This window comes from Phenylobacterium sp. NIBR 498073 (genome assembly GCF_027286305.1).
In the GTDB taxonomy this organism is placed as follows: Bacteria; Pseudomonadota; Alphaproteobacteria; order Caulobacterales; family Caulobacteraceae; genus Phenylobacterium.
In genome coordinates, this window is record NZ_CP114599.1 from 1767997 (window position 1) to 1993558 (window position 225562).

General features: G+C 67.6%; 218 protein-coding genes, 1 tRNA gene, 1 other RNA gene and 1 pseudogene (1 of these 221 cut by a window edge). 134 read left to right on the forward strand and 87 right to left on the reverse strand.

Going from position 1 to position 225562, the window contains the following annotated elements:
• Positions 1-14 precede the first annotated feature (14 nt).
• The 6 genes from O4N75_RS08855 to O4N75_RS08880 form a co-directional block, all read right to left on the reverse strand.
• Positions 15-131 (reverse strand): DUF2474 family protein, encoded by a 117-nt coding sequence (locus O4N75_RS08855; RefSeq protein WP_267231365.1) that lies wholly within the window; start codon positions 129-131, stop codon positions 15-17.
• Positions 131-1132, reverse strand: coding sequence for a cytochrome d ubiquinol oxidase subunit II (gene cydB / locus O4N75_RS08860; protein WP_269628988.1), 1002 nt, complete (start codon positions 1130-1132; stop codon positions 131-133). Before cydB ends, O4N75_RS08855 begins: the two co-directional genes overlap by 1 nt.
• Positions 1129-2556: a cytochrome ubiquinol oxidase subunit I gene (locus O4N75_RS08865; RefSeq protein ID WP_269628989.1), complete on the reverse strand. Its 1428-nt coding sequence runs from the start codon at positions 2554-2556 to the stop codon at positions 1129-1131. The genes cydB and O4N75_RS08865 overlap by 4 nt, the downstream gene beginning before the upstream one ends.
• On the reverse strand, positions 2549-3142 hold the full coding sequence (locus O4N75_RS08870; RefSeq protein ID WP_269628990.1) for a GbsR/MarR family transcriptional regulator: 594 nt from the start codon (positions 3140-3142) through the stop codon (positions 2549-2551). The genes O4N75_RS08865 and O4N75_RS08870 overlap by 8 nt, the downstream gene beginning before the upstream one ends.
• Positions 3143-3728: 586 nt before the next feature.
• Positions 3729-3908: a hypothetical protein gene (locus O4N75_RS08875; RefSeq protein ID WP_269628991.1), complete on the reverse strand. Its 180-nt coding sequence runs from the start codon at positions 3906-3908 to the stop codon at positions 3729-3731.
• A 31-nt stretch (positions 3909-3939) separates the two neighbouring features.
• A complete protein-coding gene (locus tag O4N75_RS08880; protein ID WP_269628992.1) occupies positions 3940-4464 on the reverse strand; it encodes a helix-turn-helix domain-containing protein in 525 nt (174 codons plus the stop codon).
• 703 nt (positions 4465-5167) lie between these two features.
• On the opposite strand from O4N75_RS08880, the gene O4N75_RS08885 reads away from it, so the two are divergent.
• Positions 5168-6436 (forward strand): TCR/Tet family MFS transporter, encoded by a 1269-nt coding sequence (locus O4N75_RS08885; protein WP_269628993.1) that lies wholly within the window; start codon positions 5168-5170, stop codon positions 6434-6436.
• A 29-nt stretch (positions 6437-6465) separates the two neighbouring features.
• On the opposite strand, the gene O4N75_RS08890 is transcribed toward O4N75_RS08885, so the two are convergent.
• Entirely contained in the window at positions 6466-6717 is a 252-nt protein-coding gene (locus O4N75_RS08890; RefSeq protein WP_269628994.1) for a hypothetical protein, read from the reverse strand.
• 756 nt (positions 6718-7473) lie between these two features.
• Here O4N75_RS08890 and O4N75_RS08895 point away from each other — a divergent pair.
• Positions 7474-7665, forward strand: a complete 192-nt coding sequence (locus tag O4N75_RS08895) for a hypothetical protein (protein WP_269628995.1) — start codon at positions 7474-7476, stop codon at positions 7663-7665.
• Positions 7666-7731: 66 nt separating this feature from the next.
• Here O4N75_RS08895 and O4N75_RS08900 read toward each other — a convergent pair whose 3' ends face one another.
• Positions 7732-8964 carry an FAD-dependent oxidoreductase gene (locus O4N75_RS08900; protein ID WP_269628996.1) on the reverse strand — a complete coding sequence of 411 codons (1233 nt, stop codon included), beginning with the start codon at positions 8962-8964 and terminating at the stop codon, positions 7732-7734.
• Between the two features lie 198 nt (positions 8965-9162).
• On the opposite strand from O4N75_RS08900, the gene O4N75_RS08905 reads away from it, so the two are divergent.
• From O4N75_RS08905 to O4N75_RS08915, 3 genes are all read left to right on the forward strand, one after another.
• Positions 9163-9387, forward strand: coding sequence for a hypothetical protein (locus O4N75_RS08905; RefSeq protein ID WP_269628997.1), 225 nt, complete (start codon positions 9163-9165; stop codon positions 9385-9387).
• 330 nt (positions 9388-9717) lie between these two features.
• A complete protein-coding gene (locus tag O4N75_RS08910) occupies positions 9718-11145 on the forward strand; it encodes an MFS transporter (RefSeq protein WP_269628998.1) in 1428 nt (475 codons plus the stop codon).
• The gene (locus O4N75_RS08915) at positions 11142-12893 is read left to right on the forward strand and encodes an ATP-binding protein (protein ID WP_269628999.1); all 1752 of its coding nucleotides are present in this window, start codon (positions 11142-11144) and stop codon (positions 12891-12893) included. Before O4N75_RS08910 ends, O4N75_RS08915 begins: the two co-directional genes overlap by 4 nt.
• On the opposite strand, the gene O4N75_RS08920 is transcribed toward O4N75_RS08915, so the two are convergent.
• The gene (locus O4N75_RS08920; protein ID WP_269629000.1) at positions 12890-13525 is read right to left on the reverse strand and encodes a TetR family transcriptional regulator; all 636 of its coding nucleotides are present in this window, start codon (positions 13523-13525) and stop codon (positions 12890-12892) included. The two genes, O4N75_RS08915 and O4N75_RS08920, sit on opposite strands and share 4 nt — an antisense overlap.
• A 216-nt stretch (positions 13526-13741) precedes the next feature.
• On the opposite strand from O4N75_RS08920, the gene O4N75_RS08925 reads away from it, so the two are divergent.
• Entirely contained in the window at positions 13742-15028 is a 1287-nt protein-coding gene (locus tag O4N75_RS08925) for a cytochrome P450 (protein WP_269629001.1), read from the forward strand.
• A 114-nt stretch (positions 15029-15142) separates the two neighbouring features.
• Here O4N75_RS08925 and O4N75_RS08930 read toward each other — a convergent pair whose 3' ends face one another.
• Positions 15143-16249: an alkene reductase gene (locus O4N75_RS08930; RefSeq protein WP_269629002.1), complete on the reverse strand. Its 1107-nt coding sequence runs from the start codon at positions 16247-16249 to the stop codon at positions 15143-15145.
• Between the two features lie 228 nt (positions 16250-16477).
• Here O4N75_RS08930 and O4N75_RS08935 point away from each other — a divergent pair, with 228 nt between their 5' ends.
• From O4N75_RS08935 to O4N75_RS08970, 8 genes are all read left to right on the forward strand, one after another.
• Entirely contained in the window at positions 16478-17080 is a 603-nt protein-coding gene (locus O4N75_RS08935) for a TetR/AcrR family transcriptional regulator (RefSeq protein ID WP_269629003.1), read from the forward strand.
• 264 nt (positions 17081-17344) lie between these two features.
• Positions 17345-18220: an SDR family NAD(P)-dependent oxidoreductase gene (locus O4N75_RS08940; protein WP_269629004.1), complete on the forward strand. Its 876-nt coding sequence runs from the start codon at positions 17345-17347 to the stop codon at positions 18218-18220.
• 98 nt (positions 18221-18318) lie between these two features.
• Positions 18319-19095: a TetR/AcrR family transcriptional regulator gene (locus tag O4N75_RS08945; protein WP_269629005.1), complete on the forward strand. Its 777-nt coding sequence runs from the start codon at positions 18319-18321 to the stop codon at positions 19093-19095.
• 178 nt (positions 19096-19273) lie between these two features.
• Complete coding sequence (locus tag O4N75_RS08950) at positions 19274-19594, forward strand: 2Fe-2S iron-sulfur cluster-binding protein (protein WP_269629006.1); 321 nt, start codon at positions 19274-19276, stop codon at positions 19592-19594.
• Positions 19595-19810: 216 nt separating this feature from the next.
• Positions 19811-20536 carry a TetR/AcrR family transcriptional regulator gene (locus O4N75_RS08955; RefSeq protein ID WP_269629007.1) on the forward strand — a complete coding sequence of 242 codons (726 nt, stop codon included), beginning with the start codon at positions 19811-19813 and terminating at the stop codon, positions 20534-20536.
• Between the two features lie 323 nt (positions 20537-20859).
• Positions 20860-22062 (forward strand): acyl-CoA dehydrogenase family protein, encoded by a 1203-nt coding sequence (locus tag O4N75_RS08960; protein ID WP_269629008.1) that lies wholly within the window; start codon positions 20860-20862, stop codon positions 22060-22062.
• Between the two features lie 42 nt (positions 22063-22104).
• Complete coding sequence (locus O4N75_RS08965; protein WP_269629009.1) at positions 22105-23241, forward strand: acyl-CoA dehydrogenase family protein; 1137 nt, start codon at positions 22105-22107, stop codon at positions 23239-23241.
• A 136-nt stretch (positions 23242-23377) separates the two neighbouring features.
• Entirely contained in the window at positions 23378-24721 is a 1344-nt protein-coding gene (locus O4N75_RS08970) for an MFS transporter (protein ID WP_269629011.1), read from the forward strand.
• 220 nt (positions 24722-24941) lie between these two features.
• Here O4N75_RS08970 and O4N75_RS08975 read toward each other — a convergent pair whose 3' ends face one another.
• Entirely contained in the window at positions 24942-27524 is a 2583-nt protein-coding gene (locus O4N75_RS08975; protein ID WP_269629012.1) for a TonB-dependent receptor, read from the reverse strand.
• A gap of 863 nt (positions 27525-28387) precedes the next feature.
• On the opposite strand from O4N75_RS08975, the gene O4N75_RS08980 reads away from it, so the two are divergent.
• The 8 genes from O4N75_RS08980 (at position 28388) to O4N75_RS09015 (ending at position 36299) form a co-directional block, all read left to right on the forward strand.
• Positions 28388-29824, forward strand: a complete 1437-nt coding sequence (locus tag O4N75_RS08980) for an aldehyde dehydrogenase family protein (protein ID WP_269629013.1) — start codon at positions 28388-28390, stop codon at positions 29822-29824.
• Between the two features lie 256 nt (positions 29825-30080).
• Positions 30081-31307, forward strand: a complete 1227-nt coding sequence (locus O4N75_RS08985) for an acyl-CoA dehydrogenase family protein (RefSeq protein WP_269629014.1) — start codon at positions 30081-30083, stop codon at positions 31305-31307.
• A gap of 1 nt (position 31308) precedes the next feature.
• Entirely contained in the window at positions 31309-32442 is a 1134-nt protein-coding gene (locus O4N75_RS08990) for an acyl-CoA dehydrogenase family protein (RefSeq protein WP_269629015.1), read from the forward strand.
• Positions 32443-32523: 81 nt separating this feature from the next.
• Positions 32524-32991, forward strand: a complete 468-nt coding sequence (locus O4N75_RS08995; RefSeq protein WP_269629016.1) for a MaoC family dehydratase — start codon at positions 32524-32526, stop codon at positions 32989-32991.
• Positions 32992-32993: 2 nt separating this feature from the next.
• Entirely contained in the window at positions 32994-33440 is a 447-nt protein-coding gene (locus O4N75_RS09000; RefSeq protein ID WP_269629017.1) for a MaoC/PaaZ C-terminal domain-containing protein, read from the forward strand.
• The gene (locus O4N75_RS09005; RefSeq protein ID WP_269629018.1) at positions 33437-34639 is read left to right on the forward strand and encodes a thiolase family protein; all 1203 of its coding nucleotides are present in this window, start codon (positions 33437-33439) and stop codon (positions 34637-34639) included. Before O4N75_RS09000 ends, O4N75_RS09005 begins: the two co-directional genes overlap by 4 nt.
• Positions 34640-34642: 3 nt before the next feature.
• A complete protein-coding gene (locus tag O4N75_RS09010) occupies positions 34643-35068 on the forward strand; it encodes an OB-fold domain-containing protein (protein ID WP_269629019.1) in 426 nt (141 codons plus the stop codon).
• A 67-nt stretch (positions 35069-35135) separates the two neighbouring features.
• Positions 35136-36299 (forward strand): citrate synthase, encoded by a 1164-nt coding sequence (locus O4N75_RS09015; RefSeq protein ID WP_269629020.1) that lies wholly within the window; start codon positions 35136-35138, stop codon positions 36297-36299.
• A gap of 8 nt (positions 36300-36307) precedes the next feature.
• Here the strand turns inward: O4N75_RS09015 and O4N75_RS09020 are convergent, their stop codons facing one another.
• Together O4N75_RS09020 and O4N75_RS09025 are read right to left on the reverse strand one after the other, a co-directional pair.
• A complete protein-coding gene (locus tag O4N75_RS09020; protein ID WP_269629021.1) occupies positions 36308-37498 on the reverse strand; it encodes a TetR/AcrR family transcriptional regulator in 1191 nt (396 codons plus the stop codon).
• 178 nt (positions 37499-37676) lie between these two features.
• Entirely contained in the window at positions 37677-38885 is a 1209-nt protein-coding gene (locus O4N75_RS09025; RefSeq protein ID WP_269629022.1) for an acyl-CoA dehydrogenase family protein, read from the reverse strand.
• A 289-nt stretch (positions 38886-39174) separates the two neighbouring features.
• On the opposite strand from O4N75_RS09025, the gene O4N75_RS09030 reads away from it, so the two are divergent.
• The 6 genes from O4N75_RS09030 to O4N75_RS09055 all read left to right on the forward strand — a co-directional run bounded on the left by O4N75_RS09030 (position 39175) and on the right by O4N75_RS09055 (position 47577).
• Complete coding sequence (locus O4N75_RS09030) at positions 39175-40428, forward strand: TetR/AcrR family transcriptional regulator (RefSeq protein WP_269629023.1); 1254 nt, start codon at positions 39175-39177, stop codon at positions 40426-40428.
• Between the two features lie 244 nt (positions 40429-40672).
• Positions 40673-41884, forward strand: coding sequence for an acyl-CoA dehydrogenase family protein (locus O4N75_RS09035; protein WP_269629024.1), 1212 nt, complete (start codon positions 40673-40675; stop codon positions 41882-41884).
• Between the two features lie 67 nt (positions 41885-41951).
• Positions 41952-43535: an AMP-binding protein gene (locus tag O4N75_RS09040; RefSeq protein ID WP_269629025.1), complete on the forward strand. Its 1584-nt coding sequence runs from the start codon at positions 41952-41954 to the stop codon at positions 43533-43535.
• 100 nt (positions 43536-43635) lie between these two features.
• Positions 43636-44304, forward strand: a complete 669-nt coding sequence (locus O4N75_RS09045) for a TetR/AcrR family transcriptional regulator (protein ID WP_269629026.1) — start codon at positions 43636-43638, stop codon at positions 44302-44304.
• Between the two features lie 317 nt (positions 44305-44621).
• Positions 44622-46286: a choline dehydrogenase gene (locus O4N75_RS09050; protein ID WP_269629027.1), complete on the forward strand. Its 1665-nt coding sequence runs from the start codon at positions 44622-44624 to the stop codon at positions 46284-46286.
• A gap of 349 nt (positions 46287-46635) precedes the next feature.
• Positions 46636-47577: a hypothetical protein gene (locus O4N75_RS09055; RefSeq protein ID WP_269629028.1), complete on the forward strand. Its 942-nt coding sequence runs from the start codon at positions 46636-46638 to the stop codon at positions 47575-47577.
• A gap of 121 nt (positions 47578-47698) precedes the next feature.
• Here O4N75_RS09055 and O4N75_RS09060 read toward each other — a convergent pair whose 3' ends face one another.
• The gene (locus O4N75_RS09060) at positions 47699-50287 is read right to left on the reverse strand and encodes a TonB-dependent receptor (protein WP_269629029.1); all 2589 of its coding nucleotides are present in this window, start codon (positions 50285-50287) and stop codon (positions 47699-47701) included.
• A 586-nt stretch (positions 50288-50873) separates the two neighbouring features.
• On the opposite strand from O4N75_RS09060, the gene O4N75_RS09065 reads away from it, so the two are divergent.
• The 3 genes from O4N75_RS09065 (at position 50874) to O4N75_RS09075 (ending at position 53978) form a co-directional block, all read left to right on the forward strand.
• The gene (locus O4N75_RS09065) at positions 50874-52133 is read left to right on the forward strand and encodes a cytochrome P450 (protein ID WP_269629030.1); all 1260 of its coding nucleotides are present in this window, start codon (positions 50874-50876) and stop codon (positions 52131-52133) included.
• Between the two features lie 317 nt (positions 52134-52450).
• Positions 52451-53590, forward strand: coding sequence for a thiolase domain-containing protein (locus O4N75_RS09070; protein WP_269629031.1), 1140 nt, complete (start codon positions 52451-52453; stop codon positions 53588-53590).
• A gap of 4 nt (positions 53591-53594) precedes the next feature.
• Positions 53595-53978 (forward strand): OB-fold domain-containing protein, encoded by a 384-nt coding sequence (locus tag O4N75_RS09075; protein ID WP_269629032.1) that lies wholly within the window; start codon positions 53595-53597, stop codon positions 53976-53978.
• A gap of 72 nt (positions 53979-54050) precedes the next feature.
• On the opposite strand, the gene O4N75_RS09080 is transcribed toward O4N75_RS09075, so the two are convergent.
• Both O4N75_RS09080 and O4N75_RS09085 read right to left on the reverse strand, forming a co-directional pair.
• Positions 54051-54452, reverse strand: a complete 402-nt coding sequence (locus tag O4N75_RS09080) for a hypothetical protein (RefSeq protein WP_269629033.1) — start codon at positions 54450-54452, stop codon at positions 54051-54053.
• A gap of 128 nt (positions 54453-54580) precedes the next feature.
• The gene (locus tag O4N75_RS09085) at positions 54581-55648 is read right to left on the reverse strand and encodes a site-specific integrase (protein WP_269629034.1); all 1068 of its coding nucleotides are present in this window, start codon (positions 55646-55648) and stop codon (positions 54581-54583) included.
• A gap of 105 nt (positions 55649-55753) precedes the next feature.
• Here O4N75_RS09085 and dusA point away from each other — a divergent pair, with 105 nt between their 5' ends.
• Positions 55754-56785 (forward strand): tRNA dihydrouridine(20/20a) synthase DusA, encoded by a 1032-nt coding sequence (gene dusA, locus O4N75_RS09090; RefSeq protein WP_269629035.1) that lies wholly within the window; start codon positions 55754-55756, stop codon positions 56783-56785.
• Here the strand turns inward: dusA and O4N75_RS09095 are convergent.
• The 3 genes from O4N75_RS09095 to O4N75_RS09105 form a co-directional block, all read right to left on the reverse strand.
• Positions 56729-57232, reverse strand: coding sequence for a TIGR02281 family clan AA aspartic protease (locus O4N75_RS09095; RefSeq protein WP_267233362.1), 504 nt, complete (start codon positions 57230-57232; stop codon positions 56729-56731). The two genes, dusA and O4N75_RS09095, sit on opposite strands and share 57 nt — an antisense overlap.
• A gap of 134 nt (positions 57233-57366) precedes the next feature.
• On the reverse strand, positions 57367-57585 hold the full coding sequence (locus O4N75_RS09100; RefSeq protein WP_269629036.1) for a DUF1289 domain-containing protein: 219 nt from the start codon (positions 57583-57585) through the stop codon (positions 57367-57369).
• Positions 57586-57606: 21 nt separating this feature from the next.
• Complete coding sequence (locus O4N75_RS09105) at positions 57607-58029, reverse strand: PaaI family thioesterase (protein ID WP_269629037.1); 423 nt, start codon at positions 58027-58029, stop codon at positions 57607-57609.
• A 173-nt stretch (positions 58030-58202) separates the two neighbouring features.
• On the opposite strand from O4N75_RS09105, the gene O4N75_RS09110 reads away from it, so the two are divergent.
• Positions 58203-58520 carry a hypothetical protein gene (locus O4N75_RS09110; protein WP_267233365.1) on the forward strand — a complete coding sequence of 106 codons (318 nt, stop codon included), beginning with the start codon at positions 58203-58205 and terminating at the stop codon, positions 58518-58520.
• 149 nt (positions 58521-58669) lie between these two features.
• The gene (locus O4N75_RS09115; protein WP_269629038.1) at positions 58670-60127 is read left to right on the forward strand and encodes a phospholipase D-like domain-containing protein; all 1458 of its coding nucleotides are present in this window, start codon (positions 58670-58672) and stop codon (positions 60125-60127) included.
• Here O4N75_RS09115 and O4N75_RS09120 read toward each other — a convergent pair.
• Positions 60114-60845 carry an endonuclease/exonuclease/phosphatase family protein gene (locus O4N75_RS09120; protein WP_269629039.1) on the reverse strand — a complete coding sequence of 244 codons (732 nt, stop codon included), beginning with the start codon at positions 60843-60845 and terminating at the stop codon, positions 60114-60116. The genes O4N75_RS09115 and O4N75_RS09120 overlap by 14 nt on opposite strands.
• Positions 60846-61347: 502 nt before the next feature.
• On the opposite strand from O4N75_RS09120, the gene O4N75_RS09125 reads away from it, so the two are divergent.
• The 3 genes from O4N75_RS09125 (at position 61348) to O4N75_RS09135 (ending at position 64363) form a co-directional block, all read left to right on the forward strand.
• Entirely contained in the window at positions 61348-62550 is a 1203-nt protein-coding gene (locus tag O4N75_RS09125; protein ID WP_269629040.1) for an acyl-CoA dehydrogenase family protein, read from the forward strand.
• 85 nt (positions 62551-62635) lie between these two features.
• Entirely contained in the window at positions 62636-63781 is a 1146-nt protein-coding gene (locus O4N75_RS09130; RefSeq protein ID WP_269629041.1) for an acyl-CoA dehydrogenase family protein, read from the forward strand.
• A 153-nt stretch (positions 63782-63934) separates the two neighbouring features.
• Positions 63935-64363: a VOC family protein gene (locus O4N75_RS09135; protein WP_269629042.1), complete on the forward strand. Its 429-nt coding sequence runs from the start codon at positions 63935-63937 to the stop codon at positions 64361-64363.
• Between the two features lie 4 nt (positions 64364-64367).
• Here O4N75_RS09135 and O4N75_RS09140 read toward each other — a convergent pair whose 3' ends face one another.
• Positions 64368-64949: a gamma carbonic anhydrase family protein gene (locus tag O4N75_RS09140; protein WP_269629043.1), complete on the reverse strand. Its 582-nt coding sequence runs from the start codon at positions 64947-64949 to the stop codon at positions 64368-64370.
• A 107-nt stretch (positions 64950-65056) separates the two neighbouring features.
• On the opposite strand from O4N75_RS09140, the gene O4N75_RS09145 reads away from it, so the two are divergent.
• The 4 genes from O4N75_RS09145 to O4N75_RS09160 all read left to right on the forward strand — a co-directional run bounded on the left by O4N75_RS09145 (position 65057) and on the right by O4N75_RS09160 (position 68038).
• Positions 65057-65950 (forward strand): DMT family transporter, encoded by an 894-nt coding sequence (locus tag O4N75_RS09145; protein ID WP_269629044.1) that lies wholly within the window; start codon positions 65057-65059, stop codon positions 65948-65950.
• Positions 65947-66672, forward strand: a complete 726-nt coding sequence (locus O4N75_RS09150; RefSeq protein WP_269629045.1) for an N-acetylmuramoyl-L-alanine amidase — start codon at positions 65947-65949, stop codon at positions 66670-66672. Before O4N75_RS09145 ends, O4N75_RS09150 begins: the two co-directional genes overlap by 4 nt.
• On the forward strand, positions 66669-67184 hold the full coding sequence (locus tag O4N75_RS09155; protein WP_269629046.1) for a GNAT family N-acetyltransferase: 516 nt from the start codon (positions 66669-66671) through the stop codon (positions 67182-67184). The genes O4N75_RS09150 and O4N75_RS09155 overlap by 4 nt, the downstream gene beginning before the upstream one ends.
• A gap of 86 nt (positions 67185-67270) precedes the next feature.
• Positions 67271-68038 carry an SDR family oxidoreductase gene (locus O4N75_RS09160; protein ID WP_269629047.1) on the forward strand — a complete coding sequence of 256 codons (768 nt, stop codon included), beginning with the start codon at positions 67271-67273 and terminating at the stop codon, positions 68036-68038.
• Between the two features lie 137 nt (positions 68039-68175).
• Here the strand turns inward: O4N75_RS09160 and O4N75_RS09165 are convergent, their stop codons facing one another.
• On the reverse strand, positions 68176-68400 hold the full coding sequence (locus O4N75_RS09165; RefSeq protein WP_269629048.1) for a hypothetical protein: 225 nt from the start codon (positions 68398-68400) through the stop codon (positions 68176-68178).
• A gap of 138 nt (positions 68401-68538) precedes the next feature.
• The gene (locus O4N75_RS09170) at positions 68539-69189 is read right to left on the reverse strand and encodes a TetR/AcrR family transcriptional regulator C-terminal domain-containing protein (protein ID WP_269629049.1); all 651 of its coding nucleotides are present in this window, start codon (positions 69187-69189) and stop codon (positions 68539-68541) included.
• Positions 69190-69261: 72 nt separating this feature from the next.
• Here O4N75_RS09170 and O4N75_RS09175 point away from each other — a divergent pair, with 72 nt between their 5' ends.
• From O4N75_RS09175 to murD, 10 genes are all read left to right on the forward strand, one after another.
• Positions 69262-70584: a cytochrome P450 gene (locus O4N75_RS09175; RefSeq protein ID WP_269629050.1), complete on the forward strand. Its 1323-nt coding sequence runs from the start codon at positions 69262-69264 to the stop codon at positions 70582-70584.
• Positions 70585-70618: 34 nt separating this feature from the next.
• Positions 70619-70999, forward strand: an RNA gene (gene rnpB / locus O4N75_RS09180) — RNase P RNA component class A.
• Between the two features lie 286 nt (positions 71000-71285).
• On the forward strand, positions 71286-71753 hold the full coding sequence (locus O4N75_RS09185; RefSeq protein ID WP_269629051.1) for a division/cell wall cluster transcriptional repressor MraZ: 468 nt from the start codon (positions 71286-71288) through the stop codon (positions 71751-71753).
• Positions 71750-72679: a 16S rRNA (cytosine(1402)-N(4))-methyltransferase RsmH gene (gene rsmH / locus O4N75_RS09190; RefSeq protein ID WP_269629052.1), complete on the forward strand. Its 930-nt coding sequence runs from the start codon at positions 71750-71752 to the stop codon at positions 72677-72679. Before O4N75_RS09185 ends, rsmH begins: the two co-directional genes overlap by 4 nt.
• Positions 72676-72999 (forward strand): cell division protein FtsL, encoded by a 324-nt coding sequence (locus O4N75_RS09195; protein ID WP_267233381.1) that lies wholly within the window; start codon positions 72676-72678, stop codon positions 72997-72999. Before rsmH ends, O4N75_RS09195 begins: the two co-directional genes overlap by 4 nt.
• Positions 72996-74744: a penicillin-binding protein 2 gene (locus O4N75_RS09200; protein WP_269629053.1), complete on the forward strand. Its 1749-nt coding sequence runs from the start codon at positions 72996-72998 to the stop codon at positions 74742-74744. Before O4N75_RS09195 ends, O4N75_RS09200 begins: the two co-directional genes overlap by 4 nt.
• A complete protein-coding gene (locus O4N75_RS09205; RefSeq protein ID WP_269629054.1) occupies positions 74744-76198 on the forward strand; it encodes a UDP-N-acetylmuramoyl-L-alanyl-D-glutamate--2,6-diaminopimelate ligase in 1455 nt (484 codons plus the stop codon). Before O4N75_RS09200 ends, O4N75_RS09205 begins: the two co-directional genes overlap by 1 nt.
• A complete protein-coding gene (gene murF, locus O4N75_RS09210) occupies positions 76191-77588 on the forward strand; it encodes a UDP-N-acetylmuramoyl-tripeptide--D-alanyl-D-alanine ligase (protein ID WP_269629055.1) in 1398 nt (465 codons plus the stop codon). The genes O4N75_RS09205 and murF overlap by 8 nt, the downstream gene beginning before the upstream one ends.
• Entirely contained in the window at positions 77588-78697 is a 1110-nt protein-coding gene (mraY, locus tag O4N75_RS09215) for a phospho-N-acetylmuramoyl-pentapeptide-transferase (RefSeq protein ID WP_269629056.1), read from the forward strand. The genes murF and mraY overlap by 1 nt, the downstream gene beginning before the upstream one ends.
• 19 nt (positions 78698-78716) lie before the next feature.
• The gene (gene murD, locus O4N75_RS09220; protein ID WP_269629057.1) at positions 78717-80132 is read left to right on the forward strand and encodes a UDP-N-acetylmuramoyl-L-alanine--D-glutamate ligase; all 1416 of its coding nucleotides are present in this window, start codon (positions 78717-78719) and stop codon (positions 80130-80132) included.
• 107 nt (positions 80133-80239) lie between these two features.
• Here murD and O4N75_RS09225 read toward each other — a convergent pair whose 3' ends face one another.
• Positions 80240-81073 carry a class I SAM-dependent methyltransferase gene (locus tag O4N75_RS09225; protein WP_269629058.1) on the reverse strand — a complete coding sequence of 278 codons (834 nt, stop codon included), beginning with the start codon at positions 81071-81073 and terminating at the stop codon, positions 80240-80242.
• Positions 81074-81224: 151 nt separating this feature from the next.
• Between O4N75_RS09225 and ftsW the strand changes: the two genes are divergently transcribed.
• From ftsW to O4N75_RS09250, 5 genes are read left to right on the forward strand one after another with little or no spacing between them, the layout of a single operon-like run.
• Complete coding sequence (gene ftsW / locus O4N75_RS09230) at positions 81225-82409, forward strand: putative lipid II flippase FtsW (protein WP_267233388.1); 1185 nt, start codon at positions 81225-81227, stop codon at positions 82407-82409.
• Between the two features lie 9 nt (positions 82410-82418).
• Positions 82419-83516, forward strand: coding sequence for an undecaprenyldiphospho-muramoylpentapeptide beta-N-acetylglucosaminyltransferase (gene murG, locus O4N75_RS09235; protein WP_269629059.1), 1098 nt, complete (start codon positions 82419-82421; stop codon positions 83514-83516).
• Entirely contained in the window at positions 83513-84925 is a 1413-nt protein-coding gene (murC, locus tag O4N75_RS09240) for a UDP-N-acetylmuramate--L-alanine ligase (protein WP_269629060.1), read from the forward strand. The genes murG and murC overlap by 4 nt, the downstream gene beginning before the upstream one ends.
• Positions 84922-85827 (forward strand): UDP-N-acetylmuramate dehydrogenase, encoded by a 906-nt coding sequence (murB, locus tag O4N75_RS09245; RefSeq protein WP_269629061.1) that lies wholly within the window; start codon positions 84922-84924, stop codon positions 85825-85827. Before murC ends, murB begins: the two co-directional genes overlap by 4 nt.
• Positions 85828-85831: 4 nt before the next feature.
• A complete protein-coding gene (locus O4N75_RS09250; protein WP_269629062.1) occupies positions 85832-86380 on the forward strand; it encodes a histidine phosphatase family protein in 549 nt (182 codons plus the stop codon).
• Here the strand turns inward: O4N75_RS09250 and O4N75_RS09255 are convergent.
• Positions 86377-87048 carry a PEPxxWA-CTERM sorting domain-containing protein gene (locus O4N75_RS09255; protein WP_269629063.1) on the reverse strand — a complete coding sequence of 224 codons (672 nt, stop codon included), beginning with the start codon at positions 87046-87048 and terminating at the stop codon, positions 86377-86379. The two genes, O4N75_RS09250 and O4N75_RS09255, sit on opposite strands and share 4 nt — an antisense overlap.
• Positions 87049-87380: 332 nt before the next feature.
• On the opposite strand from O4N75_RS09255, the gene O4N75_RS09260 reads away from it, so the two are divergent.
• The 5 genes from O4N75_RS09260 (at position 87381) to ftsZ (ending at position 93854) form a co-directional block, all read left to right on the forward strand.
• Entirely contained in the window at positions 87381-88745 is a 1365-nt protein-coding gene (locus O4N75_RS09260) for a M20/M25/M40 family metallo-hydrolase (RefSeq protein WP_348649538.1), read from the forward strand.
• Positions 88742-89689 (forward strand): D-alanine--D-alanine ligase, encoded by a 948-nt coding sequence (locus O4N75_RS09265; protein WP_269629065.1) that lies wholly within the window; start codon positions 88742-88744, stop codon positions 89687-89689. The genes O4N75_RS09260 and O4N75_RS09265 overlap by 4 nt, the downstream gene beginning before the upstream one ends.
• On the forward strand, positions 89655-90569 hold the full coding sequence (locus O4N75_RS09270) for a cell division protein FtsQ/DivIB (RefSeq protein ID WP_269629348.1): 915 nt from the start codon (positions 89655-89657) through the stop codon (positions 90567-90569). The genes O4N75_RS09265 and O4N75_RS09270 overlap by 35 nt, the downstream gene beginning before the upstream one ends.
• A gap of 23 nt (positions 90570-90592) precedes the next feature.
• Complete coding sequence (gene ftsA / locus O4N75_RS09275) at positions 90593-91921, forward strand: cell division protein FtsA (protein ID WP_269629066.1); 1329 nt, start codon at positions 90593-90595, stop codon at positions 91919-91921.
• A 328-nt stretch (positions 91922-92249) separates the two neighbouring features.
• The gene (ftsZ, locus tag O4N75_RS09280) at positions 92250-93854 is read left to right on the forward strand and encodes a cell division protein FtsZ (RefSeq protein ID WP_269629067.1); all 1605 of its coding nucleotides are present in this window, start codon (positions 92250-92252) and stop codon (positions 93852-93854) included.
• A gap of 54 nt (positions 93855-93908) precedes the next feature.
• Here the strand turns inward: ftsZ and O4N75_RS09285 are convergent, their stop codons facing one another.
• The gene (locus tag O4N75_RS09285) at positions 93909-94670 is read right to left on the reverse strand and encodes a GNAT family N-acetyltransferase (protein WP_269629068.1); all 762 of its coding nucleotides are present in this window, start codon (positions 94668-94670) and stop codon (positions 93909-93911) included.
• A 373-nt stretch (positions 94671-95043) separates the two neighbouring features.
• On the opposite strand from O4N75_RS09285, the gene lpxC reads away from it, so the two are divergent.
• From lpxC to O4N75_RS09320, 7 genes and pseudogenes are all read left to right on the forward strand, one after another.
• Complete coding sequence (lpxC, locus tag O4N75_RS09290; RefSeq protein ID WP_269629069.1) at positions 95044-95937, forward strand: UDP-3-O-acyl-N-acetylglucosamine deacetylase; 894 nt, start codon at positions 95044-95046, stop codon at positions 95935-95937.
• 78 nt (positions 95938-96015) lie between these two features.
• Complete coding sequence (locus O4N75_RS09295) at positions 96016-96423, forward strand: hypothetical protein (protein ID WP_269629070.1); 408 nt, start codon at positions 96016-96018, stop codon at positions 96421-96423.
• 160 nt (positions 96424-96583) lie between these two features.
• The gene (locus tag O4N75_RS09300) at positions 96584-96796 is read left to right on the forward strand and encodes a hypothetical protein (protein ID WP_269629071.1); all 213 of its coding nucleotides are present in this window, start codon (positions 96584-96586) and stop codon (positions 96794-96796) included.
• 119 nt (positions 96797-96915) lie between these two features.
• A pseudogene (locus O4N75_RS09305) lies at positions 96916-97791 on the forward strand (outer membrane protein assembly factor BamD); the annotation flags it as partial.
• 214 nt (positions 97792-98005) lie between these two features.
• Entirely contained in the window at positions 98006-99703 is a 1698-nt protein-coding gene (gene recN, locus O4N75_RS09310) for a DNA repair protein RecN (RefSeq protein ID WP_269629072.1), read from the forward strand.
• Positions 99696-102047, forward strand: coding sequence for an NAD-dependent DNA ligase LigA (gene ligA / locus O4N75_RS09315; RefSeq protein ID WP_269629073.1), 2352 nt, complete (start codon positions 99696-99698; stop codon positions 102045-102047). The genes recN and ligA overlap by 8 nt, the downstream gene beginning before the upstream one ends.
• Positions 102048-102114: 67 nt before the next feature.
• A complete protein-coding gene (locus O4N75_RS09320; RefSeq protein ID WP_269629074.1) occupies positions 102115-102525 on the forward strand; it encodes an EVE domain-containing protein in 411 nt (136 codons plus the stop codon).
• 22 nt (positions 102526-102547) lie between these two features.
• Here O4N75_RS09320 and O4N75_RS09325 read toward each other — a convergent pair whose 3' ends face one another.
• Complete coding sequence (locus O4N75_RS09325) at positions 102548-104365, reverse strand: aminopeptidase P family protein (protein WP_269629075.1); 1818 nt, start codon at positions 104363-104365, stop codon at positions 102548-102550.
• Positions 104366-104402: 37 nt separating this feature from the next.
• A complete protein-coding gene (locus O4N75_RS09330) occupies positions 104403-105572 on the reverse strand; it encodes an MFS transporter (RefSeq protein ID WP_269629076.1) in 1170 nt (389 codons plus the stop codon).
• 110 nt (positions 105573-105682) lie between these two features.
• On the opposite strand from O4N75_RS09330, the gene O4N75_RS09335 reads away from it, so the two are divergent.
• Positions 105683-106027: a GIY-YIG nuclease family protein gene (locus O4N75_RS09335; protein ID WP_269629077.1), complete on the forward strand. Its 345-nt coding sequence runs from the start codon at positions 105683-105685 to the stop codon at positions 106025-106027.
• A gap of 203 nt (positions 106028-106230) precedes the next feature.
• Complete coding sequence (locus O4N75_RS09340; RefSeq protein ID WP_269629078.1) at positions 106231-106791, forward strand: GNAT family protein; 561 nt, start codon at positions 106231-106233, stop codon at positions 106789-106791.
• Positions 106792-106799: 8 nt separating this feature from the next.
• On the opposite strand, the gene O4N75_RS09345 is transcribed toward O4N75_RS09340, so the two are convergent.
• A complete protein-coding gene (locus O4N75_RS09345; RefSeq protein ID WP_269629079.1) occupies positions 106800-107666 on the reverse strand; it encodes a 50S ribosomal protein L11 methyltransferase in 867 nt (288 codons plus the stop codon).
• Between the two features lie 107 nt (positions 107667-107773).
• Here O4N75_RS09345 and O4N75_RS09350 point away from each other — a divergent pair, with 107 nt between their 5' ends.
• On the forward strand, positions 107774-108172 hold the full coding sequence (locus tag O4N75_RS09350) for a hypothetical protein (RefSeq protein ID WP_269629080.1): 399 nt from the start codon (positions 107774-107776) through the stop codon (positions 108170-108172).
• Here the strand turns inward: O4N75_RS09350 and O4N75_RS09355 are convergent.
• Together O4N75_RS09355 and O4N75_RS09360 are read right to left on the reverse strand one after the other, a co-directional pair.
• The gene (locus O4N75_RS09355) at positions 108169-109074 is read right to left on the reverse strand and encodes an alpha/beta hydrolase (RefSeq protein ID WP_269629081.1); all 906 of its coding nucleotides are present in this window, start codon (positions 109072-109074) and stop codon (positions 108169-108171) included. The two genes, O4N75_RS09350 and O4N75_RS09355, sit on opposite strands and share 4 nt — an antisense overlap.
• A 74-nt stretch (positions 109075-109148) precedes the next feature.
• Entirely contained in the window at positions 109149-111503 is a 2355-nt protein-coding gene (locus O4N75_RS09360; protein ID WP_269629083.1) for a DUF3553 domain-containing protein, read from the reverse strand.
• Between the two features lie 98 nt (positions 111504-111601).
• Here O4N75_RS09360 and O4N75_RS09365 point away from each other — a divergent pair, with 98 nt between their 5' ends.
• Positions 111602-111817 (forward strand): hypothetical protein, encoded by a 216-nt coding sequence (locus tag O4N75_RS09365; protein WP_269629084.1) that lies wholly within the window; start codon positions 111602-111604, stop codon positions 111815-111817.
• 3 nt (positions 111818-111820) lie between these two features.
• On the forward strand, positions 111821-112030 hold the full coding sequence (locus O4N75_RS09370) for a hypothetical protein (protein ID WP_269629085.1): 210 nt from the start codon (positions 111821-111823) through the stop codon (positions 112028-112030).
• Here O4N75_RS09370 and O4N75_RS09375 read toward each other — a convergent pair.
• Complete coding sequence (locus O4N75_RS09375; protein ID WP_269629086.1) at positions 112023-112235, reverse strand: ribbon-helix-helix domain-containing protein; 213 nt, start codon at positions 112233-112235, stop codon at positions 112023-112025. The two genes, O4N75_RS09370 and O4N75_RS09375, sit on opposite strands and share 8 nt — an antisense overlap.
• Before the next feature lie 117 nt (positions 112236-112352).
• Between O4N75_RS09375 and O4N75_RS09380 the strand changes: the two genes are divergently transcribed.
• Positions 112353-113135, forward strand: a complete 783-nt coding sequence (locus O4N75_RS09380; RefSeq protein ID WP_269629087.1) for a Coq4 family protein — start codon at positions 112353-112355, stop codon at positions 113133-113135.
• 102 nt (positions 113136-113237) lie between these two features.
• Here O4N75_RS09380 and O4N75_RS09385 read toward each other — a convergent pair whose 3' ends face one another.
• Entirely contained in the window at positions 113238-113420 is a 183-nt protein-coding gene (locus O4N75_RS09385) for a DUF4169 family protein (protein WP_269629088.1), read from the reverse strand.
• Between the two features lie 175 nt (positions 113421-113595).
• Here O4N75_RS09385 and O4N75_RS09390 point away from each other — a divergent pair, with 175 nt between their 5' ends.
• From O4N75_RS09390 to O4N75_RS09405, 4 genes are all read left to right on the forward strand, one after another.
• Positions 113596-115296: a CHASE domain-containing protein gene (locus O4N75_RS09390; RefSeq protein WP_269629089.1), complete on the forward strand. Its 1701-nt coding sequence runs from the start codon at positions 113596-113598 to the stop codon at positions 115294-115296.
• A 93-nt stretch (positions 115297-115389) separates the two neighbouring features.
• Entirely contained in the window at positions 115390-115620 is a 231-nt protein-coding gene (locus O4N75_RS09395; protein ID WP_269629090.1) for a DUF2171 domain-containing protein, read from the forward strand.
• A gap of 571 nt (positions 115621-116191) precedes the next feature.
• The gene (locus O4N75_RS09400; protein ID WP_269629091.1) at positions 116192-116533 is read left to right on the forward strand and encodes a hypothetical protein; all 342 of its coding nucleotides are present in this window, start codon (positions 116192-116194) and stop codon (positions 116531-116533) included.
• Positions 116534-116542: 9 nt separating this feature from the next.
• Positions 116543-116728 carry a hypothetical protein gene (locus O4N75_RS09405; RefSeq protein ID WP_269629092.1) on the forward strand — a complete coding sequence of 62 codons (186 nt, stop codon included), beginning with the start codon at positions 116543-116545 and terminating at the stop codon, positions 116726-116728.
• On the opposite strand, the gene O4N75_RS09410 is transcribed toward O4N75_RS09405, so the two are convergent.
• The 3 genes from O4N75_RS09410 to O4N75_RS09420 all read right to left on the reverse strand — a co-directional run bounded on the left by O4N75_RS09410 (position 116718) and on the right by O4N75_RS09420 (position 118872).
• Positions 116718-116996, reverse strand: a complete 279-nt coding sequence (locus O4N75_RS09410; RefSeq protein WP_269629093.1) for a SwmB domain-containing protein — start codon at positions 116994-116996, stop codon at positions 116718-116720. The genes O4N75_RS09405 and O4N75_RS09410 overlap by 11 nt on opposite strands.
• A gap of 146 nt (positions 116997-117142) precedes the next feature.
• On the reverse strand, positions 117143-117670 hold the full coding sequence (gene pyrE / locus O4N75_RS09415; RefSeq protein ID WP_269629094.1) for an orotate phosphoribosyltransferase: 528 nt from the start codon (positions 117668-117670) through the stop codon (positions 117143-117145).
• Positions 117670-118872 carry a pyridoxal phosphate-dependent aminotransferase gene (locus O4N75_RS09420; protein ID WP_267233121.1) on the reverse strand — a complete coding sequence of 401 codons (1203 nt, stop codon included), beginning with the start codon at positions 118870-118872 and terminating at the stop codon, positions 117670-117672. The genes pyrE and O4N75_RS09420 overlap by 1 nt, the downstream gene beginning before the upstream one ends.
• 93 nt (positions 118873-118965) lie before the next feature.
• On the opposite strand from O4N75_RS09420, the gene O4N75_RS09425 reads away from it, so the two are divergent.
• From O4N75_RS09425 to O4N75_RS09435, 3 genes are all read left to right on the forward strand, one after another.
• Positions 118966-119364, forward strand: a complete 399-nt coding sequence (locus tag O4N75_RS09425) for a hypothetical protein (protein WP_269629095.1) — start codon at positions 118966-118968, stop codon at positions 119362-119364.
• 61 nt (positions 119365-119425) lie between these two features.
• Positions 119426-120253: a GNAT family N-acetyltransferase gene (locus tag O4N75_RS09430; protein WP_269629096.1), complete on the forward strand. Its 828-nt coding sequence runs from the start codon at positions 119426-119428 to the stop codon at positions 120251-120253.
• Positions 120254-120361: 108 nt separating this feature from the next.
• On the forward strand, positions 120362-121429 hold the full coding sequence (locus tag O4N75_RS09435; protein ID WP_269629097.1) for a linear amide C-N hydrolase: 1068 nt from the start codon (positions 120362-120364) through the stop codon (positions 121427-121429).
• Positions 121430-121432: 3 nt separating this feature from the next.
• Here the strand turns inward: O4N75_RS09435 and O4N75_RS09440 are convergent, their stop codons facing one another.
• The 5 genes from O4N75_RS09440 to O4N75_RS09460 all read right to left on the reverse strand — a co-directional run bounded on the left by O4N75_RS09440 (position 121433) and on the right by O4N75_RS09460 (position 127597).
• Positions 121433-122215: a hypothetical protein gene (locus O4N75_RS09440; RefSeq protein ID WP_269629098.1), complete on the reverse strand. Its 783-nt coding sequence runs from the start codon at positions 122213-122215 to the stop codon at positions 121433-121435.
• Positions 122216-122287: 72 nt separating this feature from the next.
• Complete coding sequence (locus O4N75_RS09445) at positions 122288-123901, reverse strand: alkaline phosphatase D family protein (RefSeq protein WP_269629100.1); 1614 nt, start codon at positions 123899-123901, stop codon at positions 122288-122290.
• Between the two features lie 91 nt (positions 123902-123992).
• Positions 123993-125552: a TonB-dependent receptor gene (locus O4N75_RS09450; RefSeq protein ID WP_269629101.1), complete on the reverse strand. Its 1560-nt coding sequence runs from the start codon at positions 125550-125552 to the stop codon at positions 123993-123995.
• Positions 125553-125696: 144 nt separating this feature from the next.
• Positions 125697-126227, reverse strand: coding sequence for a Plug domain-containing protein (locus tag O4N75_RS09455; RefSeq protein ID WP_269629102.1), 531 nt, complete (start codon positions 126225-126227; stop codon positions 125697-125699).
• Between the two features lie 128 nt (positions 126228-126355).
• Complete coding sequence (locus tag O4N75_RS09460) at positions 126356-127597, reverse strand: TetR family transcriptional regulator (protein ID WP_269629103.1); 1242 nt, start codon at positions 127595-127597, stop codon at positions 126356-126358.
• 115 nt (positions 127598-127712) lie between these two features.
• On the opposite strand from O4N75_RS09460, the gene O4N75_RS09465 reads away from it, so the two are divergent.
• Positions 127713-128159 (forward strand): VOC family protein, encoded by a 447-nt coding sequence (locus O4N75_RS09465; protein WP_269629104.1) that lies wholly within the window; start codon positions 127713-127715, stop codon positions 128157-128159.
• Here O4N75_RS09465 and O4N75_RS09470 read toward each other — a convergent pair.
• On the reverse strand, positions 128156-128575 hold the full coding sequence (locus O4N75_RS09470) for a secondary thiamine-phosphate synthase enzyme YjbQ (RefSeq protein ID WP_269629105.1): 420 nt from the start codon (positions 128573-128575) through the stop codon (positions 128156-128158). The two genes, O4N75_RS09465 and O4N75_RS09470, sit on opposite strands and share 4 nt — an antisense overlap.
• A 77-nt stretch (positions 128576-128652) precedes the next feature.
• Here O4N75_RS09470 and O4N75_RS09475 point away from each other — a divergent pair, with 77 nt between their 5' ends.
• The 7 genes from O4N75_RS09475 to modA all read left to right on the forward strand — a co-directional run bounded on the left by O4N75_RS09475 (position 128653) and on the right by modA (position 135000).
• On the forward strand, positions 128653-129381 hold the full coding sequence (locus O4N75_RS09475; protein WP_269629106.1) for a TVP38/TMEM64 family protein: 729 nt from the start codon (positions 128653-128655) through the stop codon (positions 129379-129381).
• Positions 129378-129998, forward strand: a complete 621-nt coding sequence (locus tag O4N75_RS09480) for a glutathione S-transferase N-terminal domain-containing protein (protein WP_269629107.1) — start codon at positions 129378-129380, stop codon at positions 129996-129998. The genes O4N75_RS09475 and O4N75_RS09480 overlap by 4 nt, the downstream gene beginning before the upstream one ends.
• Before the next feature lie 249 nt (positions 129999-130247).
• A complete protein-coding gene (locus O4N75_RS09485; RefSeq protein WP_269629108.1) occupies positions 130248-131825 on the forward strand; it encodes a 2-isopropylmalate synthase in 1578 nt (525 codons plus the stop codon).
• 101 nt (positions 131826-131926) lie between these two features.
• A complete protein-coding gene (locus O4N75_RS09490; RefSeq protein ID WP_269629109.1) occupies positions 131927-132805 on the forward strand; it encodes an EamA family transporter in 879 nt (292 codons plus the stop codon).
• Between the two features lie 116 nt (positions 132806-132921).
• Entirely contained in the window at positions 132922-133713 is a 792-nt protein-coding gene (locus tag O4N75_RS09495; RefSeq protein ID WP_269629110.1) for a TOBE domain-containing protein, read from the forward strand.
• 9 nt (positions 133714-133722) lie between these two features.
• Positions 133723-134232, forward strand: coding sequence for a molybdopterin-binding oxidoreductase (locus tag O4N75_RS09500; protein ID WP_269629111.1), 510 nt, complete (start codon positions 133723-133725; stop codon positions 134230-134232).
• A 12-nt stretch (positions 134233-134244) separates the two neighbouring features.
• Entirely contained in the window at positions 134245-135000 is a 756-nt protein-coding gene (modA, locus tag O4N75_RS09505; RefSeq protein WP_269629112.1) for a molybdate ABC transporter substrate-binding protein, read from the forward strand.
• Here the strand turns inward: modA and O4N75_RS09510 are convergent.
• Together O4N75_RS09510 and O4N75_RS09515 are read right to left on the reverse strand one after the other, a co-directional pair.
• Positions 134997-135350 carry a hypothetical protein gene (locus O4N75_RS09510; protein WP_269629113.1) on the reverse strand — a complete coding sequence of 118 codons (354 nt, stop codon included), beginning with the start codon at positions 135348-135350 and terminating at the stop codon, positions 134997-134999. The two genes, modA and O4N75_RS09510, sit on opposite strands and share 4 nt — an antisense overlap.
• Positions 135351-135382: 32 nt before the next feature.
• The gene (locus tag O4N75_RS09515) at positions 135383-136909 is read right to left on the reverse strand and encodes an ABC-F family ATP-binding cassette domain-containing protein (RefSeq protein WP_269629114.1); all 1527 of its coding nucleotides are present in this window, start codon (positions 136907-136909) and stop codon (positions 135383-135385) included.
• 199 nt (positions 136910-137108) lie between these two features.
• Between O4N75_RS09515 and O4N75_RS09520 the strand changes: the two genes are divergently transcribed.
• The 6 genes from O4N75_RS09520 to rodA all read left to right on the forward strand — a co-directional run bounded on the left by O4N75_RS09520 (position 137109) and on the right by rodA (position 144758).
• The gene (locus O4N75_RS09520; RefSeq protein ID WP_269629115.1) at positions 137109-138539 is read left to right on the forward strand and encodes an HWE histidine kinase domain-containing protein; all 1431 of its coding nucleotides are present in this window, start codon (positions 137109-137111) and stop codon (positions 138537-138539) included.
• A gap of 232 nt (positions 138540-138771) precedes the next feature.
• Positions 138772-139815 (forward strand): rod shape-determining protein, encoded by a 1044-nt coding sequence (locus O4N75_RS09525; protein ID WP_056020526.1) that lies wholly within the window; start codon positions 138772-138774, stop codon positions 139813-139815.
• A gap of 63 nt (positions 139816-139878) precedes the next feature.
• The gene (gene mreC, locus O4N75_RS09530) at positions 139879-141066 is read left to right on the forward strand and encodes a rod shape-determining protein MreC (protein ID WP_269629117.1); all 1188 of its coding nucleotides are present in this window, start codon (positions 139879-139881) and stop codon (positions 141064-141066) included.
• Positions 141067-141576, forward strand: coding sequence for a hypothetical protein (locus tag O4N75_RS09535; RefSeq protein WP_269629118.1), 510 nt, complete (start codon positions 141067-141069; stop codon positions 141574-141576). It abuts the gene before it with no gap.
• Positions 141577-141588: 12 nt separating this feature from the next.
• Positions 141589-143607, forward strand: coding sequence for a penicillin-binding protein 2 (mrdA, locus tag O4N75_RS09540; RefSeq protein ID WP_269629119.1), 2019 nt, complete (start codon positions 141589-141591; stop codon positions 143605-143607).
• Positions 143604-144758: a rod shape-determining protein RodA gene (rodA, locus tag O4N75_RS09545; protein WP_269629120.1), complete on the forward strand. Its 1155-nt coding sequence runs from the start codon at positions 143604-143606 to the stop codon at positions 144756-144758. Before mrdA ends, rodA begins: the two co-directional genes overlap by 4 nt.
• A 1-nt stretch (position 144759) precedes the next feature.
• Here the strand turns inward: rodA and O4N75_RS09550 are convergent, their stop codons facing one another.
• The 3 genes from O4N75_RS09550 to O4N75_RS09560 are packed head-to-tail and all read right to left on the reverse strand — an operon-like array spanning position 144760 to position 147290.
• Complete coding sequence (locus tag O4N75_RS09550; protein WP_269629121.1) at positions 144760-145287, reverse strand: ATP-binding protein; 528 nt, start codon at positions 145285-145287, stop codon at positions 144760-144762.
• A 16-nt stretch (positions 145288-145303) separates the two neighbouring features.
• Positions 145304-146296: a prolyl aminopeptidase gene (pip, locus tag O4N75_RS09555; RefSeq protein ID WP_269629122.1), complete on the reverse strand. Its 993-nt coding sequence runs from the start codon at positions 146294-146296 to the stop codon at positions 145304-145306.
• Between the two features lie 10 nt (positions 146297-146306).
• Positions 146307-147290 carry an alpha/beta hydrolase gene (locus O4N75_RS09560; protein ID WP_269629123.1) on the reverse strand — a complete coding sequence of 328 codons (984 nt, stop codon included), beginning with the start codon at positions 147288-147290 and terminating at the stop codon, positions 146307-146309.
• 102 nt (positions 147291-147392) lie between these two features.
• Between O4N75_RS09560 and O4N75_RS09565 the strand changes: the two genes are divergently transcribed.
• Complete coding sequence (locus O4N75_RS09565) at positions 147393-148610, forward strand: multidrug effflux MFS transporter (protein ID WP_269629124.1); 1218 nt, start codon at positions 147393-147395, stop codon at positions 148608-148610.
• Here O4N75_RS09565 and O4N75_RS09570 read toward each other — a convergent pair.
• Positions 148601-148972, reverse strand: coding sequence for a DUF423 domain-containing protein (locus O4N75_RS09570; RefSeq protein ID WP_269629125.1), 372 nt, complete (start codon positions 148970-148972; stop codon positions 148601-148603). The genes O4N75_RS09565 and O4N75_RS09570 overlap by 10 nt on opposite strands.
• Before the next feature lie 56 nt (positions 148973-149028).
• Here O4N75_RS09570 and O4N75_RS09575 point away from each other — a divergent pair, with 56 nt between their 5' ends.
• The 4 genes from O4N75_RS09575 (at position 149029) to O4N75_RS09590 (ending at position 157942) form a co-directional block, all read left to right on the forward strand.
• Positions 149029-150174, forward strand: coding sequence for an L-lactate dehydrogenase (locus O4N75_RS09575; protein WP_269629126.1), 1146 nt, complete (start codon positions 149029-149031; stop codon positions 150172-150174).
• A gap of 141 nt (positions 150175-150315) precedes the next feature.
• Positions 150316-154959 (forward strand): glutamate synthase large subunit, encoded by a 4644-nt coding sequence (gene gltB / locus O4N75_RS09580; RefSeq protein ID WP_269629127.1) that lies wholly within the window; start codon positions 150316-150318, stop codon positions 154957-154959.
• A 23-nt stretch (positions 154960-154982) separates the two neighbouring features.
• Complete coding sequence (locus O4N75_RS09585; RefSeq protein ID WP_269629128.1) at positions 154983-156434, forward strand: glutamate synthase subunit beta; 1452 nt, start codon at positions 154983-154985, stop codon at positions 156432-156434.
• 158 nt (positions 156435-156592) lie between these two features.
• Positions 156593-157942 carry an amidohydrolase family protein gene (locus tag O4N75_RS09590; RefSeq protein WP_269629129.1) on the forward strand — a complete coding sequence of 450 codons (1350 nt, stop codon included), beginning with the start codon at positions 156593-156595 and terminating at the stop codon, positions 157940-157942.
• A gap of 6 nt (positions 157943-157948) precedes the next feature.
• On the opposite strand, the gene O4N75_RS09595 is transcribed toward O4N75_RS09590, so the two are convergent.
• Genes O4N75_RS09595 through O4N75_RS09605 form a run of 3 tightly spaced genes read right to left on the reverse strand, consistent with a single transcriptional unit; the run spans position 157949 to position 161385 of the window.
• Entirely contained in the window at positions 157949-158965 is a 1017-nt protein-coding gene (locus O4N75_RS09595) for an inorganic phosphate transporter (RefSeq protein WP_269629130.1), read from the reverse strand.
• 5 nt (positions 158966-158970) lie between these two features.
• The gene (locus O4N75_RS09600) at positions 158971-159615 is read right to left on the reverse strand and encodes a DUF47 domain-containing protein (protein WP_269629131.1); all 645 of its coding nucleotides are present in this window, start codon (positions 159613-159615) and stop codon (positions 158971-158973) included.
• A 57-nt stretch (positions 159616-159672) separates the two neighbouring features.
• Positions 159673-161385 carry a hypothetical protein gene (locus O4N75_RS09605; RefSeq protein WP_269629132.1) on the reverse strand — a complete coding sequence of 571 codons (1713 nt, stop codon included), beginning with the start codon at positions 161383-161385 and terminating at the stop codon, positions 159673-159675.
• Between the two features lie 141 nt (positions 161386-161526).
• Here O4N75_RS09605 and O4N75_RS09610 point away from each other — a divergent pair, with 141 nt between their 5' ends.
• Positions 161527-163170 carry an amidohydrolase gene (locus O4N75_RS09610; RefSeq protein ID WP_269629134.1) on the forward strand — a complete coding sequence of 548 codons (1644 nt, stop codon included), beginning with the start codon at positions 161527-161529 and terminating at the stop codon, positions 163168-163170.
• On the opposite strand, the gene O4N75_RS09615 is transcribed toward O4N75_RS09610, so the two are convergent.
• Entirely contained in the window at positions 163167-163760 is a 594-nt protein-coding gene (locus O4N75_RS09615; RefSeq protein ID WP_269629135.1) for a TetR/AcrR family transcriptional regulator, read from the reverse strand. The two genes, O4N75_RS09610 and O4N75_RS09615, sit on opposite strands and share 4 nt — an antisense overlap.
• 68 nt (positions 163761-163828) lie before the next feature.
• Between O4N75_RS09615 and O4N75_RS09620 the strand changes: the two genes are divergently transcribed.
• Positions 163829-165106: an MFS transporter gene (locus tag O4N75_RS09620; protein WP_269629136.1), complete on the forward strand. Its 1278-nt coding sequence runs from the start codon at positions 163829-163831 to the stop codon at positions 165104-165106.
• Here O4N75_RS09620 and O4N75_RS09625 read toward each other — a convergent pair.
• The 3 genes from O4N75_RS09625 to O4N75_RS09635 form a co-directional block, all read right to left on the reverse strand.
• Entirely contained in the window at positions 165103-165447 is a 345-nt protein-coding gene (locus O4N75_RS09625; RefSeq protein ID WP_269629137.1) for a hypothetical protein, read from the reverse strand. The two genes, O4N75_RS09620 and O4N75_RS09625, sit on opposite strands and share 4 nt — an antisense overlap.
• A gap of 61 nt (positions 165448-165508) precedes the next feature.
• Positions 165509-165952, reverse strand: coding sequence for a cupin domain-containing protein (locus O4N75_RS09630; protein ID WP_269629138.1), 444 nt, complete (start codon positions 165950-165952; stop codon positions 165509-165511).
• 90 nt (positions 165953-166042) lie between these two features.
• Complete coding sequence (locus tag O4N75_RS09635) at positions 166043-166852, reverse strand: peptidylprolyl isomerase (RefSeq protein WP_269629139.1); 810 nt, start codon at positions 166850-166852, stop codon at positions 166043-166045.
• A 120-nt stretch (positions 166853-166972) separates the two neighbouring features.
• On the opposite strand from O4N75_RS09635, the gene O4N75_RS09640 reads away from it, so the two are divergent.
• Genes O4N75_RS09640 through O4N75_RS09650 form a run of 3 tightly spaced genes read left to right on the forward strand, consistent with a single transcriptional unit; the run spans position 166973 to position 168699 of the window.
• Positions 166973-167299: a PadR family transcriptional regulator gene (locus O4N75_RS09640; RefSeq protein WP_269629141.1), complete on the forward strand. Its 327-nt coding sequence runs from the start codon at positions 166973-166975 to the stop codon at positions 167297-167299.
• The gene (locus O4N75_RS09645) at positions 167296-167862 is read left to right on the forward strand and encodes a DUF1700 domain-containing protein (RefSeq protein WP_269629143.1); all 567 of its coding nucleotides are present in this window, start codon (positions 167296-167298) and stop codon (positions 167860-167862) included. The genes O4N75_RS09640 and O4N75_RS09645 overlap by 4 nt, the downstream gene beginning before the upstream one ends.
• A 15-nt stretch (positions 167863-167877) precedes the next feature.
• Positions 167878-168699 carry a DUF2807 domain-containing protein gene (locus O4N75_RS09650; protein WP_269629145.1) on the forward strand — a complete coding sequence of 274 codons (822 nt, stop codon included), beginning with the start codon at positions 167878-167880 and terminating at the stop codon, positions 168697-168699.
• A gap of 112 nt (positions 168700-168811) precedes the next feature.
• On the opposite strand, the gene O4N75_RS09655 is transcribed toward O4N75_RS09650, so the two are convergent.
• Entirely contained in the window at positions 168812-169459 is a 648-nt protein-coding gene (locus tag O4N75_RS09655) for an arylesterase (RefSeq protein ID WP_269629146.1), read from the reverse strand.
• A gap of 53 nt (positions 169460-169512) precedes the next feature.
• On the opposite strand from O4N75_RS09655, the gene O4N75_RS09660 reads away from it, so the two are divergent.
• From O4N75_RS09660 to O4N75_RS09670, 3 genes are all read left to right on the forward strand, one after another.
• Complete coding sequence (locus tag O4N75_RS09660) at positions 169513-170184, forward strand: ABC transporter ATP-binding protein (RefSeq protein WP_269629147.1); 672 nt, start codon at positions 169513-169515, stop codon at positions 170182-170184.
• Entirely contained in the window at positions 170184-172700 is a 2517-nt protein-coding gene (locus tag O4N75_RS09665) for an FtsX-like permease family protein (RefSeq protein ID WP_269629148.1), read from the forward strand. The genes O4N75_RS09660 and O4N75_RS09665 overlap by 1 nt, the downstream gene beginning before the upstream one ends.
• Positions 172701-172809: 109 nt before the next feature.
• Positions 172810-173010, forward strand: a complete 201-nt coding sequence (locus O4N75_RS09670; protein WP_269629149.1) for a hypothetical protein — start codon at positions 172810-172812, stop codon at positions 173008-173010.
• A gap of 65 nt (positions 173011-173075) precedes the next feature.
• On the opposite strand, the gene O4N75_RS09675 is transcribed toward O4N75_RS09670, so the two are convergent.
• A complete protein-coding gene (locus tag O4N75_RS09675) occupies positions 173076-173846 on the reverse strand; it encodes a THxN family PEP-CTERM protein (protein ID WP_269629150.1) in 771 nt (256 codons plus the stop codon).
• A 175-nt stretch (positions 173847-174021) separates the two neighbouring features.
• On the opposite strand from O4N75_RS09675, the gene O4N75_RS09680 reads away from it, so the two are divergent.
• Positions 174022-174282: a DUF1272 domain-containing protein gene (locus tag O4N75_RS09680; RefSeq protein ID WP_269629349.1), complete on the forward strand. Its 261-nt coding sequence runs from the start codon at positions 174022-174024 to the stop codon at positions 174280-174282.
• 2 nt (positions 174283-174284) lie between these two features.
• Here the strand turns inward: O4N75_RS09680 and O4N75_RS09685 are convergent, their stop codons facing one another.
• On the reverse strand, positions 174285-174626 hold the full coding sequence (locus O4N75_RS09685; protein WP_267229997.1) for a PilZ domain-containing protein: 342 nt from the start codon (positions 174624-174626) through the stop codon (positions 174285-174287).
• A 184-nt stretch (positions 174627-174810) separates the two neighbouring features.
• Here O4N75_RS09685 and O4N75_RS09690 point away from each other — a divergent pair, with 184 nt between their 5' ends.
• The 3 genes from O4N75_RS09690 (at position 174811) to O4N75_RS09700 (ending at position 180430) form a co-directional block, all read left to right on the forward strand.
• Entirely contained in the window at positions 174811-175914 is a 1104-nt protein-coding gene (locus O4N75_RS09690) for an HPP family protein (protein ID WP_269629151.1), read from the forward strand.
• A 138-nt stretch (positions 175915-176052) separates the two neighbouring features.
• The gene (locus O4N75_RS09695) at positions 176053-178320 is read left to right on the forward strand and encodes an NADP-dependent malic enzyme (RefSeq protein WP_269629153.1); all 2268 of its coding nucleotides are present in this window, start codon (positions 176053-176055) and stop codon (positions 178318-178320) included.
• Between the two features lie 121 nt (positions 178321-178441).
• Positions 178442-180430 carry a TonB-dependent receptor gene (locus O4N75_RS09700; RefSeq protein WP_269629154.1) on the forward strand — a complete coding sequence of 663 codons (1989 nt, stop codon included), beginning with the start codon at positions 178442-178444 and terminating at the stop codon, positions 180428-180430.
• A 110-nt stretch (positions 180431-180540) separates the two neighbouring features.
• Here O4N75_RS09700 and O4N75_RS09705 read toward each other — a convergent pair whose 3' ends face one another.
• Positions 180541-181149 (reverse strand): PEPxxWA-CTERM sorting domain-containing protein, encoded by a 609-nt coding sequence (locus tag O4N75_RS09705; RefSeq protein WP_269629155.1) that lies wholly within the window; start codon positions 181147-181149, stop codon positions 180541-180543.
• Between the two features lie 117 nt (positions 181150-181266).
• A complete protein-coding gene (locus O4N75_RS09710) occupies positions 181267-182601 on the reverse strand; it encodes an MFS transporter (protein WP_269629156.1) in 1335 nt (444 codons plus the stop codon).
• 167 nt (positions 182602-182768) lie between these two features.
• Here O4N75_RS09710 and cyoA point away from each other — a divergent pair, with 167 nt between their 5' ends.
• From cyoA to O4N75_RS09735, 5 genes are read left to right on the forward strand one after another with little or no spacing between them, the layout of a single operon-like run.
• Positions 182769-183743 carry a ubiquinol oxidase subunit II gene (gene cyoA / locus O4N75_RS09715; RefSeq protein ID WP_269629350.1) on the forward strand — a complete coding sequence of 325 codons (975 nt, stop codon included), beginning with the start codon at positions 182769-182771 and terminating at the stop codon, positions 183741-183743.
• Positions 183744-183780: 37 nt separating this feature from the next.
• The gene (cyoB, locus tag O4N75_RS09720) at positions 183781-185748 is read left to right on the forward strand and encodes a cytochrome o ubiquinol oxidase subunit I (protein WP_267230038.1); all 1968 of its coding nucleotides are present in this window, start codon (positions 183781-183783) and stop codon (positions 185746-185748) included.
• Position 185749: 1 nt separating this feature from the next.
• Positions 185750-186388 carry a cytochrome o ubiquinol oxidase subunit III gene (gene cyoC / locus O4N75_RS09725; protein WP_267229988.1) on the forward strand — a complete coding sequence of 213 codons (639 nt, stop codon included), beginning with the start codon at positions 185750-185752 and terminating at the stop codon, positions 186386-186388.
• Positions 186385-186765, forward strand: coding sequence for a cytochrome o ubiquinol oxidase subunit IV (gene cyoD / locus O4N75_RS09730; protein ID WP_269629157.1), 381 nt, complete (start codon positions 186385-186387; stop codon positions 186763-186765). Before cyoC ends, cyoD begins: the two co-directional genes overlap by 4 nt.
• Positions 186762-187469 carry an SURF1 family protein gene (locus tag O4N75_RS09735; RefSeq protein WP_269629158.1) on the forward strand — a complete coding sequence of 236 codons (708 nt, stop codon included), beginning with the start codon at positions 186762-186764 and terminating at the stop codon, positions 187467-187469. The genes cyoD and O4N75_RS09735 overlap by 4 nt, the downstream gene beginning before the upstream one ends.
• A gap of 33 nt (positions 187470-187502) precedes the next feature.
• Here O4N75_RS09735 and O4N75_RS09740 read toward each other — a convergent pair.
• Positions 187503-187578 (reverse strand) — tRNA-Lys (locus O4N75_RS09740).
• Positions 187579-187701: 123 nt separating this feature from the next.
• The gene (locus O4N75_RS09745) at positions 187702-188406 is read right to left on the reverse strand and encodes a hypothetical protein (RefSeq protein ID WP_269629159.1); all 705 of its coding nucleotides are present in this window, start codon (positions 188404-188406) and stop codon (positions 187702-187704) included.
• Positions 188407-188487: 81 nt separating this feature from the next.
• Between O4N75_RS09745 and O4N75_RS09750 the strand changes: the two genes are divergently transcribed.
• Entirely contained in the window at positions 188488-188838 is a 351-nt protein-coding gene (locus O4N75_RS09750) for an Hpt domain-containing protein (RefSeq protein ID WP_269629160.1), read from the forward strand.
• Here the strand turns inward: O4N75_RS09750 and O4N75_RS09755 are convergent.
• Positions 188811-189143: a chorismate mutase gene (locus O4N75_RS09755; RefSeq protein ID WP_056020425.1), complete on the reverse strand. Its 333-nt coding sequence runs from the start codon at positions 189141-189143 to the stop codon at positions 188811-188813. The genes O4N75_RS09750 and O4N75_RS09755 overlap by 28 nt on opposite strands.
• Before the next feature lie 12 nt (positions 189144-189155).
• A complete protein-coding gene (gcvA, locus tag O4N75_RS09760; RefSeq protein ID WP_267229886.1) occupies positions 189156-190112 on the reverse strand; it encodes a transcriptional regulator GcvA in 957 nt (318 codons plus the stop codon).
• Positions 190113-190290: 178 nt separating this feature from the next.
• Between gcvA and cobA the strand changes: the two genes are divergently transcribed.
• The 6 genes from cobA (at position 190291) to O4N75_RS09790 (ending at position 195284) form a co-directional block, all read left to right on the forward strand.
• Positions 190291-191142, forward strand: a complete 852-nt coding sequence (cobA, locus tag O4N75_RS09765; RefSeq protein ID WP_269629161.1) for a uroporphyrinogen-III C-methyltransferase — start codon at positions 190291-190293, stop codon at positions 191140-191142.
• Positions 191139-191495 carry a DUF2849 domain-containing protein gene (locus tag O4N75_RS09770; RefSeq protein WP_269629162.1) on the forward strand — a complete coding sequence of 119 codons (357 nt, stop codon included), beginning with the start codon at positions 191139-191141 and terminating at the stop codon, positions 191493-191495. Before cobA ends, O4N75_RS09770 begins: the two co-directional genes overlap by 4 nt.
• Positions 191496-191508: 13 nt before the next feature.
• On the forward strand, positions 191509-193164 hold the full coding sequence (locus O4N75_RS09775; RefSeq protein ID WP_269629163.1) for a nitrite/sulfite reductase: 1656 nt from the start codon (positions 191509-191511) through the stop codon (positions 193162-193164).
• Entirely contained in the window at positions 193148-193645 is a 498-nt protein-coding gene (locus O4N75_RS09780; protein ID WP_269629164.1) for a DUF934 domain-containing protein, read from the forward strand. The genes O4N75_RS09775 and O4N75_RS09780 overlap by 17 nt, the downstream gene beginning before the upstream one ends.
• Positions 193646-193652: 7 nt before the next feature.
• Positions 193653-194390, forward strand: a complete 738-nt coding sequence (locus tag O4N75_RS09785; protein WP_269629165.1) for a phosphoadenylyl-sulfate reductase — start codon at positions 193653-193655, stop codon at positions 194388-194390.
• Between the two features lie 78 nt (positions 194391-194468).
• Positions 194469-195284: a ferredoxin--NADP reductase gene (locus O4N75_RS09790; RefSeq protein WP_269629166.1), complete on the forward strand. Its 816-nt coding sequence runs from the start codon at positions 194469-194471 to the stop codon at positions 195282-195284.
• Positions 195285-195288: 4 nt separating this feature from the next.
• On the opposite strand, the gene O4N75_RS09795 is transcribed toward O4N75_RS09790, so the two are convergent.
• Together O4N75_RS09795 and O4N75_RS09800 are read right to left on the reverse strand one after the other, a co-directional pair.
• Entirely contained in the window at positions 195289-196677 is a 1389-nt protein-coding gene (locus O4N75_RS09795) for a PAS domain S-box protein (protein WP_269629167.1), read from the reverse strand.
• Between the two features lie 178 nt (positions 196678-196855).
• Positions 196856-197374: an AAA family ATPase gene (locus tag O4N75_RS09800; RefSeq protein ID WP_269629168.1), complete on the reverse strand. Its 519-nt coding sequence runs from the start codon at positions 197372-197374 to the stop codon at positions 196856-196858.
• A 111-nt stretch (positions 197375-197485) separates the two neighbouring features.
• Between O4N75_RS09800 and O4N75_RS09805 the strand changes: the two genes are divergently transcribed.
• The gene (locus tag O4N75_RS09805; RefSeq protein ID WP_269629169.1) at positions 197486-199861 is read left to right on the forward strand and encodes an arylsulfatase; all 2376 of its coding nucleotides are present in this window, start codon (positions 197486-197488) and stop codon (positions 199859-199861) included.
• Between the two features lie 25 nt (positions 199862-199886).
• On the opposite strand, the gene O4N75_RS09810 is transcribed toward O4N75_RS09805, so the two are convergent.
• Together O4N75_RS09810 and O4N75_RS09815 are read right to left on the reverse strand one after the other, a co-directional pair.
• Entirely contained in the window at positions 199887-200195 is a 309-nt protein-coding gene (locus O4N75_RS09810) for a hypothetical protein (RefSeq protein WP_269629170.1), read from the reverse strand.
• Between the two features lie 162 nt (positions 200196-200357).
• Complete coding sequence (locus tag O4N75_RS09815) at positions 200358-200843, reverse strand: 3D domain-containing protein (RefSeq protein ID WP_269629171.1); 486 nt, start codon at positions 200841-200843, stop codon at positions 200358-200360.
• 169 nt (positions 200844-201012) lie between these two features.
• Here O4N75_RS09815 and O4N75_RS09820 point away from each other — a divergent pair, with 169 nt between their 5' ends.
• From O4N75_RS09820 to O4N75_RS09830, 3 genes are read left to right on the forward strand one after another with little or no spacing between them, the layout of a single operon-like run.
• The gene (locus O4N75_RS09820) at positions 201013-201594 is read left to right on the forward strand and encodes a glutathione S-transferase family protein (RefSeq protein ID WP_267229876.1); all 582 of its coding nucleotides are present in this window, start codon (positions 201013-201015) and stop codon (positions 201592-201594) included.
• Between the two features lie 10 nt (positions 201595-201604).
• Positions 201605-202609, forward strand: coding sequence for a S1/P1 Nuclease (locus tag O4N75_RS09825; RefSeq protein WP_269629172.1), 1005 nt, complete (start codon positions 201605-201607; stop codon positions 202607-202609).
• A gap of 4 nt (positions 202610-202613) precedes the next feature.
• On the forward strand, positions 202614-203063 hold the full coding sequence (locus tag O4N75_RS09830) for an NUDIX domain-containing protein (RefSeq protein WP_269629173.1): 450 nt from the start codon (positions 202614-202616) through the stop codon (positions 203061-203063).
• On the opposite strand, the gene O4N75_RS09835 is transcribed toward O4N75_RS09830, so the two are convergent.
• On the reverse strand, positions 203060-203506 hold the full coding sequence (locus O4N75_RS09835) for a low affinity iron permease family protein (protein WP_269629174.1): 447 nt from the start codon (positions 203504-203506) through the stop codon (positions 203060-203062). The two genes, O4N75_RS09830 and O4N75_RS09835, sit on opposite strands and share 4 nt — an antisense overlap.
• 82 nt (positions 203507-203588) lie before the next feature.
• On the opposite strand from O4N75_RS09835, the gene folD reads away from it, so the two are divergent.
• On the forward strand, positions 203589-204485 hold the full coding sequence (gene folD, locus O4N75_RS09840; RefSeq protein WP_269629175.1) for a bifunctional methylenetetrahydrofolate dehydrogenase/methenyltetrahydrofolate cyclohydrolase FolD: 897 nt from the start codon (positions 203589-203591) through the stop codon (positions 204483-204485).
• On the opposite strand, the gene O4N75_RS09845 is transcribed toward folD, so the two are convergent.
• The 4 genes from O4N75_RS09845 to O4N75_RS09860 are packed head-to-tail and all read right to left on the reverse strand — an operon-like array spanning position 204482 to position 207968.
• Positions 204482-205099: an ABC-type transport auxiliary lipoprotein family protein gene (locus O4N75_RS09845; protein ID WP_269629176.1), complete on the reverse strand. Its 618-nt coding sequence runs from the start codon at positions 205097-205099 to the stop codon at positions 204482-204484. The two genes, folD and O4N75_RS09845, sit on opposite strands and share 4 nt — an antisense overlap.
• The gene (locus O4N75_RS09850; protein WP_269629177.1) at positions 205096-206034 is read right to left on the reverse strand and encodes an MlaD family protein; all 939 of its coding nucleotides are present in this window, start codon (positions 206032-206034) and stop codon (positions 205096-205098) included. The genes O4N75_RS09845 and O4N75_RS09850 overlap by 4 nt, the downstream gene beginning before the upstream one ends.
• Positions 206034-206852 (reverse strand): ABC transporter ATP-binding protein, encoded by an 819-nt coding sequence (locus O4N75_RS09855; protein ID WP_267229869.1) that lies wholly within the window; start codon positions 206850-206852, stop codon positions 206034-206036. Before O4N75_RS09855 ends, O4N75_RS09850 begins: the two co-directional genes overlap by 1 nt.
• Complete coding sequence (locus tag O4N75_RS09860) at positions 206853-207968, reverse strand: ABC transporter permease (RefSeq protein WP_269629178.1); 1116 nt, start codon at positions 207966-207968, stop codon at positions 206853-206855.
• Between the two features lie 259 nt (positions 207969-208227).
• Here O4N75_RS09860 and O4N75_RS09865 point away from each other — a divergent pair, with 259 nt between their 5' ends.
• Both O4N75_RS09865 and O4N75_RS09870 read left to right on the forward strand, forming a co-directional pair.
• Positions 208228-208551 (forward strand): hypothetical protein, encoded by a 324-nt coding sequence (locus O4N75_RS09865; protein WP_267229867.1) that lies wholly within the window; start codon positions 208228-208230, stop codon positions 208549-208551.
• A gap of 32 nt (positions 208552-208583) precedes the next feature.
• On the forward strand, positions 208584-209099 hold the full coding sequence (locus O4N75_RS09870) for a YdcF family protein (RefSeq protein ID WP_269629179.1): 516 nt from the start codon (positions 208584-208586) through the stop codon (positions 209097-209099).
• Here O4N75_RS09870 and O4N75_RS09875 read toward each other — a convergent pair.
• From O4N75_RS09875 to O4N75_RS09905, 7 genes are all read right to left on the reverse strand, one after another.
• Positions 209081-209770 (reverse strand): response regulator, encoded by a 690-nt coding sequence (locus O4N75_RS09875; RefSeq protein WP_269629180.1) that lies wholly within the window; start codon positions 209768-209770, stop codon positions 209081-209083. The genes O4N75_RS09870 and O4N75_RS09875 overlap by 19 nt on opposite strands.
• Positions 209767-212445, reverse strand: coding sequence for a sensor histidine kinase KdpD (locus O4N75_RS09880; protein ID WP_269629181.1), 2679 nt, complete (start codon positions 212443-212445; stop codon positions 209767-209769). The genes O4N75_RS09875 and O4N75_RS09880 overlap by 4 nt, the downstream gene beginning before the upstream one ends.
• The gene (gene kdpC, locus O4N75_RS09885; protein WP_269629182.1) at positions 212442-213023 is read right to left on the reverse strand and encodes a potassium-transporting ATPase subunit KdpC; all 582 of its coding nucleotides are present in this window, start codon (positions 213021-213023) and stop codon (positions 212442-212444) included. Before kdpC ends, O4N75_RS09880 begins: the two co-directional genes overlap by 4 nt.
• 12 nt (positions 213024-213035) lie before the next feature.
• Positions 213036-213746 (reverse strand): TorF family putative porin, encoded by a 711-nt coding sequence (locus O4N75_RS09890; RefSeq protein ID WP_269629183.1) that lies wholly within the window; start codon positions 213744-213746, stop codon positions 213036-213038.
• Between the two features lie 130 nt (positions 213747-213876).
• Positions 213877-215946: a potassium-transporting ATPase subunit KdpB gene (gene kdpB / locus O4N75_RS09895; protein WP_269629184.1), complete on the reverse strand. Its 2070-nt coding sequence runs from the start codon at positions 215944-215946 to the stop codon at positions 213877-213879.
• A 20-nt stretch (positions 215947-215966) separates the two neighbouring features.
• Positions 215967-217676: a potassium-transporting ATPase subunit KdpA gene (gene kdpA / locus O4N75_RS09900; protein ID WP_269629185.1), complete on the reverse strand. Its 1710-nt coding sequence runs from the start codon at positions 217674-217676 to the stop codon at positions 215967-215969.
• 286 nt (positions 217677-217962) lie between these two features.
• Entirely contained in the window at positions 217963-218424 is a 462-nt protein-coding gene (locus tag O4N75_RS09905; RefSeq protein ID WP_269629186.1) for a GtrA family protein, read from the reverse strand.
• 112 nt (positions 218425-218536) lie between these two features.
• On the opposite strand from O4N75_RS09905, the gene O4N75_RS09910 reads away from it, so the two are divergent.
• Complete coding sequence (locus tag O4N75_RS09910) at positions 218537-219766, forward strand: glycosyltransferase family 87 protein (RefSeq protein ID WP_269629187.1); 1230 nt, start codon at positions 218537-218539, stop codon at positions 219764-219766.
• Here the strand turns inward: O4N75_RS09910 and O4N75_RS09915 are convergent.
• Positions 219763-220110 (reverse strand): PRC-barrel domain-containing protein, encoded by a 348-nt coding sequence (locus tag O4N75_RS09915; protein ID WP_269629188.1) that lies wholly within the window; start codon positions 220108-220110, stop codon positions 219763-219765. The genes O4N75_RS09910 and O4N75_RS09915 overlap by 4 nt on opposite strands.
• Before the next feature lie 203 nt (positions 220111-220313).
• Between O4N75_RS09915 and O4N75_RS09920 the strand changes: the two genes are divergently transcribed.
• Positions 220314-220883: a hypothetical protein gene (locus O4N75_RS09920; protein WP_269629189.1), complete on the forward strand. Its 570-nt coding sequence runs from the start codon at positions 220314-220316 to the stop codon at positions 220881-220883.
• Positions 220884-220925: 42 nt separating this feature from the next.
• Entirely contained in the window at positions 220926-221462 is a 537-nt protein-coding gene (locus O4N75_RS09925; RefSeq protein ID WP_269629190.1) for a DUF6886 family protein, read from the forward strand.
• Here O4N75_RS09925 and O4N75_RS09930 read toward each other — a convergent pair.
• The 6 genes from O4N75_RS09930 to ppc form a co-directional block, all read right to left on the reverse strand.
• Positions 221459-222040, reverse strand: a complete 582-nt coding sequence (locus O4N75_RS09930; RefSeq protein ID WP_269629191.1) for a TetR/AcrR family transcriptional regulator — start codon at positions 222038-222040, stop codon at positions 221459-221461. The two genes, O4N75_RS09925 and O4N75_RS09930, sit on opposite strands and share 4 nt — an antisense overlap.
• 304 nt (positions 222041-222344) lie before the next feature.
• On the reverse strand, positions 222345-222599 hold the full coding sequence (locus O4N75_RS09935; RefSeq protein WP_269629192.1) for a hypothetical protein: 255 nt from the start codon (positions 222597-222599) through the stop codon (positions 222345-222347).
• A 276-nt stretch (positions 222600-222875) separates the two neighbouring features.
• On the reverse strand, positions 222876-223088 hold the full coding sequence (locus O4N75_RS09940; RefSeq protein ID WP_269629193.1) for a hypothetical protein: 213 nt from the start codon (positions 223086-223088) through the stop codon (positions 222876-222878).
• Positions 223089-223247: 159 nt separating this feature from the next.
• Positions 223248-223601, reverse strand: a complete 354-nt coding sequence (locus O4N75_RS09945; protein WP_269629194.1) for a DUF1428 family protein — start codon at positions 223599-223601, stop codon at positions 223248-223250.
• An 81-nt stretch (positions 223602-223682) separates the two neighbouring features.
• Positions 223683-224096 (reverse strand): hypothetical protein, encoded by a 414-nt coding sequence (locus O4N75_RS09950; protein WP_269629195.1) that lies wholly within the window; start codon positions 224094-224096, stop codon positions 223683-223685.
• A gap of 81 nt (positions 224097-224177) precedes the next feature.
• Positions 224178-225562, reverse strand: the 3' portion of a protein-coding gene (ppc, locus tag O4N75_RS09955) for a phosphoenolpyruvate carboxylase (protein ID WP_269629196.1). Its footprint extends 1312 nt past the window's final position; only the last 1385 of its 2697 coding nucleotides appear in the window; the start codon falls outside the window, past its right edge; it ends in the stop codon at positions 224178-224180.

The window sequence follows — 225562 nt, forward strand, 5'->3', positions numbered from 1 at the left end:
GCGAGGGCCCCTCATCAAAGCAGCCACGCGCGGATCAGGTAGCTGACCGCGCCGACGGTCAGGACGCCAGCCAGCCAGAGGCCGACGAACCAGGCCAGTCGCCGCCAGGCGGCGGGGGAGGGGGCGGCCATCAGTGATAGCCCTCGTGGCCGACCTTGCCGCGGAACACCCAGTAGGCGTAGGCGGTGTAGGCCAGGATGATCGGGATCAGCACCGAGGCGCCGACCAGCATGAACAGCAGGCTGGAGTCGGGGGCTGCGGCCTCCCAGATGGTCACCGCGCCGGGCACGACATAGGGGAACATGCTGACCCCAAGCCCGACGAAGCTGAGGCCGAAGAGGGCCAGCGCCAGCAGGAAGGGCCAGCGCTCATGGCCCTTGCGCAGGCTACGGAAGAACAGCACCGCGCCGATCAGCACCAGCAGAGGCACCTGGGCGGTGAGCAGCACGCTCGGCCAGGCGAACCAGTTCTCGTAATAGGCGCCCTCCAGGAACGGGGTGACGGCGCTGACGACGGCGATCAGCAGGATCGTGGCCGCGCCCAGCCAGCCGGCCATGCGCCGCATGTGGGCCTGGATGGCGCCCTCGGTCTTCATCACCAGCCAGGTCGCGCCCAGCAGGGCGTAGCCGACCACGATGCTGACGCCGGTGAGCAGGCTGAACGGGGTCAGCCAGTCCCACCAGCCGCCGGCGTACTGGCGGCCCTCGACGGTGATCCCTTGGAGGAGCGCGCCCAGGGTCACGCCCTGGGCGAAAGCGGCGACCACTGATCCGGCGGTGAAGGCGAAGTCCCAGAATCGGCGATGATCGGGATCGCGCCAGCGGAACTCGAAGGCCACACCGCGGAAGATCAGCGCCAGCAGCATGGCGATGATCGGCGCGTAGAGGGCCGGCAGCACGAGGGCGTAGGCGAGCGGGAAGGCGGCCATCAGCCCGCCGCCGCCGAGCACCAGCCAGGTTTCGTTGCCGTCCCACACCGGCGCGACCGAGTTCATCGCCGAGTCGCGCTCGCGTCCCGGCTTGAAGGTCGGGAACAGGATGCCGATGCCGAGGTCGAAGCCGTCCATGACGACATAGGCGAAGACCGCGAAGGCGATCACGAAGGCCCAGATGAAGGGAAGGTCCAGGGTCACGAGGCGTCTCCCTCGCTGGCGCGGTGGACGGTGATGCCGGGCGCGGGCGTGATGCCGGCGGTGCGGACCGGGTGGTCCGGCGTCGGCTCCAGGCCCGGCTCGCCCGGATGGGGCGGATGGCTCATCAGCTTGAGGATGTACCCGGCGCCGGCCGAGAACACGATGAAGTAGACGACCACGAAGGCCAGCAGCGAGGCGGCGACCGCCGGCGCGTCGAGCGGGGCGGCCGACTGCGAGGTGCGCAGCAGGCCGTAGACCGTGAAGGGCTGGCGGCCGACCTCGGTGGTCACCCATCCGGCCAGCACGGCGACGAAGCCGGCCGGCCCCATGACCAGGGCGAAGCGGTGCAGCCAGGGCCAATCGTAGAGCTTGCGGCGAACGCGGGCGACCAGGCTGACCGCCCCGAGGGCCAGCATCAGCATGCCCAGGCCGACCATGATCCGGAACGACCAGAAGACGATAGCCACGTGGGGCCAGTTTTCGCGCGGCACGGTGTCGAGCCCGGCCAGCGGCGCGTTCGGGTCGTGCTTGAGGATCAGCGAGGAGGCCTTGGGGATCGAGATTTCGGAATGAACCGTGGCGGCCTTCTCGTCGGGGAGGCCGAATAGGATCAGGGGCGCGCCGTCCGGATGGCTCTGGAAGTGGCCCTCCATGGCCATGACCTTGGCGGGCTGGTGCTCCAGGGTGTTCAGGCCGTGCATGTCGCCGGCGAAGATCTGGATCGGGGCGGCCACGGCGATCATGCCCATGGCCATGTTGAACATCACCCGCGCGCCGGCGTTGGTCTTGTCCTTCAGCAGGTGCCAGGCCCCGACCGCCCCGACCGCCAGGGCGGTGGTCAGATAGGCCCCGAGCACGGTGTGCACGAGCCGGTAGGGGAAGGACGGGTTGAAGACGATCGCCCACCAGTCGGCCGGCTCGAACTGGCCGGCGGCGTTCATCACGAAGCCCTGCGGAGTCTGCATCCAGCTGTTGGCCGAGAGGATCCAGAAGGCGGAGATGAAGGTGCCGATCGCCACGGCCAGGGTGGCCACGTAGTGCAGCCTGGGCCCCACGCGGTTCATGCCGAACAGCATCACGCCCAGGAAGCCGGCCTCCAGGAAGAAGGCGGTCATCACCTCATAGGCCATCAGCGGGCCGATCACCGGCCCGGCCTTGTCCGAGAACACCGACCAGTTGGTGCCGAACTGGTAGGACATGGTGATGCCGGAGACGACGCCCATGGCGAAGGCCAGGGCGAAGATCTTCAGCCAGTATTTGAAGAGGTTGAGATAGACCTCCTTGCCGGTCTTGAGCCACAGCCCCTCGAGCACCGCCAGGTAGCTGGCCAGGCCGATCGAGAAGGCCGGGAAGATGAAGTGGAACGAGACGGTGAAGGCGAACTGGGCCCGCGCCAGGGTCAGCGCGCTGATGTCGTCAAACATCGGCCTGGCCCTCGGACTTGGCGCGGCGGCGGGACTTGCCGCCGGCGACGACCTTCAATCGGTCCTTGATCTCGAAAACCTTTTGCACCTTGGAGCCTACCTCGAGCAGTTGGATCAGGGTCTGGGTCTCGAGCTTCTGAATGTCCTCCGACCAGCGGGTGACAAGCTCGATAAGGCCGTGCATCTCGGCCATGCGCGCCTGGGCGTGGCGTTCGCCCTCGGTCGCGGGCGTTTCGACCAGCGCCTGGCGCAGCATCGATAGGGTCGGGTCGATCTCCCGCTTGCGCCGTTCCTCGGCCAGGATGCGCACGATCTCCCAGATGTCCTCAGGCGTCGAGAAGTACTCGCGGCGGTCGCCGGGCTTGTGCTGCAGCCTCACCAGCCGCCAGGACGACAGCTCCTTGAGGCCCATGCTGACATTGGAGCGCGAGAAGCCGAGCTTCTCGGTGATGTCGTCGGCGTTCAGTGGTTCTTCGGCCAGGAACAGCAGGGCGTAGATCTGGCCGACCGTGCGGCTGATGCCCCAGCGGCTGCCCATCTCTCCGAAGTGGAGGACGAAGGCCTGGGTAAGCGGGGGGAGATTCATTTTAATGAACTTTCAGGAATTCCTGAAAATTAGAAAATCGATGACGCTGGGTCAATGCCCCGCGCGGCGGCCGAACGCCGCGCGGGTGGAAAGCGGCCGCCGGCTGTACTAAGTGGCCACGACGACAGCCGCTCCGAGCGACCCGATTGGCCATGCAAACCGAACATCGCGACAGCTACCGCCTATCCGTCGCCCCGATGATGGACTGGACGGAATTCGCTTAAAAATCAAAGTGTTACGGCGTGTCTTGTGCGCCGCTAGTTCGCGAATGTTCTCGCAGTTTTTCGCGTTTGTTCGCGCCTCTGTCGGTAGTTCCAGAACTGGACCGACTGGGAGAACAGTTGGTCCTGTCAGGCTGGTCGGTCTGCCCCACGGTCCGAAGTACGAATGCAAACTTCGGACGTGGAGGAGCCGACGGACCTCGCCGGCGCGCCGGGGCGACTTTCTGGACCTGTGCGGCCGCGAGGTGTCGAGGTGATACTGCAGCGGCTGATGGAGGGGCTTTCGCCTGCGGCGCAAATCTAGGTCGCGGCTGGGCAGAGCCTCGGCGGCGCACGGGCGAGCAGGCGCAACCGTTCGACCGGTGCTAGTGCGTTTTCTGGGCTGGCAGGTCGGCCCCTCGATTGAAGACCGTAGCGGTATGCTCCGCGTCTTCCCGCGACAGGCCAGATTGCCGCTCCATCGCGATCATAAGCGTCTCGCCGGTCGTCAGGTCGTAGACACTGAAGCCGCCTGGGTCGGGCCGGATGGCGAAGCGATTCTCCATGCAGTGACTATGCGCCCGAGCTTAGCCATTGTCAGTCTTGGCCATCCCCTGTGTGGCGGCGCCGGCCCTTGGGAAGAAAGGTTGAGCGCAGGCCCAATCGCCCGGCTTGTTCATCAAGCCACGTCTCGGCCGTGAGGTCGCGCTTGCGAACATGTTCCGTCAGATCCTGAAACAGGCGCCTGAACCCGCCCCACCAGACACGCGGTTCGATCAACACCAAGTCGTCGCCCATTTCCTCCTGGAATGGGCTCAGGGCCAGCATCATGACCACCATTGGCTTGCTGTCGATCGAGCGAACCGCAAACTCGGGCGACCGCAACCAGATACTGGCGACAATGGCGAACGGGTCGCTATCGGTCGCCTCCGAGAACAGACGAATTCTCTCAAGGTCAAACGGACCCGTTCCCTCCTCGAAGTGCTGATAGGTGCGTAGGGGAAGGCCCATCGCTAGCGCGACGTCAGTGGCGCGCATGCCGCGCGCCCGGCGTACGGCGCGCAGAGCGGCCGCCAGCAGGGCGTCCTGGCTAAGACCATTGCCTGGGGTCGCGTCGTCCATACCCCTCCGCCCGCCATCGTTCGAGGATAGATACCCTCGCGCATTGCGCGCATGGACTCAAAGTATAGTTGTATTTTTCTCTGCGTCTTTACCTAGGGGCGGTAGTGAGGGGGCGGGCGTTGGAATCTTCGCAGCACGAAGCCCGCTATCTCGCCGAGCGCTCGCCGCCTCGCGACTGAGTCGCCCCTGGCTCTTGAACGTCGGCCGCTTCACGGCGCCCGCCGCCTCCATCATCTGGCGCGCATGAGCGGGCTGCAAGCTTGACCCGCGTTTCGCTCGCCAGCAACGTCGTCTGAGTAGTGCTCCGCTGAGCGCCGCGTCGACCTCAATTTTGCTGCGCCGGAAACTGGCGCGGTCTGCGCCCAAAAAAGGCGCGCCCGGCACGGACGTAGAGCGAGTTTCGCCGCTGTCGAAAAGTTGGCTCCGCCCGCAGGGAGCGGAGCCAAAGTGAAATAAGGAGAAAATGCCGAGCAGGCCGAACGAGATCGGGAGCAAGTCCCGACCCCGCCCGACTGACGGTAAGAAGATCTCGAAAGCTTCGAACGGAGTTTCACAAGCGCTCTGGCGGGGGAATTCTGATCGGATTGTCGAACGCAATTCGAATCCGCGAGATGTACGGCGGCGGCAGCAGCGGCTGATCCGAACATTTGGCGCACGCGACAAGGGCACCTGAGCCCCATGACGTGGCCTGGGGGGAGTTTGGATGGGTGATTTGACTAGCGCCGGTGGGGTGAGCCAGTCGGCGAGAGGCTCGGCGCCGCGCCAGGCCGCCTTCGGCTTCATCTTCGCGTCGGCTCTCATGAACTCGATCTCGTTCGGGATCATGCTGCCGATTGTTCCAAACCTTATTCGGGAGCTGGCCGGCGGCGACACTTCGTCGGCATCTGAGTGGAACGTGCTCTTCGCGACCAGCTGGGGTGTGATGCAGCTCTTTTGCGGGCCGCTCCTCGGCATGCTGTCCGATCGGATTGGGCGGCGGCCGGTGCTGTTGATCTCATTCTTCGGGCTCGGCTTGGACTTCCTTCTCATGGCCTATGCGCCGAACCTTTGGTGGCTGCTCGCCGGACGGCTGCTCAATGGCGCGACGGCGAGCACGATGTCGACCGCCAACGCCTATCTCGCCGATGTCACACCGCCAGATCAGCGCGCCAAGACCTTTGGCCTGATGGCATCAGCCTTCTCCATCGGCTTCATCGTGGGGCCGATGATCGGGGGGCTACTGGGCGAGTACGGGCTGCGACTACCGTTCATTGCCGCGGCCGTCATTACCTTCGCCAATGCGATCTATGGCCTGCTCGTTTTGCCGGAGTCGCTGCCGAAGGAGCGACGCGCCAAACGGTTTGAGTGGGGCCGGGCCAATCCGCTGGGCGCCTTGAGGCTGCTCCGCTCGCACTCGGACCTGCTTCCTCTCGCGGGCGTGGCTTTTCTCTTCCAGCTTTCTCAAATGGTCCTGCCCACGATCTATGTCCTCTACACCGCCCACCGCTACGGTTGGTCGACCGGCATGGAGGGCGCCGCTTTTCTGCTGATCGGGGTTCTTGGGGTCTTTGTTCAGATGGTCCTGGTCGGGCCCGTCGTCGCTCGGATTGGCTTGAGGAACGCCATCTTGCTCGGGGCTGTATCCGGCGCGGCTTGCTATGCCTGGTACGGCGCCATGGCGAACGGATGGGTGTTCCTGGTTGGCGCGGCTCTGCAGGCGCTGCAGGGATTCCTGATGCCTGGTCTACAGGGGCTCATGACCCGCTTGGTCCGGCCAGAGGAGCAGGGCCAGTTGCAGGGCGCCAATCAAAGTATGATGGGTGTCGCTTCGATCGCCGGGCCGATGATCTTTGGGATGGTGTTCGCTTGGTCAGTTCGCCACGAGACCATCTCATCGATTCCAGGGCTGGCCTTCTACGTGGCGTCGGGCCTCATGGTCGCTGCCGTCTTGCTGGCCTTCTGGAAGGCGCAACCTCCTGAGAAGGAAGCCTAGGGACGAGGGCGGCCGCATTGCGACGGCTCTCAGCTGAGGCCGGCGAGAAGTTGCTTGCACTTGTCTCTCAGCACCCCGTCGTGGGGCCGCGTGGCCAGCCAATCGCTGAAAGCGATGATCCTGGCTTCCTGGGCGGGCGACCAAGTCTCGACCCGCATCAACAGCGTCAGTATGGCCTGTGCGCGCTCACGGGGGGAGGGGGCGCTTGGCAGCGTGCGGCAAAGGCTCTTGGCCTCGACCATGGCATGGTGACGCGGGGACATCTTGTTGCTGTGGATCATTGGTTGGCGGGGAAGCGCTCTTGTGCGTGGAACACGGAACTCAACGCAAGATGCAGAGCTCGGGGGCCCTTGGCAGAAGAAGGGCGCGGTCCCCGCCGTGAATGGCGGGCACCGCGCCCCGGGACTGGAAAGAAAACTACTAAAGTACGCGAACGCGTGAGTGCCGTTCACCGTTAATGAAAGTGCGCGGGAGACGCTCGCGCAGGTGGGTTGAAACGCCTCGAACGGCTTTCGAAAATAGGAACATTGAAACCGTTGCGGAGGCAGTCGGGCGGCTGACGAGAAGCTGATCGGCTGTCTGCGTTGAAGAGCGCGTCTCAAATCACTTCGCGGCCCTGCTCGTTGCACGCGTCGACATCTGGCGCTGATCCAGGCAAGTGGAAGGCGAATTGCGGCAGCGGGACGAGCTAGCCGTGCATGCGGATGGCGCGCCGCGCGCCAAATTACCGCGCAGATGGTGCGTCGAGCCCCACTATCCCGTCCTCGCCTCCGGATTTCGTAGTTTCTCGCATCTGATTGTGTTCGAGGACCCACTGGCGGGGCGTTTCGATCATGCCAACCCTTCGGCGTACGGACTTCGCGTGGGAATTCCTGCGCCGCAACGAGCGCTACCGTCGGCATGCATCTAGCGGATGCGCCGATCTTGGCAAGCTGCCCGGGGGCGGACCCAAGCCTGGGGAGGGGCCGACCAAAGAACAGAGGGACGCTGGGTACTTCGACCTGCTCTTCATTGGAACCAGCGACGATGGCCGAAAGGTGCGGGTATCCGTCAAGGGCGACAAGGATCCGGGCTATGGATCAACATCCAAGATGCTCGCCGAGACCGCCATCTGTCTGGTGAACTCCACTGAGACGCCCGGTGGAATATGGACGCCTGGGGCCGCACTCCGGGGCAAGTTGATCTCGCGTCTGGAAGAGCACGCCGGCGTGAAGTTCGAGGTCGAGTAACAACGGGAACTCGTTGTCGAAATGGGGGCAGGTTGACCTGGCCCCATTTCACTAGCTTTGGCGCGCCTATTCGGCGACTTCGGTCATCGGGATGCTGATGTCCGCAAGCCTTCCCTTGTTAACGGGACGTCGCCCACCGATCAGGTTCTTGCCCATCATGAACTCGGGAGGAGAATTGAGGGCTTCGACCGCTTGGACCAGGTTCTCCTTGAGGTGGAAGACTGCGAACCTGCCGGACTGCGGGTCACCCCGAACGACCAAGTCGTCGACGTCGAAGGGGTAGCCAGCGATCTGCAGCTTCAGATCGTACTGGTCCGACCACTGCCACGGCGTCTCTGCTCGCGGCGGGGCGCGGCCGGTAATCGCGGCGGCCGCCTGTTTGGCCTGCTCAAGGGCGTTTGGAACGCTCTCCAGGCGGAAGTTCCGGTTATAGAGGGGCAATGGACGCTGAGTGACATCGCCGATAGCGAAGATGTCGGGATCGCTCGTCCGCGCTTCGAGATCGACGATGATGCCCCGGGCGCAGTCGAGCCCTGCTTCGGAGGCGATCTCCTGATTGGGAGCAGCTCCGATGCCTACGACCGCGATGTCGCACGGAAGGGTTCGGCCATCGGTCAGAACAACGGCTTCCACTCGACCATTCCGGCCCACAAAGGCCTCAGCGCTGCAGCCGACTTCGAAGCGCACGCCCTTGCGTTGATGATAGTCGGTGAAGAAGTCTGACAACGCCTCGCTGGCGACCCGAGCCAGGACGCGTGGTTCGCGCTCGATCACGACGACCTCAACGCCAAGGCTCCGTCCGGAAGCGGCGACCTCAAGACCGACGTAGCCGCCGCCAATCACAACCATCGTCTTGCCTGGAGCTAGCGAAGCCTTCAGGCCCTCGGCGTCCTCGGCCGTCCGCAAGAACCGGACCCCCGCCAGGTTGGCGCCTTGGATCGGGAGGGCGATGGGGCGGGCGCCGGTCGCGATGACGAGCGTGTCGTAGGGGATGACCCAGCCGTCGGCGCAGTCGATGAGCTTGTCGGCGCGATGAATGCGCACGGCCCTGGTGCTGCTGTGAAAGGTAATGTCGTTCTCGGAATAGAATTCCAAGGGCCTGAGCGCGAGGCTCTCGGCGTCCGCTTCGCCTTTCAGCCAGGCCTTGGAGAGCGGCGGCCGTTGGTACGGGGGAATGGGTTCGTCTCCGATGAGAACGATTGGCCCCTTGTGTCCGTACTGCCTCAGTAGGGCCGCGCAGGCGCCGCCCGCGTGCCCCGCCCCTAGGATCGCGACTCTCGCAGCTGAATGGTCACACATTCTGTCCCCCAAAGACTCGAGCGGATGGGTAATATTACGACGTGGTATTGTCTTCCAACCAAAACGTAAAATCACTCCCTACATGTTCATTTCAGTGGCTGGCGAGCAGTTGCCAGCCACCGCAGTCAGTCGAGTTCCGGGGCGTGCCAATTCGACGCTTTTCGAATGTTGTTCGATCCCGCCTGCTAGCCCGGCTCGGTGAACGAGCACCAACGCAACCTGTGGGACGCAATGATCCAGTTCCGACTCTGTTTCCTGACGGCGAGCGATCACCTTGCGGATGCGATCGACCTGCCGATGCCCTCGCTGGAGGCGGCGATCGAGCACGCTGAGGGTCTTGCTGATGGTCGGCGCATGGAGCTTTGGCGGGACGCTGAGCGAATGAAGCTGTGGCCGGCAGGCCGCGCCGAACCCGCTGCCTAGGTTCGCTCGGTCCACACGAGCGAGCTGAAACGCGAGCCCTGCACCCAGCGCAGGAAATGGGCGTTCGACCAGTTGTGGAACGTCGTTCGAATCCTTCTCGTCCCAATCGCGGCGGGGAGGCCGCGAGCAGCTCCGCGTCCCAGGGGCTGAGGCCCGTCCCTTGGTGTTGCAGCACGCCGGGGACGGGCCGTCTGGCGCCCAGGCGGCAGGGGCGCCGCAGCGGGACCACTGAGGCGACCTGCCCATCGCCGCGGCGAACCCGCCGCGGCGACAACAATCAAAGCACGCCGGCCAAACGCCAGGCGTCAATCGTGGGGAAGTAACGCAACGATGACCAAGGCTGCTTCAGCCCGCTCCTCCCAGGTGCCCTTGCTCACCGCATTGGCCTTCGCCGCTGTCAGTCTGCCGGTCGCGGCGGTGGGCATCGCGATGTCGGTCTACCTGCCACGACACTTCGCCAGCCACTTGGGCGTGGACTTGGCGGTCATCGGCTCGGCCTTCTTCATTGTCCGCATGATCGATATTCCCATTGACGGCCTTCTTGGCTGGTCGATGGACAAAACCCGCACGCCGCTCGGCCGCTATCGCCTCTGGACGATCCTGGGCGCGCCTATCCTGATGCTCGGGGTGTACTTCCTCTTTATGCCCCCCGAAGGCGTCGGCCGGACCTACCTAATCTTCTGGCTCCTCGTTCTCTATCTGGGCAACTCGATCCTAGCGCTCTCGCATGCAGCATGGGCGGCGACGCTTGCGCCCCACTACAATGATCGCTCGCGGGTCTTCGGCATCATCGCGGCGATCAGCGTTCTGGGCGCCGCCAGCGTCTTGGCGATTCCGATCGTCAACGAGGCGCGAGCAGTGTCCGACGTCGGCAACGTGGCGATGATGGGCTGGCTCATTATCCTGCTTGCGCCCATTACGGTCGCGCTCGTCGTCTGGCGAACGCCAGAGAAGATCGCCCCCGAGGTGGATGGGGAGGGCTTTCGGTTGCGCGACTACGGCGCGCTGATCGCGCGGCCGTCGTTCGCGCGAATCCTCCTGGCGGACCTTTGCTTGGCGCTGGGGCCGGGCTGGATGAGCGCAACCTATCTGTTCTTCTTCACCGACAGTCGAGGGTTCACGACGGGGCAGGCGAGCATTCTGCTCGCGATCTACATCCTGGCTGGGATTGTCGGGGCGCCGCTGATGGGGCGGCTCGCAATGAAGATTTCAAAGCATCGCGCGGTGATGGTCGCCACCACCTGCTATTCGCTGACGCTCATCTCACTGATCGCGATCCCTCAGGGGAATTTGGCGGTGGCCGCCATTCCGCTGGTGTTCGCTGGAATCATGGCCTCCGGGTTCAACGTGCTGACTCGCGCGATGACCGCTGACATCGCCGACGAGATCCGCCTGGAGAAGGGTAAGGAACGGTCCGGCCTGCTCTATGCGATCACCACGATGACCACCAAGGTGGCCGGCGCTTTTTCCATCGGGCTCACCTTCCTGGTCCTTTCCCAGGTCGGCTACAACGCCGCCGATGGCGCACAAAATACGGCGCACGCCATCAGAAACCTTGAGCTGGTGTTCCTGGTGGGGCCTGTCGTGTTCGTGATGTTGGGCGGGGCCTGCATGATTGGCTACGGCCTCGGAGCCGAGCGGCATGCTGAAATCCGTCGCCAGCTAGATGAGCGCGATGCGCTATTCGATCAGCCCCCGATCCTCGAGAGCGTGACGGCGGAAGCCGCGGTCGCCGTTCCACCTCCATCCAAGACATGACCCAGCCCGGCAAGGACGGCGTCGCGCAGTGGGGCGGGGCGGCCTTGCCCGATCTCATTGAAGCCATGGCTGGCCGGTCTCGTCAGCTTTGGCTCAGACTGGTGATCGGCGTGCTGATCGCCTGCATCGTCGGTCCCTCGTTGGGGGCGCCCCTGACGGTCGGCTGGTACGTCGCGTGGTCCCTGTTGCAACTGGCCGAAGTGGCGTGGACGCGCCGAGCCCAGCGCATGTCGCGCGAGCAGGCCGTCATCGGCGGCGTGGTGCTAGTCGCACTGGGGAGCACAGTGCTGGCCGCCCTTGGGGCGGCCGCCATCCTGAGCGGGAACAGCTGGCTGCTGGTTTGTGGTGTCTGGCTCCTGGCCGGCGCCTTGCTCAACGCCTGCGCCGCAAGCGGGACGTCCCCGGCAATCTTCTGGGCCACGGCGGCTCCGACTTTCGCCGGCACGCTTGCGGTGGTGCTGGCGGCGGCTCGGGCCGGGGCGCCTGCCGCTATGCTGTGTGCGCTGACGCTCTCGGCCACCTTGCTCTTTGTCGCAGCTCTGGCGGTTCGGGGCGTCGCTCTGCGTGCGCTGCAGTCAGCAAGGGCGGCGAGCGCATCCAAAGGCGCATTTCTCGCCCAGGTCAGTCACGAAATCCGCACACCGCTGAACGGCGTGCTCGGCATGGCTCAGATTATGTCTTCCGGTGAGCTGTCCGACGAGCAGCGCGAGCGCCTGGAAGTGATCAATCGATCGGGGCGCGCGCTGCTCTCGCTCCTGAATGACGTCCTCGACATATCCAAAATCGAGGCCGGCAAGTTGACGTTCGACGTTCGACCTTTCGACCTCGAGCAACTCGCGCTTGATCTGGCGCTGGCCTTTGACGCAGCGGCTGGCCCGGGCGTGGGCGTATGCGCAGATCTTGACGCGGCCATCGCGGGCCGTTGGCTTGGCGACGAAACTCGGACCCGCCAGATCCTCACCAACCTACTGTCCAATGCGGTGAAGTTTACGAAGGCCGGCGAAATTCGGCTTACCGCGCGGGTGTTGGACGGCGGGGTGGAGCTCGCCGTCTCCGACAGCGGGATCGGCATCCCAGCCGATCGGTTGGAAAGCATCTTCGACTCCTATGAACAGGCCAGCGCCAGTACGGCCCGGGAGTTCGGCGGGACGGGCCTTGGCCTCGCCATAAGTCGGGAACTCGCCATGCTGATGGGAGGGCGTATCTGGGCGACAAGTGTTCTTGGCATTGGCAGCACCTTTCGACTGTGGCTGCCGCTCCCGTTTGAGGCCGATCCGTTGGAGGAGCCGGCGCCACCCAGTTCGACGGTGGTCGACTTTGAAAGCCTGCGGGTACTGGTCGCCGAAGATCACCCCGTGAACCAGGAGGTGATCCGGCTGATGTTGGAGCCGCTGGGGATCAAGCCGATCATCGCGGGCGACGGGCGGGCCGCGGTGGAGGCCTGGCGGCAGGCCGATTGGGACCTTGTCCTCATGGATATCCAAATGCCGGTGATGGACGGGTTGGAAGCTGTCGCACTCATCCGGGCCGAAGAAGCCCGCGCTGGGCGCCCGCCCACACCGGTGATCGCCCTCACAGCAAACGCGATGTCTCATCAGATCGAGGAGTACGTCGCTGCAGGGATGAGCGGCTGCGTGGCCAAGCCGCTGGAATTTGCGTTGCTGGTCGAAGCCATGAGCGCCGCCCTCGGAGGCGCGAGCGCCGCAGCAGGCAAGCATGTTCACGAGGCCGGGCCGGTCGGCGGCTAGGTCTTGGTGGCTGGTTGCGGGCCCTCGCTGGGGGCTTGATCAGGCGCCACGTCGGGCAGGGCTATCAAGCGCTCCAAACTTGCGGCTACAAGATCGATGTAGACCTCGCGTTCACGGCCCTCAAGCGCCTCACCGCGGATAAGCCGCTCAACCAGAAAACCGATGTACGTCCCTGCGAACACCCGAGCGCGCGCGTCGGCTGCCGGGCCATGCAGCCAGTTGCGGATGGGACCCAGGAAGCGCTCCTGAATGAGCACGTTGAGCAGCGGCGCGGTGCTGGGCGTTGTGGCCGCGCGCAGCAGGAATTGAAATCGGTCCGTCCGCGCTTCGTCGGCATGGGGACTGTCGGCCAGCATCACAGCAATCTCGCGCGAGATGGTCGCGCGATTCCACTCCCGGAGATCCTCGGCGCCGAACGACGCCTTCAGAGCGGCGACAAACAGCGCCTCTTTGCCTCCGAAGTAGCGCTTCACCAGTGCAACATCAGCGCCAGCCTCGCCAGCGATATCCCGCAGGGTGCAGTCATAGCCCGCCCGCGCAAATTGGCGCTTGGCCGCTTCGAGAATGGCCGCCCGGGTGGCCTCGGCGTCGCGCCGACGAAGCGGGCGGGCAAGCGCAGAAGGATCAGTCATTCCAATCTTCTACATCAAGCCGAGCCAGCGGTCAGGCCATGCCAGCGGCGGCTCGTAGGGCAGGCGGCCGAAGGGGCTGTCGCCGCCCTTCACGCTAAGTCAATCGACGTTGACATGTGAGCGATTGAGGAACACCGTCGTGGAAGAAGATCAAGAAACGAGGTGCGAGCTGCTGCTCATCCTTTCGGGCGGCCGACCGCGAACGGGAGGAACACCATGAACATTGCAGCCAAGATCCAGGCCGCTGACGCTGCCGCCGAGATCGCCGCCATGCCGCTTGAGCAGCTCAACCCCGCCAAGGTCTCTCGCTTCTACGACGACACGATCTGGCCGGTGTTCGAACGCCTGCGCCGCGAGGATCCAATCCACTTCACGCCCGACAGCGAGTACGGCCCATACTGGTCGATTACCAAGTGGACCGACATCATGGCGGTCGACACCAATCATGAAGCCTTCTCGTCCGCCGACGGCATCACGCTGATCAATCAGGAGGCCATGGCCGAACAGATCAAGATCATGGGAGAGCGGCGTCGCGGCGGCGCCGGGTTCATTACGATGGATGAGCCCCAGCACAGCTTTGCGCGCAAAGCGGTCAGTCCGACGCTGGCGCCGAGCAATCTGCACGCGATGGCTCCGCAAGTTCGTGAGCGGGCAGGTCAGATCCTCGACTCCCTGCCGATCGGCCAGGAGTTCGATTGGGTCGACCTGGTGTCGAAGGAACTGACGGCTATGACCCTGGCCACCCTGTTCGACTTCCCGTTCGAGCAGCGGCGAAAGCTGCCCTGGTGGTCCGACATGATCATGAATCAGCCCGGCCACGGCCCCGTTGAGACGTGGGAACAGAAGGGCGCGGCGATGTTCGAATGTTTCAACGCATTCCATGAACTCTGGAACGAGCGGGTCAATTCAGAGCCGCGCGGCGACTTGATCTCGATGCTGGCGCACAATCCGGCGACCCGGGACATGCCGATGGAGACCTACCAGGGCAACGTCATCCTGCTGATCGTCGGCGGCAACGACACCACCCGCAACACAATCTCGAGCAGCGTGCATGCGCTGAACCAAAATCCCGATCAATACGCCAAGCTGCGCGCCAACCCGGACCTGATCCTCTCGATGGTGTCCGAAACCATCCGGTGGCAGACTCCGCTGGCGCACATGGCCCGGGTCGCGACGCGCGACGTTGAGATGGGCGGCAAGACCATCAAGAAGGGCGACCGGGTGGCCATGTGGTACATCTCGGGCAATCGCGACGATGAGTTCATCGAGCGACCCAACGAATTCATCATCGACCGCGAGCGGCCCCGCCAGCACATGTCGTTCGGCTTCGGCGTCCATCGCTGTGTCGGCAACCGCGTGGCCGAGATGCAGCTGACCATCATCTGGGAAGAAATCCTCAAGCGCTTCCCTGAGATCAAAGTGGTCGGCGAACCGGTCCTGAACTGGTCGGCCTTCGTTCATGGCTACGAGACCTTGCCGGTGATCATCCCTTACCGGACCTAATGATTGACCTGTGCTGGGGGTGTGGGCCGGACGGTCAGCAACGTATGCTGGCCGTCCGCGACCCTTTAGAAGGTCGTACGCTGGGCGTTGAGCGCCGCGAGCGCGGCCAACCGATCAGCCTGCGGACACGTAGTTGGGGTAGTCGACGTAACCCTCGCCGCCGCCGCCATAATATGTATCCCGATCCGGCTTGGCCAAAGCCCAGCCCCGACGGAGGCGCTCCACCAGATCGGGATTGGCGATGAACGGCTGTCCAATGGCGGCAAGGTCAATCAGACCGGAAGCCACAAGCGGCTCGGCCCGTTCCTTGTCGAGACCGCCCGCCAGGATGATCGCGCCTGAGAAGCGCTCTCGAGCCTGGCGAAGGAACTGATCGTCGACCGCTCGGGCGCCGGCGCGCACGCCGGTGTCGCTGAAGTGTAAATAGCCGAGCTGCCGGCGCCCGAGTTCGGAGATCACGTGAAGGTAGGTCTCGGGATTGCCCTCATAGGGCGGCGCGCCGAGGAGGCTCGCATTCGGTGAGAGGCGCACGCCAAGCCGTTCTGGCCCAGTTACGGCCGCGATGGCGTCTACCACCTCAACCAGTAGCCGGGCGCGCGCCTCAAGAGAACCGCCGTACTGGTCAGACCGGTAATTGATCTTGGGGTTTAGGAACTGCTCGATCAGATAGCCGTGCGCGGCATGGACCTCGACGCCGTCGAAGCCCGCTGCGAGCGCCCGTTGGGCGGCCGAGGCGTAGTCCGCGACCACCCTAGAGACTTCAGAAGTGTCGAGAGCCCTTGGCGGGCTTGGCTGAACAAAGCCCACGCTGCCGTCATCGCGCCAAGCGTAGGCGAACACGCGATCACCCGCCGCGGGCTGGGTTGTAGAGCTTACCGGCTGGCGTCCATCTTCTTGTAGCGAGGTGTGCGACACGCGGCCGACATGCCAGAGCTGAGCGAAGATGCGTCCGCCGCCCTTATGGACGGCGTTCGTTGTCTGGCGCCAGCCGGCGACCTGCTCGTCAGTTGAGATGCCCGGCAGGAAGGCATAGCCGACCGCTTCGCGGGAAATCGGCACGCCTTCGCTCACGATCAATCCGGCGGTCGAGCGCTGAGCATAGTAGGCGGCGGTGAGCTCGTCGGCGCACTCGGTCTTGGCGCGCGAGCGCGTCATCGGGGCCATCACGATGCGGTTGGGGAGGGTAAGGCCCCCTAGTTGGAAATTGGAGAAGAGCGGCATGATCACCTCGCCGACGAGAAGGTGGCGCGCAATCTTGCTTGTCCGCAATCGCCACGCCGCCTATCGATGTTACGTAATGGGTATGCTATCTAACCGGATCGTAAAATCAATGGACGCGATCCGCGCGATGGAGCGGAGGACATGCAGGAGATGAGCGATGCGCAGGCAGCGCTGATGAGAGGCCGGGAGGCTGCCGCCATCGTCCCGGCGCGAATTGGAGACTAGGAGGTGGCGCGAACTGTCTGCCAGCACCGCCTCGAGGCCATTCTCACCGCGACGTCGAAGGTCGTCAAAGTGCGTGGAGCACAGGCATCCATGGCGGAGATAGCCCGGGAGGCGGGGGTCTCCAAACAGACCCTCTACAACCGATTTGGCTCGAAGGAAGCCCTTGTCCTGGCGCTCGCGACTCGCCGCCCAATGGCGATCGCGGCCACGCTCGAAGCGGCCGACAGCTTCGCCGATGTTGAAGCGACGCTCTACGCTTTCGCTCGGCTGCTGTTGCAAACATGCTTGGCTTCGGATGACGTCGCGATTACGCGCCTGGCGGCGGTCAACGTGGGGGCGGCCCCTGAGATGGCCACGGCGGTCTACGAAGCGGGCCCCAAGAAGGTTGTGAGGGCGCTGGAGGTCTTCATGGTGGCGGCGGATGCCGCAGGCCAGTTGAACTGCCCTGATCCCGGCCAAGCTGCCGAGTTCTTCGCGAGCATGGTGGTGGGAATGCGCCAGATCGATCGTCTGCTCGGCGCGACTCTAGAGTCACTAGAGCCGCAATTCGAACATGTGGCGCGCGAGGCGGCGCTGCGATTCGTGCGGGCATACGGGCCGGCCTAGGGCGCTGCTCGACGGGTGGCGCTTTGCCGCGGCCACGTCGCGCAGCGCCCATTCCGGCTGGATCTTGCGGCGGCCGCCGCTTTGGCCCGAGGTTGCCCCTAGGTGAACTTTCCCCTGCGGCTCTTGTCGCTTGCGGCCAATGTGTTTACGAACGAGTACCGTGTCGAGCGAAGTGGTAATGGCGATCGGCAGGTGACCCGCCGCAACAGGACGCTTACGCGCGCTGATCGTCGGGTGAGCGAAAGTTGCGGAGGAGGAACGCGCGTGGGTCTGCTGGACGGAAAAGTCGCCATCATTACGGGCGCAGGGAACGGGCTGGGCGAGGCCTACGCCAAGCTGTTCGCCAAGGAAGGCGCGGCGGTCGTCGTCAACGACCTGGGCGGACCGCGCGACGGCTCGGGCTCGGACCGGGGCGCGGCGCAGAAGGTGGTCGACGACATCATCGCGGCCGGCGGCAGGGCCGCGGCCAACACCGACGACGTCTCGACCATCGAGGGCGGCGAGAACATCCTCAAGACCGCCCTGGATAATTTCGGCCAGGTCGACATCCTGGTCTGCAACGCCGGCATCCTGCGCGACAAGACCTTCGCCAACACCACCGAGCAGGACTGGGACCTGGTCGTGAAGGTCCACCTGAAGGGCACCTACTGCTGCACCATGCCGGTGTGGAAGTGGATGAAGGACAACGGCAAGCCTGGGACGATCATCATGACGTCCTCGACCTCAGGTCTCTACGGCAACTTCGGCCAGTCGAACTACGGCGCGGCCAAGGCCGGCATCTATGGCTTCATGCGCGTACTCTCGATCGAGGGACGCAAGTACGGCATCCGCGTCATGGGCCTGGCCCCCGGCGCCTTCACCCGCATGACCTCGGATTTGCCGGGCCGACGCGATCAAGAGCCGGATCCGCTGTCGCTCCCGGAGAACGTCGCGCCTGGCGTGCTCTACATGGCCTCGGACCTGGCCGCCGACCACACCGGCAAGGTGCTGGCGGTCTCCTTCCGTGGCGTGCGGGAGATCAAGATGATGCAGACGGACGGCTTCGCCCCGGGACGGCCCTATACCGCCCAGGATGTGGCCGCCGCCGCCGACAAGGTCTTCTTCCCGGCTGCGCCGGAGCGGACCGCCAAGGACGGATAGTCCAACGGCGCCAGCTTCGAACCGTAGCTGGCGCCGTTCATTTCAACGCAGCTGGGGGCGCTCGCCCGCGAGGTGCTCTGATCGTGTGAGGGATGGTGATGTTGCAAGGAAAAGCGACCGCGCATCAGGAGGCTGGTTCTCGCTTCGAGCCGCACGAGGGTGCGCCCGACTGGATCGCCCGGTCTGGCGGCGCGCACGACTTCAATGCGGTTGCAACCCCAGCTGATGATCAACCCAGCGCATTGATGCGCGGAGCCAAGGGCCGGGCCAAGCACCTCTCGCTCGAGGTGAACAATCTCAAGTCCAGAGCTGTGGCCGCTGCCGAGAAAATTCTAGCAAGCCAGGGCGTGGAAGATCTGAACCTGCGCGCGATCGCCGATCTGGCGGGCATCGGCATCGCCTCAATGTACCACTACTTCGGTAGCAAGGACGATTTGCTGCTACATCTGGCTGTCCGCGGATTTGACCACCTGCACCGTGAAATGATCCGGCTGCAGAGCGATCCGGACTTCGGCTCGTCGATGCGTGCGGGGGGACGAGCCTTTGTAGACTTCGCTTGCGCGCAGCCGGCGCTTTTCTCGTTAATGTTCAATTCGCGCCTCCTCGCACGTCACGAAGTCCTGCGTGCGGCCGAAGCGCGGGCCCTACATGCCTACGAGGCGGCCGTGCAGGCTGATGATCGCATTCCACGCGAGCACCAGTCGAACGCGACCCTTGCGATCTGGGCGCTCGGACGCGGGATCGCCGGAATAATCTCATCGCAACCGGCTGATCAATGCGCGGCCGCGCTCACTCAGCGCCTGTTTGCGGGCGCTGCGTTTCTGCTGGACCACGCCCAGCTGGCAATCGCGAGCGATGCTGGACCTGCGCGATAGTCATCTGCGCGCAGCTTCGTCCTCCAGGGGCGGCACAGGTGCGAACGCCCGGCGCGTTGCGGTGTGCCCGATTTTCAACGACGGACGCGACGTCGCAGCTGTTAGGCGCGATCAGGCCTTTTCGAACGCCGTTTCAAGCCTTTCAACCCTCCCTGACCTATTAGGAAAGGAGGAACGAGTGCCTAAGCTCATCTACCAGATTTTTGGCGGCGAAACCCGTGAAGTGGAGGTTCCGGATGGGACCAGCGTCATGGAAGGCGCCGTGCGAAATGGGGTGCCGGGGATCGATGGAGACTGCGGCGGCGCCTGCGCCTGCGCGACCTGCCACGTCTATGTCCCGGACGCCTGGCTCGAGAAGCTCGAACCCCAATCGGAGATGGAGCGCAGCATGCTTGAGTTTGCGGAAAACGTGACCCCCAACTCTCGGCTGGGCTGTCAGATCAAGCTCGTCGGCAGCCTCGACGGCCTGGAACTGATGCTGCCGGAAAGCCAACACTAGACTGTGGCTGAGGGGCGTCGCGCGGCCTGGCGGCGCCTCGACTGCGGCGTGATGGTCGAGCTGAGACCGTGACGGGCCGTCATGCAGACCCGCCTGCGGGTCCAACATCCAGCCTAGGCCGTGCAGCCAAGCGGGAGGGAGCGCGATATGAGCCGCCGAATTGGACCGCGGAGCGCTGCCGAAGACCGTGCGCAGCCTAGGCCGTGGGCCTTCCCAATGACCGATGCGACGGGGCCGATCAACGGCTCCCCAGCAGTGCGGCCCAATCACGCCGGCCAGGGATCGAACGCCGTGGCCCCCAAGCCTATCGGAACGCGATCGGCGGGTCCCCGCAATGCCCGTGAACTGTCTGTCTGGGTCAGAACGATGAAGACGCCAAAACCTTCCCACGAAGTCGGAAGCCTGAAGGCCAAGGCGCTGCGCGCCGCAGCCAAGGTATTGTCCGAGCGGGGGGTGGAGAAGCTGAACCTTCGGGCCATCGCAGTCGCGGGCGGTATCGGCGCCGCCTCGATGTATCACTACTTCGCCAGCAAGGACGATCTGCTCTTAAACCTGGCCATCCAAGGCTTTGCCGACCTGCGCGCCGACATCATGTCTCTTCAGTCGGACGATGAGTCCCCAATCCGTGGCGGGGCGCGGGCCTTCTTCGGGTTTGCTCAGGAAAACCCAGAACTCTTTTCGCTCATGTTCGACGAACGGCTGATGTCGCGACATGAGAGCCTGCGGCACGCCGAGCACGAGTCTTTCCTGGCGTATGAAGCTGCGGTCGTAGCCGACCATCGCATTCCTGCGCAGCACAAGTCCGTCGCCGCTTTTGCGCTTTGGGCTCTGGGCCGTGGCATGGCGGCGACCATGTCGTCGTATCCAGACGGCCGCCCGCCAGACGACGTGCTCGAGAAGCTCTTCGCTGGCGCGGCCTACCTTGTTTACCATCCGGAGTAGGGCTCAGGAGCGCGAAAGAGTGGGGGCGCCGGCCAGCCTCGCAGGCAGTCGTCTTCAGCCTGGTACAGCCGTCGCCTAGGGGCCTGAGTTCGCGAACGGCAGCCAGACCCCCGCCGGTTAGTTTGTCTCCGACAAGCTTCTCGACGCCCGGCGAACACTCATCAAGGGGGCCCGGCGATCCACCGCATTTGTCTGCGCCTGCGACCAAGGGGCGATTGTGGAACGTCGTTCGAAGCCGGCTGATGCGCGCCGAACTGGTTCGAGGAGGCACCGGCCGCAGGGCGCCGGGCGCTCGGGCCTGAGACAAACAGGGAGATGGATCCATGGCGGATTTCGGCGGCACTGATTTGGACGCCTTCCGGGCCGAAGCGAAGGCTTGGCTTGCTGAGAACTTTCCAGCAGAGCTTGGTGCGTCGCCGGCGACGCACACCGAGGCGTTCAATGGCGCGGGTCAGCTGACCGAGGTGCAGGCGTCATGGAAACGCCTCATGGGCGAGAAGGGCTGGGGCGTTCCGACCTGGCCCAAGGCCTATGGCGGCGGCGGGCTGTCGCCGCAGGAGGCCCGCGTTCTGGCGCAGGAGATGGTCAAGATCGGTGCGATGAATCCGATCATGGGCATGGGCATCTCGATGTTCGGTCCCACGCTGCTTGAATACGGCTCCGAAGAGCAGAAGCTGAAGTACATTCCCGATATCGCCACCGGTAAGGTCCGTTGGTGCCAGGGCTTCTCGGAGCCCGGCGCGGGCTCCGATCTTGCGAGCCTGCAGACCAAGGCGGAGGACAAAGGCGACCACTGGATCGTCAACGGTTCGAAAATCTGGACCAGCGGCGCCCAGTACGCGGACATGATCTTTTGCCTGGTGCGCACTGACCAGGCCAAGAAGCATGAAGGCATTTCCTTTGTGCTGTTCTCCATGCACCAGCCCGGCGTCGAGATCCGGCCCATCAAGCTCATCGCGGGCAATTCGCCCTTCTGCGAGACCTTCTTCACCGACGTGAAGGTCTCCAAGGAGGATCTGGTGGGGCCGCTGAACGGCGGTTGGTCGGTGGCCAAGCGTCTGCTGCAACACGAACGCAGCGGCATGAACAGCGCCCGCGGCGGCTCGGGTGAGCCGCTTGGGGTCACCGCCAAGCGCTACATTGGGGCTGATGACGCCGGCCGCCTGTCCGACAGTGACCTGCGCACCCGCATTGTCATGAACGAAATGGAGGCCCGGACGGTCCAGCAGACGGTCCAGCGCGCCGCGTTGGAATCAAAGGCCAACGCCGGCCCGTCAGCGGCGACCTCGATCATGAAGAACGCCTTCATGAAGGTGGCTCAGGACCGCGCAGAACTGACCCTCGAGTTCATGGGGCACCAGGGTCTTGGCTGGGAGGGCGAGGCCTTCTCGAGCGAGGAACTCTCAACGGTTCGGTCGTGGCTGTCTGGAAAGGCCGGCTCCATCTACGGCGGCTCGAACGAAGTGCAGAACAACATCATTTCCAAGCGCATCCTCGGCCTGCCTGAAATGGGCCAGGGCGCGTGATCGTCAGAACAACCACAGAATTTCGAGAATAGGATTTTAGACATGGCCGTTCTGAACGAAGAACAGAGCATGCTCCGCGACGCAGCCAAGAGCTGGGTCCAGGAAAAGAGCCCGGTCACCGCCTTCCGCAAGATGCGCGACTCCGGCGTCGAGCTCGGCTACGACGCCGCCGCCTGGAACGAGCAGGCTGAAATGGGTTGGGCCGGGGTCATCATCCCGGAAGACTTCGGCGGGTCGAACTTCGGCTACCTGTCGATGGGCCTGATCCTTGAGGAAATGGGCCGCACGCTCACCGCCTCGCCGCTGCTGGCCTCGGGCCTGGCCGCCGCCAGCGCCCTGATCCTGGGCGGCAACGACGCCCAGAAGGGCGAGTACCTGCCCAAGATCGCCGACGGTTCGCTGGTCGCCACCCTGGCGGTCGACGAAGGCGCCCACCACGCCCCGGAAAAGGTCGCGCTGGAAGCCAAGACGTCGGGCGCCGGCTACGTCCTGAACGGCAAGAAGACCTTCGTGCTCGAAGGTCCGGGCGCCGGCCTGTTCGTGGTTTCGGCCCGCACCAGCGGCAAGCCGGGCGACAAGGACGGCATCTCGCTGTTCCTGGTGGCCGCCGACGCCAAGGGCGTGACCAAGCAGAACCTGAAGCAAGCCGACAGCCGCGGCGTGTCGAACGTCTCGTTCGACAACGTCGAAGTCGGCGCCGACGCCCTGCTGGGCGCCGAAGGCAAGGGCTGGGACGTGCTTGAGGCCACCCTCGATCGCGCCCGCGCCGGCCTCGCCGCCGAAATGCTCGGCGCCGCCGTGCAGGCCTTCGAAACCACCCTGGACTACCTGAAGGTCCGCGTTCAGTTCGGCCAGGTCATCGGTTCGTTCCAGGCCCTGCAGCACCGCGCGGCCAAGATGTTCACCGACCTGGAACTGGCCCGCTCGGCCGTCGAAGCCGCCCTGGCGGCGATCGACGCCGGCAGCCCGGACGTGCCGGAGCTGGTCTCGCTGGCCAAGGCCAAGATGGGCGACGTGTTCCACCTCGTCTCCAACGAAATGGTCCAGATGCATGGCGGCATCGGCATGACCGACGCCCACGACGCGGGCTTCTACCTGAAGCGCGCCCGTGCGGCCGAAGCGGCCTACGGCAGCCAGTCGTACCATCGCGACCGTTACGCCCGCATCCAGGGCTACTAAGACGACCTGAGCTTCGCCCCGCGCCTTTGGCGCGGGGCGAACGGGCCTGCCAGAGCACGAAGACCTGCGGGACGCGACGTTAAGCCAGGGCGGCTGGCGGCGTTCTGCGCGTGGTCACCAACCAACAGGTTTGCAGATGAAGTCCGACCTTGCAGAGGATCGGGGCGTGACGGCCGCGGCGGTCCCACCGAGCGACGCCAATAGCCTCGCCGAGCGCGAAGCGCGTTACGAAAAGTTCGTTTGGGACAACCTCCCGAGGAACATGGTCGCAAACTTCCTGCACGGCACGCTCGGGCAGACCGGTTTTCGCATCTTCAACGCTCCGACCTTCCTTCCAGCCTATCTGAGTCTGATCACCGGCTCGCCGGCCATGGTCGGGCTGGCGCTGTCGCTGCAGCAGCTTGGTGGCGTCGCCTCGCCTGTGGTCGGCGCGACGCTGGTCGAGCATCGCACCAAGGTTCTGCCCTCCGCCATGCTGTTCGGCACGCTGATGCGATTGCAATTCCTTGGCATCGCGCTCGCCGGCTTCTTTCTCAAGGGCGAGGCGCTGGTCTACGCCACGCTGGCGTTCCTGTTCTTGCTCGGGGTCTTCATGGGCCCGCAGGGCGTGGCGTTCCAACTGCTGCTCGCCAAGGTCATTCCGATCAGCCGCCGTGGACAGCTACAGGCCTGGCGCAATGTGGTCGGCGGCGTCGTGGCGGCCGTTCTCGCTTGGGCGGCGGGCCGCTACATCGTCGAGGCGAACCTGTTCGGAAACGGCTATGCGACGACGTTCGTGATCGCGGTGGTGCTCACCAGCCTGGGCCTCACGGCGCTGCGCGTGCTGATCCGTGAGCCAGAGCTTCCCACGGCGCGCCCGAAGAGCCGGGTCATCGACAGAGTTCGCGAGTTTCCGACGCTTCTGGCCGCTGACCGCGGCTTCGCCCACTTTCTGCTCGCGACCGCCCTGGCGAACGGCGCCCGCATCGCAGCGCCCTTCTACATCCTCTTTGCCGGTCAATCGGTCGAACTCAACGGGAGCACACTGGGCTACCTTTCCCTGGCCTATCTTGGCGCCGACACGCTTAGCAACCTCGCCTGGGGTGCCGCCGGTGACCGGGTCGGTTTTCGCTCGAGCTTCATCGTGTCTCTCGCCTTGTGGGCGGCGTCGATCGTGTTACTGATCAACGCCCACGATCTCACCCTGCTGCTTGGCGCTTTCATCGGATTGGGCGCCTCCCAGTCGGGATACCTGATGAGCTCTCAGACCATGGTCCTCGAGTTCGGCTCTCGCGACGACATGGCGATGCGCCTTGCTATTCTCTCGACGGTCCAGGGCGCCCTGTCGGCGATCGGACCGCTGGTTGGCGGCCTCCTGGCCGCGAGCGTCGGCTATGCCTCACTGTTTTGGGCCGCCGTCGTTCTGCTCGCTGCAGGCCTATTGGTGCTGGTCTTCCTGGTGGACGAGCCGCGTCGTAGGCGCGCGACAGAGGGAAGGTGAGCCCCGCGGTCGCTTGGTCAAGGCGGTTTCCCTCGCGGCGTTCGTCGTTTTGCGAGCAGGTGGCCCAAGGTGAAGCGAACTGGCGTGAGCCCAGTGCGGCGAGTATCCGGCGCCGGACGCCAGCTCTCGCGTGGATAGCGCTACGGGGCCCCAGATAAATCCAGCTGCAAGGGTGAGTAAATACGGCGTCGGGCGGAAAGGCCGCCCGACGCCGCAGTTGCTAGAAGCGATACTGGAACTCGATCCCGTAGGTCCGCGGGAAGATCAGCGTGACCTGGCGGCGGGCGCCGACCGCAGAGACCCCTGAGGGGCTCGCAGTCGAGCTGCCAAAGCCGACCTCGTCGGTGACGTTTTTCACAAAACCGATGACGGTGAAGCGGTCGTCGGAATCGCGCCACAGAGCCCGCAGATCGCCAGTGGTGAACGACTCGGTCCTGTAGATCGGGTTGTTGAACAACGTCGACGACTGCGGATCGATATAGGTCGCGGTGCCGCTGAAGGTGAGGGTGCCCGCATCGAGTTCGAAGCGGTAGTTCGCCCCGAGCGTCACCTTGTTTTCCGGCGACAGCGGCAAGTCGTTGCCCACGACCGACTGGGCCACACGTCCACCTGGGGCCGGCGCCGCAGGCTGAGCGCCTGGGGTCGTCGCGAACGGGTCCGCCGTGTCGACGAAACAGCAGCCGGTATCAAGCTCGGTGTTCAGATAGGCGTAGTTGAGCATGATCTGCAGATTGTCGATCGGGGCCCATTGGCTCTCCAGCTCGAAACCCCAGATGGTGGCGTCGAGATTGAGGAACTGGGTGGCGGTGATCGTGCCGAGCGGGACGGTCAACGGCGCCTGGAAGCCCTTGTAGTCAGTATAGAACAGCGCAGAGTTGATCTGAAGACGGCCTGCGAAGGTCTTCTTGGCGCCAAGCTCGTAGGAGTTGACGTACTCAGGGTCGGCATAGGGATCTGGGGACAGGCCGTTGGCCCCAAGCCAGCCGCCCGACTTATAGCCGCGGGAGTAGCGCAGGTAGATGTTGGTGTCGGGCTCCGGCTCCCACTGCACGCCGAGCGTGCCGGTAAGCGCATCCCAATCCCCCGAGAGATCACGGCGCAGGCCGCCGGTCGGATTGGCCACCAGGTTGGCGGTGAGGGGATTGGCTGCGCAGGACGCGATCGTCGTTCCACCACACACTTGCTGGGTGGTCAGGTCGACCGCGAAGCCCTGGGCCACGGCCGGCGGTGCGGCCGCGCCAAAGGCTAGGGCCAGGGTCGGGATACGAGCCACATACCGCGCGATGTCGTAGCCGGTCTTCTCATCATAGGTGTAGCGAAGGCCGGCCGTGAGCGTCCAGGTGTCGGCGAACTTCCAGTCCATTTGCCCAAACGCGGCATAGGACTTGGTTTCCAGATGGCCATCAACCGAGACGAACGCGCCGCGATCGTTGCGCTGTGAGGGGGTCCCCTGCAGGCTCAGCGGGGTGAACATGGCCGGATCTCCGACCACGCGAATGCCCTGCGGCTGATCGTACTCTTGATAGTACTGGTAGAGGCCGACGATCCAGTTCAACGCTCCGTCGCTGTTGGACGAAAGGTTGATCTCGTTCGAGTACCAGCTCTGGCGCTCTTCATAGAAGGTCCGAGCGTCCGTCGACACGCCGGTCGCGGTGAAGGCGGGAAGTGGGCCGGGGCCGTCGAGGTCGACGAGGATATTCCGCGTCGCGGTCTGCGGCGTTCCGTCGGAATCGGTCGAGGTATTGTAGTCGTACTGCTGGAAGCCGGCGATGTACTTCAAGGTCGCCCAGCCGAGGTCGCTTGTCAGGTCGAAGTGAAGCCGATGGTGGTTGTCGAGCGACCCGTAGCTCGGCGCATTGACATTTTGCGTGTAGGGATCGGTAACGCCAGGGTTCGGGCTCGTGAAGCCGAACGAGGTGTTATAGTAGAGTGCGCTGGTGCCGATGCCGGTGAGCGACGTCGTGTCGTAGGGTGACAGGTTGTTGAGCAGCGTATTGCCAACGCCGTAGCTGTCATCCCAATCGAACTTGGTATAGCGCAGACGCGCCACCGTGTTGTCGCCCAGGTCGGCTTCGAGTTGCGCCTCGAACATCCAGCGGCGGATTTCAGCGGTATCTCTCGCCGGACCGATATTGTTGATGAAGCCCTCGTCGCGGCGTTCCATGTAGCCGCCGACCAGGAAGCGAAGGTTGTCGGCGATCGGCCCGCTCATCAACCCGTCGAGCCTGTAGCTCTCATAGTTGCCGGCCATGGCGCGAACTTCCGCCTGGAACTCCTCGGTCGGTCGTTTCGAGACGATATTGATCGTCCCGCCGATCGAGTTGCGTCCATAGAGCGTGCCCTGCGGTCCGCGGAGAATTTCAGTTCGCTCGATGAAGAGGGAGGGCGTCGAGGAATCGAACATGGAGTTCGAGAAGATGCCGTCCGAATATAGCGCGACACTAGGATCGGTCCCGATGGCGTTGGTCAGGCGGCCAAGCCCGCGGATCGACATCCGGTCGTTGTTTGTATAGCTCACGCTCGGCGTAATGCGGGCGATGTCTTCGACCGAGTTCACGCCAAGGACATCGCGCTTCTCGCTCGTATAGGCTGAGACGGCGACGGGGACGTCCTGAAGGCTTTGTTCTCGCTTCTCAGCGGTCACGACCAATTCTTCGATCATGTTGCTGGACGAACCTGAGGCCTCCTGCGCCAACGCTGGACCGGTCGCGAGCGCGCCGATCACGATGGCCGAGGCGCCGCAGACCAACGCGTCCCGAAGGCGACAAGGCAATGCCAGGCGCAAATGCGCTCTGTTAGTCATGGATTGATCCTCCCTTTGAGCGCTCTCTCGGCGCTTGGAATCGAGCAGGAGGCGTCGAACAAGGTTCGAAAACTGATTGTGGAGGTGAAGGGCGTGTTAACGCCTTCCTCAACGTCAACTGTTGCTGAGTTGCAACGCGGGCGCTCGGGCCCCCGCCGAAAGCTTCATCAAAAGGAGCCCCGCCGATAAATTCGGCGGGGCCTAGTCGATTGGGGGAAGTCTGGCGTCAGAAGGACCGTCGTCCAGCGCACATGCGAGGGTCGACAGTACGCCGAGGCGCGAAGAGATGGGCTCGAACGGCGTTCCACAACACCAATTGACGCAGCGTCAGCCTGACCGCCTTCGGCTGGCCGCATGGCGGAGTTCGCGCCGACGGCGAGCCGGGGGCAGGCGCAAAAAAAAAAAGGGCGAGCGGTTTTGCTCGCCCAGTCGTCAGCAGGAAGCGCGTTGAAGGCGCCTCGACTATCGGAGAAGTGTCGAACGCCTTTCGACAAGGTCCGAGACGCTAGCCTGACCTGAGAGGTGCGCAGGCTTGTGGAACGCCGTTCGAAGCTGTTGCTTCGCAGGCGGAGACTGAGGAGCGTGCCCACAACGCGGCTCAACTGTCTCTCGCGCGGCGTCGCCTGGAGAGCTTCAGTTTTTCGGTCGCCTGAGGATCTCGACACGAAGTCGATTCGGCTTGGGCGTCGCCGCGCTTCACCTTGCACCGCCAGGCCAGGCCGGTTTGCGGGCTTTAACGCTGAGAGCATGGCGCTCGGTCGAGGTCCGGCCGCAGAAGGGCGCTCGACGCCTCAGACCGTTGAACCTGCAGGCGGGCCTAGCAGCAATATTCAATAGGTCGGCCAGTGAGAGGGCCCTTACAAATGCGCGAGTACCTGCAGTTCTACATCGACGGTCAGTGGGTCGATCCGGTCGAACCCAAGACGCTCGACGTCATCAACCCAGCGACTGAAGAAGTCGCGGGCAAGATCTCGCTCGGCGGCGCCGCCGACGTGGACAAGGCCGTGAAGGCCGCCAAGAAGGCGTTCGTGACCTGGTCGCAGACCACCCGCGAAGAGCGCCTGGACGTCCTGAACCGCATCCTCGCCGAGTACCAGAAGCGCTTCGGCGACCTGGCCACCGCGGTCACCGAGGAAATGGGCGCGCCTTCGTCGCTGGCGCAGCGCGCGCAGGTTCCGATCGGCATGGGCCACCTGGGTACGGCCGCCGCCGTGCTGAAGGACTTCAAGTTCGAAGAAGACCGCGGCCCGACGATGATCGTCAAAGAACCGATCGGCGTCTGCGGCTTCATCACCCCCTGGAACTGGCCGCTGAACCAGATCGTCTGCAAGGTGGCCCCTGCCATCGCCACCGGCTGCACCATGGTGCTGAAGCCGTCGGAAGTGGCCCCGTTCACCGGCCACATCTTCGCTGAGATCATGCATGCCGCCGGCGTGCCGGCCGGCGTGTTCAACCTGGTGCAAGGCGACGGCGCCGGCGTCGGCGCTCCGCTGTCCAGCCATCCGGACGTGGACCTGATCTCGTTCACCGGTTCGACCCGCGCCGGCATCGAGGTGGCCAAGAACGCCGCCCCGACCGTCAAGCGCGTGGCCCAGGAACTGGGCGGCAAGAGCCCGAACATCGTCCTGGACGACGAGGTGCTAGGCAAGAGTGTCGCCGCCGGCGTGGCGAGCATCATGACCAATTCCGGCCAGTCCTGTAACGCCCCGACCCGCATGTTGGTCCCGGCGGCGCGCATGGAAGAGGCCATCGCGGTTGCCGGCGCCGCCGCTTCGCAGATCACCGTCGGCGACCCGAACGGCAACAGCCTGCTGGGCCCGGTGGTCTCCGAGGTTCAGTTCAACAAGATTCAGAAGCTGATCCAATCGGGCATCGACGAGGGCGCGACCCTGGTCGCCGGCGGCGTCGGCCGTCCGGAAGGCCTGGACAAGGGCTACTATGTGAAGCCGACCGTGTTCGCCAACGTGACCCCGGAGATGACTATCTCCAAGGAAGAGATCTTCGGCCCGGTGCTGTCGATCCTCGGCTACGAGAACGTCGACCAGGCCATCCAGATTGGCAACGACACCGAGTACGGCCTGGCCGCCTACGTCAACGGCGCGGATCTCTCCAAGGCTCGTGACGTAGCTTCCAAGCTGCGCGCCGGACAGGTCATCATCAACGGCGCGAGCGACCTGATGGCGCCGTTCGGCGGCTACAAAATGAGCGGCAACGGGCGCGAGTGGGGCGATTTCGCCTTCAACGAGTTCCTCGAAGTGAAGGCCGTCCTCGGCTACGCGCCGAAGGAAGCGGCTGAGTAACGCTCGGAAATAGCTGACGCTTTGCGGGCCGGCAGGATGGGCGTCCTGCCGGCCCGCCTTGCATCCCCCATCAGAAACCATGCGCCCCTGGGGCGATGAAGGATGTGCTCGCCTGACGCGATGGCGCGAAGAATGACGCAGCGGTTTCGATAGCGAACCGAGACGTAAAAACAATTTGCGCCATCGCGGGGCCTTTGTAAGCTCGCCTCAATGCAAACGCGCGCGGACTCCGCGCCGCAGTGTCAGGGAGGATTTCTTGGATTTCGAGCTCACTGCCGATCAATGGGCATGGCGCGAGGAGATCCGTTCATTCCTCACCGACCATGTCACGCCGGAACTCCTGCATGAGCTGCTTCACCTGGGCGCCGAAGCTCGGGGGCCGGAGCTACGCGCATTCCGCAGCAAGGTCGGAGAGCGGGGATGGTACGGCCTGGCCTGGCCCGTTGAGTTCGGCGGCCTCGGCCGCGGTCCTGTCGACCAGCACATCCTCCAGACGGAGTTTCTCTACGCGGGAGTGCCGGGGCCGGACTTCACCGTAACGTCCATGGCGCCCATGATCATGCGCTACGGCACTGAGCAGAATAAGGCCGAGTTCCTGCCTGGCATCGCGCGAGGCGAGATTTTCGCGGCCATCGGATACTCAGAACCCAGCGCGGGCACGGACCTCGCAAGCCTGCGAACCCACGCCGAACTCGATGGCGACGAGTGGGTGATCAACGGGTCCAAAATCTGGAACAGCTTCGCGCATTCGGCCACCCATGAGTGGCTGTTGGTGCGTACCGATCGGACGGCGGCCAAGCACAAGGGACTGTCGGTCATCATGGTCCCGATCGACACCAAGGGGATCGATGTCCGACCGCTCCGGACCTGGGCCGATTGGCGGATCAACGAAACCTTCTTCACCGACGTCAGGGTGCCGCGGACCAACCTCATCGGCGAGGTGAACAAGGGTTGGATCTATGTCACCGGGGCGCTCGACCTCGAACGGGGTGCGATGCTCACCTCAGGGGACCTGCGACGAGAGTTCGAAGCGCTGGTGGAGTTCTGCCGGACGCAGACACTGAACGACGTGCGGCTCATCGAACAACCGGACGTACGCACCAAGCTGGTGGAGCTTGATGGTGACATCGAGATCGGCCGCCTCATGGGCCTGGCCGCAGCCTCGAAACTCGAGAGCGGCTCGATCCCCTCGACCCTAATCAGCGCCGAAAAGATCTTTCTTAGCGAGTTGCGGCAGCGACTTGCCGATTACGGGACGCAGATCCTGGGGGCTTACGGCCAGCTTCACTGGGCCGATCAGCGATCGCCATTCGAGGGGGCCATGGAACGCCTCTATCGATTCGCGCCGCCTGGGCGGTTCGGCGGCGGCACGAACGAGGTGCTTCGCGATATCATCGCTCAGCGGGGCTACGGGATGCCCAGTTCCGGCCGTGCGCCCCCGCCAAAACCAGTCTCCTCCCAAGACCTCAAGCAGGAGGCCTGAGATGGACCTGTCCTTGAACGCCGAACAGGAAGCCCTTCAGGAGTCCTTCCGCCGCCTCTTCTCCAAGGAATGTCCCACAAGCCTTGTGCGGGACTTGCAGGCCAATCCGGACGGCGACCACATTTCGTCGCTGTGGAGCAGCCTTGCCGAGGTAGGGTTGTTCGGTCTCGCCTTGCCTGAAGACTTTGGCGGCTACGGAAGTCTCTTCGATCTGGGATTGGCCTTCATGGAGGCGGGGCGGGTCCTGTGCCCTACGCCGGTCTACAGCACCGTGGCGTTCGGTCAGGCGCTGCACCGGTTCGGTTCGGCCGCGCAGAAGCAGCAGTGGTTGCCCGGCGTAGCGGCCGGCGCGATGGTCGGCAGCGTGGCCTTGTCCAACCCTTCTGACGCCTCGGACGTCTCGCCGCGTCTTATTGCACGCTACGAAGATGGCGGTTGGCGGCTGAGCGGGGCGCTTGAGTTCGTTGCAAACGCCGACCTTGCATCCGCCGTTGTGATCTCTGCTCAAGTGGACGCCGCAGAACCTCCGACCACGCTGGTCTGCATCGTGGATGGCGATCATCCTGATTGCCGCATCGAGCGCATGCAGACCTTTGGCCGCGACGTCCAATGCGTCATGACCTTCGATGGCGTCGCCGTTGATCCGGCGCGCCTTATTTACGTCGAGCCGGCCGAACGCCTGTCGGGTGAACTCCACGCATTCAGCAACGCCATGACTGCGCTCCAGGCCATGGAAATGATCGGCGGCGCTCAAGCGGTCCTCGACCGGACCGTTGAGTATGTCATCGGCCGCACGCAGTTCGACCGACCGCTGGCGAGTTTCCAGGCCGTCCAGCACCATGTGGCCAACATGCATATCGCGATCGAGGGCGCTCGCCTGGCGGCCTATCAGGCCGCGTGGCTGACCTCTCAGGGACGCTTGGCCGAACGGGAAGTCGCGCTTGCGAAGCAAAGGTGCGGGGAGGCTTACAAGTTCGCCACGCTGACGGCTCATCAATTGCATGGCGGCATGGGCTACATGCGTGAGTTTGACCTGCACCTGTGGTCCGAACGGGCAAAGGCGAGCGAATTGCTCGGCGGACCCGCGGCGGTTCAGTCGCGACGCCTGGAACGCGCCATGTCGTTGGTCGGCTGATCAGGAGCCCGTTCCCATGCAAAACCGCGAGACACCGGCCGACCGATGACTGCATCCCTACTTACGCCCGAGGCGCTCGCCATGATCGGCGCCTCGGAGAGCGGCTCGGTGGACATCATCGCGCGCGACTTCCAGCGGTGGGCGGCGGCGGCCGGCGACCTCAATCCCCTTTATTTCGACGCTGACTTCGCGCGAGCGCATGGGCATCCCGATGTCTTGATGCCGCCACTCTTTCTCTCGACCAGGCTGATGAGCGTTTCGGACCCCGCCAAGCTCCGGCCCGATGGCATCCCCAACAGCATGGATCACGCGATGCCCCTTCCGCCTCGCCGAATGGCCGGCTCGGAAGAGTGGAATTTCCATGCGCCCGCCTATGCCGGTGACGTCATTCACTGGCGGCGCGAGCTGGTCGATCTTGAAGAGAAGGCAGGTCGGTCCGGCCCATTTGTCGCGATCACCTGGGTGACGACCTATCGAAGGCTGCCCGAGGAACTGGTGGCGGTGAATATCAACTCCTTGTTGGCCTTGCCGCTGCAGGCAGGAGGCTGAGCATGGGCGAACAAACTCCTTGCTACGACGATGTCGAAGTCGGCGACCTCCTGCCGGTCCTTTCGACCACGGTGGGGCGCACGCAGCTCTTTCTATTCAGCGCCGCGACCAACAACGCCCATCGGATCCACTACGACCAGACCTGGGCGGTCCAGGAGGAGGGGCTGAGGGATATCGTGGTGCATGGGCCCTTGCATGGCGCACTCGCCGCCCGCTCCGTGACGGACTGGGCTGGTCCGGACGCCATGATGGCAGGCTACGCCATGCGGCACAGACGCCCCGCCTTCCCGGGTGATGAACTGCGCTTCCAGGGAACTGTCAGCGCAAAGCGACTTCAGGGCGGCAAGGGGATCGTCGAAGTGGAGGTTGAAGAAACCAACGCGCAGGGCGAGGTTCTCGGCTCTGCCCTGATTTCGGTCGCCTTGCCTCGGCGGGATGTGGCGTTGTGAAGCGCGGCCTCAAAGGCGAGGCGGCGATCGTCGGCGTGGCCGAATGGCGGCCCACCCGCGACCCGACCGCTCTATCCCTATTCTCCATCGAGCAGTGGGCGCAGCTAGCCCGCGAAGCGTTGAACGACGCCGGCCTCGCCGCCGAGCAGGTCAATGGTCTGGTGACCAGTAAGCTAGCGGAAGTGAGCATCTTCGCCCCCGCGACCATCTCGGAATATCTCGGCCTGCCGGTCAATTTCGCAGAGTATGTGGATCTTGGCGGCGCCAGCGCCGGGGCGATGGTGTGGCGCGCGGCGGCCGCGATCGAACTGGGACTTTGCGATGTCGTGGTTTGCGCTTTACCCGCATCCCCCGGACCGCCGTCCCTTCGTCCGGTGCCACAGGACACCACGCACTACGGATCATTCGCCGGGGCCTACGGTTCCCCCCAGGCGGAGTTCGACATTCCGCACGGGAACGTCTTTCAAAACGTGTCCTATGCGATGATCGCCCAGAGATACGCTGCCATGCACGGCTATGATCCCCGCGCCATGGCCAAGATCGCGGTCGATCAGCGGATCAGCGCCTGCGCCAATCCAGCGGCGTTCTTCCACGGCAAGCCGATCACTATCGACGATGTCCTGGCCAGCCCCATGATCGCCGATCCTTTGCATATGCTGGAAATCGTCATGTCGATGTACGGGGGCGCGGCGGTCGTTGTGGCGAGTGCAGATGTGGCGCGGACCTGCCGGCATCGCCCGGTCTGGATTCGTGGGTTCGGCGAGCATCTGGCGTTCAAGACCCCGACCTATGCGGAAGACATGCTGCGTACGCCGATGGCGGTGGCGGCCAGCTCGGCGCTTCAAATGGCGCAGGTCGCGCACGCAGATATCGACATGGTTTCAATCTACGACTGCTACACCATCACGGTCGTCACCTCCCTGGAGGACGCGGGATTTTGCGGCCGCGGACAGGGCATGGCCTTTGTGCGCGACCATGACCTCAGCTTCCGTGGCGAGTTCCCCTGCAATCCTCATGGCGGACAACTGTCCTTCGGTCAGGCCGGGATCGCCGGGGGCATGTCCCATGTCTGCGACGCGACGCGTCAGATTCAGGCGCGGGCAGGCGCCAACCAGGTCAAGGACTGCCACCGGGCATTCGTCACGGGCAATGGCGGTGTCATGGGCGAGCAGGTCGCCCTTGTCCTCCAGGGGGACTAGGCCTTGGATAGCCGCCCGCAGAAACCATCGATCCTTCCAACCCCGACGGCGCTGCCGTTCTGGGATGGCTTGAAGCAGGGCAAAATCCTCCTGCAGTTTTCCCCCTCAAGCCAGAAGTGGGTGTTCTATCCGCGAGTCTTGGCGCCAGGCACGCTAGCCGACGACCTGGAATGGCGCGAAGTGAGCGGCGGAGGAATTCTCTACACCTTCGCCATCGCTCGATATCCCACGGCTCCCGCCTGGAAGGCTTCCACGCCTCAGCTGCTCGGCGTGGTGGAGCTCGACGAGGGACCGCGTCTGACCACAGAGATCGTGGAGGCCTCGCCGGAAGAGTTGCGCGTCGGCATGCGTATGCGTCCAGTCTTGGGGGCGGCGCCGGATGGGGATGTCACGATGCTGCGCTTTGCGCCAGATTGGTCCGGTGGCTGACCTTGAGGGGTCAGGGCGTTTAAGTTCGCCGGGGTCGTTTCGGCCGGGCCAAAGGTGAGAAGGCGACATGCCCGAGCGTGAGTGGATCGGCGCCGAGGACGCTTGCGAGCGGCTCGGGGTGCGGCCGCAGACCCTTTATGCCTACGTCAGCCGCAATCCGGTCCGAGTGCGCCAGGACCCTGACAATCCGCGGCGGAGCCTCTACCACGCGACGGACATCGCAGCGCTCGCCGCCCGTCGCTCCCGCAGCCGGCGGACGGCCGATGTCGCGGCCGAGGCCATCGATTGGGGGGAGCCGGTCCTCGAGAGCGCCATCACCACCGTCGCCTTTGGTCGCCTGTTCTATCGCGGCCGCGACGCGATCAAACTGGCGGAGACCGAGACACTGGAATCGGTGGCGCGCCTGCTGCGCGGTGGTCACGGCGTGGCTCTCAAGCGCGCGGAACGCCCCGCCCCACCCGTGGGCGCAGACATGCGCTCGCGCGCCTATCTGGTCCTGGCCTTGCGCGCCGCAGCGGATCCGCCGGCGAGAGGCCGCGGACACCTCTCCCTAGCTGTGGAAGCTGCGACACTACTTGACGTCCTGGTCGATGCGGTGACAGGGGCGGTCGAAAGCGGACCCATCCATGTTCGTCTGGCGCTGGCTTGGGGTCAGGGCCCGGGAGGACAGGCGGCGGACCTCATTCGACGCCTCTTGGTCCTCGTCGCCGACCATGAGCTCAATCCGTCGGCCTTCGCTGCGCGGGTGGCGGCATCGACGGGAGCCTCGCTCAGCGCTTCGGCCTTGGCCGGCCTCGCCACCCTCTCTGGCCCGCGCCATGGCGGCGCTTCGGCTTCCGTCAGCGCGTTCATCGAAGAGGCCGACCGTCTCGGCCCGCCGGAGGCCGTCAGGCGGCGGTTGCAGGATGACCGGGCCTTGCCGGGTTTCGGGCACAATCTCTATCCGGGCGGCGATCCCAGAGCTGCGGCCTTGTTAGAGCGTTTCACGCTCCCCGATCTGCCTGGCGATCTTGCTGAAGCTGTGTTCGCGGCCACCGGTCTGCGTCCGAATATCGACTTTGCCCTGGTCGCGGCCTGTCAGGCCATGCGGTTGCCTGAGGATGCGCCCTTCCAGATCTTCACGGTGGCGCGCTGTGCGGGCTGGATCGCCCATGCGATCGAACAGGGCGAAGCCGACAAGATCATCCGCCCCAGGGCTCGTTACTCAGGTCCGGCGCTCTCCTTGGAATAGGCTGGTGGCTAGAGCGGCGAGAGGCCCAGGCGAAGTAATTCGACCATTTCGGCGGCCGCGCCCTTGGCGGCGACGGACGGCCTGTCACCGTGCCGGATGATGCCGCCGCCGCCAGTCATGTTGATGAGCTGCAGGCCCTGGACATCAAATCGGCGCACGGCGCCCGCGTCCTGGCATTCGCGGAAGAGCTGAGTGTTGTTCTCCACCATTCGCAGCAGTCGTCGACGGGAGCGTAAAGGTTCGATCTCCGGGTTTGGAGCGCCTGCGAGGAAGTACCGCATCGGCTCAAGCGGGCCGTTTAGCCGTATGGCGGTGGACGTGCGCAAGAGCGCGGTAAGCTTGTCCATCGGTGCGCACGGCAGCTCGCGGGCGGCCTGCAGGATGTGCCGGTTGATCTTGTCAGCTCTCGCGAAGCAAGCCTCTACAAGAGCCGTCTTGTCGCCGACGTATTTGTAGAGACGAGGCTTGGTCGTGCCCAGTTCAGCGGCCAGATGATCCAGAGATGTCGTTTCAACCCCTCGGCTGTTGAACATGCGGCTCGCACAGGCGAGGATCGTTTCCCGCTTCACTTCGTGCAGCGCTGCCTGGTCGAAGCCATCAGTGATTTGGACGATCAATGGTGAGAGGTCGATCTCGGGCGGAGCAATCGGCGCCTGCCGGTCGGCGGCCCAACCCACCAATAGCAGTCCATTGATGGTCTCAATCGCCAGTTCACGCTCGGACGCGTCGACGAGGAGGCCGCGCCTGGCGCCAAGCGGGGCCCAATGGATGAGATTGATGATCGTGCGCGCCGCCAACTGAGGATCGCACGACCGCAGTTCGCCGCTCTTCAAGCCATGGGAGATCACCCTGGCCAGCCTCGCCTCCACAGCGAGATACATATCAATCACGTCGGTGCGATCTTGCGGGTGAAGTAGGCCGTATTCGTTGAGAGCAGCGATTTCTGGACGTTCACCGTCGAGCGCAAGCGAGACGAAGCGCTGGACGATCAACAAGGGCGAGGTGGGCGCCATCGCCTCGCTAAGGCGCTCGCTGAGGAGTTCGCAGGAGCGACGGTAGACCTGGCCCAGGAGGTCCTCGAAGTCCTCCACGTATCGATAGAGGGCGTTGCGCGTGAAGCCTAGGCTCGCTGCGAGCGTGGCGAGCGACCTCTGCGACATCCCGCGCGCGTTGAGTTGCTTGGCCGCGAGATCCAGCAATTGTTCGCGACGGCCAGACCTAGCTCGCATGGCGCACACTCGCCCTCGCATGGCGCGCGACGTCATGGCCCCGCGAACGATGCGGGGGCGGCAGCCGCGCTGCATGCTGCGCCAAGGGAGAGCGGCCCTGGCCAGGAGCGGAAGCGGTTACGCAAGCGGACTTGTCGTCCACGCCGGGTTAGCTCGAATGGGCGTTCGCATCCGGCAGGCCGAGGATGCGCTTGGAGATGATGTTGTTCTGAATTTCGGTTGAGCCGCCGGCGATGGCGTGAGCCTTTACCCCGAGATAGCTGCGTACTGCGGCGAGCTCATCTTCCGAGTAAGTCTCACCCTCCCAGCCTAATCCACGCTGCCCCATGGCTTCGATGGCCATCTCCGCGGTCTCTGTGACGAGTTTCGCCGAGACGTTCTTCAGGATGGACGTGACGGCGCTCGGTCCGTTGGCGCTTTTCCCCTCGTCGGCGATGCGCCGGAGCGTCAGGGCGTAGGCGTGCGCCTCCATCTGATTGAGAATCAACCGGGCTCGGAAATCGGCGTCCGCGAGACGGCCCGAAGAATCCAGGCCGATGTAGTCCGTTGAGACCTGCACCAGGCGTTTGCGATCGCCGCCAGCGGTTCCGCTTGATCCCCCTGAGAGACTGTTGCGCTCATGCTGTAGCAGGCGCTTGCCGACCGTCCAGCCGCCGTTCAGCGGTCCCACAAGGTTTTCCTTGGGCACGCTGACGTCGGTGAAGAAGGTCTCGCAGAAAGGAGAGAAGCCGGAGATCAACTTGATCGGCCGCGTCTCGACGCCTGAGGTGCGCATGTCGATCAGCAGGAAGCTGATGCCTTCGTGCTTCTTGGTGAAATCGGTCCGCACCAGACAGAAGCACCAGTCAGCCCACTGGGCCCCTGACGTCCAGATCTTCTGGCCGTTGACCAGGAAGCTGTCGCCTCGATCCTCGGCCTTGGTCTGAAGGCTGGCCAGGTCCGACCCGGCCCCCGGTTCGGAGTAGCCCTGGCACCAGCGCAACTCGCCCCGCGCGATTGGGGGGATATGCTGCGTCTTCTGGGCCTCAGTCCCGTATTCCAGCAGGGTTGGTCCGAACATCATCACCCCCATGCCGCCGATGGGGTTCCAGGCGCCGATCGCAGCCATTTCGTCACGCAGAACCTGCGCTTCCTTGAACGACAGACCGCCGCCGCCATAGGCCGCCGGCCAGGTGGGCACGCCCCAACCGCGATCGGCCATCCGCTGCTTCCAAAGCGCGGCGTCTCCCTCCCAGGTAACCGGGGCCTCGCCGCCGACATTGCCGCGCCCTTTTAGCGAGCTCGGGAAGTTCGCCTCCAGCCAGGCCCTTGCCTCGGCTCGAAAGGCGGCCAACTTGGTGTCCGGTGCATCGCTCATTGTCGCATCCTCGCCAATGCAGAAGCCTCGCTCGAACTGTCGCAGCCGACCATCTCTGGTCGAGTTCGTGCTGGTCGCATCCGAAACCGTATCGTGCCAATACGGATTCGTAAAATCCCTATTCCCGCCGATTTGTTTGGGGATTGTTCGATCGATTTAGGCGCCTCATCCGATCGGCTTTGGGTTGCCGGCTTTGCGCCGCTAGCCACGGTGGGCGAAAATTGGCTAGGTTCGGAACTAGCTAGCGCGTTCCTGCGCCGACGTCAGAATGAAGTGTCATCGCCTGGGCATGCCAGACCAATCCTCTTCCGCGCGGCGCCAGCCGAATGTTAAGGCCCGGCGCGAAGAAGTGCTCGACGAGGCTTCCCGCCTTCTCAACGCCAACGGCGTTTCCCAGACGACATTGCAAGACTTGGCGAATGTCCTCGGGGTAACGCGCAATGCGCTCTACTACTACTTCAGAGACATTGAGGATCTCATCTTCCAGGTGTACCGGCGGTCCTGTGAGATCCTAGCGGGCCATCTGGTGGAGGCGACGGAGGGGGGCGGCTCTGCGCTGGAGGTGCTGCAGGGTTTCGTTACGCGCTGTCTGGACCCAGACCACCCGCAAATGGCGGCGCTAAACGAGTACGGGCTGCTGCAGCCTGCTCACCATGCCGCCATCCTCCGCATCTATGACGACGTGGTCGCGAGGTTGTCGCGCCTTCTGGAGGACGGCGCCCAATCAGGTGAACTTAGGCCCTGCCATGCGCCGACCGTGGCGCGCACAGTCATCAGCCTTATCCACTGGGTTCCGCTGCCAGGGGGCTGGACGGCGAAGTCAGACGGTGATCGGCGCCGGGTCGTAGTTGCGCTGAACGATCTGCTCGCGGTCGGCTGGGCCGCGCAGCGGGAGCCTGCCTCCTGCTTAGACCCGATAGATCTGTCACCGCTCCTGGTGCGGGCAAGCGATGGCTTTGATCAAGATGTCATCGCCCAGGTCAAGCGTGAGACCATACTCGTCATGGCTTCGCGCATGTTCACGTGCCGCGGGGTCGACGCCACCTCGCTAGATGAGATCGCCGCGACGCTGGGGACGACAAAGGCGCGCTTGTATCGCTACGTCGGCGACAAGCAGACCCTGGTGGGCGCGTGCTTTGCTCGGGCAGAAAAAATCTACGACTACATCATGGGCCAAGCCCTGATGCAGGGCTCCACAGCGATGGACCACATCGTCGCTCTGCTCCGCGCCAACGCCATGGCGCAGCAACATAAGGAGTTGCAGCCGCTTCGCTATGGTAGCGCCATCGGTGCGCTGCCGGAGATCGAGCAGGTGCGGGCGGCCCAACGCCTGCAGGCGCGCAACGAACAGTACACGGAGCTGTTTCGCGCGGCGAAGTTCGAAGGATCAATGCGCGATGTCGATCTTGAGCTTCTCAAGCAAGTGATGCCCGGCGGATCTGCTTGGCTCTGGAAGGACTTCGCCAAGCAGCAGTCAGAGGACTTCGCCTTGGTCGCAGCCGAGACGACCGACGTCCTGCGCCTAGGTTTGCTGGCGACGTAGGTTCGGGCGGCGTCAGCCGGTACACGACTTCGGAGGGTAAGAGGCGGGCGACGCCCGATGCGAATAGACGCATCAGGGAGGGGACGGGTCCCGCCAATTGATTTTACGATTGGGTTTGATACCATCACCTCAACGTAACTGAGGGCTGCTCCGGCATGTCGAGCCAAGCGCTCAGGTCGAACATGTCTGCATGTCCGGCGCCGTTCGTGCGGGTCGGAAGTGCTGTGCGACGGGCGAGGATAGTATGGCTGACGGCGTCACTACCGATTTGGAAGCGTTCCGCCTCGAGGTTCGGGACTGGCTGAAGCAGAACTTCCCACAGTCCCTCATCGGCCGAAGCGACCTGGCGGCGCTGGAATCTCCGGCCCCCGTCGAGGGCGACTACAAGCTCTGGAAAGAGCGAATGGCCGATCGCGGTTGGGGCGTGCCGACCTGGCCGGCGGCCTATGGCGGCGGCGGTCTGTCATCTGAGCAAGCGAAGATTCTGCGCCAGGAGATGGCCGCGATCGGAGCCTGGAACCCCATCGTTGGCATGGGCATCATGATGTTCGGACCGACCCTGCTGGAATACGGGACCGAAGCCCAGAAGGCGCAGCACATCCCCCCGATCGCGCGGGGCGAGTTGCGCTGGTGCCAGGGCTACTCCGAACCGGGGGCCGGGTCGGACCTGGCCAGCCTTCAGACCAAGGCCGTGGATCGAGGCGACAGCTTCCTGGTCAACGGCCAGAAGATCTGGACGTCAGGGGCCCAGTGGGCTGACTGGTGCTTCTGTCTGGTGCGGACCGATTTCACCAAGAAGCACGAAGGCATCAGCTTCCTGCTGATCGACATGCGCGCCCCAGGCGTCGAGACGCGGCCGATCAAGCTGATCGCCGGCTCGTCCCCCTTCTGCGAGACCTTCTTCACCGACGTCAGCGTGCCCAAGGAAAACCTTGTGGGACCGCTGAACGGCGGCTGGACGGTCGGCAAGCGACTGCTTGAGCATGAGCGCAACAGTCTGTCCGGCGGAACGGACGGTCCGCCCCGCGTCGATCCTGCCGACCTCACGCGCCACGCGAAGGCCTATATCGGGCTCGACGAGAGCGGTCGGCTCGCCGATCGCGATTTTCGCACGCGCATGACCCAGAACCAGATGGATGCGCACGCATACGCCCTGACGCTGCGTCGAGTGGCTGAGGCTGGCCGATCCGAACGCGGCCCGAGCGCGGCGGTATCAATCATGAAGCTTGCTGCCTCCAAACTCCACACGGACACCGCGGAGCTCATCGTGGAGGCTATGGGCCGACAGGGACTCGGTTGGGAAGGGGAGGGGTTCTCCTCCGAGGAGATCGCCGCGGGGCGGCAGTACCTGAGGATCAAGTCCTCGACGATCGCGGGCGGCTCCACCGAGGTGCAGAACAACATCGTTTCAAAGCGGGTGCTCGGTTTGCCTGACACCACGTCCCACACCCGCTGACGCAGAATTAACGACAAGCGCCAGGGCAGGTTCGGGGGCGAACGCCTGGCGCGAGGAGAGTGAAACCATGGATACTGTTTTGGAACGCGCCGACGTGGCCGAGCAACTCGGCGCGGCGGCCGCGGTGGGGATGGTCGCTTCGGTGTGGGCGAGCGTTCAGCCCGACAAGGTCGCAGTCTATGATCCTGACGGGTCAGCTCACAGCTTTGAGAAGATCAATGCGAATGCGAACCGGCTAGCGCGCCTCTTCCGATCGCATGGCGTCAAGCCAGGCGACGCCTTGGCGCTCGTGTGCTCAAACCGCCATGAGTTCGTCGAAGCGCTAGCCGCGTCCCTGAGGACCGGCGTTCGCCTGACGCCCGTGAACTGGCACCTCACCGCAGACGAGATCGGCTACATCATCCGCGATTGCGAGGCCAAGGTCCTGGTTGGGGACATACGGGTCGGCGCCCTGGAAGAGGCCGCGCGAGACTGTCCGAACTTGGTCCTGCGTCTGGCCGTAGGCGGCGCCATTGCGGGTTTCGAAGGCTATGAGGAGGCCATCGCCTCGATCGACGGGACCGATATCGCTGACCCGGTTCTCGGCACGCAGATGATGTATACCTCCGGGACGACCGGGCGGCCGAAGGGGGTCTTTCGGCCCGGCCCCCCGGCCCCGCAGGCTCAGCCGCTCCGCGGGGATTACGACCATCGCACCGACGTCCAGCTCGGCGCAGGGCCAGCCTACCATGCCGCTCCGTTGAACTTCGATGTCCGGGCCGCCATGGCCGCCGGCGTGCCCCTGGTGTTCTTGGACAAGTGGGATTCGGAGCTTGTCCTGAAGTCCATCGCCGAGCGCAAAGTCACCCATTTCCACATGGTGCCGATCATGTTCCAGCGCCTGCTGGCGCTGCCGGACGAGGTGAAGGCGAAGTACGACGTCAGCCACGTGAAATTCATCATCCATGGCGCAGCGCCCTGCCCGCCCGAGGTCAAGCAGGCGATGATCCAGTGGTTCGGGCCGGTGCTGACCGAGTACTATGCCGGATCCGAGGGGGGCGCAGGGTTCTTCATCAACTCCGATGAGTGGCTCCGGAAGCCGGGAAGCGTCGGCAAGCGCCCGCAACTGCTCGGCTGCAAGATCCTAGACGAGGAAGGCAATGAACTGCCCCAGGGAGCGGCCGGAGGCATCTATCAGCAACTCCCGCCGGGCGGTGGCTTCACCTATTTCAAGGACCAGGCGAAGACCAACGCCAACCGCGTCGGCGACTTCTTCACCATGGGCGACATCGGCTACTTCGACGAGGACGACTACCTGTTCCTCACCGGCCGCAACGCCGAGACGATCATCTCCGGCGGCGTGAACATCTACCCGCAGGAAGTCGACAACGAGCTCATCAAGCATGACGCCGTCGCCGACAGCGCCACGGTCGGCGTGCCGCACGACGAGTGGGGCGAGCAGGTCAAGGCCGTGATCATGCTGAAGCCGGGCTACGCCCCGTCCGACGCCCTGGCCCAGGAGATCCTGGACTTCGGCCGCAAGACCCTGCCGGCCTTCAAGGTGCCGCGCAGCCTCGACTTCGTCACCGACCTGCCGCGTTCCGAAGCTGGCAAGATCCAGCGCAACAAGGTCCGCGCCCCCTACTGGGAAGGCCGCACCCGCCAGATCTAGCCTGGCGCAAAATGGCGGCGGCCGCGATCTGCTCGGCCGCCGACTCTGACTTTTAAGAGAGGGCGCCGCCTCACGGGGCGGGCGTTTGAGACGATCCCGCATGGAAGTAGGCCAAGAACTTGTAGCCAGATCGCCGTCAGGACGCCGACGATATTCCCGGCGCAGCGCCTCGCGAACCACCGAGATTCTCGAAGCTGCCGCGGCCGAGTTCCTGGAGCGGGGCTTCAACGAAGCAAAGCTTGAGGCTGTCGCGCAGCGCGCTGGGATCGCGCGAAGTCTCATCTACCGATACTTCGCCACGAAGGAGGACGTGTTTCGCGCCGTGGTGATTGATACCCTGGCGCCTCACGTCCAATCCCTAAAGGACCGCACCGAGACCGCGCCGGGCGGCCTTGCGCCATTGCTGCGAGGTCTAGCCGAGCCCATGGCAAGAGTTGCCGCAACGACTCCCCTGGCGGCGGTCTTCAAGTTGGTGGTCTCAGAATCTCGCGCCTTCCCGGAACTGGCGCAGATCTGCCACGATCAGGTCCTTCAGCCAGCCTTGGCAAGTCTCGAACACGCTGTCGCGGACGCCCAGGCGCGCGGGGAGGTGCGCAGCGGAGATCCCCGCCTTTTCGCCCTACAAATCCTCTCTCCGTTGCTCACTGCCCTAACGTTCAGCGATACGTTCGTGCCAGTGGGGGCCGCTGAGCATGATCTGGAAGCTCTTCTGCGCCAGTGCGTGGAGGTGTTCCTCGAGGGCGCGCTGACACGCCAAGCTCCCGCCTAGCAGGAACTCACGCAAGCAAATGAGCGGGTTTGAGTGAAGCTTCCGCCAGCCGTCGGATCGCGTGGCGGGACAGTGGATCTTCCTGTTGTCCGATCGGGGCCAAGCCTGTCGCTTTCCACGCACGATAGGCCTTTTCGAACAACGTTTTAACTATCAAACCAGCACCGGGCCGACGTCTTGCGCGACGGCGAGGCTCTTGGTCGGGGTCGTGAGACTGGCCTTGACGACGAACGACCTGGTCCGGGCGCTGAGCCTTCCGACCGGCGCAACAACAAAGAGCTGGGGGCGGGGCGCCCGGCGTGACGGAGTAGGGACGAATGGTGGACGTGGTGGAAGCCGACTATGTGATCGTCGGCGGCGGCTCGGCGGGATGCGTCCTCGCCAATCGGCTCAGCGCCGATGGCAAGACTAAGGTCTTGCTGCTTGAGGCCGGCGGCGATGATCGCCCTACGCGTGAGCCGAGCCAGTTCTTCTCGAACATGATGATCCACGTGCCGGTGGGCTATGGCGTCACCATCAAGGATCCCAAGGTCAATTGGCTCTACAAAACGGAGCCCGACCCAGGCACGAATGCCCGCGAGCACGTCTGGCCGAGAGGCAAGGTGCTCGGTGGTTCGTCCTCAATCAATGGCCTGCTCTACATCCGCGGCCAACACGCCGACTATGACAACTGGCGTCAGCTGAATTGCGAAGGGTGGGCCTGGGACGACGTCCTTCCCTACTTCCGCCGCTCCCAACACCAGGAGCGTGGCGAGGACGCGTGGCACGGAACCGGCGGGCCGCTCAACGTCTCTGATCCTCGCGATTCTAACACCATCTCCGAGGCGGTGATCGACGCCTGCGTCGAAGCTGGGTTGCCGCGTCGTGACATCAATGGCGAGAACCAGGAGGGCGTCAGCTGGTATCAGTTGACCGTCAAGAATGGTCAGCGGAACTCAGCCGCTGTCGCCTATCTGCACCCCGCAATGAAGCGGCCCAACCTCAGGGTCGAAACCCGCGCGCTCGCCAGTAAGGTCTTGATCGAGGATCGCCGTGCGGTCGGGGTGGCCTTCATCCAGCAGGGCGTCACGCGCACGGCGCGCGCCCGCAAAGAGGTCATCCTGGCGGGCGGCGCAGTCAATTCTCCCCAGCTGTTGCAGCTCTCGGGCGTCGGACCTGGCGCTCTGCTGCAGCAACTGGGCGTGCCAGTCGTGAAGGACCTGCCCGGCGTGGGCGAGAACCTTCAAGACCACTACATGATCCCAATGCAATGGCGGCTGAAGCCGGGCGTCCTGTCGGTGAACGAACTCACGCGCGGCGCGCGGTTCGCCGGCGAGATCGTGAAATACGCCGTGCTGCGGCGGGGGCTCCTGACCCTGTCGGCCGCGCACGTCGCGGCGTTCTGCAAGTCGCGGCCGGACTTGGCCGAGCCGGACATCCAGTTCCACATTCTCCCCGCCTCGACCGATCGCGAAAAGACCATGGCGGCCGGCAAGATGGTCATGGACAGCCAGCCGGGGCTGACGATGGCGCCGTGCCAGCTTCGTCCGGAGTCGCGTGGTCACATTCATATTCGCAGCAGCGATCCTCAGGCGCATCCGAAGATCTTTGCGAACTACCTCGCCGACCCCATCGATCAGGAGGTAGCGATCGCCTCGCTGAAGTGGGCCCGCACGATTGCGGCGCAAGCCTCGCTCGCCCCGCAAATCCAGCAAGAGCTCATCCCAGGCGATGGCCTGCAAGGGGACGCGGCGCTGCTCGCCTATGCACGGGCGGCTGGGCAGACGCTCTACCACCCGGTTGGCACCTGCAAGATGGGCCGCGATCCGATGGCTGTCGTCGATCCGCAGCTGCGGGTGATCGGCATCGACGGCCTCAGAGTCGTAGACGCCTCGGTGATGCCGCGCCTGGTGTCGGGCAATACCAACGCGCCGACGATGATGATCGCTGAGAAGGCCGCGGACATGATCCTGGGCCGGCCGGCGCTGCAGGCCGCGGCCTGAAATAGCGCAGGCGCGTCGGGATAGAGCCCGGCGCGCCTGGCCTGCTCGTACTACCGGCGGCTCGCTGCGAGGATCTGCCTTCCCGTCTCAGGCCGACGAGCTGTAGGCGGCCGCCTTGCAATTCATACGGCTGCTCACCCTAATGCGCCGCTTAGGGGCGGCAACGCAGGGTCGGTTGGCCCAGGCTTGCGCTTCGGGCGAGGGGCGCAAGGACATGTTCGCACGAAGGACCGTCTTCGTTGTCGGAGCCGGCTGCAGCTTCGAATATGGCCTACCGGTAGGCGAGACGCTCAAGTCTCAGATCGTCGACAGAATGGGTAGCCTCTCCCGGGCGCAACGCGCCCGGGACATGGAGCCGTACGACGAGCTCATGCTGAGCGCCGTCAGGAAGCTGGCTCATCAGGAACAAATCGATGCCGGCAACAAGGTCGGGCTCTGGCTCGAGGCGGCGGGCAAAATCGCCCGTGGACTTCCCCACTCAACCTCCATCGACCGCTACCTGGCCTTCCGATCGGACGACCCGCGGATCGTCCAGTTGGGCAAGCTGGCGATCGTGCAAACGATCTTGGAGGCCGAGCGCGCGAGCAGCCTGCAGCCAACGCCGTTAGATCATGCCGCCATCGCGGGCGTCACGCGCGACCAGCCGCATTGGCTGGGGCAGTTGTTCGGGCGCATGCAGGAAGGCGTCGCAGGAAAGGCTCGCATCGCCGATCTCTTCCGAAACGTCACCTTTGTCTGCTTCAACTACGACCGATGCATAGAGCACTACTTCTTCAATGCGTTGGTGGAGTACGGCGATTTCAACGAGGAGGAGGCTGCCCGCGTCATGGCGGGAATGCGCATCATCCATCCCTACGGACGGATCGGCGCTTTGCCTTGGGATCTGGACGTTTCCCAGTCGCTGCGGGCGGACTACGGCGTGGAGCTCTCGTCGCACGAACAGCTTCTGACTCTCGCGAAGGGCATTCGGACCTTTACGGAGGGGGCCCACGACGCCCAGCACCTTCCCATTCACGAGGCCCTGCTCGAAGCCGAACAGGTTGTTTTCCTGGGATTCAGCTTCCTGGATCAGAACATGGATATGCTGACCCCGAACGTGAGGTGTCCGCCGGCCTCAGTCACTGGAACAGTCTTCAACGAGTCCTCATCCAATCAGGACCTGGCTCGAGCCCTGGTGCGCTCAATGCTGAGCGGGCGGACGGGCGGCGCGCCTGAAGGGCATCGGATCGAATTTCATGGAATGACGGCTGGGCAGTTCCTCGCCAACAACGGCAATGCGCTGATGCGCTGAGTTGGCTCGGCGCCACTGCAAGTTTGCAATGCAGTCGATAATCGCCACGCCCCGCCCACAAAAGGGAAAGGGGCGCGGTTCGATGAACCGCGCCCCTCGGCCGCTTTAGTCTCGCCGAACCCTAGAAGCGATACTGCAGCTCGATCCCGTAGGTCCGCGGGAAGTTCAGGCTGACCTGCCGGCGCGCGCCCACGGCGGTGGGGGCGGTCGGGTTGGCGATGGAGTTTCCGTAGCCGACTTCGTCGGTCACGTTCTTCACGAACGCGATCACGGTGTACTTCTTCTCACCGTCCGACCACAGCGCACGCAGATCACCGGTGGTGAAAGCCTTGGTGCTGTAGATCGGGTTCTTGAACAGCAGCGATTGCTGCTCGTCGATATAGCTGGCGGTGCCGCTGAGCGTCATCGTGCCCTCGAAGAGGTCGAAGGCATAGGTCACGCCGGCCGTCGCCTTGTGTTCCGGCGACAGCGGCAGGTCGTTGCCGACCAGCGATTGCTGGACACGTCCATTGACGGCCGGGCCGACCGGCCGCGCGCCAGCCGCGAGCGCCAGCGGATCGGCCGTATCGACGAAGCAGCAGCCGCTCTTCAGCTCGGTGTTCAGGTAGGCGTAGTTGAGCAGGAAGTTCAGCCCGCGGATCGGCGACCACTGGGTTTCGAGTTCCAGGCCCCAGATGGCGGCGTCCAGGTTGAGGAACTGAGTTGCGGTGATAGCGCCGAGCGGCACTGTCAGCGGAGCCTGGAAGCCCTGATAGTCGGTGTAGAACAGCGCCGCGTTGGTCTGCAGTTGACCGCCGAACGTCTTCTTGAAACCGAGTTCGTAGCTGTTCACGTACTCCGGGTCGGCATACGGGTCGGGCGACAGACCCGAGGAGCCCAACCAGCCGCCGGACTTGTAGCCGCGCGAGTAACGCAGGTAGAGATTGGTGTAGCGATCCGGGGCCCATTGAACGCTGAGGGTGCCCGTCACCGCGTCCCAGTCACCGCCCAGATCGCGGCGCAGGCCGCCGCCCGGGTTCAGAACCAGGCTCGCAGTCGCCGGGTTGGCGGCGCAGGAGGCCAGCGTCGTGCCGCCGCAGACCTGTTGGGTTGAAACGTCGACGGCGAAGCCTTGTGCGACGGCCGGAGGCACGGCGGCGCCGAAGGCGAGGGCCAGGGTCGGGATGCGCGCGACATAGCGGGCGACATCGTAGCCGTTCTTCTCATCCTTCGTGTAGCGAAGGCCCGCGGTCACGGTCCAGTCCGGCGCGAATTCCCAGTCCACCTGACCAAAGGCGGCGTAGGACTTCGTTTCCAGGTGGCCGTCGACATAGAGGAAGGCGCCGCGCGGGTTCGGATCCGAGGGCGCGCCCGTCAGGCCGATAGGATTGAAGATGCTCGGATCGCCGACGACCCGAATACCCTGCGGCTGATCGTACTTCTGATAGTACTGATAGACGCCCACGATCCAATTGATCGGACCTTCGCCGTTCGACGAGAGGTTCAGTTCATTGGAGTACCAGGACTGGCGCTCCTCGTAGAACGTCCGCGCATCGGTCGACACGTTCTGAGCAAGGAACGAGGGCAGGGGGCCGGCGCCATCGAGGTCGACAAGGATGTTCTGCGGGCCGATACGCGCCGATCCGTCGGAGTCGGTCGAGGTGTTGTAGTTGTAGGTTTGGTAGCCGCCCAGATACTTCAGAGTGGCCCAGCCGAGGTCGGAGGTCACATCCAGGTGCAGGCGATGGTGCCTGTCGAGCGAGCCGTAGCTCGGCGAGTTGACGTTCTGTTCGTAGGGGTTGGTCACGGCCGGGTTGCGGTCGGTCAGCCCATAGGTGCTGTTGTAGTAGAGAGCCGAGGTGCCGGCGCCCGTCAACGAAGTGGTGTCGTAGGGCGACAGGTTGTTCACCATGGGATTGCCGACGCCGTAGCTGTCGTCCCAATCGAACTTCGTATAGCGGAGCCGTGCGGTGGTGTTCTCACCCAGGTCGGCTTCCAGTTGGGCTTCTAGCGTGTAGCGCGAGACCTCGCCGCTGTCGCGGGCGGGGCCGGAATTCTTGATGAATCCATCGTCGCGACGCTCCATGGACGCGCCGACCAGGAACCGAAGGTTTTCCAGGATCGGACCGCGGACCATGCCGTCCAGGCGGTAGGAGCCGTAGTTGCCAATCATAGCGCGAGCTTCGCCGCTCATGTAGTCCGTCGGGCGCTTGGAAATGATGTTGAGCGCGCCGCCGATGGAGTTGCGCCCATAGAGGGTTCCCTGCGGGCCGCGCAGCACCTCGGTGCGTTCGATGAAGATCGACGGGGTGGTCGCATCGAACATCGAATTCGAGAAGATGCCGTCGGAATACGCGGCGACGGACGGGTCAGTACCAATGGCGTTGGTCAGGCGGCCGATGCCGCGCACCGACATGCGGTCGTTGTTGGTGTAGCTAACGCCAGGGGTGATGCGGGCGAGATCCTCGACAGTGCCGACGCCCAGGACGTCGCGCTTCTCGCTGGTATAGGCCGAAACTGCGGACGGAACGTCCTGCAGGCTTTGTTCGCGCTTTTCCGCGGTCACGACCAGTTCTTCGATCATCGGGGCGTCGGACGAGCCGGCCGCCTCCTGAGCGTTGGCGTGCGGCGCGATGGCGGCCACCGCGCTGACCGAAGCGGTCGCCAGCAACGTGTTCAGCAGCCACTTGCGTGAAGATCTAAGGCCCGACGGCTGGGCGTAACTCGACATAATTGAACTCCCTCCCAGGCGCACTCCGGCGCCGGCGGCCGGCAAAAGCCTTCCTCGAACGAGGTTCGAAAAGCCCCAATGTGCAGTGCAATTCGGCCTAGCTCGGAGGCTCTGAAAAGCTTGAGGAATTTCCTGCGGCGCCGTCACAATTGTTGAGGGGCGGTTGGCGTCGCGCTGACCCAACCGCTCGCGAGGTTCGAATCATCGGCGCATTGCGGTGACTTCGCCGCCCAACTCCACAGCCTGACTTACTAGAGCATCCGATGTCGCTTGAGCGGGTCCTCAAGCCTCAGATCAATTGGAGGGTGTAAGTAAGGCGTCCTGCGGTGAAGTCATAAAGTCGCGCCACGGACTCGTATTCACAAGCTTACGCAGCGTTCGAACAATGTTCGAACGTCGAACGAGATTCGAACATTGACGCTGAAGCGTCCGATGTGCATCCAATCAGCTGATAGTGGCGAACTGGCGGGATCACGTGGTTCCGTTTCATAAGCCAGCGCCACAATTATTGGATCAGTCCGGATTGGACATGCGCCTGCTCGCGCACCTGATTGCGCCTCAGAGCGCAAAGGGAAGGAATAGAGACATGAGCGACGGAAATATCGACCTGGCCGCCGAGGCGCGTGCGCAGGCCTACGCCCTGCCGCTGGATCAGTTGAATCCGGGCGATCCGGCCCTGTTCCGGACTGACGCGCACTGGCCCATTCTTGAGCGCCTGCGCAAGGAAGACCCGGTTCACTATACGGCCGAGAGCGAATACGGCCCGTACTGGTCGATCACCAAATACAACGACATCATGGCGGTCGATACGAACCATGAGGTGTTCTCCTCGGAAGGCGGCATCACCATCGCCAGCCAGGAAGGCGAAGAAGGGCCTCTGCCCATGTTCATCGCCATGGACCCGCCTAAGCACGATGTTCAGCGCAAGACCGTGAGCCCGGCGGTGGCGCCGGCTAACCTGGCGATCCTTGGCCCGCTGATCCGCGAGCGCGCCGCCAAGATCCTCGACGGCCTGCCGATCGGCCAGGAGTTCGACTGGGTCGACAAGGTCTCGATGGAACTGACGGCCATGACCCTGGCCACCCTGTTCGACATGCCGCAGGAAGACCGCCGCAAGCTGACCTACTGGTCGGACGTGGTGACCGCGGTGCCCGGCAAGAGCCCGCTGGTCGACACCATCGAACAGAAGATGCAGATCTTCATCGAGTACCACGCCTATTTCACTGGGCTGTGGAACCAGCGAGTCAACGCCCCGCCCGGGGGCGACCTGATCTCGATGCTGGCGCATGGTCCGGAAACCCGGAACATGGAACCGCGCGAGTACTTCGGGAACATCGTGCTGCTGACCGTCGGCGGCAACGACACCACCCGCAACACCATCACCGGCTCGGTCCTGGCGCTGAACCAGAACCCCGACCAGTACAAGAAGCTGCGCGAGAACCCGTCGCTGATCCCCTCGATGGTCTCCGAGACCATCCGCTGGCAGACGCCGCTGGCCCACATGCGCCGCATCGCCACCCAGGACTACGAACTGGGCGGCAAGACCATCAAAAAGGGCGACAAGGTGGTCATGTGGTACGTCTCGGGCAACCGCGACGACGAGGTCATCGAGCGGCCGAACGACTACATCATCGACCGCGCCCGTCCGCGGAACCATCTTTCCTTCGGCTTTGGCATCCACCGCTGCGTCGGCAACCGCCTGGCCGAGCTGCAGCTCCAGATCATCTGGGAAGAGATCCTCAAGCGCTTCCCGGAGATCAAGGTCGTCGAAGAACCCATCCGGACCTACTCGAGCTTCGTGAAGGGCTACGAGTCCATGAAGGTGATCATCCCAGCCCGTGCCTAGCGCCCAGCAGCCCTGAGGGACGCTGGGGGCGCAACGCCTTGGCGACCCTCTAGGGCAAAGTCAGCTATCCAGTCTTCCGCGCGGGGTCCCTAGGGGCCCCGCGTCTTTTTGTCTGGCGGCCCCGGCTCCTCTGAGGCGGCGGGTATCGCACCGCTGACGACTGCACGCAGATTTCTTCATCCGCTCTCTTTTCGAACTCCGTTCCAAGGTTCCAAACGGGCGCGTCTTCAAGTGCGTTCTGGATGGCTGCCCTCTGCCGGCTCCTCCGATCGCTGCAATCGACCGGTGTGAACAGGACAGCAATGACGAGCGTAGGGATGGCGTATATCGCAGGCGCCTTCGAACATCCGACCCGAAAGGCGACTGACATTTCAGTCGGACGGCTCCATGCCGAGTGCGCCGCCGGCGCGCTGGCGGACGCAGGGCTCAGCCGTGACGACGTTGATGGTTTCTTCTGTGGCGGCGACGCTCCAGGCGGACTGCTGGCGATGGTCGACTATCTGGGGCTGAAGCCCCGTCACATCGATTCCAGCGACATCGGCGGGTCCAGCTACATCTCCCTGGTCGGGCACGCGGCCCAGGCCATTGCAGCGGGCAAGTGTAATGTCGCGCTGATCACCCTGGCGGGTCGACCCCGGACCGAAGCGATCAGTGGCTTTGGCGGTCCGCCGTCTCATCCGACGCGTCCCTGGGAGCCGCCGGTCAATGCGCGCCTTGTGGATCTCTATGCGCTCTGCGCGCGCCGACACATGCATGAGTTCGGCACCACCAGCGAACAGCTGGCCTGGATCAAGGTCGCCGCTTCCCACCACGCGCAGCACAATCCTCACGCCATGCTTCAGAAGGTGGTCACCGTCGAGGATGTCCTGCAGTCGCCGCTGATCTCGGATCCGCTGCATCGGCTCGACTGCTGCGTCGTCTCTGACGGCGGGGGCGCACTGATCGTCACGCGCCCGGAGATCGCCATGAACCTTGGCCGGCCGCTGGTGAAGGTGAGGGGCGCGGGCGAGGCGCTGAAGGGCCAGGACGGCGGGGCCGTGGATTTGACCTATTCGGGAGCGGCGTTCTCTGGACCTGCCGCCTTCGCCGATGCTGGCGTGACCCCGGCGGATATTCAGTACGCCTCGATCTATGACAGCTTCACTATCACCGTCCTTATGCAGCTAGAGGACCTGGGCTTCTGCGAGAAGGGCCAGGGCGGCCGCTTCGTCGCCGACGGCCAGCTGATCTCTGGCATCGGCCGCCTGCCGGTGAACACTGACGGCGGCGGGCTCTGCAACAATCACCCGGCCAATCGCGGGGGGATGACAAAGGTCATTGAAGCGGTTCGGCAGCTGCGCGGCGAAGCTCATCCGGCAGTCCAGGTGAAGGACTGCAAGCTTGCCTTGGCTCACGGCACCGGAGGCTGGCTTGGCAGTCGCCACGGCAGCGCAACCGTTATCCTGGAACGAGAGTAGGTACATGCAAGTCGATCAGGCTCTGCAACAGAACCATCCCGAGGCTATGGCCTTCTCCGCGGCCGCCGCAGAGGGTCGCTTCATGGTCCCGACCTGCGGCGATTGCGGGAAGGCGCACTGGTATCCGCGCGCCTTCTGTCCGTTCTGCTTCTCCTTCGATGTGACCTGGGAGGCGGCGTCAGGCCGCGGCGAGATCTACTCCTACTGCAATGGCGAGCCTGCGCCGGGCACGAACGTGATCGCCTACGTGAAGCTCGCCGAGGGGCCGACCGTTCTGACCCATATCCTGGATGCAGATCCGGCGGCCTTGCGCATTGGACTGCCCGTCAAGGTCGTGCTCCAGGCTGCGAAGGACGGCCAGTACTTCCCCGCCTTCACGCCGAGCTAGCGGCTTCTGAGCCGAGAGCCTCCAAACGGCCTGGATCTTTAAGATCCGGGCCGTTCCTTTGGTGGCGGGTCTCTACCTGAGTTCGGATGCGGCGCGGCTGAGCAAGGCCTTGAACCAGTCGTGGCCGCGCTTGGACGCAGCGGCAGGCGTCCAGAACGCATCGATATCCAGCCGACGGTTGGGATAGTCGATCTCCAGGAGGCGTATGTCGCGCGAGCGGGCAAGTTCCTGGGCGAGTTTGCGGGGCACCAGGGCCAGACACTCTGCTTCCTCAACGATCGCCCCGATGACGAGGAAATTCGGGACTTCGCAAACTGGCGACACCTCCAGAACAGAGGTGGGCTGGATCAGCCCTGCCCGGGCCAGGGCGCTTCGCTCGCCAACCTGGTAGACGACCTGCCGAGCGCCTCGAAATTCGGCGGGCGAGATGATGTCTCCCCACCGCTGATCGCGACGCGAAGCGATGCAGGTCATACGGACCCGCTACTTGCAAAGCTAGGACTCGCGCCATCACCGCTCCTAAGCCTAGAGCCGCTAGGTCGGCGTCCGATCCGGGACCGAGAAGCCGCGATCAAAGCCATCTCATGAGCGGGCGCCGAGCGCTAGCGCAGCGGCGGGCTGCTGCCCAAAGCGGTGTGAAGCGACTCTGGGCGCAGGTGTGTGTAGCGGCGCAGCATCTTCCAATCCTTGTGGCCCGTAACGAGGGCCACCTGTTCGATGCGATAACCTGCCTCGAAGAGACGGCTCGTGCCATCATGTCGAAGGTCGTGAAAGTGGAGGTCTTCGATGTCCAACTCACGGCAGGCCCGTGTGAATGCGGTGCCCGCCGACTTGTGCACATAGGGGAAGATGCGGTCGTCCTCGTTAGTCCGGATTGCGCGCTGCTCTTCGATGAGAGCCATTGCGTCGTATCCCGACACCGCGAGGAGGGGGATCCTCTGGTCGTTTCCCTTCTTCTGCCGGGGATCCTTGCGATCGCGGATGGTGAGCATTTTCGTCCGCGTGTTGAGGTCGCTCCAGGTGACCCTGCAGATCTCCTCCTGACGCATGGCTGTGGCTATGGCGAATTGGATGATGCGGCTCATCGGCATCGTCAGCCGTTCGTTCGCGTCAAAATGGGCGAAGAGAGCCGCAAGCTCCTCCTCGCTCGGTCGGCGGTCACGCTCATTGCTCTTGCCCACCAGCCCCAGCCGCTTCAGCGCAATGCGAGCAAGGTCGACCGGCTCTACCTTTACCGGCACGCCGTGAACCGCGGCCGCGTGGGAAAGGACGAGGCGGATCGCTCCGACATCCATTCCAACGGTCATCGGACCGGCCCCTGCGGCTGCCCTGGCTCGTCCAAAATGGACAAGACGCTCGCGATCCACCTCCACGAGCTTCAGCTTACCGAGAGTGCGCTTCAGCATCTGCAGGGTGGCGTCCTTGGAGCGGCCGGGCGCGCGACCAACTTCCTTCATGTCGTCGATGTGAAGATCGATGAGTTCGCCGAAGGTGCGGATGCGTGCGACCCGCGTGGCGAGCGGCGTCTCGCCACGATCGATCTGGCGCTCCGTGTCGAGCGCCCAGCTCTTGGCGTCTTCATGGCGGACGAAAGTCTCGCTGATGGCCCGGCCCTTGCGACGGACTTGGGCGCGCCAGCGGCCGGATTTTTGCTTGCGGATCGATGCCATTTTTGGGTGCAGAACGGGTGCAGTGAGTTGGCGAAAGGGGGCGAATTCCGTCGAAAAATGGCGTAGAACCGCGCGTCCGGCGGCCGGCCTAACTCCCTAGGTTATATGGAAAAACTAGCGCATTTTCAAGCACATAGGCTGTCTATTGCACCTATGATGGACTGGACGGACCGGCATTGCCGCAGTCTGCATCGCACGCTGTCGAGCCGGGCGCTGCTCTATACCGAGATGCTGACCACCGGGGCCGTGCTGCATGGCGACCGTGAGCGGCTGCTGGCCTATGACCCCGCCGAGCATCCGGTCGCGCTGCAGCTGGGCAGCTCGGAGCCGGCCGACCTGGCCGCCGCGGCGAAGATCGGCGAGTCCGAGGGCTATGACGAGATCAACCTCAATGTCGGCTGCCCCTCCGACCGGGTGCAGAGCGGCCGGTTCGGCGCCTGCCTGATGCGCGAGCCGGAGCTGGTGGCCGAGTGCATGGCGGCCATGGGCGCGGCGGTGAAGGTCCCGGTCACGGTGAAGTGCCGGATCGGCGTCGACGACCAGGATCCCGAGCAGAGCCTGTTCCAGCTCGTCGACCTCTGCGCCCAGGCCGGCGTGTCGAGCTTCGTCGTCCACGCCCGCAAGGCGTGGCTGAAGGGGTTGTCGCCGAAAGAGAACCGCGACGTGCCGCCGCTCGACTACCCGCTGGTGCACCGGCTGAAGCGCGAGCGGCCCGACCTGACCATCGCCATCAATGGTGGGATCGGTTCTCTGGACGAGGCCCAGCCGCATCTCGGCGCCGTCGACGGGGTTATGCTGGGGCGGGCGGCATATCACACGCCGGCGCTGCTGGGCGAGGTTGACCGGCGGGTGTTTGGCATGGCCGTCGAGGACGTCGACGCCTTCAGGGCGGTCGAGCTCTACCGCCCCTATGTCGCGCGCGAATTGGCGCGCGGCACCCACCTGGCGGCCATGACCCGCCACATGCTGGGGCTGTTCCACGGCCTGCCCGGCGCGCGCGGCTGGCGTCGGGTGCTGACGGTCGAGGGCGTGAAGTCGGGCGCCGGTCTCGAGGTGATCGACGCGGCCCTGGCCCAGGTCCTACGGGCGCAGGATGAGCGCCGTGCGCGTAGCCTCGAAGCTGGCGAGGCGGCCTAGATAGGTCATGCCGAGCAGCGAGCTTTCCAGCCCGCTCTCGATCACCATGGCGTCGACGTCGTTGAGCGCGGCGCCGGCCACCGAGACGCGGCCCAGCTTCACGGCCGCGGCGCGGGTCTCGCCCGAGGCGGTGACGACCTTATAGTTGTAGTCGAGCTTGTCGGTGGCGATGCCGAGGCGCTGGGCGTCGGCCAGGGTCAGGGCGACGGCGCTGGCTCCGGTGTCGACCAGGAAGCGCACGCGCGAGCCGTTGACGTCCGCCTCGGCCCAGTAGTGGCCGTCACCGCCCTTGGCGATCGAGGCCGGCTGGGCGTGGGGCGCGGACTGCGGCGCAATGGCGAGCGCTGCGCGCAGTTCCGGCTTCGGATCCGTGAACGTGTTCAGGGCCTCGGCCGCGCCCACCGCAGACACGGCGCCCAGAAGCGCCACCATCGCCAGTTTGAGCATGTCCCACACACCTTGCCGCTTCGGCTTCACCGCGGGCCGGTTTCGACCCTGTTCGGCGCGGACCTTACGGCGGCGAGGTTTGCAAGGCGTGAATCGGGAGTTTCTGAAAACCTAACTACGGCAAAGGTTTAAGGTTAAAACATTCCCAACTTTTCGGGTCGGATCCGACTGCGGCGGGAAGGCAGTTCGGCCATGATCCGGGCCCGATCCTCGTCGCTCAGCTTGGCCCAGCCGGCGACCTCGCTGAGGCGGCGATAGCAGCCGAGGCAGAGTCCGCTCTCCCCATCGACGACGCAGACCTTGATGCAGGGGGTCTTGATGGGGGCGGGCGGGGTGGCGGGAACGTCGGTCATGGGTCCGGGAGGGGCGGCTGATCAGGGGATAGCGTAGGTGACGGTGGCCTGGGCCGCCAGTCGGTCAGGATGTTCGGTCCAGAGCCGAACGTCGCATACTGCGTTGCGCCGTCCGAGCCGCAGCATCTGCGCCTCGGCGTACAGGTCCCCAGGCTGGGCGCCGCGCAGGAAGTTCATCACCAGCGAACTGGTCACCGCCATCAGCTGGTCGCCGATGTGAGCCAGGATCAGCGCGTAGGCCGCGGTGTCGGCCAGCGCCATCAGGTTCGGGCCGGAGATCAGCCGCCCTGGACGCAGCATGCTGTCGTGGTAGGCGCGCACGAGAACCGCCCGCCCGGGTGCAATCTCGGTCACACGGGGGAAATGGGCGTCGGATCCGTCGGGAAAAGCGCGTCGAAGCAGGGTGTTGACCTGGTCGGCGTCAAGCGTGAGCGAAAGTGTCATGCCTTAGCTTTGCGTCGCGCGTGTATCATTACAAGGTGTTTATGTTTCGTGGTAACCGTGGTGTTTCATTGCTTTAATTTAATCTGCGAATACTAATCATTGCCGGGAATTCATTTGAGTGTTCGTGGCCCCGCGAGCAGTTTCCCCTCATCGAATTTCGAGGGAGTTACGCCATGAAACTGTTCGCCATCGCCCTGACGTCCGCTGGTTTGCTGGCTGCGGCCGGTTCCGCTTCGGCGGCCGTGAGCGACGTGGATTATCTGAAGGCCAACCGCTGCCGTGGACTGGCCGCCTCGGGCATCGCCAGCGTAGACACTGCGTCGATGGACGCCTTCATTAAGAGCGAGGGCCGCACCCGCAACGCCTTCGTCACCGATCGCGGCAAGACCGAGTTCGACAAGGCCAAGCGCGAAGGCAAGACCGATAACACTGACCGCAAGGCGCGCCTTGTCGCCGAACTGAACGGCCCCTGCCAGGCCTACAAGGGCTAAGGCTCGACTGCTGCCGGTCCCCACACGGCAGTCGCTTCCAGACTGAGCGCCCGCGTCCCCCGGCCGGGCGCTCTTTTCTTTTGCGGCGGAACCAGGCTTGGCCATAGGCTTTGATGGGTGGAGGCTGTGGCTGGGCGATTGGGTCGGTGATGGATTTGTTGAGGCCCGGCGAGACGTGCTGGCGCAAGGAGCGCGCGGGCCGCGCCGCCTTTCTGGTCGATACCGAGGCCTACTTCACGGCGGTCTTCGAGGCGCTGCGCAAGGCGCGCCGCTCTGTGCTGCTGCTGGGCTGGGGGTTCGATCCGCGGGCGCGGCTGTTCCCGGACGGCTTCGATGGCCCCTCCGATCCCGACGAGGTGGGGCGCATCCTGGTGGCGCTGGCCAAGGCGCGACCGGATCTCGACATCCGGGTGCTGATCTGGAAATCGGCCCTGCCGATCGCGGCCAGCCAGCAGTTCTTTCCGCACAAGGCCCGCAAGTGGTTCCACGGCACCAATGTGAAGTTCTGGCTCGACGATCACGTGCCGTTCGGCGCCTGCCACCATCAGAAGGTGCTGGTTGTCGACGACGCCCTGGCGTTCTGCGGGGGCGGGGACATCAGCGTCGATCGCTGGGACACGCCTGGACACCTGGAGCATGACCCGCGGCGGATCATGCCCGATCAGCACCATCACGCCCCGCGCCACGAAGTGATGATGATGGTCGACGGCGCCGCGGCGCAGGCCCTGGGGGACCTGGCGCGCGAACGTTGGCGTCGCGCCACGGGGGAGGCGCTGCCCAAGCCTGAGTCGGCGGAGGAGGATCCCTGGCCGGCCTACCTCCCCGCGCACCTGAGCGACGTCGAGGTCTCGATCCAGCGCACAGAGCCGGCCTGGAACGAGCGTCCCGAAGTGACAGAGATCCGCCGCCTGACCATCGAATCGATCCTGGCGGCCAAGTCGGTGATCTATCTGGAGAACCAGTACTTCACCTCGCCGCTCTACGCCGCGGCGTTGGCAAAGCGGCTGGCCGAGCCGGACGGACCGGAGGTTGTGCTGATCTCGACCGGCCAGAGCCCGAGCTGGTTCGACCAGCTGACCATGGACCGGGCGCGATCGAACATGCTCTGGCGGCTGCGCTCGGCCGACGTCTTCGGGCGGTTCCGCGCCTGGTATCCGACGACGCCGGCCGGGACGAAGATCATCGTCCACTCCAAGGTGACCATCATCGACGAGTGCTTGGCGCGGGTGGGGTCGGCCAACCTCAACAACCGCTCGGGCGGCTTCGACACCGAGGTCGAGCTGGGCGTGCAGGTCGAGGGCGGCCATGAGGAGCGCACCATCGGCGCCCTACGGGACCGGCTGATCGGCCACTTTCTGGGGTGCACGGGCGAGGCCGTGGCCAAGGCCAGGGCCAAGCGCGGAGGGATGATCGCGGCGATCGAGCACCTGAACGCGCAGGGGCGGCTTTCGCCGATCCTGCCGATGAGGCAGACGCCGCTGGGTGAGATCATCGCCACCTATCACCTCGGCGATCCGTACTCGGTGGCCGACTCCTGGCGCGCCACGCGCCGACGCGACCTGCTCTACACCGAGGACCTGATGCACACCCGGTTCATGCCACGCTGAAGTCCATCACCAGCGGCAGGTGGTCGGAGGCCACGCGGGTCAGGGGATCGAAGGGAACGAACACGTTCTCGACCTTGATCTCCGGGCTGACGAAGATGTGGTCGATGCGCAGCACCGGCAGGGCCGACGGAAAGGTCGAGGTCGGCGAGCGTTGCGGCGAGAGCCGCCGCGCCGCGGCCAGCTTGGCCGCCAGGGTGCGATAGACCACTGATGAGCCGGTGGCGTTGAAGTCGCCGAGCAGGATCGTCGGGCCTTGGCGCATCGGGTGTCCCAGCCAGGCCGGACCGGCCAGCCAGGCGGCCTGGATCTGCTGCTCGCGGGGGATCAGGCCCAGATGGGTGTTGATCACCTGCACGGGGCGGCCCTCCACCTCGGTCGAGATCCACACCGCGCCGCGCGGCTCCAACCGCGGAATCGGCGCGTAGCCGGGCAGGGGGCCGGTCTGGATCATCCGCTCGGGGTAAACGGTGAGGATGGCGTCGCCGTAGAGCTCCTCCTCGACGCGCAGGGCCGGATGGAAGTGGAAGGCCATCTTCAGCCGCCGCGCGATCTGGTGCGCCTGGTCGACGCCGCCGGTGCGGGCGCGGCCCACGTCCAGCTCCTGCAGGGCGACGATGTCCGGTTCGAGCCGGGCGATCACCTCGGCCACGCGGCCGACGTCCAGGCGACGGTCCGTGCCGACGCAGCGGTGGACGTTGTAGGTGAGGATGCGCGGCATGGGGCTCAGGGATGCACGCCGCGGGCGCGCGACGCAACGCCTCCAACGCTGCCGCAAGGCGAAGGTTCGCAAGATATCTGGCGGCGCGACGCAAGCTACACGGGGGGGCTGCTGGTGAGCTTTCTGGCTCAGGCCTTCTATGCGGCCGAATTGACGGAGCCATCGAAATCCTTGGAGGCGCCCGTCATCACCGCGCCTCCGTGGCGTGAGCTACTGCGCCGTGGTGCATGTGGAGCCGGCCGGACTTGGCTTCGAGGAAGCGGCGCTGAAATTGACCCCGCGGTTCCGCGTGCATCTGACAACACCGGACGGGACGTCGGTCATCGGCGGCGTGATTCGGGCGCCTCTGCGCCTTTCCTTGCCGCGCTGAGCGTGCATCTAAGTGAACCGCGATAAGTTGATGTGACGTTTACGTAAGGGTCATCTTCACTTTGTCGCGCGACGCGCGTATGTTCCGCGCCCAACGAAATACGCTGTAAATGCTCGCGCCTGGGAGCCGCCTATGAACCTCGACTTTTCGCCTGAAGACGCCGCCTTCCGTGAGGAGGCCCGCACCTTCATCGCCCAGAATTATCCCAAGCAACTGCGCGAGAAGCAGGATCGCGGCGAGGAACTGAGCAAGGAGGACTATCTCTCCTGGCACCGGATCCTGGCCAAGAAGGGCTGGGCGACGCCGTCGTGGCCGGTCGAGTTTGGCGGCACCGGCTGGACCCCCACCCAGAAGTACATCTGGTCGGAAGAGCAGGCCCGCGCCGACACCCTGGGCATCCTGCCGTTCGGCGTATCGATGCTGGCCCCGGTGATCTACACCTTCGGCACCCAGGAGCAGAAAGAGAAGTTCCTGCCGGGCATCCGCGACGGCCTGGTGTGGTGGTGCCAGGGCTATTCGGAGCCGGGCGCCGGTTCGGACCTGGCTTCGCTGAAGACCAAGGCTGAGCGCGTCACGGGCGACGACGGCAAGGAATACTACATCGTCAACGGCCAAAAGACGTGGACGACGCTCGGCCAGCACGCCGACTGGGGCTTCTTCCTGGTCCGCACCGACCCGGACGCCAAGCCGCAGTCGGGCATCTCGTTCCTGCTGATCGACATGAAGACCCCGGGCATCGAGGTGCGCCGAATCACGACCCTGGAAGGCGGCCATGAGGTCAACGACGTCTTCCTCGACAACGTGAAGGTGCCGGTCGAGAACCGCGTGTTCCACGAGAACCAGGGCTGGACCTGCGCCAAGGCGCTGCTCGCCCACGAGCGCACCGGCATCGCCGGCGTCGCCCGCTCGAAGCGCGGCCTGGAGAAGGTCCGCGAGATCGCCTCGACCGAGCTGTCTGACGCCGGCGGCAAGCTGCTGGCCGACCCGTTCTTCAAGCGCAAGGTCGCCGAGCTGGAGATCGACCTGACGGCGCTGGAGTTCACCGAACTGCGCACCCTGGCCGGCGAAAGCAGCGGCAAGGGCCCGGGTCCGGAAAGCTCGATCCTCAAGATCAAGGGCACCGAGATCCAGCAGCGCCTGACCGAACTGGTGCTGGAAGCGGTCGGCCACTACGGCGCGCCGTACCTGCGCGACCTGGGCCACAACACCAACATCGGCCCGGACTACGCCGACGGCGTGGCTGGCAACTACTTCAACATGCGCAAGACCTCCATCTACGGCGGGTCGAACGAGATCCAGCGCAACATCATCGCCAAGATGGTGCTGGGCCTCTAAGCGCCGATTGTCTTAAGTCAGAAAACAACACTTATTTCCCGCCTGGGCCGGAGCGCCCGGGCGGGGTGATGCACGGGGAAACCAGATGGATTTCAGCTTCACCGAAGAACAGTCGATGCTGCGCGACACCGTCGCGAGCTATCTGGCCGACCACTACAGCTTCGAGCAGCGCCGTGACGCGCTGAAGGCCGAGCCGGGCTGGCGTCCGAACGTTTGGAAGGCCTTCGCCGAGGAACTCGGCATCCTGGGCGCGCCGTTCGCCGAGGAACTGGGCGGCCTGGGCGGCGGCTCGACCGAGAACATGGTCATCATGGAAGAGCTCGGGAAGTCGCTCGTCGTCGAGCCCTATCTCGGCACCGTGGTGATCGGCGGCGGCTTCCTGAAGCATTCGGGCTACGCCGGCGCGGCCGACCTGATCGGCGGCATCATCGGCGGCGAGACGATCATCGCCTTCGCCTATGCCGAGCCGCAGGCCCGCTACACTTGGCAGGACCTGAAGACCACCGCCAAGAAGGACGGCGCCGGCTACGTGATCAACGGCCAAAAGGCCGTGGTCATCGGCGCGCCCTACGCCACGCACCTGATCGTCACCGCCCGCACCGGCGGCGGCCAGCGCGACGCCCAGGGCGTCTCGGTGTTCATCGTGCCGAAGAACGCCAAGGGCGTGACCACCCGCGACTACCCGACCGTCGACGGCTTCCGCGCTTCGGAAGTGACCTTCGAGAACGTCGCGGTCGGCGCTGACGCGCTGATCGGCGCCGAGGGCGCGGGCCTGCCGCTGGTTCAGAAAGTGATCGACGAAGCCGTCGTCGCCACCTGCGCCGAAGCCTGCGGCGTGTTCCGCAAGCTGCACGAAGGCACGCTGGAATACACCAAGCAGCGCAAGCAGTTCGGCCAGCCGATCAGCCAGTTCCAGGTCCTGCAGCACCGCATGGTCGACATGTTCATCAACCTCGAGCAGTCGATCTCGATGACCTACATGGCCAACATCAAGCTGGCCGACGACGAGATCGAGCGGGCCAAGGGCGCTTCGGCGGCCAAGGTGCAGATCGGCAAGGCGGCCAAGTTCATCGGCCAGAACGCCATCCAGTTGCACGGCGGCATGGGCATGACCGACGAAATGGCCATCGGCCACTACTTCAAGCGCGCCACCATGATCGAGAGCGCCTTCGGCTCGACCGATCATCACCTGGCTCGCTACGAGAACCTGAGCCTGGGCGCCGCGGCCTAAGCCGCCGACGCAAAGCGACATCGAAGCGCGTCCGGTTCGCCGGGCGCGCTTTTTTGTGCCCGGACGCCTCCGGCGGAAAAAAGTCCGCCCCGAATGTCGGGACGGCCCAACCTGCGTCGTCCTAGGGTGCGTAACCCCCCGGAGGAGCCCCCCATGCGAATGATCTTTGTGAACCTACCCGTGAAAAGCGTGACGGCGTCCCGCGATTTCTTCGGCGCGCTGGGATTCACGTTCAACGAGCAGTTCTGCAGCGCCGACACCGCCTGCATGGTCATCGAAGAGAACATCTTCGCGATGCTGCTGGAGCATCACCGGTTCAAGGATTTCGTGACCGGGGACATCGCCGACGCGCATAAGGCGACCGAGGTGCTGACCTGCCTGTCGGCAAGCAGCCGCGCCGAGGTCGACAGCCTGTTGAGCAAGGCGCTGGCCGCCGGCGCCAAGCCCTGGAAGCCGAACACCGACATGGGCCCGATGTACGGCTGCAGCTTCCAGGACCTGGACGGCCACGTCTGGGAGCTGATGTACATGGACCAGGCGGCGATGGCCGAAGGCGCCGCGCCGCAGGCGGCCGGCGCCTAGCGGCTCACCCGAAGACGGCCGCCAGCCGCGCGTGCTCGGCGGCCATTTCGGCGCGGAAGCTGTCCTTGGACCACAGGCGGTAATCGCCCTGGGCGTAGGCCTGGGCGTTGCGCCAGTAGAGGAACGCGTTCAGCGCATTGGCGCGGCTGTTGTCGCGGGTCTTGGTCGCCACGCCGGGCGAGCCCATGACGATGGAATTGGCAGGTATCACCGTGCCTTCCTTCAGGAAGCTGCCGCCCGCGACGATCGAGCCGGCGCCGATTACGCAGCCGTCCATGATCGTCGCGCCGATGCCGATCAGGCAGTTGTCGCCGATGTCGCAGCCGTGCAGCGTGACGTGGTGGGTGATCGAGCAGTTCTCGCCCACGATGGTCGGCGTGCCCGAGCCGACATGGATCATCACGAAGTCCTGGATGTTGGTCCGCCGCCCGATCAACACCTTCTGGCTCTCGGCGCGCACCACGACGTTGCACCAGATCGAGGCCTCCGGCGCGATCTCGACCGCGCCGAAGATCCGCGCCGACGGATCGATCCAGGCCGAACCCTGGTCTTGGACGTCAGGGCCGAGGAAGGGGGCGGCGGTCATGTCAGGAACTCCGATAGCGAACTGGGCGCCACAATCGGCGATTTCCCAAGCGTCAGACAAGCCGCGCCCTTGCCAAACGCGGGCCAACCGCGCCTAACCGCAGGGTCATGGCCCTTCGCGACTTCGCCCTCCTGGTTTTCGTCTGTCTGCTTTGGGCGACCAACAACATCGTCTCGAAGTATGTCGTGGCCTACCTGCACGCGCCGCCGCTGTTTTACGCGGCCGTCCGCTTCATCATCGTCGCGGCGGCGGTGTTCCCCTGGCTGCGCAATCCGCCGCGGCCTCTGTGGCGCCTGCTGCTGATCGCGGTGTGCATGGGCGCCGGCTCGTTCGCGTTCATGTTCATCGCGCTGAAGACCGCCAGCCCCTCGTCGGCGGCGATCGTGAGCCAGCTGATGGTGCCGACCACCACATTCCTGTCCTTCATGCTGCTGGGCGAGCGGCTGAACCGCCGCCGCTTGCTGGGCATCAGCCTGACCCTGATCGGCGCCCTGGCGGTGATGTGGGATCCGCACGGCTTCACCCTGACTGGCGGCCTGGCCTTCGTGCTGGTCTCGGTGGTGCTGGGGTCGCTCGGCTCGGTGCTGATGAAGCAGATGGAAGGGGTCAAGCCGTTGCAGTTCCAAGCCTGGGTGGGACTGGCCTCGGCTGCGGTGCTGATCCCGATGTCGCTGATCTTCGAGCCCGGCGGCGTCGAGACCGGCCTCTCGATCGGTTGGCGGTTCTGGGCGGCGGTGGTCTTCTCGGCCCTGGTGGTCTCGGTGTTCGGCCACACCGCCTACTACTGGCTGATCCAGCGCTACGAGGCGAACCTGATCTCGCCGTTGACCCTGATGACCCCGCTGGCCACCATCGGCCTCGGAGTCGTCATCACCCATGACCCGTTCGACGCCCGCATGGCCTTCGGCGCCGCGGTGGCGCTGGCGGGCGTGCTGATCATCGCCATGAGGCCCAATCAGATCATGCTGTTGCTGCTCAATCTTCGGGGGCGCGCCCGATGAACTTCATCGAAGCCGTCTCGCCGAATTTCAACGAGCGCAAGGTCCCGCCGGACATCATCGTCCTGCACTACACCGGCATGCAGACCGGCGAGGAGGCGCTGGCCTGGCTGTGCAACGAGGAGTCCAAAGTCTCGTCGCACTATCTGGTCGAGGAGGACGGGCGCGTGTTCCGCCTGATCCCCGAGGAGCGCCGCGCCTGGCATGCGGGCGTGTCGTCCTGGAAGGGCGAGACCGACATCAACGGCCGTTCGATCGGCATCGAGATCGTCAATCCCGGCCATGAGTGGGGATATCGCCCGTTCCCGAAGGCGCAGATCGACGCGGTTATCGAACTGCTGGGCGATATCCGCAGCCGCTGGCAGGTCGAGGACGGCCGGATTATCGGCCATTCCGACGTCGCACCAGCCCGCAAGGACGATCCGGGCGAGCTGTTCCCCTGGAAGACCTTGGCGCAGGCGGGACACGGCCTATGGGTGGAGCCGAACGCCGCTCCGGGCGCCAGCCTGGCTGAGGGCGAGGAGAGCGCCGGGGTGTTCGCGCTGCAGGCGGGGCTGACGCGGCTCGGCTACGACTGCGCGCCGTCCGGCAAGTACGACGCCGACACCACCACCATCGTGCGCGCCTTCCAGCGCCACTGGCGGCCGGAAAAGGTCGACGGGGTCGCCGACGGCATGACCCGTGCGCGGCTGATCGGCCTGCTGCGAGCGGCGGCCGGGGCGTGAGCGCGCCGGCGATCCGGGCGACGGCTGCGCAGGACGCCGAACAGGTGCTGGCGCTCTATCGCGCCGCCGCCGGCGGGGCGGGCGGCTTGGCGCGGCGTCCGGACGAGATGGACCTGGCCTATGTCGAGAGCTTCCTCGCCAAGGCGCGCGCCGGCGGCGTGACCCTGGGGGCCTGGGTCGACGGACGGTTGGCCGGCGAGATCCATGCCAGCCGTATTGGTCCGGAGCAGTTCGCCCATGTGCTGTCGGACCTGACCGTCGCGGTCGACCCGGCCTGGCAGGGCCGGGGCGTGGGGCGGGCCCTGTTTGCGGCGCTGTTCGAGGCCGCGCGAGCCTTGTCGCCCCAGGTCACCCGCATCGAGCTGATGGCTCGCGAAGGCAATATCGACGCCATCCGCCTCTATGAGCGGCTTGGTTTCGTGATCGAGGGGCGCTTCGTCCAGCGCGTGCGCATGCCCGACGGGCGGCTCGAAGACGACATCGCCATGGGACTGTTGCTGACGCCGGCTTGACGGCGGGGGCGAGCGACGTCAGCAGTGCTGGCCACGACTTTTCCGCCTTCCGGCATACCTTTATTTCGAAATTGAGGGACGTTTTGATGCGCAACCTGTTCAGCGTTGAGGGCAAGGTCGCCCTGGTCACCGGCGGCAGCCGCGGCATCGGCGAGATGATCGCCCGCGGCTATGTCGAGAACGGCGCCAAGGTCTATATCTCCTCGCGCAAGGCCAATGTCTGTGACGGCCTGGCCGAGGAGCTGTCGAAGTACGGGACCTGCATCTCGCTGCCTTTCGACCTGTCGAACATGGAGGGCATCACCGGCCTGGCCGCCGCCCTGGCCGAGCGCGAGGACAAGCTCGACATCCTGGTCAATAACGCCGGCGCCACCTGGGGCGCGCCGATCGACGAATATCCGGAGGACGGCTGGGACAAGACCGTCGACCTCAACGTGAAGTCGATCTTCTTCCTGACCCAGAAGCTGCTGCCGCAGCTGCGCGCCGCGGCGACGCACGAAAACCCGTCGCGGGTCATCAACATCGCCTCGGTCAACGGCATCGAGCCGCCGGCCCTGGAGACCTACGCCTATTCGACCTCGAAGGCCGGCTGCATCATGCTGACCCGCCACCTGGCCAAGCGGCTGGCGCCCGAGCACATCCTGGTCAACGCCATCGCCCCCGGCCCCTTCCAGAGCCACATGATGGCCGCGACCCTGGCGCGGGCCGGCGACGCCATCGCCAAATCCAACCCGCGCGGCCGCATCGGCACGCCTGAGGACATCGCCGGGGTGGCGATCTTCCTGGCCAGCCGAGCGAGCGCCTACACGACGGGCGCCGTCGTGCCGTGCGACGGCGGTTCGGCCGAGTTCTAAGCCACGTTCGTCATCCCCGGCCGCGCAAGCGTGCCGGGGATCGGCCGGGACCTGCGGCCCGGCCAAGACAAACTAAAAGAGAAGGCTCACGCGCCATCCCGGACTTGTTGCGCAAACCGGGATGGCGCTGTTCGGTGCTAGCCCCTCCGCCCACGTCCTCCAGGACGGATCGGGGCCGGCGACCAGCCGCCCTTGCCGGGTTTGTGGACGCCGCCGGCCTTGCCGCCGCTCAGGGCCTGGTGGCCATGCTGTTTCAGGGAAAGCTGGCGTTCGATGATCGCGCGGGCGCGCTCGGCCGCGGTCGGTTCGTGGGCGGATTCCGGGTGCGGCGCCGGCGCGCGCGGTTCGTTTGATTTCGGCATTTTGTGTCCAGTCGACATGAAGCGCCCGCGCGCACTGGCGCGGCGGGTCAGGGAACAGGCGTCAGCCTGTGGTTCCTCAGGGCCTCAATCGACCACAGCACACACGTAGATATCCTCTGCCGGACAGCTCGCTAGAAGCTAGGCGCGAGGGGCGGGTTCCGCAAGGCTGCGCTGGAGACGCTGCTCCAGGCCCGCAATCAGCAGGTCGACGCCGAACTCGAAGCCTGTGTCGATGTCGGGCGGGCCGCCCTGCAGCGCCCAGGCCAGGTTCGGCTGCTGCTCGGAGGCGGGCGGGGAGGGGCGGACGCCTTGCGCCTCGTTCGCCCGGCGCGTGACCTCGAACCGCGACCAGCCGACCACATAGGACAGCGCCGTCCCGTAGGCGGCGATGGCGTCGGTTGGGGCAAGGCCGGCGGCGCGCATGATTCCCAACGACAGCTCCAGCGGTCGCGCGGCGCGCGGGCCCGAGCTGTAGTCGTCGGGGAACAGGCGGGTGATGTCGCGCGTCTCGACCAGCCGGCGGCGCAGGACGCCGGCCATCCGCTTCAGGTCGACACGCCAGTCGCCGGTCGGCGCGCCATAGTCGAGGTCGGCGATCAGGTGGTCGAAGAGCAGCAGAGAGAGGCCTTCCTTGCTCTTCACGTGCCAGTAGAGCGCGGGGGCCTGGACGCCCAGCTCGGCGGCGACGCCGCGCATGGTCAGCCGATCGTACCCTTCGCGCTCGAGCAGGCGTGCGGCGGCCTGGACGACGTCTTCACGCGACAGCTGGGGGCCGGGCTTGCGGGGCATGGCGACCTTATTGACGTAAGCGGGGCGTCGGCGCTAGCTTCTTATTTAACGGCGTTAAATAAAGGTGTCCCCATGCAGGCCCCGCTTCCGCCCGTCCCGGTCCCGCCGCCGCGACCGCTGCCCCTGTGGCAGGCGCTGCGCGTCGCCCGAGGCAACACGCTGGCGGTGATCCCGCAGGGCGCGTTCGTTGAGCCGGTGTTCGCACAGCGCAGTCCGCTGGGGCCGAGCTTCCTGGTCAGCGCGGCGGAAGGCGTCAAGCACGTGCTGCTCGACGCGGCGGACAACTATCCGAAGGCCGCGATCCAGAGCCGGCTGTTCGAGGCCTTTCTCGGCGAAGGCGTCCTGACCAGCGAGGGCGAGGCCTGGAGGCGGCATCGCCGGCTGATGGCGCCGGCCTTCGACCCGCACAGCGCCCAGGCCGCGGTCCCGACCATCACCGCCACCGCGCGCGAGGTGATCGGGACCTGGAGGCCGGGGCAGGTGATCGATGTCTCCGAGGCGATGGGCGACCTGACCCTGAAGATCATTTCGCGGGTGATGTTCTCGGCGGCGGGGGACGACCTGGGGCCGGTGATGGAGCAGACCCTGCGATCGGCCGAGGCGGTGCTGGAGCGTTTCGGCCTGGCCGACTTCACGCCGGGCTTGAGAGGGCTGCGGGCCCGAGAACGCGAGCGGCGGGTCGCAGCCCTGTTCACCGTGTTCGACGCCTGGATCGCGCGGCTGATCGCCCAGCGCCGCGTCGCGTCCGGCGAGGGCGACCTGCTCGACCGGCTGATCGCCGCGCGTGACCCGGAGGCGGGCCGGGGCCTGAGCGACCGCGAGGTGCGCGACCAGTTCGTGACCATCTTCATCGCCGGCCACGAGACCACCGCGGTCGCCCTGACCTGGACCTGGTACCTGCTGGCGCTGCACCCGCAGGTCGAGGCGCGGCTGCATGCGGCGCTCGAGGCCTCGCCCGACGCGCCGCCGACCTATGCCCGTCAGGTGATCGAGGAGGCCATGCGGCTGTTCCCGCCGGTGCCGCGCATCCCGCTGCGCCAGGCCAAGGCGGAGGATGAGATCTGCGGCGTGCGCATCCCCAAGGGGGCGTTCGTCTGCGTCGCGCCCTGGGTCGTGCATCGTCATCGCGACCACTGGGACGATCCGGAACGCTTCGACCCGGACCGTTTTGCGGGCGAGCGGCCGGCGCGCTACGCCTATCTGCCGTTCGGCGCAGGGCCGCGGATCTGCATCGGCGCCTCGCTGGCCATGACCGAGGCGGTAGAGGTGCTGTGCGAGATCGCCCGCCGCTACCGCCTGAAGCTGGTCGATCCGGGCGCGGTGGGCATGAAGCCGCGGATGACGCTGCGCCCGATGGGACGAATTGGGATGGAGTTGGTCGCGCGGGAGCCTTGACCGGCGGCGCGGGGCGGCCCACTTAGCGCGCGGACCAGACGGCCGGGCGATCGCGGCTGCCTTCGGGCGGTCGAGGAAAGTCCGGGCTCCACTATGACATGGCGGCGGGTAACGCCCGCCGGGGGCGACCCCAGGGATAGCGCCACAGAGAGCAGACCGCCCCGGTTTCGACCGGGGTAAGGGTGAAAGGGTGGGGTAAGAGCCCACCGCGGACCTGGTGACAGGGACGGCATGGCAAGCCCCGCCAGGAGCAAGACCGAATAGGGATTCCGCGCCCCGCAAGGGGTAGGGCCGTCATAGGCCTGAGGCGTCCGGGTAGGTCGCGAGAACCGTCCAGCAATGGGCGGTCCAGAGGAATGATCGTCGCGCCCGTTCGCGGGCGGCACAGAACCCGGCTTATAGGCCGTCTGGTCCGAACTTCCGTCCTGCTTATCCACCGCCGTCCACAGACAGGGCGGCTATACTCAAAGTGTTCATTGTATGTTCTGTGAATAGCCGCTGTGGGTGACTGCATTTCGGCCGTAATGTCTTTGGGATTCCCCAGAAATTGCCGGCTGGAGTCATTGTCTCCCAATTGATCCCATGTTAACCCAATCAGCATCCGTTAAGGATCGGCGGCGCGTCGGAGCAGGAGGCTCTGCGGGTCCGAAACGGGGTGAAGTTGGCGGCTCGCTCGGAGCCGCGATCTGGGGCGCGGCGAGATGTTTCTCTCGACCTTCGAGAAACAGGTGGACGCCAAGCGGCGCATCGTCGTGCCGCAGGAATTCCGCGCGCTCGTCTCCGGTCCCTTCGACGGCATTGTCTGCTTTCCCTCGATCGAGGCCGACTGCATCGAGGGCGGCGGCCGCGCCCTGTTCGACCGCTACATCGCGCTGATGGACGAGATGCCGTTCGGCGACCCGGTGCGTTCGGCGATCGAGCTGTCGGTGCTGGGCGGGCAGGCGAAGATGAATTTCGACACCGCCGGCCGCATCACCCTGCCTGAGCAGCTCTGCGACCAGTTCGGCCTGACCGACTGGGTCGTGCTGGTCGGCCTGGGCGACCGGTTCCAGATCTGGGAGCGCGAGGCGTTCCAGGCCCATCGCGCCGCCCAGCGCGAACTGGCCCGCGCAGGCCTCGCCGAACTGCGCGCCCAGCAGCGCGCCGCCAAGCTGGGAGCCGCCCAATGAGCGCGCCCCACACCTCGGTCCTGCTGGATGAAGTGATCGCCGCGCTGGAGCCGGCGAGCGGCAAGCTGATCGTCGACGGCACCTTCGGGGCCGGCGGCTACAGCCGCGCCTTCCTGGCGACCGGCGCCGACGTCGTCGCCTTCGACCGCGATCCGAGCGCGCGCAAGTTCGCTGAGGGGCTGGGCGAGCGTTTCCGCCTGATCGACGGGCGCTTCTCGCAGATGGCCGACGAACTGGGCGAGGGCGTCGCCGACGGCGTGGCGCTGGACCTCGGCGTCTCGTCGATGCAGCTCGACCAGGCCGAGCGCGGCTTCTCGTTCATGCGCGACGGGCCGTTGGACATGCGCATGGGTGCCGACGGCCCCACCGCCGCCGACATCGTCAACACCGCCGAGCCGGCCGAGCTGGCGCGGATCTTCTACGTCTACGGCGAGGAGCGGCAGTCGCGCCGCGTGGCTTCGTTCATCGTCCGTCGCCGGGCCGAGCAGGCCTTCACCCGCACCCTGGACTTGGCCGAGGTGATCGAGCGCGCCCTGGGCGGGCGGCGCGGGGCCAAGGTGCATCCGGCCACCCGTTCGTTCCAGGGCCTGCGCATTGCGGTCAACGAGGAGCTGTCCGAGCTTGAGGCCGGCCTGGTCGCCGCCGAGCGGGTGCTAAAGCCGGGCGGCCGGCTGGCGGTGGTGACCTTCCACTCGCTGGAAGACCGGATCGCCAAGGCTTTCTTCACCGAGCGGGCGGGCAAGACCCCGGGCGGCTCGCGCCATGCGCCGCCCGTCGAGGCCGGCGCGCCGCCGAGCTTCCAGCTGCTGTTCAACGGCGCCCGCGCCCCCAGCGAGGCCGAGACCGCGACCAATCCGCGCGCGAGATCGGCCAAGTTGAGGGTGGGGGTTCGCACCTCCGCTCCGGTATGGAAGGAGACGGCATGAGTCTCCTAACCCGCAAGATTCGGGGCTTCCGGCTGGTCGACGTGGTCGCGCTGGGGGTTCTGGTCGCCGTGATCCTGTCGGTCTACCTGGCCAAGACCATGGCCGGGCGCGAACGCGCGGAGATCGCCGCGGTCGAAAAGCAGATCGACGCCGAGAAGGCCCGCATCCGCCTCTTGCAGGCCGAAGTCGCCCACCTGGAGCAGCCCTCGCGGATCGAGTCGCTGTCCACCGCCCATCTGGGCATGGGGCCGGTCGGCGCCAAGCACGAGACCACCATCGACAAACTGGGCGAAGTCGCCCTCGGGAAGCCAAAGCCGTGAGCCTTGCTCATCCATCGTTCGAAGCGCCGGGCTGGCGCTGGCTCAAGGCCAAGGTCTGGGGGCTGGAGCACGCCTTCGAGCGCGCCAAGGCGGCCGGCAAGGCCGAAGACGACACGCGCATCCGCATCTTCTTCGTGCTGGCGCTGTTCGCGACCGCCTTCCTGCTGCTGGCGATCGGCGCGACGCGCGCGGCCCTGTTCTCGGACGCCGGCCGCAGCGGCGGCTACGCCGCGCCGGTGGGGGCCTCGCGCGCCGACCTGGTCGACCGCAACGGCGCCATGCTGGCCGCCGACCTGCTGCACTATGGCCTCTATGTCGACCCGCGGGAGATCTGGGACGCCGACGAGACCCGCCGGGCCCTGCGCTCGGCCCTGCCGAACCTGAATCGCCAGCGCCTGGAGAAGGTGCTGAGCGGCGAGCGCCGCGGCTTCGTAGCCGCCGGCCTGACGCCGGAAGTGCGCGCCCGGATCCACGCCCTGGGCCTGCCGGGCGTGACCTTCGAGCCGGAGGAGCGCCGGGTCTATCCGCTGGGGACGACTGCGGCCCACCTGGTCGGGTTCGCCGACACCGGCGGCGTGGGCCTGGCCGGCGCCGAGCGAGCGCTGAACGACACCATCCGCGGCAATGCGGCCTCGAAGACGGCGGTGGCGCTGTCGATCGACCTGCGCGTCCAGGCTGCGCTGGAGGACGAGCTCTACAAGGCGGCGGCCGAGTTCCAGCCGCGCGGCGCGGTGGGCATCGTGACCAACGTCCACACCGGCGAAATCCTCGGGATGGCTAGCTATCCGACCTTCGACCCGAACCAGGTCGCCAAGGCCGACGACAACGCCAAGCTGAACCGTGCGGCCGCCTCGATCTACGAGATGGGCTCGACCTTCAAGGCGTTCACCGTCGCCATCGGCCTAGACACCGGCGTGGCCACGCCGTCGTCGACCTTCGACGCGCGCGTGCCGTATCAGCTCGGCTATCGGACCATCAAGGACTACCACGCGGCCCGGAAGATCCTGACCCTGGTCGAGGTGTTCCAGCGGTCCTCGAATATCGGCACCGCCAAGCTGGCCGAGAGCGTCGGGGCCGAGCGTCTCAGCAAGTATTTCACCGCCCTGGGCCTGACCAAGCCCGCGCAGGTGGAGCTGATGGAGTCGGCTCGTCCGCTGACGCCGCGCAAGTGGGACATCGATACGGTGGCCTCGACCTCGTTCGGCCACGGCATGAACGTCAGCCCCGTCGCGCTGTCGAGCGCCATGGGCGCGCTGCTGAACGGCGGCTACATGGTGCCGCTGACCATCAAGAAGCTCGAGCCGGGGCAGCGGCCGCAGGGCCAGCGCGTGCTGTCCGAGCAGACTTCGCTGCAGATGCTGCAGATTATGCGCGCCAACGTTATCGGCGGCAGCGGCAAGTCGGCCGACGCCCCGGGCCTGAGCGTCGGCGGCAAGACCGGCACCGGCGAGAAGTACGATCCGGCGATCCGCGCCTATTCGACCGAGCGGCAAGTGTCCTCGTTCGCCGCGGTGTTCCCGACCTCGGGCACGGTGCAGGCGGACCGCTACTTCGTGCTGATCCTGATGGACGAGCCGCATGGTACGGCCAAGACCTACGGCTACTCCACGGGCGGCTGGGTCGCCGCGCCGGCCGCCGGCCGCGTCATCGACCGCATCGCGCCCTTCCTGGGCGTGCAGCGTCAACCGGAACTCATCAAGGTCGTCGGCGACGGCGCCGTCCAGCCGATCTCGGACGGCCACTGATGGCCAAGACGCTTTCCCAGTTGGTCCAGAAGACTTTCGCAAGTGATCCGGCGATCGCCGGCGTAACCGCCGACAGCCGCAAGGTGAAGCCGGGCTTTCTGTTCGCGGCCCTGCCGGGCTCCAAGGTCGACGGCAAGGCGTTCGCCGCCAAGGCGGTCGAGGCGGGCGCTGCGGCGGTCATCGCCGCCGAGGATATGCCGGAACTGGGCGTTCCGGTGATCGTCACGCCCGATCCGCGCCGGGTCTACGCCCTGGCCGCGCGCGCGTTTTGGGGCGCGCAGCCGCCGGTGGTCGTCGCCGTGACCGGCACCAACGGCAAGACCTCTGTCGCCGCCTTCTGCCGGCAGATCTTCAACCGCCTGGGCCATCGCGCCGCCAGCATGGGCACCCTGGGCGTGCGCGCGACGGGCCCCGGCCTGGACGAGCAGATCACCCCGCCGGGCCTGACCACGCCGGACGCCGCCGACGTCGCCGAGTTGATGTCGGTGATGGTCGCCAAGGGCGTGACCCACCTGGCCATGGAGGCTTCGTCGCACGGGATCGACCAGCGGCGGCTGGACGGGGCGGAACTGACCGCGGCGGGCTTCCTGAACCTGACCCAGGATCATCTCGACTACCACCACACCATGGAGGCCTATCGCGACGCCAAGCTGCGTCTGTTCGAGGCCCTGCTGCCGCGGGGCGGCGTGGCCGTGCTGAACGCCGACTCCGACGCCTATGGCGCCTTCGCCGCGGCGGCCATCGGATCGGGCCAGTCGGTGCTGTCGGTCGGCGAGGCGGGGCAGGGGCTGAAACTGGTCGGCCATACGGCGACGCCGGACGGCCAAACCCTGAAGATCGAGGCCAAGGGCAAGACCTACGAGGTCCGTCTGCCGCTGGCGGGCGCGTTCCAGGCGTCGAACGCCCTGGTGGCCGCGGGCCTGTGCGTCGCCGCCGGCGAGGCGATCGGGGACGTCCTGAAGGCGCTGGAGAGCCTGGAGGGCGCGCCGGGCCGCCTGCAACGGGTGGGGACCAGCGCCAAGGGCGGCGAGGCCTATGTCGACTACGCCCATACGCCCGACGGCCTGGAGACGGTGCTGAAGTCGCTGCGCCCGCACGTCGAGGGCAAGCTGATCGTGGTGTTCGGGGCCGGCGGCGACCGCGACCGCGCCAAGCGCCCGCTGATGGGCCTGGCCGCGGCCCAGCATGCCGACATCGCCATCGTCACCGACGACAATCCGCGCACGGAAGTCCCTGCCGACATCCGCGCCGAGATCCTGGCCGGCGCGCCGGGTTCGCGCGAGGTCGGCGACCGCCGCGAGGCGATCCGCGCCGGCGTGGCGCTGATGGGCCCGGGGGACGTTCTCGTCGTGGCCGGCAAGGGCCACGAGCAGTACCAAATCGTCGGTTCGACCGTTCACTTCTTCGACGACGTGGCCGAAGTGGCCGCGGCGCTGGAGGCTGCGCATGTCTAAGCCGCTCTGGACGTCCGACGAGATCGCCGCGGCGACCGGCGGGGCGCTCTCCGGCCCGGCCTTTGCGGTTGGCGGGGTGTCGATCGACACGCGGAGCATCGAGACCGGCGACCTGTTCGTCGCCCTGGCCGGGGCCCGCGACGGGCACGAGTTCGTGCCGCAAGCGCTGGCCGCCGGAGCGGCCGCCAGCCTGGCTTCCCGGAGCGTCGAGGGGGCCAGCGTCCTCGTAGATGACACGCTCAAGGCCTTGGAAAAGCTAGGGGAAGCCGCGCGCGAGCGTGCGCCCCAGGCCCGTCGCGGCGCGGTCACTGGCTCGGTCGGCAAGACCAGCGTCACCCAGGCGATCCGGGCGGGCCTCGAACGGGCCGGCCGCGCCCATTCGTCGGTCAAGAGCTACAACAACCACATCGGCGTGCCGCTGACCCTGGCCCGCATGCCGCGGGACACCGAACGGGCGATCTTCGAGATCGGCATGAACCACGCCGACGAGATCACGCCCCTGTCGCGGTTCGTACGGCCGCATGCGGTGGCGATCACGACGGTCGGCCCGGTGCACGTGGAGAACTTCCCTGACGGCGAGGTCGGGGTGGCCAGGGCCAAGGCCGAAATCTTCGCCGGCATCGAGCCGGGCGGCGTGGCGGTGTTGAACGCCGACAACAAGTGGTTCGAGCTGCTGGCCGAGGAGGCCCACAAAGCCGGGGCCACGGTGCGCAGCTTCGGGACTGGCAAGGACTGCGACGCCCAGCTGGTGGATTTCGCGCCCGAACCGGGCCGCGCGGTGATCAAGGCGCGGCTGCACGGCAAGGCGCTGGACTTTCCGATCCTGCAGACCGGCTTCCATTGGGGCCCGAACAGCATGGCCGTTTTGCTGATGCTGGAGGCCCTGGACGTCGGCCTGGACGACAGTCTTGCGGCGCTGGGCGCGTTCGAGCCGCTGGCCGGCCGCGGCGCGGAGAAGCTGGTGAAGCTGGCAGGCGGCCTCTTCACGCTGATCGACGAAAGCTACAACGCCAACCCGATTTCGATGGGCGCGGCGTTCGCCAGCCTGGGCGCGCGCAAGACCGGCGGGCGGCGTATCGTCGCCCTGACCGACATGCTGGAGCTCGGAGCCGAGGCTCCCGCCTTCCATGCTGGCCTGGCCGGGCCGCTCGAAGCGGCGGGCGTAGACCTGGTGTTCGCCGCCGGGCCGTTGATGAAATCCCTGTGGGACGCCCTTCCGCCGACTCGTCGCGGCGGTTACGCCGAAAGTGCGGCGGAGCTGGCGCCGCTGATCAGCGCGGCCGTGGGGCCGGGTGATCTGGTGATGGTGAAGGGGTCCAACGGCTCGAGAGCCGGCGCGGTCGCAGCTGCGCTGAGCGCGCTCGACGTGCGTTCGGGGGAGACGGGCTGATGCTTTACTGGCTGTATCAACAGCTCGCCGCGGACGGCTATGTGCCGTTCCTCAACCTGCTGAAATATCAGACTTTCCGCACCGGCATGGCGCTGTTCACGGCCCAGCTGGTGGTGGTGGCCATGGGCTCGCGCTTCATCCGCTGGATGCAGGCCAAGCAGGGCAAGGGGCAGCCGATCCGCGCCGACGGCATTGAGCGTCACGTGGTCGAGAAGGCCGGCACCCCGACCATGGGCGGGGTGATGATCCTGGCCGGCCTGCTGGTCGGCACGTTGCTGTGGTCGGACCTCAGCAACGTCTATGTCTGGGCGGTGATCCTGGTCACGGCCGGCTATGGCGTGCTCGGCTTCACCGACGACTACGCCAAGGTCACTAAGCAATCGACGGCGGGCGTGTCGGGCAAGATCCGCCTGGTCATGGAGGCGGCGATCGCGGTCGCCGCCGTGGCGTTGATGGTGGTCTTCGGCACCAGCCCGCCGGAGACCCCGGAATTGGCCACCTCGGTGGCGTTCCCGGTCTTCAAGCAGCTGCTGATGCCGCTCGGCTGGTTCTACCTGGCGTTCGGGGCCTTCATCATCGTCGGCGCGGCCAACGCGGTGAACTTCACCGACGGCCTCGACGGCTTGGCGACCGTGCCGGTGATGATCGCCGCCGCGGCTTTCGGCTTCATCGCCTATCTCGTCGGCAACTACGTCTTCGCCCAGTACCTGAAGCTGCACTTCGTTCCGGGCGTAGGCGAGATCGCGATCTATTGCGGGGCGATGATCGGCGCCGGCCTCGGCTTCCTCTGGTATAACGCCCCGCCGGCCAAGATCTTCATGGGCGACACTGGTTCGCTGGCGCTGGGCGGCGGCATCGGCGCCGTGGCCGTGGCCACCAAGCACGAGATCGTGCTCGGCATTGTCGGCGGTCTCTTCGTGATGGAGACCCTGTCGGTGATGATCCAGGTCGCCTCGTTCAAGCTGACAGGCAAGCGGGTGTTCCGCATGGCCCCGATCCACCACCACTTCGAAAAGCTCGGCTGGTCCGAGAGCACCGTCGTCATCCGTTTCTGGATCATCGCCGTGATGCTCGCCCTGCTGGGCCTTGCGACGCTGAAGCTGCGGTAAGGGGAGGGCTGGCAGTCTCATGATCCCGGTCCGCGGCTTCGAGGGCAGGACGGTCGCCGTGTTCGGCCTGGCCCGCACAGGGCTGACGGCCGCGCGCGCCCTCGCCCTGGGCGGAGCCAAGGTCGTGGTCTGGGACGAGAAGCCGGAAAGCCGCGCGGCGGCGCAGGCCGAGGGCCTGGTACTGCTGGACCTCTCCACCGCCGACTGGTCGCAGTTCGCCGCCCTGATGCTGTCGCCGGGCGTGCCGCTGACCCATCCCAAGCCGCACTGGACGGTCGAGAAGGCCAAGGCCGCGGGCGTCGAGATCCTGGGCGACATCGAGCTGTTCGCCCGCACCGTGAACGCCGCGCCCGAGCACAAGCGTCCGAAGATCGTCGCCATCACCGGCACCAACGGCAAGTCGACCACCACGGCGCTGATCGGCCACATCTGCGCGTCCGCCGGGCGCGACGTGCGGGTGGGCGGCAATATCGGCCAGGGCGTGCTCGGCCTGGAGGACATGCACGGCGGGGCGGTCTACGTGCTTGAGCTGAGTTCCTACCAGCTGGACCTGACCTCAAGCCTGAAGCCCGACGTGGCGCTGCTGCTCAACGTCTCGCCCGACCACCTGGACCGCCACGGCGGAATGGAAGGGTATGTGGCGGCCAAGCGCCGCATCCTGCTGAACCAGGGCAAGGGCGACACCGCCGTGATCGGCGTCGACGATCCCTGGGGCCAGCGGATCTGCACCGAGATCACTGCCGCCAACCGCCGGACCATCGTCCCGATCTCGGCTTCCAAGGCGATCGGCCGCGGGGTCTACGTCCTGCAGGGCCTGCTCTACGATGCGACGGGCGAGCGGGCGGTGGAGGTCGCCGACCTGCTGCGGGCGCGCTCGCTGCCCGGCCGTCACAACTGGCAGAACGCCGCAGCCGCCTACGCCGCGGTGCGCGGCCTGGGCCTGACCTCGCAGGAGGCGGCCGACGGCCTGATGAGCTTCCCGGGGCTGGCGCACCGGATGGAGACGGTGGGCGCGGTCGGCAAGGTCCGGTTCGTCAACGACAGCAAGGCGACCAACGCCGATGCGGCGCGCCAGGCGATGTCGAGCTATCCGAAGTTCTACTGGATCGCCGGCGGCGTGCCAAAGGCCGGCGGCATCGACAGTCTCGGCGACCTCTTCCCGCGAATCGAGAAAGCCTACCTGATCGGCGAGGCGCAGGACGCGTTCGCCGCGACGCTCGACGGCAAGGCCGAGTTCGCCAAGTGCGGGACGCTCCCGGCGGCCGTGGCGGCGGCCTATGCGGACGCCTCGGGCTCGGGCCAGGACGCGGTCGTGCTGCTGTCGCCGGCCTGCGCTTCGTTCGACCAGTTCGCCGATTTCGAAGCCCGCGGCGAGGCGTTCCGCGAAGCGGTGCTGGGGCTGAGCCGGCCGGCCGCGAAAGGCGCGCGCGCCTAGACCCTGTCCCACTTGGCTTGAATCAAGCCAAGTGGGATGAACAGGGTCGATTCTTCGATTTTAGAGCCCTTCCCACTCACGATGATCCATCGTGATTGGGAAGGGCTCTAGGCCCGCGCCGTCACCAGCCAGCAGCCGGCGACCATCGGCACCACGCCGTCGACCGCCTCGGCCTCCAGCGCCGTCGTCACCGCGTCACGCACCTTGCCGCGCGTCGTCTCGTCAGCGTCTCGCAGGGCCGCGGCGAGCGGGCCCATGCGCAGGCTGAGCGTGACCAGGTCGGCCAGTGCGATCGGGGTCGGCGCGTCGAGCCGGGTGATGTCGATGTCGTTCCAGCCGCTGCGGCTCAGGATCCCGCGCACGCGCTCGGGATCGGCGAAGGCGAAGCGGCCGGGCGCCAGCGGATCGGTCGGCGGAGAAGGCGGCAGGTATGGGGCGGCGGCGCGCCCGGGGATGATCGCCATCGGGTTGTCGGCCGGGCTGCGCCAGCAGGCGAAAACCAGCTCGGCGCCGGGTTTCAGGCCGCTGCGGATGTTGGCGAAGGCAGCGTCGAAGTCGCTGAAGAACATGACGCCGAACCGCGACATGGCCGCGTCGAAGCGCGCGCCGTCGAAGTCGTAGGTCTGGGCGTCGGCTTGGACGAACCGCGCGCCGGGCGCGGCCTGGCCGGAGGCGATCTCGATCAGCGGCGCGGAGATGTCGACGCCGAGGCTCAGCCCCTCGGCGCCGAGCCGGCGGGCCATGGCCAGGGTGGTCGCGCCGGCGCCGCAACCGATGTCCAGAACCTGCTTGCCGACGCCGGGAAAGGCGCGGTCGACCAGGGCTTCCTCGATCGGGCGATTGAGGTCGTCCATCATGTCCTGCAGATCGACCCAGGCTTGGCCGCCGGTCTTGTTCCAATAGGCGGCCTGATCGGTCGGGGCGGAGGGGACATCGGTCATCGGGGCGTCCTTCTTCGGCTGGAGTGCGATGTCGCCCCGCCCGGCGAAAGATTTCAAGTCGCAGGGCGCCCAAGGCCAGGCTTGGTTAAGGTATTTTAAGCATGCCGCGGGCATCTGAAGGATACGGGCCGCCGCGCCCGCGGAGACGCCCATGAGTCACATCCATCGCCCCCAGCAGGCCCACGCCTTTGCGCGGAGCGACCGCTCGTCGGTCGGGATCTGGTGGTGGACGACGGACCGCTGGATGTTGGGGGCGGTGGCCGCCCTGATCGCCATCGGGGTGATGATGTCCTTCGCCGCCAGCCCGGCGGCGGCGGCGCGGATGAACGTCGGCGATCCCTTCCACTTCGCGGTGCGCCAGTGCGTGTTTGCGGTCACCGGCGCGGCGATCCTGATCGGGGTGTCGATGCTCGACGCCAAGGGGATCCGGCGGGCGGCGTTCTTCATATATCTGGTCGCCATCGCGATCATGCTCATCCTCCCGTTCCTGGGGCACACGGCCAAGGGCGCGACCCGCTGGGTGCAGCTGGGCGGCTTCACCCTGCAGCCGTCGGAGTTCATGAAGCCGGCGTTGATCGTGCTGGTCTCGTGGATGTTCTCGGAAGGCCAGAAGGGGCAGGGGGTGCCGGGCGTCTCGATCGCCTTCGGCCTCTATTTCCTGTCGGTCGGGCTGCTGCTGATCCAGCCGGACGTCGGCCAGACGGTGCTGATCACCATCGCCTTCGGGGCGGCGTTCTGGATGGCCGGGGTGCCGCTGTCGTGGGTGATGCTGCTCGGCGGCGTGGCGGTGACGGGCCTTAGCTCGACCTATTTCCTGTTCCCGCACGTGGCCAGCCGCGTGGACCGCTTCCTCAGTCCTGACCGCGCCGACACCCACCAGGTGGACCGCGCCGCCGAGGCTATCGCCGCCGGCGGCTTCTTCGGCCGTGGTCCGGGCGAGGGCGTCATGAAGCGCCACGTGCCCGACCTTCACACCGACTTCATCTACTCGGTCGGCGCCGAGGAGTACGGGCTGATCTTCTCGCTGCTGCTGATCGCGCTTTTGGGCTTCATCGTCACGCGCGGCCTCTATCGCGCCATGAAGCTGACCGATCCCTTCGAGCAGGTCGCTGCGGCGGGGCTGTTCGTCCTGGTCGGGCAGCAGGCCTTCATCAATGTGGCGGTGAACCTGAACATGATCCCGACCAAGGGCATGACTCTTCCGTTTATTTCGTACGGCGGCTCGTCGATGTGGGCGATCTGCCTGACGTTCGGCATGGCGCTTGCGCTGACTCGCCGTCGACCGGGCGCCTATTCCCAAGGCGAAGGCCTCGCCAAGGCCGGCGCGTTCGCCTAAAGGCTCGTGATGCGCAAGATCGCTGTCGTCGCCGCCGGTGGAACCGGCGGGCATCTGTTTCCCGCACAGGCTCTGGCCGAGGCGCTGATCGCCCGTGGATGGCGCATCGTGCTGGCCTCCGACGAGCGCGCCGCCGCGTTCGCCGAGAGCTTTCCGGCCGAGGAGCGCATCGGGCTGTCGGCCCGCACCTTCCAGCGCGGCGACGTGATCGGCATGGCCCAGGCGGGCCTGGCGATCGTGCGCGGCGTGATGCAAGCGCGCGCGGCCTTCACCCGGATCGACCCGGCCGTGGTCGTCGGCTTCGGCGGCTATCCGTCGGTGCCCGGCCTGCTGGCCGGCATCACCCAGGGCCGGCCGACCCTGCTGCACGAACAGAACGCGGTGATGGGCCGCGCCAACCGCCGGCTGGCCGGGCATGTCCGCGCGGTCGCCTGCGCGTTCCCGGTGCTGCAGAAAGCGCCGGGCCGCGTGGCCGAGAACGCCGTCGTCGTCGGCAATCCGATCCGGCCCGACATCCGCGCCCTGGCCGACCATCCCTATACGCCGCCGACCGCCGACGGCCCGATCCGCATCCTCATCACCGGCGGCAGCCAGGGGGCGCGGCTGCTCTCCGAGCTGATGCCCGAGGCGATCAAGAAGCTGCCCGAGGACCTGCGTCACCGGCTGGACGTCCAGCAGCAGACCCGCAAGGAGTCGATGGACAACGCCCGGCGGATCTATGCCGACGCGATGGTCCGGGCCGAGATCGCCCCGTTCTTCCGCGATATGGCCACCCGCCTGCGTGACGCCCACCTGGTCATCGGCCGCTCCGGCGCCGGCTCGGTCTGCGAGTTCGCGGTGGCCGGCAAGCCGGCGATCCTGGTGCCGCTGGCCATCGCCCTCGACGACGACCAGGGCCAGAACGCCCGGGTCATGGCCGAGGCTGGCGGCGCGGAAGTGGCCCGCGAGAGCCAACTGACCGTCGATACGATGGCGAGCGCCCTGCAGAAGCTGCTGACCAACCCCGACCGCCTGGCGCGCATGGCCGCTGGCGCCCGTTCCATCGCCAAGCCTGACGCGGCCGAACGCCTGGCCGACCTGGTCGAGAGAACCGCCGTCCAAAAATGAACAAGCGCCCCGTCCCCTTCGCCCTCGGCCCCGTGCACTTCATCGGCATCGGCGGTATCGGCATGAGCGGCATCGCCGAGATCATGCTGCGCATCGGCTACACGGTGCAGGGCTCCGACGCCAAGGCCAGCGCCAACACCGAGCGGTTGGAGAAGCTGGGCGCGAAAGTGTTCATCGGCCAGGGCGCAGCCAATGTCGAAGGCGCGTCGGCGATCGTCTATTCGACCGCGATCAAGGCCGACAATCCGGAGATGGTCGCTGCCCGCGAGAAGCGCCTGCCGCTGGTCCACCGCGGCGAGATGCTGGCCGAACTGACCCGGCTTCAGTACTCGGTCTCGGTCGGCGGCACCCACGGCAAGACCACGACCACCTCGATGGTCGCCGCCCTGCTGGACGCCGGCGGGCTGGACCCGACGGTGATCAACGGCGGGATCATCAACGCCTACGGCACCAACGCCAAGGTGGGCGAGGGCGACTGGATGGTGGTCGAGGCTGACGAGAGCGACGGCACCTTCCTGAAGCTCAAGTCGACCTGCGTGATCGTCACCAACATCGACCCTGAGCACCTGGACCACTACGGCGACTTCGAAGCCGTGAAGAAGGCCTTCCAGGATTTCGTGGAGAACGTGCCGTTCTACGGCTTTGCGGCCGTCTGCACCGACCATCCGGAAGTCCAAGCCATGGCCGCGCGGGTGCAGAACCGCCGGGTCATCGCCTATGGAACCAACCCCCAGGCCGAGGTCCGCGCCGAGAAGATCAGCATGGGGCCGGACGGCTCGCGGTTCGACGCGGTGTTCGCCCCGCAGGACGGGCCGACGACGCGGCTGGAGAACCTGCACCTGCCGATGGCCGGGCAGCACAACGTGCTGAACGCCACCGGCGCGATCGCGGTGGCGCGGGAACTGGGCGTGTCTGACGACGACATCCGCAAGGGCCTGGCCGGGTTCGGCGGCGTGAAGCGCCGCTTCACGACCACCGGCGTGGCGAACGGCGTGCGGATCATCGACGACTACGGCCACCACCCGGTCGAGATCGCCTCGGTGCTGAAGGCCGCGCGCGCGGTGACCGAGGGGCGCGTCGTCGCCGTGGTCCAGCCGCATCGCTATACCCGCCTGCACGACCTGTTCGACGAGTTCTGCGGCTGCTTCAACGACGCCGATACGGTGATCGTGGCCGACGTCTATACCGCAGGCGAGAGCCCGATCGCCGGCGCCGATCGGGACGGCCTGGTCCAGGGGCTGCGCCGGTTCGGCCACCGCCGGGCGTTGGCGCTCGAAAGCCCGGCCGACCTCGCACGGATCGTGCACGAGGAGGCCAGGACTGGCGACCTGGTGGTCTGCCTTGGCGCGGGCGACATCACGGCCTGGGCGCACGCGTTGCCCGGGCAACTTGAGGCGCTGAACCGATGAGCTGGCGAGACAACCTGCCCCAGGTGCGCGGCCGCCTGCTGCGCGACGAGCCGCTGGGCCCGTTCACCTGGTTCCGCGTCGGCGGCGCGGCAGAGGTGCTGTTCCTGCCGGCCGATGAGGCCGACCTGAGCGACTTCCTGGCGGCGCTGCCGGCCGAGGTTCCGGTCACGGTGCTGGGCGTCGGCTCCAATGTCATCGTCCGCGACGGCGGCGTCGAAGGCGTGGTGATCCGCCTGGCCGGCAAGGCCTTCGCCGAGATCTCGATCGACGAGGAGGAGGGCTGGGTCATCGCCGACGCGGGGGCGCTGGACGCCATGGTCGCCAAGGCGGCGGCCAAGGCCGGCCTGGCGGGGCTGGAGTTCTACGCCGGCATTCCCGGCACCATCGGCGGCGCCCTGACTATGAACGCCGGCTGCTACGGCAGCGAGACCAAGGACGTGCTGGTTTCGGCCTGGGGCTTCGACCGCAGCGGCGAGATCGTCAGCTATTCGCTTGAGGATTTCGGCTACACTTATCGCCACAGCACCGTCCCGCCGGGCGAGGTGATCTGGATGCAGGCGGTGTTCCAGGGGCGTCCCGACGAGCCGGCCGCCGTCGAGGCGCGCATGGCCGAGATCACCGCGCGCCGCGAGACCACCCAGCCGATCCGCGAGAAGACCGGCGGCTCGACCTTCAAGAACCCCCAGGGCCATTCGTCCTGGAAGCTGGTCGACGAGGCCGGCTGGCGCGGCAAGCTGTTCGGCGGGGCGATGTTCTCGCCGTTGCACGCCAACTTCATGATCAACACCGGCGAAGCCACCGCGGCTGATCTCGAGGGGCTGGGCGAAGCCGTGCGGGCCGACGTCAAGGCCAAGACGGGAATCGAGCTGGACTGGGAGATCAAGCGGATCGGCCGGACCTGACCGCTTGCTGATCCTGGTCAAACACGGCGCGCCGCGCCTGGAGCCAGGGACGCCGCCCTCGCAATGGACCCTCGCCCCTGAGGGGCGCGACCAAGCTGAGCGCATCGCCGGCAAACTGGCGGATTTCTCGCCCTCGGCCGTGGTGTCCAGCCTTGAGCCCAAGGCCATCGAGACCGCCGCCGTGATCGCCGGCGCCTTCGGCCTCGTCGCCGAGCTTGACGCCGGGCTGGGCGAGCAGCGCAACGACGAAGGTCCGTTTACGGACGCCGTCCGCTTCCAGGCCGCCGTCGGACAGATGTTCGCCCGGCCGCGTGATGTCGTGATGGGGGAGGAGAGCGCCGATGAGGCCCATGCGCGCTTCGCCGGCGCGCTAGAACGACAGCTCGCCGCGCATCCGTCGCAGACATTGGTGGCGGTGACGCATGGACGGGTGATGACCCTATGGGCCAGCCGGCGCCTTGGCCTTGATCCGATGCCGTTCTGGCGCACGCTGACGCTGGGCGCGGCGCTGGTGGTCGCCACGGACGCCGAGTGGCGGGTGATCGACCCCTAGGCCGAGGGGGCGGTGGCCAGAATGTTGCGGCGGCGGCCGGCCCGCACGGCGGCGCCGGCGACGCCGAAGCCGACAATCATCATCGCCCAGTTCGCCGGTTCGGGCACCGCGGCGGATACCAGGCGCAGTTGAGCGCGCAGCTCGTCCGAGCTGTCGTCCTTTTCGCTGGTCCAGAACTCATCGACCGGATTGCCGTCATGGACGAGGCCCGAAATGTCGAGCGCGTAGTACTTGCCGTCGATCTTCACCAACTCGGCCGTCTTCAGCGACGTGGCCCGGACTTCGCAGGCGCCGGCGGAGTCGCGTCCGCGCTCTCTGCAGCCCGAGGTTCCCTGGTCGACAGCATAGACAAAGTTACGCAGGCCCTGATCGACGCCGTCGACGATGCCAGTGGCGGCGGCGTTGGCGATCGCCTCGTTGCTGATCCTGGTCTGGTGACCGGGAAGGGTTTCGATGTCGAGCCGCTGTGCGCCGTCAGCCGTCCCCGCCGTGTCCCAAGGCGCGCGCGCTTGCCCCGCGTCGTCTGAACGGGCGGCATCCGCGCTGTTAGGGGCAGACCAGACATCGGCGAAATCGGTGAATAGGATCGTAGCCGCAACAGCGGGAGCGACGGCCGCGCCAAGCGATAGGATCGCTGTGGCGGCGACCCCCATGGAGCGCGCCTTCATCTGGAACCTCTCAATGACCCGAACTGGTCACGCCGAACCCGACGACCTTAGTTAACAGCTAGCGGCGTTACGTCGCATTTACAAGCGGGAATAGAGATTGTCGGGGATTCACCCCAGTATAAGCTTGGCCATTTCGACGGGCGAAATTCTAGGAAGCCATAGTATTCGTCGATCGGTTCACTTGTGAGGATAGTTAACGCGCTCCGGGGTTGAGCTTCTTCAACCGATGCGTGAGGCGCGAGGTCGCGCGGCAGGGGGCGGACAGGACCGCGAGGGAGGGGCGCCTTGACAGGCTTCCCGACGAAAGGCACCCGCCGCGGATGCGCATTGCTTTGCTAGCGGCTGTCGCCGCCACCCTGGTCTCCGCCAACGCGGTCCACGCCGCCGATCTGGCACTCACCGCCGTAGCGCTCCGCGATAAGGCCCTGACCGACCGCACCGCCTGGGACGTGACGGAATCGCTGACCACCGAGGTCGGCGCCCGCCCGCAGGGCTCGCCCGCCATGGATAGGGCGCGCGATTGGGGCGTGGCCAAGCTGAAGGCTCTCGGGTTCGAAAACGTCCATGTCGAAACCTTCGAGACCGAGTCCTGGCTGCGCGGCGCTGAGTCCGCCGAGGTGGTCGCGCCGTTCCCTCAGAAGCTGCAGATCCTGGGGCTCGGCCGATCGGCGGCCACGCCCCCTGGTGGTCTGGAGGCCGAGATCGCGCTGTTCCGCAGCTATGACGAAATGCTGGCCCAGCCGCCTGGCGCGCTGAAAGACAAGATCGCGGTGGTGACCGAGCCGATGCGCCGCACGCAGGACATCCGCGGCTATGCCGGCGCCGTGCGCGCTCGCTCGGGCGGCGTCGAGGCGGCCCGGCGTGGGGCTGTGGCGTATCTGGTGCGCTCGATCTCGACCGACGACAGCCGGTTGCCGCACGGCGGCGGCGCGGCGATCTCTGGGATTCCGATGGCGGCGCTGTCGCCGCCCGACGCCGAACTGCTGGAGCGCATGGTCGCACGTGGCAACCCGGTGCGGATCAAGTTGGCCATGGCCTCGACCTATCGCGCCAAGGCTCCCGCCTACAACGTGGTCGGCGAGATTCGCGGCCGTGAGAAGCCGGAAGAGGTTATCGTCATCGGCGGACACCTGGATTCCTGGGACGCTGGCACCGGCGCGGTGGACGACGCGGCGGGCATCGGGATCACCACGGCGGCGGCCAAGCTGATCGCCGACCTGCCGCAGCGTCCGCGTCGAACGGTGCGCGTGGTGATGTGGGGCGCCGAGGAGCAGGGCGGCTCAGGCGCGGCCTATGCCGAGGCCAACAAAGCCGAGGTCCCCAACATGATCGTCGCGGGCGAGAGCGACCTCGGCGCGGGGGAGATATTCAACGCCAAGCTGCCGGCCGGCAGCCTCGAGCACCCGGCCATGGAGGCCTTCGCCGCCGCGGTGAACCCGTTGCGGGTGATCATTTCGCGCGACCCGGCCCGCGACGGCGGCGCCGACGTGGCGGGGCTGAAGCGCCTCGGGGCGCCGGTCGTGGAGCTGCAGCAGGACGCCGGCCGCTACTTCGACCTGCACCACTCCGCGGACGACACGCTGGACAAGGTCGACGCCAGGGAGCTCGCTCAGAACGTGGCCGTCTGGGCCGCCTTCGTCTACACCGTGGCGGACAGCGATATCGACTTCCGCAAGACTGCGAGCGTGAGCCAGTGAGCCTTCCTCTATCCGGACACCATGTCGCCCTGTTGCTGGGCGGCCTTTCTTCCGAACGCGAGGTGAGCCTGTCGTCGGGCAAGGAGTGCGGCGCCGCGCTCGAACGCCTGGGCGCCAAGGTCACCTACGTCGACGCTGGTCGCGACCTCGCCCAGGTGCTGACTGCCCTGAAGCCGGACGTGGTCTTCAACGCCCTGCACGGGGAGTGGGGCGAGGACGGCTGCGTCCAGGGCATCCTGGAGACCCTGCAGGTCCCCTACACCCATTCGGGCGTGCTGGCCTCGGCCCTGGCGATGGACAAGGCCAAGGCCAAGGCGGTGATGGCCGCGGCGGGAGTCACGGTGCCTGGGGGCGGGCTGTTCAACCGCCATGTCGCGGCGGCCGATCACGTGATGGCGCCGCCCTATGTGATCAAGCCGAACGCCGAGGGATCTTCGGTGGGCGTGTTCATCGTCCGCGAGGGCGCGAATCGCCCCCCGCAGGAGCTGGTCTCGCCGCAATGGACCTTCGGCGAGGAGGTGATGATCGAACCCTATATCCGCGGCCGGGAACTGGCCGTCGCGGTCATGGACGGCAAGGCGTTGAGCGTCACCGACATCATCCCGCAGACCGAATTTTACGATTACGAAGCAAAGTACGCGGAGGGCGGTTCCGTGCACGTCGTGCCGGCCGATATTCCGAAGCATGCCTTTGAAAAGGCGTTGGAATTGTCCGAGCTGGCGCATGCCGCGCTTGGTTGCCGGGGGGTTACCCGGTCCGATCTTCGTTATGACGACATTAACGACATTCTGGTCCTTCTGGAGGTCAACACCCAGCCCGGCATGACGCCGACCTCGCTCGCGCCCGAGCAGGCGGCTCACAAGGGGGTGGATTTCGACCGTCTAGTGCTTTGGATCACGGAGGATGCGTATGCCCGCGGCCATGCGGGGGGAGTCGCGAGCTGAAGCGAAGCCCCGGGCCAAAGCGCCCGCTAGCACCAAGTCCGCCCCCCGCGCCAGAAAGCCGGGGGCGACGTACGCGCCCGGCAAGCTGGGCGCAGCCCGCGGCGTCGGGCTCTCGCCCTGGCATGCGCTGATCGCGGCCGCCGGCGTGGTCACGATCGCGCTGACCGTGACCATGACCACGGGCCATCGCGGGGAGAAGCTGGGCGCCTCGATGGGTTCGGCGATCGCCGGCCAGTTCGCCGGCCTCGGCTTCAAGCTGAAGGCGATCCACGTCGAGGGCGCATCCGAAATGGCGACCGCCGACATCCTGCGCGCGGCCGCCGTCTACCAGGACGAGCCGGTCGTCGGCATGGACCTCGAAGCGATCCGCCAGCGGGTCGAAGCGGTGGGCTGGGTCAAGGAAGCGCGCGTCGTGCGCCTGCTGCCCGACACCCTGGTCCTGGCCGTGGTCGAGCGCCGCCAGATGGCGGTCTGGCAGAACGGCGGGCGCAGCCACGTCATCGACGAGACCGGCCGGGTCATTCCGGAGGCCGATCCCGGCCGCTTTGCGACCCTGCCGCTGATCGTCGGCGCCGGCGCCAACGAGGCGGCCGCGGCGATTCTGCCGGAAGTCGCGGCGCGGCCGCGGCTGGCCGAGCGGACCGAGGCGCTGGTCCGCGTCGACGGCCGCCGCTGGGACCTGAGAATGAAAGACGGATCGCTGGTGCAATTGCCGGCGGTCGACGAGGGCGCGGCCCTGATCCAGCTGGAACAGCTCGATCAGCGCTCGCGCATTCTGGAACTGGGCTTCGAGCGGATCGACCTGCGCGATCCGACCGTGGTGGCCGTGCGCCCGCGCGACGGCGTGCTGCCGGGCCAACTGGTCGCCAACGGCGCGTGAGACTGAAGGAAGGACGTACGGACTTGTCGACCCGGGTTGAGGAACGCAAGGAAAGCCGCGAGGGCCTGAAGGCCGCGCTCAGCCGCCAGCCTGTGGTGGCGGCCGTGGACCTTGGCGCGTCCAAGGTCACCTGCTTCATCATGAAGCCGGACGGCGTGCGTCGCGGCGACCGCACCCTGACGGCGGCAGGCGTCGGCTACGTGCAGTCACGCGGCGTGCGCGGCGGGGCGATCATCAATCTCGACGAGGCCTCCGACGCCATCGCCCAAGCCGTGGAGCGGGCCGAGAACGTCGCGGGCGTGCAGGTCCAGGGCGTCACCGTCGCCACCGCCGGCGGCCAGCTGGCCAGCCACCGCATCGCCGGCCGCGTCTCGATCGGCGCGCGCCCGATCTCGGACGGCGACCTCGTCCGCGCCATTCAGCAGGCGCTGGGACAGATCAAAATTCCGGGCCGGCGCGCCGCTCACATCCTGCCGGTCGCCTGGAGCGTCGACGGCCAGGCGGCGATCCGCGACCCGCGCGCCATGTTCGGCCGCTCGCTGGGCGTGGAACTACTGGTCGTCACCGTCAGCGAGGCCGTCTACCAGACGCTGGGCGCCTGCGTGGAGCGCGCCCACCTGCAATTCGAAGGCGTGGTCGCTGCGCCGTTCGCCTCGGCGCTCGCGGCGCTGGAAGAAGACGAGATGGACCTGGGTGCGGTCTGCATCGACATGGGCGGGGGCTCGACCTCGGCCGCGGTGTTCTCCGGCGGCAGCCTGATCCACGTTGAAACCCTGCCGGTCGGCGGCAGCCACGTCACCGCCGACATCGCCCGCGGCCTGTCGACCTCGGTCGCGGGCGCCGAGCGCATCAAGACCCTGCACGGCTCGGCGATCGCCTCGGCCAACGAGGACCGCGAGATGATCGAAGCCCCGCCGCGGGGCGACGATCCGGGCGCCGGTCCGGTCATCGCGCCGCGTTCCCTGCTCAAGGGCATCATCGCCCCGCGGGTGGAAGAGACCCTCGAACTGCTCCGCGATCGCCTGAAGGCGTCGGGCGCTCCGGTCGAGGCCGGAGCCGGCCTGGTGCTGACCGGCGGCGCCAGCCAGCTGGCCGGCGTGCGCGAAGTCGCCGTGCGGGTGTTTGACCGGCCGGTGCGCCTGGGCCGCCCGCGCCGGGTGCCGCACCTGGCCGACGCCGCTTCCGGGCCGGCGTTCTGCGCCGCCGCCGGAGTGCTGCAGCGCGCCGCCTTCGGCCCCCGCGAGGCGGTTTCGTCCAAGGCTCTGGCCAGCGCCAAGCTGCGCCGCGAACCGCTTGATCCCCGCGCCAATCCGGTGGCCAAGGCGGCCGCCTGGCTGCGGGAAAATCTCTAGGCGGATCGATTCAAGCTTCGCCATGAGGGTGAATCGTGCTGCGGCCATGCTCGCTCAGGCTGCAAAGCCGAGTTCGTAGAATGGTTTAGCGCACGGCGTTCGATAAACGCCCGAAGCTGAGCGCCGGGCTGCGGCGTAGTTAACGCTCAAGCCTTACACAGCAAGAAATATTGTTGTGGATGCGCCTTCACGCGCCTCCGACTCGCCTTATGCAGTTAACCGCCAATTAACGATGGTGGGCGCTTCCTTAACGCCAGCCGTCGCGGGAACCGGGCGGGCGGGTCGCCTTCAGTTCCCTTGACCACGGTACGGAGGACACAGGGTCCCAATGGCTATCGCACTTTCCGCGCCGCGCGCGACCGAACTGAAGCCGCGGATCGTTGTGTTCGGCGTCGGGGGCGCCGGGGGCAACGCGGTCAACAACATGATCGAAGCCCATCTCGAGGGCGTCGAATTCGTCGTCGCCAACACCGATGCGCAGCAGCTGGCATTCGCCAAGACCGACCGCCGCATCCAGCTTGGCGTGCAGGTCACGCAGGGCCTCGGCGCCGGGGCGCACCCGGAAGTCGGGATGAGCGCGGCAGAGGAGTCGATCCCGGAGATCGGCGAGCACCTCGACGGCGCCCACATGATTTTCATCACCGCCGGCATGGGCGGCGGCACCGGCACCGGCGCGGCCCCGATCATCGCCAAGTGCGCCCGTGAGCGCGGCATCCTGACCGTCGGCGTGGTGACCAAGCCCTTCCACTTCGAAGGCCGCCACCGCATGCGCCTGGCCGACGCCGGCATCGGCGAGCTGCAGCGCTATGTCGACACCCTGATCGTCATCCCTAACCAGAACCTGTTCCGGGTCGCCAACGAGCGGACCACCTTCGCCGAAGCCTTCGGCATGGCCGACCAGGTCCTGCACTCGGGCGTGCGCTCGATCACCGACCTGATGGTGCTGCCGGGCCTGATCAACCTCGACTTCGCCGACGTCCGCACGGTCATGACCGAGATGGGCAAGGCGATGATGGGCACTGGCGAGGCGACCGGCGAAGACCGCGCCCTGATGGCCGCCCAGAACGCTATCGCCAACCCGCTGCTCGACGAAGTCTCGCTGAAGGGCGCCAAGGCGGTGCTGGTCAATGTGACCGGCGGCCTGGACATGACCCTGCTGGAAGTCGACGAGGCGGCCAACGCCATCTCCGAGCAGGTCGACGCCGAGGCCAACATCATCTTCGGGGCGGCCTTCGATCCGACCCTGGAGGGCATGATCCGCGTGTCGGTGGTCGCCACCGGCATGGATGGCGCTTCGATGGCGGCCATCGAGCCGAAGATCGAGCGCAAGCCGCTGACCGCGCCGCCGCTGCGGGCCGAGACCGTGCGTCCGGCCCCGGTGACCGAGCCGGTGATGCGTGCGACCCCGACCTATGAGCGCCCGTCGCCGCCGAGCTTCGCCGACCGACCCGCGCCGCGCTATCCGGAACCGGCCGCCTATGTGCCGCCGGCCCCGACCGTGACGCCGGTCGCCGCGGCGCCCGCGCCGATCCCGGCGCCGGAGCCGGTCAAGGCGGTGTTCGAGGAAGAGCAGGGCGACCTCTACAGCGCCCCGGTCCCGGCCGCCGCGCCGGCCCCGGTGGTCGCCGCCGCGCCCGAGCCGCAGATCACCCGCCCGATGACCAAGATCGTCGATCCGGCGGTCGAGGAATTTGAGGAAGAGCCGCTGTTCACGGAACCGGCCTATGAGGAGCGTCGTCCGCAACGCGGCGGCTTCCTCAGCCTGTTCGGCAGCCGTCCGCGCTACGAGCAACCGGCGCCGCAGCCGACGCGTCAGCAGGCGCCGGTGAGCCGCGGCGGCGCGCTGCCGGCCGAGCAGCCGGCCCAGGAAGCGCAGTTCGACAACCAGGAAGACCTGGAGATCCCGTCCTTCCTGCGCCGCCTGGCCAACTAGGCCGGTCCACCAGATCGATGAAACGGCCGGGCGCCCGCCCGGCCGTTTTTCGTTTCAGGCCCTCGCGACCTCCCAGGTGGAGCCGATAAACGGCAGGCCGAGCTTGGCGGCCACGCGCTGCGAGGCGAGGTTTGTCGCCGCGGTGCTGTAGAACAAGGTCAGCTCCCGCAGCTCGGGCAGGGCGCTCCAGCCGGCGACAGCCTGCCCGGCCAGACCGCGGCCGCGGAAGGCGGGGAGGGTGACGAGACCCAGCTCGGCGCCGCGTGAGCCCCGCCGGGCGGTGAAGGCAAGCGCCGCGACGTCGCCATCCTCGACCACTAGGCAATAGGGCGGCCAAAGGTCGGCGACCTGCCGGAAGTTCAGGTCCAGCAGGTGTCTCGGCATGCCCTCGCGCTCGAAGCGGGCCTCGAGGTTCTCGGCCTCAGCCGACCCGGAGGCGATCATCCGCGCGGCTCCGGGCGCCTGCGTCCCATGCGGCAGAAGGTAGCTGAGGCCGCCGGAAGGTGTCCCCGCGCGAGGGAGTAGCGCCAGGCAGCGATCAAGGCTAGCGGGAGAGAGAGCCTCGCTCCCAGGCGTTTCGTGGCGCGCCAGCCGGCTCAGCTGGTCGAGGAGCGGGGGCGCCACTGTTTCGTCGACCCAGATGCGTCCGCCGGCCATGTACAGCAGCGGGCCGGGCGCATTGTCGGGCGGCGCCTCGCTGGCGATGCGGCCGTCTTTGAGGGTGAAGCGGGTCTCGGCCTCGAGTTCTAGGAGGCGCCTGGCGGCGTGCGCAGGCATGACCGCGCGCTGCGGCGCAGTCGGTTGAGGGTCAGTCATGTTGGTCTCGTCACAGGGCGCTTGCGCCCGGAAGGCCGTCTCGGCCGGAAGCGTGACGGGAGGGCTAGCGACAGCCCACCAGGTGCGTCACGGGCGATGGATGTGCGCTGGAATGGGTCATCGCGGGCCTCCATCGTTCGCCGACGTCTTGCGTGAAGCCTAGAAGCTCTCCAAATCGGCTGTCAACGAAGGCCGCGCACGGACATCGGGATGGGCGGCTTGCGCCTTGAATCCTAAGGCTTTCTTAACCGTCCCAAATCGAAACATTGCGAAACAGGAAGTGTTTTGCTGCGGCGCGGCATAGCCCCTAACTGACAGGTGGGGCGTTATGCGGCCATCTGGCCGTGTGCCCGAACGAGGAAGGCGGCGAGTTTTGCGCGCACAAGAGTTTCAGCACACCCTGCAGGGTCCGGCGATCTTCGCCGGCGTCGGCGTCCACACCGGCGCCTACACGCGTGTCGCCGTTCGTCCCGCGCCGACCAATTCGGGCGTCGTCTTCGTCCGCACCGACGTCACCGACCGTGACAACCGCGTCCCGGCCACCGGCGAAGCGGTGACCAAGACCCAGCTGGGCACCGTGATCGAGAACGCCGCGGGCGTGTCGGTGTCGACCATTGAGCACCTGATGGCCGCCCTGGTCATGCTGGGCGTCGACAATGCCGTGGTCGAACTCGACGGCCCGGAAATGCCCATCATGGACGGCTCGTCGCTGCCGTTCGTACAGATCCTAGACCGCGCCGGCCGCCGTCAGCAGGACGCGCTGCGCGCCTACATCGAAATCCTCGAGCCGATCGAGTTCGTCGACGGCGACAAGCGCGCCAGCCTGACCCCGTCGGACCATTTCGAGGTCGCCTTCGAGATTCGCTTCCCGTCCGCCGCCATCGGCCGCCAGGCCGTGGACCTGGCCATGGACGAGCAGGCGTTCCGCGATGAGCTGGCCGACTGCCGGACCTTCGGCTTCCTGCACGAGGTCGAGTACCTGCGCTCGATCGGCCTGGCCCGCGGCGGCTCGATGGAGAACGCCGTTGTCATCGAGGGCGACCGCATCCTCAATCCGGAAGGCCTCCGCCGTCCGGACGAGTTCGTGCGCCACAAGGCTCTGGACGCCATCGGCGACCTCTATGTGCTGGGCGCGCCGATCCTCGGCCGCTTCGAAGGCGTGCTGGCCGGTCACAGCCTCAACAACCAGCTGGTCCGCGCGCTGCTGGCCGCGCCGCAATCGTGGCGTTACCGCACCCTGGCCCCGGAACTGGCCCAGGCGGTCTAGGCGATTTTCGCATTATCGCTTGCCAATGGCAGGCGCTGTGACATCGTTGTTCCCCATTTGTTCCGAATGAGGGCTTGTATGGGTTACGGCCGAGCTGCATTTGGTGAGGTGCGCAATCCTCAGCCCGCATCGCTACCTGACGATTCCTTTGAAACTGCGGGGATTGCGGGGTGGATGGCCCGGCGCGCGATGCAGGTGCATCCCGAGATCGAGCCGAACTTGCGCGGTACCGTTCGGACGATTGTCGGCCCGTCCTTCTCCGATGCGGAGCTTCGCACCATCCAGGATCGGGCGCTGAACGAAGCCGAAATGAAGGACCTTGAAGTTCTTCAGGGCATCCGGGCCGGAGCGCCCGTTTATCTAACGCCAGCCCAGAAGGCACGCATCGATCGACTGATGGGGCTGTCAGGCGAGGATGGCCTGGGGCGGCGAGCTCGATCGGCGTACGATAGGGCGCAGCGAAATGGTCAGATCATTGTCAAGTGATGCTGCGCTCGTTCCGCGATCGCTAGCCGTCACGCCGCTTGCTGTCAGCTTCCTGGCTTTGCAGAGGCAGCTCTGGAGCTGGGACACCGGGACGTCTCGTGGGTTCGCCCATGGGCTCTACGAGGTTGCTGATTGGGGTGGGATGGGGTTCCCCCATCCCATGATCTACCCGCTGGCCGCGCTCCAAATCCCCACGGCGATGATCTTCTTGACGGTCCTCGTTGTCGACGTGGCGCTGATCTGGGCTGCGACGCGGCTCCTTCCACGACGACTGAGCGTGACGGCGACCGCCGCCTTGTGGGGGCTGTGGCTTGCTCTTTCCGTCGCGGCCGTTTTCCTCGCGCCAGTCCTGCTGGGATGGATCTGGACTTGATCAAGTCGAACGGAGAAACCGGATAGCTGCGTCATTGCGCTCCGCCGCATTTGCGCCCTGCATTCCATGCTGTAGAAGCGGGGACTCGCGGCGCGGGGGCGCGCGTCGATCCTTTTGAGGTGAAGGTGTCCTTGCTTCGCAATTCCCGGACTCGCACGGCTCTTATCGTCGGCTGCGCCGCTCTCGCGCTGGCCTCTTGCGCGGGCAAGAAGGAGAAGCCTCGGCTGGCCTATGAAGAGCGGCCCGTGGAGCTGCTCTACGCCACCGGCGCGGACCGGCTGGACCGCGGCCTGTGGAATCAGGCCGTCCAGTACTTCGGCGAAGTCGAGCGTCAGCACCCTTATTCGGAGTGGTCGCGCCGCGCGATCCTGATGACCGCCTACGCCCACTATCAGGGCAACGACTACGCCGAGGCGATCGGCGACGCTGACCGCTTCATCTCGCTCTATCCGGGCAACCCGGCCGCCGCCTATGCGCACTATCTGAAGGCCATCTGCTATTTCGAGCAGATCGTCGACGTGGGCCGTGACCAGGCGGCCACCGGTCAGGCGCTGGCCAATCTGAGCGAGGTGGTTCAGCGCTACCCGCGCACCGAATATGCGGCCGACGCGCGCCTGAAGATCGACATGGTCAACGACCAGCTCGCCGGCAAGGAAATGACCATCGGCCGCTGGTACCTGCGTCAGGGCGACACCCTGGCGGCGATCGGCCGATTCAAGACGGTCATCGAGCGCTACCAGACCACCAGCCACACGCCCGAGGCGCTCTATCGCCTGGTCGAAGCCTATCTGACCCTGGGCCTGGCAGAAGAGGCCAAGCGCAACGGCGCGGTGCTCGGCTACAACTATCCGGGCGACGTCTGGTATCGCGACGCCTACAAGCTGCTGACCGACAGGGGCCTGCGCCCGGCGGTCGAGCCGGCGCAGTCGAAGAAGCCGAGCCTGGTCTCGCGCCTGCCGTTCGTGAAGGACAAGGACGCGACCATCAAGCCGCCGGCCGCCGACGCCGCGCCCGCGGAGGTTCCAGCCGCCGAGCCGTCGCCGGCCTTGGAAACCCCGCCGACCGCGGCCAACGAGGCGACCGCGCCGGCGGAACCCGCCCAACGCCGCGGGTTGCTTTCGCGCATCCCGGGCCTCGGTGGCGGAAAATAGAACCTAAGGCGAACTTAAGCGTCTTCCGAAGCGGCTGATTCCGGGCGATCTTGCAGCCATGCTGATCGGACTTTGGATCCGCGACGTCGTGCTCATCGAGGCCCTGGACCTGTCCATCGGCCCGGGGCTGACGGCGCTGACTGGTGAAACTGGGGCGGGCAAGTCGATCATCCTCGACAGCCTGGGCCTGGCCGTCGGCGCGCGCGCTGACGCAGGGCTGGTGCGCCAGGGCGCTGCCCAGGCGGCGGTGTCGGCTGTGTTCGCGCCAGCGCCCGACCACCCGGTCTGGGACGTGCTGGAAGACAAGGGCATCTCCTACGATCGCAGCGAGGACCTGGTGCTGCGCCGGACGCTTAGCGCCGACGGCCGCAGCCGCGCCTTCGTCAACGACCAGGCGACCAGCGCCACCGTGCTGCGCGAGCTGGGCGAGATCCTGCTGGAGGTGCACGGCCAACACGAGACCGTCGGCTTGCTCGACGCGCGCAAGCACCGGCCGCTGCTGGACGCCTATGGATCGCTGGGCGCGCTCGGCGCCGGCGTCGCCCGCGCCTGGTCCGACTGGCGCAGCGCGCGGTCGCGCGCCGAGGAGCTGCGGGCGATCGTCGCCCGCTCGGCCGAGGAATCCGAGGAACTGACCCTGCGCTTGGCCGAACTGGATCGGCTGGACCCGCGCGAGGGCGAGGAGCCGGCGCTGGCCGAGGAGCGGGCGATCCTGGGGGCGTCGGAAAAGGCGCTCAGCGACATCACCGAGGCGCGCGCCGCCTTCGAAGGGCTCGGCCCGCGGCTGGCCCAGGCCGTCCGCGCGATCGAGCACGCCCGCACCCGGGCGATCGCCGCTGGCGCAGCCGAGGATTCGGCCGCCGTCGCCCGCCTGACCGCCGCCAGCACTGTCATCGACCGCGTGTTCAGCGAGGCCCAGGAGGCAGAGGCGGCCGTCGATGCGGCGGCCGACGCCTTCGACTTCCGCCCCGACCAGCTGGAAAAGACCGAGGAGCGGCTGTTCGAACTGCGCGGCATGGCCCGCAAGCTACAGGTCAGCGTCGAGGAGCTGCCGCTGCTGCGCGTGCGCTTCGCCGAACGGCTGCAAGCTATGGAGTCTTCTGAGGACGACCTGAAGGCGGCAGAGGCGGCGGTGACCGCGGCTCGCGCCGCCTATCTGGCCGAGGCGGTCAAGCTGACCGAGGCGCGCCGCGCGGCCGGCGAGCGGCTGGCCGTCGCGGTGATGGGCGAGCTCGGCCCACTGAAACTGGACAAGGCCCGCTTCCGCGTCGCAGTCGAACCGCTGGGCGAGGATCGGGCCGGGCCGGGCGGTCTCGACCGCGTGGCCTTTGAGGTCGCGACCAATCCGGGGGCGCCGTTCGGCGACCTCGGCGCCATTGCGTCCGGCGGCGAGCTGGCCCGCTTCGCCCTGGCGCTGAAGGCCTCGCTGGCCGGTCGGGCCGAGGGTCCCCAGCCGCTGATGATCTTCGACGAGGTGGACCAGGGCGTCGGCGGGGCGGTGGCCGACGCCGTCGGCCTGCGGCTGCGGCGGCTGGCCGCCGACGCGCAGGTGCTGGTGGTGACACACAGCCCGCAGGTGGCCGCGCGCGGCGACGCCCACTGGCGCATTTCCAAAAGCGGCGACGCCGATCGCATCCGCACCGTCGTCGAGACCCTGTCCTTTGCCGACCGCGAGGAGGAGATCGCCCGCATGTTGGCCGGCGCCCAGATCACCGACGCGGCCCGCGCCGCGGCCAGGGCCCTGATGGATGCCTGACGCTCCTAAATCTCCCGCCGATCTGACCGAGGCCGAGGCCGTCGAGGAACTGACCGCGCTCGCTGACGAGCTCGCGCGGCACGACATCGCCTATCACCAGCAGGACGCGCCGACGATCTCGGACGCCGAGTACGACGAGCTCAAGCGCCGCAACAGCGCGCTGGAGGCCGCGTTCCCGCACCTGATCCGCGAGAACTCGCCCTCGACCCGGGTCGGGGCGGCGCGCGCCGAGCAGTTCTCGCCGGTCGAGCACGGCGTGCCGATGCTCAGCCTCGACAACGCGTTCTCGAACGAGGACGCGCTGGAGTTCGACGCCCGCATCCGCCGTTTCCTGCGTCTGTCGGGCTCCGAGGAGGTCGGCTACACCGCCGAGCCGAAGATCGACGGCCTGTCGGCCTCGCTGCGCTACGAGAAGGGCGTCTTCGTCCAGGGCGCGACGCGTGGCGACGGGCGGGTCGGCGAGGACGTCACCGAGAACCTGCGCACCATCGCCGACATCCCCAAGCGCCTGGCCGGCGAGGGGTGGCCGGACGTCATCGAGATCCGCGGCGAGGTCTATCTCGGCCACGAGGAATTCGCCGCGCTCAACGCCGCCAACGAGGCCGCGGGCCTGAAGACGTACGCCAACCCGCGCAACTCGGCGGCTGGATCGCTGCGCCAGATCGATCCGAAGATCACCGCCACGCGGCCGCTGAAGTTTTTCGCCTATGCCTGGGGCCTGCACAGCGAGCCGTTCGCCCAGACCCAGTGGGAGGCGCTGGCCAAGTTGAAAGCCTGGGGCTTCCAGACCACGCCGGAAAGCCGCCGCGTGGTCAGCGGCCAGGGCTTGCTTGACGCCTATGGCGCGATGGAGGCCGTGCGGCCCAAGCTTGGCTACGACATCGACGGGGTGGTCTACAAGGTCGACCGCCTGGATTGGCAGCAGCGCCTGGGCTTCATCACCCGCACGCCGCGCTGGGCGATCGCCCGCAAGTTTCCGGCTCAGCAGGCGCGCACCATCCTCGAGGCCATCGACATCCAGGTCGGCCGCACCGGAGCGATCACGCCGGTGGCGCGGCTGCATCCGGTGACGGTCGGCGGCGTGGTGGTGGTCAACGCGACCCTGCACAACGCTGACGAGATCGCCCGCAAGGACGTGCGCATCGGCGACACCGTGATCCTGCAGCGGGCCGGCGACGTGATCCCGCAGATCCTCGGCTATGTGCCCGAGGAACGGCCGGCCGATGCTGTCCCCTACGAGTTCCCCACCGTCTGCCCGTGCGACCTGAAGACGCCGATCGTCAAGGAGACCACGGCCGCCGGGGCCGAGACCGTGGTGCGGCGCTGCTCGGGCGAGTTCGCCTGTCCGTTCCAGCGGATCGAGCACCTGCGCCATTTCGTGTCGCGCCGCGCCTACGACATCGAGGGGCTGGGCGAGAAGCAACTGACCGCCTTCTTCGAGCGCGGCTGGGTCAAGGAGCCGGCCGACATCTTCCGGCTGGCGCGCGACGAAGAGAAGCTGGCCGAACTGCGGGTCACCGAGGGCTATGGCGAGACCTCGATCAACAACCTGGTCGCCGCCATCAACGCCAAGCGGGCGATCCCGCTGGACCGCTTCATCTTCGGGCTCGGCATTCGCCATGTCGGCGAGACCACCTCGCTGGCCCTGGCCCGGCACTTCGAGACCTACGACCACTTCGTCCAGATCGCGCAGGCGGCGGCTGGGCAGGTCGGCGGCGAGAACTATGCCGCCCTGGTGGATCTCGACGGCCTCGGGCCGACGGGCGTGCGGGCGCTGCTCGACTTCGGCGGCGCGCAGCAGGCGCTGCTGCTGCCGGACGAGACCTCGCTCGACAAGCGCCTGCAGCTGGCCGTACCGAAGCTGAATTCCCGCGCCCGCGCCGCGGTGATCGAGCGGTTCGGCGACTGGGAGACGATCGTGCGGGTCGCGCGGGACGCCGCGCAGGAGGAGCCGGGCGAAGAGTTCCGCGAGCTCTCGGGCGTCGACGCGGTCGGGCCGGTGGCGGCCCGGATGATCGCCCAGTTCTTCGCCGAGCCGCACAACCGCGCCAAGGTCGAGGCGCTGCGCGCTCAGCTCGACGAGGTGATCGCCGCTGAGCGGCCGAAAACCGACACCGCCGTCGCCGGCAAGACCATCGTCTTCACCGGGGCGCTGGAGAAGATGACCCGCGACGAAGCCAAGGCGCAGGCCGAAGGGCTGGGGGCCAAGGTTTCCGGCTCGGTGTCGAAGAAGACCGACCTGGTGGTGGCTGGCCCTGGCGCGGGCTCGAAGCTGAAGACGGCGACTGATCTCGGCATTCAGGTGATGACCGAGGACGAGTGGCTGGCTCTGGTCGCCGGTTAGGCGTCGGCCGGACTTGCCCCAGGCGCGCGCAGTCCCCAACCTTGGGTAAGGCATAAGGAGGACCGTCGTGGCGTCGCACTGGCTCGTGAAGTCCGAACCGGACACCTATTCCTATGCAGATCTCGAGCGGGACGGGCGCACGACCTGGGACGGGGTGCGCAACTTCGCGGCCGCCTCGCACCTGAAGTCGATGAAGGTCGGCGACCAAGTGTTCTTCTACCACTCCCAGGCGGGCAAGGACGTGGTGGCGATCGCCCAGGTCGCCAAGGAGGCTTTCCCCGACGCCAGCGATCCGACCGGCAAGTTCGTCGCCGTCGAGCTGACCCCCGTGCGCAAGCTGAAGACGTCCGTCACCCTGGCTGACATGAAGGCCAATCCGGCGCTGTCGGACATGGCCATGCTGCGGCAGGGGCGGCTGTCGGTCTCGCCGGTCAGCGACGCCGAGTGGGCGACGATCCTGAAGATGGCGGGGGAGTAGCCCCCGCTCATCTGGCCGATCCTCAGAGCGGCGCGCAGGCCGCCTCGAGCCAGGCGCGGACTTCGGGCTGCTCGATCCGCGGACCGACCACCGCCAGCACGCGGGCGTGATAGGCGTCCATCTGGGCGCGCTCCTGGGGCGAGAGCAGTTCGACCACGATCAGCCGGCGGTCCATCGGCGCCAGGGTCAGGGTCTCGAAGCCCAGCATCTCGCGCTCGCCGCCGGGAATGGCCGACGGCTCGGTGACGAACTGCAGGTTCTCGATCCGGATGCCGTAGGCGCCTTCCTTGTAGTAGCCAGGCTCGTTCGACAGGATCATGCCTGGCCGCAGCGCCACGAAGTTAGGCAGCTTGGAGATCCGCTGCGGGCCTTCGTGCACGCCGAGGTACGAGCCGACGCCGTGGCCGGTGCCGTGGTCGTAGTCGAGGCCGACGTTCCACAGCGGCGCACGGGCCAGGGCGTCCAGAGCCGAGCCGGTGGTGCCGGCCGGGAAGCGGATCGCAGCCAGCGCCAGGTGGCCCTTCAGCACCAGGGTGAAGCGTTCGCGCATTTCCTGGCTGGGCTCGCCGATGGCGACCGTGCGGGTAATGTCGGTGGTGCCGTCGAGGTATTGCGCGCCGGAATCGACCAGCAGCAGCGAGCCCGGTTGGGCCTGCTTGTTGAGCCGCGTAGTCGGCCGATAGTGGACGATGGCGCCGTTCGAGGCCGCCCCGGCGATAGTGTCGAACGACAGGTCCTTCAGCGCGCCGGTGTCCTGGCGGAAGCCTTCCAGCCGGGTGACCACCTCGACCTCGTCGATCGTGCGGCTCTGCCCCTCGGTGGCGACCCAGTGCAGGAAGCGGGTCACGGCGACGCCGTCGCGGGCGTGGGCCTCGCGCGTGCCGGCGATCTCGACCGGGTTCTTGCAGGCCCGGGGCAGGGCGCAGGGGTCCTCGCCGCGCACGACCTCGGCGCCGGCCTGGGCCAGGGTGTCGAAGTACCAGGCCGACGATTGGCCCGGGTCGACCAGCACCCGCTTGCCCTTGAGCTCGCCGAGAGCGGCGGGCAGATCGTCGGGGGTCTCCAGCCGCACCTCGTTACCCAGCCAGGCGCGCAGCTCGGGCGAGACCTTGACCGGATCGAGGAACAGCCGAGCCGTGCCGTCCTGGTTCAGGATCGCCTGGCCGAGCGGCAGGGGCGAGCGGATGACGTCGCCGCCGCGCACGTTGAACAGCCAAGCGATGGACGACGGCGCGGTCAGCACCGTGGCGTCGGCGTTCTTGCCGGCTAGGACCTGGCCGATGCGGTTGCGCTTGGCTGAGGACTCCTCGCCGGCATGTTCCAGCGTATGGGGGACGACCGGCGCGGTCGGCTGGGCTGGGCGCGCGGCGCCCCAGGCCTCGTCCAGCGGATTGGCGGCGACCGGCTTCAGCGCGGCGCCGGCCTTGGCCGCGGCGGCCTTCAGGCGCTCCAAGGCGTCGGGCGAGTGCAGGCGCGGGTCGTAGCCGATCAGCTGGCCCTTGGCGGCCGCGGTCTCGAGATAGGCCGGCACGCCGCCTTCCACGAGATCGCGGATCTCGAAGGTCGCGGCGTCCACCTGGTCGCGGACCTGCAGGGTGTAGCGGCCGTCGACGAAGATCGCGGCCTTGTCGGCCAGGATCACCGCGGCTCCTGCCGAGCCGGTGAAGCCGGTCGCCCAGCCGAGCCGGTCGTTGGCCTCGGGCAGGTATTCGTTCTGGTGTTCGTCCTCGTGGGGCACCAGGAAACCGTCCAGACCTTGCGCCTTCATCACGGCGCGGATCAGGGGGACGTGCTTCGGGCCGAAGGACGGATCGGTGGTTTCATCAAAGGTCTGACGCATGGCGCGAACTTAGTCTCGCGGCAGCCCCTGCGCCACCCTAGGCGGCGGGTTTGCGCAGGGTGAGGAGACAGCCGAGCGCGCCCAGGCAGGCGATGATCAGCACCCACAGCGACATCTGCGGAGAGCGGTCCATCCCGAGGGCGAAGATCAACGGCGCGACGGCTCCGATCAGCCGTGAGGGCACGCTGAGCATTCCCAGCCGACGTCCATAGTTGCGGCTGCCGAACAGCACGAGCGGCAGGGTGCCGCGCACGATCGTGAAGAGGCCGTTGCCCGCGCCGTAGAGGGCGGCGAACGGCGCGGCGGCCAGCGGTCCCAGCACTAGCAGCAGCACCGCGCCGGCGGGAAACATCGACACGGCGACCCGGGCTGAAACCAGCGGATGGATGCGCCGGACCAGGAAGAACTCTCCCAGCCGGGCCGCCACCTGGGCCGGGCCGACCAACATCCCGGCGGCGATGGCGGCCGTGGCGCTCGCCCCCAGTCCGATTAGCAGGGGCGGCAGGTGCGCGGCCATAACCGAGCCGACCCCGGCCATCACCGCCAGCGCCGTGGCCAGCAACGCCATCTTCAGCGCGGCCCCAGGCTCGGGCGTGTCCACGTCTTCCGGAGCGGCATGGGCGGCGCTCGCCGGCTGCGTCGGGCGCGGCAGGGTCCAGTGCAGGGGCAGGGCGATCAGCAGATTGGTCGCCGCCCAGAACAGGGCGGTGGCGCGCCAGCCGTAGGCGCCCTCCATCCAGGCCGACAGCGGCCAAGCGATGGTGCTGGCGAAGCCGGCGATCAGCGTCACCCCGGTGATCGAACGCCGGGCGTCCTGGCCGAACCAGCCAACCAGCCCGGCGAAGGCGATGTCGTACAGGGCCAGCGCCATGCCCGCGCCGAGCACCAGCCAGGCCAACGCCAGCTGAACGCCGTTCTGCGCCGCCGCCATGCCGATGAGGGCCAGAGTCAGCACCAGGCTGCCCAGGGCCAGCGGCCGCCGCGCGCCATGGCGATCCACCGCCCGACCGGCCGCTGGCCCGAGCAGGGCCGAGATCAGCAGGCCGCCGGAGTAAGCGCCGAACACGAAGGCCGTGGAAACGCCCAGCGAGCTCGCCTGGGCCTTGGCCAGGGTGGCGGGCAGATAGCTGGTGCAGCCGTAGCCGATCAGCTGCGTCACGCCCAAGGTCCAGACCGCGCGGCGGGGAGTGATGGCTGGCGCCTGCATGTCCGGCCTCCTTGATCCTGACGCGTAAGGGGAGTCGGCCCGTGCGGCGGCTCAAATAATTTACCCGGATATAATTGACTCGGGCCGCTGGGTCGGGCCATTGGGTCCTTATGGACAAGAGCAACCGTCGTGACGCCGTACGCCAGTACAAGGAACGCAAGGTCCCGGTGGGGATCTTCGCGCTGCGCAGCCTGTCGACCGGCGAGACCTTCGTCGGCGCCTCGCGCAATCTCGACGGCCAGCGCAACTCCTCGCTGTTCTCGTTGCGCCTGGGCAGCCATCGCAACAAGGCCCTGCAGGGCGCCTACAACGCCGCCGGCGGCGAGGCCGGGTTCGAGTTCGTCATCCTCGAACAGTTGCAGGACGAGGAACTCGGCCCGATCGGCCGCGACACCTGGCTGAAGGAACGCGAACGCCACTGGCGCGCCGAGCTTTCCGCCCAGTCGGCGATCTAGACGCGGGACAGGCCGTGGCGCATAACGTCGCTATGCATCGCGCCTGCGCCCTCTCGAATTCGAACGGTCCCTTCGGGGCCGTGCGTCTTCGCGTGGGTTAGACTTCCCAGCGAACGTACGCCGACCCCGCCGCAGACGGCCGGGGTCGATGGCGATGCAAGCGATCTCCTGCCGAGCGGACCAACCCTCGAAAGGAACGCCTCATGGATCCGACGCCCCCCTACAGCCTCCGCACCGCACGCCTGCTGCTGCGTGAGTTCACCCCGGATGATCTCGACGACGTCCATGCCTATGCCTGCGACGACGCGACGGTCCGCTACATGGACTGGGGCCCCAACACGCTGGAGCAGACCAGGGTCTTCCTGCGCGAGGAGATCGATCGCGCGCAGGCGAGCCCGCGCACCCACATCGGCCTGGCGGTGCAGCACCTCGACAGCGGAACGGTGATCGGTTCGATCCGGCTTGGGCTCTGGCCGCACCACAACGCCGATATCGGCTACAGCTTCGGCAGCGGCTGGTGGCGGCGGGGCTACGGCTACGAGGCCGCGCACGCCTTGGCGGCGCATGCATTCGAGGCGCTCGGCGTGCACCGGCTGTGGGCGACCTGCGACACCCGCAACACCGGCTCCTACGCCATCATGGACAAGCTCGGCATGCGCCGTGAGGGCACGATCCGCCAGAACCAGCCGTCACGCGACGGCGGTTGGCGCGACACCTATCTCTACGCCGTCCTGGCGTCGGAATGGCGCGCGCGCGCCGGCTAGGCCGGCCGTCAGGCCCGGCGCAGAACCAGCGTCGCCCAAGCGTCGCGATGAATGCGCCGGTGCAGGCGGAAGCCTTTGGACAGGTAGGCCGCCAGCACGCGGCGTTCCTGGGTGCGCAGCAGGCCTGAGAGGATCGCAAAGCCGCCCGGCTTCAGCGCTGTCTTGATGTCTTGCGACAGGGCCACCAGCGGCGGCGCCAGGATGTTGGCGAACACCAGATCGTAGGGCGCCGCCTTAGCCACCAGCTGGTGGCCAAGGCCCGAGGCGTGGACGAAGCGGGCGGTCGACTTGTTGAGCTTGGCGTTCTCGTTGGAGATCCGAACCGACGGCCCGTCGATGTCGGTGCCGACCGCAAGTTTGCTGCCGGTCAGGGCCGCGGCGATGGCCAGCACGCCGGTGCCGGCGCCGACGTCCAGCACCTTGTCGAAGCGGCGCGACTTGATCAGGTCGTTGTAGGCGATCAGGCAGCCGACAGTGGTGCCATGGTGGCCGGTGCCGAAGGCCGCGCCGGCTTCGATGCGCAGGTTCACGGCATTGGTCGGGGCGCGGCCCTTGTCATGGGCGCCGAACACGAAGAACCGGCCCGCGCGCACCGGCGGCAGGCCCGACAGCGCCATGGCCAACCAGTCGGCGTCGGCGAGCTTCTCGACCACCGTCTTCATGTCGGGGAATTCGGCCAGGGCGGCGACCAGGCCGTCGGCTTCTTCGGTCGTGGTCGGGAAGGCGTCGATCCGCCAGACGTTGCGGTCCTCGTCCTCTTCCAGGATCGAATAGGTCGCCCCTTCCAGCAGCGGATTGGCGTCGATCGCTTCGGCGGCGGCTTCGGCCACGGCGCGCGGGCCGCGGGAGATGATCTGAACGGCGTCTTGGCTCATGCGCGCCGTTTAGAGGCTGGGCGCGCGAAAGGCGAGGGGGCATGGGCGGGTTTCAGTTCCGCGCCGCGCCGTGCCATCATGTCGCATCCAGTGACGAGGTTTCGCCCATGAGCAAGTACAGCCCCCTCTCGGACTTTCTCGCCCAACGCGCCGAGGACGACTGGCGCGCGAGCTTCGCCGAGGTCGAGATGGTGCTGGGCGCCTCCTTGCCGAAGGCGGCCAAGCAGCCGGCTTGGTGGATCGGAACCGACAAGCCGCACCAGAAGGCCTGGCTCGACCACGGCTGGCGCGTGTCGGCGGTCGGCGAAGGCATGGTCTCGCTCAAGCGCGCCGTCGCCCACGAGGTGCAGCCGCCAGCGCTTAAGGCGGCGGCCGAGAACGCCTCGACCCAGGCGCATGTACGCCAGACGGCTGGAATCGCCGCGATCGTCGGCGGGGCGATCGCGGTCGTGGCCGGCCTGGGCGTGCTGTCGGCGAAGCTGCTGAAGGCGCGGGCGCGGAGCTAGGCGGCTCCGACGCCGGCCTTCTGGGTCGCCCGCTCGATCAGGTCGGCGACCGGCTTCCAAAGTCCCCGGGGCAGGTTGTGGCCCATGCCGGGAATGATGTGCAGTTCGGCGCCCGGAATGGTCGCGGCGGTGTCCTCGCCGCCCTGCACCTGCACCAGCGGATCGTCGGCGCCGTGGATCACCACAGTCGGGGCCGCGATGGTCGCCAGCGCCTTGCGTCGGTCGCCGCTGGCGACAATGGCGGCCATCTGGCGCGAAACTCCGACCGGATAGAAGGCGCGCTGATAGTCGGCGAGCAGTTGCGCGCGTTGTTCGACGTCGGCGACCGGATAGCCGGGGCTGCCGATCACCTTGGCGCTGGCCATGCCGTAGTCGAGGAAGGCCTCGAGATCGGCCTTGGGGTCGGGCGCGACGCCGGTCAGGCGCTTGGACGCCTCGGCCGTGGCCGGCGGCACGGCCGGATTGCCGGTCGTTGACATGATCGAGGTCAGGGTCAGCACCCGCTCCGGATGCTCTGCGGCGACCATCTGGGCGATCATTCCGCCCATCGAGGCGCCGACCACGTGCGCGCGCTTGATGTCCAGGGCGTCCAGCAGGCCGACTGCGTCGGCCGCCATGTCCGACACCAGGTAAGGCGCGTTGGGCTTCTCGCCCTTCATCAGCGAGGCGTAGAGTCCGGGCATGTCTGCCGGGCCGAGGTCGTCGAACCTGTGCGACAAGCCGCAGTCGCGGTTGTCATAGGCGACGACCCGATGGCCGTTCGCGGTCAGCAGCTCGATAAAGCCGACCGGCCAGCGGGTCATCTGCGCGCCCAGACCCATGATCAGCAGGATGACGTCGCCGTCGGCCGGACCATGGTCCTCGTAATAGAGCGCAATCCCGTTGGCGGTGATCGTCGGCATGAAGGGGCCCTCCCAGGCGCGTTGTTGGGAGCAACCTGAAGCAGGGCAGGGGCGGCGGCAAGGCCGCCCGCGCCTCAGGCCTTCGTTACGAAGCTGTCGATGACCTTCTTGTCGCCGGCCTTGTCGAAGGCGACCGTCAGCTTGTTGCCATCCACGGACTTTACCTGCCCATAGCCGAACTTCTGGTGGAACACCCGCTGGCCGCGCTTGAAGTCGCTGGCGGCGGAGGATTCAGAGACCACCAGCCGGCCTTCGCCCTCGATCACCGCGCCGCGGCCGGGATGGCTGCCATGGAAGTTCCGTTCCTGGGCGCGCTTCCAGCCGGGGCTGGAATAGCCAGCGCCGAAGGTCGGACTCGCGTCCCAGCGGCTGCCGTGCTGCTGCTGCATGCCGGGCCCGCCGCCGTAGTAGCCGGTCTCGGAGCTGGCCTCGACGTTCTCCAGCGGCAGTTCGTCGACGAAGCGGCTGGGCAGCTGGCTGGTCCAGCGGCCGTAGACCTGGCGGTTTGCGACAAAGGAAATCCGCGCCTCCTCACGGGCGCGGGTAATGCCGACATAGGCTAGCCGCCGTTCCTCCTCGAGGCCCTTCTCGCCCTTCTCGTCCATGCTGCGCTGGGAGGGGAACACCCCTTCCTCCCAGCCCGGCAGGAAGACCAGCGGGAATTCCAGCCCCTTGGCCGAGTGCAGGGTCATGATCTGGACGGCGTCTGCCTGCGGGCCGCGGTCCATGTCCATCACCAGCGACACGTGTTCCAGGTAGCTCTCGAGCGTGTCGAAGGCCTGCATCGACTGGACGAGTTCCTTCAAGTTCTCCAGCCGGGTCTGGGCGGTCGGCGTCTTGTCCAGCCGCAGGGCGTCGGTGTAGCCGCTCTCCTCCAGCACCTGCTCGGTCAGGCGCGAATGGTGGATGGCCTGGGCCTGGCCGCGCCAGCGGTCGAGGTCGCGCAGGAAGTTCGACAGCGCCGTGCGTGTGCGCGCCGCCAGTTCGTCGGTCTGCACGGCCTCGCGCGCGGCCTGCATGACCGGCACGCCGTTCACCCGCGCGATCTGCAGCAGCTTCTGGACCGTGGTGTCGCCGATGCCGCGCTTGGGCACGTTGACGATCCGCTCGAAGGCCAAGTCGTCGTCCGGCGACTGGATCAGTCTGAGGTACGCGTGGGCGTCGCGGATTTCCGCCCGCTCGAAGAACCGCGGGCCGCCGACCACCGTGTAGGGGATCTGCAGCATCACGAAGCGCTCTTCGAAGGCCCGCATCTGGAACGAGGCGCGCACCAGGATGGCGATGTCGCGATAGTTGCGCGGGTCCTTTTCGGTTCCGCCCTTCTTGGCCCGCTCGATCTCCTCGGCGATCAGCCGGCTTTCGGCCTCGCCGTCCCAGACCCCGCGCACCACGACCTTTTCGCCGCCATGCTGCTCGGTCCACAGCGTCTTTCCTAGCCGGCCCTTGTTCGCCCGGATCAGCCCGGAGGCGGCCGCCAGGATGTGGCTGGTCGAGCGGTAATTGCGCTCCAGCCGGATCACCGTCGCGCCGGGGAAGTCGCGCTCGAAGCGCAGGATGTTGTCCACCTCGGCCCCGCGCCAGCCATAGATCGACTGGTCGTCGTCGCCGACGCAGCAGACGTTCTGCCGCTTCTGGGCCAGCAGCCGCAGCCACAGGTACTGGGCGACGTTGGTGTCCTGGTACTCGTCGACCAGCACGTACTTGAAGCGCTCGTGGAAGTCGGCGAGCACGTCCGGATTGGCCATGAAGATGGTCAGGTTGTGCAGCAGCAGGTCGCCGAAGTCGCAGGCGTTCAGCACCCGCATCCGCTCCTGGTAGAGGCTGTACAGCTTCGCCCCCTTGCCGTTGGCGAACTCCATGCCTTCGCCGGCCGGCAGGCGGTCGGGCGTCCAGCCGCGGTTCTTCCAGTGGTCGATCATCCCGGCCAGCGCCTTGGGCGTCCAGCGCTTGGCGTCGACGTTCTCGGCCTCCAGCACCTGCTTGATCAGCCGCTCCTGGTCGTCTGTGTCCAGGATGGTGAAGTTCGACTTCAGGCCGACCAGTTCGGCGTTGCGGCGCAGGATCTGGGCGGCGACCGAGTGGAACGTGCCCAGCCAGCGCAGGCCTTCGGCGGACGGACCGATGATGTGGGTGATGCGCTCGCGCATCTCCTTGGCCGCCTTGTTCGTGAAGGTGACGACCAGCAGCTCCCACGGTTTGGCCCGGCCTGTGGCCAGGATGTGCGCCAGCCGCGTGGTCAGCACCCGCGTCTTGCCGGTGCCCGCGCCGGCCAGCACCAGCACCGGTCCCTCGGTCGCCTCGACTGCGGCGCGCTGTTCGGGGTTCAGGCCGTTCAGGTAGTCGGGACCGCGCACCCGAGCCAGGTCGCTGACACGGGAGACGGGCAGGGCGTCGTCGAACGGGTTGTCGAATGATTCAGGCGAGGACATTGGAACATATGTAGCACACGGCACGCGTGGCTTAAGCCCGGAACCGCTGTCGCCGCCGTTCGTTCTCCACCTCGACCATGAGAGCCAGGGAGGTGACCATGGCCGATCGATCGGGCTCAAGCACGCTGATCTGGCTGGCGATCCTGATCGGGGCGCTGCTCCTGGGCGTCGGCGTCATCGGCTATGCAGTCATTAGCCGTCAGGCCGCGGCCGACCTGCCCAGATCGATCGATGTGGACATCAACGTCCCTCGGCCGCCATCCTTGCCCGACGCGCCGAGGATTCCCGACGCGCCGCTGCCGACCCCGAAATAGACCGTGAGCGACGACGACGTGCCACCGCCCCGCCGCAAACCCATTCCGCTGTTCCTGTGGGCCGTGATCGGCTTCCTGCTGGTTCTGGGTTTCATGTTCGCCATGCGGGCGCTCAGTCCGCATGCCGAGGGCGTGAGCGCGCCGGCGCCCGACCTGGTCCTGCCCGACAGCGCCAAGCCGGCTTCGTCGCCGGACGCCCGCCCCGTCACCTAGCCCGGGCGTAGGCGAGGGCGGCGACCCGGCAGGCCGAGGCCAGCGGCCGCTCGCCCCGGCTTTCATCGATCAGGGCGATCAGCACGGCCAGGGTGACGCGGCGCGCTGAGGCCATCTCGTCCATCACCGCCCAGAACTCCGGCTCCAGCGCCATCGAGGTCGCGTGTCCGGACAGCAGGATCGAACGTTTCTTCAAGGAAGCCATGGGAGGAGTTGTGGCCCAGGCGCCACGTTGCAGCCAAGCATTCCTTTGTTATCTTGCAAAAAGATGACGCCTGCGTCATTTTCAATCCAAACGTTGTTCGCATTGAAGGCTCTCGCCATGGCTATGACCGCCGACGCTCTCGACGCCCCCGCCTACCGCCAGGCCCCGCCCGTGAACGCGCGGCTGCCGAAGCCCAGGCTGCAATGGGGCGCGGCCCTGAAGGCGCTGCGGCGGCTGCTGAACGACAAGGAAGACACCGGCCAGGTGTTCGAGATCATGCGCGCGCTCAACGGCACCTCGACCGCCGCATGCTACCGGCGCCTGCTGACCACCACCCAAGGCGGCCGCATCGCCTATGAGGGCCAGGAGTTCGCTGATCGCCTGATGGACGACGCCTGGCTCGACTCGCTGCCCGCCGGCAGCGTCGGCGCGGCCTATCGCGAGTTCATCCGCTCCGAACAGCTGTCGGCCGAGGGCCTGGCCGAGGTCAGCCGCATTGAGGGCAGCGAGGTCGACATCCAGCATCCCTACGCCTGGATGGGGCGCCGGACCCGCGACGTGCACGACATCTGGCACATCCTGTCGGGCTACCATCGCGACGGCCTGGGCGAGGCGTGCCTGGTCGCGTTCTCCTACGCACAGACCAAGGGCCTGGGCTGGGCGCTGATTGCACTGGGCGCGGCCTCGCGCTCGCGGGGCGCGAACTATCCGTACAACAAGGCGATCTGGCAGGGCTACAAGCGCGGCAAGGCCGCTGCCTGGCTGCTGGGCGAGGACTACGAGCGCCTGATGGCCGAGCCGTTGGACGCCGCCCGCAAGCGTCTCGGCATCACCCCGGCGACGATCTACGAATCCATCCCGGTCGAGGCCCGCGACGACGCGGTGCCGGCCCGGATGTAACTGGTCCAGCGCGCCTATCCGGGGGGACGGCGCGCCGGCGGCGCTGGGGACAGCGCCGGGCGGGTGGGGGAGTGTCGAGCCTCTCCCACCCACGCCCTTGGCCTATTCAGGCTTGTCGAGCTTGGCGCCGTCCAGGGCTTGCTCAGACTTCTGCGACTCGGCGTTCGCCAAATCCTTGTCGGCCTTCGTGCGGCCGAACCTGACGCGGTTCTCCCGCGCCTGTTCGCGGGCGCGGTCGCGGTCACGCGCTTTGCGGGCCTTGTTCAGGTTCACGACGTTGCTCATCGGTCCTCCTGGCTCCCGGCCCTGAAGTGTTGCGCCCGCCGACGATACGCCCTCGGGCGTGCGGTGTCAGGTTGGGCTGTTCTGCCTCGCCATCGCCCGCACGTGATAACGGCGTTCTTTTCTGGGCTCCTATTCGGAGCTAAGGCGTTGATCTCGGCTAGGATCGGATGACGCCGTGGCGGCCAGCTTTCGCGAGAGACTGATAGAGCGGGTGCGCGGGTGGCCGGTCCTGACCTGGCCCGCGATCGTGGCGGCGGTCGGGCTCGTGGCCACCTTGGCCGGGACCTATATGATGGAGCAGGGACGGCAGGCGCGCGAGAGCTTGCGCTTCGACGCTATCGTCGACCAGGCCAACGAGGCCGTCGCCAATCGTCTGGACACCTACATGGCCGTGCTGCGGGCCGGGGCCGGGCTGTTCGCGGCCAGCGAGGACGTCAGCGCCGCCGAGTTCCGCGCCTTCGCCAGACGGGTCGAACTGACGCGCCGCTATCCCGGCATCCAGGGCATCGGCTACACCGTGCGGGCGCCGGCCGGTGGCGAGGCGGCGTTGGCCGCCTACATGCGCGCGGAGGGAGTGCCGGCCGCGCCGTTGCGTCCCTCGGCGGAAGGCGAGCTTTACGCCATCGTCTATTTGGAACCGCTGGATTTCGTGAACCGACGCGCGCTCGGCTTCAACATGTACGCCTTCCCGGTGCGCCGAGAGGCGATGGACCGCGCCCGTGACACCGGCCTGCCAGCCCTCTCGGGTAAGGTCGAGGCGGTTGAGGAGGTCGAGGGCAATCGCCAGGCCGGCTTCCTGATCTACGAACCAGTCTATCATGGCGGAGAAGTCCCTCCCACCGTCGCCGCCCGGCGCGAGCTTCTAATGGGCTTCGTCTACGCGCCGTTTCAGGCCGGCGACCTGTTGGCCAGCGTCCTGCCGGCGGCCAAGAGCGCGGGGCTCGACTACGCGGTCTATGACGGCGCGCCGTCGGTCGCGACCCTGCTTAACCAGTCTCCGGATGCGGCGGCCCAGCGCGGCGGCCTGGTCGCGACCCGCACGCTCGACATCGCCGGGCGGACCTGGACCATCATCTATCGCGCGCGCACCGACTATGACCACGGGGCCGACCGCTGGGTCACGCTGGCCTTCATCGTCGGTGGGCTGTTGGCGACCACGCTGGTCAGCCTGGCGACCTGGCGGCAGGTGAGGGCACGGCTGGCGGCGGAGCGCGAAATCGTGGCGCGCATCGCCGCCGAGGCCCGTCAGAAGCTGCTGCTCGACGAATTGAACCATCGGGTGAAGAACACCCTGGCCACGGTGCAGTCGATCGCCGCCCAGAGCTTGCGGCACGGGTCCGACGTGAACAGCGTGCGCCAGAGTTTCGAGGCCCGGCTCATCGCGCTCTCCCAAGCCCACAACCTGCTGACGCGCGACAACTGGACCGGCGTCAGCCTCGCCGAACTCATCGCCAGCGAGCTCAGTCCGTATGACGGCGACCACGGGGAACGGGTGATCGTCACCGGCGAGGCGGTCTGGTTGCCACCCAACACCGCCGTCGCCCTCGGCATGGCCTTCCACGAGCTGGCGACCAACGCCGTGAAGTATGGGGCGCTGTCCAACCATGACGGCCGTGTGCAGGTCACCTGGACGCTGGCGCCGGGATCCGGTCCGCGCCAGATCCGGATCGTCTGGCGCGAAAGCGGCGGCCCGCCGGTGACGCCGCCGGACCGTCGGGGGTTCGGCACCCGGGTCATCGTCGGCGGGCTGGCGCACCAGCTCGACGGCGTGGTCGACCTCGACTTTGCGCGCGACGGCGTCGTCTGCACGATCGTCTTCACCCTGCCGGCCGCGGGCGCCGAGGAGGACATCCTCGATCTCGGGTCCGCGGCGTAGGCGCGGTCGGCTTTATCTCCTGCCAAGCTGAAACCGGGCGGCCGCCAGCCCGTTCCTGTGCGATCCCAAATCACCCGAGATCAGGAGAACACCATGCATTCCGGCATTCGCGAGCACATGGAAGTCATCGGCTCGGACGGCGGCCATGTCGGCCGAGTCGATCACCTGGTCGGCGACGACATCGAGCTGGCCATGCTCGACCTCGGCTCAGGCCTCAAGCACCACCTCATCCCGCTCTCGTGGGTGGACGATGTGGTGGACGAGAAGGTCCGCCTGAACCTGACGAAGGATGCGGCCAAGGCGGCCTGGCGCGAGAAGCACTAGCGCCTCGCCTCAGAGGCCCCAGCGGAAGACGGCCCGGAGCGATTCGGGCCGTTTTTCTGACCGGGCTCCACAATGTCGGAGCCGCCCCTGCTCAGCTGAGGATCCAACCGGCAAGCAAGGAGGAGAGCTGCACGTTGTCGAGAACGAGCTGATTTCCGTGGCCGAGGTCGATGACTGTGTCCTCGCCCACCTGCGCCAGGGTGTAGGCGGCGCCGGGCTGCAGTTGCCCCCGGTCGTCGTCGGCGGCGCGGAAATCGGTGACGTGATCGACGCCGCTGGTGAACGAAGAGACGTCCGCCCCAGACCGCCGGAGAGGGTGTCGTTCCCCAGATCGCCAGACAGGACGTCCGCGCCGTCTCCACCGTCCAGCCGGTCGTCGTCCTTGCCGCCAAGGAGCACGTCGCTTCCGGCCTCGCCCACAATGGTGTCGGCCCCCGCATTGCCCAGCACGGTGTCGTTTCCGAGATCGCCGAACAGCAGGTCGCCGCCAACGCCCCCCTCCAGCTGGTCGTGATCCTGGCCGCCCAGCATCACGTCGTCGCCCGTCCCGCCGACAAGGCTGTCAGCGCCGGTGTTGCCGATCAGGGTGTCATTCCCGTCGCCCCCAGGCGATGCTGTCGTCGCCACGATCACCAAAGGCCAGGTCGTTCCCGCGGCCGGCGTCCAGGCTATCGTCGCCCTGGCCGCCATAGATCAGGTCCTGGCCGACGCCCACGATGCTGTCGTCGCCGGCGTTGCCCTGCAGCGTGCCGCCGGCGTCACCCCCGTAGACCGTGTCCGCTCCCGCGCCCCCGGCGTAGGTGTGCGGGAGATGGTCGAACCCGCCGCCGCCCAGATCCAGGCGATCGTCGCCGATCCCGCCCTTGCTCGGCGGAGGAGCGGGCGGCTCGGCGTGGTCCCGTCGCTGTCGTAGAGCTTGACGGTGGCGTTCGCCGCTGCGGTTCCCGTGACCGTCGGGGTGGTGTCGTTGGTGATGTCGTCGCCCGGGGCCCCGCTGTCGCTGCCGGAGGCCAGCGCCGGGATCGACGGCGCCGCCGGAGCGGGACGCGTGGTGGCGACGACGATCATGTGGGAGAAGCTGGCTGCGTCGATCCCGTCTACGCCCTGAATGGCGCTCGCGTCGTCGCCGCCCGTGGGGTCGGTGTAGGTGAATTCGACGATGTCGCCGGTATCAGCGGCGTGCTGAGGCTCAGGGTGACCGTCTTGGCGGCGCCGTCGACGGTGACGCCGGTGACCGTGGTCCCCGAGCCGTTGAGCTGGACGCTAAAGGCGTTCGGCGGCGGCGGATTGCCAGCGTCGAGTCCAACATCGAAATACAATGTGACGAACTGCTCGCTGATATAGCCGACGGCGTTCGAATAGCCGGGCTGGCTCACAGTGTATGTTCGCTATGATGGAACAAGATCTGCCCTGACCTACTAAAAGGCGAGGGGAGGGTCGCTTAGACTCTCCGACCGATTAATTGCCTGTTGATTGCGCCCGACGTGCGCCGAGCCGCTGGCCGGGGCTTCGCCCGAACTCTTCAGGCGGGCTTCAGGTCGGCCAGGGTCAGGGCCGCGAAGACCGGAATGTCGAGGCCCTCGATGGCGGGCCGACGATCGCCGCGCCAGACCGCGCACACCACCGCCACCGTGATCGCGCCGGCCTCGTCCAGGCGGGCCTTGGCGTCGCGGACGGCGCCGCCGGTGGAGATCACGTCCTCGACGATGACCACGCGTTTTCCGGTGAGGTCGCCGCCTTCCACCGCCAGGCAGGTGCCGTAGGTTTTGGCCTGCTTGCGCACGAAGGCGGCGGGCATGCCGCTGGCCAGCGACATCGCCGTGGCGATCGGCACGCCGCCCAGTTCAACTCCGGCCAACACTTCGGCGTCGCTTGGAACGAGCGGGACCATGGCGGCGGCGATCCGCGACAGCAGCCGCGGATCGGCCTCGAACCGGTACTTGTCGAAATACTCGCTCGCAGTCGCGCCCGAGCGCAGGACGAAGGTCCCGGTCAGGCGCGCCACGGCGTCGACGTCCGCCGCAAGCGCGCCGCGTGCGGCGGCATCCATCACTTCACGTTCGCGCAGAAGCGCTGGATGCGGGTGCAGGCGTCTTCCAGCACCGCGTTCGAGGTCGCGTAGCTGATGCGGAAGAACGGCGAGAGGCCGAAGGCCGCGCCAAACACCACCGAGACGCCTTCCTGCTCCAGAAGTTCGACGGCGAAGTCCTGGTCGCTGTTGATCACCTTGCCGCTCGGCGAGGTCTTGCCCAGCAGCTTCTCGACCGACGGATAGACGTAGAACGCGCCTTCCGGGGTCGGGCAGGCGATGCCGTTGGCCTGGTTCAGCATCGAAACGACCAAGTCGCGGCGGGCCTCGAACAGCTTGGCGTTCGGCTTGATGAACTCCTGCGTGCCGTTCAGCGCCTCGACGGCGGCCCATTGCGAGATGGAGGCCGGGTTCGAGGTCGTCTGGCTCATCACCTTGGCCATCGATTTGATCAGCGCCTCGGGGCCGGCCGCATAGCCGATCCGCCAGCCGGTCATGGCGTAGGCCTTGCTGACCCCGTTCATGGTCAGGGTGCGGTCATAGAGCGCCGGCTCGACCTGGGCGATGGTCCAGAACTGGAAGTCGCCGAACACCAGGTGCTCGTACATGTCATCGGTCAGGATCCACACGTGCGGATGGCGCAGCAGCACGTCGGCGATGCCGCGCAGCTCCTCCTTGGTGTAGGCCGCGCCCGATGGGTTCGACGGCGAATTCAGGAACACCCACTTGGTCTTCGGCGTGATCGCCGCTTCCAGGTCGGCGGGCTGCAGCTTGAAGCCGGTGGCGTCCGAAGTCGCCACGGCCTTGGGCGTGCCGCCGGCCAGCAGCACGATGTCCCAGTAGCTGACCCAGTACGGCGTCGGGATGATCACCTCGTCGCCGGGATTCAGCGTCGAGAGCATGGCGTTCCAGATCACCGGCTTGCCGCCGGGCGAGACGTTCACCTGGCTGGTCTTGTAGGTGAGGCCGTTCTCGCGCTGGAACTTGGCGACGATGGCTTCCTTCAGTTCGGGAATGCCGTCGACGTTGGTGTACTTGGTCTTGCCCTCGCGGATCGCCTTGATGGCGGCTTCCTTGATGTTGTCGGGCGTGTCGAAGTCGGGCTCGCCCGCCGCCAGCGAAATCACGTCGCGGCCCTGCGCTTTCAGTTCCCGGGCTTTCGCATCCGCCGCCAGGGTGGCGGACGGCTTAACGCGGGCGAGCGCGGAGGATTCGAGCGACATGGCGGGCAGACTCCCGGAGCAGGTTGAATGGAACGCGCGCGGTTTAGCCGAAGGCCGCGCAAAGGCAAAGCAGAGCGTGCGCTGCAGGTGAGGATGGCGATCGAATGCGAGGCCGTCGCGGCGGGGCTAAGCGCATCGAAATATCAAGAATGCAAAATTGTTCATGATTTGTTCGATTTCGTAGCGATCGACGATATCGTGAGCGTGCCAGCATGGAGAGAAGTCGTGACGCGATTTTTCAGCAGTGGGTCTAGTGGAGCGACTGGGGCGGCGAATGGTGATGCCGTGCCCGGACAGTTTGATGTTGCGTTAAACGGGCCTCAAAAGGCGATTGTCAGAAGTGCGTTAAAGGCGAGCGGAGCCGAGGGCGCTGTGCGGGGCACGCTTCAGAGCATCGCAGGGCCCGAATTCAGTTCGCGCGGGCTTCGGATGCTGGAGGAGCCGGTTCTCGACGCCGCGACGTGGAACGAGGCGGGACGCATGGACAATTGAGGGCGGGCGGGCGTCGAGCAGAAACTGGCTGGACCGCGGCCCCTGCTGCTAAGCTTCAACCATGGTTGAGGAACAAGCGCGGTTGCGCCTAGCCGAACCGGCCGACGCTGAGGCGATCGGTGCGCTGACCCGCGAGGCCTATGCGAAATGGGTTCCGCTGATCGGCCGCGAGCCGCTGCCGATGACGATCAACTACGCTCAGGCGCTGGCGACGCATCGCTTCGACCTGCTGCATGTGGGCGAGGACCTGGCGGCGCTGATCGAGACCGTTGCGGATGGAGATCAGCTGCTGGTCGTCAACGTCGCCGTGCGGCCAGCCCTCCAGGGGCGCGGCCTGGGCGTGCGGCTGATGGCGCTGGCCGAGCAGATCGCCGCCGACGCCGGGCTTTCGGGTGTGCGGCTCTACACCAACCAGCGGTTCGCGGCGAACATCGCCCTCTACACGTCGCTCGGTTACCGGATCGACCGCGAGGAGGCGCTGAACGGCGGCGTCGCCGTGCACATGTCCAAGCGCGTCGACCATCCAGGGGCGATCGCCGCCGCCATCGCCTGCGTCGAAGCCTTCACCGAGCGCTTCAACGCTGGCGACGCGGCCGGCATGGACGCCCTGCTGCATTTCCCCCACGTGATCCTCGACGGCGCGCGGCTGATCGTCTGGAAGACCCCCGGCCAACTGCCGGAAGGCTACTTCGACGGCCTGGCCGCCGCCGGCTGGCGGCGCAGCACCTATCATGACAAGCGCGTGGTGCTGTCGAGCCCGAACAAGGTGCACCTGCTGGTCGACTATTCGCGCGACGGCGAGGGCGGGGCGGTGCTCAGCCGACACGCCAACCTCTGGATTGTCACCTTTGAGGATGGCCGTTGGGGCGTGAAGCAGCGCTCCTACTAGGGGCCGCCCCTTGCGCGGGGCCAGGTGTCCGGCCAACATTTGCAATTGCAGGGCGTGGGAAATCGCATTGCGAGGCGTGGCGGGGGCGCGCCTGGCTGGAGAACAGCTGTGCTCAATTCCGTATTGTCTGTTTTGCCGGGCCTGTTGGCGGCCGCGGCCCTGGTGCTTGTCCCGGCGGCGGCCAACGCCTGCACGCGGGTGGTGTACCTCGGCGCCAACAACGACGTGATCACCGCCCGGTCGATGGACTGGAAGGTCGATGTCCAGACCAACCTCTACGTTTTCCCGCGGGGCATGAGCCATGACGGCCAGGCGGGACCCAACTCCATCAAATGGACCTCGAAGTACGGCAGCGTCGTGGCCACCGGCTACGACGTCTCCACGACCGACGGCATGAACGAGGCCGGGCTGTCCGTGAACCTGCTCTGGCTGGTGGAGTCGGAGTACCCGGCCTTCGGCAAGGGTTCGAAGCCCGGCCTGACCATCGCCGCCTGGGGCCAGTATGTGCTCGACAACTTCGCCACCGTCGCAGAGGCGGTCGCTGTGCTGGAAAAGGAGCCGTTCACCGTCGTCACCGACAAGGTGCCTGGCGAGGATCGGCTGACGACGCTGCACCTGTCGATGTCGGACGCCAGCGGCGACAGCGCCATCGTCGAGTACATCGGCGGAAAACAGGTGATCCACCACGACCGCAAATACCAGGTGATGACCAACTCACCGACCTTCGACGAGCAGCTGGCGCTCAACGCCTACTGGCGGCAGATCGGCGGCACGGTGATGCTGCCCGGCACCAATCGCGCGTCCGACCGCTTCGCCCGCGCCTCGTTCTACGTGAACGCCATACCCAAGAGCGAAGACCCAGTAGAGGCGCTGGCCAGCATGTTCAGCGTGATCCGCAACGCCTCGGTGCCCTACGGCATCACGACGCCGGACCAGCCGAACATCTCCTCGACCCGCTGGCGCACCGTCGCCGACCACAAGCGCAAGCTCTACTTCTTCGAATCCGCCCTGACGCCCAACACCTTCTGGGTGGATCTGAACAAGCTCGATTTCTCGCGTGAGACCGGCAAGGTGAAGCGCCTCGACCTCGGCAAGGACCAGCGCAACGTCTATGCGGGCGAGGTCTCGGCCCAGTTCAAGGAGGCGCCGCCGTTCAAGTTTCTCGGCTTGCCGTAAGCCCTAGAAGTCCATGCTTAGGCCGACGACTGGCCCCTGCTGGGTGACGTCCCATCGGAAGGTCTGGCCGGTGAAGTCGCCGGTTTCGTAGGACTGGTAGAGCACCCGGTAGCCGGCCCGCAGCATGGCGGGCCGACTCAGCAGGTGCATGCGATAGCCGACGAAGGCCTGGGCGTTGGCGCTGCGCCTGTCGTCGATGTCGAAGCCGCCGACGTCGGCCTCGCCCGACAGGTTCCAGCGGTCGGTCAGGTCGAGGCTGGATCGCACGCCGACGAACGGCTCGGTCCAGTCGGCCTTCTTCGAAGTCGAGAAGCCCAACACCTCGACATTGGCCTTGAGCTTGGTCCAGCGCGCCCCGACCATCGGCTCGACGACGAACCGGCGGGGCTCGCCGGTCACGGTGTCGCCGCCCTGTGGAGAATCGTAGATGCGATAGAATACGCCCGCCATGGCGTTGACCTTGGTGATCCCGAGGGCCAGCTCCTGTGACAGGAGTTCCTCGTCCTGGCTGGTCTTCACGTACTGGCCGTCGAGATAGAGGCCCCAGCGGCCGCGCATGATCTCGACCTCGCCGAGCGCGGCCAGGTCCAGATGCTCCAACGCCTCGGAGAACGGAATGTCGATGTGGGTACGCTGCCCGGCCAGGGCCGCCTTGCCGTCGAGGGAACTCGCCCAGACATAGGGACTGATCGTCAGGCTCCAGCCGTCCTCGGCCTGCGCGGAAGTCGCCGCTGCGCAGAGCAGGATGAGAGCGCCCGCGTTTGCAGCCGTCGAGCGTCGCGTCATGGCGGCTTTCCCCCTGCGCCCTGGTTGGCGCGCTCGCGACCAACGCTCCAGCCGCGCTTGTTGTTCCGGCCGCTACACCTTGCGGTCGAAACGCCACGGCTGGCCCGCTCGCGCCTCCACGCGGCGCACCACAACGGTGGTGGGATCGGATCCGCGCGGATCGACGACCGATACGAACTCCGCCGCAACGGTCTCGCGGGTCAGTCGGACGGCGATGAAGCCGATCGCCAGATGGTCGCACCAGGCGATGTCGCGATTGGCGGCCGCCAGCCGTTCGCCCAGCGGCGCCTGCCTCATCGCCAGCACCGAGCCGAGCGACGGGCCCGTGATCGTGGTGGCGGCGACTTCGAGCGCGACCTGGCCCTGGGCGTCGTGCAGTTCGTTGGCGAACGCCATGTGGCTGTCGCCCGACAGCACCACGGCCTGGGCGCCGGCCCGGCGGATGATGTCGTAGACCCGCTGACGCTCGGCGCCGTAGCCGCTCCAGGCGTCGAGATTCAGCAGCGGCAGCTTCAGCCGGGTCATCTCGAAGAAGCCCTTGAGCGGACCGCTGGCCGGGGCGAAGTCCGACATGTCCGGATAGTCGTAGTCGCCCATGATCGTCGCGCTGCCGAGCAGCACCCACGGGCGGCCGGCGGCGACAGAGCCCTCGACTTCACGCGCCAGCCAGGCGAGCTGCTGGGCGCCCAGCATCGCGCGTTCCGGCGCGGCGATCTTGCGGCGGAAGCTCGCGATGTCTGGGACCTTCGATCCGTCCGACCCAGCGGTGAACTCCAGGTCGCGTTGGATGCTGAGCTGCTGCTCGCGGGCCTTCAGTCGGGTCTCGGGCACGATCAGGGTGGCCAGATCGCCGAACGCCGCCGCACGCTGAACCCCGTAGGGGTCGGCCGGATCCGGATCGCGGATCGGCATCCATTCGTAATAGGCGCGCACCGCGGCGATCTTGCGGATCTCCCAGTCGCCTTGGCGCTCGCCCGCGTGGCCCTGGGCCCCGCCGGACCAATCGTCGTTGGCGATCTCGTGATCGTCCCAGGTGCAGATCCAGGGCGCACGGGCGTGGGCGGCCTGCAGGTCGGCGTCGGTCCGCGCCTGGGCGAAGCGGCGTCGATAGTCGCTCAGCGTCAGGGTGTCGTGCGGCGGATCGGCCGGGCGCAGCGTCGCCATGCCCGGATAGTTCGACGCCCCGTACTCGTAGATGTAGTCGCCGACGAACAGCACCGCGTCGAGCCGCGGCCGCTCGGCGATGGCGCGATACCCGTGGAAACGGCCCATCGTGTACATGGCGCAGCAGGCGACCACGAGGTCCAGCTGGTCGAGCCGCCCGGTCGGCAGCGTCCGGGTCCGGCCGACGGGCGAGAGCGCGCCGGCGGCCTCGAACTGATACCAGTAGTCGGTTCCCGGCTGCAGGCCCGCCAGTTCCACCTTGACCGTGAAGTCGCGCTCGGCCCGGGCGGTGAAGGCGCCCTGGGCGACGACGTCGGCCATCTGCGGGTCGCGCGCCAGCCGCCAGCGGCCGACCGCTTCGCCCACGCCGGTCAGCCGCGTCCACAGCAACGCGCCGGTGGCGGTCGGCTCGCCGCTGGCGACGCCGTGCTGGAAGGGAGAGGGCGATGACCTCGCAGGCGCCGCGCTCGCCGCGCCCAGCGCCAGTCCGCTCCCGATCAACGCGCGACGGTCGAGGGCCATGGATGCTCTCCGAATGGAAAGGGGCCCGCCGGACGCGTCCTGTCCGGCGGGCCAGTGCTGGGGCCCGAATGGGGCGCGGGCCCCGGGGGGATCAGTAGCGCCAGCTCATCCGCACGCCGTAGGTGCGCGGCGGGTGCGGGCTGGCGGTGGCCGCGGAGATGAAGGCGTTGCGGGTCTCTTCGAAGTAGCTGTCGAGGGCGTTGTTCACCCACAGCCCGACCGAGTAGCGGCCGTCGATCGGCCGCGCGGTCAGGTTGGCGTTGACCAGCCAGTAGTCGCCGATCACCGAGTTCGACGTCGTGCTGAACAGCGAGCTTCGGTAGTTGTAGTTGGTCTCGGCCTCGAACTGCCACGGACCGACGTCCATCACGTAGCTGATCGCGCCCTTGTAGTCGGCGCGCGGGAAGGGCAGGCGCTCTCCCGAGCGGTCGCTGTAGACGATGGTGTTGTACTGGCCGGTGACCGGGTCGCGCGCAGCCTCGGTGGCCGCCGAGTTGACGAAGTAGAACTCGTCGTACTCGCCGTACTTGTGGCCCAGCGACTGGTTGATGGTCAGGCGCTCGGTCGGCCGCCAGGTCAGCTCCAGCTCGCCGCCCCAAATGTGCGACTTCGGAATGTTGATCATCCGCCCGACCCGGCCGGTCTGGGTGTAGAGGATGCCCTGCAGCTGCTGGTCGCGGTAGTCGTAGTAGAAGGCCGACAGGTTGACCCGCAGCCTGCGGTCGAAGAACTCCGACTTTACCCCGGCCTCATAGGCGTAGAGCGTCTCGGGGGTGAACGGCTCGAGCTGCTGGGGCAGGCCGCTGTTGTAGGTGGTGAAGCCGCCGGACTTTACGCCGCGGGCGGCGCTGGCGAACAGCAGGACATCGTCGCTGGCCTTATATTCCAGGCCGATCTTGCCGGACCATTCGCCCATCGACTGCTCGGCGCTGGTCGAGGCCAGACGGTTGGGGACCGGGGCCAGGACCTGGGTCAGGAAGTCCTTCAGCTCGCGGGTCTCGTCCTCGTAGCGCAGGCCCGCCGACAGCGTCAGACGCTCGGTCAGGTCGTAGTCGACATTGCCGAACACGCCGGTGGTCTGGACGTCCTGGGTGTAGCTGGTGCTCATCCAGTTGCGCAGGGCCGAGGCTTCCGAGAAGTCCGAATAGAAGCCGCCGTCCACCGTCTCGGTGGAGTGGTAGAGGCCGGCCAGCCAGCGGAAGCGGCCTTCGGCCGGCGAGACCAGGCGCAGTTCCTGCGACAGGGTCTCGATGTCGTTGAAGAAGAACGTCCCGGCCTCGTTCGAGGCGGTGGCGTCCCAGTCGTTGAACTCGCGCCGCTCCAGGGTCTCGTAGGCGGCGACGGCGGTCAGCGCCGCCCAGCCGAAATCGTGGCGCAGGCGAACGTTGGCGCCCCAGCCCTCGTTGTCGCGGAAGGGCTTGGCGCTCGGCGAGACCCCGATCAGCTTGGCGAAATAGGGGCTGATGCCCCAGCCGGTGATCCGGCGCTCGGTGTCGATCGGATAGAGCCGGCCGATCGGCGCATAGTTGTGCGACTGGAACGGGCGGGTGACCAGGCGCAGGCCCAGGCCGTCCGACTGGTCGCGGTTGTAACGCAGCGAGCCGTCGATCTGGGTGGCGTCGGTCGGCTGCCAGTCCAGGCGCAGGCGCACCGCCCAGCGGTCCTTGTCGCCGAGCTCCTCGCCGGTGTCGCGGTGGTACTGCCAGGCGCCGCCCTGGTCGACGGTGGCGGCAAGGCGAGCCGATAGGGTGTCGGTCAGCGGGCCGGAGACGAAGCCGTCGGCGTGGACGGCGTTTTAGCGGCCGTACGAGGCGTTGATCCCGGCGTCGAACGCCTTGGTCGGGGCGTTGGTGATGACGCTGACCGCGCCGCCGGTGGTGTTGCGGCCATAGAGGATGCCCTGCGGCCCGCGCAGCACCTCGATGCGGGCCACGTCGAACAGCGCGCCCTGGGTCATCGACCCGTAGGGATAGGCGACCTCGTCGATATAGACCCCGACGGTCGAGGTGTTGTTGGCCGCGTAGTCGGTCATGCCGACGCCGCGGATGCGGAACTGCGGCTGGCCGCCGCCCAACTGGCTGGTGACCTCCAGGTTCGGGACGCTGTTCTCGAGATCGTTGACCGTCTCGATGTTGCGGCGTTCCAGCTCCTCGCCGCTGATCACGGTCAGCGGCGTGGCCACCTTCTGTTCGGATTCCGCGCGGCGGCGGGCGGTGACGATCAGCTCGTCGACCTGGGCCGCGTCATCGGCCGCAGCCGGCATGGCCGCGGCGCTGGCGCCGGCCAGCAGAACGGCGGCGAGCGCCGCCTTGGACTTGAAGTTCATGGATATCCCCGCCCCGAACTGGGTTAGTCGAAAAAGCAGTCGTTCGATGCGGGGTGGCTATAGTGTCTGCTTGCGATGCTTTAATGACGCGCAGCGTTATATGATCTCAAAAAACGCTTGTTCGGCTTCTAGGCGTGAGAGGCGAACGCCAGGGCGGCCACGCGTAGGCGGTCTTCGGGCGTCGTCTCTTCGGTGGGTGCGATCGCGGCGTCCAACAACGCGCGCCCCTTGATCCAGATGGCGAAGTGGGCGGCGCTCATGCGGGTCAGGACGAACTGCGGGGGCCAGATCGCCTCGCGCCGGGCATAGGTGCCGCCGCCCTCGGGTCCGCGCAGCAGCGCAGCCAGGTCCTGGAACGCCGGATCGCGCCGCGCCAGCAGACAGATCTGGGCGATCAGGCGCGCATACTTCACGTAGAAGCCGGCCTGGCCGCCTGGAGAGGCTGGCTGCAGGGTCGTCGCCATCAGCCGCGCCCAGTCGTCGAGATCGGCCGGGCGCTGGAGATCCAGCGGTCGGCGCCAGTCGAGATAGGGCGGGATCTCGCGGAAGACGCTGTGCCAGATGGCCTCGGCCACGAAGCCGCGCATGTCGCCGAAGTGGTAGAGAATGGTCGAGGTCGAGGCCTTGGCGAGTTGAGTGACCGAGCGGTTGGTCACCGCCCCGACGCCGCCCTCCATGATCAGGTTCGCGGCGATGTCGAGCAGCCGCAGCTTCATCGACCCGGCCTCCAGCCCCGGCGGCTGCGGCGGGACCAGGCCCGCCTCGATCCACTCGATCACCGGCGTCGTCGGGGGCGGGGCGTCGAGCCCGCGAGCCATCAGCCCGTCCAGCGCTTCGCCCAGCAGGAGTTGGTAGTCGGCCCGGCCGGCGAGGGCGCTCGCATAGAGCGCCTCCATCGTCAGGTAGGGCTCCAGCACGGGCGCGAGCCGCGAGAAGGTCGGCGCGCGTGCGAGCAGTTCAGCCCAGGCCCGCTGGCGCAACTGCGCCCAAGCCCGTAGCTGCGGGCCGGCGGCCATGACGGCCTCGCGGTCGGTCAGGAATTCCTCCCAGACCCGTACGAAATGGGCCTCGGGCGCGGCGCGGCCGATGATGTAGCCCATCGCCAGGACGCGCAGGGTCTGGCGGTTCAGCGGCGCGCCGTCCGTCTGCGCCAGGAAGCGCGCATGGAACGCAGCGTCCATCTCCATCGCCGCTTCGGCCGTCGCCGCCAGTAGGCCGGCCTTGGTCTGGAACAGGTTGACGATGACGGTGGTGCTCTTGCCGATCGCCTGCGCCAGGTCGCGGATCGACAGCGCGGCTACGCCATGGTCGGCGATGATCGCCATGGCCGCGGCCATGGCCTGGGTCCGAATGTCCGCAGCATGGGCCATGCGCCCTTGATGGCTTGCAGCGCGCCCCGCGTCGAGGTCGTGGGCGGCTGGGCGGCCACAAAACGCCGTTCCGGGCGTTGAACGTCGGCTGATCCCGCAACCAGGAAAGAGCGCCATGAAACTTGTCACCAGTCTCAGCTTCCAGGGCCAGTGCCGGGCCGCCTTCGACTTCTACGCCCAGGTCCTCGGCGGCAAGGTCACCGCGGCCTTTCCCTATGGCGAGGGCCCGCCGGACATGCCGGTCGACCCCAAACACAAGGATTGGCTGATGCACTGCTGGCTTGAGGTCGGCGACCAGGCGTTGATGGGCGCCGACATGGCCCCCGAGTTCGCGCCGAACATCGACAAGCCCAAGAACGGCTTCGACGTCACCTTCCACAGCGAGGACGGGGGCGAGGCGCGCCGGGTGTTCGACGCCCTGTCGCAGGGCGGCAAGGTCACGATGCCGTTCGCCGAGACCTTCTGGTCCCCCGGCTACGGCGCCGTGGTCGACCAGTTCGGCATCCCCTGGATGGTCAACACCATCCCCGGCGCAGACTGGAAGCCGGCCGCCGCGGGCTAATCGCCCAGCAGGTGCAGCGCCACCTCCCGCCGGTGCGGGCGGCGCCGGTGCTCGAACAGGTAGACGCCTTGCCAAGTCCCGAGCGCCGGCGCGCCGCCGATGACGGGGATGGACAGCTGCACCCCGGTCAGAGCCGTGCGGATGTGGGCCGGCATGTCGTCGGGCCCTTCGTCGTCATGGGCGTATCGGCCCGGCGCCTCTGGCGCGATCGCCTCGAAATAGGCCTCCAGGTCGCTGCGAACCTCGCGGGCGGCGTTCTCCTGGATCAGCAGCGATGCCGAGGTGTGGCGGCAGAAGATCGTCAGCAGCCCGGTTTCCAGCGCCTGGCGCTCGGTCCAGCGCCGGATCTCGACGGTGATCTCGTGCAGGCCGCGCCCGCGGGTCTGGACGCTGAGGATGTCGGCCGCCTGACGCATGGGAGCAGCCTAGCGACCGGGCGCCGCCACGGCGAGGCCTCCTTGACCACGCCGCCCGAACAGGCGACGGGAGAGCGATGCGCCGCATCATCCGCTTCCTCACCGAAATGGACGCCAAGGCCTGGCGCACGCTCGCCGTGTCCTTCGTGCTGTTCGGCGGCGTCGGGGTGGTGTTCCTGTTCGGCGCCCAGGTGCTGGGCTTCGACGGCGAGGCGACGGTCGAACGCTGGCTGGGCCTGGCTTCCGATGGGCCCTGGGCGCTGCCGGTGGCCGTGGCCGCCTTCGCGATCCTCGCCTTCGTAGGCGTGCCGCAGTTCGTGCTGATCGCCGCCGCGGTGGTCGCCTTCGGCGCCTGGACCGGCTTCGCCTACAGCTGGATCGGCACCATGGTCTCGGCCCTGGTCGGGTTCTATCTTGGCCGCACCGCGGGTGCGCGCAGCCTTCAGCTGCTGTCGAGCCAGGGCGTGCAGCGGTTCATGGACCTTGTCGGCCGCAACGGCTTCCTCGCCAGCCTGATCGTGCGGCTGGTGCCCTCGGCGCCGTTCATCGTCGTCAACATGGCGGCCGGCGTCACCCCGATGCGAATGCGCGACTTCGCGTTCGGCACCGCCATCGGCATCGTGCCGAAGATCGTGCTGACCGCCTTCGCCGGCAATTCCATCGTCCAGGTGCTGAAGGGGGAGGGCGGCGCCCACCTGCTGTGGCTCGCGCTGATCGTCGTCGCCTGGATCGCCATCGGCTGGTTCGCGCGCAACTGGCTGAAGTCGCGCGAGGACGCGATCAGCGGCCCCATGAAGGACGAATGATGCTCAGGCTCTTCTATTCGACCGGCTCTTGCGCGCTCGCCTCGCACATCGCCCTCGAGGAGGCCGGCGCCGAGTACGAGGCGATCCGCATGGACCTGCGCGCCGGCGACCAGCACAAGCCGGAGTTCCTGGAGCTCAATCCCAAGGGCCGCGTGCCGGCGCTCGTCACGAACATGGGCGTGCTGACCGAAAACCTTTCTATCCTGGCCTTCATCGCCCAGTTGTTTCCCGACGCGCAGCTGGCCCCGAGCGACCCGTTCGGCTTCGGCCAGGTGCAGGCCTTCAACGGCTACCTCGCCTCGACCGTGCACGTGGCCCACGCGCATGGGCCGCGCGCCTCGCGCTGGGCCGACGACCCGGCCGCCCAGGCCGCGATGCGCGAGAAGGTCGCCGACAACATGGCCACCTGCTTCCAGCTGATCGAGGACGAGATGTTCGTCGGTCCCTGGGTGATGGGCGAGCAGTACACGATCTGCGACCCCTATTTGTTCACCATCGCCAGCTGGCTGGACGATGACGGAGTCGACCCCTCGCAGTTCCCGAAGATCAGTGAGCATATGGTCAGGATGATCGCCCGTCCGGCCGTCTGGAAGGCGCTGGCGATGGAAAACGCCTGAGGAGCCCAGGGGAAGGTTATTGCGCGCATACGTCTCAGGCGTTGATTTTGCGCAATAGTCTTGCGGCTTGATCCCCCTTTGGGTACACACGGCGCCATGCGCACGCAGCCGAACAGCCTGCTTCTTCTTGACCTGGGGCTTAGCCGCCCCTGGGCGACCCTTTAGGCTGCGCGACTCCGCGGCCGGGCGCTCAGGGGACAATTCACCCGCCGCCCGCCCCTACAGAATGCCCGCGAAGAGAGTTCGCAAATGACCAACGTATCCGACGCCGCCGCCCGCGATTCTCGTGATCGCGTGATCGTCTTCGACACCACCATGCGCGATGGCGAGCAGTCGCCCGGCGCCTCCATGTCCTTGGAGGAAAAGCTGGAACTGGCGAAGATTCTCGAGGACATGCGGGTCGACGTGATCGAGGCCGGTTTCCCGATCGCCTCCAATGGCGACTTCGAAGCGGTTCGCGAGATTTCGAAGATCGTCACCGAGAGCACCATCTGCGGCCTGGCCCGCGCCGGCATGGTCGACATCGAGCGCTGCGCCGAAGCGATCCGCCCGGCCAAGCGCGGCCGGATCCACACCTTCCTGTCGACCAGCCCCAGCCACCGCGACCACATCCTGAAGGCCAGCCAGGAAGACATCCTGGAGATGATCACCAAGTCGGTCGGCCACGCCCGCAACCTGTGCGGCGACGTCGAATGGTCGGCCCAGGACGCCACCCGCACCGAGCAGGAATTCCTGCGCCGCTGCGTCGAGGCCGCGATCAAGGCCGGCGCCAAGACGATCAACATACCCGACACCGTCGGTTACACCTATCCATCGGAATACGCGGACATTTTCCGTGATCTGATCGAGCACGTGCCCGGCGCGGACACGGTGATTTTCTCGACCCACTGCCACAACGATCTGGGCTTGGCCGTCGCCAACAGCCTGGCCGGCGTGCAGGGCGGGGCGCGTCAGGTCGAGGTCGCGATCAACGGCATCGGCGAGCGCGCCGGCAACGCGGCGCTGGAAGAAGTCGTCATGGCCCTGAAGGTCCGCGGCGACGCCCTGCCGTTCCACACCGGCATCGAGACCCAGCACATCACCCGCGCCAGCCGCTACGTCTCGGCGATCACCGGCTTCCCGGTGCAGTTCAACAAGGCGATCGTCGGCAAGAACGCCTTCGCCCACGAGAGCGGCATCCACCAGGACGGGATGCTGAAGGATCGCGGCACCTACGAGATCATGAGTCCGGAGACGGTCGGGCAGGGCGCCTCGAACCTGGTGATGGGCAAGCACGCCGGGCGCGCCGGCTTCCGCGAGAAGCTGAAGGATCTGGGCTACGAACTGGGCCAGAACGCCCTGAACGAGGCCTTCCAGCGCTTCAAGGACCTGGCCGACAAGAAGAAGCACGTCTTCGACGACGACATCATCGCCCTGGTCGACGACGCCCTGGCCTCCGGCGCCGACCGCATCCAGGTCAAGCACCTGCGTGTGATCGCCGGCACCGACGGCCCGCAGGAAGCCACCCTGACGGTGACGGTCGACGGCGAGGAACGCGCTGCGACGGCCACCGGCGACGGCCCGGTCGACGCGGTGTTCAACGCCATCCACGAGGTGGTGCCGCACACCGCGATCCTGCGTCTGTTCCAGGTGCACGCGGTGACCGAGGGCACCGACGCCCAGGCCCAGGTCTCGGTGCGTCTGGAGGAGGACGGCCGCATCGCGACCGGCCAGGCCGCCGACACCGACACCCTGACGGCCTCGGCCAAGGCCTATGTCAACGCGCTCAACAACCTCTTCGCCCGCAAGGAAAAGAGCGCGCCCGACGCCATCGCCTCGGGCTTCTGAGCCACCGCTCGTTCCCGCCAAGGCGGGAATCCATTCAGCGTTCCAAGGTTGCTATGCAGCTTGGGTCCCCGCCTGCGCGGGGATGAGCGGATCATTGAGACATGCTCTGGATTTTCCTGACGGCGGCCGCCGCGCCGCTGCAGGTCGCGCGCAACGCCTTGCAGCGCGGCCTGGTCGGCGACGCCGGCCCGTGGGGCGCGACCCTGGTCCGCTTTCTATTCGGCCTGCCGTTCGCCCTGATCATCTTCGCCGTGGTCGCCCTGGCCACGCCCGACGCCGATCCCCGCTTCTCCTGGCGCTTCGCCGCGGCGGTCAGCGCCGGGGCGGCCGGCCAGGTGGCGGCGACCGCGGCCCTGCTGGTCGCCATGCGCCGCTCCGGCTTCGCCGTGGCGACCTTCATGCAGCAGTCGTCCCTGCCGCTGGCGGCGCTGATGGGCGTCCTGGTCGGGGATCATCTCAGCGCCCAGGCCTGGATCGGCGTGGCGGCGACCACGGCGGGGCTGGCGGTGCTGTCCTGGCCTAAGGCCGGGGCCGAGAAAGGCGCGGCGCAGGGCGCGCTGTTTGGTCTGGCCTCGGGCCTGGCCTTCGGCGTGACCCTCAACGCCTACCGCCAGGCCGGCGTGGCGCTCGATCCGGCCCATCCGCTGTTCGCCGCCACTGCCTCGGTCTGCGTCGCTCAGACCCTGCAGTCGATCGGCCTGCTGATCTTCCTCGAGGCCACGCGCCCGCAGGCGTCGCGCGCCGTGCTGACGTCGTGGCGTCAGTCGCTGGGCGCCGGCTTCTTTGGGGCGGCGGCCTCGGCCTGCTGGTTTGCGGCCCTGGCCATGGCCCCGGCCGGCGCAGTACGGGCCGTCGGCGTGATCGAGGCGCCGATCGCCGCGGCGGCGGGCCGTCGCCTGTTCAAGGAAAAGCTCACCGTCCGCCAGATGCTGGGCGGCGCGGCAACCGCCGCCGGCGTGGTGATGACCGCCCTGGGTTAAGCTTCGCCGCAAGCCGGTTGGTTCTGCTCACCGAGTCGCGTTATGTAGTATGACTTCATAACGAGCGAGGTGGATCTGTTGCGACGTCGTCGCCGACCTCCGCATGAGACTCTGAGATGAGCGCCGACAGCTCCCTGGACGCAGCCCTTTTCCTTCGTCGCGGCGCCAGCCGCGTCGGGGCCGAGCGCATCGCCCTGCTTGAGGCGGTGGCCGAACTCGGCTCGATCAGCGCGGCGGCCAAGCGGCTGGGTCTCAGCTACAAGGGCGCCTGGGACGGGGTGCAGGCGCTCAACAACCTGTTCGACGCGCCGCTGATCGCCGCCCAGCCCGGCGGTCGTTCGGGCGGGGCGGCGCAGGTCACCGATCGCGGCCTGGCTGTGATCGCCGCCTTCCATAAGGTCGAGGCCGAGCTGGCCGCCGCCCTGGCGCGCATCGAGGCCGGTCTCGGCGGCGACGATCTCGGGGGCCTTTTCTGGAGTCTCGGCATGAAGACCAGCGCACGCAACGCCCTGCGCGGGGTGGTCAGCGACATCACCCCCGGCGCGGTGAACTCCGAAGTCACGCTCAAGGTCGCCGACGGGGTCGAGATCGTCTCCGTCGTCACCCGCCAGAGCGTCGAGGACCTGGGCCTGGCGGTCGGCAAGCCGGCCATCGCCCTGATCAAGTCCAGCTTCGTCGTCCTCGCCAAGGGGGAGGGGCTGCTGACCTCCGCACGCAATCAGCTGCGCACCGAGGTTCTGCGGCGCGAGGACGGCGCGGTCAGCAGCGAGATCAGTCTGGGCCTGGCCGACGGCAAGACCCTGGTCGCCACCATCACCCGCGAGAGCGCCGAGATCATGCAATTGGCGGCCGGCGACGCCGTGACCGCCCTGATCAAGGCGCCCCACGTCATCCTGGCCGTCGAATAGGAGGCGCCGATGCGCCCGCTTTCCCTTATCACCGTGCTCGCCGCCCTCTCGCTGGCGGGGCCCGCCCTGGCCCAGAGCGTGGCCCTCAAGGGGGCCGACGGGCAGAGCGCCAGCCTGTCGGCGGCTGACCTCGCCGCCTTGCCGCAGGTCAAGCTGACCGTCACCCATCACGGCAAGACCTCGACCTTCGAAGGCGCGCCGCTCGCCGACATCGTCGCCCGGGTCGGCGCGGCCAGCGGCAAGGCCGTGCGCGGACCCGAACTGGCCACCGTCATCCGGGTCACCGCCAGGGACGGCTATCAGGTGGTGTTCGGCCTGGCCGAGACCGATCCCGGCACCCGCAAGGGCAAGATCATCCTGGCCGGCCGCGATGCCTCCGGCCCGCTTAAGGAGGACGGTCCGTTCCGGATCGTCGTCGAGGACGATCTGCGGCCCGCCCGCTCGGCCCGCATGGTCGAGACCATCGAGGTTATCCGCCTCGCCAACGCCGCGCCGGTCGCCGGCGAGCAGAAGCACTAGGAGCGCGCAGTCATGAAGCTGCTTCGTTGGATCGCGGCGCTGCTGGTCGCGTCCCTGATGGCGACCGCGGCCCACGCCGCCCCGGTCACCGTCTTCGCCGCCGCCTCGCTGAAGAACGCCCTCGACGAGGTCGGGGTCGAGTACGAGAAGGCCGGCGGTGAGGCGCGGTTCTCCTACGCAGCCTCCTCGGCCATCGCCCGCCAGATCGAGCAAGGCGCGCCGGCCGACGTCTATGTCTCGGCCGACAGCGACTGGATGAACTACCTGGCTGAGCGCAAGCTGATCGTCGCGGCCAGCCGGCGCGACCTGCTGACCAACCGTCTGGCCCTGATCGCGCCGGCCGACTCCAAGGTGGCGCTCAAGGTCGGCAAGGGCATGCCGCTGGCCAAGGCGCTGGGCTCCGGGCGGCTGGCGGTCGCCGGCCCCGACGTGCCGGCCGGCAAGTACGCCCGCGCCTCGCTGACCGCGCTGGGGGCGTGGGATAGCGTCTCGGGCAAGTTGGTCCAGGCTGAGAACGTCCGCGCCGCCCTGCAGTTCGTCGCCCGCGGCGAGACCCCGCTGGGGATCGTCTACGACACCGACGCCAAGGTCGAGCCGAAGGTCCGCATCGTCGGCCTGTTCCCGGACGGCTCGCATCCGAAGATCGTCTACCCAGCCGCCCTGGTCGCCAGTTCGAAGAATCCCGATGCGGCCAAGTTCCTGGCCTTCATGCGCACGCCCAAGGCCGCGGCGGTGTTCCGCAAGTACGGCTTCGTGGTCCTCCGCTAGCGCGCCTTGCGGCGCGCCAGCCACATCGGGAAGAGGGCGGCGATCACCCCGGCGACGTTGGCGACCAGGTCCTTCCATTGGAAGGTGCCCGACACCACTCCCAGGATCTGGGACAGCTCCAGTCCGGCGCCCAGAGCCAGGTAGACGCCGCCGATCTTCCACGGCTTGATCTTCGGCAGCGCCAGGATCGACAGCACCGTCAGCAGATAGCCGTAGATGATGTGCATCACCGCATCTGCCGGCGGCGCCCACTTCTTGGCGTTGTAGTTCGGGTCCAGGGCGCCGACGACGCACACCGCCAGCACGACGAGCAGGGCCCCGCGGCCGGCCCAGGTGATCACTTTCTGCATGCCGCAGACTTAGGGCGTTTCGCGTCCTGCGCCTATTGGGCCGCGAAGAACGCCTCCGGCCCGTCCACCTCGATCAGCTTGCCCTTGCGGATCTCCAGGAAGCGGTTGGCGGCGCTGCGCGTGAAGTAGCGGTCGTGCGAGACGAAGATGCAGGCGGTCTCGCCGCCCTCCAGCTGCGCCTCCAGCTCCTCCTGACCCTCGATGTCGAGGTGGTTGGTCGGCTCGTCCAGCAGGTAAAGGTTGGGCCGCGCCAGCTTCATGCGCAGGAACACCAGGCGCGCCCGCTCTCCGTGGCTCAGGTCGCCGATCGGGCCCTTGATCCGTACATAGGGAAAGCCGGCCTTGGCCAGCAGGGCGTTGGCGTCGCGGTCGGTCGCGCTCTCGGCCGAGGCCACATAGTCCAGCAGGCTGGTCTTCAACGGCAGGTCGGCCATCTTCTGATCGAAATAGACCAGCCGACTCTGCGGATTGAAGCTGATCTGCGCCTGGCCGTCATAGTGCTCCAGCTCCGGGTCGAAGGCGCGCGCCAAGGCCGACAGCAGCATCGACTTGCCCGCGCCGTTGACGCCGAGCAGCGCAATCCGGTCGCCGCGCGCCACGTTCAGCCGCTCGATCGAGAACAGCTTGCGCGCGCCATCGGGCGTGGTCACCGCATAATCGCGGATGCGCAGCGCCACTTTGGCGTCCATGTCGCCGTCGTGCAGCTCCAGCCGCCGCTCGCGGGCTGAATAGGCGCTGGTGCGGTCCGCCTCGATCCGTTCGATGCGTTTCTCGGTGGCCTTGGCGCGCTTGTCGAACTTGTCGTTCTTCACGCCCCAGATCCGGTAGCGGGCCGCAACCTTCTGAAGGCGTTCGATTTCCTTGCTTTCCAGCTGGCGGCGCACGGCGTCGGCGGCGTCCCGTTGCAGCAGCGCCTCGCGCGCCTCCACGAACGGGGTCTTGAAGCTGTGCGCCCCGTCCGAGCGCAGAAACAGCGTCCGCGTCGTCATGCGCTGCAAGAACTCGCGGTCGTGACTGACGATCAGCATCGGCAGCCGCGGGTCCTGGTCCAGCCAAGTCTCCAGCGTGTTGATGTTCGACAGGTCCAGGTGGTTGGTCGGCTCGTCGAGGATCAGCAGGTCCGGCTCGGCCAGCCGCGCCGCCGCCGCGATCAGCAGCAGCCGCTGCCAGCCGCCGCTGAGCGAGCCGAACGCCCGCTGGGCGGTCTCGTAGGTGACGCCGATCTCGTCCAGCAGGACGTCGACCTTCCAGTCCTCGGACCCGTCGGCGGCCGGCAGCGCGGCCTCCAGCACCTCGCGGACAGTCTTGGTTCCCAGGCCGGACGGCGTCTCCTGCGGCACGTAGCCGATCTTCAGGCCGCGGGAGCGGACGATCTGGCCGTCGATCAGTTCCAGCTCGCCCAGCAGGCACTTCAGCAAGGTCGACTTGCCGGCGCCGTTTTCTCCGACCAGCGCGGTCCGCGCGTCGTCGAGCTGAAAGCTGACGCCTTCGAAGACCTTGCTCGATCCGTAGAAGAAGCTGGCGCCTTCGACGCCCAGGACGGCCTGGCGAGATGACATCTTCGTGCACACGATGTTCGGCCGTCAGGGCCGGTAGACGAAACCGCCTTTGTAGACCTGGGGTTGCCGCTTGGCTGTAGCGCGCGGGAAACAGTCCACGGGTTCGTCCACAGCAGAGTCGTCAATGTCGCCGACTCGACGGAACAATCTGGAACGCTGACTGATTTGAGGCCCCAAATGCACAGTAGCGGGCGGCGACATGTACGATGTCGGGGGAACTCCGGTGGGTGAGGCGGGACTGTCCGGTCGGGCGGCCGCCGCCGAGGTCCTGCTTCGGCGCGCCTTCCAAACCTGGGAGGGCCTGCTCGAGCGGCTGCCGATCGGCGTCTATGTCTGCGACCGCAAGGGCGCGGTCATCCAGTTCAACAGCCGTGCGGTCGAGATGTGGGGCGGCAAGCCGCCGCCGCCCGGAGGCCGGGCGCCGTTCGAACGTTCCTTCCATCCCGACGGCAGCCCGATGTCGGCCGAGCAATCGCCGGTCGCCGTGGCGCTGGCGACCGGGGCGCCGGTCAAGGACCGCGAGGTGGTCATCCTCCACCTCGACGGTCGTCGCAGCCATCTGCTGGCCAATGTCGAGCCGCTGTTCGACGAGGCCGGGCGGCTGATGGGGGCGGTCAACAGTCTCCAGGACGTCACCGAGCTGCGCCAGGCGCGCGAGATGCTGCGTAATCGCCAGGCCTGGACCCAGCGGGTGGTCCAGACCTCGCCGATCGCGACCTACCAGACCGATTCCGAAGGCCGCATCCTCAGCTACAACCACGCCGCCGTGAGCCTCTGGGGACGCGAGCCCAGGCTTGGCCACGACCGCTGGTGCGGCTCGTTTAGGCTGTTCGAGCCCGACGGCGCGCCGCTGGCGCCCGAACGTTGCCCGATGGCGATCGCTCTGCGCGAGCGTCGGCAGATCGCTGGGGCGGAGGTGATCTTCGAGCGGCCCGACGGCAGTCGCGGCGCCTTGCTGGCCTATCCGACCCCGCTCAGCGGCGGCGACGGCGAACTGGTCGGGGCGATCAACATGCTGGTCGACATCACCGAGCGCAAACGGGCCGAGGACCTGCAGAAGACCCTGCTCGACGAACTGAACCACCGGGTGAAGAACACCCTGGCCACGGTGCAGTCGCTGGCCGCCCACAGCTTCCACGACGTCGGCGACCCGGCCGGGATGCGCCAGGCGTTCGAGGCGCGGCTGATGGCTCTGTCGGGCGCCCACAACCGATTGGCCGAGCAGCGGTGGGAAACGGCGGACCTGGGCGACATCGTCGCCGGCGTGCTGGCGCCCTACGGCCCGGACGTCGCCATCTGCGAAGGGCCCTCGGTCCAGCTCTCGACCCGCGCCTCAGTGACCTTCGCCATGGCGCTGCACGAGTTGGCGACCAACGCCGCGCGGCACGGAGCGCTGTCCTCGCCGCAGGGCCGCCTGCTGGTGCACTGGACGCGGGTTGGGGACTTCCTGTTCCTGGAGTGGCGTGAGACCGACGGCCCGCCGCCGCCGTCGCATCCTCTGCGCCGGGGCTTCGGTCTGCGCTTCATCAAGGGCGCGGTCGAGCGCGAGCTTAGCGGCCAAGTCGAAGTCGACTTCCAGGAGTCCGGATTGCGCTGCCGTATTTCCGCCCCGATTTCAGCGACGGTTTGAACCCATCCCCCACCATTGGACGGCTCCCTCAGGCGCATCCCCCTGTACACGTGCGACGCGAAATCACAGACCTCTCATTAAGCCTTGAAATCAGCCCACTTGCAGGGCACACGGACCTTCTGTCCTGCAAGCGGAGGCTGGCGTCGCCTGGCGTTTCGAGTTTCGAAACGAAGCGTCGGCAGCCTGGGCTTCGCACACCCCCAATTCTGCTCCCCACCCTCCAGGGCCCTGCATGATCTCGTCCCTCTTCGGCGCCATTTCGAACGACATCGCCATCGATCTCGGCACCGCCAACACGCTCATCTACATGAAGGGCAAGGGTATCGTTCTGAACGAGCCCTCCGTCGTGGCTCTGCGTAACGTGGGCGGCCGGAAGGTCGTCCATGCGGTCGGCATCGAGGCCAAGCAGATGCTGGGCCGTACGCCCGGGCACATGGAAGCGATCCGCCCGATGCGCGACGGCGTCATCGCCGACTTCGAAGTCGCCGAAGAGATGATCAAGTACTTCATCCGCAAGGTTCACAACCGCAAGGGCTTCGTGAACCCGAAGGTGATCGTGTGCGTGCCGTCGGGCGCCACCGCCGTCGAGCGCCGCGCCATCAACGATTCCTGCCTGAACGCCGGCGGCCGTCGCGTCGGCCTGATTGACGAGCCGATGGCTGCGGCGATCGGCGCCGGCCTGCCGATCCATGAGCCGACCGGCTCCATGGTCGTCGACATCGGCGGCGGCACCACCGAGGTGGCCGTGCTCTCGCTGTCGGGCATCGTCTATTCGCGTTCCGTCCGTGTCGGCGGCGACAAGATGGACGAGGCGATCATCAGCTACATGCGCCGCAACCATAATCTGCTGATCGGCGAAACCACCGCCGAGCGCATCAAGAAGGAAATCGGCACCGCCCGCGCGCCGGCCGACGGCGAGGGCCTGTCGATCGAGGTCAAGGGCCGCGACCTGATGCAGGGCGTGCCGCGCGAAGTGCGCATCAGCGAAAAGCAGGCCTCGGACTCGCTGGCCGAGCCGGTCGGCCAGATCGTCGACGCCGTGAAGATGGCGCTGGAAGCCACTCCGCCGGAACTGGCCTCCGACATCGCCGACAAGGGCATCATGCTCACCGGCGGCGGCGCGCTGCTGCGCGGCCTGGACGCCGAGATCCGCGATCACACCGGCCTGCCGGTGACTGTGGCTGATGACCCGCTGTCGTGCGTCGCGCTCGGCTGCGGCAAGGTGCTCGAACATCCGAAGTGGATGAAGGGCGTCCTGGAGTCCACCCTGGCGTAGTATTGCCGAGTCGCGGTCTGGGGGAGGGCTCCCGGGCTGCGCCTCTAGGGCGAGCAGGTTCAGGTGGCGCTTCGCGAGAACCCGTTTGGCGAACTGAAGGTGCCCTTGGCCTGGACGGCCGGGGTCGCGCTGGTCGTCGCCATGGTCGTGGCCCTGGTGCTGCTGCTGTCGGACCGCCGCGAGACCTTCCAGACCGAGGCCTATGGCGCCTCGCGCAAGGTCGGCGATGCGATCGCCGCGCCGGTGACCGGGGTGCTGGCGACGCCCGGCGAGTGGATCGGGGACGGCGTCGACGGCGTCCGAGGCTACTTCTTCGCGGTTTCCGAGAACCGGCGACTTAAGGAAGAGCTGCGTGAGGCGCGTGAGTGGCAGGTCGCCGCCCTGGCCCTGCGCGACACCAACGACCGCTACAAGGCCCTGCTGGGCCTGAAGACCGACCCGCCGATCCCGATGGTCGCCGCCCGCACGGTCAGCGAGGCGAGGGGGCCGTTTTCCAACACCCGCCTGGCCAACGCCGGCAAGGAAAAGGGCATCAGGCCGGGAAATCCGGTGATGAGCGAAAACGGCCTGGTCGGCCGCGTCATCGGCGTGACCGACGGCGCCAGCCGAATCCTGCTGCTCACCGACATCGCTTCGCGCACGCCGGTGATGATCGACCGCACCAACGCCCGCGCCATCCTGGCGGGCGACGGCGGCCCCAATCCGCGGCTCGAGTACCTGCGCGGCCAGGACCCGGTGAAGCAGGGGGATCGCATCGTGACCTCCGGCGACGGCGGGGTGCTGCCGCGCGGTCTGCCGGTCGGCGTCGCCGTCAAGGGCCTGGACGGCCGTTGGCGCGCGGTGCTGGCCTCCGACGCCGCGCCGGTCGACTTCGTGCAGGTGATGCAGTTCCAGGACTTCTCGCAGCTGGCCGCCGCGGCGGCCGCCGAGTTGAACCGCATGCCCGTGCCGCCGCCGACCAACCCGCCACCGGTCGTCGGCGTGACCTCGACGACGCCGGCGCCGGCGGTCCGCGCTCCCGCGGCCCAGGCCGCCGCACCCCAGACGGCGCCTGCCGCCGCACGGCCGGCCGCGGCCGCGCCAGCCGCCGCGCGTCCCGCTGCGGTTCGCCCGACGACGGCTGCGCCGCGTCCCGCAACGCCGCGGCCTGCGCCCGCCAATCGTCCGGCGACCGCGCCCGCCGCGCCCGCCGCGCCCGCGGCCTCCACGGCCCAGCCACAACAGCCGCCTCCGCCGGAGGTCCCGTTCTAGATGGCCGGCGCGCGCCCCTTGGCCCCCTGGCGCTGGATCGGGGTCCCGCTTGTCCAGTGCCTGATCCTGACCGTCCTCTTCTCGCTGCCCTTCCGGCCCTTCGGCCTCAGCTTGCCTGAGCCGATCTTCCCGATGGTGCCTGCGTTCGCCTGGGCGGTGATCCGTCCGTCCATGCTGGCGCCGGTCGCGGTGCTGGCGATGGGGTTGTTCCTGGACATCGTCTGGGGCGCGCCGATGGGCCTATGGGCGCTGTCGCTGCTGCTGGTCTATGGCGCGGCGCTGGTCGGGCGCAGCATGATGGCCGGCCAGAGCTTTCCGGTCATGTGGGCCTGGTACGCGGCGGCCACCGGCCTGGCGCTTGGGGCCGCCTTTCTGTTCACGATGGTCGGGGCCCATGCGACAGCTGACCCCATCGCCGTCGCCTGGCAATTCCTCGCCACAATCATATTGTTTCCGTTCGCGCACCTGCTCATCGACCGGTTCGAGGATGCAGACGTGCGTTTCCGCTAGGGTCCCGAAGCGATGGCCGAGCCGTCGATCTTCTTCTCCGAGGTCAATGAACGGCAGGGTGTGTTTCACCGCCGGATGTTCCTGCTCGGCGGTATCGCGGGCCTCGGCCTGGGCGCGCTCGGGGCGCGTCTGGCGCACCTGCAGATCATCGAAACCCAGCGCTACGAGAAACTCTCGGCTTCGAACCAGTTCAACTTCCGCCTGGTGCCGCCGCCGCGCGGCCTGATCGTCGACCGCAACGGCGCGATCCTGGCCTCCAACCGTCCGAACTTCCGGCTGCTGGTCACGCGGGAGGACAACTCCACGGACGTCGAAGGCACGCTGAAGACGCTGGCGACCTTCGTGCCGCTGGACGAGGCGCGGCAGCTGCGCCTGATCAAGGACATCAAGCAGACCCCCAAGCGCGTGCCGGTGTCGGTGTTCGAGGACATGAGCTGGGACGAGTTTTCGGCCATCAACATCCGCGCCCCGGAACTGCCGGGCGTCACCGCCGACATGGGCGAGGTCCGGGTCTATCCGCACGGCGGCGCCTTCGCGCACGTCATCGGCTACGTGGCCAAGGTCAACAAGGAAGACCTCACCCCGACAGGGCCGAATTCCGACCCGATCCTGCTCAATCCCGGCTTCCGCATCGGCCGCCAGGGCGTCGAGAAGGCGTTCGACCTGGACCTGCGGGGCAAGGCCGGGGCGCGCAAGGTCGAGGTCGACGCCAACGGCCGCGAGGTCCGCCAGGACGAGGCCGGCGATATCCCGAGCACGCCCGGCAAGCGCATCGAACTGACCCTCGATGTCGATATCCAGAACCGCGCGCTGGAAGTGATGGGCGACGAGAGCGGGGCCATCGTCATGATGGACTGCCGCACGGGCGACCTGCTGTGCATGGCTTCGTCCCCGAGCTTCGACGCCAATCGCTTCGTGCGCGGGCTGTCGGGCCCCGAATACCGCGCCCTGGCGCAGTACGAGCGCAAGCCGCTGCTCGACAAGGTGATGACCGGCACCTACCCGCCCGGCTCGACCTTCAAGCCGACGGTGGCGCTAGCCGCCCTGACCGCCGGGGTCGACCCGGAGGTGCGCGTCCACTGCTCGGGCGGCTGGTACTGGGGCGGGCGCACCTGGCGCTGCTGGAAGCATGGCGGGCACGGCTCGCAGAACATGCACGACGCCATCAAGAACTCCTGCGACATCTACTTCTACCAAACGGCGCTGCGGATGGGCCCTGATCCGATCGCCAAGGCGGCCCACGCCATGGGCTTCGGCCAGATCTTCGACATCGGCATTCCCGGCCAGAAGAAGGGCGTCGTCGGTTCGCGCGAATGGAAGCGCAAGGCGGTCAAGCGCGAGCCGGTCTGGCAGCCGGGCGACTCGGTCAGCTACGGCATCGGCCAGGGCTACGTGGCGGTGAACGCCCTGCAGCTGGCGGTGATGACCGCTCGCCTGGCCAACGGAAAGAAGGCGCTGAACCCGCGGCTCATCAAGTCGGTCGGCGGGGTGGAGCGGCCGCACGGCGACGACGTGCCCGATCTGCCGTTCACCAAGGAACAGCTCGACTATGTCCGCGGCGGCATGGTCGCGGTGGCCAACGACACCGGCGGCACCGCCTATCGCCAGAGCCAGCTCGGCCTGGGCGACATCCAGATGGCCGGCAAGACCGGCACCGCCCAGGTCCGCTCCTATGCGGGCCTGGCCTCGCGCAGCAGCGCCGGCGTCACCTGGCGGCTGAAGGACCACAACCTGTTCGTCGCCTTCGCGCCGGTCGATGATCCGCGCTACGCCGTGGCGGTCATCGTCGAACACGGCGGCCTGGGCGGCGCCACCGCCGGCGCCCCGCGCGCCCGCGAGGTGATGCGCGTGGCGCTGATGAAGGATCCGGAGCTGCGCTCGCGCATCGAGACGCCGATGCCGATGCCGGAGGCTCCGGAACCGCTGGAGGCCGAAGGCGTCGCGCCCGAGGCGCCGACCGTCACCGCGGCCCCGACCGCGCCTGCCGCTCCGGCCCCGGCTGCGTCTACCCCCACTGGAGGCGCGATATGACCGTCAGCGCCCTGACCCGTCCCGGCGAGCGCGACCGTCTGGTCGTCAAGCTGTCCGAGATCGACTGGCTGTTCGCCCTGGCGCTTTGCCTGATCGCCGGCGCCGGGGCCCTGATGATGTTCTCCATCGCCGGATCCTCGTGGGAGCCGTGGGCGGCCAAGCACCTGACCCGCTTTGCGCTGTGCTTCGTGCTGATGATCGGTCTGGCGATGATCGACCTGCGGGTCTGGTTTGCGATCGCCTATCCGCTTTACGGCGTCGGCCTGCTGCTGCTGGTCGCGGTCGAGGTGGCCGGCGACGTGCGCATGGGCGCGCAGCGATGGCTGGCCCTAGGGCCGTTCAGTTTCCAGCCGTCGGAGATCATGAAGCTCGGGATCGTGCTGGCCCTGGCGCGGTTTTATCACGGCATCTCGGCCGACAATGCGCGGCTGTCCTGGTGGCTGCTGGTCCCCGCCGCGATGATCGGGGCGCCCACGGTGCTGGTCATGCACCAGCCGGACCTGGGAACCGCGATGCTGATCGCGATGACCGGGGTGGCCATCGTCGTGCTGGCGGGGCTGTCCTGGCGGATCATCTTCGCCGGGATTGCGGCCTTCGTCGTCGCGGTGCCGCCGCTGGTGATGTTCGTGCTGCACGACTACCAGCGCAAACGGGTGCTGACCTTCCTCGATCCCGAAAGCGACCCCTCGGGCTCGGGCTATCATATCCTGCAGTCCAAGATCGCCTTGGGCTCCGGCGGCTTTTTCGGCAAGGGCTACGGCCTCGGCTCGCAGAGCCAGCTGAACTTCCTGCCCGAGAAGCAGACCGACTTTATCTTCGCGACCCTGGCCGAGGAGTTCGGCTTCCTCGGGTGCTTCTCGCTGCTGTTCCTCTACGGCGCGGTGATTTTCATGGCGCTGCGCACCTCGGCACTGGCCCACTCGCACTTCGGACGGCTGTCGGCGGCCGGGACCACCGCCACCTTCGCGCTCTACGTGCTGATCAATGGGGCGATGGTCATGGGCCTGGCGCCGGTCGTGGGCGTGCCGATGCCGCTGCTGTCCTACGGCGGCACCGTCATGCTGACGGTGATGATCGGCTTCGGCCTGGTCCAGGCCGTGCGCGTCCACCGCTATTCGGAAGTGACCAGCGGCAAGGGCGCGCTGATGTAGGTCAGGCGACCGTCACAGTCGTCTCGCCCTCGCCGACCGGCGCTTGGAAGCTGCGTAGGAAGCGGGCGAGCATCGCATCGTCGACCGGGATCGTCCCGCGCAGATCGGTCTGTTCGCGGCGGTCTGCGAGACGGCGCTGCAGCAGCTCGGGCTGAGCGTGCAGATAGATGAGCCGCCAGCGGCCGCCCGCGCGCTCGATCTCGGCCTTGAACTCGTCGCGATGGGTGCGGCTCCAGAAACTGGAGTCGATCACCACCGCCTGGCCGCCGCGCACCGCCTCGCCGACCTGGCTCCGCAGCCAAGCGCGCACCGGCTCCAGCAGGGCGGGGTAGGCGTCGGCTGGGAAGTCGACGCCGTACCGGCCATGACGGCGCCAGACCTCCTCGTCGATCGACAGCCGCAGGAAGCCGGTCTCCTCGAGCGCCATGGCGAATGCGGTCTTGCCGCTGCCAGCCACGCCGCACATCAGCACCGCCAGGCCGGGCAGGGGCCTCAGGGACAGAAGCGCGTCGGCGATGGTGACTGCCATGGCGACGCTCCGGGGCCTACAGCTTCAGCGCCTGGTCCGTCGCCCGCACCAGGCCGTCGACTATGCCCGGCTCGGTGGAGGCGTGGCCCGCGTCCCAAACGATGTCGAAACTGGCCTCGGGCCAGGCGGTCTTCAGCCGCCAGGCGCTGTCCATCGGCGTCACCACGTCGAACCGGCCTTGGACGATCCAACCCGGAATGCCGCGAATCTTGTCGATGTTGTTGAGGATCCAGTTGTCCTCTTTGAAGAAGCCGCCATTGGCGAAGAAGTGGCACTCGATCCGTGCGAAGGCGATGGCGAAGTCGATTTCGTTGAACTTCGACGGCCGCGCCTCGGGCCCGCGGATGGAGATCGTGTCGCCTTCCCATTGGCTCCAGGCGGCCGCGGCCTCGGCCTGGATGCGGCGGTCAGAGTGCGTCAGGCGCTTGTGGTAGGCGGCCATCATGTCGCCGCGCTCGGCCTCCGGGATCGGCGCGCAGAACCGCTGCCACGCATCCGGGAAAAGCATCGAGGCGCCTTCCTGGTAGAACCAGCGCAGCTCCCGCTGGGTCAGCAGGAAGATGCCGCGCAGCACCAGCGCCTCGACCCGATGCGGATGGGTGATGGCGTAGGCCAGCGCCAGGGTGCTGCCCCAGCTGCCGCCGAACACCGTCCACTTTTCGACGCCCAGATGGATACGCAGCCGCTCGATGTCCTCGATCAGCGTCCAGGTGGTGTTGTCTTCCAGGCTGGCGTTCGGTCGCGACTTGCCGCAGCCGCGCTGGTCGAACAGCGCCATCCGCCACTTCGCCGGGTTGAAGAACCGCCGCATGGTCGGGTTGATCGCCCCGCCCGGGCCGCCGTGCAGGATCACGCACGGCTTGCCGTCGGGATTGCCGCACTCCTCATAGAATATCTCGTGCGTCCCGCCGGTCGGCAGCCAGCCATAAGCGAACGGCTCGTTGTCCGGGTACAGCCCCTTGCGGTGCACGGTGTTGGAGACGGCGAAGGGGGGTGTGTTGCGTTCCATCCCGGCCAGTCTACTTCGGGAAGCGGCGCCCCATCCAGTCCAGGATGAGCCGGTTGACCTCCTCGGGCTTCTCCTGCTGCGTCCAGTGGCCGCTGTCCTTGATCAGCGCCTTCTCCAGGTCGGAGATCACCTCTTCCATGCCGTCGGCCATGGCCGGCGACAGCACCACGTCCTTCTCGGCCATGATCATCAGACAGGGAACGCCGTCGATGCGGGTCGGCAGGTCGGTCGAACGCTCCCAGTTGCGGCTGAAGTTGCGGTACCAGTTGATCCCGCCGGTGAAGCCGGTGGCCTGGAAGGTCTCGACGAAGCCGGCCAGTTCGTCGGCGTTCAGGAGCTGGTTGGCGGTGTCGGCCTTGTCCCAGGCCTTCAGCGCATCGCCGAATGCGAAGGTCGAGCCGCCGGTGGGGGCCGCGACCTGCTGGATGGCGGCCGGGCGGCGCATGAAGAAGCGCATAGTCTTGTCGACGTCGGCGGCCAGGGCCGCGTCGGCGACGCCCGGCTTCTGGAACCAGACGATATACATGTCCTCGCCGAACACCTTGCGCATCCCCTCGATCGGGTCGATCGGCGCGCGACGCATGAACGGGGTGTTGAGCCCGATGATCCCGGCCACGCGGTCTGGATGCATCAGCGGCAGCTGCCAGACGACGATGCCGCCCCAGTCGTGGCCGACGAACACGCCCTTGGCCGCGCCCAGGTGGTCCAGCAGCCCGACCAGGTCGCCGGTCAGGTGCTCCATGTCATAGTCGGTGACCGCCGCCGGCCGCTCGGTCAGGCCATAGCCGCGCTGGTCGGGCGCGATCGCCCAGACGCCCGCCGCCTCGCAGGCCGCCAACTGGTGGCGCCACGAGAACGCCAGCTCCGGAAAGCCGTGGCAGAAGATCAGCGGCACGCCCTGGCCGCGCGGCCCGACTTCATAATAGGCCATGTCGATCCCGTTGACCTTGGCGTGCTGGACGGGCGGCATCTGGCGGGCGAGGGCGGTGGACATGGCGGGCTTCCTCCGAAGGTTTGGACGAGCTTGCCAGGGTTCCTCGCGCGGAAGGCAAGCGGCGCTTGGCGCGATCGGCGCGAATGACGCTAGAAGGAGCCAATGACCAGCACGCAAGCCGCCGTCGCCGCCGACCGCACCCCCTGGGGCCTGGTGTTCCTGCTCGGCGCGCTGACCGCCTTCGCGCCCATGTCGATCGACATGTACCTGCCCAGCCTGCCGGCCATCGGCGCCGACCTGCGGGCGACCTCGGCCCAGACGCAGGGAACGGTCGCGGCCTTCTTCGCCGGGATGGCGATCGGCCAGTTCTTCTACGGCCCGGCCTCGGACCGCTTCGGCCGCCGCGGGCCGATCCTGCTGGGCGTGGCGATCTATGTCGCCGCCTCAGTCGCCTGTGCGCTGGCCAGCTCCGGCGACATGCTGATCGCCGCCCGCTTCGTCCAGGCGCTCGGCGGCTGCGCCGGCGGGGTGGTGGCCCGCGCCGTGGTCCGCGACCGGTTCAACCACACCGAAACCGCGCGGATGCTGTCGCTGATGACCCTGATCATGGGGCTGGCGCCGATCCTCGCCCCGATGCTGGGCGGCCTGCTTCTGACGCTCGGCGGCTGGCGGCTGAATTTCTGGGCGCTGGCGGTGTTCGGCCTGGCCTGCGGTGCGGCGACCCTGCTGTGGCTCAAGGAATCGCGCTCGGCCGAGACCGCCGCCCAGGCCGCCGCTGAGAACCCGCTAAAGGCCTATCGGGCCTTGCTGCGCCAACCCCGCCTGGTCGGCTACGCCCTGGCCGGGGCGCTGAACGGCGCGACGCTGTTCACCTACATCTCGGCTTCGCCCGACCTGCTGATCGGGACCTACGGCATCTCTCCCCAGCATTTCGGCTGGGTGTTCGGCCTCAATGCCGCGGCGATCATCGGGGCCAGCCAGGTCAACCGCTATCTGCTGCGCCGGTCCACGCCCGACCAGGTGCTGGAACGGGCGAGCCAGGCGGCGGTGCTGGCCTCCATCGCCCTGGCGCTGGCCGCCCTGACCGGCTTCGGCGAGCGCTGGAGCATCCTGCCGCTGCTGTTCGTGCTGCTGGCCAGCTACGGCTTCATGCAGGGCAACACCATGGCCGGCGCGCTCAATGTCGACCCGCGGCGGGCCGGTTCGGTCTCGGCCCTGATGGGCGGAGCCTCGTTCGGCGTCGGGGCGCTGGCGGCCAGCCTGTCGGGCGCGTTCCATGACGGCACGCCGCGGCCGATGGCGGTGGTCATGGCGCTCGCGGTGATCGGCTCGGCCCTCGCGCTGCGCACCCTGGCCCTGCCGAAGGCCGCTCAGTCCTGAGGCTTCTGCAGGGCGGCCCAGGCCAGCACCGCCCAGCCGACCATGAACAGCAGCCCGCCGATCGGCGTGATCGCCCCGAACCAACGCGGCGCGCCCAGGGCCATGGCGAACAGCGATCCCGAGAAGATCGCGATTCCGCTGAGGAAGAGCGGCGGCGTCACCCGCGCCAGCCGACCGCCGGCGTTAACCACCACTACCGACGCGAAGACTGCCAAGGCGTGCAGGAAGGCGTAAGTTGCGCCCGTATGCATCCACTCCTTGGCCTTGGGATCAGTTACGCCATGGGCGGCGAAAGCGCCAAACGCGACGGCGAGAAGGCCACAGGCTGCGGCGGCGGACATCCAGATGCGCAGATTGCTCATGCCGTCTGCCTAGCGACTCCCGCTAGCATTGACCACAAGTACAGGGGGGGCGGGAAATGAACCCGGCATCGGTCGCCGATTATCGCGAGCTGGCCAGGCGGCGTCTGCCGCCGATGTTTTTCGAATACATCGACGGCGGCTCCTACGCCGAGGTGACGCTGGAACGGAACGTCGCCGACATCGAGGCGCTGGCCCTCCGCCAGCGGGTGATGCGCGACATGACCCAGCTTGACCTGTCGGTCGAGGTGCTGGGCCAGAAGATGGCCATGCCGATCGGGCTTTCGCCGGTGGGCATGGCCGGCATGTACGCTCGCCGCGGCGAGGTGCAGGCCGCCAGGGCCGCGGCCGCCGCCGGAGTGCCGTTCTGTCTGTCGACCGTCGGTGTCTGTTCGGTCGAGGAGGTCGCCGAGAGCGGAAAGGCCCCCTGGTTCCAGCTCTATATGCTCAAGGACCGCGGCTACATGCGCGAGCTGCTGGGCCGGGCCAAGGCCGCCGGCTGCCCGGTGCTGGTGTTCACCGTCGACCTGCCGCTGCCGGGCGCGCGCTATCGCGACATCCGCTCGGGCTTCACCGGCGCCACGGCCCTTTCCGGGGCGCTGAACACCGCCTGGCAGGGGGTGACGCACCCCGAATGGCTGTGGGACGTCTGGCTCAACGGCCGCCCCCACAGCCTCGGTTCGGTGGCTGGGGCGATTCCCCAAGGGCGCAGCGTCACCGACTTCCTCAGCTGGATCGCAAAAAATTTTGATCGATCGGTCACCTGGGCCGACCTCGATTTCGTCCGCCAGGTTTGGGACGGCCCGATCGTGATCAAGGGCGTGCTCGACCCCGAGGACGCGCGCGATGCGGTCCGCGCCGGCGCCCAGGGCCTGGTGGTCTCCAACCACGGCGGACGTCAGCTCGACGGCGTGCGCTCGTCGATTTCGGCCCTTCCGGCCATCGTCGATGCCGTCGGAGATGACCTGGAAGTCCTTATGGACGGCGGGATTCGCTCGGGTCTCGACGTGCTGAAGGCGTTGAGCCTGGGAGCGAAGGCCTGCTTCATCGGCCGGGCCTGGGCCTATGCGCTGGGGGCAGGGGGGCGGCCGATGGTCGCCAAGATGCTGGGAACCCTCCGCGCCGAGCTCTCCACGGCCATGGTGCTGACCGGCTGCGTCGCCGCGCGAGACGCCGATAAGTTGCTACTAGACGTCGCACCTTAGAAAATCTTTTCAATTTGAGGCGCGCAGGCCCATCGACAAGGGCTGATCTTGCCGGGTAAATGCCCGCCGAATTTGCGCGCAACAACGGTCGCCGAAAGCCGGCCCTGCTGCGTGCCTGAGTTTTGAGAGCGAGGTATCCGGATGGGAGCTCCCGAGCGGCAAGGTCTTTACGACCCGCGCAACGAACACGATGCGTGCGGCGTGGGTTTCGTGGCCAATATTAAAGGTCGCAAATCGCACGAGGTCGTGACCTCCGGCCTCGAGATCCTGATCAACCTCGATCACCGCGGCGCGGTCGGCGCCGACCCGCTGGTCGGCGACGGCGCCGGGATTCTGATTCAAATTCCCGATGCATTGATCCGCGACTGGGCGGCCAAGGAAGGCGTCGATCTCCCGCCGGCCGGCGAATACGCCGTGGCCATGTGCTTCCTGCCTAGCGACGACGCCGCGCGCGACGTCGTGATGGCGCAGTTCGAGCACTTCCTGAAGGTCGAGCATCAGCCATTGCTGGGCTGGCGCGACGTCCCGGTGAACACTGACGGTCTCGGCGCTGCCGTGCTCGCCGACATGCCGGTGATCCGCCAGGCGATCATCGGCCGCGGCCCGAACATCCGCAGCCAGGACGCGCATGAGCGCAAGCTGCTGGCGGTCCGCAAGCAGACCCAGAACCCGCTGGCGGAGCTGGCCGTGAAGCACGGCATTCCCAGCATCGCCAACCTCTATATGCCGTCGCTGTCGACCCGCACCGTGGTCTACAAGGGCCTGCTGCTCGCCGATCAGGTCGGCACCTTCTACAAGGACTTGCAGGACGAGCGCTGCGAGAGCGCCCTGGCCCTGGTTCACCAGCGTTTCTCGACCAACACCTTCCCGTCCTGGAAGCTGGCGCACCCCTATCGGTTCATCGCCCACAACGGCGAGATCAACACCGTCCGCGGCAACGTGAACTGGATGAACGCGCGCCGGCGCACGCTGGAAAGCGACCTGCTGGGGCCCGATCTCAACAAGATGTGGCCGCTGATCCCGCACGGCCAGTCGGACACCGCCTGCCTCGACAACGCGCTCGAGCTGCTGGTCGCCGGCGGCTATCCGCTGGCCCATGCGGTGATGATGCTGATCCCGGAAGCCTGGGCCGGCAATCCGCTGATGGACGCCAAGCGCAAGGCCTTCTACGAGTACCACGCAGCGCTGATGGAGCCGTGGGACGGCCCGGCCGCCGTCGCCTTCACCGACGGCCGCCAGATCGGCGCCACCCTCGACCGCAACGGCCTGCGTCCGGCCCGTTTCATCATCACCGACCAGGACCATGTGATCATGGCTTCGGAAGTCGGCGTGCTGACGGTCCCGGAGGAGCGCATCGTCCGCAAGTGGCGTCTGCAGCCTGGCAAGATGTTGCTGATCGACATGGAAGAAGGCCGCATCATCGAGGACGAGGAGATCAAGCGCTCCCTGTCCGAGGCCGAGCCCTACGCTGACTGGCTGCGCGACACCCAGTTCAAGCTGGAAGAGCTGCCCGAGATCGCCTTCAACGAGGCGCTGTCGAACGACGCGGCCCAGCTGCTCGATCGCCAGCAGGCCTTCGGCTACACCCAGGAAGACGAACAGTTCTTCCTGGCGCCGATGGCGACCACCGGCGAAGATCCGATCGGCTCGATGGGCGCCGACACCCCGATCGCCGTGCTCTCGAAGCGCTCGAAGCTGCTCTACGACTACTTCAAGCAGAACTTCGCCCAGGTCACGAACCCGCCCATCGACCCGATCCGCGAGGAACTGGTCATGAGCCTGGTCTCGATGATCGGTCCGCGCCCGAACCTGCTCGGCCGCCACGCCGGCACTCATAAGCGCCTGGAAGTCTCCCAGCCGATCCTCACCAATGAGGACCTGGCCAAGATCCGCTCGATCAGCGAACTGCTGGACGGCTCGTTCCGCACGGCCACCATCGACACCACCTGGGCGGCCGCCGACGGCGCCGAGGGGCTGGACCGGGCGCTGGACCGTCTGTGCCGCGAGGCCACCGACAACGTCCTGGCCGACAAGAACATCCTGATCCTGTCCGACCGCCGCGTCGGCTCGGACCGCATCCCGATCCCGGCGGCGCTGGCCACCGCCGCCGTGCACCATCACCTGATCCGCCAGGGCCTGCGCATGCAGACCGGCCTGGTGATCGAGACCGGCGAAGCGCGCGAAGTGCATCACTTCTGCGTCCTGGCCGGCTACGGGGCCGAGGCGGTGAACCCGTACCTGGCGTTCGAGACGCTCGAGAACCTGCGCCAGCGCGAGGGCATCGCGCTGTCGGCCTACGAGGTCCGCAAGAACTACATCAAGGCTATTGGCAAGGGCGTGCTGAAGGTGATGTCCAAGATGGGCATCTCGACCTACCAGTCGTACTGCGGCGCCCAGATCTTCGACGCCGTCGGCCTGTCGTCCGAGCTGATCGAGACCTACTTCACCGGCACCGCCACCACGATCGAAGGCATCGGCCTGGCGCAGATCGCCGAGGAGTCGGTGCGCCGTCACCGCGACGCCTACGGCGACAATCCGATCTACGCGACCATGCTGGACGTCGGCGGCAGCTATGCCTTCCGTCTGCGCGGCGAGCATCACGCCTGGACCCCGGAAACCGTCTCCAAGCTGCAGCACGCGGTTCGCGGCGGCCGTTCGGACGACTACCGCGCCTTCGCCGAGGGCATCAACGATCAGTCCGAGCGCCTGCTGACCATTCGCGGTCTGATGCGCTTCAACTTCAACGAGACGCCGGTTCCGATCGAAGAGGTCGAGCCGGCCAGCGAGATCGTCAAGCGCTTCGCCACCGGCGCGATGAGCTTCGGCTCGATCAGCCGTGAAGCCCACACCACGCTCGCCGTGGCCATGAACCGCATCGGCGGCCGCTCCAACACCGGCGAGGGCGGCGAGGAAGCAGACCGCTTCAAGCCGCTGCCGAACGGCGACTCGATGCGTTCGGCCATCAAGCAGGTGGCCTCGGGCCGCTTCGGCGTCACCGCCGAGTACCTGGTCAATGCCGACGACATCCAGATCAAGATGGCCCAGGGCGCCAAGCCTGGCGAGGGCGGTCAGCTGCCCGGCCACAAGGTCGACAAGAACATCGCCCGGGTCCGGCACTCGACGCCGGGCGTCGGCCTGATCAGCCCGCCGCCGCACCACGACATCTATTCGATCGAGGATCTGGCCCAGCTGATCCACGACCTGAAGAACGTTAATTCGGGCGCCCGCATCTCGGTGAAGCTGGTGTCGGAAGTCGGCGTCGGCACGGTCGCCGCCGGGGTGGCCAAGGCCCGCGCCGACCACATCACCATCTCGGGCTTCGAGGGCGGCACCGGCGCGTCGCCGCTGACCTCGCTGGTCCATGCCGGCTCGCCCTGGGAGATCGGCCTGGCCGAGACCCAGCAGACCCTGCTGCTCAACGGCCTGCGCACCCGCGTCGCGGTCCAGGCGGACGGCGGCCTGCGCACCGGCCGTGACGTCGCCATCGCCGCCCTGCTGGGCGCCGACGAGTTCGGCTTTGCGACCGCCCCGCTGATCGCCGCCGGCTGCATCATGATGCGCAAGTGCCACCTCAATACCTGCCCGGTGGGCGTGGCGACCCAGGATCCGGTGCTGCGCGCGCGCTTCACCGGCCAGCCCGAGCACGTGATCAACTACTTCTTCTTCGTGGCCGAGGAACTGCGCGAGATCATGGCCTCGCTCGGCTTCCGGACGGTCAACGAGATGGTCGGCCGTGTCGACCGCCTCGACGCCCGCGAGGCCGTCGATCACTGGAAGGCCGAAGGCGTCGACCTATCCAAGCTGCTCTATGCGGCGGCTCCGGAAGGCGCCAAGGGCCTCTGGAACATGGACCGCCAGGACCATGGCCTGGGCAAGGCGCTGGACAACACTCTGATCGCCGACGCCGCTCCGGCGCTGGAGAGGGGTGAGCCGGTGGTGCTCGAATACCCGATCAAGAACATCAACCGCACCGCCGGCGCGATGCTCTCGGGCGAGGTGGCCAAGCGCTACGGTCATGCGGGCCTGCCGGAAGACACCATCGCCATCAAGTTCCGCGGCCAGGCCGGCCAGAGCTTCGGGGCCTTCGCGGCCCGCGGCGTGACGCTGGAACTGACCGGCGACGGCAACGACTATGTCGGCAAGGGTCTGTCGGGCGGCCGCGTGGTCGTGCGTCAGCCGGCCGAGGCGCGTCGCGACCCGACCCAGAACATCATCGCCGGCAACACCGTGCTCTACGGCGCCATCGCCGGCGAGGCCTACATCCAGGGCGTGGCCGGCGAACGCTTCGCCGTCCGCAACTCCGGCGCCGTCACCGTCGTCGAGGGCGTGGGCGACCACGGCTGCGAGTACATGACCGGCGGCGTGGTCGTCGTCCTGGGAGACACCGGCCGCAACTTCGCGGCCGGCATGTCCGGCGGCGTGGCCTATGTCTACGATCCCAAGGGCCGCTTCGCCGACCTCTGCAACAAGGCGATGGTCGACCTCGAAAAGGTCGAGCCCGCGACCCCGGCGACCCGAGAGGACGAGCCGTTCCGGCCGAGCCAGCGTTCGCTGTCGGTCGACAACAACGGCATGGGCGACGTGCTCCGCTTCGACGCCGAACGTCTGCGCATCCTGATCGAGCGTCATCACCTCTACACGGGGTCGGAGCGTGCTCGTCAGATTCTGGAAAACTGGGACCAGACCCTCGGCTCGTTCGTGAAGGTCATGCCCAAGGATTACCGCCGCGCGCTGGAGGAAATGGCCGCGGAACGTCAGGCGGCTGCGGCCGTCGCGGCGGAATAGTCAGAGAGTCGGAGGACAGCATCATGGGTAAGGTCACCGGCTTTCTCGAGATCGAGCGCCAGGAACGGACTTACGAGGCGCCGCAGGAGCGCCTGAAGAACTGGAAGGAATTCGTCCACCCCATGCCGGCGGCGGACGTCTCCAAGCAGGCCGCGCGCTGCATGGATTGCGGGATTCCGTTCTGCCACCAGGGTTGCCCGGTCAACAATCAGATCCCGGACTTCAACAACCTAGTCTATCGCGACCAATGGAAAACGGCGCTGGAGAACCTCCAGTCGACCAACAACTTCCCGGAGTTCACCGGACGTGTGTGCCCGGCGCCCTGCGAGGCGTCGTGCACCCTGAACATCATCGACACTCCGGTCGCCATCAAGACGGTCGAGTGCGAGATCGTCGATCGCGGCTGGCAGGAAGGCTGGATCAAGCCGCAGATGTCGCCGCGCGGCACCGGCAAGCGCGTCGCCGTCGTCGGCTCGGGACCGGCGGGCCTGGCCTGCGCCCAGCAACTGGCCCGCGCCGGTCACGCCCCGACCGTGTTCGAAAAGAACGACCGGATCGGCGGCCTGCTGCGCTACGGCATCCCGGACTTCAAGATGGAGAAGCACCTCATCGACCGCCGCGTGGCGCAGATGGAAGGTGAGGGCGTGATCTTCCGGACCAACTTCGAGGTCGGCAAGACCGTCTCGGTCCAGCGCCTGCTCGACGACTATGACGTGCTGGTCATGGCCGGCGGCGCGGAAGATCCGCGCGACCTGCCGATCCCCGGCCGCGAACTGGCCGGCGTCCATTTCGCGATGGACTTCCTGACCCAGCAGAACAAGCGCAACGCCGGCGACGACGAGCTGCGCGCCGCCCCCACCGGCGGCATCTCGGCCACCGGCAAGCATGTCGTGGTCATCGGCGGCGGCGACACCGGCAGCGACTGCATCGGCACCTCGAACCGCCATGGCGCGGTCCAGGTCACCCAGCTGGAAATCATGCCGCAGCCGCCGGTTCGCGAGAACAAGCAGCTGACCTGGCCCGACTGGCCGCTGAAGCTGCGCACCTCGTCGAGCCACGAAGAGGGCTGCGAGCGCGACTTTGCGGTGTCGGCCAAGCGCTTCATCGGTTCGAATGGCAAGATCGAAGCGGTCGAGTGCGTCCGTGTCGAATGGGTCGCGGGGGCCGACGGTCGCCAGACCCTGCAGGAAATCGCCGGCAGCGAGTTCCTGATCAAGGCCGACCTGGTGCTGCTGGCCATGGGCTTCGTCGGCCCGCGCCACAACGAGTTCATCGCCCAGTCGGGCGCCGAGCTCGACCCGCGCGGCAACGTCAAGGCCCCGGTCAGCGACTACAAGACCACCTCGGCCAACATCTTCTCGTGCGGCGACATGCGTCGCGGCCAGTCGCTGGTGGTCTGGGCGATCCGCGAAGGGCGGCAGTGCGCCCAGGCGGTCGACGAGTACCTGATGGGGACCAGCAAGCTTCCCCGCTGACGCTTAGGCGTTGAGGCCGGCGAGCGACGCGGCGGGAGCGTGACAGCTTCAAGTGGAAGCCGGTTGAAGCGACCGTCACGCTCTACTCTTTGAAGCTGGACCCTTTCATCCCGGTTCAGGTGATTTCACCTGAACCGGAAAGGGTCTAGGGCAGGGACATGATCCGTTCCTGCCTGACCGCGCTGGCCGCCGTCCTCGTCCTGTCGCCTGTCGCCGAGGCCCAAGAGCCGGCGGCCGAGGCCCAGACCGTTTATCGCAACTTCACGCTCATCGACGGGACCGGCGCGCCGGCCCGCGCGGGCATGAACATCCTTGTCCGCGGGGAGCGGATCGAGCGGGTCTGGAAGGAGGGCGAGATCGCCTTCAAGCTGGCGCCGACCACCCGCGTCGTCGATATGAGCGGCAAGTACATGCTGCCGGGCCTCACCGACAGCCACCAGCACCTGGCCACGCCGCCGAACCGCCGCTTCGCCGAGGCCCAGCTCAAGCGCGACCTCTACAGCGGGATCACCTCGACCCGCGACATGGCCGACGACCTGCGCAACATCGCCGACCTGGCCCGCGCGGCGCGGATCGGCGAGATCCCTGCGCCGGACATCCACTACGCCGCCCTGATGGCGGGCCCCTCGTTCTTCGACGACCCGCGCGTCGGCGCCGCCTCGCTGGGCGCGGTGGGCGGCCAGGTTCCCTGGATGCGGGCGATCGGCCCGGACACCGATATCCGTCAGGCGGTGGCCGAGGCCAAGGGGACCAGCGCCACGGCGATCAAGATCTACGCGAACCTGCCGGGCGACGAGGTCGCGCGCATCACCGCCGAGGCCCATCGCCAGGGGCTGCAGGTCTGGACGCACGGCGCGGTCTTCCCGGCCACGCCGGCCCAGGTCCTGGCCGCGCGGCCCGACAGCGTCAGCCACGTCTGCATGCTGGCCTATCAGGTCTCAGACCAGATCCCGACCGGCTATCACCGCCGCGCCGCCGTGCAGGAGGAGAAGTTCGTCGGCGGCGTGAACCCGCAGATCGCCCCGCTGCTGGCCACGATGCGCCAGGGCGGGGTCGTTCTCGACGCTACGGTCCGCATCTACGAGGCGATGAAGACCCGGCCCAGCAAGCCCTATTGCTCGGTCGAACTCGCCGCGCAGCTGACCGCACAGGCCCTGAAGGCTGGCGTGACGATCTCGGCCGGCACCGATGGCTTCTCCAATCCGGTGGCCGCCTATCCGGCGCTCTACGAGGAGCTCGAGCTTCTGGTCGACAAGTCCGGCTTCTCGCCGATGCAGGCGATCGTCGCGGCGACCCGCAACGGCGCGCTGGCGGTCAGCAAGAGCCCGGACTTCGGGACCATCGAGGCGGGCAAGCTCGCCAATCTGGTGTTCACCGGTCAGGACCCGAGCCGGGATATCCGCGCCCTGCGCACCATCACCCTGACCGTCAAGCGCGGGAAGGACTATCCCCGCGCCGACTTCGACCCGGCCGCGGACGTCGCCGCCCGCGCCATGGTCGACGACTGACCTCCGTCAGCCCATGAACCGCCCGGCCGCCCAGTAGGTCAGGGCGCCGATGATCGCCGCGGCCGGCAGGGTCACGACCCAGGCCGTGACGATCTCCTTGGCCACGCCCCAGCGCACAGCCGAGACCCGCTTGGCCGCGCCGACGCCGACGATGGCGCCGGTGATGGTGTGGGTGGTCGAGACCGGCACGCCCAGGCTGGTGGCGGCGAACAGGGTGATCGCCCCGCCGGTCTCGGCGCAGAAGCCCTGCATGGGGGTCAGGCGGGTGATCCGCGAACCCATGGTATGGACGATCCGCCAGCCGCCGAACAGCGTGCCCAGGCCCATGGCCGCCTGGCAGGACAGCACCACCCACAGCGGTACGTGGAACTCGCCGCTCGACGGACCCATGCCGTGCGCGATCAGCAGGGCGGCGATGATGCCCATGGTCTTCTGGGCGTCGTTGCCGCCGTGGCCCAGCGAATAGAGCGAGGCCGAGACGAACTGCAGTTTTCGGAACACCCCGTCGACCGCGAACGGCGTCAGCCGCACGAACAGCCATGAGACGATCAACACCAGGAACAGCGCGAGGATGAAGCCCGTCGCCGGCGACAGCACGATGGCGAACAGGGTCTTGGAGAGGCCGCCCCACATGACGGCGCCCATCCCGGCCTTGGCGATGCCCGCGCCGACCAGCCCGCCGATCAGCGCGTGCGAAGACGAGGAGGGGATCGCCGCCCACCAGGTCAGCAGATTCCAGCCGATCGCCCCGATCAGGGCCGAGAAGATCAGCCCGTCGCTGATCAGCTCGGGCATGACCAGGCCCGCGCCGACCGTCTTGGCCACGTGCAGGCCGAAGAACAGGAAGGCGATGAAGTTGAAGAACGCCGCCCAGGCGACGGCGATGAAGGGCGGCAGCACCCGCGTCGCCACGATGGTGGCGATCGAGTTGGCCGCATCGTGCAGCCCGTTCAGGAAGTCGAAGGCCAACGCCACGAAGATCAGGAAGATCAGCAGCGGGCCGTAGCCGGCGAGGAGTTCCACGTGGGCTAGACCTGCTCGATCACGATGCCGCTGATGCAGTTCGCCACGTCTTCGAACCGGTCCATGACCTTTTCCAGGTGGCTGTAGACGTCGACGCCGACGACGAACGCCATCGGGTCGTCATGCCGGTGCGCCAGGAACAACGCCTTGCGGCCGGCGTCGTAGATCGCGTCCGAGCGGTCTTCGATGTGGGTGATCTGCTCGGTCAGCTGGCTGAGCCGGGTCACGTTCTGGCGCATGTTGCTCAGCAGGCCGACCGCCTCGCGGGTCAGCACCGCGGCCTCGACGATGATGTCGGCCATTTCCCGCATCGAATCTTCGAATTCGCGAAGTTCGAACAGGCTGACGACCTTCACCGTCTTGTGCATCTGGTCGATCGCATCGTCGAGCGAGGTGATCAGCTCCTGGATGTCGCTGCGGTCGAACGGGGTGATGAACGAGCGGCGCACGTTCAGCAGCACCTCGCGGGTGATCGCGTCGGCTGCATCCTCGTGCGCCACGACGCGGGCGCAGGCCTCGGCGACGTCGTCGCCGCCCTGCAGGACCTCGCGCAATGCGGTAGCGCCCTCCACCAGCTTCTCGGCGTGGGCGCTGAAGAGGTCGAAGAATTTCAATTCCTTAGGCATCAGCGCCTGGAACCAGGTGAGCATCGTTCCGTCCGTGTCCTTCATGTCGCGACCGCGGCGGCGCGATGATTCTGCGCGCTCTTAGCCGCTTCCTGGCTCGGACAGAAGACCTCCAGCGCCCGCGACCGATGCGCGCGGTGAGGCCAAGAGCCCCGTTTGACGGGTGTAAACAGTCACCTTGGGGCCGCCGAACGCGACCCGCCAGTCGGCGCCAGGCGCCTGCGATCCGATGGCGACGACGGTGTCGATTTCGACCAGCCGCGCGGGCTCCGGGGCGGTCAGGATGGTGATCGGCCGCGCACGGAGGCGCAGATAGGCCAGGCGGGCCTGGATCGGGTCCTGGGCGATGATCGCGACCCCGCCGGGGCGCTGTTCTATGATCGCCGCGGCCGTGGTCAGGTCCTGGCTCAGCGCGTTGCGGTCGGTGGCGTTGGTCCGCTCCCATCGCACGTCGAGCGCGGTCGACAGCACGGCCAGCGCCGCGAAGGCCGCCAGCCAGATGTTCATCACCGGCCAACTGCGCAGGGCGGTCGCCGCGCCGGCCGCGACGATGATCGCCGCCGCCAGCCCGGCGGCCCAGGGCTGTTCGAGCGAAAAGGCGCTGAGCGCGGCCGCGTCCCAGGCGCGCGGGGTGATCCCGCCGAGCAGGCAGGCCGCCAGCCCGGCCAAGCCGACGACCGCCGCCAGGCCCATCGCCATCCGCCACCAGCGTCCGCCGGCGCGGTCGAACTCGCCGATGAACGGGGCTGCGGCGATCCAAAGCAAGGGAATCAGCGCCTCGAACTGTCGGCCCCAGATACGGCTGGGATTGGCGGCCTCGCCCGTGGAGAGCGCCGCCGTCACGGCCAGGGTGCTCGCCAGGCTGAACAGCACCAGCAGGAAAGTCGTCTCGTGCGGGGCGAGGAAGAAACGCCCACGTCCTCGATGCCAGCGCCAGCGCATCTCGATCCGCAGCAGCCCGGTCAGCGCCGGAATCGCCGCCAGCATCACGCAGGCCGAGGCCATCGCCACCAGTCCGCGCGCGCCGGAGACCCAGCCATGCGGCGTCACCGCGCCGGCCAGCAGGGTGTCGTAGCGATGCTCCAGATAGAAGCTGAACGGCGCGCTCGCGGCCTGGTTGGTCGCCAGTTGCAGCAGGTTGACGCTGGCCAGGAAGGCGGCGGCCAGCACCGCCACGCGCCCGAAGAAGATGCGCAGGTCGCGCCGGCCGAGCAGGAGGTCCGCCACCGCCAGCAGCAGGAACGCGACGCCCACCGCTGGGCCCTGCGGCTTCAACATGGTGAGCGCGCCGACCAGGGCGCCCGCCAGGGCCGCATGGGCGATCGGTCGCGGCCCATAGAGCCGTGCGGTGGCCAGCACTGCCGCGCCGAGCAACAGGACATACCACCCCTCGGGCAGGGCCGCGGCGGCGAAGCGGTAGTAGGGATAGGCGAGGGCCAGCAGCGCCGCGCCGATCCAGGTCTCCCGGTCCAGGCTGACGCGCACGCTGGCCAGCGTCAGGGCCAGGCCGCCGAAATAGGCCGTGGCCCCCAGGACCCTCAGCCAGGGCGCCAGGTTCTGCGTCACATAGGTCAGCGCCCGGATCAGCAGGCCGAACAAAGCGTCGCCCATCGGCTGGGCGTGCGGCAGCAGGTCGGGCCGCGCCGCCAAGGTCTTGCCGTAGAGCGCGTAGACCAGGTGCGAGCTTTCGGCCCCGGCATACAGGGGCAGGTCCAGAAAGACGCGGTCGGCGTAAATCAGCGCCGCCGCCGCCGCCGCCACTGCCAACAGGCCGTAGGCCGCTCGTGCGCGCAACCTTGCCGGCTGACCTGCATCCCCCCGATTCATGCCTTCACTGTGGCCGCATCCGCGGCAGGTGGCCATAGCGTGCGAAGGCGTTTGCGTGCGGCGGTGGAACGTCGATCAATGGACCCAGTGATTCACGGCGGGGGAAGCATGCGCGCGGTTCTGCACACTCTGGTCCTGACGGCGGGCCTCGCCCTGGCGGCGCCGGCTGCGGCGCAGGACCTTTTGATTCACGGCGGCCCGATCTACACCGGCGACGCCGTCGTGCAGGCCCTGGCGGTCAAGGACGGCAAGGTCGCCTATGCCGGCCAGCTCGACAGCGCGCGGGCGGCCGCGCCGGGCGCCCGCGATATCGACCTGAAGGGAGCGGCCGCCTATCCAGGCTTCGTCGACTCCCACGCCCATCTGGCCGGGATTGGCTTCCGGGAGATGACCCTGAACCTGGAGGGGACGGACTCGGTCGAGGCCCTGGTCGCATGCCTGAAGGCGTGGGCGGCCGCCAATCCGGGCGGCGAGGTGATTTCCGGCGCCGGCTGGATCGAGACCCATTGGCCGGAAAAACGCTTCCCGACCCGCGCCGACCTCGACCGCGCCGCGCCCGACCGGCCGGTGGTGCTCAGCCGCGCCGATGGCCATGCGGTGGTCGTCAATTCGGCGATGCTCAAGCTGGCCGGCATCACCGCCCAGACCGCCGCGCCGGCCGGCGGCCAGATCTTGAAGGACGCCAAGGGCGAGCCGGACGGGATGCTGATCGACAACGCCATGGGCCTGGTCCGCGCCAAGGTCCCGCCGCCGAGCCCCGCGGCCCAGGCCGAGGCGGTCCGCCGGGGCGCGCGGCTCTACGCCTCGCGGGGCTGGACCGGCCTGCACGACATGAGCGTCTCGACCCAGGAGGTGGCCATTCAGCAGGCGCTCGCCGCCAAGGGCGAGCTGCCGATCCGCATCGACAACTACATGTCGCAAGCCGACTCCGGGCCGGTTCTGGCCCAAGGGCCGTCCCAGGATCCGACCGGCCTGGTGCGCGTGCGCGGCGTGAAGCTGTTCATGGACGGCGCGCTCGGCTCGCGCGGGGCGGCGTTGCTCGCGCCCTATGCCGACGCCGAGGGGACCGGGCTCATCGTCACGCCCCGCGAGACCATCGACGCCATCCTCGCCAAGGCGCGCAAGTCCGGCGCCCAGATGGCTGTCCACGCCATCGGCGACCGCGGCAACCGGGTGATCCTCGACGCCTATCAGCAGGCCTTCGCCGGCGACCTGGCCGGGCTCAAGGCGGCCCGCTGGCGGGTCGAGCACGCCCAGGTCCTGGCCCCCGACGACCTGCCGCGCTTTGCGGCGCTGGGCGTCGTCGCTTCGATGCAGCCGTCCCACGTCATCGGCGACCTCTATTTCGCCCCCGCGCGCCTGGGCCCGGAGCGGCTCAAGGGCGCCTACGCCTGGGAAAGTCTGTTGAAGTCTGGCGCAGCCGTCGCCGGCGGCTCCGACGCGCCGGTCGAAAAGGGCGATCCGCTGGTCGAGTTCTACGCCGCCGCCTATCGCCACGACCTCAAGGGCTTCGCCGGTCCCGACTGGCGCCTGGAGGAGGCGGTGACCCGCGCCCAGGCGCTCGCCATGCTGACCCGCGGCTCGGCCTACGCCGTCTTCCGCGAGAACGATCTCGGCAGCCTCGCGGTCGGCCGCGACGCCGACATCTCGGTGTTCTCGGTCGACCTGATGACCGCCCCCTTCGCCGACATCGCCAAGGCCCACGCGGTCATGACCATCGTCGGCGGCAAGGTGGTCTACGAGGCCCCTTAGGTGAGATAGGCGTCGATCAGCTTGGCTGCGGCGCGGGCGACCTCGGCGGTGGGGCGGTCCTTGTCGAACAGCTGGCTGGTCAGGAACGCGCCTTCGATGAGCAGCAGCAGCGCGTCGGCCAGGCCGTTGGCGTCCTCGGCGCCCATTTCCGTCGCCATGCCCCGCAGCCGCTTGCGCAGGTCGGCCTTGTGCTCTTGGGCGGTGACGCGGGCCAGATGGCCGCGCTCGGGGTACTCCACCGCTGCGTTGCTGAGCGGGCAGCCGCGGTAGTCGTCCTGCACCGCCCGCTGCGCCAAGCCCTCCAGATAGGCCAGCACCTGGGCGCGGGGATCGCCCGGATGCTCGGCCACGGCGGCGTCGAACCGGCTCCAGAAGGTGGCGGCGCCTTCGCGCAGCACCGCGGCGGCCAGCTCGTCCTTAGATTTGTAGGTGCGATAAAGGCTGGGCTTGGTCGCCCCGGCCTTGGCGACGATCTCGTCGACCCCGACCGCGCGGATGCCGTCTCGATAAAACAGCTCCTTGGCCGTCTCGCGGATCTTGTCGGCGGCGCGCAGGGGAGGGGCGGTGTCGGGTTTCTTCGGCTCGATCATGAAAGTCGGCTTGACGATGTAACTGACCGGTACGTATTCATCGGCGGTGAAACTTACAGGTCAGTAACATGACGATAGCGCGCGCCAGGCCCTTTGGCCAGAACTACGCATTCGTCGCCGTCGCGGCGGTGTTCATCGCCCTGATGGCGGCGGCCGGCCTGCGCTCGGCGCCAGGCGTGCTGATGCTGCCGCTGGAGCGCGCCTTCCAGTGGGATCGCGGCGTGATCTCGATGGCCGCAGCGGTCGGCATCTTCCTCTATGGCCTGACCGGTCCGTTCGCCGCGGCGCTGATGCAGTCGTTCGGCGTGCGCCGCACGGTGACCCTGGCTCTGGCGGTGATGGCGCTCTCGACCGCGGCCTCCTCGCTGATGACCCAGCCCTGGCACTATGTCGCCACCTGGGGCGTGATCTCCGGCGTCGGCTCGGGCGCAGTAGCGATGGTGCTGGGCGCCACTGTCGTCAACCGCTGGTTCGTCGAACGGCGCGGCCTGATGATGGGCCTGCTCAGCGCCTCGGCGGCGACCGGTTCGCTGATCTTCCTGCCGGGCATGGCGGCCCTGGCCGAGGCCGGCGGCTGGCGGCCGGTGGTGCTGGCGGTCGCGGCCGTGATGGCGGTGCTGGTCCCGGTGGTCTGGCTCCTGCTGCCCGAGACCCCCGCCTCGATCGGCCAGAAGCCCTACGGCGCGAACGAAAGCTACGCGGCGCCGCAGCCCATGCCCGCCGGCGGCGCCCTGCGCGGGGCGTTTGGGGCGTTGTTCCGCGCCGCCCGCACGCGCACCTTCTGGCTGCTGTTCGGCGGCTTCTTCGTCTGCGGCCTGACCACCAACGGCCTGATCGGCGTGCACATGATCGCCATGTGCGCCGACCAGGGCCTGCCCGAGACCCGGGCGGCGACGCTCTTGGCGGTGATGGGGATCTTCGACCTGATCGGCACGACGCTCTCCGGCTGGCTCACCGACCGCTACGATCCGCGCAAGCTATTGTTCGTCTATTACGGCCTGCGCGGCCTTTCGCTGATGGTGCTGCCGTTCACCGACTTCTCCATCGTCGCGTTGGGGATCTTCGCGGTGTTCTACGGCCTGGACTGGATCGCCACAGTACCGCCGACCGTGCGATTGGCGACTGAAGCGTTCGGCGACCATGACGGCCCGATCGTCTTCGGCTGGATCGCTGCGGGCCACCAGGCCGGCGCCGCCACGGCCGCGATCACCGCCGGCGTCATCCGCGCCGCCCAGGGCCGTTATCTCGAGGCCTTCGTCCTGGCCGGCGTCGCGGCGCTGGTTGCCGCGGTCGCCTCGCTGATGATCCGCCGCAAGACGACTGAATTGGCGCCGGTGTTCGCCTAGCGGGCCTCGGGCAGGGCCAGCAACTGTTCACGCGTCTGGCTGGTCTGGACGTTGAACTCGCCCGGATCGGTCGGATCGGGGACGGCGCGCAGGCTCGACAGCTCGACCTGTACGCGGCGATCGGGCTTGGGCGTTCGCTGGTCGATCTCCACGACCAGGCCGACGACGTCGCCCTTGGGCCCCAGCATGAGGTTCTCGACTTCGCCGATCTTGCGGCCCTGGGGATCGATCAGGTCGGCGTCGTCGAGCTGTTCGGCGGTGAGCCCCAGCGGCCCCGGCGCTGTCTGCGCGTAGGCGCCTGGGCCGAGCAGGGCGGCTGTCAGCATGACGGCAAGTTTCATCGCGGGCTCCTGAACGCTCTCAAGCGAACGGCCCCATGCAGTCTGAGGTTCCGCTTGCGATCTAGCGTTTGGTCGGGTCGTCGGCGGGATTGACGTAGGTCAGGGCGAATGGGCCCTCGGCCGAAACCTGAACCACCGCGCCGCCCGTCGAAAACGCGAAGTGGTTCATCTTCGCGCCGGCGACGGCGAACCCGCCGGGACCGAGCTTGGCGCTCTTGGCTGGGTCGAGCTTGTCGCCCATGCCCAGCGACAGCTCGCCCGAGACCACGGTCACGTATTCGTCGGTCGGGTGGTTGTGGGCCGGGATCTTGTAGCCGGCGGGCATTCTGAGGCGGATCACGAACACCCCGGCCTTGGTCGGATCGCCCGAAAGCACCGCCATCTGCGCGCCGGCGGGGAATACCGCGGGCGCCGGGCCCCACTTCAGGTCCCCGGTATTGATCTGCGCCGTCGCGGTCGAGCCGAGGCACAGTACGCCACTGACGAGAACAACGGTCCTAAGCATGACGTTTCTCCTGTGGTTTCCACAGGATAGCACAGAACTCTTGAAGCGGCGTGCGCTTAGCGGCGCGAGTCCGGCACGGAGGCCGATCGTCTAGGGAACGGGCCGGGTCGGGACCTCGATGTCGCAGATCGTGAAGTCCGCGCCCTTGTCGCGCCGGACCTTGGCGACCAGGGCGGCGAACGACTGGCCGTGCTCGTCCATCACCTCGACCTTCGGGCGCTCGGCCGGCGGCAGGTCGGCGGCGACGCGGACCTTGCGCATCACGTCGGGTTGGGCTGGCGGCTCGCCCACGGCCATGGCGCGGATCACGTCGAGCCCGACCACCGCGCGGCCCCAGACCGTGTAGCTGCGGTCGAGCCTTCGGCTGGCGGCGCGCATGAAGAAGATTTCGGAGTTGGCGGTGCCTTCGCCGGCCTGCCGGCCCATGCCGGCGACGCCGGGGCAATACGCGCCCCAGGCGCGGCGGCCGAGGGCGGCGTCGCGCTGGGCCTCCAGGTCCGAAGCGGCCTCGAACGGCGCGGAGCCCACGAAACCTGCCAGGCTGTCGCTAGCGTTGACAACGACCTTGGCCGGCGCGTCGGTCTTCAGCCGGAACATGAACTCCGGCGGCAGGTCCGGGTGCTGCGAGACCCCGCCGTCCTTGTTGTTCGGGTTGCCGGTCTGGTCGACGAAGTTCTCGATCACCCGGTGGAACTGCAGGCCGTCATAGACGCCCTCGCGGGCCAGCAGCTTGACCCGTTCGACCGCCTTGGGCGCGAAGTCGGGGCGCATCTCGACGACGACAACGCCTTTGCTGGTCTCGATCACCAGCGTGTTCTCGGGATCGAGGCGCCGCCAGTCGGCGGCCTGGGCGGGGAGGGCGAGGCTGAGCGCCAGGGCGGCGGCGATGGTGCGGATCATGGAGGGACTATCGGGCAACCTGCCGATCAAGGCCACGCTTGAGCTTACTAAGATGTAATGCAAGCTACCTTGCAGTAGTCACTACCGTGCGATACCTCATAGGCGAACTGGAGGTCCGCCGTGCCGGAAACCGTGCAAGTCCAATTGAAGAAGGGGGTGCTCGAGCTCTGCGTGCTCGCCTTGCTCTCTTCCCACGACAGCTACGCCTACGAGATCGCGAGCCGCCTGGCCGAGGGGATCGATATGGGTGAGGGAACGATCTATCCGCTCATGCGGCGGATGCAGAGCGACGGGCTGGTCGAGACCTATCTGGTCGAGAGTCCGGCCGGGCCGCCGCGCAAATACTACAAGCTGACCGAGGCCGGAAAGGCGAGCTTCACCGCGCAAAAGGCGGAATGGGCTGCGTTTTCTCGCGCGGTCGACAGTATTCTGGGAGACGCTCAATGAACCGTCAGGCCTTCATCGACCGGCTGCGGTTGGGGCTGTCGGGCCTGCCGCCCGCGGCCATCCAGGACGCGGTCGCCGACTACGAGACCCACTTCGCCGAGGGCGTAGCCGCCGGCCGCACCGAGGAGGAGGTCGCCCAGGCGCTGGGCGATCCGTCCCGGCTGGCCCGCGAACTGCGCGCCGAGGTCGGTCTCAAGAAGTGGGAGGAGCAGCGCAATCCCACCTCCGCGGCCGGCGCGATCTTCGCCGTGCTGGGCCTGGGCGCCATCGACATCCTGATCCTGCTGCCGATCCTGATGACCGTCGGCGGGGTGCTGTTCGGCCTGATCGTCGCGGCCATCGGGGTCTTCGTCGCCGGCGGCGTGGTGTTCGCCGCTGGACCGTTCCTCGGCCCGCCCGGCGGTCCGGTCGCAGCGCTGCTGGCCGGCATCGGGCTGATGGCCCTGGCCGCGTCGGCCGGCGCGATCCTGACCATCGTCGTCATCGGCCTCGTCAACGCCCTGGTCTGGTACGGGCGCCTTCACTTCCGGCTGCTCAAGCCGGCCATCGAACCGCAGTCCTGAGCCGGGAGCCCAATCATGATCCGTGTGCTTGTGATGATCGCCGTGGCCGGCTTCCTGGCCGGGGTCGTGGCCCTGGCCGGCGCGGCCGCCCTGGGCGGCCCCGACCTCGCCGCCCGCAACTGGAACTGGGACGTGGACTGGCATGACCGCCACGAGCGCCGCGAGTGGCGCGACCGCGACCTGCGCCACGATCGGCCGCTCGACCGGGACGCCGGGGAGGTGACCCGCGAGCTGGCGTGGGACGGCTCGACCAAGGCCGAGTTCGACATCCCGGCCGCCGTCGAGTTCACCCAGGCTCCCGGCCCCGGCAAGGTGATGATCTATGGTCCCAAGGACATCGTCGATCGCGTCCGCCTGAACGATGGCCGGCTTAGCCTGGACCGGCCGCTGGCCGACTATGCCCGCCTGCGGGTGGTGATGACGGCCCCGGCCGTCACCCGCTTCCAGATCAGCGGCGACGACCGGCTCGATATCCGCAGCTACAAGCAGGACCAACTTCAGATCGTCGCCAGCGGCTCCTCCGAGGTGGTCGCCAGCGGCCAGGCCCGCGAGGTCGACGTCGAACTCTCTGGTTCCGGCGAGGCCGATCTGACCGACCTGGTCACCGATAACGCCGAGGCCGACATCTCCGGCTCAGCCGAAGTCACCCTGGCCCCACGGGAAGCCGCCAATCTGGAAGTTTCCGGCTCGGCCACCGCCCGCCTGCTGACCCGGCCCAAGCGTCTGGAGACCGACGTCGCCGGCGCCGGATCGGTGATCTTCGAGGACGGCGGGAAGTCGGGCGGCGTCGGGGCTCCGGCCAAACCCGCCAAGCCGGCGGGACCGCAGGAGACCTAGAGCCCTTCCCACTCACGATGGATCATCGTGAGTGCATCAGAAGGGCTCCGAGCTCAAAAAATCGACCCTGTTCGTCCCCGGTTGGCTTGGTTCAAGCCAATCGGAACAGGGGCTAGGCGCGCCGGCCGCTCAGAGCCTTGACCAGAACCGGCGCCAGGCCCTGGGCGATCACCGCCACGCCCTGGGCGTTGGGATGGAAGCCGTCGCGCTGGTTCAGGCGCGGCTGCTGGGCCACGCCGGCCAGCAGGTTGGGGTACAGCGCCACGCCCTGGGCCTTGGCCACGGTTGGGAACACCGCCTGGAAGTCGCGGGCGTAGGCGCGGCCGATCACCGGCGGCGGCGCCAGTCCGGCCAGCACCACGCCGATCTTCCGCGCTTTCAGCCGGGCGACGATCTTGTCGAGATTGGCCTGGGTGCGCTTGGGGGCGATGCCCTGCAAGAGGTCGTTGCCGCCTAGCGCCACCAGGCAGACGTCGGTGTCGCGCTGGACGCTGAAGTCCACCCGCGCCAGGCCGCCGGCGGTGGTGTCGCCGGAAACGCCGGCCCCGCGCACCAGGGCGTTCGAACCCAGCTTGCGCAGCTGCGCCTGCAACTGCACGGGCAGGGCGGCGCTGGCCGGCAGGCCGTAGCCGGCGGTGATCGAGTCGCCCAGTATGGTGATCACCCGGTGCGGCTGGGCCAGGCCCTGGGCCGGCCAGGCGGCGAGGGCGGCGGCGATCAGCAGCCGGCGGCTCGGAAATCGGGGGGCTGTCGGGTCCATGTCGCTGTCCTATCTAGGCGATAGTCAGTGAAGCTCAATCTCCAGAGGCCGCATTGTCCGAAGCTGTTCCGCCGCTCGCCGTCTCGAACGTCTCGCTCACCCTGCCGTCGGCGGCCGGACCGGTCGAAATCCTCAAGGACCTGAGCTTTTCGGTGGCACCGCGCGAACGGGTGGCGATCACTGGCCCTTCCGGCTCTGGCAAGTCCAGCCTGATCGCCGTCGCCGCCGGCCTTGAGCAGCCGACCGCCGGCCGCGTGGAATTGCTGGGCCAGGATCTCGGCCGCCTCAGCGAGGACGGCCGCGCCCGCCTGCGCCGCGGCAAGGTCTCGCTGGTCTTCCAGTCGTTCCACCTGCTGCCCAACATGACCGCCCTGGAGAACGTCGCCGCGCCGCTGGAGATCGCCGGGATCGCCGACGCCGACGCGACCGCCCGCAGCTGGCTGGACCGCGTCGGGCTCTCGGCCCGCCTGCGCCACTATCCGCACCAGCTGTCGGGCGGCGAACAGCAGCGGGTCGCCCTGGCCCGGGCGCTCGCCCCGCGGCCGGCCCTGCTGTTCGCCGACGAGCCGACCGGCAATCTGGACGCCGCCAACGCCGCCAAGGTCGCCGACCTGCTGTTCGGCCTGGTGGCCGAGGAGGGCGCGGCCATGGTGCTGGTCACCCACGATCCGGCTCTGGCCGAGCGCGCCGACCGCCAGGTGCGGCTCAGCGGCGGCCACGCCTGATGCTCGCCCTGCGTTTCGCTGCGCGCGAGTTGCGCTCTGGCGTCAGCGGTTTTCGCATCTTCCTCGCCTGCCTGGCGCTGGGCGTCGCCGCCATCGCCGCCGCCGGCTCGACCGCCGAGGCCTTCCGCCAGGGCCTGGCCAGCCAGGCGCGCGAGATCCTCGGCGGGGACATGGCGATCACCGTCGAGCAGCGCCGCTTCACGCCGGCCGAGCGTGCCGCCATCGAGAAGGCCGGCAAGACCTCATGGGCGGTCGGCAGCCGCGCCATGGCCCAGGCCCCCGACGGCCAGCGCCGCCTGGTCGAGCTGCGCGGGGTGAGTGACGCCTATCCGCTGGCCGGCCAAGTCACGTTGGAGGACGGCGGCGACTTCCACCGCGCCATCGCGCCGGCGCCCGACGGGACCGCCGGGGCGGTGGTCGAGCGGGTGCTTCTGGAGCGCCTGAACCTGAAGATCGGCGACCGCATCCTGGTCGGTGAATTGCCGGTCGTGGTCCGCGGCGTGTTGGTGCAGGAGCCGGACCGCCTGTCGCGCGGCTTTGCGTTGGGGCCACGGGTGCTGCTCCGGCGCCAGGCGGTCGAGGCCGGCGGCTTCCTTCAACCGGGCCTGCCGTTCCTGGAGACCGCCCGCATCGCCCTGCCGGCGGACGTCACCCCTGCGCAGGCGCGCAAGGCGCTGCGCCAGGAGACCAAGGACCGCGACGTGCGCATCCGTGACCGCGACGACGCCGCGCCCGGGATCCGCTGGCTGATCGACCAGCTCGAATACTTCCTCGGCTTCATCGGCCTGGCCTCGCTGGTCGCCGGCGGCCTTGGGGTGTTCGGCGCGGTCACCGCCTTCCTGGAGGAGCGCAAGCCTTCGATCGCCGTACTCAAGGCGCTGGGGGCCGAGGGCCGTTTCATCCGCGGCCTATACCTGATCCAGATCGGCGTGCTGGCTCTGCTCGGCGTCGCCATCGGCCTGGCGGTCGGGGCGGCCGCGCCGTTCCTGTTGGCCGGACTGATCCCCGACGACCTGACCGTTCCGGCGCTGTTCGCCGTCTATCCCGAGCCGCTGTTGCGCGCCGGCGCCTTCGGCCTGCTGTCGGCTGCCGCCTTCGCCTTGGCGCCGCTGGCGCGGGCCCGCGCCACGCCGCCGGCCAGCCTGTTCCGCCGCGACACCCGTGGGCGGCTGGGGCTCAGCGTCGAAACGGTCGGCGCGGCGCTCGCCGCCGTGGCCCTCGGGGTGCTCTCAGTGGCGACAGCCCCGACCCCGCTGGCCGCGGGGCTGATGATCGGCGGGGTGGCCGCGTCCTTCGTACTGCTCTGGGGGCTGGGGTTGCTGGCCGCGCATCTGGCCGGACGTCTGCGAGGGCGGACGCATGGCGCGGTGCGGATGGGCCTGGCCAATCTGGCGGGGCCGCGCTCGGCCGCCCGCACCGCAGCCCCGGCCATCGGTCTCGGCGTCGGCTTATTGGCGGCGGTGGTGCTGATCCAGTCGAGCCTGCTGCGCCAGGTCGCCGAGGTCGCGCCCAAGACCGCACCGGCCATCGTCTTCACCGAGATCCCAGGCGCCGAGGCGGCCCGCTTCGACCAGACCGTGCAGACCGCCTTTGGCCAGAAGCTGAACGCCGACAATTACTTGCGTGCGCCCTTTCTCACCGGCCGCATCGTCCGCATCAAGGGCGAGGCGGTCGACCGCAAGGCCATCGCCGAGCGCGAGCGCTGGGCCTATGACAACGACATCTCGATCTCGGCCATTGGGCCGCAGCCGGCCGACCCACAGATCGTCGAAGGCCGTTGGTGGCCGGCGAACTATGCGGGCCCGCCGCTGCTGGCCATGGAGGTCGACGCCGCCCGCGCCGGGGGCCTGAAGGTCGGTGACGAGGTCACCCTGTCGGTGCTCGGCCGCGAGATCGAGGCCAGGATCGCGGTGCTGCGCAAAGTCGATGTCGGCGGCTTCGGGGCCAGCTTCCCGCTGATCCTCACGCCCTCGACCCTGGAAGGCGCCGAACTGCGCCATGTGGCGATCGCCAAGGCCGGCAAGGACCAGGAGGCCCGCGTCACCCGCGCCCTGGGCGCCGAATTCCCGGAAGTGAACGTCATTTCGGTCCGCGAGCAACTGGAGGCGGCGACCGAGCTCTTCGACCGGCTGGTGCTGGCGATCCGCAGCGCCGCGGCGGTCGCGGCTCTGGCCGGCCTCTTGGTGCTGACCGGGGCCATCGCCGCCCGCGCCCAGGCTCGCACGCGCGAGGCCTCGATCCTGAAGGTGCTGGGCGCGACCCGGCTGCAGGTGCTGGGCGCCTATGTGCTGGAATACGGCGCGGTCGGGCTGATCGCCGGGGTCACCGGGGTCGGCCTCGGGGCTTTGGCCGCCTGGCCCGTCGTGACCCAGGTGTTCAAGGCCGACTGGGCGGTGGACTGGTCGGGGGTGGCGGCTCTGGTGCTGGGCGCGGCGCTGCTGGCGGCGCTGGGCGGGCTGCTGGCCTCGCTCCACGCCCTGGCCAAGCGGCCGGCGGCGGCGTTGCGTGCGGAATGAAAACAGAGTGAACGGGCTTTAAGGATCTGGTCACCGACGCAGGGCCTACTCCGTGTTCATGAGGTCCGCCCGTTCCACCGCTGCTTTTGATCACGGCGCCGCGCTACGCGTGCCGCCGGCCGCCGACACCCGTAGCTGGCACAAGCTTTGGGCTTGGCTGGGCGATGACGCCCAGGCCATGACCGAAGCCGGCGCCGTCCAGGTATGCACCCCCGAAGGCTGGGCGATCGCCCAGGCGGGCGACTGGATCGTGCTGTCGGTCAGCGGCGATTTTCACGTGGCTCACAGCGGCCGGACCTGGGACGCCTGACAAAAGGAAGGCCGCCCGTCGCGGGACGGGCGGCCCAGTTCCACCACTATTCGGTAGCTTGCCGCCTAGGCGGCGTAGGCCAGTCGGCGGCGCGAGCTGCGGACCATGGAGCCGACGGCGCCGAAGCCGATGATCATCATCGCCCAGGTGGACGGTTCGGGAACCGCCGACTGCACAAGCTTGATGCTGGCCATCATGTTGATCGAGTTGTCCTTGCGCTCCTTGGTCCAGAAGTCGGTGACCGGGGTCTTGCCGTCCATGAAGCCGGCGAAGTCGAGGGCGTAGAGGTTGCCGCCGACGTTGAAGGTGTCGGAGGTGCTCAGGAAATTGACCTGGACGCGGTCGGCGCAGCCGTTGGCGTTGATGCTGGCGCTTTCCTTCAGGCCGTTGGCGCAGGTGCCGTTGTAGCCGGGGACGTTGTTGGGCGTTTCGAGGTGGTTGAAGACGTAGTTGAAGGTCTTCACGCCCTGGTCGATGCCGTCGATGATGATCTTGGTGCTGATCGCCAGCTTGATCGAGGTGATCGAGTTTCCGTTGATCGGCCAGTTGTTGTGGGTGAATTCACCGATCTCGAACGGGCCGTAGCTGCCGGGGCTGGTGATGTTGACGTTGATCGGCGAGGCGCCGTCGAACGTGTAGGCGCTCTTGCCGTAGCCGGTGGAGGTGCCCCACGAAGCCTTGGCGTAGCCGGTGCCGTTGCCCGAATAGTTGACCGAAGCCCCGGTCGGGCTCGACCAGGTCCCCTTGATGTCGGTGAAGACCACGGTGCCGGCGTTGGCGGCGGTGGTGATCGACAGGCCGGCAGTAAGCGCGACCACAAAGCCCTTGAAGTTCATGTTCAGCCCCCAGTGTGCGGAACGCTGGTGCGTCCCAAATTGAAATTCGATGAGGGGGCTCACGCAAGCTCGGCGCCACTAGGGGGCGAGCTTGTCGTTTTTGGAGGGAATTTTGTCGTTCCGCGGCCACGCGGCCGGGCGCTACCTAGTCGGCGCGCCGCGTTGGGAGAGCGAGATGCTGTTGCTGAAGCCGAACTGCGAATGCTGCGACCGCGACCTGCCGCCGGACTCGGCGCAGGCGCGCATCTGTTCGTTCGAGTGCACCTTCTGCGCGGACTGCGCCGACGGCGTGTTGAATGGAGCCTGTCCTAACTGCGGCGGAAGCTTCGCCCCGCGGCCGATCCGGCCCGCCGCGGCGTTGGCGCGGTTCCCGGCCTCGACCGAGCGCGTCGTCGGTGCGGCGGCGCCTTGTGTCGAGAAGCGTTCGGCCGCCTGAGATCAGGCTGCGCGCAGCGCTTCCCAGGCCTTCTGGACACCGACCAGGCGTTCTTCGGTGTTGGTCTCGATCTGGGTCTGGGCGTCGAACGACACGCCGGTCATGTCGCCTCGCCGCCAACGCACGCGCACGTCATAGACGACGCCGCCCAGCAGCTGCAGCACCACGAACCGCGAGGGCAGGGGATAGATGGCCGAGATCTGCAGCCGCGCGCCGCCCTTGCTCAGGTCGACGATCGTGCAGTCGGCCCAGTGGGCCATCTCCTTGCCATAGAACACCCGGGCGCGAAGGCTGGTCAGCTCGCGGGGGTGCTCTCGGCGATCGGTGTAGTCGGGGGCGCTCACGATGGCATCCTGTCAGGCAAACGCTTTCAGCCGGCTTAACTGCCACGCTTGTTGCGGGACGCCAGCCAAAGCCGATTTCATTGCGATTCCAAAGGCGACCCTTCGTCGCGCCGCCTGAAAAACTTGGGGTGTGGATAGAGATTCAAGGGCGCGCGACGCTGATCTTCTGTGCATAAGCGCCCGAATGTTGAGCAGGCTCATCACCATCCTGGGCGGCCGCACTCCGGTCCGGTTCGACGATATGCTGCGGGCCGGCGTCGGCAGCCTGCTGGGTCTGGCGTTGGCCGGCGTTGCGGCGCGCGCGCTGTCCGGCGGCGACCTGGGGCTCGGGCCGCTGCTCGTCGGGCCCATCGGCGCCTCGGCGGTGCTGGTGTTCGCGGTGCCGGCGAGTCCCCTGGCCCAGCCGCGGGCGGTGCTCGGCGGCAACATCCTTTCGGCCCTGGTCGGCGTCGCTTGCGCGATGTTCGTGCCCCACCCCATGGTGGCCGCAGCCCTGGCGGTCTCGCTCGCGATCGTGGCGATGATGTTGGCGGGTTGCCTGCACCCGCCGGGCGGCGCGACGGCCCTGACCGCGGTGATCGGCGGCTCGGCCGTCCACGACCTCGGCTTCGGCTTCGCCCTGGTTCCGGTCGGCCTCTGCTCGCTGCTGCTGGTCCTGGCCGCCGTCGGCTTGAACCGACTGATGGGGCGGTCCTATCCGCACCGCGTGCCGGCCGCCGCCAGCCCGCACGCCACCAGCGACCCCGCCCCGCAGAGCCGTGTCGGCTACACCGCCGCCGATCTCGACCAGGCCCTGGCCCAGTACGGCGAACTGCTCGACGTCAGCCGTGAGGACCTCGACGCCCTGTTCCGCCAGGTCGAGTTGGCCGCCCACAAGCGCCTGCACTCGGCGATCCAGTGCGGCGCGATCATGTCGCGCGACGTGATCTCGGTCGACGCCCAGCAGAGCGCCGAGAGCGCCCTGGCGTTCCTCCGCGCGCACGACCTGCGGACCGCTCCGGCGGTCGACGGTGAGGGCCGGGTGGTCGGCATGGTCCGGCGGGCCGAACTGCAGGCCGCCCGCCAGCGGCCGGTCGAGAGCGTGGTCGATCCCTTCGTCCACAAGGTCCGCGAGACCACGCCGATCGAGGCGCTGCTGCCGTTGCTGTCGAGCGGGGCGGCCCACGAGGCCCTGGTCGTCGACGACAACCGCGTGCTGATCGGCATCATCACCCAGACCGATCTGCTGGCCGTGCTCTACCGCGCCCACATCGTCGAGGCCGTGGTCGCCGAGCGCGCCGCCGCCTGATCGGCGATAACTCGCCGGCGGAACTAGGATTTCGTCGGGTCTGGACTAGAAACGCCCCTTCGCCCCGTCGTATCGATGACCCTCGCGGGACCAAGCCCCCGCGCGTGGGTAGCTCTGCATTTTTGGAAGGAACCGGCTTTGGATGACGCTTTGCGGCGCGCGGCGCTCGCCTATCACCAGTTTGGACGGCCGGGGAAACTGAGCGTCGAACCCACCAAGCCGATGGCCACCCAGCGCGACCTGGCCCTGGCCTATTCGCCCGGCGTCGCAGCGGCCTGCGAGGCGATCGTCGAGGATGCGGCCTGGGCCGAGCGCGTCACCGCCCGCGGCAACCTGGTGGCGGTGATCACCGACGGCACCGCAGTGCTCGGTCTCGGCAACATCGGCCCGCTGGCCTCCAAGCCGGTGATGGAGGGCAAGGCCGTCCTGTTCAAGAAGTTCGCTGGCATCGACGTCTTCGACCTGGAAGTCTCCTCGGCCAATCCGGATCACTTCGTAGAGGTGGTCGCGGCGCTGGAGCCGACCTTCGGTGGGATCAACCTCGAGGACATCAAGGCCCCGGAGTGCTTCTACATCGAGCGCGCCCTGCGCCAGCGGATGAACATCCCGGTCTTCCATGACGACCAGCACGGCACCGCCATCGTCTGCGCCGCCGCCGTCCGCAACGCCCTGACCATCCAGGGCAAGCAGCTTTCCGAGGTGAAGTTGGTCACGTCGGGCGCCGGGGCCGCGGCCCTGGCCTGCGTGGACCTGCTGGTCAGCATGGGCCTGCCGGCAGACAACGTCACCCTGACCGACATCAACGGCGTCGTGCGCAAGGATCGGGGCGACCTGACGCCGGAACTGGCTCGCTACGCGCGCGACACCAACGCCCAGACCCTGCCGGACGTGCTGGTCGGCGCCGACATCTTCCTCGGCCTTTCGGCCCCGCGGGTCCTGAAGCAGGAGTGGCTGCCGCTGCTGGCCAAGAGCCCGCTGATCATGGCGCTGGCCAATCCGGAGCCGGAGATCCTGCCCGAACTGGTGGTCGCCAGCCGCCCGGACGCCATCGTCGCCACCGGCCGCTCGGACTATCCGAACCAGGTCAACAACGTCCTCTGCTTCCCGTTCATCTTCCGCGGCGCTCTCGACGTCGGCGCCACCGAGATCAACGAGGCGATGAAGAAGGCCGCCGCCGAGGCGATCGCCGAGCTCGCCCGCGCCGAGGTCAGCGACGTCGTCGCCAGCGCCTATGCCGGCCAGGTCCCGCTGTTCGGCCGCGACTACGTGATCCCCAAGCCGTTCGACCCGCGTCTGATCCTTGAGATCGCGCCGGCCGTCGCCAAGGCGGCCATGGACTCCGGCGTCGCCCGCCGGCCGATCGCCGACTTCGAGGCCTATCGCACCGAGCTGGAAGGCTACGTCTACCGCTCCGGCCAACTGATGCGCCCGGTGTTCGCCCAGGCTCGGGACTGCAAGCGCCGCATCGCCTATGCCGAGGGTGAGGACGAGCGCGTCCTGCGCGGCGTCCAGACGGTGGTGGACGAGCAACTCGCCCGCCCGGTGCTGATCGGTCACCGCGAGACCATCGAGGCCAAGGTCCGGGAACTGGGCCTGCGCCTGACCCCTGACCGTGACATCGAAATCTTCGATCCCGACGCCGATCCCTCGGTCGAGGAGATCTCCGCGGAGTACCGCGCGGTGGTCGAGCGTCGCGGCGTGCCGCCGGCGGCGGCCAACCGCCGGGTCGTCACCCGTCCGACCGTGACCGCCGCCATGCTGCTGCGCAGGGGCATGGTCGACGGCGCCCTGGTCGGCGGCGGCGGCGACTGGTGGCGGCACTTCACCTACGCCACGCCCGTGATCCCGGCGCGGCCGGGGGTCTCGCGGATCTCGGCGCTGTCGGGGGTGATCATGCCCAAGGGCGCGCTGTTCTTCTGCGACACCCACGTCAACGTCGATCCCACCGCCGAACAGATCGCCGAGTCGACGATCCTGGCCGCCGAGGCGGTGCGCGGCTTCGGCATCACGCCCAAGGTCGCGCTGCTCTCGCACTCGAGCTTCGGGTCCTCCAACTCGCCGTCCGCCCGCAAGATGCGCCAGGCCCTAGCCATCGTCCGGCAGCTGGATCCGGCCCTGGAGGTCGACGGCGAAATGCACGGCGACGCGGCGCTGAACGAGCAGGTTCGCACCCGCTACATTTCGGGCGGAGCCTTCGCCGGCGACGCTAACCTGCTGATCGCCCCCTCGCTCGACGCCGCCAACATCGCCCTGACCCTGGTCAGCGCGGTGACCGAGGGGATCGAGGTCGGCCCGCTGCTGCTGGGGCTCTCCAAGCCGCTGCACGTGCTCAGCCCCACGGCGACGGCGCGCGGCATCGTCAACATGACCGCCCTGGTCGCCAGCCAGGCCGCGGCCAAGGCCTGAAATCGGCAGGGGAGGCGCGCCGCCGGCGCGTCTCCCGCCGCACTGTTGCAGTTTAGCTCTACCCCGACGCCGCGAACCCTGCGCTAGTCCGTGCGCGTCATTCTGGGGAGAGCTGCCGCACGTGCCTTTGGACCTTCCGCCGCTCGTCGACACCGTCGTGGTTGAAGCCGCCCGCCTGCCGCCGTCGCCGGCCGACAAGGCGTTCTCGATCGTCACCATCGACGGCGAGGCCATCGCCGGCGCGCCGCGCCTGGACCAGGCGCTGACCGCGACCCCGGGCGTCCAGCTTTTCCGGCGCACCTCCAGCCAGGCCTCCAATCCGACCACCCAGGGGATCAGCGTCCGCTCGATCGCCGGCTCGGGGGCCAGCCGCGCCTTGGTCCTGCTCGACGGCGTGCCGCAGAACGATCCTTTCGGCGGCTGGGTGCTGTGGACCGGGCTGCCGACCATTGCGGTCGAGCAGGCTCAGGTGGTGCGCGGCGCGGGGGCCGGCCCCTATGGCGCCGGCGCGTTGACCGGAACCATCCAGCTGTCCGAACGCACCCGCGCCCCGCGCGGCGGCGAATACGAGGTCTATGGCGGCGAACGCGGCCTGGTCGGAGCCGCCGCCGCCGGTGTCGTTGGCGACCTCTTCCTGGCCGCGGCGAGCGAGCGCAGCGACGGCTGGATCCCGCTGGGCGCCGGACGCGGTGCAGCCGATACGGAACTCTATTATCGCGGGCTCGGCGGCGCCCTGCGTTGGACCCCGCAACTGGGCGACCAGCAGTTGGCGGTGCGCCTCTCGGGCTATCAGGAAAAGCGCGGCGCCGGCCTGGTCGGGGCCGACTCCCGCGCCACCGGGGCGACCTTCTCGGCGACCCTGGTCGACCAGCCGGAGGGCGAGGGCGAGGGCTGGCGTCTGCAGGGCTGGGTCAAGCGTTCCGACTTCGAGAACCGCTCCGCGGCCGTGGCCGCCGGCCGCAACACTACCACGCCAGCCAGCGAGCAATACGCGACCCCGGCCATGGGCTATGGTCTCAACGCCGCCCTGCGCCGCGACGCCGCCGACGGCGGCTGGGAGGTCGGCGCCGACGCCCGCCTGTTCGACGGCGAGACCCGCGAGAAGTTCCGCTACATGGCCGGCGCCTTCACCCGCGATCGGGTGGCGGGCGGGACCCAGTCGGTGCTCGGCGCCTATGGCGAGGCCTATAGCAACCTCGGCGACTGGCTGCTGACCGGCGGCGTGCGGATCGACCGCTGGGCGACCTATGACGGGCATCGCACCGAACGCGACGCCGCCAGCGGCGCGCTCACCCTCGAAAATCGCCCGAGCGACCGCGACGGCTGGCTGCCGACCGGCCGGCTCGGCGCACGCTACAGCGTCTCGGAGGAGCTTTATCTGCGGGGCGCGGCCTATGCCGGTTTCCGCCCGGCCACCCTCAATGAGCTCTACCGGCCGTTCCGCGTCGGCAACGACGTGACCGAGGCCAATGCCGGGCTCGAACCGGAAAAGCTCTACGGCGTCGAGGTCGGTTTCGGCGCGGACGGCGATCTGCGCTGGGACGTCACGGTCTTCGCCAACCGGCTGGAGGGGGCGGTGACCAACGTCACCATCGGCTTTGGTCCGGCAACCTTCCCGGTCGCTGGGTTCATTCCGGCCGGGGGCGTTTTGCGCCAGCGGCAGAACGCCGGCGAGGTCGAGGCCTACGGGGTGGAGGCCGAGATCGAGCGCCGCTGGGAGACCTTCTCCCTACGGCTGGCTGGCGCCTACACGCAGGCCGAGGTCGACGGCGGCGCAGCGGCGCCCCAGCTGACCGGCCGGCGCCCGGCCCAGACCCCACGCCTGACCGCGGCCGGCGAGGCGACCTGGCGACCGCTGGATGTGCTCAGCTTGCGCGCCGGCCTCCGCTACGAGGGGGATCGTTTCGATGACGACCTTAACACCCGCGAACTGTCGGCCGCCACCGAGGTCGACCTGCGGGCCGACTGGTCGGTGTCGCGTGCGGTGACGCTCTATGCCGCCGCCGAGAACCTGTTCGATGCGAAGATCGAGACCGCCCAGACCGGCGACGGCCTTGAGAGCTACGACCAGCCCCAGACTTTGCGGGTGGGGCTGGTCTTGCGGCGCTGAGCCTAGAGCCCTTCCCATTCGCGATGGATCATCGCGAGTGGGGGCCCTAAACTCAAAGAACCGACCCTGCTTTTCCCGATTGGCTTGCATCAAGCCAATCGGGTCAGGGTCTAGGCGTAGGCGGTTCTGCGCGCGCGGCGCATCAGGCCGCCCGTCAGGCCGAAGCCGACGATCATCATCGCCCAGGTCGCCGGCTCTGGGATGGGGCCCGCGCTGATCTGGGTGATCCGGAAGCTGTAGTCGACCGGACCGCCGTTCAGGCTGTTCATGTATCCGGCGAACGTCGCGTTTTCATAGGCGATCTGCTGATAAAGCCCGGTGCCGATCGGGATGTCGTAGAGGTCCCGATAGTAGGCGTCCGACTTGAAGTAGCCGATCGACGTCCTGGGGATCGTGAACGTCACCGACGCCGCCTGACCGTCGAAGGTCTGGAAGTCGGCCAGGAAGTCGGAGTTCCCTTCGATGTACTCGCTGTGCGGCCGGGGCGCCGGCGCGAAGAATACGTCCCAATGATAGTCGTAGTAGGTCTCCAGGCTGAACGAGGCCGGGCCGGAACTGACGGCCTCGAGCTTGTAGACGCCGGGTCCGGGCAGCTTGAACAGCGGGATGCCGGCCGAGGCGGAGGAGCCGGCCTGTTCCCAAAGAACCACGGCGGCTTGGGACGGAGCGGCCAGGGCCAACGCTATCGTGGCGACCGCCATGGCGAGTATCTTGGACATATCATCTCCCTAAAGTGGTGTTAACCAAGCGCCTCGCTAGGCCTCTGTCAATGCCAGGGGGAGACGAGGGAGCGCGGCCGTCGCCGCGCTCTGATTGGCGGGAGGTGGCTCAGGCGGCTAGGCGGCGTGGTCGCCCCAGTCCCGGCTGATGGCCAGCGCCGCAAGGGTGCAGATCGCGCCCGACAGCAGGTAGGCGCCGACCGACCACAGCCCAAAGCGCGTGGCCAGCAGCAGCGCCACCAGGGGCGCGAAGCCGGCCCCGATCAGCCAGGCCGAGTTGGCGACGATCGCCGCCCCCGTATAGCGGTGCTCGGGCGTGAACTTGCTGTTGACGATGCCCGACGACTGGCCGAACGCCAGCCCCAGCAGCACGAAGCCGACCAGCATGTAGAACACCTCGCCCACCGGCCCGGCGTTCAGCAGCTGTGGTGCAAAGCCGCTATAGGCGCCGATCAGCACGGCCGAGACGCCCAGCAGCGCCCGGCGCCCGACCCGGTCGGCGATCACGCCGGAGGCGACCACCGCGCCCAGGCAGACGATCGCCCCCACGCCCTCGATGATCAGGAACCGGATCGGCGGCTCGTCGGCGAACAGGGTGACGTAGGACAGCGGGAAGACGGTCACCAGATGGAACAGCGCAAAGCTGGCCAGGGTGGCCAGCGCGCCGAGCGCGATGGTCCGCCACTCGGCGAACACGGTGAGGAATGGCGGCGAGGGCTGCAGCTCGCGGGTCTCGAACAGGCGCTGGAACTCCGGCGTCGCGACGATCCGTAGGCGGGCGAACAGGGCCACGACGTTGATCGCCAGAGCCACGAAGAACGGATAGCGCCAGCCCCAGGTCAGGAAGTCGTCCGCCGGTAGCACGTAGAGGAAGTAGCCGAACAGCGCGGCGGCCACGAGCAGGCCCAGCGGCGCGCCCAACTGGGGGATCATCGCATACCATCCGCGCCGCTCCGGCGGGGCGTTCAGCGACAGCAGCGAGGGCAGGCCATCCCAGGCGCCGCCCAGCGCCATGCCCTGGCTGAAGCGGAACAGCGCCAGCAGCACCGCCGACCACATCCCGACCTGCTGGTAGCTGGGCAGCAGCGCCATCGCCATGGTCGAGCCGCCGAGCAGGAACAGCGCGATGGTCAGCTTGACGCCGCGCCCGTGCCGGCGGTCCAGCGCCGTGAACAGCAAAGTGCCGAACGGGCGGCCGACGAAGGCCAGCGCGAACAGCGCGAACGAATAGAGCGTCCCGGTGACCGCATCGACGTACGGAAACACCACGGCCGGGAACACCAGAACCGAGGCGATCGCATAGACGAAGAAGTCGAAGAACTCGCTGGTCCGGCCGATGATGACGCCGATCGCAATTTCACCGGGAGCCACCCGGTGCTCTCGTGCGTTGATGAGCGCAGCGTCGCGCTCCAGCGGCGTTGACGTCGATGACGCGGTGACCGGCCCGACCATGCTGCTGATCTCCTTTGTCCCTCTGCGTTTCCGAATGGCGGTCGGGCTTTTAGCCGGCTCGCGCCCACCCTTGGCCTGAGAGCGGAACAACGATGCCGCGACAAGGCAATGGCCGGTGGGCGAGATCGTTCCCGAGGGGAGGGGCCAAGCGTGCGGTCGCCGCCGCTCTGGCGTCTCTGTTGCTCCTGGCCGGCTGCGCGCGCGACGTGCTCGATCCGGCCGGCGACATCGCTCTCCAGCAGCGCAATCTGATCTACACCTCGACCGGCCTGATGCTGCTGATCATCGTTCCGGTGATCGTACTGATCGTGGTGTTCGCCTGGCGCTATCGAAGCGGCAACCGCGAGGCGACCTACGATCCGAACTTCGACCATTCCACCTCGCTCGAGCTGGCGATCTGGGCCGGGCCGCTGCTGATCATCATCGCGCTCGGCGCGCTCACCTGGTCGAGCACGCACCTGCTCGATCCGTTCCGTCCGCTGGACCGCATCGCCCCGGGCAAGCCCACCGTCGCCGGCGAGGCGCCGCTGACGGTCCAGGTGGTGGCGATGGATTGGAAATGGCTGTTCATCTACCCCGAGCAGGGGGTCGCCAGCGTCAATGAGCTGGTGCTGCCGGTCGACCGCCAGGTGCGCTTCGACATCACCTCGACCAACATGATGAACACCTTCTACGCCCCGACCCTGGCGGGGATGGTCTATGCGATGCCGGGCATGCGCAGTCAGCTGCACGCCGTGCTCAACCGGCCCGGCGACTACGAAGGCTTCTCAGCCAACTACAGCGGCGAAGGCTTCTCCGACATGCGCTTCCGCCTGCGCGGCGTGGACGCCGCGGGCTTCGAGGCGTGGGTGGGGCAGGCCAAATCCGCCGCTCCCCTGACCACGCCTGCCTACCTTGCGCTGGAGAAGCCGAGCGAGAAGGTGCCCCCGATGGCGTTCGGCTCGGTCGAACCGGACCTCTTCCACCGGGTGCTGAATCGCTGCGTGTCGCCGGGCACGCCCTGCATGCACGAGGTCATGGCCCAGGATCGCCAGCGGGGCGCGGCGCAGGGCGCCAAGGCCGCCGAGCCGCCCGCGAAGGCCGCGCCGCATCATCACGACACCTCTTTCCTCGAACCAGGCGCGGCCATGGCGCTGGGATGAGCCGGAGATAGCGATGCGCGAGCAGACCTTCTGGACGATGCTGTTCGGCCGGCTGACGTGGGAGTCCATTCCGCTCCACGAGCCGATCCTGCTCGGCACCTTCATCGTCGTGGTCCTGCTCGGTCTTGGGATCCTTGCGGCGGTGACGCGCTACCGGCTCTGGGGCTGGCTCTGGCGCGAGTGGCTGACCACCGTCGACCACAAGAAGATCGGGATCATGTACATGATCCTGGGCATCATCATGCTGCTGCGGGGCTTCGCCGACGCGCTGATGATGCGCGCCCAGCAGGCCATCGCCTTCGGCGGGGCCGAGGGCTACCTGCCGGCCCACCACTACGATCAGATCTTCACCGCCCACGGGACGATCATGATCTTCTTCGTGGCGATCCCGCTGATCGTCGGGCTGGTCAACTTCGTCATGCCGCTGCAGATCGGCGCGCGCGACGTGGCGTTCCCGTTCCTCAACAGCCTGAGCTTCTGGCTGACCGTGGCCGGCGCGGTGCTGGTGATGATCTCGCTGTTCGTCGGCGAGTTCTCGCGCGGCGGCTGGTTGAACTATGTGCCGGTCACCAACATCCAGAACAGTCCGGACACTGGGCCGGATTACTACCTATGGGCGCTGCAGATCGCCGGGGTCGGCACCACCCTGTCGGCGATCAACATGGTCACCACCATCATCAAGATGCGCGCGCCGGGCATGACGATGATGAAGATGCCGGTGTTCTGCTGGACCGCCCTGTGCAGCAACGTCCTGGCCATCGCCATCTTCCCGGTGCTGACCGGGGCCTTCGCGCTGCTGATGCTCGACCGCTACGTCGGGATGAACTTCTTCACCAACGACCTCGGCGGCAACCCGATGATGTACTGGAACCTGGTGTGGATCTGGGGGCATCCGGAAGTCTACGTCCTGGTCCTGCCGGCGTTCGGGATCTTCTCGGAGATCACCTCGACCTTCTCTGGCAAGCGGCTCTTCGGCTACTCCTCGATGGTCTACGCCACGGTGGTCATCACCATCCTGTCGTACCTGGTCTGGCTGCACCACTTCTTCACGATGGGGTCGGGGGCCAGCGTGAACTCGTTCTTCGGCATCGCCACCATGGTGATCTCGATCCCTACGGGCGCGAAGATCTTCAACTGGCTGTTCACGATGTACCGCGGCCGGATCCGCTTCGAGCTGCCGATGATGTGGGTCGTGGCCTTCATGCTGACCTTCGTGGTCGGCGGGATGACCGGGGTGCTGCTGGCCGTGCCGCCGGCCGACTTCGTGCTGCACAACAGCCTGTTCCTGGTCGCCCACTTCCACAACGTGATCATCGGCGGCGTGGTCTTCGGCCTCTTCGCCGGCATGGTCTATTGGTTCCCTAAGGCGTTCGGCTTCAAGCTGGACCCGTTCTGGGGGAAGATCTCGTTCTGGGGCTGGGTGATCGGCTATTGGGTCGCCTGGACGCCGATCTACGTGGTCGGGCTGATGGGCACCACGCGTCGAGTGCGCCACTTCGACGACCCCTCGCTGCAGATCTGGTTCGTCATCGCCGGCATCGGCGCCCTGATCATCCTGGTCGGCATCGTGGCCTTCGTGATCCAGATCGCCGTCAGCATCCGCAACCGCGAGGCGCTGCGCGACACCACCGGCGATCCCTGGGACGGGCGCACCCTGGAGTGGTCGACCACCTCGCCGCCGCCGCCCTACAACTTCGCCTTCACCCCACGGGTGCACGACCTGGACGCCTGGTACGACATGAAGGCGCTGGGGCACGCGCCGCCGACCGAGGGCTTCCGGCCGATCCACATGCCGCGCAACACTGGGGCAGGGGTGATCATTTCGGCCCTCGCCCTGGTGCTGGGCTTTGCGATGATCTGGTACATCTGGTGGCTGGCGGCGCTCAGCTTCGTGGCGCTGCTGGTCTACTCGATCGCCCACACCTTCAACTACGACCGCGACTACTACGTGCCGGCCGAGGAAGTGGCCCGCATCGAAGGCGCGCGCGCCCCGGGGGCGGCCTGACATGGCCCGCGAAACCCTCGACGCCGCGCCCGCGGTGAACCCGACCTACTACCTCGTCGAGGAGGACGAGCACCACGCCGCCAGCGGCGGCGGCACGCTGCTCGGCTTCTGGATCTACCTGATGAGCGACGCGCTCATCTTCGCCACCCTGTTCGCCACCTTCGGCGTGGTCTCGGGCAACTACGCCGGCGGCCCGGCCCCGCGGGAAATCTTCGAACTGCCGCTGGTGGCGCTCAACACCGCCATGCTGCTGCTGTCGTCGATCACCTTCGGCATGGGGATGATCGACATGGAGGCGGGGCGCACCCGCGCTGTCCAGGGCTGGCTGGCCGTGACGGCGCTGTTCGGCCTCGCCTTCATCAGCATCGAGCTCTACGAGTTCGCCAGCCTGATCGCCGAGGGGGCGACGCCCCAACGCTCGGCCTTCCTGTCGGCCTTCTTCACCCTGGTCGGCACCCACGGCTTGCACGTCACCTTCGGCCTGATCTGGATCGCGGTGATGATGGTCCAGATCGGCCAGCGCGGCCTGATCCCCGAGAACCGCCGCCGGCTGATCTGCCTGGGCATGTTCTGGCATCTGCTCGACGTGGTGTGGATCGGCGTCTTCACCTTCGTCTACCTGCTCGGAGTCCTGCGGTGAACGCATCAGACGACCACGTGCATGGCCACGGCGACACTCACGGCCACGGGACCCGGCGCGACTATCTGATCGGCTTTGCGCTGTCGGCGGTGCTGACCGCCGCGCCGTTCTGGCTGGTGATGACCGGGGCGTTGGGCGACCCGCGGGTGACCGCGGCCTGGATCATCGCCCTGGCGTTCGCCCAGATCGTCGTCCACACGATCTTCTTCCTGCACGTGAATGCCCAGGCCGAGGGTGGCTGGACCCTGCTGGCCCTGCTGTTCACCCTGGTGATGGTCGCCATTGTGATCAGCGGCTCGCTGTGGATCATGTATCACCTGAACAGCAACATGATGTCGATGCCGATACGGCCCGAGGCCGCCGCCGGCCCGCCATGACGCGGCGGCTGTTCGCGCTGGTTTGCCTGCTGCTGGCGGCCGGCTTCGCCGCTCTCGGCGTCTGGCAGCTCGAACGCCGCGCCTGGAAGCTCGACCTCATCGCCCGCGTGGAGGCGCGCATCCATGCGCCGCCGCGCCTGCTGACCGATCTGTCTGGCCTGAGTGACGCGGACGCCTATAGGCGCGTGCGCCTCAGGGGAGCCTTCCAGAATGATCGCGAGACCCTGGTTCAGGCCCTGACCGAGCGTGGGGCGGGCTGGTGGGTGATGACGCCGCTGCGCACGCCGGCTGGAACCGTACTCGTCAATCGCGGCTTCGTGCCGGCGCTCTACCGCGATCCGGCGACTCGCCCGCCGCCGAGCGGGACCGTCGAGGTGACCGGGCTGCTGCGCGCCAGCGAGCCGGGCGGTGGCTTCCTGCGATCCAATGATCCGGGCTCGGGCCGCTGGTACTCGCGCGACGTCGCCGCCATCGCCCGCGCCCACGGCCTGGGCGAGGTCGCGCCGGTCTTCATCGATGCGGAGGCAACTCCTGGGGCAGGCTATCCGGTTGGCGGTCTGACGGTCGTCGCTTTCCGCAACGCGCATCTGGTCTACGCCCTGACCTGGTTCGGCCTGGCCGCGCTCAGCCTGGCCGGCGCGGCGATCGTCTGGCGTTCGGGCGCGACTTCGCAGGGCCAGACGGCCCGGACCCCCGCCGTCTAGCGAGGGGTCAATCCAGCGAATTTCTGAAGGAAATGGTGGGTGTACAAGGATTCGAACCTTGGACCCGCTGATTAAGAGTCAGCTGCTCTACCAACTGAGCTATACACCCATAACCGTTACGCCATAAGGCTTTGCGGTTGTTCCCCTGGCCGGCCCGGAGAGCGTTTCGCTCGCGGCCCCGCTGGGGAGGCGTCCTGTTAGCGAGTCTCGAACTGCGTTGCAAGCGTCTTTGTCATCCGGCCGGCATCGGACGGAAGGTGTAGGGCCCGGTGTGGCCGATATAGTGGTCGAACAGGGTCCAGATCTTCCCGCCCAGCGCCCGCCAGCGATGGCAGAACGAAACGTCCTCGCTCATCGCCACGCCGTGCTCGTCGGCCAGCGGCTCGAAGCATTGGAGGACGTTCTTCAGGTTCTGGTAGCCGTAATAGCTGCCCTCGGCGCTGCGATAGAGCGACGGGTCGGCGGCGCGTAGTTGTTCGAACACCTCGCGCTTGATCAGCATCAGGCCGGTCGGCGCGGTCTTGGCCTCGTAGAACTCGCCCTTGGTCGCGTGCGGTTCGAGCAGGTCGACTGGATAGCTGAGCGCGGCGGCGAAGGCGGTGTTCGGGTCGTCGTGCTTGCGCGCGGCGGCATGGAAGGCTGCGACGTTTAGCGTGCGCTGCGGATAGATCCCGGCCACCACCGGCTCGTCCAGGGCGATCATCTTCTGCACCACGCCGGCCGGAAAGCTGACGTCGGCGTCGACGAACAGCAGGTGCGTGTGGTCGGTCTCCAGCACCCGGCTGGCCAGTAGGTTGCGCGCCGTTGCGATGATCACCGCCTTGGTGGATTCCCAGCCCATGGCCGGACCCAGCATGCCCTGCAGCTCCAGCATGCTGCGGGTGTACTGACCGGTGACCTGGCCGTTGTAGGTGGGCGTGCCGACCAGAATCTTCATGCGGCGAGGTCCTTGTTAGGCCGGCGGCAACCTGGGCAAATGCAGGTCAAGTCGAGGCGGCGTTCAGAGCGGGAAAATAACATGGCGAGGCGCGACCTCACCGGCGCGGTGGACTTTCAGTACCTCGAATCCTTCACGGCCGGCGACGGCGACGTGATCGACGAGGTGCTCAGCCTGTTCCGCGAACAGGCGGCGATCTGGGCCACGCTGCTGGATCCGGCCTCGGAAGGCTGGCGTGATGCGGTCCACACCATCAAGGGCGCGGCCCGCGGCGTCGGGGCGTTCCAGCTCGGCGACGCCTGCGCGCACGCCGAGGCCGCCGGCCACGGCGCGCTGGAAGGGGTCAAGGACGCGCTCGACGCAGCGCTGGCTGACGTCGCGGCCTACGCCCACGAGCGGGCGCTTCAGTCGTTGCGCACGCCGCGCAGCTGATCCCAGACGCCGAACTCGTAGGCGATGCAGCGGTCGATCAGCAGCCGCCACACTGGTTCGGCGATCTCCTCGGACAGGCCGGCATCGCGGGCCGCGGCCTTGACCTTGGTCACCACGTCCTCGATCCGCGCCGTATCCAGCACCGTGTGGCGCTCGGATTTGATGCGGGCGGCGGCGTCCATGTAGCGCTGGCGCTCGGCCAGCATCAGAACAAGCGCGCGGTCCAGAGCATCGACGCCCTTGCGGACGTCGAGCATGGTCTCGCAGTCGGCCGGCAAGGGCCGCTCATCAACAACGATTTTCATGGCCGCTTAGGACTAAATCCCGGCCCCGTTGTCCAGGCTTCTTAGCGCAGCTTCGTGGGCTTCGGCCTCGGCCGCGATCCAGTTGATGAACGCCTTGACCTGCGGCAGCCGGCCCTTGGCCTTCGGATGTACGACGTAATAGGCGAAATCGACCGCCGTCGCGATCTGCAGCGGCGCGATCAGCCGCCCGGCGTCCAGGTCGGCCTGTGCCAGGGTCCGCTTGGCCAGCGCCACGCCGCGGCCGTTGACCGCCGCCTCGATCACCAGGCTCGACTGGTTGAATCGCGGGCCGCGGGCGCCGTCGATGCCGCGCAGGCCGCGCGCCGCCAACCACATGGTCCAGTCTGGGCACGAATCGTCGGGCTCGGGCGAGCCGTCGTGTAGTAGGATATGGTTGGCCAGGTCAGCTGGCTCGTTGAGCGGGATGTTCGCCGCAAGCTCAGGAGAAAGCACGGGAATCACCGTTTCGCCGATCAGCCGGCGGACCTCCAGGCCCGGGTAGCGGCCGGCCCCGTAGCGGATCGCCACGTCCACTTCGCCGGCGGTCAGGTCGACCAGCTCCAGGCCCGCCGACAGCCATACGTCGACCTGCGGATGCAGCTCCTCGAATCGGCCCAGCCGCGGCACCAGCCACTTGGCGGCGAACGACGGCGCGGCGGTCAGCGTCAGCCGCCGGCCGTCGACCGCCGCGGTCAGCATCGAGGCCGCCTCGGCCAGCCGGTCGAACGCCTCGCGCAGAGCGGGCAGGGCGGTCTGCGCCGCGTCGGTCAGCAGCAGGCCCTTGGGCGTGCGTTTGAACAGGGCCGCGCCGACATAGTCCTCCAGGTTCTGGATCTGCTGGCTGACCGCTCCGGGCGTCACCGACAGTTCGTCCGCCGCCCGAGAAAAATTCAGGTGCCGCGCGGCCGCCTCGAACGCCCGCAGGGCGTTGAGTGGCGGCAATCGGCGGCGTTCCGCATTACGCTCCATCGAGTTTTCCTGACACCCCCGGCAGAAGTCCTTGGGTTGCGAATTGGCGCTTTCACGACCAGTTTGCAACCGTTCGCCGAGGTATTGGCCCTTTTCGTCGGCGGATATTGGGGCGGGGCGGGTGCGAACCCGTCCCGCTCTCACATTCAAGCTCTGGCGTTTAGAGAACCTAAAAACAATGCCTCACCGCAAGCCCAAAAACGAGAGCGGCCAGCGCCTCGTCGTCCTGGGCGGGGCGCGCCGTCGCGCGACCGGGGCGGTCTGGCTGGTGGGCGCGGGGCCCGGCGATCCCGAGCTGCTGACCCTCAAGGCGCTCAAGGCGTTGCAGGCCGCCGAGGTCGTCGTCCATGACGGCCTGGTCACCGATGAAATCCTCGACCTGGCGCCGGTCTCGGCCCGTCGCATCAGCGTCGCCAAGCGCAAGTCGCGCCATTCCTACGCCCAGGACGAGATCAACCGGATGCTGGTCGCTTTCGCCCAGGAGGGACTGAACGTGGTCCGCCTGAAGGGCGGCGACCCGTTCATCTTCGGCCGCGGCGGCGAGGAGCTGGAGGCCTGCCGCGAGGCCGGCGTCGAATGCCACGTGGTCCCCGGCGTCACCGCCGCCCTGGCCGCCGCCGCTGACGCCGGCGCGCCGCTGACGCATCGGGGCAGCGCCCAGGCGGTCACCTTCGTCACCGGCCACGCCGCCGCGGGCGCCGAGCCCGACCTCGACTGGGAAAGCCTGGCCAAGGCCAACCAGACGGTCGTGATCTACATGGGCGTTTCCACCGCCGCCGGCATCGCCGCCCGGCTGATCGGCGCCGGCCGCGCCGGTTCGACCCCGGCGCTGGTGGTCGAGAACGCCAGCCGCGCCGACGAGCGCCGCATCGTCACCACCCTGGCCGAACTGCCGGCGGTCGCCGAGCAGGTGGCCGGTCCGGCCCTGCTGATCGTCGGCGAGGCCATGGCCCTGGCCCAGTCATCTGGCGATATGGCCTCCGGCGATACCGCCGCCTTCGAACCGAAACTTGAGTTGCGCGTGAAATGAAAGCCCTGACCGGAAATCGCCTGATCGACGGCGAAGTCGTCTTCTGGAAGGCCGGCGCCTGGGTCGAACGCTTCGCCGACGCCGAGCTGTTCGAGTCGGCCGAGGCCGGCGAGGCCGCCGAAGCGCACGCCAAGTCCCAGCAGACCGTGATCGTCGATCCCTATCTGATCGACCTGATCGAGAGCGAAGGCCTGTGGGCGCCGGTCAGCTACCGCGAGCGCCTGCGCGCGCTCGGCCCGACCAACCACCTGCACCACGGCAAGCAGGCCGAGGGCGGGGCCGCCATCGAGGCCCTGCAGCACGCGTCCGGCGCCGCCCGCTCCAGGGGCCGCGTCAACCTGATCAAGCGTTAGAGGGGGGAGGGCCATGTACCAGTACGACACCCTCGATAAGGAATTCCTGGCCGACCGCGCCGCCGAGTTCCGTGAACAGGTCGTCCGCCGCTTGGCCGGCGAGATCACTGAGGACCAGTTCAAGCCGATCCGGCTGATGAACGGCCTGTATCTGCAGTTGCACGCCTACATGCTGCGTGTCGCGATCCCCTACGGCTCGCTGAACCCGACTCAGCTGCGGGTGCTGGCCGACATCGGCCGCACCTACGACAAGGGCTACGGCCACTTCACAACCCGCCAGAACCTGCAGTTCCACTGGATCAAGCTGGCCGACACGCCGGACATCCTGGACCGGCTTGCGGCGGTGGACATGCATGCCATCCAGACCAGCGGCAACTGCATCCGCAACACCACCGCCGACCCCTATTCGGGCGCCACCGCCGAAGAGGTCGACGATCCGCGCGTCTGGTCCGAGGCCATCCGCCAATGGTCCAGCCTGCACCCGGAATTCTCGTTCCTGCCGCGCAAGTTCAAGATCGCCATCACCGGCGCCGCCAAGGACCGCACCGCCGCCAAGGTGCATGACATCGGCCTGATGATGCGCCGCGGCCGCGACGGCACGCTGGGCTTCGAGGTGATCGTCGGCGGCGGCCTGGGGCGCACGCCCTTCGTCGGCCCGACGATCCGGGAGTTCCTGCCGGCCAACCGCCTGGTCTCGTACCTCGAAGCGATCCTGCGCGTGTTCAACCGTCACGGACGCCGGGACAACAAGTACAAGGCTCGCATCAAGATCCTGGTCGCCGCCCTCGGCGCAGAGGAGTTCGCCCGTCAGGTCGAGGAAGAGTGGGCCAAGATCGGGCCGGAGAGCGACCTTCCGGACACCGAGATCGCCCGCATCCGCGGCGCCTTCGCCCCGACCGTCTTCGACACCCTGGTGAATCGCTCGGAAGCGTTCGAGGCCGCCAAGGCCGCCGATCCGGGCCTGGCCCGCTTCGCGCGCAACAATCTGCGTGAGCACAAGCGCGCCGGCTACACCATCGTCGAGATTTCGCTGAAGGCGATCGGCGAGACCCCCGGCGACGCCACCTCCGACCAGATGGACGTCGTCGCCGACCTGGCCGAGCGCTACGGCCAAAGCGACATCCGCGTCACCCACGAGCAGAACCTGGTGCTGCCGCACGTGAAGCTCGACGATCTGCCGGCGGTTTATGCGGCGCTGAAGGCCGCCGGTCTGGCGACGCCGAACGTCAACCTGATCACCGACATGATCGCCTGCCCGGGACTCGACTACTGCGCCCTGGCCAACGCCCGGGCGATCCCGATCGCCCAGGACATCGCCCGCACCTTCGCTGACCAGGACCGCGCCGAGCAGATCGGCGAGCTGAAGATCAAGATCAGCGGCTGCATCAACGCCTGCGGCCACCACCATGTCGGCCACATCGGCATCCTCGGCGTCGATAAGAAGGGCGAGGAATTCTACCAGCTCACCCTTGGCGGCTCGGGAGCGGAAGACGCCTCCGTCGGCTCGATGCTTGGTCCGGCCCTGCCGGCCGATCGCGTCGCGCCCGCCATCGACACCCTGGTCGAGGTCTATCTGCGCGAACGCCAGGGCCAGGAACGCTTCCTCGACACCTTCCGCCGCACCGGCGTCGTTCCCTTCAAGGAGGCCGTCTATGCCGACGCGAATTAAGCTGGCGGACGGCCAGTTCTCACTGGTCGAGGATCCCTACACCCACGTCGGCGACGACGAGGACCTGGTCCGCGGCGACCTGATCATCTCGCTGACCCGCTTCCAGAGCGAGGGCGAGCGGCTGCTGGCCGAGGGGCGCTCGGTCGGCGTGCGGCTGGAGCCGGCCGAGGAGGTCGAGGTCCTGGCCTACGACCTGCCGCGCATCGCCCTGGTGGCGGTGGCCTTCCCGAAGTTCAACGACGGCCGCGCCTATACCGCCGCGCGCCTGCTGCGCGAGCGCTACGGCTTCAAGGGCGAGATCCGCGCCGTCGGCGACGTGCTGCGCGAGCAGGCCGGCTTCATGGTTCGGGTCGGCTTCGACGCCTTCGAGCCGGCCGACGGCTCGACCCCCGAACAGTGGGCCCACACCGCCCACCGCCAACGTCACGTCTACCAGCGCGCGGCCGACCGCCGGGCGCCGGCCTTCGCCGAAAGGGAGTGAGCTGACCATGGCCTTCGATCAGTTGGAGCGTCCGTCCCTCGCAGCCCGGCTCGACGCCGAACTGCGCCACGCCCATCCGGCCACCGTGCTGGAATCGGCGGTCGAGGCGTTCGGCGACAAGCTGGCCCTGGTCTCGTCCTTCGGGGCGGAGTCCGCGGTGCTGCTGCACATGGTCTCGAAGATCAAGCCGGACACCCCCGTGCTGTTCCTCGACACCGGCATGCTGTTCGGCCAGACGCTCGACTATCGAAAGAACCTGGCGGCCAGGCTCGGCCTGACCGACGTGCGCGACCTGCGCCCGGCCTTCAACGACCTGGCGGTGGCCGATCCGGACGCCAAGCTCTGGCAAACCGACACCGACGCCTGCTGCGAGGTGCGCAAGGTCGTGCCGCTGGACCGGGCCTTGGCCGAGTTCGACGGCTGGATCACTGGCCGCAAGCGCTTCCACGGCGGCGACCGGCTGTCGCTGCCGGTGGTCGAGCAGGCCGACGGCCAGGTGAAGTTCAATCCGCTGGCCAACTGGGGCAAGGCCGAGTTGGACGCCTACATGGCCGAGCATGATCTGCCGGCCCACCCGCTGGTCGCCCAGGGCTTTCCGTCGATCGGCTGCTGGCCGTGCACCAAGCCGGTGGAGGAGGGCCAGGACGTCCGCGCCGGCCGCTGGGCCGGCCAGGAAAAGACCGAATGCGGCATTCACGTCGCGCGCGCGCCGGGCGCCGTCGCCAATGTCGGCGGCGACATCTGACGGTCGCGTTGCTACATACGCTCCAACCTCGTCGGCGGCGCGCCTCGCCGCCGACCCTACGGCAGCCAAAGACTTGTCATGACTGATGTAATCGCTCCGGCCCCGGCCGTTTCGAAGGCGCGCGGCGCCTTCATGGTCGAGACCGTCACCTGGGTCCAGCACTGGACCGACGAACTGTTCTCGTTCCGCACCACCCGCGATCCGGGCCTGCGCTTCTCGTCCGGCCAGTTCGTGATGGTCGGGCTGGAAGTCGACGGCAAGCCGCTGGTCCGCGCCTATTCGATCGCCAGCCCGTCGTGGCACGACGAGCTCGAGTTCTACTCGATCAAGGTCGCCGACGGCCCGCTGACCTCGCGCCTGCAGAAGATCAAGGTCGGCGACGAGGTGCTGATCGGCAAGAAGCCGACCGGCACCCTGGTGCTCGACGGCCTCAAGCCGGGCAAGCGGCTCTACATGGTCGGCACCGGCACGGGCCTGGCGCCTTGGCTGTCGCTGGCCCGCGACCCGGAGGTCTACGACCGCTTCGACGAGGTGATCGTCACCCACACCGTGCGCAACGTCGCGGACCTGAACTACGCCGAACTGTTCGAGAAGGAGCTGCGCGAGGACGAGATCCTCAGCGAGGTGATCGGCGACAAGCTCCGCTACTACCCGACCGTCACCCGCGAGCCGTTCCGCACCCAGGGTCGGATCACCGACCTGATCACCTCGGGCAAGATTTTCGAGGACCTCGGCGTGCCGCCGCTGGACCCGGCCGTCGACCGCCTGATGCTCTGCGGCGGTCCCTCGGTGCTGGCCGACCTCAAGACCCTGCTGGTCGAGCGCGGCTACGTGGAGGGCTCGCTCGCCGCCCCCGGCGACTTCGTGCTGGAAAAGGCCTTCGTCGAGACCTGAGGCCTCAGGCGCCCTCGAACAGGCTCAGCTGGTCGGTGCGTTCGGCCAGCTGCGCCTGCATCGTGCAGACCAGCCCGCTGCGCTCGTAGCTCATCGTCACCGCGCCCCGCAGCTCGCCGCGCAGGCCGCGTTCGATCAGCCGCGTGCCGAAGCCCTTGCGCCGCGGCGGCTTGACCCGCGGTCCGTCGCGCTCGGTCCAGATCACCTGCAGCTGCTGGCCCTCCAGCGTCCAGGTCATGTCGACCTTGCCCTCGACCACCGACAGCGCGCCGTACTTGACCGCATTGGTCGCCAGCTCGTGCAGGATCAGCGCCATCGACAACGCCGCGCCCGGCTGCAACCAGGCCGCCGGCCCCCGCAGGGTGATCTGATCGGCGGTGGCGTCCAGGAACGGTCCCAGAGCGCGTTCGGCCAGGTCACGCAGCTCCGCGCCATGCCAATGCTCGCGGGTCAGCACGTCGTGCGCCTGTGACAGGCCCAGCAGCCGCGCCTCCAGCTTCTCATAGACGATTTCAGGGTCGCTCTCGCCGCGCAGGGTCTGCGAGGCCATCGACTGCACCGTCGCCAGGGTGTTCTTCACCCGGTGGTTCAGCTCGTTGATCATCAGCCGCAGCTGGCCCTGATAGCGCTTCTGCTCCGCCTCGGCCTGCTTGCGCGCGCCGATGTCGTCGATGATCGAGATGAAGTAGTCGGGCTCGCCGGCGGTGTTGCGCACCAGCGCCACGGTCAGGTTGTTCCAGACCACCTGGCCGCCCTTGGCGATATAGCGCTTCTCCATCGAATAGGTCTCGATCGAGCCGGCCAGCAGGGCGTCGGTGAGCGTGATGTTGGAATCCAGATCGTCCGGGTGGGTAATCTGCTGGAAATCCATCCCGGTCAGCTCGTCGCGGTCATAGCCCAGCATGGCGCAGAAGCGGTCGTTCATCTCCAGCAGGCGGCCGTCCGGAGCGACGCGCGCCACGCCCATCGCCGCCTGGTCGAACACCGCGCGATAGCGCGCCTCGGCCGCCTCCAGCCGCGCGCGGGCCTCGACAGTGGGGGTGACGAACTCGGTGTAGAGCACCAGCCCGCCGATCTCCCCGTCGTCGTCGCGCCAGGGCTTCAGCGACCAGCGGATCCAGTCCACCCGCCCGTTGGAGCGCTCGAAGGGATCGGCCTCGTGGCTGAGCTCCAGCCCCTCGGCCAGCGCGCGTCGGTGGATCTCGCGCCACCGCTCGGGAATGTCCGGAAAGACCTCATAGTGGTGTCGGCCGACCAGGGGCAGGTCGCCGGGCAGGCCCTGTTCGGTCAGGAAGCGGCTCGACGCCGCCGGATAGCGCATCTCGCGGTCGAAGATGGCGATCCCCAACGGCGCCTGGCTCAGCGCCGTCAGCACGCCGGAATGCGCAGACACCTGCAACGCCGTTCTCGCCTCGTCGACCACGCCTGGTGTCTGCCGTCCCACAGCCGCCAGCGACGATGGCCGCTGCATACAACCCAAAGGATATAGCCAGTCCCAATGGGTCAAGGGACGTTCGGTTCCCGAGGGGGATGGGATGCAGAACGCCGCGAGTTGTGGCCTTTGCGCCCTACTACGCCCCGAAGTCCAGGCTGGCCGTCACCTCCAGGATGAACGCCGCTCGAGCCTCGACCGACCCCCTCGGAACCGTAATCGGCTGGTATCCCAGGTCCAGCAGCTGGCGTCTGATCGCCTCGTGCGTGGCCAGGCAGTCCTCGAAGGTCTGCCGACGCTCGGCGTCCTGCGTGTAGATCTCCGGCCATGGCGGCGGCGTGAAGACCAGTTCGTTGTAGCGCAGGCGCTTGGCCGCCGCCCACATCCAGGGCGGCGCCTGAGGCGTCAGGCTGTCGACGATCCCACGGTCGAAGAACACCCGCTCCTGCACGCCCTTCATCGCCTCGAACCTGGCGATGTCCTCCCGCGCGGCCAGCGTTCCCAGCTTCAGGCTGCGGCTCTGTGCGCGTCCTTCGCGGATGATCCTGCGATGGGTCTCCTCGACAACCCGCTCCCCGCCGCGGCGCAATTCCTCCAGCAGGGTGGTCTTGCCGACCCCTGGACCGCCGGAGATCAGGAAGAAGTTGGGCTTGATCATGCGACCTCACGACGAATTGGGGGGCTACGGCGAAGGCGCTCCGGGGAACACCCGATGGCGGGCGCTCGACGCTCGGGGGCAGGGTGCCTTCAACCCCAAGGAGGAACCCAGATGCCGCTCACCGAGTATGAACCAGGCCAGGCCTTTCCCGGCGTGATCGGCCGGACCTTCGACGTCTCCAAGCCGGCCTGGCCGGCGACGCCGCAGGCCAAACCCGGCGCACCGAACGTCCTCTTCATCGTGCTCGATGACACGGGATTCGGGCATCTCGGATGCTTCGGGAGCCCAATCAATACACCCAACTTGGACGCTCTGGCCGCCGACGGACTGCGCTTCAACAACATGCACACGACCGCGCTCTGCTCGCCGTCGCGCTCGTGCATGATCACCGGCCGCAACCACCACTCCAACGCCATGGCCTGCATCACTGAAGGGTCGGAGGGTTATCCCGGCGCCAATGGCCAGATCCCGATGGAAAATGGCTTCCTCTCGGAGATCCTGCTTCAGAACGGCTACAACACGTACGCCCTGGGCAAATGGCACCTGACGCCAGCCGAGACGGCCTCTGCGGCCGGCCCCTACGACCGCTGGCCGCTAGGCCGCGGGTTCGAGCGCTACTACGGCTTCCTGGGCGGCGATACTCACCAGTACTATCCCGAACTCGTCCGCGACAATTCCCAGACCGAGCCTGAGACGACCCCCGAGGAGGGCTATCACCTGACGCCCGACCTCGTCGCCAGGGCCAAGGCGATGATCGCCGACGCCAAGCAGGTCGCCCCGGACAAGCCCTTCTTCATGTACTTCTGCACCGGCGCCATGCACGCGCCGCATCACGTCCCCAAGGAATGGGCCGACAAGTACAAGGGTAAGTTCGACGACGGCTGGGACGCCTATCGCGAAAAGACCTTCGCCCAGCAAAAGAAGCTTGGGATCGTCCCCAAGGACACCGTGCTGTCGCGCCACGACCCCGACGTGCAGGACTGGAGCAAGCTGCCCGCCGACGAGCGCCGGCTCTACGCCCGGATGATGGAGGTGTTCGCCGGCTATCTGGAACACACCGACCACCACATCGGCGAGCTGATCGCCTTCCTGAAGGAGATGGGCGAGTACGAGAACACCCTCATTATGGTGATCTCCGACAACGGCGCCAGCGCTGAGGGCGGGCCGACCGGATCGGTCAACGAAGGCAAGTTCTTCAACAACGTCCCGGAGAACCTAGAGCAGAACCTGGCCGCCATCGACGACCTGGGCGGGCCGAAGTACTTCAACCACTATGCCTGGGGCTGGACCCACGCGGGCAATACCCCCTTCCGGCGGTGGAAGCGCGAAACCTACCGCGGCGGCACGGCCGATCCGTTCATCGTCACCTGGCCCAAGGGCATCAAGGCCAAGGGGGAAATCCGCAGCCAATACGCCCATGCGATCGACATGGTCCCGACCGTGCTGGATTGTCTGGGCATCACGCCGCCGACCTCGATCCGCGGCGTCACCCAGTCGCCGATCCAGGGCTTCAGCCTGAAGTCGTCGTTTGACGACGCCAAGGCGCCGGCCATGCACATCACCCAGTATTTCGAGATGTTCGGGCACCGCTCGCTCTATCACGACGGCTGGCGAGCCGTGTGCCCGTGGCCGGGCCAATCGTTCGTGGAATCAGGCCTCGGGTTCGGCGCTCCGATCACCTACGATAAGCTGACCGAGCTCGATGCGAAGGGCTGGGAGATCTATGATCTCACGTCCGACTTCGCCGAGACCAACGACCTCGCGGCCAAGGAGCGCGACCGCCTGATCGCCATGATCGGCATGTGGTACGTCGAGGCCGGCAAGTACGATGTCCTGCCGATCGACAGCCGCGGCACTCTCCGCTTCGCCGACGAGCGGCCCCAGGTCGCCCCGCGACGCAAGAAGTATCGCTATTATCCGGGCACCCAGGTCGTGCCGCTGCTGGCCGCGCCCACCCTGGTCAATGTCACGCACTCGATCTCGGTTCACGCTTCGGTGCCCAAGGGGGGAGCGGAAGGCGCGCTGTTCTCGATGGGCGGCTGCGACGGAGGGTTCGTACTCTACGTCAAGGACGGCAAGCTGACCTATGGCTACAACTACTGCGCCGACGCCCGTTACAAGGTGATCGCCGACAGCGCCGTCCCGGAAGGCGACCACGTTTTCAGCTTCGAGTTCAAGCCGACCGGCAAGCCCGACCTGGCCAAGGGCAAGGGCGTTCCGGCGACAATCACGCTCTATGTCGACGGCAAGAGCGTTGGAAAGGGAGACCTGCCGGTCACCATTCCGATGTCGCTGGGCCTGGCGGCAGGGGTGTGCATCGGCGCCGATGCCGGCTCCCCGATCATGGACGACGAGTATCCCTCGCCGTTCCGCTTCACCGGCGTGGTGAAGAAGGCGCTGATCGACGTCTCAGGCGACGAGATGAGCGACGCCGACAAGAAGGTCACGGCGGAGGCCTACCTCAAGGCGGCCATGGCCCGGCAGTAGCGGGGCAGGGCCCGGGCTGACCGCTCTAGTCGACCAGCTCGGGCGCCTCGACCCGGTCGGGGACGTCGCAGAACAGCGAGGCGATGAACTCGCCGTTCGGGCGATAGACCTTGCGGAAACGGCCGGCGTCCCAGCCGCAGTCGCCGCAGGCGCAGACGCCGCCGAGATGGCAGCTGGGCGTCAGTTCCTTGAGCCGGACGCTGGCGCCGTCGCCGACGGCGCGGATGTTGGTGACGGTGTAGATCGCCCCGAGGTCGGGCATGATCTGGCTCTCGGGACGGTTGGGCGTGTCGTCTATGCACTCGACGAGATCGCCCGCGCGGATATCGGACAAGTTACACGGGCCTTTGGCAGCCGCCGTGCACGCCGAGGCGCGCCCGGCGATAGGGACGCTGAAATGCTCGAGGCGCTGGGAAGTTCCAGCACCCTCGAAGCATCATTCAACAGCGTGAGAGGTCAGGCCATGCGGCCTGTCGCCGCCCTGGCGGCGGGCCCGTCAGGCGGGCGGGCAACCCTTGAATTCGCCGGCCTTGGCGACGGTCAGCTTGGCCAGGTTCAGCGCCATCAGTGGGCGCATCGACGACGAGCCATGGCCGGTGAACAGGTCGATCTTTTCGCCCTTGATCGCCCCGCCGGTGTCGGAGGCGTACCAGAAGCCGTCGTGCTTGGAGCCATCGGGCATCGGCAGGCCAACGGTTTCCTTGATGAACAGGCGGGTGCGGCGAGGGATCAGCTTGGTGTCGACGGCTACGGTGCGCATCGCGACCACCTTGCAGCCGAGCGAGTCTAGGCCGCCCACGCCCTTGGCGCCGGCATGATAGAGGGTGGCCTTCATCCGGAAGTCCGGGGTGCCCGGCAGGGCGCCGGTCAGGGCCGAAACAATCAGGTCCCCGAGCGGGTCCGATTGAGGCGCAGCTTGTGCGCTTTGCGTCAGCCCAAAGAAGAAGGGGAGGGCGGCAAGGGCGGCGAGGCGACGTCGCATGACGGCGGCTCCTTCGTCGTTGATCTTGGCAGCGGCGGTCTTCGTACCCGGACTCCGAGCGAGAGATCAACCCCACGTGAACCGCACCCTCTCGCGACATATCGCCACGAGCGCTTTGAGCACAGCCCGCGGAAGGCTATCAACCCTTTGAGAAGCAAGGGGTTGAGGCATGCGCATCTATGGCGATTCCATCTCGGGCAACTGCCTGAAGGTGAAGTGGGTGGCCGACTATCTTGGCCGTAAATACGAGTGGATCGAGACCGACATCCTGCGCGGCGAGTCGCGCACGGCTCAGTTTCTGGCGCTCAATCCAGCCGGCCAGGTGCCTCTGGTGGTGCTGGGCGACGGGCGTCCGCTGGCCCAGTCAAACGCGATCATCGTCCACCTGGCCGAAGGCTCGGATCTGATCCCGGCCGACGCCTACGACCGCGCGCGGATGCTCGAATGGATGTTCTGGGAGCAGTACAGCCACGAGCCCTACGTCGCCGTGGCCCGCTTCCAGGTCCGCTACGCCGGAAAGCCGGTCTCCGAACTCGAAGCCCGGCTCGTGGAACGCGGCAACGGCGCGCTGCAGCGGCTGGAAGACGGCCTGGCGGCCTCGTCGTTCCTGGTCGGCGAAGTCCCCAGTCTCGCGGACGTCGCACTCGTCGCCTACACCCGCGTCGCCCACGAGGGCGGCTTCGACCTCGCTCGTTACCCGCGCGTCCAGGCCTGGGTGAAGCGGGTGGAGGCCGCGCTCAAGATCGCATAAACGGAATCGCATGAAAGCTCAGCTGCTCGCCGCCGTCGCCGCGCTCTGTATCCTGCCCGCCCAGGCCCACGCTTGGGGCGCGATGGGGCACCGGATGGTCGGCGAGGCGGCCGCCCGCGCGCTGCCCGCCGAGGTTCCGGCTTTCTTGCGCACGCCGGCGGCGGTGCGAGACATCGGCGAGCTCTCGCGTGAGCAGGACCGCTCCAAGGGGGCGGGCCGGATTCACGATCACAACCGCGACGCCGGCCACTTCCTCGACCTCGACGAGGAGGGCAAGCTGCTCGGCGGCCCGTCGTTCAAGCCGCTGCCCGCCAACCGCGCCGACTACGAAAAGGGCCTGCAGGCCGCCGGCCTCGACAGCTGGAAGGCCGGCTACCTGCCGTATTCGATCGTCGACCGCCACCAGCAGCTGACCAAGGACTTTGGCTACTGGCGGGTGCTGACCTATATGGCCGCGCGCGAGAAGAACCCGGTGCGCAAGGCCTGGTATAAGCGTGACCTGGTCCGCCGCGAAGCCCAGATCCTCCAGACCATCGGCGACCTCTCGCACTTCGTTGGCGACGGCGCCCAGCCGCTGCACGTCACCGTGCACTACAACGGATGGGGCGAGTACCCGAACCCCAAGGGCTATACGACCGCCCGCATCCACGGTCCGTTCGAGAGCGAGTTCGTCTTCGCGAACGTCAAACCTGCCGATGTGGCGATACGCATGCAACCTCTGAAGGCGTGCGATTGCCCGATCGAGACGCGGACCGTCGATTATCTTACCGATACAGGCGCTTACGTGATCCCGCTCTACGAGCTGGAGAAGGCCGGCGGGCTGGCGGCCGGCGATCGCCGGGGCGTGGAGTTCGCCGCCGGCCGCCTCGCGGTCGGGGCATCGGAACTGCGCGACATGGTCGTTTCGGCCTGGCGCGGCAGCGACAAGGCGACCGTCGGTTGGCCGGTGCTGCGCGTCGATGACGTGCTGGCGGGCAAGGCCGATCCGTTCGATTCCCTGTACGGCAAGGACTGAGCCGATGCGCGTCGCGCCTCAGTTCGGCGATCGCAGGGCCGGACGGACCTATGCCGACCGCCCCGCGGCGTTCGGGATCCTCGAACGCGACGGGCAGGTTGCCGTGGTGCGGATCGAAAAACCTGACGGTGCGACCTGGATCGACCTGCCCGGCGGCGGGGTCGATCCCGGCGAGAGTCCGGAGCAGGGCGTGGTGCGCGAGTTCGGCGAGGAGGCCGGCCTGAAGGTCGCCGTCCGCGAGCCCTATGCTATGGCCGACCAGTTCTTCGTCAACACCGAGGGGGAGGCCTGGAACAACCGCAGCGCCTTCTTCGTCCTCGACCTCGTCGCCGAGGATGCGGCGTCGAAAATCGAAGAAGATCATATGCTTGTGTGGTTGTCCCCGCTGGAGGCGATCGCCGCCCTGCGCCACGATTCCCACGCCTGGGCGGTGGCTGCCTGGATGCGCCGCTAGGTGCGTTTGCGGGCGGGGCGGCGAGGCGCCGCCTTGGTCTTCGGCTGGCGTCGGTGGCTCGGGGCGCCGGCCTCCTGCCTTGCTCGGGTCGAGGCCTCGTCGAGTTCGCTGAGGATCTCCTCGAGGTCCTTGTCCGGCAAATTCTCTATGCCGATGAACGAGTTATGCGCCTTCGAAACGCGGATCAGCTCGTCGAGCTTAGCGTGCAGGGCGCTATTGTCCCGGTTCTGAGTGTTCTGGATCAGGAACACCATGAGGAAGGTCACGATGGTCGTAGAGGTGTTGATCACCAGCTGCCAGGTGTCCGAAAAACCAAACAGCGGCCCGCTGATCGCCCATAGGACGACAAGGACGCAACAGACGACGAACGCCAGCGGGCGCCCGGTCAATCGCGAGACGTCGGTGGCGAACTGGGTGAAGACGTGGGTGACTTTGCCGCTCATGTCTGGAGGTCCCGCCGCATTGCGCGGCGCAGGCTGAACGGGTACTGGCTGCGCCAGTTCCGACCCGCCCCTAGGAGAGCGCATGTCCCAGGCCCAGATCATCGACGGCAAGATCACGGCCGAGCGCCTGCGTGCCGAGGTGGCGCAGGAGGTCGCCGCGCTCAAGGCCCAGCACGGCCTGCAGCCGGGCCTGGCCGTGGTGCTGGTCGGCGAGGATCCCGCCAGCCAGGTCTATGTCCGCTCCAAGGGCGAGCACTCTAAGGCCGCCGGCATGCACTCGGTCACCCATCGCCTGTCGGCCGACGTCAGCCAGGACGACCTGCTGGCCCTGGTGCGCCAGCTCAACGTCGATCCGACGATCCACGGCATCCTGGTGCAGCTGCCGCTGCCCAAGGGCCTGGACGAAAAGGCGGTCATCGAGACCATCGACCCGGCCAAGGACGTCGACGGCCTGCACGTCGTCAACGCCGGCCGGCTGGCCCAGGGGCTGCCCTCGCTGGTGCCCTGCACGCCGCTCGGCTGCATGATTTTGCTCCGCGAGACGCTGGGCGACCTGACCGGCAAGCGCGCCGTCGTGATCGGCCGCTCGGTGCTGGTCGGCAAGCCGGTGGCGCAGCTGCTGCTGGCCGCCGACTGCACGGTGACCATCGCCCATTCGCGCACCCAGGACCTGGCCGCCGTCTGCCGTGAAGCCGACATCCTGGTGGCCGCCGTCGGCCGCCCGCAGATGGTCAAGGCCGACTGGATCAAGCCGGGCGCCACGGTGATCGATGTCGGCATCAACCGCGTGCCGTTCCGCGATCCGGTCAAGGCCGCCGAGGGCAAGACCAAGCTGGTCGGCGACGTGGCCTACAAGGAAGTTTCGGCCGTCGCCGGCGCGATCACCCCGGTGCCGGGCGGCGTCGGCCTGATGACGGTGGCGTGCCTTCTGCAGAACACGGTCACCGCGGCCAAGCGCATCGCCGGGCTGGAAGCCTAGGCGCCTCGGCCGTTGGTCCAGGCGACGAGTTCGCCCAACGCCTGGCTGACCGCTTCGTCATAAGCCTCGACGATGGACGAGACGCGGTTGCTGGTGGCGCGCACCCGGGTTTCGAAATTGCGCGAGCCCGCCAGCACCCGATCCGAGCCGGTCAGGGTCGCCCGCAAGGTGACGACGATCTCAGGCGCGGCCTTTGAGCCCTGGTTGTACTCGGCCTCGAACTGGGTGACGTCGACCCGCAGGATGTAGTCGGCCTTGCCGAAGTCGCCGCGGGTGAGCAGCCGCGCGGCGCCGGTGTTGGTGTCGAACGCCCGCGATAGCGACTCGTTGAACAGCACTGAAGCCGGGGAGACCCAACGCGCGTCTGCGATGTAGGCCGCCCGACTGCCGTTGATGGTCAGGATGCGGTCGTTGGCGGCCGACTGCACGAAGGACCCGCCGAGCCGGGCGATCGTGAACCGAGCCGTCTGGCCGGCCGCCGCCGCCTGGATGTCGCCGTCGAACCGATAGAGCTGAGCCGGCTTCTCGTCTGGTAGCAGGGTAATGCAGCCGGCGAGCAGGGCGGAGCAGGCCATCAGGGCGAGGGCGGGGAGGGTGCGCTTCAGGGCGTTCATGGCTTGACCTTGACCTCCTGGGCCGGGGACTTGCCGACCAGGCCGCGGGGGTTGGCTTCGATGTCGCGGATCAGCCGATCCAGGGAATCGGCGGTCTGCTGCAGGGACTGGATCGCCGAGGTGAGCTGCGGGAGCCCGTTGGTCGCGAACTCGTTGGCCGGGCCGTCTAGACGCCCGACCATGGTGCGGATGTCCTTGGCGGCGACCTGAGCCTCGCCAGCGGCGTCGGCCAGGTTGGCCAGGGTGCGCTTGCCTTCGCCGTCGACCAGGGCCTGGCTCGACTTGCTGAGCTCGGCGATCTGGACGGCGGCGGCGTCGATGTTCTGCAGCGCCTTCTGGGCGTCGGCGATCAGGGCCTTGCGTTCGCGCAGTTCGGCGGTGACGGCCTGAGCGTCCTCGACCGCGTCGCCGAACTTCTTGATGTTCTGGTCGGAGAGCACGCGGTTGACGCGGTCCAGCGCCTCGACCGTGCGGGTCAGCACGGTGCCGCCGCCTTCCAGCAGGTCCGACAGCGCGCTGCGCTGGGTGCGCAGCTTGGGCACCTTCCCGGGATCGACGGTGTCCTTCAGCAGTCGCTTAGCCGGCGTTCCGGCGGTGATCTGCACGTAGTTGATGCCGGTGATGCCCTGCGGCTCGAGGGTGGCGTAGGAATCGACGCGGATCGGCACGTCCGACGTCACGCGGGCGCGGGCGATGACTCTGTTCGGATCGGCCGGGTCTAGCTGGATCTTCGTCACTTCGCCGACCTTGATGCCGTTGAAGTGCACTTCGCCGCCTTGGCTCAGGCCCCGCACCGGGCCCTGGAAGATGATGTCATAGACATCGTAGTCCTGGGCGAAGCTCAGCCGCGCCAGCCAGACCACGAAGATCAGCAGGCCGGTCACCAGCAGCAGGGTCGAGAAGCCCACCAGGGCGTAGTTGGCGTCTTTTTCCATCAGGCTGGTTTCCCGGCTCTATGGGCCGCAACGGCCGCGGCGCGGCCGCGCGGTCCAAGGAAGTACTCTTGGATCCACGGATGCTGTGAACGCTCGAGCTCGGCGACGGGCGCTACTTCGACCACGTGCTTGTCGGCCAGGACGGCCACGCGGTCGGTGATCGAGTAGAGCGTGTCGAGGTCGTGCGTGATCATGAAAACCGTCAGGTCGAGGCTGTCGGACAGATCGCGGATCAGCTCGTCGAAGGCGCCGGCGCCGATCGGGTCCAGGCCCGCGGTCGGTTCGTCGAGAAACAGCAGTTGAGGGTCCAGGGCCAGCGCCCGCGCCAGGCCCGCACGCTTGCGCATGCCGCCGGACAGCTCGGCCGGCTTCAGGTCGCCGGCGCCGGGGCGCAGGCCGACCAGCGCGATCTTCAGATCGGCCAGTTCGTGCACTACGCGGCGGGGCAGCTTGGTGTGCTCGTACATCGGCGCGGCGACGTTCTCGCGCACGGTCAGGTTCGAGAACAGCGCCCCCTGCTGGAACAGCACGCCCCAGCAGCTCTCGATCTCCGACCAGCGGCGGCGGCTCGTGCGCTGAATGTCCTGGCCCAGCACTTTGACCGTGCCGGCGTCCGGCTGCCGCAGGCCGATGATCGAGTTGAGCAGCACCGACTTGCCGGTGCCCGACCCGCCGACCACGCCCAGCACCTCGCCGCGCTCAACGGTCAGATCGAGGTTGTCGTGCACCACATGGTCGCCGAACTGCGAGCGCAGGCCTCGCACCTCAATGGCCGGGGCGTCGTCGTCGAGCAGGGATTGATCGGCTAAATCCGCCACTTAGACATCCAACTGCATGTAGATCAGCGCAAAGACCGCATCGATCAGGATGATGGCGAAAATGGCATGCACGACCGCGGCGGTGACCCGGCGGCCGAGCGACTCCACGTCGCCGCCGACCTCCATGCCCTGGCGGCAGCCGATGCCCGCGATCACTGCGGCCATAATCGGCGCCTTCGACAGGCCGATCCAGAAATGCGTCGGTCCGACATTGTCCAGGATCCGCTGCAGGAAGAACGACGGGCCGAGGTCGAGGACCGTCCAGGTCACCAACAGGCCGCCGATCAGCCCCGATATCGTCGCCACGAAGGTCAGCAGCGGAATGATCGTCAGCAGGGCGGCGAAGCGCGGAAAGACCAGCGCCTCGAACGGATCGACGCCCAGAACCTTCATGGCGTCGACCTCCTGGTTCATCTTCATCGAGCCGATCTCGGCGGCGAAGGACGAGGCCGAGCGGCCCGCCAGCAGGATGGCGGTGATCAGGATGTTGAACTCGCGGAACACGGCGATGCCGATCAGTTCGACGGCGAACACCTCGGCCCCGAACTGCCGCAGCATGTTGGCGCCCAGCAGCCCGACGACGGCGCCGATGAAGAACGAGGTGAGGGTGACGATTGGGATCGCGTCCAGCCCCGCCCGCTCGGCCAGCGACACGCAGGCGGCCCAGCGGATGCGCCCCGGGTTGGCGATCGTGCGGCCGACGACCACCAGCAGGTGGCCGACGAACACCATGGTCTCGAAGATTTCGGCGCCGAGGTTGAACACCCCGCGTCCGGTGCGGATCGCCAGCTCGTAGAAGCCGCGGGGTTCCTGGCGTTTGGCCGGCTTGTTGCGGGCCGCAGCGGCGACCAGTTCCAGCAGCCTGTGAGTTTCGGGGCGGGCTTCGATATGGTCGGCGACGGAATGGTCGGCGACCGCGCGCAGGATGCCGTAGGCCCCCGCGGTGTCGAGCCGGCGGATGCTGGTCAGGTCCATCCCGGAGAGCGGCTCGCGGCGGACGGCGGCCACCAGACGGCTCACCGCGTCACCGGCCGCCGTCGCCGTCCAGTCGCCCGACAGCACCGCCCGGCGGCCGCCATCGGTCTCCATCACGCTGAAATCGGCGGGTCGTTCCATCGGCTCGCGTCGGGCCTCGTCAGCTTGCGTCCGCTTGAGTCGAAACGCCTCAAGCTTGAACCTAGCAGAGCCGCCTCAACACGCCGAACGCCTTATGGCGAAGGTTGTTCCGTGGCGCCAGCCTATCCAACGCGTCTCGCGACAAGGTGATCCTAGGTCGCAGGCGGCGGCCAAGATTTCGCCCAAGTCGCAGGCCCTAAGGGGGCCGGGGCGGCTCGGTCCGTCCCCTGATCAAGCGCCTATAGGTCGGGAGCGTGGGTTGACCCGTCGTCACGTCGAAATCGCCGGTAAGTCCGGCGCCCTTTACCGGTATTCTGCCCTGGAGGAGGATCGCGTTCTGCCGCCGGCCGGCGCGAACTACGTGATCTGCAAGCCGGCCGATCGCGGGATCGACATCCTGTTCGTCGGTGAGACCGACAGCCTGGCGCGGATCGCCTGGCGCGAGCAACTGGCCTATGCGCGCGACACCTATGGCGACGACGCTGACGTGCTGACCCGCCTCAACGTGCGCAGCGCCGTGCGCCTGGCGGAGCAAGAGGACCTTCTTGAGGAATACCGCCCGCCGATGAACGCGGGGGCCTAGCGCCCGCGGCCGCGCGTCGCCATTCTCCGCGCGTGTCCGATCCTCTCATCGTCATCCTCGGCGCCGCCGTCCGCCCGGACGGTCAGGCCAGCCCCGCCTTGATCCGCCGCATCAAGGGCGGCTTTCGGCTGGCCGAGGCGCATCCCGCCAGCCTGGTGTTCTGTTCCGGCGGGGTCGGCCGCTACGGGCCGTCCGAGGCCTCGATCATGGCTGAGCGGCTGACCGTCATGGGGCTGGCGGCCGAGCGGCTGGTGCTGGACGAAGGCAGCCTCGACACCTTGCAGACCGTCGTCGCCGCCGCGCGATATGTCCGTGCGCGTGGGTTGCCTGGCGTGATCGTCTGCACCGACAGCTATCACACCCCGCGCACGCGGCTGTGCTTCGCCGCGCTCGGCGTCGCCAGCGCCGACGGCTCGGTGCCGGCTGGCCCGCGCCAGATGGGCTGGGGCGCCTGGTGGCGGATGCGGCTTCGGGAGATCCCGGCGATCCCCTATGACGGGGTGCTGGCCCTGACCAAGCGCGGGGCGCTTCAGCCGGTCCAGCGATAGCCGACCCCAGGCTCGGTGGTGATCAGGGTCGGGGCGGCCGGGTCCGGCTCGACCTTCTGGCGCAGCTGGGCGACGAACACCCGAAGGTATTGGACGTCGGCCTCGTGGGCCGGCCCCCAGACAGCGGTCAGCAGCTGGCGGTGGGTGACCACCTTGCCGCCGCCGGCGACCAGCTGCGCCAACAGGTCGTATTCCTTGGGCGACAGGCGGATGGCGTGGCCTGCGCGGGTCACCAGCCGCTTGACCAGGTCGACGGTAAGGTCGCCGGCCGTCACCACCGGCTCGGCCCCGGTCGACTTCAGCCGGTGGCGTAGGGCGACACGAAGCCGCGCCAGCAACTCCCCGACTCCAAACGGCTTTTCCACATAGTCGTCCGCCCCCATGTCGAGGGTGTCGATCTTCTCGGTCTCCTTGTCTCGAGCCGAGAGCACGATGATCGGACCATCGTAGAAGGCGCGTGCGCGGGTCAGCGCCTCCTTGCCGTCGAAGTCGGGCAGGCCGAGGTCCAGCACCACCGCGTCGGGCGCCTTGCGGGCGATTTCCTTCAGGCCGTCGGCGGCGGTGTCGGCGCGCACGGGCTCATAGCCGGCCGCCTCCAGAGCCGGCTGCAGGAACCGGTGGATCTGCGGCTCGTCGTCGATGACCAGGATGCGCGGGCGGCTGGCGCTCACAGCATGTGCCCCGGCATGACGTGCTCCTTAGGCAGGCTGATCAGGATACGGGTTCCGCGGCCGTCGTGGATCGGGCTGGCGGCGGCGATCCGCCCGCCCATCGCCTCGACAAAGCCCTTCGAGATCGCCAGGCCCAGGCCCGCGCCCTTGCCGCGGTCGGTGGCTTCTTCCATCCGCCGGAATTTCTCGAACACGCGTTCCAACTCCTCGGTCGGGATGCCGCGCCCCTCATCCTCGATGGAGATCACCACGTTGCCGCGGTCCTCATAGGCGGCGACCTCGATCGCCGAGCCGTCGGGGCTGTAGGCGATCGCGTTCTCCAGGATGTTCACCAGGGCTTGCTCCAGCAGCGATGCGTCGGCCTTGACCATCGACAGCTGGTCGGGGAAGTCGCGCGCCACGCTGCGCTTGTCCAGCCGCCGCTGCACCCGCTCGACCGCCGCGCGCAGCACGTCGCGGATATCGACCCACTCGCGGCGGGTGACCAGCGCGCCGCCTTCCAGCCGGGTCATGTCCAACAGGTCGCCGACATAGCGGTTCAGCCGCTCGGCCTCCTCGCGTATCGACTGAAGAAGGTCGCGCTGGACATTGGGTTTCAACGATTTTCCGTAATCCAGAAGCGTCGTGACCGAGCCCAGAACCGTCGACAGCGGCGTGCGCAGGTCGTGGCTGACCGAGTTCAGAAGCGCCCCGCGCAGGCGGTCGGTGCGGCGCAGCGCCTCGGCGTCGGCGGCCTGGGCGGCGAACTCGGCGCGCTCCAGGGCGACCGCGCCCTGGTCGAGCAGGGCGGCGACGAAGCGTTCGTTGTCTTCGGCGGCCAGGGCGCGCGGTTCGACCCCGGCGACGCCGGCGCGGGCCTTGACGCCCTGCAGCGGCCGGAAGCTCCAGGCGGAGTTGGGCAGGGTGCCGGTGCCGGCTCCGGCCGGCTCGCCCTTTTCCCAGGCCCAGCGTGCGGCGGCCATATCGCCCGGCGCCAGGGCGTCCAGTCCCGGCGAGGCGGCGGTCAGCGCCAGGTCGTCCCGTTCGGGGGTCAGCACCACCGCAGCGCCGCTGGTGGCGGCGGCCAGCTGCTCGGCCAGGGCCTGGGCCGCGGCGTCCTGCTTGGCGGCCGAGGAGAGGCGGCGGCTGGCGGCCAGCAGCGCTGAGATCGCCGAGGCCCGCTGCGCAACCGCCCGGGCCTGATCGCGGATGCGGCCCGTCAGCCAGCCGGTGGTCAGGGCGACCGCGAAGAACACCCCGAAGGTCAGCACGTCGGCGGGATGGCCGATCCGCACCGTCAGCCGCGGCTCCAGGAAGAAGAAGTTGTAGATGAAGGCGCTCAACGCCGCGGCGGTCAGCGCCGGCCAGAGCCCGAACGCCAGGCCGCTGACCAGCACGCTCAGCATGAAGATCATCGCCAGGTTGGCGGTCTCGGCGACGTGGAACGTAACGCTGGCCAGCAGGGCCGCGACGACGACCAGGCCCACGGACCCGGCGTGCCCGGCCCATGGCCAGGCCCGCAGCGGCGTCGAATGCCGCACCGGCGCCGGATCGGGCTCGCCTTGCTCGGTGACCACGTGCAGGGCCGCGCCCCGCGCCTCGTCGAGCAGGGTACGGATCAGCGAGCGGTGGAACGGGTTGCGCCGGCGGCGGCCGGATTTGCCGACCACGATCTGGGTGACGTTGTTGCGCCGCGCATAGTCGAGCACGCTGGCGACCAGGTCGTCGCCGGTCAGCACCACCGTCGCCGCGCCCAGTTGTTCGCCCAGCTTCAGCGCCTCGTTCAGACGCGCCTGGCCGCCGGCGGGGGCGGGGCGCGCGTTGGGCCGCTCGACATGGGCCACGATCCAGGGCGCGTCCATCATCATGTCCGACAGCCGCCGGCCGGTCCGCACCAGCGCCCCGGCTGCGCCGTCCGGCCCGACCAGCACCAGGATCCGCTCTCCGGCGGCCCAAGGCCCCTCGACGCCGGCCGCCTTCATGGCCCCGATCAGCTGGTCGTCGACCGTCTGGGCGGCGCGGCGCAGCGCCAGTTCGCGCAGGGCGGTCAGGTTCTCGGGCTTGAAGAACCGCTCGGCCGCCAGCCGCGCGGTGTCGCCGATATAGACCTTGCCCTCGGCCATCCGCTCGCGCAGCTCGGACGGCGTGATGTCGATCAGCTCGATCTCGTCGGCGCGCGACAGGGCGCTGTCGGGCACCGTCTCGCGCTGGCGCACGCCGGTGATCTTCCAGACCACCTCGCGCAGGCTCTCCAGGTGCTGGACGTTCAGCGTCGTCCACACGTCGATCCCCGCGCCTAGCAGCTCCTCGACGTCCTGCCAGCGCTTGGCGTGGCGCGATCCGGGCGCGTTGGAATGGGCGTATTCGTCGACCAGCAGCAGCTGTGGCCGCCGGTCCAAGGCCGCGTCCAGGTCGAACTCCAGCAGCGTCCGTTCGCGATACTCGATCGGACGCCGGGCCATCACCTCCAGCCCGCGCAGCAGCGACTGCGTCTCTCTCCGGCCATGGGTTTCGACCACCCCGACCACGACGTCGCCGCCCTCCGCCTTTCGGCGGCGAGCGGCGCGCAGCATCTCGAAGGTCTTGCCCACCCCGGGCGACATCCCAAGGAACACCTTGAGCCGCCCTCGGCCCGGCCTCTGGGTGGCCGCCAGCAGGGCGTCCGGGTCCGGGCGTCGGGGTTCGTCCATGCTCATCGGGTCGGGGGCGGGAAGCGGGCGTCGAGGGCGAGGTTGGTCATCAGCACATTGACCCTCGGCTGGCCGAGGACGCCGAAGGTGCGCCCTTCCACATGGCTCTGCAACAGCGCGCGCACCAGCCCCGGATCCACCCTCCGGGCCTTGGCGATGCGATCGGCCTGCAGCAGGGCGTATTGCGGCGAGACGTCCGGGTCGAGGCCCGAAGCCGAGGCGGTCACCGCGTCGGCCGGGATTGTCCCGTTGACGCCTTGCGCGCGCAGCGCCGCGGCGCGCTCGGCGACCTGCGTGGCGAGGTCGGGGTTGAGCGGGCCGAGGTTCGAGCCGGACGAGGCGGCGGCGTCGTAGCCGTCGGCGCCGGCGGCCGAGGGGCGCGGGTGCAGGTACTGCGGCGCGGCGAAGTTCTGGCCGACCAGCTCGGACCCGACCACCTTGCCGCCTTCGACGACAAGGCTGCCGTTGGCCTGTTTCGGGAAGGCGGCCTGGCCGACGCCGGTGATCAGGAGCGGATAGGCCAAGCCTAGCAGCAGGGTGAAGAAAGCCATCGAGACGAGGGCGGGGCGGATAAGGGAAAGCATGGTCACGCCTCCTTAGAAAGCGGCCTTGAGACCGAGGACGACGCGGCTCTCGTAGAGATCGCCGAAGTCGTGCTCGTCGGTGTCGTGATAGCGCAGGTCGACACCGAGGAAGTCGGTGAGAGCGTAGCCGACGCCGAGGTTCCAGGTGGTGTAGTCGCCCTCGTAGTCGACGTCCTGATAGCCGACGGCGCCTGAGACGGAGACTTTCTCGGCGACCGGCGTCGAGCCGTTGAGTTCGAAGTAGGTGGCCTTGCCGGTCCCCCCGAAGAAGTCGTCGGAATAATAGACGCCGGCGCCGAGGGTGGCCGGGCCGACCGGGACCGAGCCGGCGACCTTGAACTCGATGAAGTCCTGTTCCGACCCGGTCGGTGCGTTGATGTAGCCGTAGTAGACGACGCCGAGGTCGAGGCTGACCGGCCCGAGCTGCGGCCGAACGCCGGCATAGAGGTCGAGCTCGAAGTCGGTGTCGTTGCCGAAGTCGACGTTGGACAGCCAGCCGCCGGCATAGACCAGGCCGCCGACCGTCGCGTCGACGCCGCCCGAGATCTGCGGGCTTTCGTCGGTCTGGCTGACTCCGCGCCACACGTAGTCGGTCGCGGCGCCGACGTTGAACGACAGGTCGATCGGGCTGGTGTCTTCAGCGAAGGCGGGAACGGCGAAGAGCGAGATCGCGGCGAAGCCGGCGCCAGCCAGGCTGTGACGGCGGAGGCGGAAGAGAGACATCGGGGAGGTCCTGGTAAGAGTGTTCTTGGAGGCGTTGATCATTGGGAGCCTCAGACGATCCCGCCGAGGAAGGCGCAGGCGAACAGCAGGGCGATCAGCCCGAGCGAGACGAGGGTTTCGCGCATCAGCATCACGCGAGGCCGAGGCCGGAGATCAGCAGGTCGATCAGCTTGATGCCGACGAACGGGGCGACCAGGCCGCCCAGGCCGTAGAGCAGCAGGTTGCGCGATAGCAGCTTGGCCGCTCCGATCGCCCGGTAGCGTACGCCGCGCAACGCGAGCGGGATCAGCGCCACGATGATCAGGGCGTTGAAGATCACCGCCGACAAGATGGCGCTCTGCGGGCTCGACAGCCCCATGATGTTCAGGGCGCCCAGCGCGGGCAGGGCGGTCACGAACATCGCCGGGATGATCGCGAAGTACTTGGCCACGTCGTTGGCGATCGAGAAGGTCGTCAGGGCTCCGCGGGTGATCAGCATCTGCTTTCCCACCTCGACGATCTCGATGACCTTGGTCGGGTCGCTGTCGAGGTCGACCATGTTGCCGGCCTCGCGCGCGGCCTGGGCCCCGGTCTGCATGGCCACGCCGACGTCGGACTGGGCCAGGGCCGGAGCGTCGTTGGCGCCGTCGCCGCACATAGCCACCAGCCGTCCCTTGGCCTGTTCCTCGCGGATCAGCCGCAGCTTGTCCTCGGGGGTGGCCTCGGCCAGGAAGTCGTCGACCCCGGCCTCTGACGCGATGGCCGCGGCGGTGACCGGATTGTCGCCGGTGATCATCACCGTGCGCAGGCCCATGCGGCGCAGGTCGGCGAACCGCTCCTTCACATTGGGCTTCACGACGTCCTTCAGGTGGATGACGCCGACCAGGGCGCCGTCCTCGCTGACCGCCAGCGGGGTGCCGCCCGAGCGGGCGATGCGGTCGACCGCCGCCGTCAGCTCGGCCGGGACCTGATGCGGGGCCAGGTCCAGGCTGCGGATCATCGCGTCGACCGCTCCCTTGCGCCAGGACCGGCCGCCGACGTCCATGCCCGACTGCCGGGTCACGGCGCTGAACGGGATGATGGTCGCACCGTCCGGGGCCTCGACGTCGATCCCCTGGGCGCGGATCAGGTCGACGATGGAGCGGCCCTCGGGCGTCTCGTCGCCCAGCGACGCCATCAGGGTGGCGCGCAGCGCCGCGTCCTCGCGCACGCCGGGGGCGGCGACGACCTCGGTGGCCATGCGGTTGCCGAAGGTGATGGTTCCGGTCTTGTCGAGCAGCAGGGTGTCGACGTCGCCTGCCGCCTCGACCGCGCGGCCGGAGGTGGCCAGCACGTTGACCTTCAGCAGGCGGTCCATGCCCGCGATGCCCACGGCAGACAGCAACCCCCCGATGGTGGTCGGGATCAGGGTGATGAACAGCGCGCCCAGCACCATCGGCGAGAGCTGCACGCCCGAGAACTTGCCGAGGCCCAGCAGCGTCACGACCGCGATCAGGAACACCAGGGTCAGGCCGGCCAGGAGCACGGCCAGGGCGATCTCGTTGGGCGTCTTGCGGCGGTCGGCGCCCTCGACCATGGCGATCATGCGGTCGAGGAAGGTCTGGCCGGCCTCGGAGGTGATCCGCACCTTGATCCAGTCGGAGACCACGGTGGTGCCGCCGGTGACGGCCGAGCGGTCGCCGCCGCTCTCGCGGATCACCGGGGCGGATTCGCCGGTGATGGCGGCCTCGTTGACCGAGGCGACGCCCTCGATGATTTCGCCGTCGGCCGGGATCACGTCGCCGGCCTCGACCAGAACCACCTCGCCGACGCCCAGCTTATGGGCCGGGGTGGGCACGAAGGCGTTGCTGGCCGGGTCGATGATCAGCTTGGCCTTGGTGGTGACGCGGGCGGCGCGCAGCGAGTCGGCCGCCGCCTTGCCGCGCCCCTCGGCGACGCTCTCGGCCAGGTTGGCGAAGAGCACCGTGGCCCAGAGCCAGAGGGCGATCTGGATCTCGAAGCCGAAGTCGCGGCCCAGCGCGATCTCGTTGATCGTCGAGGCCGTGGCCAGCAGCGCGACGATCCAGGTGGCGAATATCACCGGATTGCCGGTCAATTTGCGGGGGGCGAGCTTGACCACCGCGTCGCGCGCGGCGCGCACGATCATCGGGCCGGACAGGCTGGTGGCGAGGGTCGAGGCCTTGCGACGGCCCTCTCCCTGCGGTGCATAGGACGCAGTCATGTTCAGACGCCTTGCGAAGTTCAGCGGCCAGCCACGGCGTCGAGCACTTGGAAGTGCTCGACGATCGGGCCGAGGGCGAGGGCAGGGAAGAACTGCAGGCCGCCGAGGATGAGGATGATCCCGATCAGCAGGCCCACGAATTGGGCGCTGTCGGTGGGCAGGGTTCCGGTCGACGGGGCAAGCTTGGGCTTGGCGACCAGGGAGCCGGCGATGGCCAGGACCGCGACGATCGGCACGAAGCGGCCCATCAGCATGGCCAGGCCAAGCGTAGTGTTCCACCAGGGCGCGTTGGCGGTAAGGCCCGCGAAGGCCGAGCCGTTGTTGGCGGTGGTCGAGACGTAGGCGTAGAGGATCTCCGAGAGACCGTGCGGGCCCTGGTTCAGCAGGCCCTTCAGCGCCTCCGGCAACACGGCGGCGATCGCCGAGAAACCGAGCATCGAGAACGGAACGACCAGCACGGCCAGCATGGCGAGCTTGATCTCCCGGGCCTCGACCTTCTTGCCGAGGTACTCGGGCGTGCGGCCGACCATCAGCCCGGCGATGAACACCGACAGCAGGGCCATCACCACCATGATGGCGATGCCCGAGCCGATGCCGCCGGGCAGAATCTCGCCCAGCATCATCAGGAACATCGCGATCCCGCCGCCCAGCGGCATGTAGCTGCCGTGCATGGCGTTCACCGAGCCGTTCGAGGCGCCGGTGGTCTGCGCGGTCCAGGCGGCCGAGGCGGCCGGGCCGAAGCGGACCTCCTTGCCTTCCATGTTGGCGCTGGCGTCGACATGGGCGGCGACCAGGGCCGGCGCAGGCTGGGTCTCGGCCAAGTAGACGCCGGCGGCGCCCAGCGAGAGCAGCACCGCTGCGGCGGCGACCAGGGCGCGGATGTCCTTGAACGCGCGCGCCGAGCGGCCGAAGGCGAAGAACGCGGCCCAGCCGAGCACATTGATCGAAACCGCGGTCAGAAAGTTGGTCAGCGGGGTCGGGTTCTCGAACGGGTGGGAGGAATTGACGTTGAAGACGCCGCCGCCGTTGATGCCGAGCTGTTTGATGGCCAGCTGGCTGGCGACCGCGAACAGCGACAGCTTCTGCTCGCCGCCCTCCAGCGTGGCAGCCTGCGCCGAGGCGGCCAGGGTCTGGGGCACGCCCAGGGCGACCAGGGTCACGGCCAGCACGATCGCGGCCGGCAGCAGCACATAGAGGGTGGTGCGCGTCAGGTCGGCCCAGAAGTTGCCGACGCCTTCGCCGCGATTGCCGATGAAGCCTCGCGCCAGGGCCGCGGCGATGGCCGCGCCGGTCCCGGCCGAGACGAAGTTCTGCACGGTCAGGGCCGCCATCTGGCTGAACTGCGACATGGTCGTCTCGCCGCCATAGGACTGCCAGTTGGTATTGGTGACGAAGCTTGCGGCGGTGTTGAACGCCAGGTGCTCGGAGACGGCGCCGAAGCCCTGCGGGTTCAGCGGCAGGCCGCCCTGCAGCCGCAGGATCGCATAGACCAGAAAGAAGCCGACGGCGTTGAACGCGAGCAACGCGGCCGCGTACGAGAACCAAGTCTGGCTCTTGTTCGCATCGACCCCGCACCCGGCGTAGACCAGCCGTTCGACCGGCCGCAGCACCGGGTCGAGCCAGGTGCGTTCCCTATTCCAAACTCGGGACATATAGACGCCGAGAGGCCAGCCGAGCCCTATGGCCACGGCCAGCGTCAGGGCGATTTCAGCCCATCCTTGCCAAGTCATGTCGGTTATCCGTCAGAAGCGGTCGGGTCGCAACAGGGCCGCGAGCATGTAGACGGCCACGGCGATCGCGCCGGCGGCCCAGAGGAGGTCCACGAACATCGTCAGACGCGCCTCAGGCCAATGGCGAACAGCGCGAACAGGGCGAACGCCCCCGCGCCGACGCCGATATAGATGAGATCCGCCAAGGCAGCGCCTCCATAGCCAGTTTCAGGCCAGGAGGATGCGCCCCTCAAGCGTCAGGGTTCGAGACGGGACCCGCCCGTGGGGCATAAGGGAAACGTAAAGGTCAGCCGGCGCGCGCGAAGGTGAAGCGGCGGTGGCCGATCCAGCTGGTCGCCACCGGCACGACGATCGCCAGGGCGTGGCCGACGGTTTCGGCATGCCAGGTGAAGCCGATCATCGGGAACACGCCGCGCACCAGCAAGGTCGCGGTCAGGAAGGTCAGGGTCGCGCCGATCGCGTTGACGATCAGGAAGTTGCGCGCCTGCACGCCGATCGGCAGCGGCGAGCCGGGGAAGACCAGGATCCGGAACAGCACGAAGGCGAGCGCCATGCCCGTGGCATATGCGCAGATCACCGCCGCTTCGAACGGCAGCACCAGGCTCCAGGCGAAGCGCGAGGCGAAGTTCGTGCCGGCGGCCAGCCCGCCCACGCCCAGGAACCGCGCAAAGCGCAGCAGATCGAAGCCCAGCGGCTTCCAGCTGGCAGGCGCGGTCAGGACGTCTTGATGAGCATTCACGTGCGTCATGACGCGATCCTGGCGTGTCGTGGTTGAGAAATCGCTCACGCCTGTCGGTTTTTTGCTCAGGGCATTATTAAGCTTGATGCGTCAGCTTGCTCGCCTTCCAAGGGAGGTGGCGTTGAGGCTCCAGGATCTGGACCGGCTGGTGAACGCCGACCGCGTGCGCAACTACAGTCTGTTGCTGGTGGTCGGCTACGCGATCGCTGTCGTGGCGTGGCTGGTCTACATGGCGGGCAACGACTGGCTCGACCCGTTCGGCAGTCCGCTGGGCTATGACTTCATCACCTTCTATGCGGCGTCGGACCTGGCGCGGATGGGCGACCCGGCCGGCGCGTTCGACTACTACAAGATCTACGCGCGCGAGGTGGCGGCGGTCCCGGCCAACACCAGCATCTTCCTCTGGCACTATCCGCCGCCGTTCAATCTCGTCATCGCGCCGTTGGCCTTCGTCCCCTATCCGGTGGCCCTGGCGGGATGGCTCGCGAGCACCCTCGGGCTCTACCTGCTGATGGTGAGGAGGATTTCCGACCATCGGTATGCGCTGCTGATCGCGCTCGCCTTTCCTGCGACCTTCATCAACCTGATGCACGGGCAGAACGGCTTTCTGAACGCCGCGCTGCTCGGCGGCGGACTGCTGTTGCTGGACAAGCGTCCGTGGCTGGCCGGCGTCCTGATCGGCCTCATGGTCTACAAGCCGCATTTCGGCGTGCTGCTGCCGTTGCTCCTGGCCGTGCAGGGGCGCTGGAAGACCTTCGCCTCGGCGTCGGCCACCGCGCTCGCCGTCTGCGCGATCGCCTATGTCGCCTATGGCCCGGAGCCGTGGCTGGCGTTTTTCGCCAACTTCGACCGCGTGTCGGTAATCCTCGAGCGCGGCCACCTGCCGTGGAGCAAGATCCCCAGCGTCTTCGTGATGTTCGCCAGCCTCGGGGTGCCGATGAAGGCCGCCTATGCGGCGCACGCCGCGGTGGCCGTAGGCCTCGCCGTGGCGACGCTCATCGCCTGGCGCGGGCCGGGGCCCCAGTCGCTGAAGGTCGCTCTGGCGATTCCGGCGATCCTGGCGGTCAGCCCCTATTGCTTCGACTACGACCTGGTGCTGCTGGCGCTGCCGATCGGCCTGCTGGCCGATTATGGCCGGACATCGCCCCTGGCGCCGGGCGCGCGCATCGCGATGGCGGCGGCCTTCCTCGGGCCGGTCATTTTCCCGACGGTGGCCTACCAGACCCACGTGCAGCTGCTGCCGGTCACCAACCTGCTGCTCTATGTCGTCGTCTGGCGGACGCTCGCGCTGGCGCAGCGCGCCGATGTCGCCGTTGCGCCGGCGGTCGTGAGCCCCAACCTGGCCGGCTAGACCGGATCGACGCGGAAGTAGCGCTCGGCTTGCTCGCTCCAGCCGTAGGCCGTCTCGTTCATCTGCTCGCGGTCGTAGGCCGGGCTGTTCTTAAGCAGGTCCTTGGTCAGGTCGGTGAGGTAGCTGTCCGACGTCTCGTCGTAGCGCAGGGCCCGCCAGGGGATCGGGTGGAACTTGCCGCTGGTGCCGAACAGTCCGCCGAACTCCAGCGCCACGAACCGTGCCTGGCCGGTATCGCGCTCGAAGTAGACCTCGCGGATCGTGCCGAGCTTCTTGCCGGCGGCGTCCTTCAAGGGCGCGCCCAGCAGATTGGCGCTGCGGATCATCAGGCTGTCCAGGCTCATCGCGTCCCTCCGTTTCGCGTGAGGAACGCCTAGCTGAGCTGTTCGATCCCGATGGGCCGTCGTGCGCCGTGCTCCGATCCTTAAGGCGAAGTGAGCCCGGTGATTGCGCAGGTCGGCGCCCTCGGCGGGCAGAGGCAAGCTGCGCCATAATTCCACCTTCAGCCACAGCGAGCGTTGAGCGTAAAGTTCGCGAGGAGGTGGCGGTGCGGCGCGGGCAGATGATCGTGCTGGTCATGTCGCTCGGCGCGCACATCGTCGTCCTGGGCGCGCTCATGGTCCAGCGTCACGCGCTCTCGCTCGTACCTGCGACCCAGGTCATGGAGGTGCTGATTGCGCCGCCGTTCCAGCGCCGCCCAGTGGCGGAGCCTCCGCAACGCCCCGAGCCGCCGCCGCGGCCGCATGCGGCAAGGGCGTCGCAACGTGCGCCGATCCAGCGAAACGACCCCGATCTCGCCGCACCCGCCGCCGCTCCGGGCCCGCCGCGGCCGCCCGCGCCGCTGGCCTTGCGGCGGGTGCTCCGGGGCTTGATCGGCTGCGGGATGCCTGATCTCACTGAGGACGAGCGCGAGCGATGCGAGGCGCGGCTGGCCGTCCGCGACGGCCGCGGGGCGCCCAAGCTCAACCTCGACGTCCACGGCGACTTCGACCGTGATCCCGACCCCTATCTGGCCCGTCGTCCGAAGAACGGCTGCAAGGCGCGGGCGGGCGGCGACGTCGATCCCGCCGGCGAGCAGGGCGCGGCGATCGGCCTTAGCTGCGCCTGGGCGTTTTAGGAGGAGGTGGACGCGTCGATGCGGGCAGGGCCTAATCGACCGATGCAGCTGTTCCATTTCAGCGACGATCCGGCGATCAGCAGGTTCGAACCGCGGCCCGTGCGAACCCCGTCGCCTCGGCCGCCGGGGCGCGATTGGCTGAACGGGCCGCTGGTCTGGGCGATCGATGAGGCGCATCAGCCGATGTACCTGTTCCCGCGCGACTGCCCGCGCATCCTGCTCTGGCCGCTGGCGACGACAAGCGCTGAGGATCGCGCCGCTTGGTGGGGCCAAAGCCGGGCGCGGATGCTGGCCTATGTGGAGCAGGGCTGGCTCGCGGCCCTGGGCGGCGCACGGCTCCACCGCTACGAGCTGTCGGCTGAGCCGTTCGAATGCCTCGACGACGCCGGCATGTGGGTGTCGCGCCAGGCCGTGACGCCCAGCGCCATGGTCGCGGTCGCCGACCTGCCGGCCGCCCTGGCCGCCTGCGATGTCGAACTGCGGGTCGTCGATAGCCTTGTCCCGCTGCGCGGGGTCTGGCGTTCCAGCCTGCACGCCAGCGGCATACGCCTGCGCAACGCAGTCGGGTGGGAAGCCTAAGGCGCGGTCGCCTCGTCCTGCAGCAGCGGCGAGGCGCCCATCAGCGCGCCGACCACGCGACGCTGCTCCATCGGCACGGCCTTGGTCCCGAACACGTCGGACAGCCAAAGGCCGTCCGCCACGAGCCGCTGCAGCAGGGCGTCGTCGGCCCCGACCGCGTCGTTCGGCTCGTCGCGGGTGATCTGCTCGGTCCACCAGCGCCAGCGGTCGGCGAGCTCCGGCTCGAGCAGGCAGGCGACGAGCACGACCTTGCTGGTGCGCACCTCGTCTTCGCTCATTGTCAGCTGCACCGTGGCGGCCAGATAGGCGCGCGAGAAGCGGCCGACTGGATGCGGGTCCTTGGCGGCCAGCGCCTCGACGGCGCCGGCGAACCGCTGGCCGGCCTCATCGACCAGCGCCCGCAGCAGCTCGGCCTTGCTCGGGAAGTGGTGCAGCAGCGCGCCCTTGCTGACCGGCAGCCGGGCGACCACGGCGTCGAGGGTGAAGCCGGCCGCGCCGCCTTCCTGCAGGGTGCGCATCGCCGCGCCGATGATCTGGGCGCGGGTGGTTTCGGGCTGGCGTCGGCGCGGTGGGATCATGCAGTTACATACCAACTGGACGGTAATTTGCAACGCGCGTCGCCGCGCTCGTCGGGGCGAGCGGTTAAGTCGCGCAGATTCCGGAGAAGCGGGCTGGCGCCCGGCGCGCGATCTTCGGCGAGCGTCACGGGGTCTTCGGATGGGCGTAGGGCATGCCGCTGCCGGCGGCGGGCTCACCAGCAACGACGCCCAGCAGGCAGACCTCTGCAGACGCCTGCTGGCGCCTTAGTCCGGCCGTCGATGCGTTGGGGATTATCCCAGACTTCAGGTCCGGGGGGGGGGGGCTTGCGCTGGGGCGTCCCGTCTACCAGGTCTTCAGCGGCTTTACGGCCATCGGCGCCTTGTAGATGTACACCTGCGGCTTGGCGCCGTTGGCTGCGATGGGCTTGGCCGTAAACCTGACGGTGTTGCCGGTGGCTGTGCGGGCAGGCGTGGTTTTGTAGGTGGCGGCCATCAGCATGCCGCTCGACTTGGCGTCGTTACGCACCTGTCCGCTCTGCGCGGACGCCGTTCCGGCGGCCAGCAAGCCGACGACGGCGATCAAGGCGACGAGTCTCACGCGCCTTCCTCCCATGTATCGTCTAGTCACGGACCTTCTTGCGGGTCCGTCGAGCAGGCTGCACCGCTTTCGCCGTCGGTGCAAACCCGCAATCTACAAACGTCAGTGATCGGAGGCTTCGGCCGCAGGGCCACGAGCTCGGTCAAGGGGTGTCCGGGGAGCCGCGGGGGGGCTGGGTGAACCCGACAAGCGGGTTCCCGCGACTCCCCGCCGCCCCCGGAGGAGGCCTCGAAAGGCCTCGCCCCTGGAACCTCGGCGGGTCGCCTGTGCGTGCGTTCAGGCCGCCATGGCCTGTGCACGGCTCACCCGGCGGTCGTGTCTGAGCAGGGCGCCCGCGCTCACGAAACCCAGGATCATGACAGCCCAGATGAGCGCGGTCTCGGCCGCGCGGGCGGCGGTCGCCGCGGCGTCCTGCCCGCCGACGGCCGGGCCGGCGGTGGCCGCCATGGCGGCGGCGAAGGCCAGCGTCGCTGGCAAGTGCTTCCACATCTGCGTCATGTCCTGACAAGCCGCCAGGCAGCGGCCTTCATCGACGCGGATATGGCGCAGATCTACATGGTGTGGCTAACAAGTAATTGAAAAATAAAGTAAACGAATGTAACGTCCGGACCCTGGGCTAGGCTCAGGGCCGCGGGCGTCACTGCGCGGTCAGAGCTCGACGAAGCTTTCGAACCCGCCGAAGATCATCCGCTGTCCGTCGAACGGCATCTTGGCCGGGTCCATTTTGATCCGCGGATCGGCCATCACCTTGGCGTTGATCTCGTCGCGCTGGGCGCGGGACGCATAGACGATCCACGAGAACACCACGATCTCGTCGTCCTTGGCCTGGACCGCCCGCGGGAACGAGGTCACCTCGCCATAGGGGGTGTCGTCGCCGATGCATTCGACATAGGCCAGCGCCCCGTGGTCCTTCCACACGGCGCCGGCGTTGCGGGCCATGTCCTTATAGGCCTCGAGGTTGGCCTTGGGCACGGCGAGCACGAAACCGTCGACATAGGGCATGGGCTTCCTCCTTTGGGTTGTGCAGACCAAAGGACGTTCGCGCGGCCTCCGATCCGACAGCCGCGCACATATTCTTGACGTTCAGCCGCCGGAAGTCGCCGCGGGGCTGCGCCAGCGCCAGATCAGCATCACCAGCGCGGTGATGATCAGGATCGCAAAGCCCGACAGCATCCAGCTGTTGATGTACCAGTGCTCGCCCCAGGTAAACTTGCCCGACATGATCTTCGCCCAGCCACGGAAGTGCTGGGTCGCTCCGACCGAGAGGCCGAAGACCGCGAACACCGCCGACAGGTACCTGACCAGCCAATGGCCGGGATTGGGCAGCATGATCAGCAGCCCGAGCAGGCCGATCACCGTGCGCTGGCTGCGGCAGAACGGGCAGTGATAGACCAGGCCCGCCCAGTCGATCGCCCAGGTCAGGACGGCGATGGCGATGGCGGCCAGCCCGACGATCCGTCGATGGCGCAGCAGAATATCGGGAAGATCGTCGAACATGGGCGCCCCCTCGGCCTGGCGGCCGCTGATGCGCTGCGGCCTGGCCAGACCATAGGCGCCCCCGCGGACCGGGTCACCCGCCTATCCGCTGTTGCGCAGCCCGGCGGCGACCCCGTTGATGGTCAGGTGGATGCCCTCGCGCACGGCCTCGTCGCTGTCGCCGGCGCGGCGGCGGCGGATCAGCTCGATCTGCAGGTGGTTCAGCGGGTCGATGTAGGGCAGGCGGGTGCGCAGCGCCTCGGCCAGGTCCGGATGGCGGTCGAGCAGGGCGGTCTGGCCGCTGATGCTCAGCAGCGCCTCGACGGTCTTGTTCCACTCGGCCTCGATCCGGCCGAAGATTGTCTGGGCGAGGGCCTTGTCTTCAACCAGGCCGGCGTAGCGCCGGGCGATCAGCATGTCGCTCTTGGCCAGCACCATTTCCATGTTGGCCAGCGTGGTGGCGAAGAACGGCCAGGCCTCGTGCAGTTCGTTGAGCGCGGTCAGTGAGACGCCGGACGCCTCGATGGCCGAGCCGAAGCCGTACCAGCCGGGCAGCATGGTTCGCGATTGCGACCAGGAGAACACCCATGGGATGGCGCGCAGGCCCTCGATGCTGCGGGTCGGCTGGCGCGAGGCCGGGCGGCTGCCGATGTTCAGGTCGACGATCTCGGTCAGCGGCGTGGCGGCGTAGAAATAGTCGACGAAGCCTGGGGTTTCGTAGACCAGGTTGCGATAGGCCTCCATCGAGGCCTGGGAGAGCTTGTCCAGCACCGGCGCGTGCTTCTCGCCCTGCCGTTCGGCCGAGGCCTTGCGCAGCGAGGCCAGCACCACTCCGGCGGTGATGGTCTCCAGGCTCTGGTCGGCCAGCTGCGGGTCGGCGTACTTGTTGGCGACGACCTCGCCCTGTTCGGTGATGCGGATGCGGCCGCGCACGGTGCCTTCGGGCTGGGCCAGAAGCGCCTCGTAGCTCGAGCCGCCGCCGCGGCCGACCGTGCCGCCGCGGCCGTGGAACAGCTGCAGCCGCAGGCCCATCGCCTCGGTGGCGGCCAGCAGCGCCCGGGAAGCCTGGTGCAGCTCCCAGGTCGAGGTCAGGTAGCTGCCGTCCTTGTTGGAGTCCGAATAGCCGATCATCACTTCCTGCAGCCGGCCCTCGGCCAGCAGCGACTTGATCAGCGGCAGCGACAGGTATTCGCGCATGGTGTCCGGCGCGGCGCGCAGGTCGCCGATGGTCTCGAACAGCGGCTCGGCGAACACTTCGGTGCGCGGGCTCGCGCCCGGGTGGAACAGCCCCACCTCCTTCAGCAGGACATAGACCTCCAGCAGGTCGGAGACCGAGGTGGTGTTGGAGACGATGTAGGCGACGATCGCCTGGCGGCCGTACTGCTGGCGCGAGCGCGCCGCCTGGGCCAGCACCGCATACTCGCGGTTCGTCTCCTCGCTGTACTCGGCGAAGGGCGAATAGAGCAGCCGCCCGTGGCCCAGCTCGG

Excerpts from the sequence above, each read along its gene's own strand:
- O4N75_RS09830 (WP_269629173.1), top strand. The coding sequence starts at position 202,614 with ATGCGCGTCGCGCCTCAGTTCGGCGATCGCAGGGCCGGACGGACCTAT.
- O4N75_RS09115 (WP_269629038.1), top strand. The coding sequence starts at position 58,670 with ATGGATTTGTTGAGGCCCGGCGAGACGTGCTGGCGCAAGGAGCGCGCG.
- mrdA (WP_269629119.1), top strand. The coding sequence starts at position 141,589 with ATGGCCGAGCCGTCGATCTTCTTCTCCGAGGTCAATGAACGGCAGGGT.
- O4N75_RS09735 (WP_269629158.1), top strand. The coding sequence starts at position 186,762 with ATGACGCGGCGGCTGTTCGCGCTGGTTTGCCTGCTGCTGGCGGCCGGC.
- O4N75_RS09145 (WP_269629044.1), top strand. The coding sequence starts at position 65,057 with ATGGCCCTTCGCGACTTCGCCCTCCTGGTTTTCGTCTGTCTGCTTTGG.
- O4N75_RS08880 (WP_269628992.1), bottom strand. The coding sequence starts at position 4,464 with ATGGACGACGCGACCCCAGGCAATGGTCTTAGCCAGGACGCCCTGCTG.
- O4N75_RS09255 (WP_269629063.1), bottom strand. The coding sequence starts at position 87,048 with ATGAAGGCGCGCTCCATGGGGGTCGCCGCCACAGCGATCCTATCGCTT.
- O4N75_RS09940 (WP_269629193.1), bottom strand. The coding sequence starts at position 223,088 with ATGTGGAAGCACTTGCCAGCGACGCTGGCCTTCGCCGCCGCCATGGCG.
- O4N75_RS09380 (WP_269629087.1), top strand. The coding sequence starts at position 112,353 with ATGGCTATGACCGCCGACGCTCTCGACGCCCCCGCCTACCGCCAGGCC.
- cobA (WP_269629161.1), top strand. The coding sequence starts at position 190,291 with ATGCCTCACCGCAAGCCCAAAAACGAGAGCGGCCAGCGCCTCGTCGTC.
- O4N75_RS09140 (WP_269629043.1), bottom strand. The coding sequence starts at position 64,949 with ATGACCGCCGCCCCCTTCCTCGGCCCTGACGTCCAAGACCAGGGTTCG.
- O4N75_RS08960 (WP_269629008.1), top strand. The coding sequence starts at position 20,860 with ATGGCGGATTTCGGCGGCACTGATTTGGACGCCTTCCGGGCCGAAGCG.
- O4N75_RS09395 (WP_269629090.1), top strand. The coding sequence starts at position 115,390 with ATGCATTCCGGCATTCGCGAGCACATGGAAGTCATCGGCTCGGACGGC.
- O4N75_RS09615 (WP_269629135.1), bottom strand. The coding sequence starts at position 163,760 with ATGATCGAGCCGAAGAAACCCGACACCGCCCCTCCCCTGCGCGCCGCC.
- O4N75_RS09535 (WP_269629118.1), top strand. The coding sequence starts at position 141,067 with ATGGCCGGCGCGCGCCCCTTGGCCCCCTGGCGCTGGATCGGGGTCCCG.
- O4N75_RS09630 (WP_269629138.1), bottom strand. The coding sequence starts at position 165,952 with ATGCTTAGGACCGTTGTTCTCGTCAGTGGCGTACTGTGCCTCGGCTCG.
- O4N75_RS09060 (WP_269629029.1), bottom strand. The coding sequence starts at position 50,287 with ATGTCGAGTTACGCCCAGCCGTCGGGCCTTAGATCTTCACGCAAGTGG.
- O4N75_RS09510 (WP_269629113.1), bottom strand. The coding sequence starts at position 135,350 with ATGCAGAAAGTGATCACCTGGGCCGGCCGCGGGGCCCTGCTCGTCGTG.
- O4N75_RS09755 (WP_056020425.1), bottom strand. The coding sequence starts at position 189,143 with ATGAAAATCGTTGTTGATGAGCGGCCCTTGCCGGCCGACTGCGAGACC.
- O4N75_RS09925 (WP_269629190.1), top strand. The coding sequence starts at position 220,926 with ATGCAGCTGTTCCATTTCAGCGACGATCCGGCGATCAGCAGGTTCGAA.
- O4N75_RS09455 (WP_269629102.1), bottom strand. The coding sequence starts at position 126,227 with ATGAACTTCAAGTCCAAGGCGGCGCTCGCCGCCGTTCTGCTGGCCGGC.
- O4N75_RS08870 (WP_269628990.1), bottom strand. The coding sequence starts at position 3,142 with ATGAATCTCCCCCCGCTTACCCAGGCCTTCGTCCTCCACTTCGGAGAG.
- O4N75_RS08900 (WP_269628996.1), bottom strand. The coding sequence starts at position 8,964 with ATGTGTGACCATTCAGCTGCGAGAGTCGCGATCCTAGGGGCGGGGCAC.
- O4N75_RS09135 (WP_269629042.1), top strand. The coding sequence starts at position 63,935 with ATGCGAATGATCTTTGTGAACCTACCCGTGAAAAGCGTGACGGCGTCC.
- O4N75_RS09000 (WP_269629017.1), top strand. The coding sequence starts at position 32,994 with ATGGGCGAACAAACTCCTTGCTACGACGATGTCGAAGTCGGCGACCTC.
- O4N75_RS09710 (WP_269629156.1), bottom strand. The coding sequence starts at position 182,601 with ATGGTCGGGCCGGTCACCGCGTCATCGACGTCAACGCCGCTGGAGCGC.
- O4N75_RS09295 (WP_269629070.1), top strand. The coding sequence starts at position 96,016 with ATGGGTTACGGCCGAGCTGCATTTGGTGAGGTGCGCAATCCTCAGCCC.
- O4N75_RS09915 (WP_269629188.1), bottom strand. The coding sequence starts at position 220,110 with ATGAGCCTGGACAGCCTGATGATCCGCAGCGCCAATCTGCTGGGCGCG.
- O4N75_RS09790 (WP_269629166.1), top strand. The coding sequence starts at position 194,469 with ATGACTGATGTAATCGCTCCGGCCCCGGCCGTTTCGAAGGCGCGCGGC.
- O4N75_RS09335 (WP_269629077.1), top strand. The coding sequence starts at position 105,683 with ATGGACAAGAGCAACCGTCGTGACGCCGTACGCCAGTACAAGGAACGC.
- O4N75_RS09690 (WP_269629151.1), top strand. The coding sequence starts at position 174,811 with ATGTTGAGCAGGCTCATCACCATCCTGGGCGGCCGCACTCCGGTCCGG.
- O4N75_RS09890 (WP_269629183.1), bottom strand. The coding sequence starts at position 213,746 with ATGTCTCTCTTCCGCCTCCGCCGTCACAGCCTGGCTGGCGCCGGCTTC.
- gltB (WP_269629127.1), top strand. The coding sequence starts at position 150,316 with ATGGGAGCTCCCGAGCGGCAAGGTCTTTACGACCCGCGCAACGAACAC.
- murB (WP_269629061.1), top strand. The coding sequence starts at position 84,922 with ATGAGCTGGCGAGACAACCTGCCCCAGGTGCGCGGCCGCCTGCTGCGC.
- O4N75_RS08865 (WP_269628989.1), bottom strand. The coding sequence starts at position 2,556 with ATGTTTGACGACATCAGCGCGCTGACCCTGGCGCGGGCCCAGTTCGCC.
- cyoC (WP_267229988.1), top strand. The coding sequence starts at position 185,750 with ATGGCCCGCGAAACCCTCGACGCCGCGCCCGCGGTGAACCCGACCTAC.
- O4N75_RS09570 (WP_269629125.1), bottom strand. The coding sequence starts at position 148,972 with ATGAGCAATCTGCGCATCTGGATGTCCGCCGCCGCAGCCTGTGGCCTT.
- pyrE (WP_269629094.1), bottom strand. The coding sequence starts at position 117,670 with ATGGATGCCGCCGCACGCGGCGCGCTTGCGGCGGACGTCGACGCCGTG.
- kdpA (WP_269629185.1), bottom strand. The coding sequence starts at position 217,676 with ATGACTTGGCAAGGATGGGCTGAAATCGCCCTGACGCTGGCCGTGGCC.
- O4N75_RS09035 (WP_269629024.1), top strand. The coding sequence starts at position 40,673 with ATGGCTGACGGCGTCACTACCGATTTGGAAGCGTTCCGCCTCGAGGTT.
- O4N75_RS09055 (WP_269629028.1), top strand. The coding sequence starts at position 46,636 with ATGGAGCCGTACGACGAGCTCATGCTGAGCGCCGTCAGGAAGCTGGCT.
- O4N75_RS09590 (WP_269629129.1), top strand. The coding sequence starts at position 156,593 with ATGATCCGTTCCTGCCTGACCGCGCTGGCCGCCGTCCTCGTCCTGTCG.
- O4N75_RS08990 (WP_269629015.1), top strand. The coding sequence starts at position 31,309 with ATGGACCTGTCCTTGAACGCCGAACAGGAAGCCCTTCAGGAGTCCTTC.
- O4N75_RS09270 (WP_269629348.1), top strand. The coding sequence starts at position 89,655 with ATGCCCGCGGCCATGCGGGGGGAGTCGCGAGCTGAAGCGAAGCCCCGG.
- O4N75_RS09345 (WP_269629079.1), bottom strand. The coding sequence starts at position 107,666 with ATGAGCCAAGACGCCGTTCAGATCATCTCCCGCGGCCCGCGCGCCGTG.
- O4N75_RS08965 (WP_269629009.1), top strand. The coding sequence starts at position 22,105 with ATGGCCGTTCTGAACGAAGAACAGAGCATGCTCCGCGACGCAGCCAAG.
- O4N75_RS09635 (WP_269629139.1), bottom strand. The coding sequence starts at position 166,852 with ATGATCCGCACCATCGCCGCCGCCCTGGCGCTCAGCCTCGCCCTCCCC.
- rsmH (WP_269629052.1), top strand. The coding sequence starts at position 71,750 with ATGAGCGCGCCCCACACCTCGGTCCTGCTGGATGAAGTGATCGCCGCG.
- murC (WP_269629060.1), top strand. The coding sequence starts at position 83,513 with ATGAACAAGCGCCCCGTCCCCTTCGCCCTCGGCCCCGTGCACTTCATC.
- O4N75_RS09930 (WP_269629191.1), bottom strand. The coding sequence starts at position 222,040 with ATGATCCCACCGCGCCGACGCCAGCCCGAAACCACCCGCGCCCAGATC.
- O4N75_RS09120 (WP_269629039.1), bottom strand. The coding sequence starts at position 60,845 with ATGCCGCGCATCCTCACCTACAACGTCCACCGCTGCGTCGGCACGGAC.
- dusA (WP_269629035.1), top strand. The coding sequence starts at position 55,754 with ATGGAAAAACTAGCGCATTTTCAAGCACATAGGCTGTCTATTGCACCT.
- murG (WP_269629059.1), top strand. The coding sequence starts at position 82,419 with ATGCGCAAGATCGCTGTCGTCGCCGCCGGTGGAACCGGCGGGCATCTG.
- O4N75_RS09085 (WP_269629034.1), bottom strand. The coding sequence starts at position 55,648 with ATGGCATCGATCCGCAAGCAAAAATCCGGCCGCTGGCGCGCCCAAGTC.
- O4N75_RS09425 (WP_269629095.1), top strand. The coding sequence starts at position 118,966 with ATGGCGATCGAATGCGAGGCCGTCGCGGCGGGGCTAAGCGCATCGAAA.
- O4N75_RS09620 (WP_269629136.1), top strand. The coding sequence starts at position 163,829 with ATGACGATAGCGCGCGCCAGGCCCTTTGGCCAGAACTACGCATTCGTC.
- ftsZ (WP_269629067.1), top strand. The coding sequence starts at position 92,250 with ATGGCTATCGCACTTTCCGCGCCGCGCGCGACCGAACTGAAGCCGCGG.
- ligA (WP_269629073.1), top strand. The coding sequence starts at position 99,696 with ATGCCTGACGCTCCTAAATCTCCCGCCGATCTGACCGAGGCCGAGGCC.
- O4N75_RS08955 (WP_269629007.1), top strand. The coding sequence starts at position 19,811 with ATGACCGATGCGACGGGGCCGATCAACGGCTCCCCAGCAGTGCGGCCC.
- O4N75_RS09820 (WP_267229876.1), top strand. The coding sequence starts at position 201,013 with ATGCGCATCTATGGCGATTCCATCTCGGGCAACTGCCTGAAGGTGAAG.
- O4N75_RS09160 (WP_269629047.1), top strand. The coding sequence starts at position 67,271 with ATGCGCAACCTGTTCAGCGTTGAGGGCAAGGTCGCCCTGGTCACCGGC.
- O4N75_RS09490 (WP_269629109.1), top strand. The coding sequence starts at position 131,927 with ATGCTCTGGATTTTCCTGACGGCGGCCGCCGCGCCGCTGCAGGTCGCG.
- recN (WP_269629072.1), top strand. The coding sequence starts at position 98,006 with ATGCTGATCGGACTTTGGATCCGCGACGTCGTGCTCATCGAGGCCCTG.
- O4N75_RS09560 (WP_269629123.1), bottom strand. The coding sequence starts at position 147,290 with ATGTCCACCGCCCTCGCCCGCCAGATGCCGCCCGTCCAGCACGCCAAG.
- gcvA (WP_267229886.1), bottom strand. The coding sequence starts at position 190,112 with ATGGAGCGTAATGCGGAACGCCGCCGATTGCCGCCACTCAACGCCCTG.
- O4N75_RS09440 (WP_269629098.1), bottom strand. The coding sequence starts at position 122,215 with ATGACGCGACGCTCGACGGCTGCAAACGCGGGCGCTCTCATCCTGCTC.
- rodA (WP_269629120.1), top strand. The coding sequence starts at position 143,604 with ATGACCGTCAGCGCCCTGACCCGTCCCGGCGAGCGCGACCGTCTGGTC.
- O4N75_RS09745 (WP_269629159.1), bottom strand. The coding sequence starts at position 188,406 with ATGAAGATTCTGGTCGGCACGCCCACCTACAACGGCCAGGTCACCGGT.
- O4N75_RS09675 (WP_269629150.1), bottom strand. The coding sequence starts at position 173,846 with ATGAACTTCAAGGGCTTTGTGGTCGCGCTTACTGCCGGCCTGTCGATC.
- O4N75_RS09165 (WP_269629048.1), bottom strand. The coding sequence starts at position 68,400 with ATGCCGAAATCAAACGAACCGCGCGCGCCGGCGCCGCACCCGGAATCC.
- O4N75_RS09470 (WP_269629105.1), bottom strand. The coding sequence starts at position 128,575 with ATGCGTCAGGCGGCCGACATCCTCAGCGTCCAGACCCGCGGGCGCGGC.
- murF (WP_269629055.1), top strand. The coding sequence starts at position 76,191 with ATGTCTAAGCCGCTCTGGACGTCCGACGAGATCGCCGCGGCGACCGGC.
- O4N75_RS09610 (WP_269629134.1), top strand. The coding sequence starts at position 161,527 with ATGCGCGCGGTTCTGCACACTCTGGTCCTGACGGCGGGCCTCGCCCTG.
- O4N75_RS08915 (WP_269628999.1), top strand. The coding sequence starts at position 11,142 with ATGACCCAGCCCGGCAAGGACGGCGTCGCGCAGTGGGGCGGGGCGGCC.
- O4N75_RS09175 (WP_269629050.1), top strand. The coding sequence starts at position 69,262 with ATGCAGGCCCCGCTTCCGCCCGTCCCGGTCCCGCCGCCGCGACCGCTG.
- O4N75_RS09800 (WP_269629168.1), bottom strand. The coding sequence starts at position 197,374 with ATGATCAAGCCCAACTTCTTCCTGATCTCCGGCGGTCCAGGGGTCGGC.
- O4N75_RS09835 (WP_269629174.1), bottom strand. The coding sequence starts at position 203,506 with ATGAGCGGCAAAGTCACCCACGTCTTCACCCAGTTCGCCACCGACGTC.
- O4N75_RS09445 (WP_269629100.1), bottom strand. The coding sequence starts at position 123,901 with ATGGCCCTCGACCGTCGCGCGTTGATCGGGAGCGGACTGGCGCTGGGC.
- O4N75_RS09325 (WP_269629075.1), bottom strand. The coding sequence starts at position 104,365 with ATGCGTCAGACCTTTGATGAAACCACCGATCCGTCCTTCGGCCCGAAG.
- O4N75_RS09100 (WP_269629036.1), bottom strand. The coding sequence starts at position 57,585 with ATGACCGACGTTCCCGCCACCCCGCCCGCCCCCATCAAGACCCCCTGC.
- O4N75_RS09905 (WP_269629186.1), bottom strand. The coding sequence starts at position 218,424 with ATGACGCACGTGAATGCTCATCAAGACGTCCTGACCGCGCCTGCCAGC.
- O4N75_RS09515 (WP_269629114.1), bottom strand. The coding sequence starts at position 136,909 with ATGTCATCTCGCCAGGCCGTCCTGGGCGTCGAAGGCGCCAGCTTCTTC.
- O4N75_RS09665 (WP_269629148.1), top strand. The coding sequence starts at position 170,184 with ATGCTCGCCCTGCGTTTCGCTGCGCGCGAGTTGCGCTCTGGCGTCAGC.
- O4N75_RS09550 (WP_269629121.1), bottom strand. The coding sequence starts at position 145,287 with ATGGCAGTCACCATCGCCGACGCGCTTCTGTCCCTGAGGCCCCTGCCC.
- O4N75_RS09365 (WP_269629084.1), top strand. The coding sequence starts at position 111,602 with ATGGCCGATCGATCGGGCTCAAGCACGCTGATCTGGCTGGCGATCCTG.
- O4N75_RS09225 (WP_269629058.1), bottom strand. The coding sequence starts at position 81,073 with ATGACCGATGTCCCCTCCGCCCCGACCGATCAGGCCGCCTATTGGAAC.
- O4N75_RS09645 (WP_269629143.1), top strand. The coding sequence starts at position 167,296 with ATGAACCGTCAGGCCTTCATCGACCGGCTGCGGTTGGGGCTGTCGGGC.
- ftsW (WP_267233388.1), top strand. The coding sequence starts at position 81,225 with ATGAGTCACATCCATCGCCCCCAGCAGGCCCACGCCTTTGCGCGGAGC.
- O4N75_RS09460 (WP_269629103.1), bottom strand. The coding sequence starts at position 127,597 with ATGGCCCATGCTGCGGACATTCGGACCCAGGCCATGGCCGCGGCCATG.
- O4N75_RS09040 (WP_269629025.1), top strand. The coding sequence starts at position 41,952 with ATGGATACTGTTTTGGAACGCGCCGACGTGGCCGAGCAACTCGGCGCG.
- O4N75_RS08920 (WP_269629000.1), bottom strand. The coding sequence starts at position 13,525 with ATGACTGATCCTTCTGCGCTTGCCCGCCCGCTTCGTCGGCGCGACGCC.
- O4N75_RS09845 (WP_269629176.1), bottom strand. The coding sequence starts at position 205,099 with ATGAACGCCCTGAAGCGCACCCTCCCCGCCCTCGCCCTGATGGCCTGC.
- O4N75_RS09360 (WP_269629083.1), bottom strand. The coding sequence starts at position 111,503 with ATGTCCTCGCCTGAATCATTCGACAACCCGTTCGACGACGCCCTGCCC.
- O4N75_RS08925 (WP_269629001.1), top strand. The coding sequence starts at position 13,742 with ATGAACATTGCAGCCAAGATCCAGGCCGCTGACGCTGCCGCCGAGATC.
- O4N75_RS09195 (WP_267233381.1), top strand. The coding sequence starts at position 72,676 with ATGAGTCTCCTAACCCGCAAGATTCGGGGCTTCCGGCTGGTCGACGTG.
- O4N75_RS09705 (WP_269629155.1), bottom strand. The coding sequence starts at position 181,149 with ATGTCCAAGATACTCGCCATGGCGGTCGCCACGATAGCGTTGGCCCTG.
- pip (WP_269629122.1), bottom strand. The coding sequence starts at position 146,296 with ATGGAACGCAACACACCCCCCTTCGCCGTCTCCAACACCGTGCACCGC.
- O4N75_RS09775 (WP_269629163.1), top strand. The coding sequence starts at position 191,509 with ATGTACCAGTACGACACCCTCGATAAGGAATTCCTGGCCGACCGCGCC.
- O4N75_RS09205 (WP_269629054.1), top strand. The coding sequence starts at position 74,744 with ATGGCCAAGACGCTTTCCCAGTTGGTCCAGAAGACTTTCGCAAGTGAT.
- O4N75_RS08890 (WP_269628994.1), bottom strand. The coding sequence starts at position 6,717 with ATGATCCACAGCAACAAGATGTCCCCGCGTCACCATGCCATGGTCGAG.
- O4N75_RS09095 (WP_267233362.1), bottom strand. The coding sequence starts at position 57,232 with ATGCTCAAACTGGCGATGGTGGCGCTTCTGGGCGCCGTGTCTGCGGTG.
- O4N75_RS08995 (WP_269629016.1), top strand. The coding sequence starts at position 32,524 with ATGATCGGCGCCTCGGAGAGCGGCTCGGTGGACATCATCGCGCGCGAC.
- O4N75_RS09300 (WP_269629071.1), top strand. The coding sequence starts at position 96,584 with ATGATCTACCCGCTGGCCGCGCTCCAAATCCCCACGGCGATGATCTTC.
- cyoB (WP_267230038.1), top strand. The coding sequence starts at position 183,781 with ATGCTGTTCGGCCGGCTGACGTGGGAGTCCATTCCGCTCCACGAGCCG.
- O4N75_RS09375 (WP_269629086.1), bottom strand. The coding sequence starts at position 112,235 with ATGGCTTCCTTGAAGAAACGTTCGATCCTGCTGTCCGGACACGCGACC.
- O4N75_RS09485 (WP_269629108.1), top strand. The coding sequence starts at position 130,248 with ATGACCAACGTATCCGACGCCGCCGCCCGCGATTCTCGTGATCGCGTG.
- O4N75_RS09015 (WP_269629020.1), top strand. The coding sequence starts at position 35,136 with ATGCCCGAGCGTGAGTGGATCGGCGCCGAGGACGCTTGCGAGCGGCTC.
- O4N75_RS09130 (WP_269629041.1), top strand. The coding sequence starts at position 62,636 with ATGGATTTCAGCTTCACCGAAGAACAGTCGATGCTGCGCGACACCGTC.
- mraY (WP_269629056.1), top strand. The coding sequence starts at position 77,588 with ATGCTTTACTGGCTGTATCAACAGCTCGCCGCGGACGGCTATGTGCCG.
- O4N75_RS09500 (WP_269629111.1), top strand. The coding sequence starts at position 133,723 with ATGCGCCCGCTTTCCCTTATCACCGTGCTCGCCGCCCTCTCGCTGGCG.
- O4N75_RS09430 (WP_269629096.1), top strand. The coding sequence starts at position 119,426 with ATGGTTGAGGAACAAGCGCGGTTGCGCCTAGCCGAACCGGCCGACGCT.
- O4N75_RS09655 (WP_269629146.1), bottom strand. The coding sequence starts at position 169,459 with ATGGACCCGACAGCCCCCCGATTTCCGAGCCGCCGGCTGCTGATCGCC.
- O4N75_RS09355 (WP_269629081.1), bottom strand. The coding sequence starts at position 109,074 with ATGCCGACGATCACCGCCAACGGGATTGCGCTCTATTACGAGGACCAT.
- O4N75_RS09475 (WP_269629106.1), top strand. The coding sequence starts at position 128,653 with ATGCGCCGCATCATCCGCTTCCTCACCGAAATGGACGCCAAGGCCTGG.
- O4N75_RS09625 (WP_269629137.1), bottom strand. The coding sequence starts at position 165,447 with ATGAAACTTGCCGTCATGCTGACAGCCGCCCTGCTCGGCCCAGGCGCC.
- O4N75_RS09070 (WP_269629031.1), top strand. The coding sequence starts at position 52,451 with ATGGCGTATATCGCAGGCGCCTTCGAACATCCGACCCGAAAGGCGACT.
- O4N75_RS09650 (WP_269629145.1), top strand. The coding sequence starts at position 167,878 with ATGATCCGTGTGCTTGTGATGATCGCCGTGGCCGGCTTCCTGGCCGGG.
- O4N75_RS09170 (WP_269629049.1), bottom strand. The coding sequence starts at position 69,189 with ATGCCCCGCAAGCCCGGCCCCCAGCTGTCGCGTGAAGACGTCGTCCAG.
- O4N75_RS09850 (WP_269629177.1), bottom strand. The coding sequence starts at position 206,034 with ATGGAAAAAGACGCCAACTACGCCCTGGTGGGCTTCTCGACCCTGCTG.
- O4N75_RS08975 (WP_269629012.1), bottom strand. The coding sequence starts at position 27,524 with ATGACTAACAGAGCGCATTTGCGCCTGGCATTGCCTTGTCGCCTTCGG.
- O4N75_RS08855 (WP_267231365.1), bottom strand. The coding sequence starts at position 131 with ATGGCCGCCCCCTCCCCCGCCGCCTGGCGGCGACTGGCCTGGTTCGTC.
- O4N75_RS09065 (WP_269629030.1), top strand. The coding sequence starts at position 50,874 with ATGAGCGACGGAAATATCGACCTGGCCGCCGAGGCGCGTGCGCAGGCC.
- O4N75_RS09050 (WP_269629027.1), top strand. The coding sequence starts at position 44,622 with ATGGTGGACGTGGTGGAAGCCGACTATGTGATCGTCGGCGGCGGCTCG.
- O4N75_RS08970 (WP_269629011.1), top strand. The coding sequence starts at position 23,378 with ATGAAGTCCGACCTTGCAGAGGATCGGGGCGTGACGGCCGCGGCGGTC.
- O4N75_RS09030 (WP_269629023.1), top strand. The coding sequence starts at position 39,175 with ATGCCAGACCAATCCTCTTCCGCGCGGCGCCAGCCGAATGTTAAGGCC.
- O4N75_RS09385 (WP_269629088.1), bottom strand. The coding sequence starts at position 113,420 with ATGAGCAACGTCGTGAACCTGAACAAGGCCCGCAAAGCGCGTGACCGC.
- O4N75_RS09110 (WP_267233365.1), top strand. The coding sequence starts at position 58,203 with ATGAAACTGTTCGCCATCGCCCTGACGTCCGCTGGTTTGCTGGCTGCG.
- O4N75_RS09565 (WP_269629124.1), top strand. The coding sequence starts at position 147,393 with ATGACCAGCACGCAAGCCGCCGTCGCCGCCGACCGCACCCCCTGGGGC.
- O4N75_RS09585 (WP_269629128.1), top strand. The coding sequence starts at position 154,983 with ATGGGTAAGGTCACCGGCTTTCTCGAGATCGAGCGCCAGGAACGGACT.
- O4N75_RS09495 (WP_269629110.1), top strand. The coding sequence starts at position 132,922 with ATGAGCGCCGACAGCTCCCTGGACGCAGCCCTTTTCCTTCGTCGCGGC.
- murD (WP_269629057.1), top strand. The coding sequence starts at position 78,717 with ATGATCCCGGTCCGCGGCTTCGAGGGCAGGACGGTCGCCGTGTTCGGC.
- O4N75_RS09420 (WP_267233121.1), bottom strand. The coding sequence starts at position 118,872 with ATGTCGCTCGAATCCTCCGCGCTCGCCCGCGTTAAGCCGTCCGCCACC.
- O4N75_RS09025 (WP_269629022.1), bottom strand. The coding sequence starts at position 38,885 with ATGAGCGATGCACCGGACACCAAGTTGGCCGCCTTTCGAGCCGAGGCA.
- O4N75_RS09525 (WP_056020526.1), top strand. The coding sequence starts at position 138,772 with ATGATCTCGTCCCTCTTCGGCGCCATTTCGAACGACATCGCCATCGAT.
- O4N75_RS09880 (WP_269629181.1), bottom strand. The coding sequence starts at position 212,445 with ATGAGCATGGACGAACCCCGACGCCCGGACCCGGACGCCCTGCTGGCG.
- O4N75_RS09770 (WP_269629162.1), top strand. The coding sequence starts at position 191,139 with ATGAAAGCCCTGACCGGAAATCGCCTGATCGACGGCGAAGTCGTCTTC.
- O4N75_RS09825 (WP_269629172.1), top strand. The coding sequence starts at position 201,605 with ATGAAAGCTCAGCTGCTCGCCGCCGTCGCCGCGCTCTGTATCCTGCCC.
- O4N75_RS09330 (WP_269629076.1), bottom strand. The coding sequence starts at position 105,572 with ATGCAGGCGCCAGCCATCACTCCCCGCCGCGCGGTCTGGACCTTGGGC.
- O4N75_RS09785 (WP_269629165.1), top strand. The coding sequence starts at position 193,653 with ATGGCCTTCGATCAGTTGGAGCGTCCGTCCCTCGCAGCCCGGCTCGAC.
- O4N75_RS09125 (WP_269629040.1), top strand. The coding sequence starts at position 61,348 with ATGAACCTCGACTTTTCGCCTGAAGACGCCGCCTTCCGTGAGGAGGCC.
- O4N75_RS09080 (WP_269629033.1), bottom strand. The coding sequence starts at position 54,452 with ATGACCTGCATCGCTTCGCGTCGCGATCAGCGGTGGGGAGACATCATC.
- O4N75_RS08930 (WP_269629002.1), bottom strand. The coding sequence starts at position 16,249 with ATGCCGCTCTTCTCCAATTTCCAACTAGGGGGCCTTACCCTCCCCAAC.
- O4N75_RS09350 (WP_269629080.1), top strand. The coding sequence starts at position 107,774 with ATGAGCAAGTACAGCCCCCTCTCGGACTTTCTCGCCCAACGCGCCGAG.
- folD (WP_269629175.1), top strand. The coding sequence starts at position 203,589 with ATGTCCCAGGCCCAGATCATCGACGGCAAGATCACGGCCGAGCGCCTG.
- O4N75_RS09075 (WP_269629032.1), top strand. The coding sequence starts at position 53,595 with ATGCAAGTCGATCAGGCTCTGCAACAGAACCATCCCGAGGCTATGGCC.
- O4N75_RS09805 (WP_269629169.1), top strand. The coding sequence starts at position 197,486 with ATGCCGCTCACCGAGTATGAACCAGGCCAGGCCTTTCCCGGCGTGATC.
- O4N75_RS08980 (WP_269629013.1), top strand. The coding sequence starts at position 28,388 with ATGCGCGAGTACCTGCAGTTCTACATCGACGGTCAGTGGGTCGATCCG.
- O4N75_RS08875 (WP_269628991.1), bottom strand. The coding sequence starts at position 3,908 with ATGGAGAATCGCTTCGCCATCCGGCCCGACCCAGGCGGCTTCAGTGTC.
- O4N75_RS09150 (WP_269629045.1), top strand. The coding sequence starts at position 65,947 with ATGAACTTCATCGAAGCCGTCTCGCCGAATTTCAACGAGCGCAAGGTC.
- O4N75_RS09340 (WP_269629078.1), top strand. The coding sequence starts at position 106,231 with ATGGATCCGACGCCCCCCTACAGCCTCCGCACCGCACGCCTGCTGCTG.
- O4N75_RS09815 (WP_269629171.1), bottom strand. The coding sequence starts at position 200,843 with ATGCGACGTCGCCTCGCCGCCCTTGCCGCCCTCCCCTTCTTCTTTGGG.
- O4N75_RS09680 (WP_269629349.1), top strand. The coding sequence starts at position 174,022 with ATGCTGTTGCTGAAGCCGAACTGCGAATGCTGCGACCGCGACCTGCCG.
- O4N75_RS09780 (WP_269629164.1), top strand. The coding sequence starts at position 193,148 with ATGCCGACGCGAATTAAGCTGGCGGACGGCCAGTTCTCACTGGTCGAG.
- O4N75_RS09185 (WP_269629051.1), top strand. The coding sequence starts at position 71,286 with ATGTTTCTCTCGACCTTCGAGAAACAGGTGGACGCCAAGCGGCGCATC.
- O4N75_RS09520 (WP_269629115.1), top strand. The coding sequence starts at position 137,109 with ATGTACGATGTCGGGGGAACTCCGGTGGGTGAGGCGGGACTGTCCGGT.
- O4N75_RS09465 (WP_269629104.1), top strand. The coding sequence starts at position 127,713 with ATGAAACTTGTCACCAGTCTCAGCTTCCAGGGCCAGTGCCGGGCCGCC.
- O4N75_RS09575 (WP_269629126.1), top strand. The coding sequence starts at position 149,029 with ATGAACCCGGCATCGGTCGCCGATTATCGCGAGCTGGCCAGGCGGCGT.
- O4N75_RS09105 (WP_269629037.1), bottom strand. The coding sequence starts at position 58,029 with ATGACACTTTCGCTCACGCTTGACGCCGACCAGGTCAACACCCTGCTT.
- O4N75_RS08885 (WP_269628993.1), top strand. The coding sequence starts at position 5,168 with ATGGGTGATTTGACTAGCGCCGGTGGGGTGAGCCAGTCGGCGAGAGGC.
- kdpC (WP_269629182.1), bottom strand. The coding sequence starts at position 213,023 with ATGCTTTCCCTTATCCGCCCCGCCCTCGTCTCGATGGCTTTCTTCACC.
- O4N75_RS09480 (WP_269629107.1), top strand. The coding sequence starts at position 129,378 with ATGATGCTCAGGCTCTTCTATTCGACCGGCTCTTGCGCGCTCGCCTCG.
- O4N75_RS09950 (WP_269629195.1), bottom strand. The coding sequence starts at position 224,096 with ATGTTCGACGATCTTCCCGATATTCTGCTGCGCCATCGACGGATCGTC.
- modA (WP_269629112.1), top strand. The coding sequence starts at position 134,245 with ATGAAGCTGCTTCGTTGGATCGCGGCGCTGCTGGTCGCGTCCCTGATG.
- O4N75_RS08945 (WP_269629005.1), top strand. The coding sequence starts at position 18,319 with ATGTTGCAAGGAAAAGCGACCGCGCATCAGGAGGCTGGTTCTCGCTTC.
- O4N75_RS09750 (WP_269629160.1), top strand. The coding sequence starts at position 188,488 with ATGGCGAGGCGCGACCTCACCGGCGCGGTGGACTTTCAGTACCTCGAA.
- O4N75_RS09600 (WP_269629131.1), bottom strand. The coding sequence starts at position 159,615 with ATGCTCACCTGGTTCCAGGCGCTGATGCCTAAGGAATTGAAATTCTTC.
- O4N75_RS09045 (WP_269629026.1), top strand. The coding sequence starts at position 43,636 with ATGGAAGTAGGCCAAGAACTTGTAGCCAGATCGCCGTCAGGACGCCGA.
- O4N75_RS09285 (WP_269629068.1), bottom strand. The coding sequence starts at position 94,670 with ATGACTGACCCTCAACCGACTGCGCCGCAGCGCGCGGTCATGCCTGCG.
- O4N75_RS08910 (WP_269628998.1), top strand. The coding sequence starts at position 9,718 with ATGACCAAGGCTGCTTCAGCCCGCTCCTCCCAGGTGCCCTTGCTCACC.
- O4N75_RS09860 (WP_269629178.1), bottom strand. The coding sequence starts at position 207,968 with ATGGAACGACCCGCCGATTTCAGCGTGATGGAGACCGATGGCGGCCGC.
- kdpB (WP_269629184.1), bottom strand. The coding sequence starts at position 215,946 with ATGACTGCGTCCTATGCACCGCAGGGAGAGGGCCGTCGCAAGGCCTCG.
- O4N75_RS09945 (WP_269629194.1), bottom strand. The coding sequence starts at position 223,601 with ATGCCCTATGTCGACGGTTTCGTGCTCGCCGTGCCCAAGGCCAACCTC.